The following is a 204,318-nucleotide window of genomic DNA, read 5'->3' as shown; positions in this document are numbered from 1 at the left end:
GCCGCGCGCGCTCCCCCGCCGCCCCCGCCGCCGCCCCCCCCCCCCCCCCCCCCCCCCCCCCCCCCCCCCCCCCCCCCCCCCCCCCCCCCCCCCCCCCCCGGCCGGTGGCGCCGGTCGGGGCCGGTCGGGCCCCTCGGGAGCGGTCAGAGGCCGCCCCGGCAGGGGCTTTCCGCCCCTCGCGGTGCAGGACCGACGCGGTGGCAAGCCGACGATCCGGTGGAGGCGGTACGCGGAAAAGGGAGTTGTCCGGTACCGCATGTGGAGAAACAGAAACGGGCCTTCCCCGGGTACAACCGTCCGGAAAACAGCGGCGTCTGACCTTCGGGGAGCCCATTCCCCCGTAGTTCACCATCCCGTCGTCGACGTTTCACCGAGGATGATCCCCACATGGTCCAGACCCCCTCCGGCCGCCGTACGCTCAAAAGGACCGCCGGTGCGGTCGGCGCTGTCGCGCTGCTCGCGCTGGGCGCCGCTCCTGCCACCGCCGCCGACCCCACCACGGGAATCGCCCTCGGCGCGTTCGACCCGATCGACGGAGTCAAGCCCGGCAGCAGCGTCGAGGTGCCGGCCACCTTCACCAACACGGGCAGCGAGGCGCTGAGCAAGGTCTACCTGTCGTACAGCGTGACGCGCGGCCTGAGCCACACCGAGCTTCCGTCCAACTGCCTTCGCTACGAGGTCCCTTCGTACGACGAGGCGCCCAGCAAGTCCGAGGCGGTCTGCGAATTCGACCAGACCGTCAAGCCCGGTGCCGTCTACGCGCCGGCGAAGCCCCTGACACTGAAGGCCGCCGACCACGCCCTGTACGACCGGCTCCGGGTGGCCGTGGTGCCCGCCTTCGGTGGGCCGGAGGAGAACGCCTCGGACCCGGTGCGCGGGACCGGCCCCGCCGTCGAGCTGGTGGAGCGGCCGGACGACACCCCGGCGACCGGTGGGAGCGAGGACGGGGACGCTGCCGACATAGCGGTGACCGCGGACAACACCGCCGACTTCCAGGTCTCCGGTGCGGAGTTGAAGGGTGACGTCGGGGACACCGTCGATCTGAAGGTCGAGTTCACCAACGCCGGACCGGGCTGGGTACTGCGGGACCTCGGCGTGTCCGCCACCGAGGTGCTGATCGACCTCCCTGCCGGCACCACGGTCACCAAGGGCGACGGGTACTGCGACAAGCGGCCCGCGGGCGGCTACGCGTGCGGCACGAGCCAGTCGTGGATCGATGAGGGCGACGGCACGTCGTACACGTTCAAGGTGCGGATCGACAAGAAGGTGGCCGGTGCCAAGGGAACGGTGGCGCTCGCCGGCTCCGCCCGGCCGTTCGACAAGGTCGCGTCCAACGACAAGGCCGAGATCACGCTCGACGTGACCGGCGCCGGCTCGACCTCCGCAGGCTCCTCGGCCGGCGGTTCCTCGACCGGCGGTGCGGCGACATCCGGCGGCTCCTCGGCCGGGTCCGGCGAGCCCACCCCCACCGCCACCACGGGCGGCTCCGGCTCCTCGACGACGGGAGACTCGGACAGCACCGGCGGTTCGACGGGCGGCGACGCCACGACGACGGGCGACCCGGGTTCGGCCACGACCGTCGAGGGCGGTCTCGCGAACACCGGTTCCGGATCGGTCCTGCCTCTCGCGGGATCGGCGATCGCGGTGGCAGGGCTCGGCGCCGGAGCGGTCCTGCTGGCCCGCCGCCGCGCCATCCGCGAATAACCCGGCGACCACCCCATCGGCTCCAGGGCCGGTGGGGTGACCGAAGCGGTGCGGGGCCGCTCCTGCGTCAACGCGCTGTGCGGGCGCGGGTGCGGCCACGGACACAGGTACGGAGGCCGGGAGCCGGGACCAGGGGCGGGCTGCGGACGAAGTCCGGGGAAACAGCCCGCCGTTGAGTTCCCGCTGCGTACACTCCGTCACTGCAGGCAACCACGTGTGTGGTGTCGGGGACGAGGAGTGAACGGTGCCGGTGACGCCCGAGGCCGGATACAAGGTCGACGACCGCTACCTCCTGCGGAAACTCATCGGCAGAGGAGGGATGGGCGTCGTCTGGCAGGCATGGGACGAGACGCTGAAGCGGCACGTCGCGGTCAAGTGCGCGCGCCCGGACGACAGCGAGGCGGCGAAACGGCTCAAGAAGGAGGCGCGGCTCGCCGCTCGGCTGCATCACCCGAACATCGTGCCCGTCTTCGACTTCGTCGAGGAGGAGACGGCCTGCTGGATCGTGATGGAGTTCGTGCCCTCGCGCAGTCTCGCCCAGGCAGTGGCCGAGAGCGGACTCCTCATGCCCGAATACGCCGGATCGGTCGGTTGTCAGATCGCGGCCGCGCTGGCGAAGTCCCATGCCGAGGGTGTGGTGCACGGCGACGTCACGCCGGAGAACATTCTCGTGACCGACGACGGCGTCGCCCGGCTGATGGATTTCGGGATCGCGCGGGCGCTGTGGAGCGACGATACGCGGACACAGACGGTTTCGGGCACGGTGCGCGGCAAGCCCAAGTACCTCGCACCCGAGGTGGCCAAGGGCCGGCCGGCGGATGAGAAGGCCGACGTGTTCTCCCTGGGGGCCAGCCTGTTCGCGGCGGTCGAGGGGCGGTCGCCCTACGGGGAGGCCGGGACTCCCCTCGCATACCTGGCCCGAGCCATCGAGGACCACATCGAGACGGCGGAGCGGGCCGGCCCGCTCAGCGCTCCGCTGACCGCGTTGCTGGAGGTGGACCCCCGGCGCCGCCCCGCCGCCACCGAGGCGCGGCGTCTGCTGACCCGCTCCGCCCCGCCGCCCCCGCACACCCGGGCCGAACTGAACGACGGCCGCACACTGGCCCTGCCTCCCCTCCCGCCTCCTCGCGTCTTCGCTCTCCTCCGGTCTCTCGCGCTCCGGCTGCCGAGGTCCGTGCGCCGTCGGCGCCGCTCGCTGGCGGTCACGATGGGGGCGTTGTTTCTGGCGGCGGCGGTCACGGCCGGGTTCCTCGTCGTCCGCGGCGGCGGGGAGAGCGACGGCGGGCGCGCGACGGGCGCGGCCGACGAGAAGCCCGCCGCGACCTCGGCGGCGGGGCGGGCCGGTGCCATCGGCGACCCCAGCGGCGCGGACCCCTGCAAGCTGCTCGACGCCGCAGCGCTGAGCCGCTTCGGAGACACGCGGCTGACTCCGGAGTACGGGGAGTTCAACAGGTGTGACGTTCTGGTACGGAACGACGGCGTCGAGGTCGCCGACGCCCAGGTCCGCCTCGACGCGGAACCCGCCGAATTCGACAGCGGTGTGCCCACCCGCAAGGTCGGCGACCTCGTGATTGCCGCGTTCGAGCGGGACGGGGACGCCTGCGTACGGGGTATCGCGACCGCCGATCGCCAACAGATCCAGGTCATCGGGAAACGGCTCGGCTCGCCGGCACCGGACCTGTGCGAACTGGCCGACGCCGCCACCGACCAGGTGGTCGGTGTGCTGGACGACGACGCCGTACCCCGGCGCACGTCGCGGCCGGCCGCGAACTCGCTGTCCACGGTCGACGCCTGCGCGCTGCTCGACGCCGACGCGCTCCGCCGGGTCCCCGGCGTCGACGCGCGCAATCAGCGGCGCGGCTTCGGCTCCTGGAGCTGCGGATGGTCCAGCGACGACGACGACAGTGAGGTCCTGGTGCGGTACAGCAGGGACAACTCGCTCGCGGACGACGGCCGGCCGACGGAGATCGCCGGGACGAAGGGTTATCTGTCGCCGCAGGAGTCCAGCGACGACAGCTGCGTCGTACGGACCCCGCACCGGACGTACACGAACTCCGCCGGCGACCGCACCATCGAACTCCTCGAACTGACCGTGTACTCCCCGCAGTCGGTCGGTGAACTGTGCGGCAGCGCCACATCGCTCGCGGCCACCGCCGTGCGGAACATCGCGAAGCGGCTGCCGGGGAAGTGACATGACGGTGCCCGCACATCCGGCGTGGTCGTACGCCCGCTCACACCGGATACGGTGCGCACGCGGCCACCTCGTGCCTCCGCGCCACACCCCCGGGGGCGCGGCGGGACTCAGCGGCGAGGTGTCCCGCTGTCCGCCCGGACCGTGTCCGTACCCCAGCTCGCGAGGAGGCGGAGCGCCTCCGCCGAAGCGGAACCCGGCTCCGCGTGGTACACGCACAGGTACTGTTCGTGATCGTCCGGGAGATGCAGCGTCTCGTACGAGAGGGTGAGATCGCCGACCAGCGGATGCCGCATCCGCTTCACCCCGTGGCCCTTCTCCTTCACATCATGCGTGGCCCACAGCCGCCTGAACTCCTCGCTCTGGACGGAGAGTTCACCCACGAGCGTCGACAGATCCGGGTCCTGCGGGTGCTGGCCCGCGTACAGCCGCAGATAGCTGACCATGTCGGACGCCTTGGACTCCCAGTCCAGGAACAGCTCGCGGTAGTCGGGGGAGAGGAAGGTCAGCCGCGCCCAGTTGCGCTCCGCGGGCGGCAGCTTGCCCCAGTCGCCGAACATCGCCGCCGCCATCCGGTTCCAGGCGAGGATCTCCGAGCGCGCCCCGCCGATGTAAGCGGGCATGCCCTCCATCGACTCCAGCAGCTGCCGCAGCGCCACCCGCACCTGCTGCTGCCTGGGCACCCGGTACTTCCTGCGCTGCTGCTTCGGCTTGGCGAGATGGGTGAGGTGCGCGTGCTCGGCGTCGGTCAGGCGCAGGGCGCGCGCGATGGAGTCGAGTACCTCCGCCGACACATTGCGCCCGTTGCCCTGCTCCAGGCGTGTGTAGTACGCCACCGAGACCCCGGCCAGCTGTGACAGCTCCTCGCGCCGCAGTCCCGGCACGCGCCTGTGCCGCCCGTGGGAGGGGATTCCCACGTCCTCCGGCTTGAGCCGAGCCCGCCGGGTGCGCAGGAATTCGCTCAGCTCGGCCCGGCGGTCGAGGCCGTCGGGGCGGGCCGTCTGTCCGTCGTCCGTGGCGGGGGTCTCGTTCATGCCTCCCAGTATTCCCGGTCGTACGACCGGAAGCCTGACCCCGTCAGTAGTAGGACCACGGGACGTACGCAAAGCGGTGACCTGGGTGAATCCGACGCGAGGAGGCACGGTGGGGACATGACCACGACTGTTGCTGCATACGCCGTTCCCAGCGCCAAGGCCCCGCTGGAGCGCACCACCATCGAGCGCCGTGCGGTCGGCGAGTCCGACGTACTGATCGACATCAAGTTCGCGGGCATCTGCCACTCCGACATCCACCAGGCCCGCGAAGGCTGGGGAGAGGCCATCTTCCCGATGGTGCCCGGTCACGAGATCGCCGGAATCGTCGCCGAGGTCGGTTCCGGTGTGACGAAGTTCAAGGTCGGCGACCGGGTCGGCGTCGGCTGCATGGTCGACTCCTGCCGCGAGTGCGAGAACTGCCAGGCCGGGCAGGAACAGCACTGCATACGCGGGAACATCGGCACGTACAACGCGGTCGGCCACGACGGCGAGCCCACCTACGGCGGCTACTCGCAGAAGGTCGTCGTCGACGAGAACTTCACCGTCCGCGTCCCGGACGGGCTGGCACTGGACGTGGCCGCGCCGCTGCTCTGCGCGGGCATCACCACCTACTCCCCGCTCAAGCACTGGGGCGCCGCACCCGGCAAGAAAGTCGCCGTGGTCGGCCTGGGCGGCCTCGGCCACATGGCCGTCAAGATCGCGCACGCCCTCGGCGCCGAGGTCACGGTCCTCTCCCAGTCCCTGCGCAAGAAGGACGACGGCCTGAAGCTGGGCGCCGACCACTACTACGCCACCAGCGACCCGGCCACCTTCGAGAACCTGACGGGCACCTTCGACATCATCGTCTCCACGGTGTCGGCGCCCCTCGACTTCGGCGCGTACCTGAGCCTGCTCAGGACGGGCGGCGCGCTGGTGAACGTCGGTGCCCCCGAGGAGCCCGTGGCCCTCAACCTGTTCTCGTTGATCGGCGGCAACAAGACCCTCGCCGGTTCGATGATCGGCGGCATAGCCGAGACCCAGGAGATGCTCGACTTCTGTGCCGAGCACGCCCTCGGTGCCGAGATCGAGCTGATCGAGGCCAGCCAGATCAACGAGGCGTACGAGCGTGTGCTCGCCTCGGACGTGCGCTACCGCTTCGTGATCGACACAGCGACGATCTGACCCGCGACGCTCCGAGCCGCGACACTCCGAGCCGCGTCGCCCTGTCGGGCGGGTGACTCGGCGGCCGGCTTGCCGGCCTCTGCCGGCCGGCGTCGGGACCCGTCCGGACAGGGGTTCCTCCTCCACGCACGTGGGAGGAGGAACCCCTGTTTCGGCGCCGGGCCTGACCGTCCTGTCAGGGCGCGATGCCCACCCCGTCGATCCGGCCCAGCGCCCTCTCCCGCGCCGCCGTCAGGACCGGCCAGCGCAGGCCGCCGGGGCGCGCTTCGACCCGTGACGCGTACGACCCGGGGACGAAATCGGGCTGGTAGAAGCAGCCGGTGCCGTACACACGGTCGTGGGAGAGGCAGGAGGCCGCGAGAGAACGAGGCGTGGGTTTCCTGCCCGTACGCACCCAAGTGTCCAGCGCGGTGATGGAGTTGGCGTACTCCGCGTCGCTCAGCCCGCTGTGCTCGCTCTCCCGGGTGAAGCTCTGCACCAGGTACCGGTCGCGGTGGGCGCCGCGCAGGCTGGCCCGGTAGGCGGCCTCGTGTTCCACGAACGCCGTGGGATCGTCGATGGCGTGCAGGGTCAGGACCGGGATCCGCACGTCACCGGTGATGTCACTGTCCCAGGACAGGTCGCGTACCGCCGTCGGATCGGCGCGGAACCGCTCGACGCCCGCGTTGAGCGCGTCGTCGTCGTGGGACCCGGAGTAGACGACACCCCGGTTGCTGAACGGATTGCGCCCGCCGAGCCGGTTGTGGACGATGTCCCGGAAGGTGAAGACGGAGAATCGCAGATGGGACTCCAGGGTCCTTTCCGGAACGCGCGTGACGGCGAGGATGTCGTCCAGATTGCGCTGCTGGAGGGAGGTGCGGTCCCGCGGGGCGGCGGCGTAGCCCGTGCACTCCTGAAGTCGCGCCCGCAGCCCGGCGCCGGTCAGCGTCGAGCCCGCCCGCAGTCCTTCCCACAGCGGGTACGGGGGCTCGGAGGGGCGGGGGAGGTTCTGGCAGTAGTACTGGTAGACCACCCGCAGGTCCACCCGGTAGTCGTAGCCCCGGGAGCCGCCTCCCAGAACACCGTTCGTGAGCAGGGCGCCCGCGTAGGGGCCGCGCTTTCCCGCGCCGTACCTCTCGACCACCTTGGCGGCCACATTGCCGCCCCACGACTGGCCGTGGACATAGGTCTTCGCCGGACCGCCGAACCGAGACACGAACAGACGGCGTACGTTCTCCGTGTCCTCGGCCGCCATGCGGGTGCCGTATCCGCCGCGCCGGTAGGAGGACCCGGCCCAGGCGTACCCCTCGTTCACCATGACCGACCAGCGTTCGAGGTCACCGACGCTGCGCTCGGGGTCGGACTCCGCCCCGAGGTCCGGGCCGCCGTGGGCGTGCACGACGAGCGAGCCGTTCCACTTCTTGGGAACGGCGATCGCGTAGTGGGCGCCGTTGCCGTCCTGTCCGGTGTAACACGTGGCCTTCCCCACCAGATTCGCCGGGCAGGCGACGGCTCCCGGACCGGCCGCCGCCACGGCGGGGACGTGCGGGCCGAGGACCGTTGCGGCCAGGACACCCGCGAGGCCCGTCGCCACGGCCGCGAACCGGCTTCGACGGCGCCCCGACCGCCCTCGGATGTTCTGCCGTCTCCTGCTCAGCCTGTCGTTCATGGAGTGCTCTCCTCGATCTCGTCCGCGCGGCGTCGCGCGGCGCCGCCGATGCTAGAGAGAACTGAGCCGAAGCCCCACAGCCCTGTCATTGCGTTCATATTGAAGATGGCGGGACGCACGCCATGCCTGTCCGGTTCCGCCGGGTGCGGAAGGTGTCCGTGGGCGGTCAGCGCGGCGGCGGTCGTGGCGCTTCGACGCGCGCCGGGCGGGCGAGGGGGACCCTTCGGCCGCGGCTCGCGGTGGGGGCGCGGTACGCCGGGTGTCAGCGCCCTGGCAGAATCCGGGGCATGGCTGAACGTGTGATCGCCGCGTGTGACGGGGCGTCGAAAGGAAACCCCGGGCCCGCCGGCTGGGCCTGGGTCGTCGCCGACGCGGAGGCGGCCGGGGTAGCCCGGTGGGAGGCGGGCCCGCTGGGCACGGCAACCAACAACGTCGCCGAACTCACCGCTCTGGAGAGGCTCTTGACGGCCACGGACCCCGCTGTCGCGATGGAGGTCCGGATGGATTCGCAGTACGCGATGAAGGCCGTCACGACCTGGCTGCCCGGCTGGAAGCGCAAGGGCTGGAAGACGGCCGCCGGCAAGCCCGTCGCCAATCAGGAACTGGTCGCCCGCATCGACGCCCTGCTCACCGGCCGCAGCGTGGAATTCCGCTACGTGCCCGCCCACCAGGTCGACGGCGACCGCTTCAACGACTTCGCCGACCGGGCGGCCAGCGATGCCGCGATCACCCAGCGGGCCGCCGGCAGCGCCCTCGGCTCTCCGCAGCCGCCGCCCGCACCCGACACCGCGCGGTCCGCGGGGAGCCGCGGCTCCTCCGGTGGGGCGGCGAAGGCCGGTAAGCCGTCGTCGAAGCGGCGCGCCCCGGGGAACACGAAGCGGACGCTCAGCGCCAAGTTCCCGGGCCGGTGCCGCTGCGGGCGCTCCTATGCCGCGGGTGAGTCCATCGCCAAGAACCCCGACGGCTGGGGCCACCCGGCATGCGCCACCGCCGAGGCCGCCGAGGCGTGACCCCGTAACCTCCACGCCCCCGGCGCCGTGGCTGCCCGGTCTCGCGGGCCGCGCCCCGGTGTGTGGGGGACGGGGGAGCGGAGGGAGCGTCGTCGCTGGAGCGGACGGGGCACACGGCTCCGCCCGTCGTGTCACGAGACATCCTCGGCGACCGGCGGAGACGCGCGCCGAGCGCCGGGCACAGGGGTCTTCGGCGACGTGGTGATTCCGTACTGGGCGGCCTGGGCGGTGAACATGCTCTGGTAGATACCGCCCTGCCGGGCCATGAGTTCGTCGTGCGTGCCCTCTTCGGCCAGGTGCCCCTGATCGAGGACGTAGACGCGGTCCGCGTTCGCGGTCGCGGCGAGGCGGTGCGTGACGAGCACGACCGCGTGTCCCCGCTCGGCGAGGGACCACAGTCCCTGGAACGCGGCGATCTCGGCGTGCGGGTCGAGCGCGGAGGTCGGTTCGTCGACGAGCAGGAACGGCGCTCCCCGGTACAGACTCCGTGCGGTCCCCAGCTTCTGCCACTGTCCGCCGGAGAGCTGGACACCGCGCTCGTAGCCCTTGAACACGATGGAGTCCCAGCCGTGCGGCAGACTCTCCACGAGGTCGAGCACGTTCGCGGCTCGGGCGGCATCCTTGACGCGGCCCATGTCCCGGACGCGGTCGCCGGCGCCGATGGCGACGTTCGCGGCGGCGGTCATCTCCCAGCGCGGGAAGTCCTGCGCGAGCAGCCCCACCATGGCGAAGACCTGGGCCCGGTCGGCGTCGCGGAGCTCGACCCGGTCGCCCTTCCCGTCCTCCCACCACACGTCCCCGTCGGTGGGCAGCATCAACCCGGCGAGCACCCTGGTGAGGGTCGTCTTGCCGGATCCGTTCGCGCCCACCAGCGCCGTCACCTCGCCCCGGCGCACCGACAGGCTCACCCCGTTCAACGCCGGAGCGGCCGCTCCGGGATAGGTGAACGACAGGTTGTCCACGCGCACGCTCTCCACGTCCGGGGGCAGCGGTGTTCCGGCGGACGGGATGGCGTGCTCGGCGGCCAGTTCGATGGCGGTCTCGGTGTCGGTGAGGAACAGCAGTTCCTCGTAGAGACGGTTGACCTGCTGGACGAGGGAGGCCAGACGCGCGGTCGACGTACGGATGGCGATGACCGCGGTGCCACCCACGGCGAGCGGCAGGCCGCCGCTCGCCAGCAGCCACCACAGCACGCCGTAGCAGGCCAGCGACGCCAGTCCGGCGAAGGCACCGGCGACCAGGTCCGTGGACGCCTGCGCGCGGGCCAGCCGCCGCTGCTCGGCCTCCGTCTGCCGGGACATCTCCTCATAACTGCCCAGAAGTTTCGCTCCGGCCGCGTGCACCCGGATCTCGGCCGCCGCGTGCGGCCGCGTGAGATAGCCCAGCAGCGAGGCGATGGCCCGCCGGTGGTCGACCCAGTGCAGCCGCGAGACGTAGTCGCGGCGCGCGGAACGGATCGCCCCCCACCCCTTGGGAAGGGCGATGGCCAGCAGCATCGGCAACAAGGTCCAGTGCAGCGACACCAGCACGACCGCCGCCGCCACCATCCCGATGAGCACATTGCCCACGCCCACCGACAGCCGCAGCATTCCGCGCGCCGAGTCGGTGCCGAACCTCCCCGCCTCCAGGACACGTTGAACCTCCGGCCGCTCGGTCGCCGCGACCTCGACGCGGGTGACGGCCGCGTAGTACCGCGCGGACACCGCCCGTTCCACCTGCGGCTCCAAGCGGCCCGACATCGCCGTAGACCACGCCGACAGCAGCGCCGCTCCCATCGCGGTGACGGCCAGCACCACCAGTGACGGCAGGGCGTCGTGGAGCTTGTCCGCGGTCGGGCCTTCCGCGAACAGCCGCGTGAGCACCGCGTTGACGGCGACAAGCCCCCACGCGGCGGTCACCCCCTGCCCGAGCTGGGAGGCCACGACCCCGCCCAGCGCCCGGCGGTCCGTCTGCCAGCCGGTACGCAGCACCATGCCCATCATGCGCGGCAGCGCGGCCGCCATATAGGTGAACGACAGCCGGGTCAGGGGCCCCTCGTGCCGCACATAGGACTGGTCGTAGCGGAGGCGGCCCCCGTAGAGCTCGCGTTCCGCGTCTGAGATTCTGTCGTTGCCCGGCACTGTTTTCGTGTCCTGCTGCGCGCCGCGGCGTGGTCCGGCCGTTGTCAACGTCGCTCCCCTCCGAAGGTCCTGGCGGTGTCGTGGAGTTCAACGACACCGCCCAGTTTTCGAACACATGTCTTTCGGCCGGTCTGAGAGGCCGGGCGCGGCGCGGGTGGTCCAAGGTGTGAGGCCCCCGAGCCCTTGTCCCGCAAGAGCGCGCTGGTGGAGCCGGATGGCCGAAACGCTGATGGTCTGCCCCGGCGCATCGGCCGGCGCCGAGCCGTATCACCCGGCGCCCGGGAGAGCCGGCGGAGCATGCCGACCCCGGACCCGCGTAACCCGCAGCCCCGCGCGCGATTTAACGGGTCGCCCCCGCAACGCACTCGGCCTAGGATCCGGGCATGATGATCACATATGAGTGGCGGGGCGACTTCGATAATGCGGCCCTCAACGCGTTGCACGCCGACGGCTTCGGCTCCCCGGCGGACCCCACCGACTGGCGAGCACGACTTGAGCGCCACAGTCTCGGCTGGGTCTGCGCCTGGGAGGACGGCTCTCTGATCGGCTTCGTCAACGTCGTCTGGGACGGCGGAGCTCACGCCTTCCTTCTGGACACGGTGGTCGCCCGGCACCGTCGGTCGAGCGGGGTGGGCACCGCGCTGGTCACCGTCGCGGTCGAGGAGGCCCGCGCCGCGAAGTGCGAGTGGCTTCATGTCGACTTCGAGGAGCATCTGCGCTCGTTCTATTTCGACGCCTGCGGCTTCCGGGAGACACCGGCGGGGCTGATCGCACTCTGACACCACCGCGCCGGCTCCCGTACGCCGGGCACTGAACGCCGGTGCGGATGTCGGCCGAGCACCCCGAGAGGCAGACCGCCGATTCAGCCGCGCCTTGACCGGCGCGACAAGTACGGCCTTCTCAACCACTTGGTAGCGTTCGCTGACTGCACCGCTCGGACGGATGCGGCAGCGCTCAAGAGAGAGGGGCCGGGCGACGATGCAGGCGTCGGAGGTCTCGCGGGCGGTGGCCGTGGTCCTGTCGGTCGCCTCGTCACTCGGCCTGCCGGCCGACGACGCCATCGTCCTCCAGGACTCGAACCGGCTCACTCTGCGTCTGCTGCCGTGTGACGTGCTGGTCCGGGTGGCACCCGTTGCACATCAAGGCGCACAGTTCGAAGTCGAGCTTGCTCAGCGGCTCGCCGAATCCGGCTGCCCTGTGGCCGCTCTTGAGCCTCGGGTGGAGCCACGCGTCCACGAGCGTGATGGCTTCACGGTCACGCTATGGACCTACTACGCACCCGTGACACCTCGCGAGATCTCACCGGCCGACTACGCCGGCGCGCTCCAACAGCTGCATGCCGGGATGCGCGGGATCGATGTCCCGACTCCGCGATTCACGGACCGAGTCGAGCGGGCTCAACAACTCGTGGCGAACCGCGACCACACTCCGGCGCTCGCCGAAGCGGACCGGGAACTGCTCGGCCACACTCTACGGACCCTGCGACGCGTGACGGGCGAGCGCGGCGGCGCCGAGCAGCTGCTGCACGGCGAGCCGCACCCGGGCAACGTGCTCACCACGAAGAGCGGGCTGCTGTTCACAGACCTTGAGACGTGTTGCCGTGGCCCTGTTGAGTTCGACCTCGCCCACGCGCCCGAAGAAGTCGGCGAGCACTATCCAGGTGTCGATCGGGACTTGCTGCGCGCATGCAGGATCCTCGTGCTGGCGATGATCACAACGTGGCGCTGGGATCGAGGCGACCAACTTCCGGACGGACGTCGGCTGGGCACCGAGTGGCTCAGCCAAATCCGAGCGGAACTCGATCGCAACGGCTCGGACTCACAGGGCTGATCGCGGACCGTCGCGGACGGTCGCGGAGGAAGCCCGCTCTGGTGTTGTTGCCGGCATCCGCCTTGTCCGCCTGTCCTTGGCCGGTCGTGGGTGAGCCGCGGCCGCACAGGTCGACAGCTCGGTTGCCGACTTCCGCACGTCGGGCGCGAGGCACGGCAGGGGACTTCGAGGCTCGCACAAGTGGTCTCTTCCGCCGCCGTTGCGGTCGGGCCGCCTTTTCGTTCGTCCCCGGCCCTCAGTTCGGAAAGGCCCTTGCCGAGGTGTGAAAACCGATCCGTAAACCCCACCTACGAGTGAACCGGTGGCGAACGCGGTCGCCGGTGTGGGCACCTGTCGTGCGCCGGGGGAGCGACAGTGGGCGAGTGCTTCGACTGTGGGGGTTGTCGAGGGCGCCGGAGGCAACAACTCTCAGTGGGAGCCGGACAGGGGGAGGGCGGAGACACTGCCACACAACGTCAGTGCCTCCGCAGGGACATTCACCTCGCGAGCCGCTGGATTCGGCGGAACCCGGCTCCCATCGGTCACGGGGCCGCTACGACTCACATCCGTGACGTCGTGTGACGGCACGCCTCAACAGGCCGAAACCAAAAGGGGAGAGAACAGTGTCCACACCTTCCGTGCCACTGCGGGTCGCATTGGCCAACGGCAGCTTCGAACAGCCCGCCGTCACCGATTACGAGATCCTGCCGGACGCCTCGCAGACGCAGGCGCCGAAACGGGTTCCGGGCTGGCGCACCACGGCCACCGACCACATGATCGAGCTGTGGCGGTCGGGCTTCCTCGGTGTGCCGTCGGCCGAGGGCGCCCAGTTCGCGGAGCTCAACGCGAACGAGGTCGCCACGCTGTACCAGGATCTGCCCACCACTCCGGGGACCAAGCTGTACTGGCGCCTGTACCACCGGGGCCGCCAGGGGCAGGACACCATGGCGCTGGACATCGGCGCGCCGGGCTCCGCGGTCGAGCAGCGTAAGTTCACCGACGGCAACACGTCCTGGGGTTTCTACACGGGTACGTACACCGTCCCGGCCGGCCAGACGCTGACGCGCTTCGCATTCCGCTCCGTCTCCGCAGCAGGTGGCAACCGAGGCATCGGCAACTTCCTCGACGGCATCTTCTTCGGCACCGCCCCGCTGGTGACTCTCACCAAGTCCGCCGTCCCCGTGGGCCCGTTGGAGGTGGGTGATGTCATCACCTACCGCATCACCGCCAGGAACGAGGGCGGCGGCGGTGCCGACGGCCTGACCCTGACCGATACCGTCCCAGAGGGAACGGCATATCTCCCCGGCTCCCTGCGCGTCGTCGACGGTCCCAACGCCGGGCCGAAGACCGACCGGAGCGGTGACGACCAGGCGTCCTACGACCCCACAGCGAACACGGTCCTCTTCCGCCTCGGCAACGGCGCCTCCGCCGTGCAGGGGGGAACCCTGCCGAACACCGAAACCCTGCCGGCGGGGACCACGGTGGAGTACCGGGTGACGATCACCCTCGCCGGCGCCGGCAAGCAGGTCGTGAACACCGCAACCGCCACCTACGAGAACCGGCTCGGTCCGGCGCCGGAGCCGCTGCGCGCCACGTCCGACGAAGCGGTCACCGAGGTCAGGCCGGCAGCCGACCTGACGGTGGCGAAGGCGGCCGACGCGACCACCGTCACCGTCGGACAGACCGTCACCTACCGCATCGCCGTACACAACTCGGGCCCGAACGGGGCCACCGGCGTCGTCGTCACCGACCGGCTTCCCGACGGCCTCACCTTCCTGTCCGCGGAAGCCTCCTCCGGCGCCTACGCCCCGGCCACCGGACAGTGGACCGTGGGCGGCCTCGCCGAGGGTGCCACCGCGAGCCTCGTCCTGCGGGCCAAAGCCACCCGCTCGGGCCCGGTCACCAACACCGCCACCGTCACCGGCAACGAGCGGGACCCCGCCCCCGGCAACAACACCGACGCCGTCACCGTCTGTGTCGAGCGGGCCCCCACCTGCTGCGCTCCCTGCTCTCCCGCTCGGTAGCGGTACCGGCGGCCCCGGTCGTGACCGCCGTGTTCGGGGCGGGCGGGACCGGGGCACCGACATGGCATGCGGCGTGCCGGCGAAGTGGGGCACGGCCGCGTCCGGAGTGACGGAGACGCGGCGGCGGCCGTGTGATGCCGGGGAGCGAGGAGGCTGGGCGCGCATGAGGTACCGGCATCGCGCGCCCGGCTGACCGGAGCGGACCACGTCACGGTGACTTCTGCTCCCGGTGGAGGACAAGGTGCTCGTGGTAGAGCACTCCGTCCCGGATGTCGCCCGTGGCGGTGAACCCGGTGTCGTCGACGTAGTCCACGTGGCCGCCCTTCACCGTGTACCGGCCGGTGTACGCGCTGGGGCGATCGCCTCGGGCCTCGTCGTACCGGCCGTTCGCCAGGAGTTCCTGACGGATGTGACCGTCTGCGGTCACCCACATCCCGACCACGTCGACATCCGTGTCTTCATTGGTCCTGTCCATGGCGGATCCCTCTCGCGTCGGAGTGCCGTGATTCGGTCCTGTTCCATGGAGTCTGCGCAGCTCGGAGGCGATCGGCCAGGACGGCTGCTGCCTGGGTACAGCACACCCGGGCTAGCCTCCGAGGCCCCGGTTAGCCTGGGCATATGGGCGATGACAACCACCTGGGTGACTTCCTTCGGGCACGCCGTGCCGGCCTGCGGCCGGGGGACGTGGGCATAGCGAGTCACGGGACGCGCCGCGTCGCCGGGCTGCGCCGCGAGGAGGTCGCCGTCCTGGCCGGAATGAACGCGGACTACTACACCCGTCTGGAACAGGGCCGCGAGCGCAACCCTTCACCCCAGGTACTCGACGCCCTGAGCCGCACACTGCGGCTCGACGCGGAGGAGGCCGCGCATCTGTACCGGCTGGCCGGGACCGTACCGAGCGATCGGCCCTACGCTCCTGTCGCCGAGCACGTCGGTCCGGCTCTGCGCCAGTTGATGGATGGCTATCCGAACACCCCGGCTTTCGTCCTCAACCGGACCTTGGATCTCCTTGCCACCAACGCGCTGGCCGACGCCCTCCACTCCCCGTTCGAGTCGGCGGACAATCTGGCCCGCATGACCTTCCTCGCCCCCGCGGGCCGCACCTTCTACCAGGACTGGGAGCGAGGGGCCCAGGCTGTCGTGGCCAACATGCGCCAAGCAGCCGGCTTCGAACCGGACAACCCGCGTCTGCGCCAACTCGTCCGCGAACTCACCGAGCACAGCACGTACTTCACTCGCCTCTGGCAGGCCCACAACGTGCGCGGCAAGACCCAGGACGCCAAGCGCGTCCTCCACCCCGAAGTCGGCCAACTCGCCCTCACCTACCAGGCTTTCGACGTGCGCGACGCCCCGGGCCAGCAGCTCGTCATCTACCACGCTGAACCGGGCAGCCCCAGTGCCGAGGCCCTCAACATCCTCGGCTCTCTCCATGCCACCCGTAACCGGCCCGAGCCCGGTCGCCGGCGCTAGGCAGCCGCAGCAGCCGCTCCACGGTGCGCAGGACGCCGTCGTCGTTGTTGGAGGGGGCCACGTACCGGGCACGGGCCAGGACGTCCGGGTGCGCGTTGGCCATGGCGAAGGACCACTCGGCGGCGTCGAGCATCTCCACGTCGTTGAGGTAGTCACCGAACACCAGCGTCTGCGCCGGGGTGATGCCGAGGTCCTGCTGGACGCGCCGGAGCGCGGCGCCCTTGTTGGCGGTCCGGTTCATCACGTCGATCCAGTGCTCACTGGAGACGACGACCTGATGGGTGGCGGCGAATTCGGCAAGAGCCGGTGCGGTGTTGTGGGCTGCTGAGCCGAAGTCGAAGAGGGCCACCTTGTTGATCTCGTCGTCGATGACGGTGGCGTCCTCGACGGTGCGGTGGGCGGCGTAGTACTTGGCGACCTGGGCCAGGAAGGCTTCGTCCGTGCGTTCGGTATAGGCGCTGTGTTTACCGCAGATCACGACACCCAGGTCGGTGCCACCGTCGGCGAGGCGACGCACCGCCTTGACGAGCCGGGCGGCCACGGCCTGGTCCAGGGGATCGGAGCCGAGTTCCCTGCCGTCACGGATGACCTGCGTGCCGTTCTCCGCGATGAAGATCATGCCGTCGTCGACGCCGCTGAAGAGACGAGCGAGGGTGGCGTACTGACGGCCGCTCGCCGGGCTGAACAGTACGCCGCGCTCCCGGAGCAGAGACAGCACCCGGACCAGCCGCTCGGGCGGGTTTCCGGCGTCGTCCAGGAGGGTGCCGTCCATGTCGGCGACGACCAGCCTGATGTCGACCGGCCCGCTGGGCAGGTTCTGGTGTTCGACGGAAGGGTGCATGGGGTCCGTTCTCCGCTTGGTGCCTCTGTACGGTGCTGGGAGTGGGGGAGATGGGCCAGTCCGTGGTCACTTGTCCCCGCTCCCCGCCGCTCATGGTAGTGACTGCGCGGCGTGGCGGATCGAGTGGGCGATGGCGGACCGTGAGCGAGCACCATGGCCGTCCCCGCGACCGCGGTCTGATCACGGTCACGGCGCCGGCCGGTCCGGACCGTACCGAGCAGAGCGGCCACCGACGCAAGAGCGCTCCGGCCAACGGGCCGACCATGGAGGAGCCGGCCGAGGCGCCGACCCATCCGGCCTTCTACGCTTGCCGGCCCAACGCGCCCGCCGTGGTTCGTCCGCCTCTCCGGGGGCGACCGCGCGACGCCGGGCGAGTGGGGACCGCTTCGTACAGCTCAGGACCGGTGTGATCGACGGAATCGTGCGCAATGTGTGGCGCCACCGCGGGTCATTGGGCGCTTGCGGCGGGACGGACGATGATTTCGTTGACGTCGACCTGCGTAGGCTGGGACAGGGCGTAGGCGATGGCGTCCGCGATGGCGGAGGCGGGCAGTGCCACGGCGCGGTAGGTCTTCATGGCCTCCCTGGCAGCGGGGTCGGAGATGGAGTCGGCGAGTTCGGACTCGGTCACGCCCGGCGATACGAGGGTGACCCGGATGTTCCCGGTGGACTCCTGGCGCAGTCCTTCGGAGATCGCGCGGACGGCGAATTTGGTGGCGCAGTAGACGGCGGCGGTGGGAGAGACCTCGTACGCGCCGACGGAGGCGACGTTCACGAAGTGCCCGCCGCCCTGAGCGCGCATCGCGGGCAGGGCGGCGGCGATGCCGTGCAGGACTCCCCGCACGTTCACGTCGATCATCCGGTCCCACTCGTCGGTCTTCAGCGCCTCCAGCGGCGAGAGCGGCATCACTCCGGCGTTGTTGACCAGCACGTCCACGCGGCCGTAACGCGCGCGGGCAGCGGACATGAAAGCCCGGAAATCGCCGGCATCCGTGACATCCAGTCGCTGGAACGCCGCGGTGCCCCCTGCGGCGGTGATCTCCTTGACCAGCGCGTCGAGACGTTCGGTGCGCCGGGCCCCGAGGAGAAGGCGGTGGCCGTCGGTGGCGAGTCGGCGGGCGGTCGCCTCACCGATGCCGCTGCTCGCTCCGGTGACCGCCACGACCTTGGATGTGTCTGTCATGCCTGCTTGTCCTCTCGGTGGAGCACGAGATGCTCGTGCTGGAGCGCGCCATCGTGGATGTCGCCCGTCGCGGTGAACCCGGAGCCGTCGACCACACACCGACCACGCCGGCGTTGCCGCCCTCCGGGTGCCCTGACACGACGGACTTCCCTCGTCCATGGGTGCGGGTCTGTTCTGCCCGACCGAGTCTGGACAGGTCGAAGACCGCCGACAAGGACGTGTGCTGCCCGGGTGCGGTACACCCCGGCAGCACACCGCTACACCGCTCACCGTTCCCCTCACACCGCTCGCTCACCGGTCCGGCGGCAGGCGGGCGTGGAACCCGTTCCGTACCACCCGTCCGGCCCTCCCGCACGCGAGAGCGGCTTGAGAACGGGGAGATAGTGGACCGGCGCAGGCACAGCCCCCCACCAGTCACCCGCACCTCATGAAGGGATCTCGCCCATGAGCACCTGGAACACCGACGAGCTGAACCGCATCGCCTCCGCCGACGAACTGCACATCGCCCCCCGGCGTGGCGACGGCGGCCTCCGACAGCCGACCACCATCTGGGTGGTCCGCGACGGCGACGAACTGTACGTGCGCTCCTGGCGTGGAACCCGGGGCGGCTGGTGGCGCACCGCTCGCTCCACCCACGCCGGGCAGGTCACCGCCGGAGGTGTGGGCAAGGACGTCACTCTCACCGAAGTGACCGACGCGGACGTCAACGATCGGATCGACGCCGCCTACCGTGCCAAGTACGGGCACTACACCGACTACGTCGAGCCCATGGTGGCCGACCAGGCCAGAGCCACCACGCTGCGGCTCACGCCCGAGCGGTGACCACACCGCCGCCGATGTCCTGTGGCCGCGCGGCCCCCGGCTCCCCCCTCGGGCCCCGCCGGGGACACGGTCGCGAGGGTGTGGCCCGGAGAGTGTGGTGCGGAGGGTGTGGTGCGAGGGTCCGCCGACGCGACCCGGTGCAGACACCCTTGACGCGAACGCGGCTTACCAGAAGCCTTGTTCGTCGTGAGAAAGGATGGGCCGATGGGGTGGCGACTGCCGTTGGGGGACGCGTTACGGGCTGAGTCGGGGCCTGAGTTGGGGCAGCCCCGGCGCTCTCGCAGACTGGACAGCAGCCCCCGCTCACGCGTGTGGCGCGTCGAGTTCCCCGGCGTGACGGCGGTGGTGAAGCAGATCGTCGACGGTCCTGATGCCGACGAGCGGTACGGACGCGAAGTGGCCGCCCTGCGGCTCGCCGCTCGGGCCCAGCCCCCCGTGGTACCAACCTTGTTGGCCACCGGTCCCCGCGAGCGGGTCCTGGTGCTGGAGCATCTGGACCACCGACGTCCGGCCGCCGACTGGATGGTCGACTACGCGAGCGGGTTGGCACGGCTGCACGCCACGGCTCGTCCGGAGGACGTTGGCGTACTTCCCCGGTGGCAGGGCCCGAACCACGCCGACGTCGAGTCCTTCCTGCGGCTGGCCGGCTCCCTGGGGGTTCCGGTCACGCCCGGTGCGGCGGACGAACTCGATGACCTCGTGAGCCGGCTCGACCGGGCGCCGGGGCACGCCCTTCTCCATGGGGACCCCTGTCCTGGAAACGACCTCCACACCGCCACGGGGATCAAGTTCATCGACTTCGAACAGGCCTCACTGGGCAGCGGCTTGATGGAGCTGGCCTATCTCCGCATCGGTTTCCCGACCTGTTGGTGTGTCACATCGGCGTCGGAACCCCTGCTGGAACGGGCGGAGGGCGCTTACCGCGCGGCGTGGCGGGCGGCGACCGGCACGGAGATTCAAGGCGGCCTCGCCGACGCGTGTGCCGGCTGGCTGCTCCGCGGGGACGCCCTGGTCCAACGGGCACACCGCGACCGTACCGACCACCTGGCCAGGGTCCCGAACCAGGACTGGAAGTGGGGGACCGCGACAGCCCGGCAACGGCTCGTCCACCGGCTCGGTGTCGTCAGCCGGATGACCGCCGCTCACGCCTCCCTCAGCGGCGTGAGCGGCCTCTCGGCCGGCATGCGCCAACGCATGCTCGCTCGTTGGCCCGCGCTTCGGCCAGTTCCGGCGGAGCGGCCGTAAGGGTCGGCCGGGCCTCCGGACCCGTCGACGCGCTCGGGGCCTTCGCGCGTCAACGGCCCGTTCGCGCACGCTCATTCGGCCTGGAGCGCCGAGACCCGAGAGTGTTGTATGATCATCGTGTTACTTCGGTTCAGCACACGAAGTCGCGCGTCTGTGGTCCAAGGAAAGACGTCCGTCTGCCGACGGGAAATGTAGGTGCAAGGCCTGCCGGGCGCTCAACGCGGAAGTGGCCCCTCCACATGGTGGAGGGGCCACTTCTCGTGGTACCCGGCTCACTCGGTCTCCGGCCCGGTAAAGGAGCCGCCGGACGAGGCCGGCCGGACCTGAGCCCGGGTGGCGGCGCCCCGTGCCACCGTTCTGTACGTGAGGATTCCGGCGGCCCCGGCCGTGTCGAGCGACTCCCGCGATCGCCGTCGAGCCGGGGCGGGAGACGGCCCGTTCTGTCGTACAGACGCTGATCAGCACATCGATCGGTCTCAAGCAACAGCCGCCGTCAGGGGAGTCCCCCCGTTCACCGGATGCGGAACGGGCCCGCGTCGAGGTCCGCGAGTACCTCCTCGACGTCCTTGTACACGACATCGGCGCCCGCCGCCTCCAGAGCGGGGCGGGAAAGACCTCCGGACAGGACGCCCACCGCCCGGACCCCGGCCTTGGACGCCGCCTCCATGTCCCAGACCGAGTCGCCGACGAACACCGCGTCCCGGGCGCTGACGCCGGCCCGTCGCAGGGCCTCCTCGACGGGGTCGGGCGCCGGTTTGCCCGCGTCCACCTCGTCGCCGCGAGCCTCGGCGGTGAGCGCGTCGTCGGCGTCGATGGCCCGGCGCATCGCGGCCAGTTCGGCCTCGCCCGCCGAGGTGGCGAGCACATTGCGCCATCCGTCCCCCGCGAGGGTCCTGAGCAGGTCGGCGGCGCCGTCGAAGGCGCGCAGCCGGTCGAAGTAGGTGGCGTAGAGCGTGGTGTGCGCGGCGTCGATGGCCGCGTCCTGTCCGCTGTCCCGGTCGTCGCCGAGCAAATGCGCCAGCAGATCCGCCGAGCCGAGTCCGATGGCCCGGTGGATGTCGGCCATCGGCACGGTACGGCCCGCCTGCCGCAGCGCTTCCCACCAGGTCACCACATGCAGATGATTGCTGTCGACCAGTGTTCCGTCGACATCGAACAGCGCCGCGCGAGGCATGGCAGGTTCCCCTTCTCTCGGGTGGCCGCCACCGTGCGGGGCCGGGTCGCGGAGCCTGGCACGCTCCTGTCGAGGAGGATCAGCCCGCAGCGAGGCAGGGGCCGGTCGGTGGCGGCCACAGCTTGCCAGCAACGGCACCGGGTCGCCCCTGACCACGCGGCGGGCAAGCGCGATTCGTCACGGCGATCACGCGATCGCGCGGTTACGCGGAGAGCTCCACCCGCGTCGAGGCCGCGAGGTGTCCGAGGCCGTTCCACGCACTTTCCAGGACCGCGTCCGCGGCGACGACGGCCTCCTCGATCGTGGACGTCGCCGTCGTCACACAGAGCGTGTAGGTGACATCGTCAAGGTCCCTGGCAGTGCGTGCGTTCCCGCCGCGCTCGTGAGCGAAGCGCGCCTCCGCGTAGCGCGCAAGGAGCGTACGCAGGACCTTCGGGTCGGGTTCGAGCATCTCGGTCGGCACCTCTCGTCGTGTTGACTCCCGGAGCTCGCATGCCCCCTCGCGGTCCCTCTACACATGCCCCTGGCGGATGGTGTGACAGCGCTCGCTCCGACTTCGGTCGCCGCGCGGTGAGGCCGGTGCGACGCGTGGTGAGACCGGGGGCGATCCCGTGTGCGGGCCGGGCGGCCTTGGCGGGCGCAGTGGGCACGATGCGGGCATGTCGCCGGGCGACCGCGTCCACCATCCTCCGCGCCGCGCGCTCGGCGTCCATGGACAGCGGCGGGGCTCAGGCGAGGGCGCTGAACCAGCCGCACTCGGCCGCGGCGTCGCCACCCGACTCGGCCCGCAGGGGCGAGCCGGTGTGCGTGAGTCCGGGGCGGACCGCGGTGACACTCACTCAGGCTGCCGCCGGTTCGGGCCCGCCCCGGAGCCGGACCGGCGCGAGGTCGGTCCGGCTCCGGGGCGGCGGTGGTCAGCGGGTGACCATGAGTTTGCGTACGCCGTAGTTGGTGCCGGTGAAGTCCATGGGGACCTCTTCCAGCGGGGTGGCGAGCCGCAGGTTGGGGAAGCGCTGGAAGAGTTTGGGCAGGATGGTCTTCAACTCGGCGCGGGCGACGTTCTGCCCGAGGCAGGCGTGGACGCCGTAGCCGAAGCCGATGTGGCGGGCCATCCTGCGGTCGATGTCCAGGGTGTCCGGGTCCTGGAAGGCGCGGGGGTCACGGTTGGCGGCGTTCATGGCGACCACGACCAGTTCGCCCTTCTTGATCCGCGCGCCGCCGATCTCCAGGTCCTCCTTGGCCACCCTGCCGAGCCCGAACTGGACGATGGTCAGGTAGCGCAGCAGTTCCTCGACCGCCGTGCCGATCTTCTCGGGATGCTCCATCAGCTCCTCGCGCTGCTCGTCGTGGGTGAGCAGGGTGAGGGTGGACAGGCCCATCATGGCGGCCGTGGTGTCGTGCCCCGCGAACAGCAGCAGCACGCCGAGACCGATCAGCTGTCGTTCGGTCAGCATCGCGTCGTCCCCGTCGGCCTTGTTGATCAGCTCGGCGAGGATGCCGTCCGTGGCTCCGGTGCGGCGCTTCTCGGCGACCAGGCCGGTGATGTAGTCGATCAGCCAGTGGGCGCCCCTGTCACGCTCCTGGCGGCTCTTGCCCATGTCCATCAGGTCCACGGTCGCCTCGTGGAAGCCGTCGCGGTCCTCGTAAGGGACGCCGAGCAGTTCGCAGATCACCAGGCACGGGATGGGCAGCGCCATCGCCTCGACGAAGTCGAAGGTCTCCGGTCCCGCGGCGATGGCGTCCAGATGCTCGTCGACGATCCTGTCGATGTACGGCTGGAGCTTGTTCCGCACGGCCTTCGGTGTGAAGCGACCGGTGAGCAGCCGGCGGTACGCGCCGTGCTCGGGTTCGTCCATCATCACGAACCCCGCGTCGAAGGGCGCGTCCTCACCGGCCTCGTCGACCTCTCCCTCGGGTGTGTCGTGGCGTGGACGCCGCGCGCTCAGCCGCGGGTCGCTGAAGACCTGGCTGCCTTCCTCGAAGCGGGTGACCAGCCAGCCGGCCGAGCCGTTGGGGAAACGCACCTTGACGATGGGCTGGTCCTCGCGCAGCTCCGTGTAGGCGGTGGGCGGATCGAGAGGACGGTGAGGGTCGCGGGTGACGGGCTGGTCGATGAGGGGCTCGGTCATTTGTGCTCCTGCGCAGTGGGGGGCTGAGGGGTGGTGTGGGCGTCGATGGCGGCCGTGACGCCCGCGTGGGTGGCGGTGGCCTTGCACCAGCCGGTGTAGAGGGCCAGGTGCAGCACGGCCTCACGGAGCTGGTCGGGGCTCAACTCGTCATTGACCAGAGCGCCGTTGGCGATGATCTGGATCAGTTCCGGACGGGCGACGGTGGCGGCGACGCCGAGGGTGAGCAGCCGGCGGTCCCGTACGGACAGCCCCTCGCGGCCCCAGACCTGGGCGAAGAGGTAGTCGACGGTCTGGTCGGTGAAGGGGTCGCCGCCACCCTCGACCGAGGCGCTGAAGCCGGGGCCGTAGACCTCGTCCATCATCTCCAGGCCGTACCCGCGCGGATCACTCCTGGCCGGGGAGGGGGCCTCACCCAGTTCCAGCGTCCGGCGGGCCCGGGCGCGGGCCACCTCCACGAGGGGGACGTCGACGCCGAGCGTGGCGGCGAGGTCGCGGGCCGCGTCGAGGTCCTTGGTCATCAAGGGCTCGATCTGCCGGCCGACGGCTTCGGGCAGGGCCCCGTCGGGCCCCCGCATGCGCAGCAGTTGCAGCAGGGTGCGGCCCTCGGGGTCGGCGGTGTCGATGACCTCGGCGAGCCGCGCCGGGTCCACACCGGCGGCGCGGGCCAGCGCGGCGGCCTCGGCCACGGTGCGCCAGCCGCCGTAGGTGATGACGTTGCGGGCGATCTTGGTGGCCATGCCGGCGCCGAGCGGGCCGCAGCGCACGACCTTCCTGGCCCAGTCGTCCAGTACGGGCATCGCCGCGTCCGCGGTGGCCTGTTCCCCGCCGAGGATGGCGACCATGCCGTTCTCGGCGGCCTTGTCGCCGGGTGTCACCCCGCAGTCGAGGAAGCCCACGCCGTGCCGGGCGCACAGGGCGCCCAGCTCGTGGACGACCGGCAGGGCGACGGTGGCCAGCAGGACGACGGTCAGGCCGGGCCGCGCGGCGGAGAGCAGACCGTTCTCCCCGCCGATCACCTCCCGCGCCTGGTCGGCGTCGACCACCGCGACCATCACCACGTCGCCGGCCTCGGCCACCTCGGCGGGGGAGCCCAGCGGATCGGGAACACCGGCCAGACCCGCCGAGGCGTCCGGCCGGATGTCATGGACCGCCGGAACGCGCCCGCTGCGGGCCAGGCTGACGGCCACGCCGCCGCCGATCATGCCCAGGCCGACCACACCGGCCCGGAGCTCGCTTCGGTCGCTCATGCCGCCCTCCCCGCGTCGAAGGCCGCCGCTCCGGCCACCTGCGGGCGGTAGCTCCGCAGGGCCCGCATCATGTTGACGCCGACCGCCGCGCAGACCCTGCCGTTCCTGCCGTACAGGGCGACCAGTCTCCGCTCGGCCGGGCTGCCCTCGACGATGCGCACCTCGTCGGCGCCCCGGGTGCGGCCGTAGATCTGGATCTTGAGGTCGTACTGATCGCTCCACACGTACGGAACCGTCTCGAAGGGCACCGCCGGAGCCGGTCCGGCCAGGAGGTTGCGGGCGACGGCCAGACCCTGCTCGGCGGCGTTCGTCCGGTGCTCGACACGTATCTGCTCGCCGGTACGCGGGTGGGGCCAGGAGGCGACATCCCCGGCCGCCCAGATCCCCGAACCGGCGTACAGCGTGGCGTCGCACACCACCCCGTTCGACACCGGGACACCGCTGCCGGCGAGCCACTCGACGTTGGGCCGCGCCCCGATGCCGACCAGGACGGCGTCCGCGGCGAGGGAGCGGCCGTCGGCGAGACGGACCCCGGTGGCCCGGCCGTCGGCCGTGAGGACCCGTTCGACCGTGGCACCGGTCATCATGCGTACGCCGTGCTCGGCGTGGACCGTACGGAGCACGGCCCCCAGCTCGTCGCCGAGCGCGTCGCCCATGGGCTGGGCGGTGTCGGTGACCAGCGTGACCTCGCAGCCCAGCTCACGGGCCGCGCACGCGGCCTCGGCGCCGACGAAGCCGCCTCCGACGACCACCAGGTGCGGCTTCGAGGCCAGGCCCGCACGCAGCGCGAGGGCGTCCTCCAGGGTGCGCAGGACATGCACCCCGGCGATGTGCTCGGTGCCCGGCAGACGGCGGGCCCGGGTGCCTGTGGCCACCACGAGGGCGTCGTGGCCGATCACCTCGCCGTCGGCCAGCGCGACTTCACCGGCGGCGGTGTCGAGGGCGACCGCCGCGGCGCCGAGCCGCAGGTCGAGGCCCAGGGCCTCGATGGCGCCGGGGGGCCGCAGCCGCAGCCGGCCGGTCTCCCACGCGCCGGACAGCAACTGCTTGGACAGCGGCGGCCGGTCGTAGGGCAGGTGCGTCTCCTCGCCGACCAGTGTCAGCCGGCCCGTGTAACCCTCGCGTCGCAGTCCCTCCACGACGCTCAGGCCGGCCGCCGAGGCTCCCACGACAGTGATCCGGGACGGGGCCGAGGTGCTCACTGTCGGACCTGGATGGCGACAGCCGGGCACACCGCGGCTGCCTGACGCACGTTCTCGTACTGATCCGCCGGCGGATCGGCGTCGAGCAGCAGCACGATGCCGTCCTCGTCCCGCTGATCGAAGACCTCCGGAGCCGCCAGTACGCACTGCCCGGCTCCGCAGCATTTGTCGAAGTCGATGGAAATCTGCATGGGGGGTCCACCTCCGTCAAGCCCCTTGGGGGCGACGCGGGTCAGGCGCCGAAGAGTGGTTGCCTCGGTCACCTAACTAAGTTCAGCGGTGACTGTACTCCTGGGTGAGAGGGGCGGCAACCGTCCGCCCGAAGGGGGGTGCGAAGCGCGAAACCCCGGTGCGGGCCCACGCGTTCGGCTCAGCGGCTCGGCGGCTCGGCGGCTCGGCGGCTCGGCGGCTCGGCGGCTCGGCGGCTCGGCGGCTCGGCGGCTCGGCGGCTCGGCGGCTCGGCGGGCGCCCGGCCCGGCGGCTCGGCGCGGGGGTACGAGATCCGGCTGCCGTTCCTACGGCTGCCGGTCGCCCTGGCGCGGGCCGGTCAGGATCTCCCGGATCCGGCGTGACGCCCGGGTCTCGGCGGCGGCCGCGGCGAAGAGGGCGGAGGCGCCGGGCACGTCGGCGACGAGTGAGTCCACCAGGCCGTCCGCCAGATCAAGGGTCAGGGTTTCCGTGGATTCGTCGCGATAGAGACTGTGGTGCAGGGCCACCGTGCCGTGCAGTCCGGCCCACAGGGTCTGCGCCGCCTGTTCGACCGGCAGGGACAACGCGTACCCGGATTCCTGGCAGCGCCGTAGTCCCGCGCGGAGCCCGGCCGAGACGTGCCGGGCGGGATGGCCGCTGATCCTCGACTGCTCGACGGTCGGCTGACGCACCTCGAACATGAGCCGGTAGTGGCCGGGATTGCCCATCGCGAACAGGCAGTAGGCGTGGGCCTGCGCCCGCAGCCCACTTCGCGGGTCCGAGCCGTCGGCGGCTTCCTCGGCGGCGGTCATCTGCGCGACGAGCGCGTCGTACCTGCCCGCCAAGGCCGCCCACACCAGCTCCGTCTTGTCCGCGAAGTGGAGGTAGATGCTCGGAGCGGAGATGCCCACTTCCTTCGCGACCGCACGCATGGTCAGCCGGTCGGAGCTGCCCCACTCCGCGAGCAGCCGCTGCACCGCGGCCACGATCTCCTCGCGTCGCCGGCTGCCCTGACCGCTTCCCTGTCCGTTCCCCGCTCCGCCTACCGCCGACTCTGTCGCCATCAGGTGCCCTTTCCTTCCGGCTACAGGTTAACCAGGCGGCACACCTGGTCCGGCCGTACCGGACGCGGAAAGGGTCAGCGAGCGCCCTCCGAGACGGCGGCGTCGATCCGTTCCGTGAGCTGCTCGCGTACCGTCCGGCGGAGAATCTTGCCCGAGGGATTGCGGGGCAGCGCCTCCACGAAGTGGTACGCGCCGGGGGTCTTGTAGTCGGCGAGGCGACCGCGCAGGGACAACAGGAGTTCGCGCGGAGTGGCGGTGGCGCCGGGGCGCAGCACGACGCACGCGTGCACGGCCTCGCCCCAGCGCGGATGGGGCACTCCCACGACGGCGCAGTCGGCGACGGCCGGGTGGGCGGCCAGCGCCTTCTCGACCTCGGCCGGATAGATGTTCTGCCCGGCGACGATGATCGTGTCGTTCATCCGGTCGCACAGATGGAGCAGGCCGTCGTCGTCGAAGTACCCGGCGTCGCCCATGTGCAGCCAGTCGCCGACCAGGGTCCGGGCGGTGGCCTCCGGCAGGTTCCAGTAGCCGAGCATCCGCGAGGGCGCGCGGACACAGACCTCGCCGATGCCTCCCGGCGGCAGTTCGGCACCGTCCGGGCCGATCACCTTCACCTCGTTGCCCGGACAGGGTCTGCCGACGGAGCGCAGCAGCGCGGCGTCGCCCCGGCGGTGGTCCTCCGGGGGCAGGCACACGGCGACGCTGCCGGTCTCGGTGCTGGCGTAGATCTGTGCGAACTCGCAGGTGAACATCTCCATGCACTGCTTCAGCAGCGCCTCGGACATCGGGGCGGCGCCGTACGCGATCTTGCGCAGGGAGGCGAACGCCTCGGGCTCCGCCGTCCGTTCGCCCAGCATCGCCTGGAGCATGGCGGGCGCGGCGAAGGTGGTGGTGACCCGGTGGGCGCGGATCAGCCGGACGGCTTCCTGCGGGTCGAACTGCGGCATGACCACGTTGGTGCCACCGGCGTTGAAGGTGTGCATGAACCATCCGATGCCGGCGATACCGAAGCCCGGCAGCGAGATGAGCGCGACATCCTCGGGCAGCCAGTCGATCCAGTCGACCCCGTGCGTACGCATGGCGTGCGGCAGGGTGAAGAAACCGCGGTGGGCGAGCACGGCACCCTTGGGCAGACCGGTGGTGCCGCTGGTGTAGATCTGCACGGCGGGGTCGTCGGGCCCGGTGCCCGGATCCAGGTCCGTGTCGCGGTGGCCCGCGCTCCAGGCGGCGAGTCCCGCGCCCCGGACCGGCGCGGCGGCGTCGCCCCCGTCCACGGGGACGACCGTGCGAGGTCCCGACAGATCGTCCAGGACCTTGTCGGCGGTGCTGTGGAACCCGGCGCCGACGAAGAGGAGCACCGCCCCGGAGTCCTTGAGGATGTGGTCGACCTCGGACGGGGTGAGCCGCCAGTTGACCGGGACCAGGACCGCCCCGACCTTCACACAGGCGAGGATCACCAGGTAGTAGTACTCGGACTCGTGGCCGAGGTAGGCGACCCGGTCACCGCGCCGCACCCCGGCGGCGCGCAGCGCCCACGCGGCCCGGTTGCTCTCGCGGTGCAGCGTCGCGTAGTCGGTGGTCCGGCCGTCGCAGACGATCGCCGGATGGTGCGGACGGACAGCGGCATGTCCTCGGGAGGTGTGGTGGAGTGTCCAACTCCCCTTTTCTGTTTTTGGAATGAGCCCAGTCCTTCGTCTGTGAGGGCCGCCGGGGCGGCGCGGCAATTCCCCGGACCACGGACTTTTTTCCCGGACCGTTCGGCGAGCGCGGTGAACTCCATGGGGGGAGCGGGTCCGGTGAATGGGCGGCCGTGCGTCGCACTCGGGGCGGCGTGGATTCACCGGTGATGAAAACAGTGCAGGCTGACGCCCCGCTGATGTCCCGTTGGAGCAGTCGCCGGTCAGGCGGGTGTCAGGGCCGAGTCAGCACCGGCTGCCACGATCGGTTCGATTCGAGAAGGATCTCGCACCCTGTACGCGTATTGAACTCGGCCAGGCTTTCCCGGCGCCGGAATTCACGGCGACGGGCTCCCCGGAGGACTCCAGCACGGATTTCTCCACCAAGTCCGCGGTGGAATCCACGGTGCGACCGGTACGGGAAGTCCGCATCGGGAATTCCGCCCGCACCACCGCAGGGCCCGGACCGTCGAACGGGTTCCCGCCGACGGATTCTCCGTACCGGACCGCATCGGTGGTGTCCGCCGCACCACAGCGGTGACGCGGCCGGGCCGAGGCCGGTACGGGGCGCCGCTCAGGCCGGCCGTGCAGTTCCGCGCGCCCCGACGGGGCGCCGTATCGCTCCATTTCACCGAATCCGCGGGAGCTGATTGACTCATGGACCACGAAACCCCCATCGGGATGCCACGCGGCTTCGCACCGCACCGCGCCGATCAGTGGCGGAGGGACGTGTGATGAGTACCGCAGCCGCGATACGCGACGTCCGCCGGCCGGTACGCCAGGACCCCGCGGAACGCCGGCGGGGCATGTATCACCTGGCCTCTCCGGTGTCGGTGCTGACGGTCGCCACCGAGGAGAGAATGCACGGCACCACGGCGAGCACGGTGACCCTGGTGTCGCGCGAGCCCCTGCTCGTCGGGGTGGTGCTGCGGACCGGGTCGTCCTTCGCGCGGCTCGCCGCCCACGAGGGCCGCTACGCGATCAATGTGCTCAGCGCCGAACAGGACGACGTGGCACGGTGGTTCGCTGACAGCAGCCGCCCCGAGGGCAGCGAGCAGTTCGACGGGCTGGGCTGGCAGGCGGACTCCTACGCGAAGGCCCCGCTGCTCACGGGAGGACTCGCCCACTACACCTGCCGCTTCCACTCCCGGCACCCGCTCGGGGACGGTGAGCTGCTGCTGGGCCACGTCGTCCGCGCCAGGACAGCCGACGGGCTTCCGCTGCTCAGCTACGCGGGCGAGCTGTACGCGGGCCACCTGCGGTCGGCGCGGGAGGAGCCCGCGCCCTGACAACGGCCGGGCGGGCGGGGCGTCGCTCACCGACGCCCCGCTTTCCCGTATGTGCTCCGTGCCCCCGTGCGTACTCCAAGCCCCGTGCGTACCCCAGGTATGTACCCCGCGTCCCGTACCCCACGCCGTACGCCGACGGCGCCCGACGGCGTACTCGCGTCCCCTCGCTCACCCCAGGAGATCTCGTGCACGATCCGAACGAGTTGCTCGCCAACGGGCCGGCGGCCGTGGAGCGACTGGCCCGCCGCCGGTACGCCCTCGATCCGGCCCTGCTGGAGAAAGCGGCGCGGGCCCGCGCCGAGACACAGGCCGAGGTGACCCGGCTGCGGACCGAACTGAACTCCGCCTCGCGCGCCCGCGGGCGCAACGGGCCGCCCTCGGAGGCGGAGAAGGAGACCGCCCGCGCGCTGCGGGCCGATGTCCAGCAGGCGGAGGCCGCCGCCCGGACAGCGGCGGCGGAGCTGCACGAGATCCTGCTCGGCATTCCCAACATCCCCCTGGACTCGGTCCCTTCGGGGCACAGCGAGGCGGAGGCGGTGGAGGTGCGCCGGGGTGGCCCGCCGCCGCGCGAGGCCGGCTCCCGCCACCACGCCGACATCGGCGAGTCCCTGGGCGTCCTGGACGCGCAGGCGGCGGCCGGGCTCTCCGGCGCCCGCTTCAGTGTCGGCCGCGGTGCCGGCGCCCGGCTGGAACGGGCCCTGGCCGACTTCTTCCTCGACCTGCACACCTCCGAGCACGGCTACACCGAGTACTCCGTGCCGTATCTCGTCAACCGCGAGACCATGACGGGGACGGGGCAGCTCCCCAAGTTCGAGCAGGACCTGTTCCGCACCCAGGTCGGTGACCGGGAGATGTTCCTGATACCCACCGCCGAGGTGCCGCTCACCAACCTGCTGGCCGGTCAGCTCCTGGACGGGCGCGACCTGCCGTACGCGTTCACCGCCCGTACCCCGTGCTTCCGCGCGGAGGCGGGCGCGTACGGACGGGACACCCGGGGGATCCTGCGCCTGCACCAGTTCGAGAAGGTGGAACTGGTCAGGGTCTGTGCCCCCGAGGACGCGCAGGAGCAGCTGCGGCTCATGGTCGGGCATGCCGAGGAGTGCCTGCGTCGGCTCGAACTCTCCTACCGTGTGGTGCTGCTGCCGGCGGGAGACCTCGGATTCTCGGCCCGGATGACGTACGACATCGAGGTGTGGCTGCCGGGCAGCGGCGCCTTCCGGGAGATCTCCTCCGTCTCCGACTGCGGCACCTTCCAGGGCCGCCGCGCGAACATCCGCCGGAAGGGCGAGGGGGGCCGCAAGACCCCGGTCGCCACCCTCAACGGCTCGGCGCTGCCGATCGGCCGCACCGTCGCCGCCCTGCTGGAGCAGGGGGTGCGGGAGGACGGTGCGGTGCGGATCCCCGAGGCCCTCGTCCCGTACACCGGGTTCCGGCTGATCCTGCCGGGAGGCGCGACGCGCTGACCTCGCGCCGGGAGACATGACCATGCGGGGCGCGGTCCGGATTCCGTCCGGACCGCGCCCCTTCGCCGGATGTCCCCTGTCGCGGCGGGCTCAGGGGGCGGTGGCGGGCCGGGGTTCGGCCAGGCGGGCGTCGAGCGCCCTGACGACCTCGTCGGCGGCCCGCGCCACGTCCTCGTCGTCGGGGGCCCCGATGATGGCCATCAGCTTGTCGAGCATGGCGTGCTGGAGGGTCTCGGTCGTGGTGTTCCCGTCGCTGTCACTCACTGCACTCGGCTCCTCGTCCGTCCGGATCGCATGGGTGGTTCCGTTGTCCGCTGGTACGTCAGAACGCCTTGCACGCACGGAAGATGTGGGCGAACGAGGCGAGTGAGGCGTTCGGCCCGTCGAAGGCGACGTACTCCGGGATCAGCGCGTCCGGCGCCCACTTCTGCTTGTACGAGAGTTGCGTCTGCGCCGGGTAGAGAGCCGCCCCCTCGGCCCACAGGGCGTGCATCAGCCACTGGAACGCCGGGCTGTGGCCCTCGAGTTCGTGGCTCGGGTCGAGGCCGGTGAAGGGCGTGAAACCGAAGTGCAGCCACTTCACCCCCTCGGAGCGGAACACCTCGATCGCGTGCGCGTTGATGGCTTCCATCAGGCCCGGTGAGCCGGACGGGATCCGCCGGCTCAGATCGTGCATCCAGCCGGCCCGTTCGCCGTAGACGGGCGAGTACGAGATGTAGGCGACCGGGGCACCGTCGATGGTGCCGGCGAACAGCCTGCGCAGCGGCTGCACCGCGCCGCCGACCTGGCCCACCAGGAACTCCAGCTGACCGGCCCCGTCCTTGCCGCCCAGCCACGCCTCGTCGATCGTCGCGACCTCCCGCAGCCAGTCCTCGGCGACGACCTCCTTGATCTCCAGGCCGTTGCGGTGCGCCCGCGAGATCTTGTTGCGCAGCTGCATGAAACGGGTGCCGCGCAGTGTGAAGTCCGCCAGGGTCACCGCCCAGGACGCCCCGATCTGGTTGACGGTGAAGCCGTGCCGGGCGTACCGCTCGGCGTCGGCGCGCTGGAGCTGGACGCCGACGAGGCTCAGTTCCTCCTCTTTCACGTACCGGCGGAAGGATTCGAGGAGTGGGTCGTAGGCGTCGGGGGCGGCGAACGGGCCGCCGAACTGGACCGCGTGACGGCCGGTACGGCGATAGACGATCACACCGTCCAGGCCGGGCGCGGTGAATGTACTGTTTCCGCTGTTGAGCGCCAGGAAGGCGCTGGCATTTTCACTTCCGGTATGTGCGCGGACGGCCCCGAGAACCGGGTCGTCCGTAGTGGCCGCGGTCATTCCAGTTCCCCTTTCGGAATTTCTCAGGTCCTGCGAGTAGAACACCGAAGGATCGTCCGGCGGAAGACCGGAATGGAACTGCCATGAGACGTCAGAGAGTCGTCAGCGGCCTGTCAGACACCTCTGCCATTGTTGTTCCTGTGACCGGGGGACGAACACGGAAGCCGGAAACAGGGAGAGGTGCCCGGAGTGGCTTATCGGGGACCAGGAGCAAGTCTTCAGGTCGGGCCTCACGGCCCGCGCAGGTTCGAATCCTGCCCTCTCCGCCGCTCAGGAGCTGTCCCGTAGGTGACGACGGAATCGTGCCGTCGTCACCGAACGGCCGATCGCACGGCCCCTCCTGCTTCTCCGTCTCACCGCGCCTCTGATGTTCCGTACCCGCTTTCTCCCGTGCCTGCTTTCTTCCGCGCCCGCCCCCGGAACCGCATTCCGGGGGCGGGCGCTTCCGTGTGCCGGCACCGAGGCAGCCGCGCGACCGGAGCCGGTGCCGGCCGCGCGCCCCGTGACCGGGGCCGGCGCGGCCGTACCGGCTCAGCCCGCCCGCATGATCCTGGCCATGCGCAGGACGTCCTCCCCGTCGGGCGCGTCGATCTCCACGTCCAGCACCGTGCACACCCGGGCCACCAGGAAGTAGAACCCGACCACGATCAGGGTCTCCACGAGTTGCTCGTCGTCGTAGTGGCGGCTCGCGCCCGCGTAGACGGAGTCGCTGACCTGCGGGTGGTCGGCCGCCGCCGCGGCGAACCTGACGAGTCCCCGCTGGGCGGGGCTGAGCACGGCCGCGTCGTGGTCGCCGCGGCGCAGCGCCGCCCGCTGCTCGTCGGTGACGCCGGCGGCCCGGGACAGCGGGACGTGCTGGGCCCACTCGTACTCGGACTCGTAGCGCATCGCGCAGGTGAGGATGACCAGTTCCCGGTCGGCCGGGCTGAGCCCCCCGGCGGCCAGGAGCGCAGCGGCGACCCGGGCGATCGGCTCCACCGCGTTCGGGGCGTGGGCCAGGACCTTGAACAGGTTGATGATGCGCCCCTCGTCGAGGGAGCGCAGGGATTCGGGAAGTGCTTCGGGGCCGAGGCAGGGAATTCGCGGCATCGTACGGTGCTCCTCAAGATCGAGGCCAAGGGGGTACGGCGAAAAGTACATCGCTTCGACAGTTGCGGTAAACCGGGCGAGTTCGGCTTCCGAATGGAAGGTCCGGTTGTCAGTGGTGCGTCATCGACGTGTCAGGATCGGTTGCTTAGATGCAGCGGTTGGAGCATTTCGAAAGGTCGGAGGAAATGTGTCACGATTGGTCCCTGTGATGCGCGAATTGGCGCTCATGCCGGTGCATGAGCGCCGGGAGATAATCGAGGAACTGGTGGTACGGGAACTCAAGTCGGCTCTCCTCATGACGGACGAGGAGGAATTGCCGTTGGAGGTCGGATTCTTCGACCTGGGTCTCACTTCGCTGAAAATGAGTGAGGTGAAGACAGTTCTGGAGCAGAAGCTCGATTGTGAGATACAGACGACGGTGCTGTTCCGCCGGCCGACCCCCGAGCAGTTGATCGACCATCTGACGGACTGAGGCGACCGCCCTTTCCCGGCTGGAGGAGAACCATGGCACAGACGTCGGAGGAGACGCGGGAACAGCTGGCCGCCGCGCTGCGTGAACTACGAAGCAAGGACGAGCAGCTCGCCGGGCTGCTGCGCGAGAAGCACGAGCCCATCGCCGTCGTGGGGATGGGGCTGCGCTGTCCGGGCGGGAACGACGACGTCGACGCGTTCGCCGACTTCCTGCGGGAGGGCCGGTCCGGCATCGGACCGCTGCCCGTGGACGAACGCAGGGAGATGTCCCACGATGTCGGGACGGACGGGGGCCTGCTGGACGAGCACCCCCGTGGCGGCTTCATCGGAGGTGTGGACCGGTTCGACGCCGCCTTCTTCTCCGTGTCGCCCAAGGAAGCCCCGTACATCGCACCCCAGCAGCGCCTGACCCTGGAGACCGCCTGGGAGGCACTGGAGCACGCGGGCATCGACCCGGTGTCCCTGCGCCACGGCGACACCGGGGTCTTCATGGGTGTGACATCGCTCGACTACATCTTCGAGGCGACCGACCTCGCCCCCGCCGACCTCACCCCCTACCTCGCCCCCGGTCTCACCCACAGCGGTGTGTCGGGCCGGCTGTCGTACGCCCTCGGGCTGCGCGGCCCCTGCATGTCGATCGACACCACCTGTTCGTCTTCGCTGGTCGCCGCCCACCTGGCCGTGCAGGCACTGCGCGAGGGAGAGTGCGGGATCGCGCTGTGCGGCGGGGTGAACGTGATGCACAACGCGCGCAGCCAGGCCGTCCTCGCTCTCGGCGGCATGCTCGCACCCGACGGACAGTGCAAGACGTTCGACGAGACCGCGGACGGCTACGCCCGCGCCGAAGGATGCGGTGTGCTCGTCCTCAAGCGGCTCGGCGACGCCCGGCGGGACGGTGACACGGTGCACGCCGTGATCCGTGGTTCCGCCGTACGGCAGGACGGCGAGAGCGCGGGACTGACGGCCCCGAACGGCGCCGCGCAGGAGGAGGTCATGCGGGCCGCGCTGACGAGGAGCCGGCTGGAACCCGGGGACATCCAGTACGTGGAGGCGCACGGCACGGGCACCGCGCTGGGCGACCCGACCGAGACGGACGCGATCACCGGAGTCTTCGGCGCCTCGCACAGCGCGGCCGACCCGGTGCTCGTCGGATCCCTGAAGACCAACATCGGCCACATGGAGGGTGCCGCCGGTGTCGGCGGACTCATCAAGACGGTCCTCCAGCTCCGCGAACGGACGGTCTATCCCCACCTCAACCTCGTCACCCCGTCCCCCGTCATCGCCTGGCGGGACGCCCCCTTCGCCGTGCCCACCGAGGTCCGGCCCTGGCCGGGCGACGGAGCCGGGCGGGCCCTGGTGAACAGCTTCGGCGTGACCGGCACCATCGCCTCGGTCGTCCTGGAAGGGCCGCCCCACGAGAACACACCGGCGGCGGCCACCCCCGGCGACGCCACCGACGCCACCACCGAGGTGGCCATCGGGACGGCCCCCGTCACCGCCGCACCCACCAGCGCCGTCGTCACCCTCTCCGCCAAGAGCCGCACCTCGCTGCGCCGGCTCGTCGAGCGCCACCTGGAACACCTGGACCGGCACCCCGGGATATCCGTCACCGACCTGTGCCGGACCACCAACACCGGCCGGGCGCACTTCCGTCACCGGATCGCCGATGTGGTGCACGACCGCGAGGACCTCGCCCGCACCCTCCGTAAACGCCTCGCGGACATCGGGCACGTCGAACCGGGCGGCCGGCCGGGCACCCCGAAGGTCGCGTACCTGTTCTCCGGGACCGGGACGCAGTACTCCGGCATGGGCGCCGCCCTCTACCGCCAGTACTCCGTCTTCCGGGACGCGATCGACGCCTGCGACCGGGTCTTCGCCCCGCTGACCGGCCTCCCGCCCGGCGTACTGATACGCGGTGAGAGCGACGAGCCCGGCCATGTCCACGAGGCACGCCACCTGCAACCGGCCCTGTTCAGCCTGGAGTACGCCATGGCACAGCTGTGGCTGTCCTGGGGCGTCCGTCCCTCGGTGCTGCTGGGGCACAGCCTGGGCGAGTACGCCGCCGCGGCGACCGCCGGACTCTTCTCCCTGGAGGACGCGGCACGGCTGGTGGCCGCCCGAGGGCGGCTGAGCGGCCGAGTCCAGGGCAAGGGAGGCATGGCGGCGGTGGGCGCCCGCGCGGCCGATGTCGCACCACTCGTGGAGCGCTACCCGGACCTCGCCGTCGGCGCGGTCAACGGCCCCGCCCAGTGCCTGCTCACCGGGGGAACCGAGTCGCTGGCCGACGCGGGTGCGCGCCTGACGGAGCAGGGCGTGAAAGTGACACCCCTGCGCGGCGCGGCCCCGTACCACTGCGACCTCATGGCCGAGATCGCCGACGAATTCCGCGCCGTACTCGCGACCGTGGAGTTCCGGGCGCCCACCATGGCCGTCGTCTCCAACGTCACCGGCCGGGTGGCCAGGTCAGGGGAGATGGGCACCCCCGACTACTGGATACGCCACCTGCTGGAGCCGGTGCAGTTCGAGGCCGGTGTCCAGGCGGTGGAACGGCGCGGGCGCCACGTCTTCGTCGAGCTGGGCCCCTCCACCGCCCTCACCTCACTCGCCAGGACATCCGCGACCGACCCGGAACACGTCTGGCTCAGCAGCACCTTCCGTGACGACACCACCGGCGACATGATCCGGCGCTCACTGGCCAGGGCCTACGAGGCCGGGGTGCCGGCCTCGTGGACGGGCTACCACCGGGACGCCCCCCGCACCCGTGTCCCGCTGCCCGCCTACCCCTTCGACCGCAAGCCGTACTGGCTGCCCACCCCGCAGCGCCGGGAGGCCGAGGCCGCGTGGGCCGCCGAACGGAGCTCCCGGCCCCGGCCCGACGCCGCGATGCCGCTCCTCCACGAACAGCACTGGGTCGCCCGCCCGGCGGGCGAACCGGGCGAGAAACGCGGCGTCCTCCTGCTCGGAGCCCCCGATGAGCTGCGCTCCCGGCTGATGGACCGCGCCTCCGGGGCGGGCGTCGAACCGATCTGTCCCGCGAACCCCGAGGAGTTGACGGCGGCCCTGCGCGACGGCCCGCCCCGCGACGTGGTGTGGTTCTGGCACCGTGCCCCGGAAGGCACCACGGGAGTGGAGCGGCTGCGGGCCGAGTGCGCGCTCAACTACGGTGAACTGCTGCCCCTGCTGGACATCCTGGCACGCGAGAAGTTCGGCGACGGACGACGCCTGTGGCTGGTCACCGAAGGCGCCCACACGCTGCCCGGCGACCCCGGTGCGGACGCCTCACCCGCGGTGTCGGCGGCGGCCACCCTGTGGGGATTCGCCCGCGGTCTGGCCGTCGAACGCCCCGGATACGGGGTGACACTGGTGGACCTGCAACCCGGCGCGGAGGGAGCGGGCCCGCTGATCGACGAGTGGGCGTCGCCGCAGGACACCGAGTTCGAGGTGGCCCACCGGGACGGACAGCGATGGGTACGACGGCTGCGCCCGGCCGCACCCGCGCCGGAGCCACGCCGCCGGGTCGAGATCCGGCCCGACCGCACCTACGTGGTCGCGGGCGGCCTCGGCACCGTCGGGCTGCACATGGCGCGTCGGCTCGTCGCCCTCGGCGCCCGCGACCTGCTGCTGCTGAGCCGCACCGGAGGAGCGGCGCCCGAACTGGGCGACGGAGTCACCGTGACGGTCCGCGGATGCGACATCGGGTCGGCCCCGGACATCGACCGGGTCTTCGCGGAACTCGCGGACGCCGGGCGGTCGGTGGGAGGCGTCGTGCACGCGGCGGCGGACGGCGCGTACCTGCCGGTGACGGAGCAGACCTGGCAGAGCCTGGACACGGTGTTCAGGGCCAAGGTGTACGGGGCCTGGCTGCTGCACGAGGCGACGGCCCGGTCGCACCGGCCGGACTTCTTCCTGCTCTGCTCCACGGCGGGCGCGACGGTCGGCTCCGCCCTGGCGGCCGGCCCCGGCGCGGGAGACGCCTTCCTCGCCCACCTGGCGGACCGGCGCGCTCGCGCTGACCTGCCCGCGCTCGCCGTCGACTGGGGCCCCTGGGTACCGCGCGACCCGGCCGCCGCGCCGGTCAAGAGCTGGGAGGCACAAGGCATCCGGCCCCTCGACGAGGCGGAAGCGGCGGACCTGCTGCCCGGCCTGCTGGACGCCGGACGGAGCCACGTCGTCGTAGGGCGATGCGACTGGGACCGCTTTGTGTCCCGGAGGGCCGGGAACGCCCTCTTCGACGAACTGGTCACCGACCGGGCCACGACCGGCGGCCCCGTCGACCCGAGCACCGTGCCGGAGGTACCCGGCCCGGCCCGCTCCGCCGCGGTCAACGCGATCGTGCGAGCCAGGCTCGCGGACGTGCTGCGCTTCCGTGACGCCGACGACGTCGAACCGGACGCGGAACTGGCCGCCCTGGGAATGGACTCGCTCAACGCGGTCGAGATCCGCAACGCCCTGGACGCGGCGTTCCGGATCACCTTGCAGGCGTCCGTCGTCTTCGAACACCCCCGCGTCGACCTGCTGAGCGCGTACATCGAGACGCTGCTGCCCGTCAGGAGCGCTTCCGCCCCCTGACCGGGCTTCGGCACGGACGGCCGGCACGGCCGGGGGCCCGCGCACCGTGCGGTGTCCCTCCCCGGCCGGCCGGCCGGATCTCCACGAAGGAGACAGCTCATGTACTGGATCGATCACACCCGTCTGTGCCACGAGATCCGCAGGCAGTGCCTGCACCTGTCGGCCGCGCTGCGCCGCGTCGACCCGGAGACCCGGGTCCCCGACTGCCCGGGGTGGACGGCCGCGCACCTCGCCGGACATCTGCACGCGGCCTTCACCTGGGCGGCGGGCATGCTGAACAGCGGGGCCGCCGAGTTCCGGCCGCCGCACACCTTCCTGCCGGACATCCCCGACGGCGCCCTGGACGCCGGGGCGCCCTGGACCTCGTACGTCGACGCTCTCGCCCACGCGCATCTCAAGACACCGCTGGGCAGCCGGATCGTCGAGGATCACACCGTCGCGCCGTTCGTCGAGGCGGCGGACGCCTTCGTCGACGCGCTCCTGGCCGCCGGCCCGGACCGCCCGGTGTGGACCTGCCTCGGCGAGCCGCGTTCCCGGGGCTGGGCCACCTGGGGCGCGCTGGAGTCGGGGATCCATCGACTGGACGCCGAGGCGATGCTCGGCCTCGCCCCCGAACTCGACCGTGAGGTGGCCGAGGAGCTCGTCGACTTCATCCTCGAACTCGTGACCGAGCCGGCCTCCACCGCTTTCTTCGACCCGCGGCTCGCCCAACTCCGTAAGTCCGGCGAACGGATCCTGCTGAGAGCGGTCGGCTCCACCCGCGGCCCGGGGGAGTGGCTGATCCGCCTCGCGCCCTGCGGCCCGGTCCTGCTCGCACCCGGCACCGGACGGCCGGACGTCACCGTGGACGCCCCGGGCGAACTCCTGCTGCCCCTGCTCAAACGACGCCTGCCGCTCTCCTCCCCGGGCATCAGGGTGACCGGTGACCGCGACGTGATGCGGGACTGGCTGGACCATGTCCGCAGCTGACGTGTGACGGGTGAGCGCGGCGGACCGCGTCCTCGGCGGCCACGGACGGCACGGTGGTGGCCCACGACCGAGGCCGGTCGGCAGGCGACCGGCGGGGCTCAGGCGCGGTCGCCGCCCCGTACGGCCTGTGACTGGATGGTCAGGCCGACCGGACGCCCCGCGTCGTCCGTGAGGTCCGTCTGGACGACGATGAACGACGCCCCGGTGTGCAGGGGCCGTGCCACCGCGTGGAGGGTGCCGGAGCGCACTCCGCGGAAGAAGTTCGTCTTCGACTCCACCGTGGAGGTCGTCGCGCCGGCCGGCAGGTTCAGATAGGCGCACACCGCCCCCACACTGTCCGCCAGGGTCATCAACGCACCCCCGTGGAGCAAGCCCATGGCCGTGCACAGACCGGGTGCCCACGGCAGGCTGCCACGCACCAGCGAGGCGTTCGCCTCCTCCAGCCGTACCCCGGTGGTCCTCGCGTACGGCATCAGGTCGAGCAGGTCGTCCAGAGGTGCGGCGTGCTGGGTCACTGCGGGCTCCTCACGTTCCTACGGATGTCTCCACGGCGGAAGGAGATCCGACTCTACGGCATCTGACGCACCTTCAGCAGACCGTCAGCGGCCTGTCAGCCATGGTTGGTTGGATCGTGGCGACCGTTCCCGTGATCAGAAGGAAGAAGGTGCTTGATGAGCGTCGTCCGTCAGCCGGTCCGTGTGGGGATCCTGCTGCCCACCCGAGAGCAGGCGATCCTCGGTGACTACAGTGCCTCGCCGCTCATGGACTTCGCTCGGCAGGCCGAGGAACTCGGCTTCGACTCCCTGTGGACGGGGGACTCGCTCACCGCACGCCCGCGCCTCGATCCCCTGGTCGTGCTGTCCGCCGTGAGCGCGGCCACCCGCACCATCACCCTGGGGACCGCCGCACTGACACCCGCGCTGCGGCATCCGCTGATCGGCGCCAACATGGTCAGCAGCCTCGACCACATCAGCGGTGCCCGCCTCGTACTCGGCCTGGGGTCGGGGTTCCCCGTTCCGGAGACCCAGGACGAGTTCGCCGCGGTGGGCGCCTCGTTCGCCGGCCGGGCGGGGCGGCTCGACGAGATCGCCGCGCTGTGGCGCACCTGTTGGGCCAGCGTCCGCCCCGGCGCTCCGGACGCCTTCGACGGCCGCTACTGGCAGGCGGCCGGCCTGGACCGGCTGGTCAGTCCGCCCCGCCCCGACGGACCGCCCCTGTGGCTCGCGGGCAGCGACACCCCGCGCGTACTGGACCGGGTCGCCCGGCTCTACGACGGCTGGCTGCCGTTCCTGCCCAAGGCCGAGGCGTACGGCACGGCATGGCGGCGGATCGAGGAACTGCGCCGGGAGGCGGGCCGCCCCGAGGGCGCCGTCACCCCCGGCCTGTACGCGACGATCAGCGTGGACCCGGACGAGCGGCGTGCCCGAGCCGGGCTGGAGGACTACATCGAGCACTACTACGGCCGTTCGCTGGAGCAGATGTCCGCCATCCAGGCATACGCCTGGGGATCGAGCGAAGCCTGCGCCGAGTGGCTCGCCGGCTATGTGCGGGCGGGTGCCCGGCACATCGTGATCCGTATCGGATCGCTGCGTCCGGAGGCGCAAATGCGGGAAATCGCCGAGGTGTTGCTCCCCGCCGTGCGTCAGGCCGTACCGGAGGGCGCGTGACCTCCGCCGAAGGGGGGCGCCGGGCCGGCTGGTTCACCGGGTCGGACGCGGACCCCGACGCGCCGTTCACGGCCTTCGTCTTCCCGCACGCCGGCGGCTCGGCGGCGCAGTACCGGTCCTGGTCGCAGACCATGCCCCCCGGCTTCGACGTCCGCGTCCTCCAGCTGCCGGGGCGTCAGGAACGGTTCCAGGAGAAAGCCCTGGACGATCTGGACGCCGTGGTGGAGGCGCTCCAGGAGCCCTTCGAGGGAGAGCTCGACGGCAGGCCGTACCTGATCTTCGGCCACAGTTTCGGCGCGCTGCTCGCCTACCGGCTGGCGGTCGCCCTGGTACGCGACGGAGGCACCGCTCCGGCCCTCCTCGGGGTCTCCGGCTGGGCTCCCGGCTCAGAGGTGGCGGGTCCGGGGCGGGAGACGGTGGCCGGCCTCTCGGACGCCGAACTGCTGGACCGGGTGGCGGAGCTGGGAATGATGCCGCACGGGGTGTCCCTCGACCCGGCCACGCTGGCGACCGTCCTGCCCGCCCTGCGCGGGGACCTCCTGGCGGTCGGCGGCTTCCGGGACGATCTGGCTCCCGCTCCCTGCCCGGTCGCCGCCTTCGGCGGAGCGGACGACCCGCTGCTTCCGGGCGAGGGCATGGACGCCTGGGCGCGACGGGGCACCGATTTCCTCGGCACCACCACCTTCCCCGGCGGGCACTTCTACCTCTTCGACCACGCGGCCGCCGTCCAGCACAGCCTCGGCCGCCATCTGCGGCGCCTGGTTCCGACGGCATAACACACCCGGCAGGGCGGGGGGGGGGCCGCCCCCGCCCCCCCCCCCCCGCCGGGGGGGGGGCCCCCCCCGGGGGGGGGCCGCGCGGGGGGGGGGGGCGGGGGGGGGCGCGGGGGGGGGGGGGGGACCCGGGCGCTGGGAGGGGGGGCCCCCCCCCCCCCCCCCCCGCGGGCGGCCCCCCCCCCCCCGGGGGGGGGGGCGGGGGGCGCCCCCCCCCCCCCCCCCCCCCCCCCGCCCTGCTGTGCGCTGTCCCCCGCGGGTACGGGGAAAGCGCGGGTACGGGGAAAGAGAGGGCGGCGCACGATGTGCCGTGTCCGCGCGCTCGCCCGATCGCGGGCCGCTCCACCGGTCGATGCGGAGCGCCGGATGGGCCCTACTCCCACAGGCCGTGGACCGAAACGGGCACGGGCGGAGAGCCATCGCGACGTAGGCGGCGCCCGGAACGGCTCCGGTCGGGATACCGGACGCCGTTCGGGCGCTGTCCGCGGCGAACCGGGGCCCTTTCGGCACAAGGCCCACGGCGGTCGGTCGGGGAACCGGGCGCGGGGCGCGTCCCGCGCCCGGTTCGCCTGGCGGATCTCCCGGCGCGCGGCCGGAGGGCGCCGAGGTAATGGCGGTCATTACTTGGAACGGGCAGGGGACGGGAAGCGAAAACACAGCGCAATCGCGGGTACGGGCCCCGGAAATGGCGACGGAATCCTTCTATTGGGCCTATGAATGTGGGGGAGGCGCGGCAGGGGGAGCTGCCGGAAGTGTTCCTTTGGGTGAATGGTGAACCAATGGTCCGATAAATCGTCGGTCGTCAATTACCTCAGAGGTAATTGGAAAAGTATTTCCCTCCGGGCAAGCGGAAGATGTTCGAATCGGCCAATCGCTGCCACGGGTGCGCCCCTCAACTCGGCCTGTTTGGTGGAAATATCCCCCCGGTTTGCAGGTAAATGTCCATGTATGGAGCCCACGCGATCATGTGTTCGAAACCGGAAGCGCACTGTCCGGGAAGTGCTGTGAGCGGCTTTCTCGGTCTTGTGGACCCCGAGTTCTGCGGCATCAATGGAGAGCGGCATCCGGCCGCCGTGATCGGAGGAAAGAAAGTGCACGATTTTTTTCGCCTCGATAAGTTGAGTAAACACGTGGACCTATCGTCCGCTGTGCATCCGGAACGGTCCGACGCCCGGGGGCCCGGTCTGTACTTCCGTGTCCTGGGGCCGCTGGAAGTCCACGCGGGGGATCGGGTGCACACGATGACCGGCAGTCTGCAGCGCACCCTGTTGACGTCCTTATTGATCAGCCCGGGCCAGCCGCTGGCCGCCGAACAGCTCTACGGCGAGTTGTGGGGGGAGAACCCGCCGCCCACCTTCGAGAACTCGCTCCAGGCCCATGTCTACCGGTTACGCCGGACCCTCCAGAAGCTGGCAGGACCCACCCGTACCGCCCCCGAACTGCTCACCCGCTCATCGGGATACGCGCTCGACCTGCGGGCCGGCGCGATCGACGCCGAAACCTTCCGCAGCCTCTCCTCCCGGGCCCGGGAGTGCATGCGCAGAGAGCCCGAACGGGCGTACCGGCTGTTCGGCGAGGCGCTGTCCCTGTGGCGCGGCGAACCGCTCCAGGGCGTCGCCCAGGGGCCCATGTGCCAGAGCATGGCCCTGGCACTCCAGGAGGAGCACCTGGCCGTCGTCGAGGACACCCTCTGGCTGGGAATGCAGCTCGCCGACCCGGTGCACACCATCAGCGAACTCAAACGGATGAGCTCCATCCACCCCTGGCGCGAACGGCTCACGGAGATGCTCATGCTGGCCCTGTACCGGGCCGGCCGGCAGGCGGAGGCGGTGGAGGCGTACAACGGCGCCCGGCAGCGCCTCGTCAACGAACTCGGCCTGGAGCCCTCGGCCAAACTCCGCAGGCTCCTCCAGGACATCCTCAACCAGGACCCGGCCCTGGACTTCGCCGGCCTCGTGCCGGGCGCGGCACTGTGACCCCCGGTCCGCCGGACGCCCGTGCCGGCGTGCGGTCCCGCCCGCCGGCGGGACACGGCGGACCCGTCCCCCGGCACCGGCGGCTCCCGGAGAACCACTGAGCCGCCGGCGCGGCGGCACCCCGGACGGACGGCCGTGGGGAACCGCCGCGCCGGCGGCACGGTGGTGTGACGGAACCGAAGCGGCCCCGGAGGCCGACCCGCCCCGCCGGGGGAGAGCCGGCCTCCGGGGCCGCGAAGGTCAGGCCCGGGCCAGGGCCAGAACCGCGTTCTGGCCCCCGAACCCGAAGGAGTTGCTCAGCGCCAGCCCGTCCGGGCACGCGGCGGGGGCGGTCGCGACCTCGATGTCCAGCTCCGGATCGAGCGTGGACAGCCCCGCGGTGGGCGGCACCACGCCCTTCTCCAGGGTGAGCACCGTCAACGCGGCCTCGACGGCCCCGGCGGCGCCGAGCATATGGCCGGTGACCCCCTTGGTCGAGGTCACCACCGTGCCGCCGGTGAAGAGGCGGCCCATCATCCGCCCCTCGGCGAGATCGTTGAGCGGGGTGGAGGTGCCGTGCGCGTTGACATGGCCGACATCCCCGGTACCGGCTCCGGCGTCGGCCAGCGCCGCCCGTACCGCCGCCTCGCACCCCGCGCCCGCGGGGTGCGGGCTCGTCATGTGGTGCGCGTCGGCGCTGGCCCCGTAGCCGACCACCCGGGCCCGGACCCGGGCGGACCTGGCCCGCGCGTCCGAGGTCCGCTCCAGCACCAGCACCGAGGCACCCTCCGCAGCGACGAAGCCGTCCCGCTCCGCGTCGAACGGGCGGGAGGCGGTGGCCGGATCGTCCTCCCGGTGCGACAGGGCGCCCATCCTGGCGAAGCCGGTCATCACCAGCGGCGTGATCATGGCCTCGCCGCCCCCGGCGAGCACGATGTCGCAGCGGTCCAGGAGAAGCAGGTCGCGGGCGACCCCGATGGCCGTCGCCCCCGAGGCACAGGCCGTCGCCACCACCAGATTGGGGCCGGTGGCCCCCAACTCGATGGCCGTCTGCCCCGCCAGCATGTTGGGCAGCTGCATCGGCAGCAGCAGCGGGGAGACCCGGTGCGCCCCCTCGCCGAGCAGCGTACGGTGCTGTGCCTCGACGGTGCCGGGGCCGCCGTCGGCGCACCCCAGCACCACGCCGACCCGCGCCCCGTCCCAGGTGGCCGGATCGAGCCCCGCGTCCGCCACCGCCTCGCGAGCGGCCACCAGGGCGAACCGGACGAACGGGTCCAGCCGCAGCGCCCTGCGCGCCCCCAGCAGGGCATCGGCGTCGAAGCCGGGCACCCGGCAGGACAACCGGACCGGAACCCCCTCCAGTTCGGGGTCGAGGGCCGCGGTGGGCCGCCCGTCGAGGACGGTCGCCCAGGTCGCGGCGGCATCGCGCCCGGCCGGTGTCACCAGCCCCAGGCCGGTGACCGCGACATCGGCACCGGAGGTCATGCCGAGGCGCTCCGCTCGGCCATCAGATCGGCCATGTCGCCCATCGTGGCCGCCTCCAGCAACTCGTCGTCACTGATCTGGAGTCCCAGCTCCTTCTCCAGCAGCAGCGAGAGCTCCACGACGGCCAGCGAGTCCAGCTCGACGTCCTCCCGCGTCGCCTCCGGAGTCACCTGCTCGGGAGCGACCTTGAGCTTGCTGACCAGCATTTCCTTGAGTGTCTCGAACACGGTGTCATCCTTCGCTGTCCGGTCGGCCCGCCGCGCGGCCCGACGCTGTTACGCCGCCCGGTGGGGCGGGATCGGTGATTCGGACGACGGTGCGTCGCCGCGTCCGTCAGTCGTCGAACGTCTTGAGGTCGGGCCACACCAGGGCGGTCGCACCCCAGGCGAGACCTCCGCCGAAGGCGGTGAGCAGTGTCCGGTGGCCGGCCGCCAGCGTTCCCTCCGCTGTCGCCTCGGCCAGCAGGACCGGCAGCGACGCCGCGCCGGTGTTCCCGGTCCGCTCGATGTTGGAGAGCCGCCGCTCCGGCGGAACGCCCAACTCGTCGGCGACGGCCGTGAGGATCCGGGCGTTCGCCTGGTGGGCGGCGAACCGGTCCGCGGCGAGCGGGCCGTCCCACCCGGCGGCCGCGAGCGCCGCCCGCGACGACTCCGTCATCCGGCCCACCGCGTGGCGGAACGTCTCACGGCCGCGCATCCGGAAGAACTCCTCGCCCGGCCCGGCGGCGACACCGGAGGACCGCTGCCGCGATCCCCCCGCCGGCACCTCGATCAGCCCGGCGAGCGAACCGTCGCTGCCCAGGACGACCCGGCCCACGGCGCCCGGCTCCTCCGGCCGCCCCGAACGCAGCAGCACGGCCCCCGCCCCGTCGGCGAAGATCACCGCGGTGCCCCGGTCGGCGGGATCGATGATCGTCGTGAAGGCGTCCGCCGCGATCAGCAGAACGCTCTCCACCGTGCCCGAGGCGATCAGCCCCGCCGCTGTGGCGAGCCCGTACAGGAAGCCGCTGCACACCGAGGAGACGTCGAACGCGGCGACCCTCCCCACCCCGAGCCGGTCCGCGACCAGCGGCGCCGTGGCGGGGCAGGGCTGGTCCGGAGTGGTCGTCGCGAGTACCACCGCCTCCGCACCGACACCGCCCGCCGAGGCCAGCGCCCGCCGCCCGGCCTCCACCGCCAGGTCCGACGTGGCGGTGCCCGGCGCGATCACATGCCGCGAGGCGATACCGGTCCGCGACCGGATCCACTCGTCGGAGGTGTCGAGCCGGCCCGCCAGATCGTCGTTGGTCACCACGTCCGGCGGAAGGTACCGGCCGATGCCCGCGATCACCGCCGCGGGCGCGGCGGCCCCGCCGGTCATGCGGAACTGCCGCCGGTCAGGGCCTCCACCGGCAGCCCCATGTAGGCCATCCGGACCTCGGCCATCTCCTCCGTCCACCGCTCCGCCATGTCGTACCGCTGCTCCGGCGTGGTGTCCAGCATCCGCACCCCCGGCCAGATCTCGTAGTCGCCGATCAGGTCCGCGTGCTCGGCCATGCCCTGCTGGAACAGCTCCTCCCGGTGGATGACGTACTCCCGGTCGGGCACCTCGTCCCACAGCTTCACCCCGGCCCGGATGATCTCCAGGATGTGGTCGCGGGATCCGGGATCGCGCGCCAGGTGGTCGCGGAGGATGGTGCTGGCCACGGTCAGATGGCGGATCTCGTCGATACCGGTGCCCCGGGAAATCTCACCCGTCGCCGGGGACAGCGGTGTCCACTTGCGTTCGCTCAGCTCGGCGGCGGGGGCGAGCACGCCCTCGATCACGATGGCGAAGACGGCGACCCCGCCCATGAAGTCCTGCTTGTCGCGCACCACATCCAGGGTGAAGTCCTCGACGGGCTGGAGCACGTCACGGCGGTAGTCGGCGGAGAGCGCCTCGATGTCCTTGAGCAACGTGTCGGCCGGCATGCCCAGTTCGACCAGATGGTTGCGGAACACCCGGGCGTGCCGGGCCTCGTCGAGCAGCTGGGTGGCGTAGAACTCCAGCTCGGGTATGCCGGGGGCGATCGGCACGTAGTGGCCGAGCAGCCGGGTGGCGATCTCCTCGGACAGACCCCGGAAGCCGAACTCCAGGATCAACGCCTCGCGCAGCGGGCCGGGTTCGGTCAGGAAGCGGGGCACGATCGCGTCCACGTGATGGCCGCTCTCGCCCCGGTCGCGCAGTGTTCCCTGCGCGACCGAGGTGATCCAGTAGGCGAGGTCGCAGTCGGCCGGCCCCAGCGTGAGGCTCTTGGCGCCGTCGAGGAGACCGGGAGCTTCGTCCCAGTCCGCCTCACGGGCGACCGGTCGCGCCCCGCTGTCGGTCGTGATACCCGGGGTGCCGTCGGTTTCGGTGGTCACAGCGGTGTCTTCTCCTTTTTCGGTCATCGATGTCCCGCGCGGCGGCGCCCGTCGGCGCCGGTTCCCGGACCGGTCAGCGGACCGCCCGCGGCGGGACCTGCGACGGCACATGACCCACCGGCGCCGGATCGGCCGTGTGCCCGGCCTGCTTGGGGTGCGCGAGTCCCAGATCGTCCAGCAGCCTCAGATACCCCGGCTGCTGGACGGGCTCGAAGGGCAGCGCGAAGGACTTCATGAAGTTGCCGAACAGCCCCCGGTCGCCGAACAGGTGGAACGGGATGACCAGCAGCGCCCACTCGGGGCCGATCAGCCAGCACCACAGGCCGACCACGGCGCCCTGGGTGATCAGACTGTGCATGAAGTTGTACAGCACGTAGTACGTCTTGGAGATCGGCCTGCCGCCGCTGCGCCGGAACGCGATCGCCCCCGGCAGGTAGCCGATGACGTCGATGTACAGGAAGAGGGCGACGGCCGGCAGCCACCGGATCTCGTCGTAGTGGACGATCATCAGGACGGTCGACACCGCGAGCCCCACCAGATACTCGGCGCGGTGCAGTGAGTACGTGCGTGGTGTTTCGAATGGGTTGGCCTGGTCCATGGCTGACTCCTCTGGGGCCTGTCCGGCGGTCGGGGACGGAGGGATCGGAGGGGGGACGCGGCGGGGTTCCTGCCGCGTGCGGTGAGCGGGATCGGTGGGTGCCGTACGAGGAGTCGGTGCACCTACGCCGGAGCGGACGCCCCGGCCAGCGAGGTGTCAGGACCCGCGACATCGCCGAGGATCTCTGTTCCGGGATACATCCCGGCCACCGCCCAGGCGACGGTCTCCTTGACGACCCGTTCGGCGATCGGGTCGAGGATGCCTTCGAGGCTGGGGATGCCGAAGTCGAAGTCCGCCTCGAAACGCACCGAGACGTCGTCCCCCCGCTGGGTGAGCCGCCAGGTGCCGAGGAAGGTGTCGAAGTCCCCCTCGGTCTGCTCGAACCGGATCTCCAGGGAGTCCGGGAGGATCTCGTCGCGCTCGGTCCAGCGCAGCAGACCGCTGCGGAAGTGCAGCTCCCAACTGGACGAGCAGTCGGGCTCGGGATACGTCGCGTGGACGGTGGTCGACTGCACGTGCGGGGCGAGTTCGGGGAAGCGCTCCCAGCGCCTGACCGAGTGGAGGACGTCCTCGGCCTTCTCGCCGTGGACCAGGGCTTCCAGCAGTACGTGTCGCATGGCGGATCAGCGCCTTTCGGGCATGGTCGTCGAGTTGCGGATCAGGTCGCGGGTCGCTTGGTCGAAGCCGTCGAGCAGGTGACGTATGTCCGCCTCGTCGAGCACGGCGGGCGGTGTGAAGCGCACCACGGAGCTGCCGCCCATCGAGTGGTTGGCCACGACACCGTGGTTGAACAGCTCGATCAGCAGCTCTCCCGCCAGCCCGGCCTCGGTGAGTTCGACACCGATGAGCAGTCCCTTGCCGCGTACCTCGACGAGGAGTTCGCCGAGATTCCGCTGGGCGATCTCGGAGATCGCGGGCAGCAGCCGGGCGCCCAGCTCCATGGCCCGGGTGACCAGGCGCTCCTCCTCGACCGCCCGGAGGGCGCCCTGCACCGCGGCCATCAGCAGCGGCTGGCCGGCGAAGGTACCGGTGTGGATGTACGGGTCCAGGTCGAACGGGCGGAAGGCTTCCCGGGTGGCCAGCACGGCGGACACCGGGGCCACCCCGCCGCCCAGCGCCTTGCCGGCCAGCAGCACGTCGGGGAGCACGCCCTCGATGTCGGCACCCCACCACTCGCCCAGCCGCCCGAAGCCCGACTGCACCTCGTCGAGGATCAGGAAGCCGTCGTACTCGCGCACCAGCGACTCGACCTGACGCAGATAGCCCTTGGGCGGGATGATCACCCCGCCCTCGCCCTGGACGGGCTCCAGGATCACGCACACCTCACCTGGGTGGGCGGCGAGTTCGGCCCGCAGGGCGTCGGCGTCACCGAACGGCAGATGGGAGAAGTCCGGCAGCAGCGGCCGGAAGGGCTTCTGGTAGACCTCCTTGGCGGTGGCCGACAGGGCGCCCAGGGTCTTGCCGTGGTAGCCGCCCAGCATGGCGACGGTACGGCGGCGGCCCGAGGCCCGCGCGAGTTTGAGGCCGGCCTCCACCGCCTCGGTGCCGGACACCGCGAAGTGCACGCGTTCCAGCCCGGCCGGCGCCACGGACAGCAGCGCCTCGGCGGCGCGGGCCACCGTCGGCTCCAGCAGGATGCGGGTCGCGGTCGGATGGGTGTGCAACTGGCGGGCGACTGCCTCGACCACCAGCGGGTGCCGGGCACCCATCAGGAAGACGCCGTAGCCGCCGGCGTTGAGGAAGCGTTCGCCGTCGCTCGTGGTGAGCCAGGCGCCGGAGGACTCGACCTCCATATGGCTGCCGAAGAGTTCGGCCACGGTGGCCCGGCCCTTGCTCAGATGGGCCCGGTACAGACGGAGGATCTCCTGCTCCGTGTCGGGGGCGGATGTCGCGGTGGTCAGCGCGGTCATGACGGGGCTCCAGGGAGGGTGAGGATCAGGAGAGTTCCAGCGGGCCGCCGGTGAACCACGACAGCAGCGGTTCGGCGGCGGACGACTGGCCCGGCGGGTGGAAGGCCAGGGGACGTACGGACGCGGCCAGCCGGGTGTGGTCCGAGCCGCGGATGAAGTCGATGCCGCCGAGCAGATCCAGCGCGCGGTCCGCGGTGCGCACCAGGGCGCGCTGCGCCGCGTACCGGGCGACGAGGACCTCGGCGACCGCCGCCTCGCCGCTCAGCCCGTCCCGTACCGCGCGGGCCGCGCCCTCCAGCTGGGCGAACGCCGCCTCGCTGCCGATGGCGAGGGACGCCCGGTCGCCGTCGCTGCCGCGCCCGCGCTCCAGCACGGTGGCGACCAGCGCGCCGGCCGCGCCCGCGTAGCCCGCCGAGATCAGCAGGGTGAAGCAGACGAACCCGGAGGTCTGGAGGTCGTCGAGCCGGTGCGGGTCCTCTGACGAGGTGCGGATGACCAGTTCGGCGGGGACCGGGGTGTTCTCCAGCTGGACCTCGTCGCTCTCCGCCGCGGCCAGGACGTCGTTCCCCCAGAAGGGACTGACGGAGATACCGGGGGAGTCGGAGGGCACCAGGGCCAGGGCGAGTTCGGGCCCGTTCGGGCCGGGAACGGCGATGCTCACCGTCAGCAGGTCCATCGAACCGGCCAGGCTGCACGGCTTCTTGCTGCCGGTCAGCAGAAAACCGTCGGCGGTGGGGACGGCGGTCACGGAGGGCAGCAGAATGTTCTGCTGGGTCTTCCCCTCCGCCCAGCCGGACGCCATCAGCAGCCGCCGCGGCGCGACACCGCCCAGCACCGCCAGCTGCTCGTCCGTCAGACGCCCTGCGGTGCCCGCGAGGTCGTAGAGCATGGCCGCGGTGAAGTGGTGCATGGCGGTGGCCGCGGCGAGCGAAGGCGACAGTGAGCCCACGGCCCGCTGCACCCGGATCGCGTCCAGGATGTCGGCCCCCAGGCCGCCGTACGCGCCGGGCACCATCAGCCCGGCGCCTCCGTGCTCCCGGAAGAGTTCGATCACCGGGCTGCCGGAGGACTCCCGCTCGGCATAGGGAATGCTCTCCAGCGCCTTGGTCAGCCCTGGGTGGTAGTGCTCGCACAGCTCACGGGCGCGGTCGAGGGAACGCAACGGAAACCTCCGGTCGTGGGTGTGGACTCAAGCGCCGAAGACCGCGTCACGGGGGCTGACGCCCCGGGCGACACTGACCCCCTGGAGGTGCGAGGTCTTCAGCATCGGGTAGTTGGCCTCGCCGAACGCGCCGCCGGTCAGCCCGGTGCCGCCGTGGCTGGGCAGGTACGGCAGGAAGCCGATGTGCGAGTCGTTGATCTTCAGAAGGCCGCCGTTGCCGACCCGCTGGACGAACGCGTCGATGACGGTCTCCGACTCCGCCCACAGCGAGTTGCGCAGTCCGTACTCGTTGGTGTTGACGAAGTCGATCAGCCGGTCCAGGAGGTCCTCGTCCCCCGCGGGGTCGAGGACGACGATGGGGAGCAGCGGGAAGAAGGTCTCCTGGCGCACCACGTCGTGCTTCCTCGCGTCGGCCAGACCGTCGATCCTCAGCACGGTCGGCTGGAGGAAGACCCCGGTGTCGGAGGGGGTGCCGTCCACCTCGGCCCGGCTGCCGCCGGTCACCAGCCGCGCCCCCTGCTCGAAGGACTGGCGGAGCAGGTCGAAGAACCGTTCGCTGCGGCGTACCGGGGACAGCAGGACGTCGGGGTCCTCCGGGTATCCGGGGCGGATCGCGGCGGCGCACTCGGCGACCTCGGCGATCAGCCGGTCCGCGATCTCGGGGTGCGCCAGCACGTAGTTGGGCACCATGCAGATCTGACCGGAGCCGTAGAACGCCTCGCAGATCGCCTCGGCGGCCCGCGGGATGTCGGCGTCGCGCCAGACGACGATGCCGTCGTTGCCGGCCAGCTCCAGGATCGGCTTCTTGCCGCGGGCCACGCACTCCTGCTGGAAGCGCAGCCCCTCGGTGCTGCCGCCGATGTAGAAGATGTCGTTGATCAGCGGGTCCTCCAGCCAGTGCTTCAGCGTCCGGCCGGGGTTGGCGCAGATGGCGTTCAGGACCCCGGGGGGCGCGCCGATCTCCTCCAGCAGCGGGCCGACCACGTCGCGCAGCAGCCACATGGTGCTCAGGGCGATGCTGCGCGGTGCCCTTACGATCACCGCGTTGCCCGCCATCACCGCCAGCACGGCGAGCGCGGCACTGGGCGCCGGAGCGTTCTGCGGCGGGTGGAAGGCCACGACCCCGTCGGGCTGCCGGCGGACGATCAGCCGGCGGTTGCCGTGCGCGATCTCGGTGTGCATCTGCTGCCGGTACCAGCCGAGGCTCTCCTCGCTGTAGATCTGCAGCAGGCAGCTCAGCTCCCAGCGGGCCAGGCTGACCGGATGGCCCTCGGCCACCAGCATGTCCGTGAACGTCTCCTGCTGCCGGATCAGTTCCTCGCGGAACATCGACCCCAGCCGCATCCGCCGGTCCAGTGGCACCGCGGCCCAGCCGGGAGCGGCGGCGGCCGCGGCCTCACTGGCCAGCGCGACGGCGGTGTCGCCGGCGACGGCGCAGCGCCCCGCCACATAGGGGTGGTTGGCCTGCTCCGAATCAGGATTGCGCTCCAGCTCCCGCTTCAGCCCGACGCTGGTGAAGACGTCCTCCAGAAGGGAGCGTGATTCAACGGTATAGACCCATTCTTCGCTGTCGACATCTTTCCCCGCTATGTAGAGTTTGTAGCTCCGCGGTTTACTCTCCGGCACTTCTCCTCCAGGGCTACATTTCTTCCGCAGGTTCTCTTCGTGAATTCTGTCAGTTCGGCCTGACGCCATTCTGACGTGACCCTGACCGGGTTCTGACGCTTATCCTGACCTCTTTTTTTGTCAATTCCGGTCTGTTCTAATTCCGTTGTGCGGCCCGTCGGGGGCGGGGTACGCGAACTGTTCTTCCGTGCTGTTCGATTCGATCCGCCAAGGTCGCACCCGGAATTCACGACGAATGCCCGTGTGCGGCCCCCGTTCTGGGAGAGGCCCTCATGTGCGCACAGGCGATCACCCCGTACAGCAGGAGCGCGGCCGAACTCCGGCACACCCTGGTGCGGTTCATGGCGGCGGCCTTCGGGGTGCCGGACGACGAGGAGCCGGCCGGGCCGGCGCCGGTTCACCCGGTGGCGTCCACCGGCAGGCCGGTGGTGCGGTCGGCGAGGAGGAAGACCGTCGCCGCGAGCACCGCCATGGCCGCGGCGATCGCCGCGAACAGCATTCCGGGACCGCCGTGCTCCAGCACCGGAAGCAGCACGAACGGCAGCGCGGCAGCGGTCAGTTTGGACAGCGAGTAGGCCGTCCCCGACGCCTGGGCGCGGATCGGGGTCGGATACTGCTCGGCCAGGAACACGTGCGAGGCGGTCGAGAAGACATTGCTCACCAGCGTGTAGACGAAGCCGCAGGCGATGACCATCCCCGGCGACCCCGCGAAGGCGAAGCCCAGGCCGGCCAGCGCCATCGCGCAGGCCGCCAGGGCCACCAGGGACCGCCGCTCGACCCGGTCCATCAGGGGCACCGCGAGCAGGGCCCCCACCGGGTAGCCGATGAAAGCGGCCGCGGTGAAGCCCAGGCCCTGGACGATGTCGTACCCCTTCGCGGTCAGCACCAGCGGCGCGAGGGTGCCGAAACCGTAGTAGCCGACCGTCGAGAGCAGGCAGAAGAGCCAGGACATCACCGTCCGGCGCCGGTAGCGGGCGGAGAACAGCTGCCGCAGGAGCGGTCCGCCCGGCCGGGCGGACCCGGCGTCCGGTACGGCGTTCAGGGACTCCGGCGCTTCACGGACCGCGTACGCCGTTTCCCGACCGGTGGTCTCGGCCGGCAGCTTGCCGAGCTGTCGCGCCTCCGCCTCCAGCCGGGCGGTCAGCACCTCCGCCTCCTCGCGCCTGCCCACCGCGGCGAGCCAGCGCGGCGACTCGAACAGACCCCGGCGCCACACCCACACCACAGCGGAGCCGGCCGCGCCGAGGGCGAACAGCCAGCGCCAGCCCGCCACGCCCAGGGGTTCCAGCGGCACCAGCCACATGGCCATCAGGCCCACCGCGGGTACTCCGCAGTATCCGAGGGTGTAGGCCCAGGCCATCAACCGGCCGCGGTGCCGTGCGGGCAGGACGTCGGCCAGATAGCTGTCGCTGAGGGTCTGCTCGGCGCCGATCCCGATGCCCGCGAGGAACCGGGTGGCGATCAGCCAGCCGACGGAGGGCGCGAACGCCCCGGCCAGCGAGAAGAACGAATAGATCCCCAGGTTGATCAGGAAGGCCCTGCGCCGCCCGAAGCGGTCGGCGAGCCGGCCCATCAGGATCGCCCCGAAGAACTGGCCGAGGAACACGGACGCGAGGACCAGTTTCACGTCGGTCGCGGAGAGGGCGAAGTCCGCGCGGAGCACCTGGGACAGGGTGCCGGAGAGGTTGTTCTCGTACATGTCGAACAGCAGGCCGATGCCGACCACGGTGGTGATCCGGCGGTGTGTGGGCAGGACGGGAAGACGGTCGAGCCGTCTCGCGACCGACACGGACGGCTTGACCGCCCCGAGGGTGTCGTCGGACATGGTGATGCGCTGACCTTTCCTGCGGGAGGACGGCGGGGGAGACACGGCGCCCGGGGAGCGGCGGCGACACCGGGGGCGGGGCGACATGTGGCCCGGAGGGACGGGTGTCCGGGCACGGCTGAGCCCGGCGCTCGGCATCGATGCGCCCAAGCGCCGGGCCGGCCGGGGTAGCGGGTCAGGCAGCGGCGCGCTCTTCGCGCGCGGGCGCGCTGACCTCGTGGAGGAAGGTGGCGACCTCGCGGTAGGAGGCCCAGAAACCCACCTCGTGGTAGGGCATGCCGCGCTCGGCACAGTACTCCCGGGTCAGCTCCCTGGCCCTGCGCAGGCTCCGCTGCGGCATCGCGGGAAACAGGTGGTGTTCGACCTGGTAGTTGAGCCCCCCGTAGAGGAAGTCCATCAGCAGGGACGGCCGGATGTTGCGCGAGGTCAGCACCTGGCGCGCCAGCCAGTCCAGCTCCTCCTCCTCGCCGTCCCGCACCGCCATGCCCTTGTGGTTGGGGGCGAAGATCAACCCGAAGTAGACCCCCAGGACGGCCTGCTGGACCAGGATGAACACCACACCGAGCAGCGGCGGCAGCACCACGAACACGCAGGTCAGATAGATCGCCGCGCGCAGCACGATCAGCGCCGCCTCCAGCCAGCGACGGCGCACCTCGTTCCTCGCCAGCGTCTGCACCGCGGTCCGCTGCATCTTGTACGACTCCAGCACCAGCAGGACGAAGAACAGCACCGACTGGTACCGCACGATGAACCGGCCGCGCTTGCTGCGGCTCGGATACTGCTTCATGTCGAAGATCGCGGTCCGCCGGCCGATGTCCGGGTCCTTCTCCAGGTGGTTGGGGTGGCTGTGGTGCCGGTTGTGGTGGTTGACCCACCAGCCGTAGCTCACACCGTTGACGAGGTTCGCGTGGATGTACCCCATCAGCGAGGCCGTCCAGTGGGTACCGAACATGGACTTGTGACCGGCGTCGTGCCACATGAAGGCGCTCTGCGCTCCGCACAGCCCCATCCACACCGCCACCAGCAATTGCAGCCAGCTGTCACCGAGGGCGAAGAACGCGGCGAAGCCGATCGCGAGCAACGCCGTGTTCAGCGCCAGTTTGCCGACGTAGTAGCCGCGCGCCGGGTTCAACAGCCCTTCGGCCTTGACCCGTTGCAGCAGTTCCGCGAAGGTCGCCGAGGCGCCCACCGTCGCGGCCGGGGTTTCGCGGACCGCGTCGGGTACGGCGGCCAGCGGCTTTATGGAGCCCGCCCCCGAATGCTCGGCCAAGGCATCGTCTTGAGGTGATTGCATACCTCTTTCTCCTTGCAAGAGACGGTCCGTCAGGAAAGACGGGACGGGGTCTCATGGTCGGGCGGGCCCCTGACGGTGCACTGACCGGTGCCTGACCGGTCGCCCGGTCCGTCCGATCCGTCCGATCCGGCCCGTCAGTGCTCCGTCAGCGGTCCGTCAGAGCGGTCCGGCAGAGTATGTCTCGTAGCCGGCACCGGAGAGATCCGGAGCCGGGCTCCAGGAGAGGTGCCCGGAGTGGCTCATCGGGGACCGGCTCTGCCGGTCGGGTGGTTCGCCCGCCTTCGCAGGTTCGAATCCTGCCCTCTCCGCCGGACTGCCACGCCGTCGCACCGCAGAGGCTCTGTGCGGTGCGACGTGCCGCCCCCGCCGTACCGCGTGTGCTCCCGCACCGTGGGTGCGGCGTGGCGTGCGTCCGCACATACGGACGTTCTCGCACCGCTCGCTCTTCGACGGGAGCCTCGTTCTCATGACCACGATCACCGTGCCACCGCCCCGGCGTGCCGCCGTCATCGCCAATCCGACCGCGGGGACCATGAGCGAGGGCCTCCTCGACACTCTCCTCGCCCTCTTCGCGAGCGCGCGTACCGACGTGACGCTGCACCGTACGGAGAGAGCCGGCGACGCCGTGGCCGCCGCCCGCGCGGTCCGCGAGCGCCGCCAGGACCCGGCCGTGGACCTGGTCGTCGCGGTCGGCGGTGACGGAACCGTGCACGAGGTGATCGAGGGACTGACCGGTGCGGGCCGGCCGGACGACGGCCCCGCGCTGGCCATCGTCCCGGCCGGCACCGGCAACTCCGGCTACCGGATGTTCTGGGGCGAACTCCCCTGGCAGGACAGCCTGCGCGGTGTCCTCGACGGCTCCGCCGAGGGCACCGGGCTGCGCCGGCTCGATCTGGCGCGGGTCACCGAGACCGGCACGAAGGTCTTCCTCGGCGCCTGCTCCGGCGTCATCGCGGACGCGCTGCGGGTGGCACGCTCCGTACCGCTCAGCGGCCGGGCCCGCTACGCCCGCGCCTTCGCCGAGACGGCGGCGGCGTTCACCCCGTACCCGGGGCGGGTGACCGTCGACGGGACCGTGCTGCACGAGGGCGGCACGGTCCTCGCGAACGTCGGCGGCGGACGCTTCCGGGGCGGCCAGTACCAGGTGCTGCCGCGCTCCGAGTACGACGACGGGCTGCTCGACGTGTGCGTCGTCGACGCGTCGGTCACCCCGTCGCTCGTCCCGGAGCTGACCAGGGACGGGAAGCATCTCGGGAGCCCCGGGGTCTTCTACGGACGGGGCCGCCGCGTCGTCGTCGAGCGGCTGGACGGGGCCCCGCTCTGCTTCGAGCACGACGGCGAACTCCAGCCGCCCACACTTCGGCGCATCACCCTGGAGGTGCTGCCGGCGGCACTTGCCGTCTGGGGCGGCTCCCGCGCCGCCGCCGAGCTGCTTCCCACCGGGGAGACGGCATGACCGCGCTGACCGACCTGTGCGACTGGGCCGCCGGACTGGAGTACGAGGCGATCCCGGAACGGGTGCGCCGGCTGGCGGCCAGTCAGGTGCTGTCGCAGACCGCCGCCATCCGCGCCGGACTGGCCCACCCGCTGGGACAGCGCCTGGTCAAGGCATTCGGACCGCCTTTCCAGGCCGACGCCCGGCAGAGCGCCTGTGTGCTCGCAGCGCTGGGCTCGTGGCTGAACCTCGACGACACCGCCTACGCCGGGCACCTGTCCAACTCCACGGTCGCCGTGCCCCTCGCCTTCGCCCACGGCCTCGGTCTCGACGGCGCCCGGCTGATCACCGCGGTGGTGGCCGCCAACGAGTGCGCGGCGCGGATGACCGCGGCGGCGACCCTGGGCCCGCTGCGCGGGCAGAGCGCCGTGCACACCCACCTCGCCGGCGCCGTCAGCGGCCGGTCGCACTGCGAGGGCGCCGTGGCGGCCCAGTGGACCGACGCGCTCGGCCTGGCCTTCGCGATGCCGCACCGGCCGCTGATGCGGGCCTTCCTCGCCAGCGACGCCCGGCTCCTGAACGCCTTCACCCCGGTACGCGCCGGCCTGGACGCCTGCGACGCCGCGGCGGCGGGGCTGCGCGGCGCACCCGACCTGATGGAGCACCCGGACGGCTTTCTCGCCGCCTTCTCCGACGTGCCGCTGGCCGGCGCGCTCACCGACGGTCTCGGCAGCCGCTGGTACACGGAGACACTCTCCTTCAAGATGCGTCCCGGCGGCCCCGGCATCGACGCCGCAGTGGACTGCGCCCTCGAACTCCACCGGGAACTGGGCCCCCTGGACGTCGACGCGGTGACCGAGGTGGTGGTGGAGGCGTCGCTGTACACGCTGTTCGCGGGCCGCACGGCCGAGCGCTACGTCACCGGGCCCGACGCGCCGCTGGGCGCCCTGGTGCTGCACACGCCCTATCCGGTGGCCACCGCGCTGTTGACCGGTGGGCTCGGGGTGGAGGACTTCGAGGGCCCCCGGCTGGCCGAGCCGGACCGCTGGCGGCTCGCCGACCGGGTCCGGGTGGTGCACGCACCGGACCTCACCCGCGCCCTGTTCGGGTCCGAGGCCCCGTTCGGCGAGGCGGTCCGTACGGCGGGGGAGGCGGCCGGCCCCTGGCTCAGGGCGTTCGGCGGCCCCGAGACCGAACGGATCGCACGGGAGGCGAACGAGGGACGCGGGCCGTCCGACTTCTCCCGGGCGACCAAGACGACCGGGGCCAGGGTGAGCGTGCGGCTGCGGGACGGCCGGTGCCTGACGCGGGAACGTCTCATTCCGCTCGGTGCCGCGGGGCCGCACACCCGCGAGCACCACGCGGAGCTGGTGCGCCGGAAGTTCACCGGCCTGGGAGGCGGAGCGGACGCGGCACGGGCCGCGGCGGACCTGGCCGCCATGAACGCCGACCGGCTGCGCCGGTGGTCGGCGCGGGCGCTCGATGTGTGAGCACCCTTGGGTGGGATTTGGCATATTTCAATGGCAACGGGAATACACTAAAGTTAACGCATGCGTTACAACGAATGGCACGCGGTGCGTACCCCGAGCGTCGGTACCCTATTGCGCGAGTGGCGGAACAGACGCAGGATGAGTCAGCTCGAACTCGCGTCCAGAGCGGACAGTTCGGCCCGGCACATCAGCTTCATCGAGACAGGGCGGGCCAGCCCGAGCCGCAACATGCTGTTACGTTTCGCGGACCAGATGGACATTCCCATTCGCGAACGCAACGAGTTGCTGGTCGCCGCTGGATTTGCTCCCTTCTTCCCGGAGAGCTCCTTCAAGGACGCCGACGATCTGAGCGTCGTGCGCGGTGAACTGCGCAGGCTGCTCGTCGCCTACGAACCCAACCCCGTTTTCATCCATGACGCGCAGTACCGCGTCATCGACGCGAACCGCGCCTTCCACACCCTGGTGTCCGGCGTGGCGGAGCATCTCCTGCGGCCGCCGCTGAACATCATCCGCCTGACCCTGCACCCCGAGGGCCTCGCGCCCCGGATACACAACCATCACCTCTGGCGGGCCCATCTGCTGGGACGGCTGCGCCACCGGCTGACCCTGAGCGGCTCGGCGCCCCTGAAGGCCCTGTACGAGGAAGTCAACGGCTATCCCGCCCCCTCGGCCCGGCACGACCAGGTCGACGGCACGGATCCGGGCGGCGACTTCCGCTTCCCCTTCGCGCTGCCGCTGCGACTGGAACACGAGGGGCAGGTGCTGTCCTTCGTCTCGGCCCTGATGACGCTGAGTGCCCCCATCGACGTCACCGTCTCCGAGCTGGAGGTCGAAACCCTGCTGCCCGCCAACCCGGAGACGTCAAAGGCGCTTCAGACGATGCGGGCGGGGGTCACGCGGACGGAACCCGGTCGAGGAATCCGCTCACCGAGCTGATCCGGCCGTCCTCCGCCAGTGTGATCACGTCGGAGCCGCCCGCCGGGGACGACCCGTCCGCCCTCGACACCAGGTCCCACGAGAAGCGCGCGATGTGGTGGTTGCCGTCGACCTCGCCCTTGAGCTTGAAGTCGAAGCCGGGGAACTGCGTGTGCGCACCCTCGATGGCCGCCTGGACGCCCTCGTGTCCCCGGACGTCCACCAGCGGGTCGGTGTACGTGCCGTCCTCGGTCCACGCCTCGGCGACGGCCTTGGCGATGGCCTCGGAGTCGGTGGCGTTCCAGGCGGCCAGGTACCGGTTGACTGCGGTGATGTACTGGGTCACGGAGTGCTTTCCCTTCGGAATGACGGAGTGGACCGTCGTCGTGCGACGACGCCCGCCCCACTCTCCTATCGCAGCGGCCGATCAGTCGATTACTCCGGAGGTAATGGGGAATCCGCGAGTCCGTTACCTCCCCCCGGAACAGCCCTCTCGGACGAAGGAGTTCTCCCTTTCCGTACCTCTGTTCCTCCGCCGTATCCCTCATCCCTCTGATGCGGAGGGCGCGGTGCGACAGGAGAGCGGGGCGGGCGTCGTCGCACGGTGGACACATGGCTCTCGCTCCGTCCGCCGGCGCACACCGCGGCCGGGCCGGTGGCTCACGCCGCGCGGTGCTCCGGCTCGGCCGTGACCCGGAAGGCGGGGTGGTCGCCGAGGCGGCGCACGTAGTCCTGGAGCCGGGAGTACGAGCGGAGGGCGCCGACCGGGCCGAGATGGACGAGCGCCACCCACAGGTCCACGTCGGCGGCCGTCAGCTCGTGGCCCAGCACATAGGCCCGGCCGGCGAGCTGACGGTTGAGCAGGTCCAGCGCCGCCGATCTCCGCGACGGCGGGGCGGCCGGGGTGACGTCCCGGTCCAGCACGTCGCGGAGGGCGTCGATGTCCGGGGCGAGGGACGGCGGGCCGAGTACGGAGGCGCGGGCTCCGTCGCCGCCGGAGAGCGGACCCGCCAGGTCGCGGAGGATGTCGGGGGTGTGATTGCTGACGATGCGCCCGCTCCAGCGGTCGCGCAGCGCGGGTACGGTCAGCGGTCCGTCGTAGCGGTGCGTCGTGGCCTCGTAGGCGCGGCGCAGTGAGGTGAACCCGTCGGGCGTCCCGGCGGGATGTGTCAGGAGGGTGGTGGCGACCGAGCCCCCCAGACCGAGCAGGTCGAGCGTGATCGAGACGCGCAGCGAACGGGGACAGCACGCCGAGAGGTAGAGGTCGTAGCGGTGCGGTGCCGGGTAGAAGCCGCCGGCGAGGCCGATGCCGATCCGGCTGCGGACCCGGCGCGGACGGGGAGACGCCGGGGCCGTCCCGGGGCGTGGCCCCGAAGCCGATGAATTCTGCTGACAGCCGACCGGGTGGGCGGTGCCGGAGACGCGCGTATCTGGCGTGGGCATGACTCTCCCTTGGGGAACGAGTAAGCCGCCGCGGCCTTGTGGGCGTCAGCGGCGTGATGCGGAGCGACTGCGCTGTCCCGTACGGTCCGGATCGCACGGACCGGCCGGGGGATCAGTAAGCGCTGGAGACACGCGACAGATCGATGTGCAGGCGCCTCGTCAAGTCGTTCCTGGGCATTGCCACCCGTTTCACCTTCGGGGGCCTCGCGTGAGGCGAGACCGCGCTTGCCCCACCGCGTCGGCGGGACCCGGTCATCACCCGGAGCACCCCGTCGCGGCGGAAGGGTTGCCTGTCGGCCGGCCGGGGCCGATGACCACAGGTGCGGGCATACCCACGCCGTGGCCGCTGACAATCGTGACCGTCCACATCAGTCTCGGCGCACTCCATGACGCCGTCAAGAAGCCGGGTGGGCGGTCTCATCCGGTGGCCACTCGCCGTGACACTCCTTTCGGGACATGTGTTCCGTCCGGCCGAGGACCGCCCGTCGCGGGTTCCGGTGGAACCCCCGGCGGCCGGGGCCGTCACGCCAGCGGTTCGCGCAGCCTGGGGAGGAGCCGGTCGCCGATCCGGCGGATCTCCTGCTTGTAGGGGGTGTCGGACAGGACGAAGTGGGTGATGCCGAGCGCCCGGTAGTTCTTCAGCGCCGTGGCGACGTCGTCGGCGGAGCCGACCAGCCAGGTGGTCGCCGCTCCTTCACCGCCGAATGTGCCCGGTGTGGTGTAGAGGCAGGTGTCGAGCACCTCGCCGCGTCGGGTGAGGTCGAGGAGCCGCTGCTGCCCGACCGCCCCTCTGTGGTGTCCCGCCCCGGTGGTCCCGCCCGCGTCGACCGCCATCTTCGCGATCCTCGCCTCGGCGTCGCGCCACGCTTCCCCGGTGGTGTCGCGCACCAGGGTGGTGATCCGCAGCCCGAACTCGAGCGGCTTGTGCCGGCGGTCCACCTGCCGGCTCAACGTCCGCAGCCGGGCGATGCGTTCGGCGAGGCCGTCGAGCGGTTCGCCCCACAAGAGCTGCACATCGGCCTCGGCCGCCGACACCCGCTCGGCGGCTTCGGACGCCCCGCCGAAGTAGAGCGTCGGATGTGTCCTCCCCGCGGTGAGGTAGGGACCCGGGGCGAGGGTGGATCCGGTGACCTGGAAGTGCTCACCGCGGAAGGTGACGTCCTCTTCGGTCCACAGGCGCCGCACCAGACGCAGGAACTCCCTTGTACGGGCGTACCGTTGCGCGGGGTCGACGCGGGTGTCGCCGTATGCGGCCGGGTTGTCCAGCCCGCTGACGATGTTGACGAGGACGCGTCCGCGGCTGAGCTGGTCGAGCGTCGCCGCCGCGCTGGCGAAGTTCGCGGGCTGCCAGTAGCCGGGACGGACCGCGATCAAGGGCTTGAACGTCGTGGTCCGGGCCGCCAGCGCCGTGGCGACGGTGAAGGTGTCCGGGCGTCCCCACCCGGCACCGAGCAGGGCGCCGCCCCAGCCGTGCTCCTCGGCCGTACGGGCGAGGTCGGTCGAGTACTCGATGGAGCCCCAGCCGGATGTGGTGTCGTCACCCCGGTGGCCCGGTTCGACGGTGTTGGGGATGTACCAGAGGAATTCCTGACCCATGAAGCTTCCGATCGCTGCTCGACCGGTCCGGCGCGCCGCGGGCGGCCCCGGTGCCGGTGATGGGGGAGTGGGATGTCGGAGAGGGGCCGTCCCGACCGCGCCGGGACACGCGGCCGTGGCGCCGGCGGGCCGAGCCGATCGCATCTCGGAGGTCCGGCCCCGGATCAGGACGAACGGAGCCGGACGTGGGCGGAACCCCGCGGTGTCGCCGGCGGTGGGGTCACGGCCCGAACGTGCGACGACGCGTGCTCCACGCGGCGGGGCACGGGGAGAGCCGCGCGGGGCGAGGAGAGCGCGACAGCACGCGCTCGCCGTGAGGGATCACGGCCGGGAGGCGGGGGCGGCGCGGCGCGGAAGGGAACGGCCGTTCAACACAACGCGCTTGACACGCGAACGAGGTCGACACAGCGCTCACTGGTAAGGAGCGGGACCTCATACATGTGATCGAGTCTGTGCGGGACGGTTCGGAATGTCAATGAAGCCGCCCTCGCTGCGGCTCGACGGCGCTGTGCCGGGTGCGGAGTCGATCCCGGCTCGGCAGCGGCTCACCGCGCGGGAGGAGGTTGGCCTCATCGACCGGTACGACGGCGTCGGGGACGGCGTCCACGGCTGGGACGACAGGCGCGCGCCGGGTCGGGCTCGGCGCCGGCGTGCTCGTCCTGCGGAAGAGGCCCGGCTTCCGTGTTGCCCGCAGTCGGACAACCGGCCTCCCCGCGCCCCCGGTCCGTCCGGGGCCGTACGCGGCTGTGCCGGGAGTCCGTACCGCGTGCGACCGGCCTGTACGCTGCGACCATGCAGTCGTCCGCCTCCTCCTCCCCGGCAGATCCCGCAGAGTCGGGTCCGGTCGCGGGCTCCGCCCAACGCGGACTCCTGACGGAGCGTATCGCCCGCCGGCTGGAACACGACATCAGGTCCGGAGAGATCGCGGTCGGCTCGAAACTCCCCTCGGAGCGCGAACTCGCCGCCCAGTTCGGTTCCAGCAGGAACGTCGTGCGCGAGGTGCTGCGGCGGCTGGAGGCCCAGCATCTGATCGAAGTCGCGCCAGGACGCGGTTCCTTCGTCCGCGAACAGTCCTCGGGGCAGGCCAGGGGGTACGACGCGCTGTACCGGGCGGGCCGGCCCACCGTCCGTCAGCTCATCGAGGCGCGGATTCCGCTGGAGGTCGAGATGGTCCGGCTGGCGACGCAGCGGGCCACGGACGAGGACATCGCCGCGATGCGGTCCGCACGGGACGCCCTGGAATCCGCGACCGATGTGGTCGTCAAGGCCCGGGCCGACGTGGACTTCCACGACGCCATCGCGGTCGCGAGCAAGAACCCGGTCCTGCGGATCATGCTGTCCTCGATCAGCGGGATGATGTTCGAGATGATGCTCCGCTCGAACTCCGACCCGTCGATCGGTGAGCCCGGCGTACCGCACCACCCGGAGATCTTCGACGCGGTCGAGGCACGGGACGTGGACCTCGCCTGCGCGCGGATGCGGGAGCACCTGATGCTGGGCCTGCGCACCTACGGGGCCGATCTCGACCTTCAGGTCGACACCATGGCGCGCAACCACATCGAGATGCTGCTGGGCCAGACGGCGGACCGCCGGGGCGGCGGCGGAACGGGCGAATAGCCGGGGCCCGTTCGAGAAACCTTTCTTCAGGGGCTGGCCGACCTGCCTCTTCTCTTGTTACGGTCCCATCCGAACCAACTGGTCCTACCAGTTGGACCAGGCCGACGGGACCGGCCTGGGGAACGCACCACGCGACACCGCAGAGAAACGAGGACAAGGATGTCCACGAGCAGCCAGCTTCTGAGCCGGCGCGCCTTCGGCAGGCTGGCCGCAGGGGTCGTGGGGGCCGCCGGAGTGGGGGCGCTGAGCGCCTGTTCGACCGGGCGCGGCACACCCGCGGCCAACACCCCGCTGCGGATCATGGCGATCAACCATGTGTGGTCCCAGGCGATCCAGCGCCGTACCGAGGAGTTCGAGGAGCGGATCGGACGGCGGGTCTCGATGACGCTCCTCACCGCCGACCAGCTCGCGAGCAGCTACAACGTCAAGCTGAACGCCTCCGGCACCGACGTGGACGTGATGATGGTCCGCGCGCTCCAGGAACAGCTCCTCTTCGGTCACAACGGCTGGCTCGCCGACCTCAGCGACCGGGTCGAGGACGACACCGCATTCGCCTGGCCTGACTTCCAGAAGGCCCCGCGCGAGGCGTCCGTGACAGCGGGGAAAGTGCTGAGCGTCCCCGTGGTGACCGAACGCCCCGCGCTCTACTACCGCAAGGATCTGGTCGAGGACCTCGGCGGGCCGCCGCGCACCCTGGACGCGCTGATGGACGCCGCGCGGGAACTCACCCGGCGGAAGCAGGGCTTCTACGGCTATGTCGGCCGGGGCCAGCGCAGCGGCGCCGTGTCCCAGTGGTCGAGCTTCCTCTACTCGCACGGCGGTGACTTCGTCGTCGACGGGAAGTCCGGCATCGGCAGCCCCGAGGCACTGGCCGCGTACGAGTACTACGGCGGGCTGCTGGCCGACGCCGGGCCGCCCGGCGCGACCAACATGAGCCTCGAACAGGCGATGCCGATCTTCGCGCAGGGCAAGGCGGCCTTCTACATCGACGCCGACGCGATCTACAGCAACTTCCTGGACCCGAAGGTGTCCAGGGTGCGCGAGAGCATCGGCTTCGCCCCCTTCCCCGCGGGACCGGCCGGTGCCAGGCCGCACAACATCCCGTCCTGGAGCCTCGGCATCAACGCGTTCTCCCGGCTGCGCGACGACGCCTGGGAGTTCATCAAGTGGGCCGCGGGTCCCGAGATGTCGGCCGCCCTCCAGTCGGACGGCATACCCGGCGCCCGCTCCTCGGTGTGGGCCGACCCGAAGACACTGGCCTCCTTCCCGCCGGACCTCGCCGAGGCCATGCGCGTCAACGCGGAACGCGGCCTCGGCTACGACCGGCCCCGGGTCCTGCAGGTCGGCCGGGCCCGGGACATCGTCGGCCGTCCGCTGGTCGCCGGCATCCTCGGGGAGCCCGTACGGCCCGTCGTGCGTGACGCGGACGCGGAGTTCGCCGAGTTCCTCGTACGCGACAACCGCCACAAGGAGTCCTGATGTCCACCACCGAGGTCTCCACGGCCCCCGCCGCCGCCCGCCCGCCGGAGACGAAGCCGAACCGGGTGCGCCGGCAGCGCACCTTCGAGCAGGCCAACCGGCGGCTGAAGTGGACCATGCTGGCTCCGGCGCTGCTCTTCGTCGGCCTGATGATCATCTTCCCGCTGGCCTTCACCCTCGACCTCAGCCTGACCGACGCCTTCGGCGCGGTGAACGCCGACAAGGCCCACATCGGCCTGCGCAACTTCACCGAAGCCCTGGGCGACACCCGCAGGTTCTGGCCCGCCGCCCGCCGCACCCTGGTCTTCACCGTCGGCGCTGTGGTGCTGGAGACCGCGCTCGGGCTCGCCCTGGCGATGCTGATGCGCAAGCCGTTCCGGGGGATGCGCTGGGTGCGCACCGTTCTCATCATCCCGCTGCTCACCACACCGGTCGCGATCGGCATCCTGTGGCTGCTGATCCTCGACCCCACCAACGGCATAGCCAACCACCTGCTCGCCGCCGTCGGGATACCCCAGCAGGAGTTCCTCGGCTCGGTCGGTCAGTCGCTGCCGACTTTGATGCTCATCGACGTATGGCAGTGGACGCCGATGATGACGCTGCTGCTGCTCGCCGGGCTCACCACCCTGCCCGAGGAGCCCGAGGAAGCCGCCATGGTCGACGGGGCGAACAGCTGGCAGCGCTTCCGTCACATCATCCTGCCGATGCTCGGCCCGACGCTCGCCACCGCGTTGGTGCTGCGTGCCGTCGACGCCCTGAAGACCTTCGACATCCTCTACGCCACCAAGGGCGCGGGCGGCGGCTCGGACTTCGAGGTGGAGACCCTCAACGTCTACGCCTACGGCCTCACCTTCGACTACCAGGAGTACGGTCTGGCGGCCGCCGTCCTGGTCCTGTTCACACTCTTCATCATCGGTGTCGTGGTACTGCTGCGCCGCCGCGGCGGAAGGAAGAACGCATGAGTGCCACCGTCTCCCCCGCCCCGGTCCCATCGGCCGCCCCGCCCGTCTCCCCGCGGGCCCGCAGGCGCAGGAACCTCGCGTGGCTCCGCGGCGTCGCCATCGCGGTCGTGACGCTCGTCTTCGCCCTGCCGATCGTGTGGATGTTCGCCGCGGCCTTCAAGACCAACGTGCAGGTCACCGATCCATCCGTCGGGCTGTGGTTCCACCCCACCCTCGACAACTTCCGCAGCATCCTCGAAGCCGGTCAGATCCTGCGCTCGATGGGCAACTCGCTGCTGATCGGGCTGATATCGACGCTGCTCTCCGCCGTCATCGCCGTACCCGCCGCCTGGGCGGTGGGCCGGTTCGGCATGCACCGCACCGGCTCCGTCATCCTCGTCGCACGCATCGTCCCGGCGATCTCGCTGCTCGTCCCCTGGTACTACCTGTTCGCGCGCATGGGCCTCGTCGGCTCCTACACCGTGCTGGTCCTCAGCCACATGTTCGTCTCGGTCCCGCTGATCATGTGGATCATGATCAGTTTCTTCGCGGGGCTGCCGGTCGAACTGGAGGAGGCCGCCCGCACCGACGGACTGAGCGCCTTCGGCGCCTTCTGGCGCATCTCACTGCCGCTCGCGGCGCCGGGCACCGCGACCGCCTCGCTGCTGGCCTTCGTCTTCAGCTGGAACAACTTCATGTTCGCGCTGGTCTTCGCCGACGACCGGACGCAGACCGTGCCGGTGACCCTGTTCAACTTCATCTCCTACGCGAGCACCGACTGGGGCGGCCTCATGGCCGCCGCCACCCTCATCACCGTGCCGGTCGTACTGGCCGCCGTCCTCGGACAGAAGTACCTGGTGGCCGGGTTGACCTCCGGCGCCTCCAAGGGCTGAGAAGCCCCCGCCCGGCGGGAGCCGCACCCCGGCTCCCGCACCGGTCAGGGGCCACCCCCCCCCACATCTCCGACATCCGGAAAGAGAAGACACGCATGAAGATCGTCGACGCGAAGGTCGTCGTCACCAGCCCCGGCCGCAACTTCGTCACCCTGAAGCTGACGACCGACGAGGGCCTCACCGGGCTCGGTGACGCCACCCTCAACGGCAGGGAACTCGCCGTCGTCAGCTACCTCACCGACCATGTGGCGCCCCTGCTCATCGGCCTCGACCCGCACCGGATCGAGGACACCTGGCAGTCGCTGTACCGGGGGGCCTACTGGCGGCGCGGGCCGGTGACGATGGCCGCCATCGCCGCCGTCGACGTAGCACTGTGGGACATCAAGGCCAAAGCCGCCGGGCTCCCGCTCTACCAGCTGCTGGGCGGCGCCAGCCGGGAGCGCGTCGGCACCTACGGCCACGCCAACGGCCGGGACATACCCGAACTCCTCGACTCCGTACGGGCCAGGCTGGCCGAGGGCTATCCCGCCGTCCGTATCCAGTCCGGCATCCCCGGTCTCAAGGCCGTCTACGGGGTGTCGGACACCGACGACACCGGCGCACCCATCCTCCACCAGCAGGCCCGTCCCCTGGTGGAGGACTGGGACACCGACGCCTATCTGCGCCACACGCCGGCCGTCTTCGACGCCGTACGCGCCGAGTTCGGCGCCGAACTGCCCCTGCTCCACGACGCCCACCACCGGCTCACCCCGATCCAGGCCGCCCGGCTCGGCAAGGACCTGGAGCCCTACCGGCCGTTCTGGCTGGAGGACTGCACACCCGCCGAGAACCAGGAGGCACTGCGCCTGGTACGCGCCAACACCACCACGCCACTGGCCATCGGCGAAGTGTTCAACACGGTGTACGACTACCAGGCCCTGATCACCGAGCAGCTCATCGACTACGTACGGTCGGCGGTCACCCACTTCGGCGGCGTCACCCCGCTGCGCAAGCTGTTCGACTTCGCCGCCCAGTACCAGATCAAGAGCGCCGTGCACGGGCCGGAGGACATCTCACCGGTCGGGATGGCCGCCGCCGTCCACCTCGACCTCGCCGTGCACAACTTCGGCATCCAGGAATACTCGGGCCACACCGCCCTCACCGAGGAGGTGTTCCCCCACGCCTACACCTTCACGGACGGGCACCTGCACCCGGGCGAGGCCCCGGGCATCGGCGTGGAACTCGACGAGGAACTGGCCGCCGCCCACCCGTACACTCCGGCGTATCTGCCGGTCAACCGCCTTCACGACGGATCCGTCCACGACTGGTGAGCGGGCCGCCGGCACGCTGAGCGGCGGCCCGTGTGTGCGGGCCGCCGCGCCACGGGCCGTCGCCGCACCGTCGCGCCCACCGCCCCGCGAGCGGGACGGGTGCCCGGCCGACGTACCGCCGGCACCAGCCGAACGGTGTGACGGCCGGGCCGTCGGGCGGCGGTCAACGAGGGTCGGCGAGATAGCTCACCATGTCGCCGACGGTCCTCAACTCCGCCGCCCGCTCGTCGGGGATCTTCAGCTCGAACCTGTCCTCGATCGCCATGTTCATCTCCACCATCGCCAGCGAGTCGATGTCCAGGTCGTCGATGAAAGACTTCTCGGTGGTCACCGCCGCGGAATCGACGCCGACGACCTCTTCGACGATCTGGGCAATGGCGTCGAGAATGTCGGTGCTGTTCACCAGGGTTCCTCCTTCTTGCGGATGGGTCGGTGTGAGTCGGCCACCGCGCGGATTCCGCGCGGATCCCCACCAGGGGCAGTGGGCCGGCCCGGTCGGTCGAGCCCGTCGGTCATCGGCCGGTGCGGCGCGCCTCGGTGGGGGCGTCAGAGCCCGAGGCGCCGTCGGTAGTCGAGGAGTGTGCGCAGGAAGCCGTCCATCTGCTCCTCGGTGTGGCCCGCGTGCGGGAACAGGCGCAGAAGGGCCTGATTACGGGAGACGGCCGGGTAGGAGAAGACCGGTACGAGGTAGCCGTCCTCGACGAACCACTCCCGCATCTGCAAGGCGGCGGCGTCGCTCCCGATCGGCACCGAGAGCATGTACGACTCGGTCGGTGTCGTCGGGGTGTCGGCCTCGTGGATCTGCCGGCGAAGGCGGGCGGAATGCGCCAGGTAGTCGTCGACGATCCCCGGATCGGCGGCGAGGGCCTCGATCGTGCGCTCGGCGGCGTAAGCGGTGGGCGGCTGGATGGCGGCCGTGAACATCGAGGTGCCGGAGAGCAGTTCGAAGGCGTCGATGGCCGCCGCCGGCCCGGCGATCGCGCCGCCCTCCAGACCGATGGCCTTCGACAGCGACACCATGACGAAGTCCGCCCGCTCCCGGATCGCGGCCGCCTCCCGGGCGTACGGACGGTTCTCGGGCCCGTACACCATGAAGCCGTTCGCGTCGTCGATCATGCTGACGGCGCCGTGACGGTCGCACTCGTCGAGAATCTCCACGATCGGCCCCATGGTGCCGTCGGCCGAATAGATGCTCTCGGCGATCACCACGGTTTTGCCGGTCCGGACCCGGCCCAGGACGCGCGCCAGGTCGGAGACGTCGTTGTGCCGGAACGAGTGCACCTTGCGGCCGTAGCCGAGTCCCTCCAGGCCCTTCCAGATGCTCCAGTGGACATCACGGTCGACGACGAACACGGTGTCGTTGTTACGCACCTCGATCCCGGCGTCGAAGTGCGCCGAACTGCTCATGGCGTGTACGAACCCGATGTTGGCCAGGAGCCCGGTGGCGAAGCTGATGGCCCGCTCCTTGCCTGTGTGGCGGGCGATCGTCTCCTCCAGCACCTGGTGCGGGCGGCAGATCCCCTGGGTCATCCTGGATCCGCTGGTGCTCAGCCCGTGGGCGAACGCCCCCTCGGCGAAATGACGCCGGACCGGGATGTGGCGCTCCAGATCGAGGAAGCTGATACTGGCGAAGTTCACCAGCTCGCGGCCGTTGCGGACGATGGTCGGCCCGACGGGACCGTCCACCACCGGCGGGCGGTACGCCGTGTCGTGGGTGTTCGCCTCGACGAAAGCGGCGAAGGCCCAGGGGGTCAGGCGGTCGACGGACGGTGCGGGGGCGTGGAACGCGGTCATGGTGAGGTTTCTCCTCCACGATGGGCCCGGGCCGGCAAGGGCTCCAGGGCTGCGGCAAGGTGGCCGAGCGAGGCCGTTCCGGCCAGCTCGTCCGACGCGATCCCGGTGAAACCGGACCGGTGAAGCAGCGCCAGCAGACGAGGGACGGCGACCAGGGTGACTCCGTGGTCGGCGAGGCAACGGTTCATGTCCACGGCGACAGGACCGCCGACCGAGCCGGCCGGCGGGGCGCCGGGTCCGACAGCGGCCACGGCGGCGGCCAGAGCCCGTTCGGCGTCCGTCGCGGCCGGGCGCGACGGGTCCGGCGGGATTCCCGCCGCTTCGGTGTCGGTGACGGTGCGGGACGGGTCGGGGAGACGGCCGCAGTCAAGGCCGGCCGGGGACAGGACGTAACGGTCCGGGGCCAGCACACCGGGCACTTCGCCGAGGTGGTCCAGGACATGACGGTGCACATCGGCGGGGGTGACATCGGGGGCGGTACGGGCGTACGCGACGAGCCGCGGTGCGTCGCCTTCCCCCGCGACGGGCGCCACGGTCACGTCGAGCACTCCGGGATGGCCGCGCAACACCTCCTCGACCGTGGCCGGGCACACCCATCCCCGCGGGTCGCGCCACCATCCGGAGGCGGCCGGTGCGAGCGGGCGTGCCGGAACCGGGCACTCGGCGCCGTCGGCGAGCGCGCGCAGGAGAGCGCACAGACGGGCGGGCAGCGCCATGGCCTGCCCGGCGTCGAGCAGATGGTCCCCGACGGTGACATCGAGGGTGACGACCCCCGCGTCGCGGCTGAGGTCGACGTAGAGCGTGTCGCAGGGCTCGTCGGGCGCGCTGCTGATCCAGGTGGCGGTCCCGTCCGGCGGCGTGTCGGCCGCGGGAACGAGGTAGTCGCGCGGCCACGAATAGCAGTTGTACTCGATGGTGGGCACGGTCACGACACCGCGGCGACGGTCCATGCGGGCCTGGGCGGCGACCAGCTCCGCGGGGTGGTACTGACCGTGCCGGTAGGCCGCCGCCGAGGCCGCGGCGACCGAGGCGGCCACCTCGCCGAACGCCGCGCCGGGGCGCAGATCGATCTGTACCGGGACCGTCAGGGCCCGGACGCCGACGCTGCTCCGCAGCGCGGCCCGGGCTCGGTTGGAGACCACCACCGAGGCGAGGAACCGGTGTTCGCCGGTACGGGTGGCGACATCGTGGGCCAGCGCCGCGAGCACAACGACCTCCGGGCTGACCCGATGGAGCCGGGCGACGCGGTCGATGTCGTCGTACGCCTCCACCGAGCGATGCTGGAGGCGGTGGCGCCCGCCGCCGTTGTCGGTCCCGCCGAACGGGGCCAGCAGACCGGTCGGGTTGCTCGCGTAGCGCGTGAGCCACTCCCGTTCCGCCGCGCGGGCGCGTTCCGGGGGCTGGGCGGCTACCGTGTCGAGCGGGTGCTCCACGGCCCCCTCCGCCGGCGCGCCGCCGCGCAGTCGGGCGTGCAGTTGACCGATCAGTACCGCCAGCCCCCATCCGTCGATCAGAACGTGGTGGGCGGCCAACAGGACCGCACACGGCTTTCCCGCCTTCAGCAGCACCCTGGCGAGCCAGGGTGGATTGCGCTCCGGATCGATCGGGCAGGCGGCCAGCGCCGCTGTGGCGGCCTCCAGGGTGTCGGCGTCGGCGTCGGGCACATCGACGCAGTCGACCGGCAGCGGGGCCCAGTCCGCGCGGTGGACGTGCTGCACCGGGCGGAGCGGGTCGACCGTGGTGCGCAGCGCCTCGTGGCGGGCGGTGAGGGACGCGAGCGCCGCGTGGACGTCGGCGAGCGTCGCCGGGGGCGGGACGTGGCAGTGGTCGGCGAGCGGCGTCGGGTTCACCCGCCGCGGCGAGGGAATGGTGTGTTCGAACCAGTGCCACTGCTGGACCCAGGTGAGCGGCCCGCTGCGGGTGACGGTGGCGGGTGTCGGGGGCGGTTCCGGAAGATGATTCACGGCCGGGACCTCATACCGCTCGGACCACGAGGGCGGCATTGTGGCCGCCGAAACCGAAGGAGTTGCTGAGAGCGGTCCGCATACGCTCGTGGTGTTGCGTCCGGTGCGGCACGAAGTTGATGTCCGGGTCGATCGGCTCGTCGCAGTTGATCGTCGGCGGGACATCTCCCGTGCGGAGGGCCAGGATCGAAGCCACCAGCTCGACCACTCCGGCGGCACCGATCATGTGCCCGGTCATCGACTTGGTGGAGCTGACCGGGATCCGGGTGACGTGATCACCCAGCACCTTGCGCAGGACAGCCGTCTCGGTGGCGTCGTTCAGCTGTGTTCCGGTGCCGTGCGCGTTGACGTAGTCCACGTCCGCCCCGGTGATCCCCGCGTCGCGCAGCGCCGCCTCGACGGCAAGGCACGCGCCCCGTCCCTCCGGATGCGGGGCGGTCCAGTGATGCGCGTCCGAACTCGCTCCGTAGCCCACGAGTTCGGCCAGGGCCGTCGCCCCGCGCGCGCCGGCCACCTCGGCGGCCTCCAACACCACCACGGCGGCTCCCTCACTCATCACGAAGCCGTCGCGATGCTTGTCGAACGGCCGGCACGCCGCGGTCGGGTCGTCGTTGCGCCTGGACAGGGCGCGGGCATTGCCGCTGCCCGCGAGGTCCACGGCGGTCACGCAGGCGTCGGCGCCGCCGACCAGGACGATGTCGGCCTCCCCCCAGCCGATCATGCGCATCCCCGCGCCCACCGCGTCGGCGCCGCTGGCGCACGCTGTGCTCTGGGCACGGCTGGGCCCCTGCGTGCCCAGACGCATGCTGATCTCGCCGGCGGCGCTGTCCATGGCGGTCGTGACCTGGGTGAATGGGCTGATGGCCCGAGGCCCCTTGTCGCGCAGCCGGTTCGCGGCGCGGTAGATCGACCCCACCGGGCCGTAGCCGCTGCCGATGATCACGGCGACCCGCGGCGCCAGGCGGTCGTCCACGACGAGTCCGGCGTGCTCGCACGCCTCCAGCGCCGCGGCGAGGGCGTACTGCGCGTAGGGGTCGGCGCGACGACTGACCGTCGGAGGCATGTAGCGGCCGGGTGCGAAGCCGCGGATCTGGCCGCCGATCCGGACTTCGAGACCGGTCACGTCGATCGCGTCCACGCTGTCGATGCCACTGCGCCCGGCCAGCATCGCCGTCCATGTCTCCTCGACACTGTGGCCCAGCGGCGTCACCGCCCCGTACCCGGTGACCATCACCCGGCGCCGGGCCCGGCCGCGCCCGGCGTCACCCGGCTCTCTCGTGTCTTTCACTGGGGAACCACCTCGGCGTCGCGGAGGGCCGGGAGGATGTCGTCGGGGGCGACCGGCACCATGAGCACCGCTGTGCCTCCCTGTGAGCAGAACCGTCGCGCGGCCACCATCTCCTTGGTCAGCGCGGCCTTGTCGCTCAGCACCCGACAGTGGATGTCCGGCCCGTCCACCGCGGGCGGCGGCGCGCCCGGGCGGACGAAGGGGTGGCGTTCCGCGTCGAGGCCGAGGCGGGCGCGCTGGGCGTCCAGCCAGCCGTAGCCGCCGTTGCACAGCACCACGTAGAGAACACCGCCGTGGGCCGGAGCGGTGACGGCGATGTCCGCGCGGGCCGCGAGGAACGCTCCGTCCCCGATGAACGCGGTGACCTCGTGGTCCGGGGCGGCCCGCTTGACCCCGATGGCCGCGGCCGCCCCGAAGCCCAAGGGGGTCTGCTCCGACGGCACGACGGACCCGCCACCGGCGTGGAAGGGGAAGCCGTAGGACCACATGTCCTGCAACCCGTTCTCCTGGACCAGCACGTGGCGCTCACCGGCGGTGGCGTCGAGCGCGGCGAGCAGCTCGGCGACGCGAATGCCCGGCTGCGCCGCCGCGCGGACCAACTCCGCTTCCACTTGGAGCGACACGGCCCTGCGGGCGGCGGCGGTCCTGTCCGCCCACACCCCGGTCGCGTCCGCGTCCGCGCGCGCGGCCTCGCGGTCCGCGTCCAGCGCCCGCGACCAGCCGAGCACGGCGTGCCGGGCGTCCCCGAGCACGCGCGGCCCCGCGAACTCCGCCGACAGCCCGCCCGGATCGATGTTGACCTGCACCACCGCGACCGGGGGCCACGGCGTCCCGCCTTCGGTGACCGTCTCCTCGAGGCGCCCGGCGAGCGACACCACCAGGTCACAGGATGACCACAGCTCACGGAAGGGGGCCGCGGCGTAGAGGCCCGCCAGCCCGCAGAACAGCGGGTGGCGTTCGTCGACGGCACCGCGGCCGGACGCGGTGGTGAAGAGGGGAGCGCCGAGGCGTTCGGCGAACCGCTCGATCGCACCGTCGTCGTTGCGGTGCCGCATTCCGCCGCCCACCAGCACCACCGGACGCCGGCTCGCGCGGATGGCCGCCAGGGCCGGCCCCGGCGTTACGGGACCGGACTCGAGGGACAGTGGTTCGGGCAGCGTCGGCGCCGGTCCGGTGACGAGGATCTCCGCCGTGCGCACGTCGTCGGGTACCTCCAGATACACCGGTCCGGACGGCGGCCCGACCGCCCGGGTCAGCGCTGTCACCGTCGCGGGGACGACCCGGTCCGGATGCCCCACCCGGTGCGCCCACCGCACGAGGGGCGCTGTCACCGCGACCTGGTCGAGTTCCTGGAATCCACCACTGCCCCGGCTGCGTTCGGGCCCGCCGGCGGCGAGCACGAGGACCGGTGCGCCGGACTCCCGCGCCTCCAGCAGACCCGTGGCCGCGTGCGTGACCGCCGGGCCTTTGCCCAGTGCGCAGACGGCGAGCCTGCCCGACTGCAGCGCGTAGCCGGTCGCCATGTACATCGCGTTGCGCTGGTCCCGGCACGGTACGAGATCCAGGCCGGCGGCGTCGAGGGCACGGAGCAGCTCCAGATCGTCGCCGGGCAGTCCGAAGCAGGTGTCCACCTCGTTCGCCACCAGCACGTCGACGATCGCGGACCACGCGTCGGCGTATCGTTTCCCTACCCGGGTCATTTCCCACCCTCCATGACCGGCGCGGCCATCGGGAGATTCCGCGCCGCGGCCTGCGACATGAGCAGGGGTTCGGCGTGCCGCTCGCCGCCGTAGGAGATGTAGTTCGCCCTCATCCCGAGTCCGCCGAACGGGCGGTTGGCGTCCTCGGCGTCGAGCAGCGTGTGGTTGACGCAGGTCTGGTGCCGCTTGGCCAGGACTCTGACCGTCTCCGGATCGTTCCCGTAGACCATCGCGCCCAGCGCGCGTTCGCTGAAGTAGGCGTTCGACAGCCGTTCGCGCAACAGCCTCGCGCTGGGGTAGGCCACGACGTTGAACACCGGAGCGAACATCTCGTCGAGGGGGATCTTGTCGTCGAAGCCCCACAGCAGCACGGTCGGCTCGATCCTGCGGGACGGCAGATCGATGCGCCCGCCGTGCCGGATGCGATGCGCGTGACGCACCAGGTAGTCCGAGCAGTTCACCAGCGCCGAGTCGTAGACGATCGGGCCGTAGTCCACGGCGGGGTCGCTGTTCTGCCCGAAGCGCAGCGACGCCAGTCTGGCGGACAGCAGGCCGACGAATTCCTCGGTGCGGCCCTTCGGCGCGAACACGACGTCGGGACCGAAACAGTCCTGGCCCGAGTTGTAGAGCCGGATGGTCGTGACGTCGTGTGCGGCGCGCGTCAGGTCGGCGTCCGGTGCGATCACGAAGGGGTTGATGCCGTGACCGAAGAAGAGGAAGAGCTGGTCCTCCGCCAGCCCTTCGCGGACGCTCTCGGCATTGGAGTAGTTGCCGGTGAAGACGATGAGGTCCGCCTCGCGTACCGGTCCTGTCACGAACTTGCGCTGGCTCAGTTCGAAAAGCTTGATCGGTAAGCCGTGAACCGGCGCCAGCAGGGCGTGCAGGCGCTGCGTCTGGCTCTTGATCTCGGAGGACGGCCGAAAGGTTACTTCCTCGCTGTAGAGGGACGCCACGAGCGTGTAGAGCGCGTAGGAGTAGAGCGGGATGTTGGAGGGCATGAAGACCGCGGTCCGAGGCACGGAGCCGGGCCGGACACGGCGGATCTCCTCCTCCGCTCCGTCGAGGGCGGCGAGGAACGACCGGATCTCCGTGACGGCGGTGCGGTGGGGCGAGATCTCGGTGAGGATCCTCAGCACCGAGTCCTCGTTGTCGCCCACGAACCGGCGCACCGCGCGCAGCGCGTCGACACGGTCGGAGAAGGGAATGCGGTAGTCGGTCGCACTGACGGTTGAGTCGGACGGGGATACGTCGGTGATCGTGGGGTGCGACGCGGACAGCGAGGTCATGGCGATCTTCTCCAGAACGGACAGGTCGGGTTTTCCCGTGTTCGTGAGAGGCAACGCGGGCAGCACGACGATGTGGTCCGGCTGCTCGTAGCGGGCGAGCACAGGGCGCAGCAGCCGTTTCCAGTGCGCGGGTTCGTGATCGTCCGGGTCCGCGATCACGAACACCAGACGACAGCCCAGACGTTCGTCGGGGACGGCGACGACCTCCGTCTGTGCGCCGGCCGACTCGGCCCGCTCGGCCAGGTGGTCGGGGTAGAGCGTGTGGCCGTCACGGTGCACGGCGTGCTTGCGGCCGATCGGGTAGACGCGGCCGGCGTCGTCGAGGAGGCCGATGTCGCCGGTGCGGTGGACGGGACCCGGAACCGGAACGATCTCGCCGTCGTCGCCCAGGCGACCGGTCATCAGGCCGTCACTGCGCACGACGAGTTCGCCGATCCGGCCGTGGGGGACCGGCCTGCCGAGGTCGTCGTGGACTTCGACGACCACGCCGGGCAGCGGGGTGCCGCACCCGACCGGATCGTCAGGGGGCGCCAGCGCGATGTTTCCCACTTCGGTCGCTCCGTAGCCGTCGAGCAGGTGCCGCCCGGTGCGGGCGTGGAACCGGGCCGCCAGGCTGCGCCCCAGCGGCGCGCCGCCCACGCACCAGGCCCGTACCGTCCGCAGTGTGTCGGCGAGAGCGGGACGACGGTCGAGGAGGTTGAGCAGGCTGCTGTAGGTCGACGGGGCCCCGTCCACGATGGAGAGGCCGTGCTCAGCGCCGACCGTCAGCGCGCGGTCCAGGCGCGTGGTCGGCCCGTAGACCACGAGTGTGCCTCCGCCCAGCCACCAGCAGAGGACCAGCGACAGACCGTATTGGTGGGAGTACGGCAGGACGGGCAGGAAGACATCGTCGGGCCGGTATCCCATCCGTTCCGCGCTGAGTGCGAGGTTGTCCAGGATCGAACGACCGGAGCGGACAACGCCGTGGGGGCTGCCTGTCGTACCCGAGGACCACGAGATCGCGGCGTCCCGGCGCCGTGCCCAGGGCGCGACATCGGGCATGGCGGCCGTGTCCGCGGCGGGCCGCGGCGCCACGGTGCCGCCGCCCGTACCGTCGCTGATTTCGAGCGTCACGCGTGCCTGGGCGCGGATCCGCGCTCGCTGTGACGGGGTGGCTCGATGATCGGCCAGGACCACCGAGGCGTCGAGGTGAATGAGCGCGAGCAAGTCGACGACCCATTCCGGGGAATTGGCCCCGCTCATCATCACCCGCGAACCGGGTTTGATTCCACGGCCGGCCAGAAGCTCGGTGGCCCCGAATATGCGGGCCACGATTTCTTCCGTCTCCCAGATGCGCCCCTCGGGCGAGATCAAGCTCCTGAATCCGAGCAACTCGTGCTCCTTAATACCAGGGGATGTGTTCGAATTCCTGGACGTGCAGGTTCGTAGATCCGAAATCCCCCGATAATGTCTGCTTCTGTTCAGCGAGAAGCAGCTCACGTCACAATCCCATACTCGCAGACCGGTGTCGAGGGCTCAGCGACACTCCGTGACGGGTGAGGTTATTGAGTTCTCAATGGCCGAAGGAAATATGTGACCGACAGTCGGTTCCCGTTTAATTAAATAAAGACAAGCGCGCTAAATCGTTTATGCGAATGAGGGATTTATGTCTAATTAATTACAGATAAAAATACTCGGCTATGTCTTCGGTCCGTGCGTGTCCCGGTCGTCGGCGGAGTGCGAGGCGTCCGCCGCGGTGCGGGGCGGACCTGGTCGCGCCGCGTCAGGCGCGGCCCGAGGCGATGATCCGGCGGGTCGCCCGGCCTGAGCCGCTCCCGGACGAGGTGGCGCCCGACATGGTCGAACCGCCCCTGACGCGGCCTGCCGGAGCTTCCGGCAGGCCGCGTCAGGGGCGGTTCGGGAACGGGAAGGTCTTCACGCCCTGGCGGCGGCTCCCTCACTGCTGACGGGCGGGTCGCGGTGCAGCCAGTCCAGGAACGGCTTCGGAGCGAGCTCGCCGACCCGCTTCCGGTAGGCATCGAGATCGTCCTCGGTCAGAAAGCTCCGACTGTCACCCGATCGCCCGCCGCGGAAGAACTTCCCGGGATCCCTGAGTATGTCGGTGTCGGGCGCCAGTCGCTCCGCGCGACTCTTCATCTCGTCGAAGGTCGCGGCCTTCACCAGATCGGGCCAGACCGACTCGTTCACCGTGATGCCCAGCCACTCGGCCAGTGCCGCCATCTGGCCGGCCAGGTCGGCGCTCAGGTCGACGTAATGCAGGACCTTCACGTTCGGCTGCGTCCGCTGCCGGTTCCACGCGTCATAGAGGTGATGGACCGTCTGGTGCAGGCTCTCGGGAACCGCTATTCCCTGGTCGTCGGTCGGCTGGGGCAGACACCAGTACTGCAGCCATTCGCGCATCGACGGGAGCGCCGGGGGAGCCTGTCCGGACGGTGCGTCCGGGCCGTCCTGGGCGGCGGACACCCGCTCGACATCGATATTGGCGGTCTGGTGGTAGACGGACAAGGCCCGGTCGAGCGGGTGCCTGGCGACCACGAGATAGCTGACGCGCGGATCGAGCGGCAGACCGTCGAGCGGAGTGTGCGTCTTGATGACACGGCGGTGTTTCTGCGCCGAGAGACGCGCGTACACCTCCTCCTGCGAACGCAGTCGGTCCAGCCATACGGGCTGGTCCAGCCACGGTGACAGGACTTCCAGCGGCTGCGGGAGGTCGGGCGTCTGGAAGATGAGCAACGCGCACATCATCTGTGCCCACGTCGTACCCGATTTGGGTGGGGTGCTGACGACGATATCGCCCTCGCGCAGCGGGAAATCGTCCCAGCGGACACTGTTGTGCTCCGGCGACAGGTATCGGCGCTCTGCTTCTGCCATGGTCATCCCCCGGCCACGTCGAGGACGCCGCTCAGCGCTGATTCGGTGTGAGGGGCCGGACCGTGAGCGGTATTCCGCCGTGTGCGTCGGCCGACGAGCGGCCGGAGCATGGTGCGGGGAACGGACTTCGGGGCCGGTTCGGGGTGGTGCTCCATCGGGACAGCGCCCTGGACGTGCATGGCAGCACTCCTTGTGGATGCGTACAGAGGTGGCGTAGGGACGTGACGGATACGGTTCCAAGCTTTCGTTGTCGCGGTGGAGAGACATCCGCGATGACCGTCGTTACGGCCGGGCCGGTCGGGGTACGAGGAGTTCACGCGAAGAGGCGCAGGCACCTCGCCCCGCGCCCGGCCGATCGTGTACCGGCTTCCTCACGGGCGGTCGTCGACCGTGACGCGCACCGCCTGCCCGCGCACTTCGTCCACGCACTCCATCAGCGCGATCGCGTCCCGCCGCCGGTCGGCCTCGGCACTTCCGTCGCCCACTTCGCCCCCGCGCACCGCCGCCACGAAGTCCTGGAGACAGAGCCGCAGTTGATCCGACGCCGGCAGCGTGAACCGCTCCTCGTGGTCCTGTTCCTCCAGTACCAGAACCGGCTGGTGAGCCGCGGGCGGGGTGAACGCGCGGGGCACCGACAGCCGGCCCCGGTCTCCCCACAGTGTGTACGACGACACGTACGCGTGCTCGAAGCCGAACGTCACCTGGGCCAGTACTCCCGAGGACGCGACCAGCAGCGCCTGCCCCGACAGATCGAGCCCGTCCGAGGCACGGGTGCGCAGCGTCGCCGCCGCCACCCGCGCCCCTGGCCCCAGGAGCAGCGCCGCTGCGCGCAACGGATAGACGCCCACGTCCAGCAGCGCCCCGCCCCCGAGGCCGGGTGCGTACCGGATGTCGTCGGCGGGCAGCGGCGGCACGCAGAAGGACGCCTGGAAGGTGCTCGGTGTGCCGATGCGTCCGCGCCGCACCAGGTCGGCGGCGAACGCGTGCTGCGGGTGGTGCGGGAACATGAAGTTCTCCCGCAGCACGAGACCGCGCTCGCCCGCGAGGGAGCACAACCGGCGCGCCTCGTCGGCGTTCACCCCGAGCGGCTTCTCGACCAGGACGTGCTTGCCCGCGCGCAGCGCGCGGTCCGCCCACCCGTGGTGCAGCGCCGTCGGCGTGGAGATGTACACCGCCTCCACGTCCGGGCGATCGAGCAGCACCGCGTAGTCCGTCTCCGCTGCGCAGCCGAACTGCCGGGCGAAACGGCCGGCCTTGTCAGCGGACCTGCCCGCGACCGCGACGAGATCCAGCTCCGGCATGCTCACCGCGGTGGGCAGCACGCGCCTGCGGGCGATGGACGACGTGGCGAGCGCCCCCAGCCGCACCGGCCGGACCCCGGCCGGGCTCACCACGCCCGCAACGCCGCAACCAGGGTCCTGGCCTGCACGTTCACATGGTGGTTGTAGCGGAGCAGCTCGTCCAACTGGCATGGTGTCACCCAACGGAAATCGTCCGGTACGGCGGGGAAGTCGCTCTCCACCTCGATGATCAGGTAACGGCTCTGGGCGTGCCGGAACCGACCGCCCTCCTCCGACAGGACCACGTCGTAGCCGGCGCCGCCGGCCCGGGCCAGTGCCTCGGCGAGATAGGGCGGCTGGTCGGCCGCGGGCAGATGGGCGTAGTTCTCGGGCACACACTGCACCGTGGGCCCCAGCTCGACCACATTGAGGAAGCCCGGCTCCGCCCGCGCCCGCAGCAACGCGTGCGGCACGCCGTCCACGCGGCGGACGAACAGCGCCGCGACGCCCGTGCCGTACGGTTCGAGCAACGGCTGTGACCAGGCGGGCACCTCACGCCGGTGCGAGAAGACATCGACCGCCACCACCTTGAAGTACAGCGCGCGCTCGTGGGCCACCTCGTCCGCGGTGCGGTGCCAGCCCACGGTCTCGGCGAGGCCGGTCGGCACCACCTCGACCTCGTGCTCGGCCCGCCGCCGCGTGATCCAGCTACGGATCTCCCGATCCGCGTGGAGCGCCCGCCGCGGGTCGTCCTGCCGCCAGTCCGGAAGGCAGGACAGGACGGTCCGCGCGTCCATGTTGACCAGATTGTCCTGCCGCAGCAGTGCGTTGACCTGACCCAGCGTCAGCCAGGCGAAGTCCTCACCCGCCTCGGCCTCGGGGCCGACCTCCACGATCATGTTGCGGTTGCGTTTGTGCAGGAACCACGAGCCCTGTTCCGACTGGAGGACGTCCGCGACGACGGCACCGGGTTCCGAGTGGCGGAAGAGTTTCAGATAGGGGACGGCGGAACCGCCATGCACCCGCGAGTAGTTGCTCTTGGTCGCCTGCACTGTCGGCGAGAGTTGCACGCCGTTGACGTTCCCCGGCTCGGGCTTCGCCTGCATGAGCAGATGCGGCACACCGTCGAAGTCCCGCAGCGCGATGCCGAGGACGCCGATCTCCGGCTGCCGGATGATCGGCTGCGACCACGCGGACACCGGACCGAAGTCCGACCGCACCCGGAGCCCGTGCACCGAGAAGAACCGTCCGCTCTCATGCCGCAGATCGCCCGTCCGTTCGTCGAAGCCCCAGCCGCGCAACGCGGCGAACGGCACCCGCTCCACCCGCTGCGCGTGTTCGCGACGCCGCCTGTCGAGCCACCCCAGCACATCGAGGTTGCTCATCACCCCGCCGTCGACCGCGGCGGCGGAGGCGGCGAGTCTCGACACACTGAGGGGCGCCGCGACGCGGCACGGCAACGTCAGTCCTGTCGCGGTCATCAACTCCGCCTTTGCTCGTTCCGGGAAACGCGGCCGCCGAGAGCACGGCGATCCGCGGGCCTGCACGGTGCGCGGGGTCGGCGATGCGCCGCCACCCGGCGTGTGGGTACAGAGGGTGGACTGCGGTGTCTGCCGCGCAGCAAGACTGGCACACGAGGGTGTGCTTGGCACCGGTGGACGGCGCGACCGGATCCGTAACTGTGGCTCTCGCGGATCGCCGCTCCTGTCGCGGCACGTGAGGATGGCGGCGTTCAGGTGGTCACCCACGTAGGACGGCATGAGAGGGAGAGACCGGCGTGAATCCTTTCGACGACCCCGGCGCCGAGTTCCTGGTGCTGGTCAACGACGAGGGACAGCATTCGCTGTGGCCCGTCTTCGCGGATGTGCCCGGCGGCTGGGATGTCGCCCACGACAAGGACACCCGTGAGGCGTGCCTGGCCTACATCGAGGAGAACTGGACGGACATGCGGCCCAAGAGCCTGATCGAGGCGATGGGCGGCTGAGCCGTCCCCGGCGCCCGTTACGGAACGAGAGGGGACGGATTCGCCGGACGCGAGCAGGCGGACGGGCGAGGAGAGCCAAGGACCGCGTCGGCCCGCTCGCCGACGAGGGGACGGGAACACCGGAGAAAGGACCAACGAGAACCATGGCGTCGCCCGCCACCGAGGAGAACAGGTGGTTCCGCAGGTTCCGTCCGAGGCCGGAGGCCGAGATCAGCCTGGTGTGTCTGCCGCACGCCGGGGGAACCGCGGGTTTCTACTTCCCGCTCACCGAACTGCTCCCTCCGACCGTGGAGGCCCTGGTCGTCCAGTACCCGGGCCGGCAGGACCGGCTGCGTGAGCCGTGCGTCGAGAGCATCCCCGAGATGGCCCGAGCCGTCTTCGACGTGCTCAAGCCGCTCGCCGCGCGGCGTCCCGTCGCACTGTTCGGTCACAGCATGGGCGCCAGCGTCGGGTTCGAACTGGCCCTGCTGCTCGAACGAGAGCCGGCGACAACCCCCCGGGCGTTCTTCGCGTCCGCCAGATCCGCGTCCTCGGTCCGGCGCCACCGGGACATCCACCGTCTCGACGACGCGGGGATCGTCGCCGAGCTGCACCTGCTCAGCGGCACCGACGCGCGGATCCTCGACGAACGCGAACTGCTGCAACTGGTCCTGCCGTCGATCCGCAGCGACTACAAGGCGTTCGAGACCTACACGGCGCAGCCGGGCGCGGCACTGCGGTGCGACATCGTCGCGCTCACCGGGGAAGCCGACGACCACGTCCCGGTCGAGGAGGCGGCGGGCTGGCGGGAGCGCACCACGGGCGGCTTCGATCTGCGGGTCTTCCCCGGGGGCCACTTCTACATCGCCGACCACGGGCCGGCGGTGGCCGCGGCGATCACGGACACCCTGTGCGCGGCGCCCGCCCGCGGCGGACGAACCAACGGCTGAGGAGAACCCGACGATGCGTGTACTTTTCGTGACGCTCTCCGACAGGTCGCATCTGCTGTCCATGGTGCCGCTCGCCTGGTCCCTGGCCGTCGCCGGCCACGATGTCCAGGTCGCCAGCAGCCCGGCGCTGGTGGACGCCATCAAAGGCGTGGGGCTGACCGCGGTCTCCGTCGGCGAGGACCACAACTTCCACGAGATGCTGGCGCGCAACCGCGGCTCCCTGGAGAACCCGCTGTCCGACTGGTCCACCCCCACCCTCGAAACGCACTCCTGGGAGCTGGCGCTGGCGAAGCTCAGGGCCAGTGTCATGTTCTCCCACCAGGTCTACAACGACCCCATGATCCCCGACCTGGTGTCCTACGCCCGCCGCTGGCGACCCGACCTGGTCGTCTGGGAACCCCTCACCTACGCGGGACCGGTGGCGGCGCGCGTCGTCGGCGCCGCCCACGCCCGGCTGCTGTGGTGCTTCGACAACCACGCCGCGATGCGCGACGTCTTCCTCCGACGCCGGGCCGAACGCCCCAGGGAGCGCCGGGAAGACCCGATGGCCGACTGGCTCGGCAGACACCTCGGCCGCTACGGCTGCTCGTTCGACGAAGAGGTGGTGGTCGGCCAGTGGACCATCGACCAGGTACCCACCAGCCTCCAGTTCCCGCCGACGGCGGAGCGGATGCCGCTGCGCTACCTCCCCTACAACGGCCCCTCCCACATCCCGGACTGGCTGCACGAGCCACCCGAGCGCCCGCGCGTCGTCCTGACCCCCGGCCTCTCCACGCATGCCGTGGTCGGCGACACCCTCCTGCCGATCCCCGACATGATCGACACGATGGGCGACATGGACATCGACGTGGTGGTCACACTGCCGCCCGCCGAAGCCGCGAAGCTCGCCAAGGTCCCCCGCAACACCCGTGTCGTCGACTTCGTCCCCCTGCATGCCCTGCTTCCCACCGCCTCAGCCGTCATCCACTACGGCGGCTTCGGCTCCTGGAGCACGGCGCTCGTCAACGCCGTACCCCAGTTCATCCCCACCATCCGCTACGCCGACTGGTGGAACAGGGCGACAAGCCTGGCCGGGGCCGGCGCGGGAATCGCCGTGCACGCCTCCGAGCTGACGGCCGATGTCCTGCGCGACGGCGTACGACGGCTGCTCAGTGACCCGTCCTTCGCGAGCGGAGCCGAGCGCCTGCGCCAGGAGAACCTCACCGCGCCCACCCCGCACGATCTGGTGCCCGTACTGGAGAACCTCACCGAGGAGCGTCGCCGATGAAGGTCCGAGAGCTGGCAGTGCCCGGCGCCTACGAGTTCGTACCCGACGTGCACCGCGACCACCGCGGCGCGTTCGTCGCCCAGTACACCGAATCCGCCTTCTCGCAAGCCGTGGGGTACCCGCTGCGGCTGGGCCAGGTCCACCACAGCTTCTCCCGGCGCGGCGTCGTCCGGGGCGTGCACTACGAGGACGTGGGGCCCGGCCAGGCCAAACTGGTGACCTGCCCGGCCGGGGAGCTGCTCGACGTGGTGGTCGACCTGCGGGTGGGTTCCCCCACGTTCGGCCGCTGGGACAGCACCCGGCTGAACCCCGACTCCTGCCGCGCGGTGTACCTGGAGGAGGGACTCGGGCACGCGTTCGTCGCCCTGCGGGACGACACGGTGGCCGCCTATGTGACATCGGTGGAGTACGACCCGGCCACCGAGCACGAGATCGACGCCTTCGACCCGGCCCTCGGGCTGCCCTGGCCCGAAGGCATGGAGTACCTGGTCTCCCCACGGGACCGGGGTGCGCCGACGCTGGCCGAGGCCCGTCGGGCCGGCAGGCTGCCGTCGTACGAGGCGTGCCGGGCGCTGCACGCGGACACGCACGTGGAGAGGGGTGACCGGGCGCGATGAGTGAGGTGACCGACGCGCACGCGAGCGCGGCCGTCGTCCTCGGCGGCACCGGATTCATGGGCCGGAACATCTGCGCGGCGCTGGCCGCCCGCGGATACGACGTCCTGGCCGTGGCCAGGAAACCCGCCGAGCCGACCCCCGGGGCCCGCTTCCTCGCGCTCGACGTGACATCCGCGACGGTCGGGGACATCGCCGAGGCCGTGGGCCCGGCCGGTCTCGTCGTCAACGCGGCGGGCGACATCGCGGCGGACGACGAGGACCGGATGACGGCCGAGCACGTCCTGCTCGTCGACCGGCTGGTACGAGCCGTCTCGACGCTCCGCCGACGCCCGAGGCTGCTCCAGCTCGGCACCGTGCACGAGTACGGTCCCGTCCCGGCGGGCACCGCCATCGCGGAGGACCACCCGACCGCCCCCGGCAGCGTCTACGCGCGCACCAAGCTGGCCGGCAGCCGCGTCGTCCTCGATGCCACGGAGGCGGGACGCGTGGACGGCTGCGTGCTCCGTCTCACCAACGGCTGCGGACCCGGCGCCCCGCTCCACGGCTTCCTCGGCCGACTCGCCGCCCAGCTGCGGGCCACCGGCGAGGACACGCCCCTCGATCTGACGGTCGTCGACGACCAGCGCGACTTCGTCGACGTACGTGACATCGCCGAGGCCGTGGTGCTGGCGGCCGGCGTGCGGACGGCCCCGCCCCTGATCAACATCGGTTCGGGGACCGCCACCAGCATGCGGGAACTCGCCGGAATCCTCGTCTCCGTATCGGGCGTGCCCCCGCACCTGGTGCGGAAGGGGCAGGCCCCGGTGCACAGCAAGGGCGGCGCGTGGACCCGGGCCGACATCCGGCTCGCGCGCAGGGCGCTCGGCTGGTCCCCGAAGGTGCCGCTGAAGCGGTCCCTCCACGACCTGTGGGCCGCGTCGTGACCCTCTCGGCCGGACGCCACACGCCCTAGGCGGACGGCGCGCTGTCGAGTCGGAGCAGGTCGGCCGTCATGGGGAGCTCCCGGTGCGGTTCGAGCGAGTCGAAGGAGTGCGAGTGGTGTCCCTCGGCCACCGGCTTGCGGGTCAGGAAGGCCAGCAGGTCCCGGGTGGCCCGCTTCGACCGGTCCGCGGCGTACAGGGTCGACACGCTGTGCTTGCTCTCGTGGTCGACGATCAGGCACGTGTCGAGGAAGTCACGATGCTGCGCCTCGGCGCGGACGAGGTCGGCGTTCGTGTCGTGCCATCGGGTGCCGTTCACCTCGCGCATGTCGTGCAGGAAGGTGACGGCGCTGTCGTCCGTCATGTTCTCGCTGCCCAGATAGGTCGTCATGGTGTGGTCGACGCCGTCGCTGTGCACCCCTTCGAGCGCCGGCTCGCCGATCAGGTCACCGTCGGTGGTGGTCCTCACGTTGAGCAGGGTGCACATCCACTGGTCGCTGTCGTAGTCCAGCTTCGGCCGGTGGGTGACCGTCACACCGTCGAAGACCATGAACTTGAAGACGAAGAGTGCCTGGAGGGCGGTGTTGAGCTGGAGGTCGTTCTGAATCTCGTCGAAGACGCGTACCCGGCCGGAATCGTGCCGTACGAAGTCGTCCTCCGTGGACAGCATGAACGGCTGGAATTCCAGCCGCCGTACCCGCATGGACCGTGGGTCGAAGCCGAAACGGCCGGTCCTGGTCTTTCGGAACGGAAGGGTCGGGTCGCTCGTCAGCCCCTCGCTGACGGTGGCGAGGTTCTCCAGGTCATCGTCCGTGGCGCCCAATTCCCTGACGATCCCGGTGAGCTGGGCGCCGGGGACGAAAACGAAACGGTCCCGGATATAGGTCGAGCGTATCTCTGCGATTTCGGAAGCCACGGCGTCGTAATTCGGCATACCCCTTGTTCCCTCCATGGTGATACAGCGGATTCCATTGGCTGAGGCCGACGGCCGGTCGGGTGTGATGCGCGAAGTCCGCGTGAGGTACCGGGCCCGGTAAGCCGCTCGGTGAAGGGGAGTTCACCGGAGGACGGGACCGGTCGGCCGGTGCCGGAAGACGCGGCATGTGCTGACATCACACTTATCATCCGACGGCCGGTCGGGCAATGGACCGCGAAATCCGTCGCCGGGGCGGACGGTCCGCGGCGGCACTCGGTGAAAAGCGCGTTCAGCTGAGCGGACACACACGTCACCGGTGTTTCGGGACGGCCCGGAACTTCCTTTTGCCCGCTGTGGGGCATCGGTGCGATCGCCGCCGTAACGGCGGTGATCGCCGACGTGTCCGAAGGGTGTGATGTCGGACAGTCAAAGGCGGTTGATGCACGGTATACCGAGAGCATGAACTCCCCGCCGGGCTTCTTCCGTATTCGTTTCCGTTCGGCCGTACGTCCGGTGCTGGAGGTTTCTCTCGATGACGACTGTCGGCCTGCCTGGAGAAGTTCCCACCGGAGGCGCTGTCGACCCGGACACGGCGATAGCCGTGATCGGCGTCTCGTGCCGGTTCCCGCGGGCGGAAAGCCCGCGGCGCCTGTGGGAGTTGCTGACAGCGGGCGAGAGCGCCGTCACGGAGGTCCCGCCGGAGCGCTGGACGGTTTCCGCCGCGCACGGGGCGCCCCGGTGGGGCGCCTTCCTCGACCGCCCCGCGGACTTCGACGCGGGCTTCTTCGGTCTCTCGCCCCGCGAGGCGCCTTTCGTCGATCCGCAGCAGCGACTCGTCCTGGAGCTGGGCTGGGAAGCGCTGGAGGACGCCCGGATGGTCCCCGGCGAGATCAGCGGCAGCCGACTGGGCACCTTCGTCGGCGTGAACGCCGACGACTACGCGAAGCTGCTGACGCGTCACGCCCCGGCACTCGGCGCCCACCACACCATGCCGGGCATCCAGCGCGGCATCATCGCCAACCGGCTCTCCAACTTCCTCGGCGCCGACGGCCCGAGCCTCACGGTCGACTCCGCGCAGTCCTCCTCCCTGGTGGCCCTGCACCTGGCCTGCGCGAGCCTGCGGTCCGGGGAGTCGGAACTCGCCATCGCGGCCGGCGTCAACCTGCACCTGATGCCGGAGGGCGTGCTGCTCGCCGCGAGTCTGGGCGGCCTCTCGCCGGACGGCCGCTGCTACACGTTCGACGCCAGGGCCAACGGATACGTGCCGGGCGAGGGCGGTGGCGCCGTCGTGCTCAAACGGCTGAGCGCCGCGCTGGACGACGGGGACCGGATCCTGTGCCTGGTACGCGGTAGCGCGACCAACAACGACGGCAGGGGGGAGACGCTCACCTCGCCGACGGTGGACTCCCAGGCAGCCGTCGTCAGCCGGGCCTACGAGCACGCCGGCCTCTCCCCGGCCGATGCCGGTTACGTCGAACTGCACGGCCCCGGAACCCCGGTGGGCGACCCGGTCGAGGCCGCCGCGCTGGGAGAGGCCATCGGCCGCCGGCGTCCCGCCGGCCGGCCGCTGGCGGTCGGGTCGGTCAAGACCAACATCGGCCACCTGAGCGGCGCGGGCGGTATCGCCGGATTGATCAAGACCGTCCTGGCGCTCAGGCACCGACTGCTGCCCGCCAGCCTGAACTTCGAGACACCGAACCCCCGGATCCCCCTCGACGACCTCAATCTCAGGGTGCAGCGGGAACTCGGACCGTGGCCAGGGGACCCGGCGCCGGACGAGCAACTCGTCGCCGGAGTCAGCTCCTTCGGGATGGGCGGCAGCAATTGCCACGTCGTGCTGTCGGACTGGCGGCCGGAACCCGTGGCCGAGCGCCCCGGCGGGCGTACCGGACCGGACCTGCCGGTCGTGCCCTGGATCGTCTCCGGCCGCTCCCCGGAGGCACTGCGCGGACAGGCCCGCCGACTGGCCCGGTTCGCCGAGGACGCCGGTGACGTGGACGCGGTGGACCTGGGCTGGTCGCTGGCGTCGTCGCGGTCGCGCTTCGGGCACCGCGCGGTGGTGGTGGGCACGGGGCGGGACGAGTTGACCGAGGGGCTGTCGGGGCTGGCCGGGCGGGGCGTCGGACCCGGTGTGGTGTCGGGGCCGGTGGTGGACGGCGGCGTGGGAGCGGTGTTCTCGGGCCAGGGCGCGCAACGGATCGGCATGGGCGAGGGCCTGTCGCGTTTCGGCGCGTTCGCCGAGGCGCTGGACGAGGTGCTGGGCGTCTTCGACGAGGTCGTCGCCGAGGTGGCCGCCGCCGTACGTCTCCCGGCGGAGTCGCGGGAGTTCTACGGGGTCGGAGCCCACTTCTCGGACCGGTTGCGTGAGGTGATGTCCGGAGGCGTCGACGGGCTGGACGGGACGGGGTGGGCGCAGCCGGCGTTGTTCGCGTTCGAGGTCGCTCTGTGGCGCCTGCTGGGCTCGTGGGGCGTGCGTCCCTCGGTGGTGGCGGGTCATTCGCTGGGCGAACTGGTGGCGGCTCATGCGGCGGGTGTCTGGTCGCTGCCGGACGCGGCCCGGGTGGTGCTGGCGCGTGGCTGGTTGATGCACGGCCTGCCGATCGGCGAGGGCGTGATGGTGGCGGTGGGGACCGGGGCCCAGGCGGTGCGGCTGGGCAACGGCGTGGAGCTCGCGGCGGTGAACGGCCCTGAGTCCGTGGTGCTCACGGGCACGGTCGAGCCGGTGCTGGCCGAGGTGGAGCGCCTGGCGGCGCTGGGAGCGCGGACGCGGCGTCTGGCGGTGTCGCACGCGTCCCACTCGGCGTTGATGGAGCCGATGTTCGAAGCGTACGGGCGGGTCCTGGGGTCGGTGGAGTACCGGGACCCGTCGGTGCCGGTGGTGTCGACCGTCACGGGACGGACGGCGGCTCCGGGGATGTTGCGGGATCCGGAGTACTGGGTGCGCCAGGTGCGCAGGACCGTGCTGTTCGACGACGCGGTCACCACGATGCGTGAGCACGGGGTGGCGACCTTCCTGGAGCTCGGCCCCGACGCCGTTCTCACCCCCATGGTCAAGGAGTCGGTCCGGGCCAGGACCGGGGACGGGCGGATGTCCGCCGATGTCGTCGCCGTCCCCTTCTGCCGCAGGGACCGGGACGAGACGCACACCGCGACCACCGCGCTGGCCCACCTGTGGGTGCGCGGAGCGGAGGCCGACTGGCGGCCGTTCTTCGCGGGGGCGCGCCAAGTCGACCTGCCCACCTACGCGTTCCAGCGCCGGCGGTACTGGATCGAGAGCCAGGCGTCACCGGAGGGGACGGCCGCCGAACCTCCTCGGAAGGTCCTCGACGAGCCCGGCGGGACCGGGACGGCGACGATGCCGGGCCCGGGGGGCGCCGACGGGACCGAGGCGGCGACGACATCGGCCCCGGGAAGTGCCGGCGGACACCTCGCCTCCGTCCTGGCCGGGCTGTCCGAGCCCGAACAACGCGACGCCCTCCTCGACGCGGTGTGCGACCAAGCGGCGGCGGTCATGGAGCACACCGGCCGGGTCGACGCCGCCCTGACCTTCAAGGACCTCGGCTTCGACTCGCTGATGGCACAGGAGCTGGCCGAGGGTCTCGCCGCGCGCACCGGTCTGCCCGTCGCCGGCCGCTTCGTCTTCGACTACCCGACCCCGCGCGGTCTCGCCCACCACCTCCACGAGGAGATCACCGGCAAGCGGCAGGCGGCCGTCGCGCGCGTCGCGAGGGCGACGGCCGAGCCGCTGGCCATCGTGGGCATGGCGTGCCGCTACCCCGGCGGGGTGAGCACGCCCGAAGAACTGTGGCAGGTGGTCGTCGGCGGCGAGGACGCCATCTCCGGCTACCCCGCCGACCGGGGGTGGGACCTGGACGCCCTCTACCACCCGGACCCCGAGCACTGGGGCACCAGCTACGCACGGAGCGGCGGCTTCCTCACCGGGGCCGGCGACTTCGACGCGGAGTTCTTCGGGATCTCACCGCGTGAGGCGCTGGCGATGGACCCGCAGCAGCGGCTGCTGCTGGAGACGTCCTGGGAGGCACTGGAGCGCGCCGGAATCGACCCGCGATCGCTCCACGCGTCGGCGACCGGTACGTACATCGGCGCCACCACCCACTTCTACGGTCCACGTGCCCAGCAGGCCACCGACGGCTACGCCGGCTACCTGCTGACGGGTAACGCGCCGAGCGTGATGTCCGGCCGCATCGCGTACGCGCTGGGCCTGGAGGGTCCGGCGGTGACGGTGGACACGGCGTGTTCGTCGTCACTCGTCGCGCTGCACCTGGCCGGTCAGGCGCTGCGTTCCGGCGAGTGCGACCTCGCGCTCGCCGGCGGCGTCACGGTCATGGCCTCCCCCGACATGTTCATCGAGTTCAGCCGGCAGCGCGGGCTGTCGGCGGACGGCCGGTGCAAGGCGTTCTCGGCGGACGCGGACGGTACGGGGTGGGGTGAGGGCGTGGGCGTGCTGGTGGTGGAGCGCCTGTCGGACGCCAGGCGCAACGGACACCACGTCCTGGCCGTGATGCGGGGTTCCGCCGTGAACCAGGACGGTGCGTCGAACGGCCTGACGGCGCCCAACGGCCCGTCACAGCAGCGGGTGATCCGGGCGGCGCTGGCGAGCGCGGGGCTGACCGCGGGCGAGGTCGACGCCGTGGAGGCGCACGGTACGGGGACGAAACTCGGGGACCCGATCGAGGCGGAGGCGCTGCTGGCCACCTACGGGCGGGACCGGGGCGGGGACCGCCCGCTGTGGCTCGGATCGCTGAAGTCCAACATCGGCCATACGCAGGCGGCCGCGGGGGTGGCCGGTGTGATCAAGATGGTGCTGGCCATGTGCCACGGGGTGCTGCCGCGGACCTTGCACGCCCAGGAGCCGACGCCACAGGTGGACTGGTCGGCGGGCGGGGTGGAGCTGCTGACCGAGCCGCGCGCGTGGGCCGGGGACGGCCGTCCGCGCCGGGCGGGAGTGTCCTCGTTCGGGATCAGCGGCACCAACGCACACGTCATCCTGGAGGAGGCCGAGGAGTCCGAAGAGACCCCGGCCGGGCCGGGAGCGCCGCCGCGGGAGCCGGGCGACGCCCCCGCCGCGGTGCCCTGGGTCCTGTCGGGCAGGTCCGAGGCGGCGCTGCGCGGGCAGGCCCGGCGGCTCGCGTCCTTCCTGGAGACGCGTCCCGAGGTGTCGCCCGCCGACATCGGAGTGTCACTGGTCACCTCGCGGTCGCTCCACGAGCGGCGGGCGGTCGTGACGGGCGGCTCGCGGCGGGAACTCATCGAAGCGGTACGGGCCGTGGCGGACGGCACCGCGCCGAGCGGTACGGCGCGAGGCGGCGGAGACACACCTCGGCCCGTGTTCGTGTTCCCGGGGCAGGGATCGCAGTGGGTGGGAATGGCCCGGGAACTGCTGTCGTCCTCGACCGTGTTCGCCTCCCGGATGGGCGAGTGCGCGGTGGCGCTGTCCTCGTTCGTGGAGTGGTGGCTGCTGGACGTGCTCGACGACGCCGACGCGTTGGAGCGCGTCGACGTGGTCCAGCCGGCGCTGTGGGCGGTCATGGTGTCGCTGGCCGAGGTGTGGCGCTCGTACGGAGTCGAACCCGCGGCCGTGGTGGGCCACTCGCAGGGAGAGATCGCCGCCGCCGTGGTGGCCGGCGGCCTGTCGCTGCGGGACGGCGCCCGGGTGGCGGCGCTGCGCAGCCGCGCCATCGGCGCCGTACTGGCCGGGCGCGGCGGGATGGTGTCGGTGGCGGCGCCGGCCGACGACATGCGCCGGCGCGTCGAGGCGTCGGGCGGCGCGATGGCGGTGGCGGCGGTCAACGGCCCGTCGTCCACGGTGGTGTCGGGTACGCCGGAGGCGCTGGACGCACTGCTGGCGCGGTGCGAGCGCGACGGGATACGGGCGAGTCGTGTCGCGGTGGACTACGCCTCGCACTCCTCGCAGGTCGACCAGGTGCGCGAGCGCGTCCTCACCGACCTGGCGGCGGTGGAACCCGGCGCGTTCGCGGTGCCCTTCCTCTCCACGGTCACCGGGGAGTGGCTGGAGGGCGGGCGTGGCCCGGACGCCGAGTACTGGGTGCGCAACCTGCGCCAGACGGTGCGTTTCGAAGAGGCGATCCGGGCGCTGGCCGGTTCGGGCTTCGGGGCGTTCGTGGAGTGCAGCGCGCACCCTGTGCTCACCGCGAGCATGCGCGAGACGCTGGAGAGCGCGGGGAGCGACGCCGTGGTGGTCGGTTCGCTGCGGCGTGACGACGGCGGTGCGCGACGTGTGCTCACGTCGCTGGGCGAGGCGTTCGTCCACGGTGTGCCGGTGGACTGGACGCGGGCGTACACCGGGTCGGGGGCACACCGCGTCGAGCTGCCCACCTACGCCTTCCAGCACGAGCGGTTCTGGTGGGCTCCGGACGCCGCGCCCGCGCCGGAGGGCGGCGCGGCGGACGCGGCGTTCTGGCAGGCCGTGGAGGGCGGCGACGCGGCGGCGCTGGCCGGCGCCCTGGAGGTCGACGACGCGTCGCTGGCGCGGGTGCTGCCCGCGTTGACGTCCTGGCGGCAGCGGCAGCGCGTGACCTCGACGGTGGACGGCTGGCGCTACCGCACCCGGTGGGTGCCCATGAGCACGGCCCGTCGCCCGACGCTGTCCGGCACCTGGCTGCTGGCCGCCCCCGAGGGCCGCGCCGCCGAGGCCGTCGGGCCGGTCGCGGCCGCGGTGCGCGATCACGGCGGCGAGGTGGTCACGGTCGAGCTGCCCGCCGGAGCCGCCCGCGACCGGATCGCCGACGCGCTGCGCGGTGCGCGGGCGGACACCGGAGCGTACGCGGGTGTGCTGTCGCTGCTGTCCCTGGCCGACGGGCCGCCCGCCGGAACCGGTGTCCCCCGGGCGGGCCTGACCGGGACGCTCGCCCTGTTCCAGGCGCTGGGCGACGCGGGGGTGAACGGCCCCCTGTGGTGCCTGACCAGCGGTGCGGTGGCCGTGCCGGACACGGACAGGGCCGCCGCCCCCGCCCAGCGGATGGTGTGGGGCCTCGGCCGGATCATGGCCTTGGAGCACCCGGAGCGGTTCGGCGGCCTGGTGGACCTGCCGGAGCACGGGGACGCGCACGCGGGCCGCCTGCTGGCGGCGGTCCTGGCCGGCGCCGAGGGCGAGGACCAGGTCGCGATCCGTCCCTCCGGTACGTTCGCCCGCCGCCTCGCCAGGGCCCCGCGTCCCGATCCACGGGCGCGGTGGCAACCGCGCGGCACCGTGCTGGTGACGGGCGGCACCGGTGCCCTGGGCGGGCGGGTGGCCCGCTGGCTGGTCCGGTCGGGCGCCGAGCACGTGGTGCTGGCCGGCCGCCGCGGACCGGAGGCGCCCGGCGCCGGCGCGCTGCGCGAGGAACTGGAGGCCGCCGGCGCCCGGGTGACCCTCACCGCCTGCGACGTGAGCGACCGCGCGGCACTCGCCCGGCTCCTCGACGGCATCTCCGACGACTGCCCGCTGTCGGCGGTGGTCCACACCGCCGCCGTCCTGGACGACGCCCTCGTGGAACGGCTGACCCCCGAGCAGATCGACCGCGTGCTGCGGGTGAAGGCCGACGGCGCCTGGCACCTGCACGAGCTGACCCACGGCAGGGACCTGGACGCCTTCGTGCTGTTCTCCTCCGTCGCGGGCACCCTGGGCGCCTCCGGACAGGGCAACTACGCGCCGGGCAACGCCTACCTCGACGCCCTCGCCGAGTACCGGCACGGCCTCGGCCTGCCCGCCTCCTCGGTGGCCTGGAGCGCCTGGGCCGACGGAGGCATGGCCGAGGGCGGGATCGGCGCGGTGGCGCGCCGGCACGGCCTGCCGGAGATGGACCCCGAACTGGCGGTGTCGGCGCTGGCGGGCGCGGTGGCCGAAGGCGAGCCGGGCGTCGTGATCGCGGACATCGCATGGGACAGGTTCCACGTGGCGTACACCGCCACGCGCCCCAGCCCTTTCCTCGCCGACCTGCCCGACGTGCGCCGGCTCGCACGGGCGGCCGATCCCGGCACACGCGAGGCGAACGCGCCTGGCTCCCTGGCCGGCAGGCTGGCCGGCCTGGCGACCGGGGCCGAACAGGAGACGGCGATGCTCGCCGTGGTGCGCGGGCACGTGGCGTCGGTGCTGGGCCACGCGCAAGCCGACGCGGTCGATCCGTCCCGCGCGTTCAAGGACCTCGGCCTCGACTCGGTGACCGCCGTCGAGCTGTGCAACCGCCTGAGCGCGGCGACCGGCCTGACCCTGCCGTCCACCGTGGCCTTCGATTCCCCGAACGCCCGCGCGCTCGCGGCCCGGCTGCGCGCCGAGCTGGTCCCCGAGCCGGAGGCGCCGGCGTCCGCCCCGCCCGTGGCCACCGAGCCCGCGCCGGACGAGGACCCCGTGGTCATCGTCGGGATGAGCTGCCGGTTCCCCGGTGACGTCCGGTCGCCCGAGGACCTGTGGCGGATGCTCGACACGGCGGGGGAGGGCATCACCCCGTTCCCCGACGACCGCGGCTGGGACGTGGCGGCCCTGTACGACCCGGACTCCGGCTCCGAGCGCGCCGGGACGACCTGCGCCGTCGAGGGCGGTTTCCTGCACGACGCGGGGGACTTCGACGCCGACTTCTTCGGGATCTCGCCGCGCGAGGCGCTGGCGATGGACCCGCAGCAGCGGCTGCTGCTGGAGACGTCCTGGGAGGCGCTGGAGCGGGCGGGCATCGACCCCTCGGCGCTCCGGGGCACCGCCACCGCCGTCTTCGCCGGGACGAACGGTCAGGACTACCTCGCCATGAGCCCCGACGTGCCCGAGGAGGCGGCGGGGTACGTCACCACCGGCGTCACGGCCAGTGTGCTCTCCGGCCGGGTGGCCTACGCCCTGGGCCTGGAGGGTCCGGCGGTGACGGTGGACACGGCGTGCTCGTCCTCGCTGGTGGCGCTGCACCTGGCCGTACAGTCCCTGCGCACCGGCGACTCCACGCTCGCCCTCGTCAGCGGCGTGACCGTCATGGCCACGCCCGGCCTGTTCACCGAGTTCACCCGCCAGGGCGGGCTCGCTCCCGACGGGCGCTGCAAGGCGTTCGCTGCGGCGGCCGACGGCGCCGGCTTCTCCGAGGGCGTGGGTGTCCTGGTGGTGGAGCGGCTGTCGCGGGCCCGGCGCCGGGGGCACCGGGTGCTGGCGGTGGTACGGGGCTCGGCCGTGAACCAGGACGGCGCCTCCAACGGCTTGACGGCGCCGAGCGGACCCGCGCAACAGCGGGTGATCCGGGCGGCGTTGGCGAGTGCGGGGCTGACCGCCGGCGAGGTCGACGCGGTGGAGGCGCACGGTACGGGGACGAGGCTGGGTGATCCGATCGAGGCGCGGGCGTTGCTGGCCACGTACGGGCGTGACCGGGACCGTCCGTTGTGGTTGGGTTCGGTGAAGTCCAATATCGGGCACACCCAGGCGGCCGCCGGTGTGGCCGGTGTGATCAAGATGGTGCTGGCGATGCGGCACGGTGTGCTGCCGCCCACCCTGCACGCCGACGAACCGTCGACACACGTCGACTGGTCAGCGGGCCCGGTGAGGCTGCTGACCGACCCCGTCGAGTGGCCCGAGACGGGCCGACCGCGCCGGGCCGGTGTGTCCTCCTTCGGCGTGAGCGGAACGAACGCCCACGTCATCCTGGAACAGACACCGGAGCCGGCGCCGGAGCAGACACCGGAGCCGGCGCCGCAGCAGGCCCGGGAACAGGCCGCCGGTGCGGACGGCGGGACCGTGCCGGACACCCCGGCGGTGTTCATCGGCGGTGTCACTCCCTGGGTGCTGTCGGCCAGGTCCGAGGCGGCGGTCCGGGACCAGGCCGCGCGGCTGCTGCCGCTCACCGACGAGGGCGCGGGGCCGGAAGCGGTGTCACCGGCCGATGTCGGTTGCTCGCTGGCGGCCACCCGCGCGGTGTTCGACCGTCGCGCGGTGGTCCTGGGCGCGGATCGCGCCGGCCTGGCGTGTGGTCTGACCGCTCTGGCGGAGGAGCGGGAGGCCCCCGGTGTGGTGCGCGGTGCCGTGGTCGGCTCCGACGACAGGGTGGTGCTCGTCTTCCCCGGCCAGGGGTGGCAGTGGCGCGGAATGGCGGTCGAGTTGCTCGATTCGTCGCCGGTGTTCGCGCGGTGGATGGAGAAGTGCGCGGCGGCGCTGGCGCCCTCGGTCGCATGGTCGTTGGTGGATGTCCTGCGCGGCGTCGAGGGCCCCGACTGGATCGACCGGGTCGACGTGGTGCAGCCGGTGATGTGGGCCGTCATGGTGTCGCTGGCGGGGACGTGGCGTTCGCTGGGCGTGGTGCCGTCCGCGGTGGTGGGGCACTCGCAGGGCGAGATCGCCGCCGCGGTGGTGGCGGGCGGGTTGTCCCTGGAGGACGGCGCGCGGGTCGTGGCGGCGCGCGGGCGCGCGCTGCGGGCGCTGTCGGGCCGGGGCGCGATGGCCTCGGTGAGCATGCCCGTGGAAGCCGCCGAGGAGCGGGTGGCCGGCTGGGGCGAGCGGCTGTCGGTGGCGGCGGTGAACGCGCCGACGGCGGTGGTGGTGTCGGGCGATGTGGAAGCCGTCGAGCAGTTCCTGGAGGAGTGTGAGACGGAGGGCGTTCGAGCACGCCGGGTGTCGGTGGACTACGCCTCGCACGGTGCGCATGTCGAGGCGATCGAGGCCGAGTTGGAGCGGAGTCTCGCCGGGATCGCGCCACGGCCGTCGTCGGTCCCGTTCTATTCGACGGTGACGGGCGGCGTGTTGGACACGGCGGAGCTGGACGCCGGGTACTGGTACCGGAACCTGCGCGGGAGGGTGCGGTTCGAGGAGACGGTGCGGGTACTGCTCGGCGAGGGCCTGCGGGTGTTCGTGGAAGCCGGCGCGCATCCGGTGCTGGTGATGGCCGTGGCGGAGACGGCCGACGACTGCGGGGTCGACATCGCGGCGGTGGGGTCGTTGCGCCGTGGGGAAGGCGGCCCCGATCGGCTGCTGGCGTCCGTGGCGGAGGCGTTCGTGGCCGGCGCAGGGGTGGATTGGTCCGCGGCGTTCGCGGGATCGGGGGCGCGGCACGTGGACGTGCCGACGTACCCGTTCCAGCGCCGGCGGTACTGGCTCGCCCCGCGCGCTGCCACGGGGGCCGGTGACGCGGCCGCTGTGGGGCTGGAGCCGACGGAGCATCCGCTGCTGGGGGCGGCGGTGCCGCTGCCCGCGTCGGAGGGGTTCCTGCTGACGGGGCGTCTGTCGCCGCGCGCCCAGCCATGGCTCGCCGAACACATGCTGCTGGGGCGGGTGGTCGTGCCGGGGTCGGCATGGGTGGAGATGGCCTTGCGGGCGGGGGAGGAGGCGGGCTGCCCGCGGCTGGAGGAACTGACCCTGGAGGCGCCGCTGGTCCTGGCCGACGAGGGCGCGGCCCGGGTGCAGCTGGTCGTCGGCGGACCGGGGGAGGACGGCCGGCGCGAGCTGAGCGTGTACGGCAGTGGTGGCGGCGGTGCGTGGACATGCCATGCGCGGGGTGTGCTGGGCGTCGGTGGTGAGACGGACGGCTCCGGGGAGATGGGCGCCTGGCCGCCGGCGGGGGCGCAGACGGTGGACTTCGCCGGGACGTACGAGCGGTTGGCGGGCGTCGGGCTCGCCTACGGGCCGGCGTTTCGCGGGCTGCGGTCGGTGTGGCGCCGGGGAGAGGAGGTCTTCGCCGAGGCGGAGCTGCCCGAGATGCCGGGCACGGGGCGCTTGGGGTTGCATCCGGCGTTGCTGGACACGGCGTTGTACGCGTGGCTGGCGTGCGCGGACGGGGACGGGGTGCGGTTGCCGTTCGCGTGGAGTGGCGTGTCGCCGCACGGGGCCGCGGCCTGCGCGGTGCGGTTGCGGCTGGCGCCGAAGGGTGACGGCGGGCTGTCGGTGACGGTGACCGACGCGGCGGGGATGCCGGTCGTGTCGGTGGACGCCCTGGCCGTACGACCGGTGCGCGAGGCGGACCTCGCGGCCTCGGTGGGGGCGGGGGAGCGCCCGGAACGGATGGCCGTACGTGGCGACGAGGTGTTCACCGCGCGCCCGGCCCCGCCCACGGGACACGCCCCTCGGCCGGTCCCCGTACGACGCGCCCCCGTCCGCGCCGACGCCTCCCGTCCGGAAGAGGCGCCGCTGATACGGCGCTTGTCGGGACTCGGCCACGCGGAGCGACAGCGGGTGCTGCTCCGGTCCGTCCGGGAACACGCCGCGGCTGTCCTCGGGCACGGCGGAGTGGGGTCCGTGGCACCCGATCGCGGCTTCCTCGACCTCGGCTTCGTCTCGCTCACCGCGGTGGAACTGCGCAACCGGCTGAACGCGGCCACCGGGCTGCGGCTGCCCGCGACCCTGATCTTCGACCACCCGAGCCCGGCCGCGCTCGCCGAACACCTGGGAGAGGAGCTGACACCCGCCGGGACGACGGGGGACGCGGACCCCGCCCTGACCGCCGAGCTGGACAGGCTGGAGGCCGCGCTGCTCGGCACCCGCGTGCCGCCGGACGACGCGACGCGCGCCATGGTCGCGAGCCGACTGACGAGTGTTCTGTCCCGGTGGAGCGGCGGCCGGGACGGCGCCGACACGGACGCTCCCGTTCCCGATGGCCCGGCACCGGATGGCCCGGCACCGGACGGCCCGGCTCCGGACGGCCCGGCTCCGGACCACACCGGGCAGAGGGCCCCGGCCGACGTCCCCGGTCACCTGGAGTCCGCGGAGGCCGACGAACTCTTCAGCTTCATCGACCGGGAATTCGGACCCTCCTGAACGGCACGCTCCCGCCCCGCCGTACGCCAGTCGTCCGCCGTACACCCGGGCTCCCGAAGCCCCATTCCGTGAGGTATCGATGTCGGAACAAGAAAAGCTCGTCGGCTACCTGCGACGCGTGACCGCCGATCTGCACCGGACGCGCCAACGCCTTCAGGAAGTGGAGGCGGCGGCGCGGGAGCCGATCGCGATCGTCGGGATGAGCTGCCGCTACCCCGGGGGCGTGCGGACTCCCGAGGATTTCTGGGAGCTGCTGGCCGGGGCGCGGGACGCGATCACGGCTTTTCCCGAGGACCGTGGCTGGGACGTCGACGCCCTGTACGACCCGGATCCCGACCGGCCGGGCACCTCCTCCACCCGCCGGGGCGGCTTCCTCGGCGACGCGGGGGACTTCGACGCCGACTTCTTCGGGATCTCGCCGCGCGAGGCACTGGCGATGGACCCGCAGCAGCGGCTGCTGCTGGAAACGTCGTGGGAGGCCGTCGAACGGTCGGGCATCGATCCCGCGTCGCTCAGGGGGAGCCGGGCCGGCGTCTTCGTGGGGGCCGTCGCCCCGGACTACGGCCCCCACCTGCACCAGGCGGCCGGCGGTGTCGAGGGCCACCTGATGACCGGCACCGGCCTCAGCGTCGCGTCCGGACGCGTCGCCTATGCGCTGGGCCTGGAGGGGCCGGCGGTGACGGTGGACACGGCGTGCTCGTCCTCGCTGGTGGCCCTGCATCTGGCCGTACAGGCCCTGCGCCAGGGCGACTGCTCCAGCGCGCTGGTCGGCGGGGTGACGGTCATGGCCACGCCCGGTACCTTCATCGGCTTCAGCCGGCAGCGCGGGCTCGCCCCGGACGGCCGGTGCAAACCCTTCTCGGCCGCGGCGGACGGCTTCGGGCTCGCCGAAGGCGCCGGCATGCTGTTCCTGGAGCGGCTGTCCGACGCGCGACGCGACGGCCATCCGGTGCTGGCCGTCGTCCGCGGCACGGCGATCAACCAGGACGGGGCCAGCAGCGGACTGTCCGCGCCGAACGGTCCCGCGCAGCAGCGGATGATCCGGGCGGCGCTGGCGAACGCGGGGCTGACCGCCGGCGAGGTCGACGCCGTGGAGGCACACGGTACGGGGACGACGTTGGGCGATCCGATCGAGGCGCAGGCGCTGCTGGCCACCTACGGTCGTGACCGGGACCGTCCGCTGTGGTTGGGCTCGGTGAAGTCCAATATCGGGCACACCCAGGCGGCCGCCGGAGTGGCCGGTGTGATCAAGACGGTGCTGGCCATGCGGCACGGTGTGCTGCCCGCCACCCTGCACGCCGACGAGCCGTCGACACACGTCGACTGGACGGCCGGCACGGTCCGGCTCCTCACCGAGGCCACCCCGTGGCAGGTGGGTGACCGGCCGCGCCGGGCGGGCGTCTCCTCGTTCGGCATCAGCGGCACCAACGCGCACGCCATCATCGAACAGGCACCCACTCGGCCGGAGAGCGGAGCGGACGGCGGACCGGATGACGACGCCGTACCGACCGCCGCCCCGGCGTCGCTCCCGCTCGTCCCGTGGGTGCTCTCGGCCAGGTCCGCGGCGGCCCTGCGCGGCCAGGCCGCCCGGCTGCTGGACCACGCGCGCGGGCGTCCGGAGGTCGCCGCGGCGCACACCGGCCTGTCCCTCGGGACCACCCGAACCGCCTTCGAACACCGCGCGGTGGTCCTCGCGCCGGACCACGCGGGCGCGGTGGGCGAGCTGGAGAAGTACGTCGCGGGCCACGACACTCCGGGGCTCGTCACCGGGGTCGCACGCGGCACCGCGGTGGCGCTCGTCTTTCCCGGGCAGGGAACGCAGTGGGCCCGGATGGCGGCGGAACTCCTCGACTCCTCACCCGTGTTCGCTGCGCGGCTGGACGAGTGCGCCGCCGCGTTGGCACCGTACGTGGACTGGTCGCTGACGGACGTCCTGCGGTGCACCGACGGGGACGACTGGCTGAACCGGGTGGACGTGGTACAGCCGGTGCTGTGGGCGGTGATGGTGTCACTGGCCGGGCTGTGGCGTGCGAACGGCGTGGTGCCGGCGGCGGTGATCGGTCACTCCCAGGGGGAGATAGCGGCCGCGTGCGTCGCGGGCGGGCTGTCGATGGCGGACGCGGCACGGGTGGTGGCGCTGCGCAGCCGGGCTTTGCGGGCGCTGTCGGGCCGGGGCGGCATGGCGTCCGTCGGCCTGCCCGTCGCCGAGGTGCGGGAGCGGCTGTCCGCGTGGCGCGGGCGGCTGTCCGTGGCGGCGGTGAACGGCCCCTCGGCGGTCGTGGTGTCGGGCGACACCGACGCGGTCGAGGAGTTGCTGACGCGGTGCGAGCGCGAGGGAGTACGGGCGCGCCGGGTCCCGGTGGACTACGCCTCGCACTCCGTACATGTGGAGGAGATCGAGGACGAGCTGCTGCGCGATCTCGCGGGGATCGCTCCCCGGTCGTCGGCGGTGCCGTTCTGTTCGACGGTGACCGGCGGGGTGCTGGACACGGCGGAGCTGGACGCCGCCTACTGGTACCGGAACCTGCGGCAGACGGTCCGTTTCGACGAGACGGTACGGGTCCTGCTGGACGAGGGCTTCCAGGTGTTCGTGGAGGTCAGTGCCCATCCGGTACTGACCATGGGGATCGAGCAGACGGCCGACGACCACGGAACGCGGGCGACGGTGCTCGGGACGCTGCGCCGTCACGAGGGCGGGCCGGCGCGGTTCCTGACTTCTCTGGCCGAGGCGTACGCCGCAGGCGCCGACGTCGACTGGCGGGAGGTGTTCGCCGCTGCCGGTGCGCGGCGCGTGGACCTGCCGACGTACGCCTTCCAGCGCCGCCGTTACTGGCTGGGCACCGCGGCGGCCGAGGACGGTGACGTGGCGTCGGCAGGGCTGGCCCCGGCCGGGCATCCCCTGCTGGGCGCCGTCGCCCCGTTGCCCGACTCCGGGGGTTTCCTGCTGACGGGCCGGCTGTCGCTCCGTACCCACGCCTGGCTCGCCGACCACGCGGTGCTGGGCCGTGTCGTCCTGCCCGGTACGGCGTTCGTCGAGATGGCGTTGCGGGCGGGAGACGCCGCCGGATGCGACCGGCTGGAGGAGCTCACGCTGGAGACGCCGTTGGTGCTGCCCGAGGACGGCGCGGTCCAGGTGCACCTGGTCGTGAGCGGGCCGGGGGAGACGGGGCGCCGGGAGTTCGGTGTGTACGCGCGCCGCGAGGACGTGCCGGACGGCTCGTGGACGCGTTGCGCGGGAGGCACGCTCACCGCCGGGAGCCCGGCGGTGATCTTCCCGGAGCTGAGCGTCTGGCCGCCGGCCGGCGCCCGGGCGGTCGAGACCGCCGGCCTCTACGAAGGGCTGGCGGCCACCGGGCTCGCCTACGGCCCGGCGTTCCGCGGACTGCGCGCCGCCTGGCGCCGAGGTGACGAGCTGTTCGCCGAAGTGGCGCTGGCGGAGGAGACGCTGACCGGGGCGGGCCGGTTCGGGGCGCATCCCGCGTTGCTGGACGCGGCGCTCCACCTCTGGGCGGTCCAGGACGGAACGGACCCCGGTGCGAGGGACGGCGGCGTCCGGTTGCCGTTCGCGTGGAGCGGTGTCTCGTTGCACGCGGCCGGGGCTTCGGCGGCGCGGGTCCGGCTGGCGCCGACCGGCGACGGCGGGGTGTCGGTGGCGCTGGCCGACGCGGCGGGGGCGCCGGTGGCCTCGGCGGACGCCCTGGTGACGCGTCCGGTGGGGGAGGAGGAGTTCGCCGCCTGCGCCGGAGTGGGGGAGTGGCTGTACCGCGTGGAGTGGGTGGCCGCGCCGCCGGCCACGGGCCCGGACGCCGGGGCGCGGGGATGCGTGGTGATCGGAGAGGACGGCCTCGGAGCGATCGAGGGGCCGGGGACGCGGAGGTGTGCGGATCTCGACGAGATCGGCGAACAGGTGCCCGCCGTCGTGGTGGTGTGTGTGGACGGCGTGAGCGATCGGGGTGTGGTGCCGGGGGCCACCGCTGCGGTCGACCGCGTTCTGTCCTTGGTGCAGCGGTGGTTGGCACAGGAAAGGTTCGCCGGGTCACGGCTGGTGGTGGTGACGCGGGGGGCGGTGGCGGTCGAGGCCGGTGAGGACATCCGTGATCCGGCCGCTGCCCCGGTGTGGGGACTGGTGCGCTCGGCGCAGACCGAGCACCCGGAGCGACTGGTCCTGCTGGACGTGGACGACGCCGGCGTCTCGCCGGACGCCCTGCGGGAGGCGGTGTCGACCGGGGAGCCCCAGATCGCCGTGCGCGGCGGCGCGGTACAGGTGCCGCGCCTGACCCGGGGCCCGGCGAGCGGAGTGCTGGTGCCCCCGGACGGAGGGCGGCCCTGGCGGCTGGAGCCCTCGAAGGAGCGGACGCTGGAGGGGCTGGCCCCGGCGCCGGCTGAGGACGCGGCCCGCGAACCGGGCGAGTTCGAGGTGCGCGTCGCCGTCCGCGCGGCGGGACTGAACTTCCGCGATGTGCTGATCTCGCTGGGCATGTACCCCGACCACGAGGCGCTGATGGGAAGCGAAGGCGCCGGTGTGGTGGTGGCCACCGGCCCGGGGGTCCGGTCCTGCGCCGTCGGCGACCGCGTGATGGGCCTGTGGACCGGCGGTTTCGGGCCGCTGGCGGTGGCCGACCACCGCACCCTGACCCGGATCCCGGACGGCTGGTCGTTCACCGAGGCCGCGTCGGTTCCGGTCGCGTTCGTGACGGCCCTGTACGCGTTGCGGGAGCTGGCGGCCGTGCGGCCCGGTGAGTCGCTGCTGGTGCACTCCGCGGCCGGTGGGGTGGGGATGGCGGCGGTGCAACTGGCGCGGGTGTTCGGCCTCCAGGTCTTCGCCACCGCCGCCCCCGGCAAGTGGGACGTGCTGCGCGGGCTGGGAGTCGACGGCGCGCGTCTGGCGTCGTCCAGGTCGGTGGAGTTCGAGCAGCGGTTCCGCTCGGCGTCGGGTGACCGAGGTGTCGATGTCGTGCTGGACTCCCTGGCGGGTGAGTACGTCGACGCCTCGCTGCGGCTGCTCGGCGAGGGCGGGCGCTTCATCGAGATGGGGAAGGCGGACGTGCGGTCCGCCGACGAGGTGGCGGCGGCGCACCCCGGCGTGGCGTACCGGGCGTTCGACCTGGCGGAAGCGGGGCCGGAGCAGATCGGGGCGATGCTCACGGAGATCGTCGGCCTCTTCGAGCAGGGCGCGCTCACGCCGTTGCCGACGCGGGTGTGGGATGTGCGCCGGGCGGGCGAGGCGTTCCGGTACATGCGGCAGGCGCGGCACACGGGGAAACTGGTGCTGAGCGTTCCGGCCGCCCTGGACCCGGCGGGAGTCGTCCTGGTGACGGGCGCGGGGGGCGTGCTGGGCGGTCTGGTGGCCCGGCACCTGGTGGCCGAGCACGGGGTGCGTCACCTGCTGCTGGTCGGTCGCCGTGGCCCGGCGGCCGAGGGCATGCCGGAGCTGGAGAGGGAGCTGACCGGCATGGGGGCGTCGGTGACCGTCGCCGCGTGCGACGTGGCCGATCGCGACGCCCTGGCGGAGGTGCTGGCGGGGCTGCCCGGCGGGCGCGGTGTGACGGGCGTGGTCCATGCCGCGGGGGTGCTGGACGACGGGACGGTCGCGTCGCTGACGCCGGAGCGGGTCGCCGCCGTGCTGCGGGCGAAGGTGGCGGGGGCGTGGAACCTGCACGAGCTGACCCGTCATCACGATGTCGCGCTGTTCGCGCTGTTCTCGTCGGCCGCCGGTGTGTGGGGATCGGCGGGGCAGGCGAACTACGCGGCGGCGAACACGTTTCTGGACGGGCTCGCCGCGCATCGTCAAGCGGTGGGTCTGGCCGGTGTGTCGCTGGCATGGGGCATGTGGGCCGAGCGTTCCGGTATGACGGAGCACCTCGGCGAGGCGGACCTGTCGCGGATGGCGCGGGTCGGTGTGGTGCCGTTCTCGTCCGACGAGGGGCTGCGGCTCCTCGACGCGGCGCACGCCCTGGCGGAGAGCCTGGTGGTACCCGCCCGGCTGGACACCGGTGCCCCGGCCGCCGCCGGCACCGCGATCCCCGCCCTGCTCAAGGGACTCGTACGACGGCCGGTCCCGGCACGGCGCACCTCCCTCCACGCCGAACCGCACCACCCGGTCGGCAAGGCCACCGAACTGCGGCAGAGGCTGCTCGGCATGAGCGACACCGACCGCGCCCACACCGTGCGGGAGCTCGTCCACGCGCAGGTGGTGGCCGTCTTGGGACACGCCACGCCTGACGCGGTCGAGTCCGACCGGGCGTTCAAGGATCTCGGCCTCGACTCGCTGACAGCGGTCGAGTTGCGGAATCAGCTCAGCGCGACGACCGGGCTGCGCCTGCCCGCCACACTCGCCTTCGACTATCCGAACAACAAGGCGCTGAGCGAGTACGTCCTGGCCCAGCTGGTGGGGCGGGCCGACGCCGCGGCGGCGACCTCCCCGGCCGACCCGGGCGAGGGCGCGGCCGACGACGACCGCATCGCCATCGTCGGGATGAGCTGCCGCTACCCGGGGGGCGTGACGTCCCCGGAGGAGCTGTGGCGGCTCGTCGTCTCCGGCGGGGACGCCATCGGCCCACTGCCCACCGACCGTGGCTGGGATCTCCGGGGCATCTACGACCCGGACCCCGACGCGCCCGGCAGGACGTACGCGCGCGAGGGCGGTTACCTCTACGCCGCGGGCGACTTCGACGCGGAGTTCTTCGGGATCTCACCGCGTGAGGCGCTGGCGATGGACCCGCAGCAGCGCCTGGTGCTGGAGACCTCGTGGGAGGCGCTCGAAAGCGCCGGGCTGGTCGCGTCGTCGCTGCGCGGCAGCAGGACGGGTGTCTTCGTCGGCTCCCACTACCAGGAGTACGGCCCGCGGCTGCACGAGGCGGTGGAGGGTTTCGAAGGCCACCTCATGACGGGGACCGCCGCCAGCGTCCTGTCCGGGCGCGTGGCGTACGCCTTCGGTTTCGAGGGGCCGGCCGTGACGGTGGACACGGCGTGCTCGTCGTCACTGGTGGCCCTGCACCTGGCGGTGCGGTCGCTGCGCCAGGGCGAGTGCGACCTCGCGCTGGCCGGCGGTGTCGCCGTCATGCCGGATCCCGGCCCGCTCATGGGGTTCAGCAGGCAGCGCGGTCTCGCACCCGACGGGCGGTGCAAGACATTCGCGGCGGCGGCGGACGGGACGTCGCTCGCCGAGGGCGTCGGTGTGCTGGCGGTGGAGCGGCTGTCCGACGCCCGGCGGCTGGGGCACCGGGTGCTGGCGGTGGTGCGGGGCTCCGCGGTGAACCAGGACGGCGCGTCGAACGGGCTGACGGCGCCGAACGGACCGTCACAGCAGCGGGTGATCCGGGCGGCCCTGGCGGACGCGGGAGTGTCGGCGGCGGACATCGACGCGGTGGAGGCGCACGGGACGGGGACCAGGCTGGGCGACCCGATCGAGGCGCAGGCGCTGCTGGCCACGTACGGGCGCGAACGGCCGGGCGGGGAACGGCCCTTGTGGCTGGGGTCGCTCAAGTCGAACATCGGCCATACGCAGGCGGCCGCCGGAGTGGCGGGTGTGATCAAGATGGTGCTCGCGCTGCGGCACGGCGTGCTGCCGCCCTCGTTGCACATCGACGAGCCGACACCGCATGTGGACTGGTCGGCCGGTGGGGTCGAGCTGCTGCGGGACGCGGTGGAGTGGCCCCGGGCGCAAGGGGCGAGGCGTGCGGGTGTGTCGTCGTTCGGGATCAGCGGCACGAACGCGCACGTGATCGTGGAGCAGGCTCCGCGCGAGGAGCGTGGGGATACACCCGCGGACGACAGGGGTGTGGTGCCGTGCGTGATCTCCGGGCGTTCGGAGGCGGCGCTGCGTGCGCAGGCGGAGCGTCTGGCCGAACTGGTACGGGCCGACGACGGCTTGTCGCCGGCCCGGGTGGGGTCGTCGCTCGTGACGTCCCGGTCGGTGTTCGAGCACCGGGGCGTGGTGCTCGCCGCGGGGCGTGACGGGCTGATGGCGGGCCTCGCGGCGCTGGCGTCGGGGAAGCCGGCGGCCGGTGTGGTGCGCGGCGCCGTCCTCCCCGGGAAGTCGGCGGTGCTGTTCTCGGGACAGGGCAGCCAGCACATCGGCATGGGGCGGGGGCTGTACGAGAGGTTCCCGGTGTTCGCCGAGGCGTTCGACGCGGCGTGCGCGCGGTTCGACGCCCTGCTGGAACGGCCGCTGCGGGACGTGGTGTTCGAGGACGAGGCCGCCTTGGGCCGGGCCGACTTCACCCAGTGCGGGATGTTCGCGGTCGAGGTGGCCCTGTTCCGGCTGGTGGAGTCCTGGGGTGTGCGGCCGGACTTCGTGGGCGGCCATTCGCTGGGGGAGGTGGTGGCCGCACACGTCGCGAGGGTGCTGTCGCTGGAGGACGCCTGCGCCCTGGTGGCGGCCCGGGGCCGGCTGATGGGGCAGCTGCCCGAGGGCGGGGCGATGGTGTCGGTGCGGGCCGCGGCGGCGGAGGTGGCGCCGTTGCTGGCGGGACGCGCGGACGAGGTGAGCGTCGCGGCGGTCAACGGTCCCGCGTCCGTCGTGCTCTCGGGACGGGAGGCGGCGGTCGCCGAGATCGTGGGGGTGCTGCGGGAACGGGGCGTGGAGACGAAGCGGCTGACCGTCTCGCACGCCTTCCACTCGCCCTTGACGGAGCCGATGCTCGCCCCGTTCCGCGAGGTGGTGGCGGGGCTGACCTTCCGCGCGCCGCGCCTTCCGGTGCTGTCGAACCTGACCGGCGAGGTGGCCTCGGCCGAGGAGCTGTGCGCGCCCGATCACTGGGTGCGGCACGTACGGGAGACGGTGCGCTTCGCCGACGGGGTGGCGGCGCTGGCCGGGCGGGGAGTGACGACGTTCGTCGAACTCGGCCCCGGCGGTGTGCTCTCCGGGATGGGGCACGAGTGCCTGCCCGACGCGGTGTTCGCACCGGTCCTGCGCGGGGGCGGGGACGAGGCCGCCTCCGTCGTCGACGGGCTCGCCCAGGCGTACGTGCGGGGCATGGCGGTGGACTGGCCGGCCGTCATCGCCGCCGGCGGCTCCCTGCCGCAGCGCGTGGACCTGCCGACGTACGCCTTCCAGCGGGAGCACTTCTGGCTGCGCTCGACCGCCGGGACCGCCCCGACGACCGCCGGCGACACGGCGCCCGGAGGCCCGGCGGACGCCGGTTTCTGGGCGGCGGTGGAGCGCGGTGACGCGGGCGCGCTCGCGAGCGAGCTGTCGGTCGAGGACGGCGACGGTGCGGGCGAGTCGCTCGCGGCGGCGCTCCCGGCGCTGGCGGCGTGGCGGCGGCGCCGGCGGGAGCGGGAAGTGGTGGACGCGTGGCGCTACCGGGTGGCGTGGTCGCCGGTGGCCGGTGGGACGGGCACGCTGACGGGAGCGTGGCTGGTGGTCGTCCCCGAGGGGCACACCGCGGACCCGTGGGTGTCGCAGGTCGTGAAGTCGGTGGCGGGACGCGGGGCGTCCCCCGTGGTCGTGGAGCTGGCGCCGGACGCCACGGACGGCGACGTGGCCGGAGCGTTGCGCGCGGCGCCGGCACGGGCCGGTGACACGGAGATCACCGGCGTACTGTCGCTGCTGGCGCTGGCGGAGGGACGGCACGCGGTGTGCGGGTCCGTGCCGCTGGGAGTGGCGTTGACGCTGGCCCTGGTGCGAGCAGCGGCCGGGTCGGGGGTGCGCGCCCCGCTCTGGTGCGTCACCCGCGGGGCCATGTCCGTGAACGGCACGGAACGGGTGGGCGGCACGGAGCAGGCCGGGGTATGGAGCCTGCGGCGCGTGGCCGGCCTTGAGGCGCCGGAGAGCCGGGGCGGGACGGTGGACCTGCCGGACACACTGGACGGCTGGGTCATGGACCGTCTGGCCTGGGTGCTCGCCGGCGGCTCGGGGGAGAGCGAGGTGGCGGTCCGAGGCGCCGGTGTGTTCCGCCGCCGCGTGGTACGGGCCGCCGCGGGCGGACATCGTGGAACGGGATGGCGCCCCTCGGGAACGGTGCTGGTCACGGGCGGCACGGGAGCGCTGGGCAGGCACGTGGCGCGATGGCTGGCACGCGCCGGCGCCGAGCGCCTCGTCCTCGTGTCCCGCCGCGGCCCCGCGGCCGACGGCGCGGACGACCTGCGCGGGGAACTGGAGGCGCTGGGTACGCGGGCGGAGGTGGTGGCCTGCGACGTGGGCGACCGGAAGGCCGTCGATCGGCTGGTGGCGCGCGTGACGGCGAAGGGACCGTTGACGGGAGTCGTCCACACGGCCGGCGTGCTGGACGACGGTGTGCTGGAAGGGCTCACCGTGGAACGGTTCGAGGAGGTCCTGCGGTCCAAGAGCGGGGCGGCGCGGCATCTGCACGAGGCCACCCGGGACCTGGGGCTCTCGGCGTTCGTGCTGTTCTCCTCGTTCGCGGGCGTCGCCGGTTCCGCCGGGCAGGCCAACTACGCCGTCGCGAACGCGCTGGTGGACGCCCTGGCCGAGCAGCGGCGGGCCCGGGGACTGGCGGCCACCTCGGTGGCGTGGGGGCCGTGGGCCGACGCGGGCATGGCCGTCAGCAGCGACGAAGCCGGCGACAACGTCCGGCGCAGCGGTCTGACCCCGATGGACCCGCGATCGGCCCTCCTGGCGCTGGAACGGGCACTGGCGGAGGACGGGACCTCCGTCGTCGTCGACGCCGACTGGCATCGCTTCACCGCCGCGTCCGAGGCCCGCTCCGTGGAACGGCTGCTCAGCGGGATCCCGGAAGCACGGCGGCTCGTGACGGACGCGGCCGACGGCACCGATGCGACGCGGGCCGAGGATCCGGCCGCCCTCGCCGGGCGCCTGCGGTCCCTGCCCGAGACCGAACGGAGCCGGGAACTCCTGGAACTCGTACGCGCCCACGCCGCCGCCGTGCTGGGGCACACCGGCGTGGACGCGATCGCACCCGGCCGCCGCTTCACGGAGATGGGATTCGACTCCCTGACCGGCATGCGCCTGAGCAACCGGCTCGGCGCCGCCACGGGCATCCAGCTCACCGCAGCGACGGTGTTCGCCCACGTCACCCCGACCGCCCTGACCGACCATCTGCTCACCACGTACACGGCTCCCCCCACGCGTCCCAGGCCCCGGCTGCGGCAGCGGGAGCGGACATGAGGGCCTCGGCCGCGACCGAGCCGGCCGGCACACACCGCGCGACCTCGGCCGGCCCGCGCGGGCGCCCCGGTCCCCCCTCGGCACGCACGCGCCGACAACTCCCGCTCGGCGCGTAACCGTGGCTCTCCCCGATGCCGGACCGACCGCCGCGCATGACGATGGCAGACGTTCGGAGTACCCCCGCCCACACCGGGAAACGACATGAGAGGCAGCGAGAGGCGTGAATTCTGCTGTTGATTCAGATTACGACGTAGTGGTTGTCGGGGGTGGTCCCGGCGGATCCACACTGTCGACGCTGGTGGCACTCCAGGGATACCGGGTGCTGCTCCTGGAAAAGGAGGTTTTCCCGCGGCACCAGATCGGCGAGTCACTGCTCCCCTCCACCGTGCACGGTATCTGCCGCCTCCTCGGAGTCACGGAGGAGCTGGAGAATTCCGGCTTCATGAAGAAGCACGGCGGTACCTTCCGGTGGGGGCTCAACGCTGAGCCCTGGACCTTCGATTTCTCCGTTTCCGCGAAATTCTCGGGCCCCACCTCCTACGCCTACCAGGTCGAGCGCATGAAGTTCGACAAGATGCTCCTCGACAACGCCCGCAGCAAGGGTGTGGACGTCCGTGAACGCTGCGAGGTCGTCGCGGTTCTCGAGGAGGAGGACCGGGTCCGCGGTGTGCGGTACGACGACGCCGAAGGTGTCCGGCGGGAGGTCCGTGCCCGATTCGTGGCGGACGCCTCGGGGAACAAGAGCCGCATTCACAAGGACATCGGCGGCGCGCGCCAGTACTCGGAGCTGTTCCGGAACGTCGCCGTATTCGGGTATTTCACCGGCGGAAAGCGCATGCCCGCCCCCGGCACGGGCAACATCGTGTGCGCGTCGTTCGATCTCGGCTGGTTCTGGTACATCCCCCTCTCCGATCAGCTCACCAGCGTCGGCGCGGTACTGAGGCGTGAGGCGCTGGAACGCCTCAGGGACGGGCCCCGGGAAAAGGTGCTGGCATCCCTGATCGACGAATGCCCGCTCATCGCCGACTACCTGTCGGACGCGGAGCGGGTCACGGAGGGGCCGTACGGAGAGGTCCGCGTCCGCAAGGATTACTCCTACATCCAGGAGAGGTTCTGGCGGCCCGGCATGGTGCTGGTCGGCGACGCCGCCTGCTTCATCGACCCGCTGTTCTCCTCCGGTGTCCATCTGTCCACGTACAGCGCCCTGCTGGCGGCCCGGTCGATCAACACCACACTGCGCGGCGCCGTCGACGAGGCCGACTGCTTCCGCGAGTACGAGACCCGCTACCGCAGGGAGTACGACGTGTTCCACGACTTCCTGGCCGCTTTCTACGACCTCCAGAAGGACGAGCACGCCTACTTCCGTGAGGCGAAGAGCGTCATCGGGAGTTCCGCCTCGGCCGAGGAGTCGTTCGCGGAACTGGTGGGCGGCGGCGCGTCCGACGAGAAGGCGCTGATCGGTACGGCGCCCTCCGTCAACCCGGAACGCCGGGCGGACCTGCTGGAACAGTCGCGGAAGATCCACTGGCAGGGGTCCCGGGTCCAGGTCCAGGCGGTCTTCGGCGAGAGCGTGGGGGACGACCCCCTGTACGAGGGCGGTCTGGTCGAGTCACCCGACGGGATGCACTGGGCCCGCCCCGAACAGCCCGCCACCTGACGGGCCCCCACGGGCCGCCTGACCACCGGCGGGTGCGCGGTGACGCTCCGGGTACGCACCTGTGGTCGTTCCCGCCGTCTCGATGGGGCCCTTCTCACGACGTCGACGCGTCCGTCCGGGACGCGTCGACGTCGATCTCGATGCCCGCGACCGCGAGCAGACGACCCGTACCGGAGTCACGCAGGGCCATGTCGGCGATCTCGATCCGCGGTCGCTCCGTGCTGTGCCACCTGCGCACCGTGATGGTGAACACCGCGCCCGGGTCCGCGTTGCCGAAGTATCCGACCTTCTGGTCGACCACCTTGCGCCGCAGGAACTGCGCGTCGCCGCGGCCGAGCGAGCGCCACACGCGCAGCAGGGCCGTGTCGAAGATCGAGAAGTACGAGGCGAAGTACACCAGCCCGGCGCCGTTGAGGTCGCGGGCGACATCCAGCGCGTACTCGGACGTGTGATCCGGCCCGGCCGCGACCAGCCCGGGCGGCCGCGCCGAGTAGAAGCTGCCCGCTTCGCGGGCGCGTCCGACCAGGGTGCGCGGGGAGTGGGCGTTGGGCAGCCGGGGGAGCCCGCCGTAGGCGAAGTCCGGGGGCGCCACTTGGGACAACCGCTGGTTGCTGCCCGGTCGTTCACGGACGATCCAGCGGTTGAAGTTCTCGGCGTAGAGACAGTCAGGGTGGGGGTGCTCGTACAGCTCCTCGGGGGTCAACGGCGCCTCGGCCAGCCCCAGCCCCGCCGGCGCGAGCCGGTGGAGCGTGATCACACCCTGGCTGCCGAACTGGAACACCCGTGAACTCACCTGGAGTTCGTCGCCGAAAGCCAGGCCGTGGGGATGGACGACATCGCCGCCGCGTACGTGGAAGTAGTAGAAGGACAGGTAGGCGGGCTGCCCTTCGGAGGTGCGGGCCGCGTGCACGTTGGTGTGGCAGGCGGCCGCCACCGCTTCCCAGGTCCAGTCCCCGATCCGGCCGAAGACGAGGGATCCGCCGCTGCACATGCCCGGGGCGACCACCACCTGGCGGGACAGCGAACTGTCGTCAACCACCCGGACGGGCTGTGCCGTTGTGCTCCGGTTCACTGTTCCCCACCTCTCTGATCGGGCTGATCGGGCCGAGCGGGCCGTTCGCGGGGTTGGCTCACCCGAGGCGGCCGGGGCGGCCTGGGCGGCCGGGGGTCGTTCACCGTTCGGCCGCTCGTGACTCGACCGCTCCGGCCCCGGCCTGCGCCCCCGTGAGCCATTCGGCCGACGCGGCGAGGAAGGCGTCGTTGTCCTCGGCGCGACCGATCGACACCCGCACGCCCTCGCCCGGAAACGTCCGCACGGCGATGCCCCTGCCCGTGCACCACCTGCCGAACGCGGCCGAGGCATCGCCCAGCCGGAGCCAGAGGAAGTTGGCGTGACCGGCCGGAACGTCCCAGCCGTGGGCCGCCAAGGCGTCCCGGACCCGGCCGCGTTCCGCGACCACGGCGTCGACGCGGCGCAGCAGCTGGTCCCTGAGCCCGAGGGCCGCCACGGCCGCACGCTGCGCGACCCCGCTCACCGCATAGGCGAGGCAGGCTTTGCGTAGTTGCTCGACCACGCGCGGATGACCCACGAGATAGCCGACCCGCAGGCCGGCGAGCCCATAAGCCTTCGAGAACGTGCGCAGCACCACGAGGTTCGGGTGCGCCGCGCAGAGGTCCAGGCCGCTTGAGGCGGCCGGCTCGCGCGCGTACTCGTAGTACGCCTCGTCGAGGGCGACCAGGCAGGTCGCCGGGGCGCGCGCCAGGAAATTCCGCAGCGCCTCCCGGGTGACCACCGTGCCCGTCGGATTGTTGGGATTGCAGATCAGGACCAGCCGCGTGGCGCCCGTGATCCGGTCGGCCATGGCCGGGAGGTCGTGCTCGCCGTCGGCCAGAGGCACCCGCACGGAGCGCAGGCCGGCGAGGTCGGCGAGAACGGGGTACAGCTCGAACGACCGCCAGGCGTAGACGACTTCGCTGCCGGGGTCGGCGACGGACTGCATCAGCGTCTGGAGGAGCGCGACGGACCCCGCGCCGACCACGACGCTGTCGTCCGTGATGCCGTGCCGCCGCGCGATCGCACGCGTCAGCTCACCGCACCCCGGGTCGGGGTAGCGGTTCACCGTCGAGGCCGCGTCCGCGATCGCTTCCACGATGCCCGGCAGCGGGTCGTGGGGAGACTCGTTCGCCGACAGCGGGCGGGTGCGCGCCGCTGCCGTGTGCACGCCCTCGGTCGCCCGGTAGGCGGCGAGACGGCCGAGGACCGCGCGGAGTCGGGGCAAGGACAAGAGGGGCTCCCAAGCTCGCAAGGCCGGTGCGTCGTGGTCCGGCGGGTTGTCCGGTGGTCGTGGGTCGGGCTCAGGAGCGCCCCTCGGCGGCCCGGGCTCCGGCGCGCTCCATCCGCTGCGCCAGCAGACGCCCGATGTCCCCGACCGTGGCGGCGTCCAGCAGCTCGTAGTCGTGGATCTCGACGCCGAACCGGCTGTGCAGCAGCGCCGCCAGTTCCACGGCGGTGAGGGAGTCGAGACCCACCTCCGCGCGGCCGGCCGTCGGCACGACGTCCTCCTCCCTCATCTGGAGGTCGTCCACCAGGATGCCTTTGAGTACCTCGTACATGGCTCGTTCCTCTTTCGCCGTCACAGCTGACCGGAGAGCCGCGGTCGGCCGGCGGGCCGGCCGCCGCGGGCCTTCTCCCGCAGGGTGAGCGCGACATCCACGATGAGGTCTTCCTGGCCGGCCACCGCCTGGCGCTCGCCCAGCTCGAAGAAGACGTCGCGCGGGTCGACCCCTTCGCGCCGGGAGACGTCCAGGACCCGGTTCTTGAAGCCGGAGAACACTCCGGACAGGCCGCTGACGACGCCGACGGAGTCGATGGTCGGCGGGGCGGGCATCAGCTCGCGTCCGGCGAGGTCCGCCGCGTCCAGGAGACCGTACAGATCGATGCCCGTGGCGAACCCCATCCGCTCCAGCACCGGTACCAGGACTTCGAGCTGGGTGTTGCCGGCCCCGGCTCCGAAGCCCCGGGCGCAGGCGTCCACGATGTCCGCCCCCGCCTCGACGGCGGCGACGGAGTTGGCGACGGCCATACCGAGGTTGTTGTGCCCGTGGAACATCACCGGTACGTCGACGGCCCGGCGGATGGCGCCGACGCGTTCCGTCACGTCGGCCGGCAGGAAGTGGCCGGAGGAGTCGAGAATCCCCACCCCGCTCGCCCCGTACTCCACGAGCCGGGCGCACTCCTCCGCCAACTGCGGGGGAGTGGCCATATGGCTCATCAGGAGAACGCCGTGCGCCTCGACACCGGCGTCGCGGAGGAACCCCAGATGCCGCTCGGCGAGGTCCCCCTCGGTGCAGTGCGTGCCGATCCGCACCATGTCGACGCCGTGGGAGACGGCCCTCTTGAGGTCCTGGACGGTGCCCCATCCGGGGATCATGAAAGCGGCCATCCTGCTGTTCGGCAGCGCCTCCCGTACGACGGACAGCATCTCGTCGTCACCGAGCCGCGCCCGGCCGGCCTGGAGGGAGGAGGCGCCCAGGCCGTTGCCGTGCCCCACCTCGACCACCGGTACGCCAGCGGCGTCCGCCGCTGCCGCGTACCGGCGGAGCTGGTCGGGGCCGAGGGCGTGGCGGACCGCGTGATGTCCGTCGCGCAGGGTCGGATCATGCACGAGGACCGGCTTGCGCGTACCGCTCCCGCTGTCCGCCGTCCCGGTCACGACATCACCGCCCGGGCCGTCGGGACGTGCGCCGCCGCGTACACTTCGGCGACCTGGAGCGCGGCGGAGTTGATGATGTCGAGGTTGCCCGCGTACCCCGGAATGCGGTCACCGGACGAGGTGACCTCGACGGCGACGAGCGCCTTCCCGTCGTCCACGACGCACGCCGTGACCTCGAAGCCACCGGCGAACGCCCGGACCGGTTCCGTCGCGGCCGCCACGGCCGCGCGCACCGATGACGCGGTCAGCCCTTCCCCCAGCACGGACATGGCGACCCGGAAGGTCGCCGGCGGCCTGGCGGGGCTCACATTGAGGATCGCCTTGACGTTCTCGACCCCCGTGAAGCCACGGACCGCCTCCTCGGTGGTCTCGATGTACTCGTCGAGATTCAGCCGGGTGGACGGGCCCACACTGGGACTTGCCGCGGTGGCCACCACCTCGACGTAGTCGATCCGGTGCCGCCGCGCGATCGCGTGCAGGATCGGGATCGACGCCTGGCCGCCACAACTGATCATGTTGATGTCGCCGTGGTCCAGGACGTCCGCCCCGTTCACGGTCGGGACCACCATCCGCCCCACCTTGCTCGGCGTCAGGTCGACGAGCATCGTCCCGAGGGGCCTCAACCGCTCCGCGTGCTCGGCGTGCGACACGGCGTTGGTGGCGTCGAAGACCACGTCGAACGGGTCCGGAGCGTCGACCAGGGACTGGACGCCGCCCGCCGCGGTCGGCAGCCCGAGCCTGGCCGCGTGCCGCAGCCCCGGCGTGTCCTCGTCGCGTGCCACGACCAGACGGCAGTCGAGGGAGCGCGAACGCGTGATCTTGGCAGCGAGGTCGATGCCGATGAGGCCGGCGCCGAGCACCGCCGCGGACAGTCGCCCGTCTCTTCTCCTGGCTGTGCTCATGACTGTGCTCATGGCTGTGTCGCCCTTCCTTGTGCGCGGACCCGCCTCGACGAGCCCTGGTACGGCGTTCCGGTCGGAAGGACAGTGGCCCTAGGGTCCGTCCACGTGCAGGGTGAGGGAGCCCAGGCGGTCGAACTCGGCGACGAACGTGTCCCCGGGACCCATCGGGACCGCGGCGTGGAGCGCCCCCGTCATGATCAGCTGCCCCGCCTCCAGGGACACCCCGCGCGCGCCGAGCACGTTCGCCAGCCATGCCACGACGGCGACCGGATCCCCCAGGGCAGCGGCGCCGGCGCCGGTCGCCACGATCTCGCCGTTGCGCGAGAACACCATGCCGATCAGACGGGGGTCGCACCGCGCGGGGGAGACGACGGGCCGGGCCAGGGCCACGGCACCGTTCGACGCGAGATCCGCGATGGTGTCGGCGAGGCCGATGCGCCAGTCCTCGATCCGGGAGTCGACGATCTCCAGCCCCGCCATGATCTCGGCGACGGCGCCGCGCGCCTGCTCCGGCGTGACGCCGGGGCCCTTGAGGGGCGCGCCGAGCCGGAAGACGATCTCCGCCTCCACCTTGGGCGCGATGAACGAGTCGCACGAGACGGTCGCCCCGCCCCCGTACACGGTGGAGGCCAGCACGGGGCCGTAGTCCGGCGTGTCGACACCGAACATGTCCTGCATCGCGGCGGAGGTGAGGCCCGCCTTGTACCCGACGACGCGATCGCCGTCCGCGACGAGCATCCGCACGAGTTCGCGCTGGACGGCGTACCCGTCGTCCATGCCCAGGGTGGGGTCGGCGTCGGTGAACGGCGCGACGGGTACCCGCTTCGCGCGCGCCTCGTAGAGGGCTCTCGCCCGTGCCGTGGTGTCCTCGGCCGATATCGTCACAGTGCTCCCGTCCTATCCGGCGGCCACGAACATCCGGCTGCCGGGCATCCGCAGCGGTGTGCTGGTCACGTCCGAGAACCCGGCCCGGCGGAACGCGGCGTGCCACTCCTCCTCGGGCGGCAGCCGTACGTCCATCGAGCCGGCGTGCAGGTAGGTGAAGAGTGCGCTGAAGCCGCGCTCCCTCGGACCGGCGACGTAGGGCACCGCGTCGGTCACCACGAGGCACCCGCCGTCCGCGATCGACGCCCGGCAGGTGCGCAGCACACCGTCGAGCACGTCGGGCCTGCTCACCACGTCGTGCATCACGAATCCGGCGTGCACGACGTCCGCGTCGCGCACCGGAGAGGGGTCATCGGCGAGCGATTCGATCGAACGGTTCACCACCCGCAGACGATCGCCGACCTCGGCCCGCCGGGCGGCCCCTTCGGCCTCCTCGCAGGCCGCCGCGCTCAGGTCCAGTGCCAGCCCGGTGCTGTCCGGCAGGGTGGTCAGCAGATGGATCAGCAGTCCGGCCGTTCCCGCGCCGAGATCCACGATCCGCCGGGGTTCGCGCCGGGTGATCTCCGAGATGACGCCGGGGTAGAAGCCGTACGACCCGATCCACCGGGACGAGACCGCCACCCGCCGCCCGTCCCGCCGGTATTGCCCGCCCGCCGCCTCCGGATCGCGGAGAAACAGCCCCGCGTTGTCGATGTACGGGCGGTTCGCGTTGAGCGCCCAGGAGAGGTAGCCGGCCGCGTACCGGCGGTCCGCCATGTCGGAGCAGGGGGTGAAGTGGTGCGCGTCCTCGCCCCGCTCCAGCAGTCCCGCGCGGAGCAGCGCGTCCAGAAACGCGGCGGCACCGGACTCGGGCACCTCGGCGGTGGCCGTCACCTCGTGGAGGGTGAAGGGCGCGGCCCGGTCCAGGAGGGCGGAGAGGCCGAGGCCCTCGGCGATCTCGAGGAGAGCGGCGTCGGCGGCGAGATCGGCGGCGGTCTCCCTGGAGTCGGTACTGTTCATGCGTCACTTCCGAATTGAGGAGGAAACTTCTCGAAGCAGGGCGTCGTAGGGTGTCCCACGCATGCGAGCCGGGTGACATCGGGCAGAGGCGGCCGGTCCCGGTCGGCCCCGCCGTACGGCTGCGAAGGGTGGGACAACCGGTCCGGCGCCCGTGACCGATCTTCCATGCGTCATGATTCGGTGACGCGCGGTCCGGCGACATCGGTGACGACCGCCGTTACGGCCGCGGTACCGCACGCCCCCGGCATCGGCGGGGCGCCGTCGAGGCATCGACCGGCGGGCCGGGCTCCCTGCCGCCACCTCGTCCGCGCGCCTCCGCGGGAGTGGGGACACGAGCGCCGCTCCGGGGCCGACCCGGCCGGCGGAACGGCGGGAGAACCGCGGGGCGAGGCGTAACTGTGGCTCCCACCGATGCCGTGAGCAGGCATGTCTTTGGAGCATCGCACCCGTTGGAGTGGATGCACGGTTGGGTCGGCGCCCGGATCCCCGGCTGCCGCGGGGATCGCCCGCAGCCCTGTCACAGACGTTCTCCTTCCTTCGTCGGATGCGCCCGCCCGTAAGGAGTTCTTGTGATCCCCGCGTCGTACGCGCAGCGTCAGATGTGGTTCCTGGACCAGATGGAAGGCCCGACCGCGCTCTACAACATCCCGCTGGTGCTGCGGATGTCCGGACGGCTGGACGTCGTGGCGCTGCGGGCCGCGCTGGACGACGTCCTGGCCCGGCACGAGAGCCTGCGCACACGTTTCCCGCAACGGGACGGGGAGCCGTACCAGCAGATCCTCACCCCGGACGAGGCGAGCGTCGGGCTGACCCTGGTTCCCACTCCCGCCGAAGCGGTGGAGTCCGGTATCGTCCGCGCGTCCCTGGAGGTCTTCGACCTGGCGGCCGACATCCCCCTGCGGGCCACGCTGCTCACGCCGGTGTCCGGGCGGCCTTCGGCGGACCGCGACGCGGTGGTGACCGGTGAGTGCGTGCTGGTGCTGGTGGTGCACCACATCGCGGGCGACGGGTGGTCGGTGGCCCCGCTGGGGCGGGATCTCTCCGCGGCGTACGCGGCGCGGTGTGCCGGGCGCGCGCCGGACTGGGAACCGTTGCCGGTGCAGTACGCCGACTACGGCCTGTGGCAGCGGGAGTTGCTGGGCGAGGCGGACGACCCGGACAGTGTGCTGGCCAGGCAACTCGCGTACTGGCGCGAGACGCTGGCCGGGGCGCCGGAGGAACTGGCCCTGCCGGTGGACCGGCCGCGGCCGGCGACCACCGATCACGCCGGCGGACTGGTACGGATCGACCTGCCGGCCGACCTGCGTGCCGGGTTGGCGGAGCTGGCGGCGCGGCAGGGTGTGACGGTGTTCATGGTGTGGCAGGCGGCGGTGGCGGTGCTGCTGTCGAAGCTGGGTGCGGGGGAGGATGTCGCGATCGGCAGTCCGGTGGCCGGTCGTAATGATCAGGCGCTGGAGGATCTGGTGGGGTTCTTCGTGAACACGCTGGTGGTGCGTACCGATCTGTCCGGTGATCCGAGTTTCGCCGAGGTGCTGGGCCGGGTGCGGCGGAGGGTGCTGGGTGCGCTGGAACACCAGGAGGTGCCCTTCGAGCGGTTGGTGGAGGAGCTGGCCCCGGCCCGCTCGGCGGGCCGGCATCCGCTGTTCCAGGTCAATGTCACACTCCACAACACCCCCGAGGGCACGGTGGACCTGCCGGGCCTGGTGGTCCGGGCCCGGCTGGGAGAGGTGCCCCTGGCCAAGTTCGACCTGGACTTCCAGGTGATGGAACGGTTCGACAGCCAGGGCCGGCCGGCCGGTACGGACGCCGCGCTCATCTACGCCGCCGCCCTGTTCGACCGGGCCACGGCGGAAGACCTCGTGGCCCGCCTCGTCCGGGTCCTGCGCGGGGTCGTCGCCGATCCCGGAGTCGGGCTGGACCGCCTTGAGGTGCTGGACGCCGAAGAACGCCGCCGGACGCTGGTCGAGTGGAACGACACCGCACGCCCGGTGGCGGCCGCGACGGTGCCGGAGCTGTTCGCCGCGCAGGCGGCCCGCACTCCCGGGGCCGTGGCCGTGGTGTCGGGCGGGCAACGGGTCACGTACGCGGAACTGGACGCGGAGTCCAACCGGTTGGCCCGGTACCTGATCGCGCGGGGGGTGGGCCCGGAGTCGCTGGTGGCCGTGGTGATGGACCGCTCGCCCGAGCTGGTCACCGCGCTGCTGGCGGTGATGAAGGCGGGTGGCGCGTATCTGCCCGTCGACCCGGAGTACCCGTCCGAGCGCGTCGCCTCGACGGTCGCCGACGCGGCCCCGGCCGCCCTGCTGACCACTGCCGAGGTCTCCGGCCGCCTGGGCCGGTCAGGAGCACAAGCCGGACTGTCCGCGCCGCGGTGGGTCGTGCTGGACGATCCGCAGGTGCGGTCCTCGGTGGCCGGGCAGGACGCACACGCCCTGGTCCAGGCCGACCGAGCCGCCCCGCTCCGGCCCCAGCACCCGGCCTATGTGATCTACACCTCCGGATCGACCGGTGCGCCCAAGGGGGTCTCGGTCGCTCACGCGAGTGTGGTGGCCCTCCTTCAGGGGGCGGGGGAGCGGTTCGGCTTCGACGGCGCGGACGTGTGGACCTGGTTCCACTCCTTCGCGTTCGATTTCTCGGTGTGGGAGCTGTGGGGCGCCTTGCTGCACGGCGGACGCCTGGTGGTGGTTCCGTTCGAGGTCTCGCGCTCCCCCGAGGAGTTCCTGCGCCTGCTGGAGCGGGAGCGGGTGACGGTGCTCAGCCAGACCCCCTCGGCCTTCCACCAGCTCGTGCGGGCCGACGGGCAGCACGCCGAGGTGAGCGCCGGACTGGCGCTGCGGCTGGTGGTGTTCGGCGGCGAGGCGCTCGACCTGCCCCGGCTGCGGGAGTGGTACGCCCGGCACCGGGACGGGGCGCCGGCGCTGGTGAACATGTACGGCATCACCGAGACCACCGTGCACGTCAGCCACCTCCGGCTCGACGCGGCCACGGTGGACGGGGAACACGTGGGCAGCCTCATCGGGCACCCGCTGGACAACACCCGGGTGTACGTTCTCGACGGCTTCCTCCAACCGGTGCCGGTGGGGGTGGCGGGCGAGCTGTACGTGGCCGGTGCCGGGCTCGCCCGGGGATACCCGCACCGCCCTGGCCTGACCGCCGAGCGGTTCGTGGCCTGCTCGTTCGAGGGCGCCGGCGGGCGGATGTACCGGACCGGGGACGTGGTGCGCTGGACCCGCGGCGGACGGCTGGAGTTCGTGGGACGGGCGGACGACCAGGTCAAGATCCGCGGGTTCCGGATCGAGCCGGGCGAGGTGGAGGCCGTGCTGCTCGCCCACGAACAGGTGGGGCAGGCCACGGTGGTGGTCCGGGAGGACCAGCCGGGCGACAGGCGTCTGGTGGCGTACGTGGTCCCGGCGACGCCCGGATCCGCGCGTGCCCACGGCCAGGGGGACCCCGCGGCCCGGGAGGACCCGAGCGCACTCGCCGGTGAACTGCGTACGTACGCGGGCGCGTACCTGCCCGAGTACATGGTGCCGACCGCGGTGGTGGTGCTGGACGCCCTGCCGTTGACGGTGAACGGGAAGCTGGACCGGAAGGCGCTGCCGGCGCCCGACGTGTCCGTGCGGGAGCACGGGCCGCGCACACCGCGCGAGGAGATCCTGTGCGAGGAGTTCGCCGCGGTGCTCGGGCTGCCGCGGGTCGGTGTCGACGACAACTTCTTCGAGCTGGGCGGGCATTCGCTGCTCGCGGTGTCCTTGGTCGAACGGCTGCGGCAGCGCGCGCTGGCGGTCGACGTGCAGTCGTTGTTCACGGCACCGACGGTGGCCAGTCTGGCCGTGGTGGCCGGTCGGTCCGAGATCGAGGTTCCCCCGAACATGATTCCGGCGGGCGCGGCGGCGATCACGCCGGGCATGCTGCCGCTCGTCGATCTGACCACCGAGGAGGTCGAACGGATCGTCACGCGGGTACCGGGCGGGGCGGCGAACGTGGCGGACGTGTATCCGCTGGCGCCGCTGCAGGAAGGCATCTTCTTCCACCACCTCATGCGGGACACCGGCAACGACGCGTACGTCGTGTCCATGGTGCTGGAGTTCGATTCCCGGGCCCGGCTGGACCGCTACCTGGACGCTTTCCAGACGGTCGTGGACCGGCACGACACATTCCGGACGGTGTTCCTGTGGGAGGGCCTGCGGGAGCCGGTCCAGGTGGTGCTCCGCGAAGCGCGGCTCCCCGTACGGGAAATCACCCTGGACGGCGAAAGCCCGGACACCGTACAGGAGTTGCTGGCAGCGAGCGGTTCGGCGATGGACATCGCCCGGCGCCCGTTGCTGCGGGTGTGCGTCGCGGCCGATCCGGACGGTGAACGCTGGCACGGCGTGCTGCAGTTCCACCATCTCGTGCAGGACCACACCGCCCTGGACCTGGTGCTGGACGAGATGCACGAGATCCTGGACGGTCGGGGCGACCAGCTCCCGGCGCCCCTGCCGTTCCGCACGTTCGTGGCGCAGGCACGGCTGGGCATACCGCCGGCGGAGCACGAGCGGTACTTCGCCGAACTGCTGGGAGACGTGGCGGAGCCGACGGTTCCGTTCGGGCTGGTGGACGTGCACGGGGACGGTACGGCTGTCCGGGAGGCCCGGCTGCCGGTGGACGGGCGGCTGGCGGTGCGGTTGCGGCAGCAGGCCGGCCTGCTGGGGGTGAGCCCGGCGACGGTGTTCCACACCGTGTGGGCCCGCGTCCTGGCAGCGGTGTCCGGCCGCGACGACGTGGTGTTCGGCACCGTGCTGTTCGGACGGATGAACGCCGGAGCGGGCGCCGACCGCGTTCCGGGACTCTTCATCAACACGCTGCCGGTGCGCGCCCGGGCCGGCAGCGGCGTCGGTGTGCGGGACGCGATGCGCGCGATGCAGACCCAGCTCGCCGACCTGATCGTGCACGAGCACGCCTCACTGGCCCTCGCCCAGCGGGCCAGCGGCGTCCGCGCCCCCGCTCCGCTGTTCACCGCCCTGCTGAACTACCGCCACTTCTTCAGCGGCGACTGGGTGGCGCCCAGGCCGCACGGGGCCGAGATCGTCGGCTCCTGGGACCGGACCAACTACCCCCTCGTCGTGTCCGTGGACGACAGCGACTACGAGTTCGCCTTCGTGGTGCAGGTGGCCGCGGCGATCGACCCGGACATGATCACCCGCCTGCTGCACACCACCACCGAGAACCTGATCAACGCCCTGGAACAGCACCCGGACACCCCGCTCCAGCACATCGACGTCCTCCCCGCGGCCGAGCGACGGCGCATTCTGGCGGAGTGGAACGACACCGCCCGCCCGGTGCCCGTCACCACCCTGGCGGACATGTTCACCGCCCGGGCCGTCCGCACCCCCGACGCCGACGCCCTGGCCCACGAAGACCTGCGGCTCTCCTACGCCGAGCTGGAGGCGCGTTCCAACCGCCTCGCCCGGTATCTGATCACCCGCGGCGTGGGGCCGGAGTCCCTGGTCGCCGTGGTGATGGACCGCTCGCCCGACCTGATCACCGCGCTGCTGGCGGTGCTCAAGGCCGGTGGCGCCTACCTCCCGATCGACCCCGGCCAGCCCGCCGCACGCGTCGCCTTCCTGTGCGCCGACGCCGCCCCGGTCGCCCTGCTCACCTCCACGGCGATCGCCGACCGGCTGCGGGAACCCCACGCGGACGGCCACGGACCGGACGCCGGACCGCGGTGGATCGTGCTGGACGACCCGGCGGTCCTGGCGGCGACGGCCGACCAGGACCCGCGCGCACTCACCCAGGCCGACCGGATCACCCCGCTGCGTCCGGACCACGCCGCCTACGTGATCTACACCTCCGGCTCCACCGGGACGCCCAAGGGCGTCGTGGTGGAGCACGCGAACGCCGTGAACCTCATGGCCGACCGCTGGCCCGACCTGGACGGCGACAGCCGGCTGCTGCAGTTCGCCTCGATCGGCTTCGACGTCGCGACCTGGGAGATCATGATGGCGTTCTCCGCGGGGGCGTGCCTGGTGGTGGCCCCGGCCGAGCAACTGCTGCCCGGAGCCGGACTGGCCGGTGTGATCGCCCGGCACGCCGTCACGCACCTGCAACTCCCGCCCACGGTCCTCGGCATGGTGGAGACCGAGGCCGACCTGGCGACCGTACGGACACTGCTGGTCGCGGGCGAGGCACTGAGCTCCGAACTCGTCGACCGGTGGGGCGCCGGCCGCTGGTTCGGCAACGCGTACGGACCGACCGAGACCACCGTGATCGCCGCGTCCGCGGGCCCGCTGCGCCCCGGTGACCTGCCCTGCGTCGGCCGGCCCCTCCCCAACACCGGCGTCTACGTCCTCGACGAACACCTCGCGCCCGTACCGGTGGGAGTGGTGGGCGACCTCTACGTCTCCGGCTCCGGTGTCGCCCGTGGGTACCTGAACCGCCCGGGGCTCACCGCCGGCCGGTTCGTGGCCGATCCGTTCCAGGCGGCGGCGGAGCCCGCCGCCGGTCCGGCGGCCGGGAGCCGCCCGGAGCCCCACGGCGGGCGCATGTACCGCACCGGCGACAGGGTGCGCTGGACCGCTGACGGTCAGCTCCTCTACGTCGGCCGCGCCGACGACCAGGTGAAGATCCGCGGCTTCCGGATCGAGCCGGGCGAGATCGAGGCGGTGCTGGCCGCGCACGAGCGGGTCGCGCAGGCCGTGGTCGTCGTCCGGGAGGACACCCCCGGTGACAAGCGCCTGGCGGCCTACCTCGTCCCCACCGCTGACCCCGGCACGGGCACCGGCGGGCAGCTGGAGCCGGCCGTACGCGGGTACCTGGCGAGCAGGCTGCCGGAGTACATGGTGCCGTCGTCGATCGTCGTACTGGAGCGGCTGCCGCTGATGGTGAACGGCAAGCTGGACCGGGCCGCCCTCCCGGCGCCGTCCCACGCGCCCGACGCGGGGCGGCGGCCCGTCACCATGCGCGAGGAGCTGCTGAGTTCGCTCTTCGCGCAGGTGCTGGGCATGCCCCGCGTCGGGGCCGACGACGACTTCTTCTCCCTCGGCGGGCATTCGCTGCTCGCCGTGCGGCTGGTCGGCAGGATCCGCGCGGTCTTCGGTGCGGAGGTGCCGGTGCGGACGGTGTTCGAGGCGCCGACCGTGGCGGGTCTGGCGGTGCGGTTGGCGGAGGCCGGTGGGGTGCCCGCCCGGCCCGCCGTGGCGGCCGGGCCGCGTCCGGGGGCGCTGCCGCTGTCGTACGCCCAGCGCCGGCTGTGGTTCCTGGACCGTCTCGAAGGGGCGAGCCCGCTGTACAACGTCCCGCTGGTGCTGCGGTTGTCCGGGCGGCTGGACGTGGCGGCGCTGCGCGCGGCGCTGGCCGACGTGGTGGCGCGGCACGAGAGCCTGCGGACCCGCTTCCCTGCGGTGGAGGGCGAGGCGTACCAGGAGATCGTGCCCGTCGCCGAGGCGCGGGTCGCCCTGCCTCTGGTCCCGGTCGCCACCGCTGACGAACTGGCGGAGCGGATCGAAGGGGCCACCTCCCACGCCTTCGACCCGGCGACCGAACTGCCCGTGCGGGCCGCGCTGTTCGCGCTCGGCTCGGACCGGCCGCCGCCGCAGGACGCCCCGGTGGTGACGGGGGAGTGCGTGCTGGCGCTGGTCGTGCACCACATCGCGGCCGACGGGTGGTCGCTGGGGCTGCTGTGGCGGGATCTGTCGGTGGCCTACGCGGCGCGGTGTGCCGGGCGCGCGCCGGGGTGGGAGCCGCTGCCGGTGCAGTACGCCGACTACACACTGTGGCAGCGCAAGCTGCTGGGCGAGGCGGACGATCCGGACAGTGTGCTGGCCGGCGAGATGGCGTACTGGCGCAAGACGCTGGCCGGGGCGCCGGAGGAACTCGCCCTGCCGGTGGACCGGCCGCGGCCCGCGGAGGCCGGCCACCGGGGCGGGCTGGCGAGCTTCCGGATGCCCGCGGAACTGCACACCGAACTGGCGGAGCTGGCCCGTGCCGAGGGCGTGACGATGTTCATGGTGTGGCAGGCCGCGGTGGCGGTGCTGCTGTCGAAGCTGGGTGCGGGGGAGGACATCGCGATCGGCAGCCCGGTGGCCGCCCGCAACGACCAGGCGCTGGAGGATCTGGTCGGGTTCTTTGCGAACACGCTGGTGGTGCGTACCGATCTGTCCGGTGACCCGAGCTTCGCCGAGGTGCTGGGCCGGGTACGGCAGCGGGTGCTGGGCGCGCTGGAGCACCAGGAGGTGCCCTTCGAGCGCTTGGTGGAGGAGCTGGCCCCGGCCCGTTCCATGGCCAGGCACCCGCTGTTCCAGGTCGCCCTGACCCTGCACAACGTCCCGGACGTGGCGCTCGATCTGCCCGGCGTCGAGGTCGGCGCCGTGCCGCCCGGGGCACAGGGCGCCAAGTTCGACCTGGACCTTGAGGTGGTCGAGCGTTTCGACTCGCTGGGCCTGCCCGCCGGCCTCGACGGCGCCATCACGTATGCCGCCGAGCTGTTCGACCAGGCCACGGTGGACACGCTCGTCACCCGGCTGATCCGGATCCTGCGGGCGGTCGTCGCCGACCCCCGTCGGCCCATCCGCGGCATCGACCCGCTGGATACCGCGGAGCGGCGGCAGATCCTGACGGAGTGGAACGACGCCGCGCGTTCCGTGCCCGCGGACACGCTGCCGGAGCTGTTCGCCGCGCGGCCCGGGCGTACGCCCGACCTCGCGACGTCGGCACCCGGTGGGGAGCGCGCGCCCCTCGCGCCCCCGCCGGGCGGCACGCGCGTCTACGTCCTGGACGGCTCCCTCGAACCGGTGCCGCCGGGGGTGGCCGGTGAGCTGTATGTGACGGGTGCCGGGCTCGCCCGTGCGGAGAGCGACCGTCCGGGTCAGGTCGCCGAGCGGAGCGTGGCCTGCCCGTTCGAGGAGCCCGGCACACGGATGTACCGCACCGGTGACGTGATGCGATGGGACCGCGCCGGTCGGCTGGAGCTCGTGCGCCGGGCCGACGAGGGGGCGGCATCCGCCTCCGTCGCCCCGGCCGCCTCCGACTCCCGCTCCGGCACGGCACGAAGCCGGCCGGCCACCGTGTACGAGGAACTGCTGTGCGCGGTGTTCGCCCAGGTGCTGGGCGTGGAGCGGGTCGGGGCCGACGACAGTTTCTTCGCGCTGGGCGGGCACTCGTTGCAGGCGGTGCGGCTGGCCAGCCGGATCCGCACCGTGCTGGGGGTCGAACTGCCCGTCCGGGTCCTCTTCGAGGCGCCGACTGTGGCGGGTCTGGCGGTGCGGTTGGCTGAGGCGGGTGGTGTGCCCGCGCGGCCCGCTGTGGTGGCCGGGGTGCGTCCGGGGGTGTTGCCGTTGTCGTTTGCGCAGCGGCGGTTGTGGTTGGTGGACCGGCTTGAGGGCGCGAGTGCGCTGTACAACGTTCCGTTGGTGCTGCGGTTGTCGGGGCGGCTTGATGTGGGGGCGTTGGGGGCGGCGCTGGGTGATGTGGTGGCGCGGCACGAGAGCCTGCGGACGCGTTTCCCGGTGGTGGAGGGGGAGCCGTTCCAGGAGATCGTGCCTGCCCGCGAGGCGGGTGTGGAGCTGCCGGTGGTCCCGGTCGCCCCGGACGGGCTGGAGGCGGAGATCGACCGGGCGTGCTCGCACGTCTTCGACCTCGCGCGCGAACTGCTCCTGCGCGCCACGCTGTTCACCCCGGGCGCCGATCGGCCGTCCCCCGATGCCGGGGCGCCGGTGACGGGGGAGTGCGTGCTGGTGCTGGTCGTGCACCACATCGCGGGTGACGGCTGGTCCATGGGAGTGCTGTGGCGGGATCTGTCGGTGGCGTACGCGGCGCGGTGTGCCGGGCGCGCGCCGGGCTGGGAGCCGCTGGCGGTGCAGTACGCGGACTACGCGTTGTGGCAGCGGGACATGCTGGGCGATGCGGGCGCACCGGACAGTGTGCTGGCCGGTCAGGTGGCGTACTGGAAAACGGAACTGGACGGCGCTCCGGAGGAGTTGGAGCTTCCGGTGGACCGGCGACGGCCTGCGGCGGCCAGTCACCGAGGCGGCTGGGCGGCGATCGACGTCCCGCCGGAACTCCATGGCGGACTGGCGGAGTTGGCCCGTGCCGAGGGCGTGACGATGTTCATGGTGTGGCAGGCCGCCCTGGCGGTGCTGCTCTCCAAGCTGGGCGCGGGCAAGGACATCCCGATCGGCAGCGCGATCGCCGGACGGACCGACCAGGCGGTGGAGGATCTGGTCGGGTTGTTCATGAACATGCTGGTGGTGCGCACCGATCTGTCCGGTGACCCGACCTTCGCCGAGGTGCTGGGCCGGGTGCGGCGGTCCGCTCTGGGCGCGCTGGAGCACCAGGAGGTGCCCTTCGAGCGGTTGGTGGAGGAGCTGGCCCCGGCCCGTTCCATGGCCAGGCACCCGCTGTTCCAGGTCACCATGACGGTGCAGAACGTACCCGAGGCGACGATCGACCTGCCCGGCCTCCACGTCGAGGCCCGTCCGGGCGGGGCCACCATGGCCAAGCTCGATCTCGACTTCCAGGTCGTCGAGCGCTTCGACGGCCAGGGGCGCCCCGGCGGCATGCTCGGCGGGCTCACCTACGCCACCGACCTCTTCGACCGGGCCACGGCCGAGACGCTGGTCACCCGGTTGCTCCGCCTCCTGAAGACCGTCACCGCCGGCCCCGCCCGCCCGATCAGCCGCCTGGACCTGCTGGACCCCGCCGAGCGGCGGCGACTGCTGACGGAGTGGAACGGCGACCGCCGTCCGGCCGCCGTCACGGTGCCGGCGCTGTTCACCGAGCACGCCACCCGTGCCCCCGCGGCCATTGCCCTGACGTCCGGCGGGGAACGGGTCTCCTACGGTGAACTGGAGGCCCGGTCCAACCGTCTCGCCCGGTACCTGAGCGACCGCGGGGTGGGACCCGAGTCCCTCGTCGGGGTGGTCATGGACCGGTCGGTCGATCTGGTGACCACTCTGCTGGCGGTGCTGAAGGCCGGCGGCGCTTATGTGCCCGTCGACCCCGGTCAGCCGGCCCAGCGCATCGGGCAGGTGCTGCGGCAGGCCGGCGTGGACGTGTGCCTGGTCGACCCGGTGTACGCGCCGGCCGTGCGGGAGCACGCCGGCACGGTGGAGGTCGTGGCCGAAGGGCACGGGCCGCGGGCTCCGTGGGCCGGTGCGCCGGACTCGCCCGTACCGGCGCGGGTCCTGCCCGACCAGCTGGCCTATGTGATGTTCACGTCCGGATCGACGGGTGAGCCCAAGGGCATCGCGACCACCCACCGGGACATCCTGGAACTGGCGGGCGACCGCTGCTGGCACTTCTCCGGGCAGGCCAGGGGCCTGTTCGCGGCGCCGCACACCTTCGACGGCTCCACCCTCGAACTGTGGGTACCGCTGCTGACCGGCGGGCAGGTGATCGTCGCCCCCCGGGGCCGGATCGACGCGGCGCTGCTCAGGTCGCTGATCGGCGAACACAGGCTGACCCACGTCCAGTTGACCGCCGGCCTGTTCCGCGTGATCGCCGAGGAGGACCCCACCGCCTTCGCCGGGGTGCACGAGGTGTTCACCGGCGCGGACGTGGTCCCCGCCGCGGCGGTACGGCGCGTGCTGGAGGCCGCGTCCCCGATCACGGTCCGCAACACGTACGGCCCGACCGAGGTGACCGTCATCGGCACCCAGATACCGATCCAGGATCCCGAGTCGCTCGGGGACGTCGTGCCGGTCGGGTATCCGATGGACGACACACGGATGTACGTGCTCGACGAGTACCTCAACCCCGTGCCGACGGGCGTGGCCGGTGAGCTGTACATCGCCGGCGCCGGGCTGGCCCGGGGGTATCTGAACCGTCCGGGACCGACCGGCGAGCGCTTCGTGGCCTGTCCCTTCGAGGGAGCCGGCGCGCGGATGTACCGGACCGGCGACGTGATGCGCTGGAACCGCGCCGGTCAGCTGGAGTTCGTGAGCCGGGCGGACGACCAGGTGAAGATCCGGGGCTTCCGCGTCGAGCCGGGTGAGGTCGAGGCCGTGCTGGCCCGGCACGAGCTGGTCGCCCAAGCGGTCGTCCTCGCCCGCGAGGACACCCCCGGTGACAAGTACCTCGCCGCCTACGCCGTCCTCACCCACGACGCGGCCGACGTCGAATTCGCCACGGTGGCACGGGACTTCCTGGCGAGCCGGCTGCCGCAGTACCTGGTGCCGTCGGCGGTGGTGGTGCTGGAGCGGCTGCCGCTGACGGTGAACGGCAAGGTCGACCGGGCCGCGCTGCCCGCGCCGCACCACGCCGCCGGCACGGAGGGCGGCAGGCGGCCGGCCACCGTGTACGAGGAGCTGCTGTGCGCGGTGTTCGCCCAGGTGCTCGATGTGCCCCGGGTCACCGTGGAGGACGACTTCTTCGCGCTGGGCGGGCATTCGCTGCTGGCCGTGCGGCTGGTCAGCCGGATCCGGGCGGTCATGGGTCTTGAGGTCCCGGTACCGGCGGTGTTCGAGGCGCCGACTGTGGCGGGTCTGGCGGTGCGGTTGGCTGAGGCGGGTGGTGTGCCCGTGCGGCCCGCTGTGGTGGCCGGGGTGCGTCCGGGGGTGTTGCCGTTGTCGTTTGCGCAGCGGCGGTTGTGGTTGGTGGACCGGCTTGAGGGCGCGAGTGCGCTGTACAACGTTCCGTTGGTGCTGCGGTTGTCGGGGCGGCTGGATGTGGTGGCGTTGCGGGCGGCGCTGGCCGACCTGGTGGCGCGCCACGAGAGCCTGCGCACGCGTTTCCCGCAACGGGACGGGGAGCCGTTCCAGGAGATCGTGCCTGTGGGTGAGGCGGGTGTGGAGCTGCCGGTGGTCCCGGTCGCCCCGGACGGGCTGGAGGCTGAGATCGACCGGGCGTGCTCGCACGTCTTCGACCTCGCGCGCGAACTGCCCGTGCGGGCCGCGCTGTTCGCGCTCGGCTCGGACCGGCCGCCGCCGCAGGACGCCCCGGTGGTGACGGGGGAGTGCGTGCTGGTGCTGGTCGTGCACCACATCGCGGGTGACGGCTGGTCCATGGGGCCGCTGCTACGGGATCTGTCCGCCGCCTACGCCGCCCGCCGCGCCGGGCGCGCGCCGGGCTGGGAGCCGCTGGCGGTGCAGTACGCCGACTACGGCCTGTGGCAGCGGGACATGCTGGGCGATCCGGGCGCACCGGACAGTGTGCTGGCCGGTCAGGTGGCGTACTGGAAAACGGAACTGGACGGCGCCCCGGAGGAGTTGGAGCTTCCGGCGGACCGGCGACGGCCCGCGGCGGCCAGTCACCGAGGCGGCTGGGTGCCGCTGACCGTGCCGGCCGATCTGCGTGCCGGGTTGGCGGAGCTGGCGGCGCGGCAGGGTGTGACGGTGTTCATGGTGTGGCAGGCGGCGGTGGCGGTGCTGCTGTCGAAGCTGGGTGCGGGGGAGGATGTCGCGATCGGCAGTCCGGTGGCCGGTCGTAATGATCAGGCGCTGGAGGATCTGGTGGGGTTCTTCGTGAACACGCTGGTGGTGCGTACCGATCTGTCCGGTGATCCGAGTTTCGCCGAGGTGCTGGGCCGGGTGCGGCGGAGGGTGCTGGGTGCGCTGGAGCACCAGGAGGTGCCCTTCGAGCGGTTGGTGGAGGAGCTGGCCCCGGCCCGCTCCATGGCCAGGCACCCGCTGTTCCAGGTCATGCTGGCGGTACAGAACGTTCCCGGGGCGGCGGTCGACCTGCCGGGCCTGGACATCGAGGCCCGGCCCCCCGAGGTCCGCATGGCCAAGTTCGACCTCGACTTCCAGATCGAGGAGCGCTTCGACGACCAGGGGCGGTCGGCCGGTCTGAACGGCGGGATCACCTACGCCGCCGACCTCTTCGACCGGGCCACGGCCGAGACGCTGGTCACCCGGCTGATCCACCTCCTGCGCACGATCACGGCCGACCCCCAGCGGTCCCTGAGCGGAATCGACCTCCTCGCCGCCGACGAGCGGCGGCGCGTCCTCACCGAGTGGAACGACACAGCACGCCCGGAACCCGCCGCCACCGTGCCCGAGCTGTTCGGGGCGCAGGCCGCCCGCACCCCCGACGCCGTCGCGCTGGTGTGCGGCGCGGCGCGGATGACGTACGCGCGGCTCGACGCGGAATCCAACCGCCTCGCCCGGCACCTGATCGACCACGGGGTGCGTCCCGAATCCGTGGTGGCGGTGGTGATGGACCGCTCGCCCGAGCGGATCGTCCTGCTGCTGGCGGTGCTGAAGGCCGGGGGCGCCTATCTGCCGATCGACCCGTCGTACCCCACCGGTCGCATCGGTCTCATGGTGGCCGACGCGGCTCCGGTCGCCCTGGTCACCACCGCGTCCCTCGCGGACCGACTCGACCGGCCCGACCCGGACCCCCTCCGCCCGGGGGCGGGCCCGGAGCGGATCACGTTGGACGATCCGGCGGTGCGGGCGGCGGTGGCCGGCCGGGACGACGGCCCGCTCACCCGGCTGGACCGAGCGGTACCGCCGCGTCCCGACCAGGCCGCCTACGTCATCTACACCTCAGGCTCCACCGGCACGCCCAAGGGCGTCACGGTCACCCACCGGGGGATCGACCGTCTGGTGCGTCCGGCCGAGTACGCCGGCGTACGTCCCGGTGAAGTCGTGGCGCACCTCGCCTCCGTGTCGTTCGACTGCACCACCTTCGAGATGTGGATCCCCCTGCTCAACGGGGCGACACTCGCGGTCGGCCCCGCCGGGACGCTGTCCGTGCCCGCCCTCGGCCGCTTCCTGGCCGGACACCGGGTCACCGTCGCCGTCCTGCCCACGGGACTGCTGCACCAGGTGGTGGACATCGACGTCGAGGCGCTGCGCGGTGTCCGCACCCTCCTCACGGGCGGGGACGTGCTCTCGGTACCGCAGTGCCGGACCCTGCTCGAAGCCCTGCCGGGCACCCGGCTCGTCAACGGGTACGGCCCGACGGAGAGCACCACCTACACCCACACCCACCCGGTCACCGGGGCCGACATCGGCGACGGGGGCGACATCCCCCTCGGACGCCCGCTGGCCGACACCCGGGCGTACGTGCTGGACGAGCGGCTCGCTCCGGTGCCGGTGGGGGTGGTGGGAGAGCTGTATCTGGCCGGCGCCGGGCTGGCCCGGGGGTATCGGAGGCGTCCGGGGCTGACCGGTGAGCGGTTCGTGGCCTGTCCCTTCGAGGGAGCCGGTGCGCGGATGTACCGGACGGGCGATCTGGTGCGCTGGAACCGTGCCGGTCAGCTGGAGTTCGTGGGCCGTACGGACGACCAGGTCAAGATCAGCGGCTTCCGGGTCGAACCCGCCGAGGCCGAGGCGGCGCTCGCCGCGCACGAGCTGGTCGCCCAGGCGGTGGTCGTGGTCCGCGAGGCCGCCCCGGGCGGCAAGCGCCTGCACGGATACGTGGTGCTCCGGCCCGACGCCGTCTCCGCCGGGGAACCGGGCGCCACCGCGGTGGCCCCCGCGATACGGGAGTCCCTGGCGGCCCGGCTGCCGTCGCACCTGGTGCCGTCGTCGGTGATGGTGCTGGAGCGGCTGCCGCTGACGGCGAACGGCAAGGTCGACCGGGCCGCGCTCCCGGCGCCGGACCACCGCTCCGGTGCGGGGCGGTCGCCGGCCACCGCCCGCGAGGAGCTGGTGTGCTCGGCGTTCGCACACGTGCTGGGGGTACCGCGGGTCGGGGCCGAGGACGATTTCTTCGCCCTGGGCGGGCACTCCCTGCTGGCGGTGCGACTCGTCAGCCGCATCCGCGCCGTCCTCGGGGTGGAGGTCTCCGTACGGGCCGTGTTCGAGGCGCCGACCCCGGCCGGTCTCGCCCGGGGGCTGGCGCGGCCCGGCGGCGCGGCGCGGCCGGCGGTGGTCGCCGTCCCGCGTCCGCGCGAGCTGCCGGTGTCCCCCGCGCAGAGCCGGCTGTGGTTCCTGGACCGGCTGGAGGGGCCCAACCACATGTACAACATCTGCCTGCGGCTGCGGCTGTCCGGGCAGCTGGACACCGCGGCCCTGCGGGCGGCCCTCGGCGACGTCGTGGCCCGGCACGAGAGCCTGCGGACCACCTTTCCCCTGGTGGGCGACCAGCCGTCCCAGCGCGTCCGGCCCGTCGAAGAGGCGGCAGTCGACCTGCCGGTCACCGCGGTCGGGGCCGAGGAGCTGGAGGAACGCCTCGGCGGGCTCGCCGCCCACGCCTTCGACCTCGCCGCCGAACACCCGCTCAGGGCCGACCTGTTCCGCCTGGCTCCCGGCGGGTCGCCCGACGGGGAGGAGTGGGTGCTCTCGGTGGTCCTCCACCACATCGCGGGGGACGGGTGGTCGATGGGCCCGCTGTGGCGGGACCTGTCGGAGGCGTACGCGGCGCGGTGCGCGGGACACGCGCCGGAGTGGGAGCCGCTGCCGGTGCAGTACGCCGACTACACGCTGTGGCAGCGGGCGTTGCTGGGCGAGGCGGACGACCCGGGAAGCGTGCTCGCCGGGCAGGTGGCCTACTGGAAGGACCGGCTCCGGGGGGCGCCCCAGGAGCTCGCCCTCCCGGTCGACCGGGCGCGGCCGGCGGTGGCGAGCCGCCGCGCCGGATGGGTGCCGCTGCGGATACCGGCGGAGGTGTACGCGGGGCTGACCGAGCTGGCGCGCGGTCAGGGCGTGACGATGTTCATGCTGCTCCACGCGGCGGTCGCGGTGCTGCTGTCGAGGAGCGGAGCCGGCCGGGACATCGTCATCGGCAGCCCGGTGGCCGGCCGGCTGGACCAGGCCCTGGACGACCTCGTCGGATTTTTCGCCAACACCCTCGTGCTGCGCACCGACCTGTCGGGCGACCCGGACTTCGTGGAGCTGCTCGACCGGGTGCGCGCGGCCAGCCTGGAGGCGTTCGAGCACCAGGACGTCCCCTTCGAGCGGCTGGTGGAGGAGCTCGCCCCGGCACGTTCGATGGCCAGGCCCCCGCTGTTCCAGGTCCTGCTCGCCGTGCAGAACAACCCGCGGACGGTGCCGCGGCTGCCCGGTGTGCGGGTGGCCGAGAAACCCGCCGGGCTGCTGTCGGCCAGGTTCGACCTGGACATCGAGGTCCACGAGCGTCGTGACGAAGCGGGGACGCCGGTCGGCCTGGACGGCGGGATCGTGTTCGCGGCCGAGCTGTTCGACCAGCTCACCGTGGAGACCCTGGCGGCCCGGCTGGTGCGGGTCCTGGAGGCGGTCACCGCCGATCCCGCCGCGCCGGTCCACCGTATCGACCTGCTCGACGGCGCGGAACAGCGGCGGATGCTCCAGGAGTGGAACGACACCGCCCGCCCGGTGCCGGAAGCGACCCTCGGCGACCTGTTCCGCCGGCAGGCCGACCGTACCCCCGACGCCCTCGCACTCGTCCACGAGGGCGAGCGGATCTCCTACGCGGAGCTGGACGCGCGGACCAGCAGGCTCGCCCGGTACCTGATCGCCCGCGGCGCGGGACCGGAAGCCGTGGTCGGTGTCGTCCTGGACCGCTCGGTGGAACAGGTCGTCGCACTCCTGGCCGTCGTCAAGGCCGGCGGCGCCTACCTGTCCATCGACCCGGGCCAGCCGCTCCGGCGCATCGAGCAGGTGCTCGCCGACGCCTCTCCCGCGGTCGTGGTGAGCACCGGCGAGATCGCCGCCGATCTGCTCGAACGCCGCTGCGGCCAAAACCGGTTGGCGGGCAGGGCGGCGGAGTGGATCGGGCTGGACGACCCGGCGGTGCGGGCGGCCGTGGCCGCGGCGGACGCCCGAGCGATCACCGACGCCGACCGGACGGCGCCGCTGCTGCCCGGCCACCCGGCCTATGTGATGTACACCTCCGGGTCCACCGGCACCCCGAAGGGCGTGACCGTCCCGCACCACGGGGTGGTCAACCAACTGGCCTGGATGCAGGAGGAGTTCCGCCTGAGCGTGACGGACCGGATCGTGCAGAAGGCGTCGTTCGCGTTCGACGCCTCGGTGTGGGAGCTGTTCTGGCCGTTGCTGAACGGCGCCGGAATGGTGATGGCCCGACCCGGCGGCCACCGCGATCCCGGGTATCTCACCGAACTGATCGACCGGGAACAGGTGACGGTCGTCCAGTTCGTCCCCTCCATGCTGCGGGCGTTCCTGGAGGACGCCGCCGCCGTGGAGAAGTGCACCGGTCTGCGGACGGTCATCTGCATCGGGGAGGCACTTCCGGCGTCGGTGCGCGACCGCTTCCACACAGTGCTGTCCGTGCCGTTGCACAACCTCTACGGCCCCACCGAGGCGTCGGTCGCCGTCACCTCGTGGCGGTGCGATCCGCGGCGGGACGGCACGACGGTGCCGATCGGACGGCCGCTGTGGAACATCCGGGCGTATGTGCTCGACGGAGGGCTCCGGCCCGTGCCGCCGGGCGTGGCGGGCGAGTTGTACGTGGCCGGCGCCGGGCTGGCCCGTGGCTATCTGGGACGTCCGGCGCTGACGGCCGAGCGGTTCGTGGCCTGCCCGTTCGGACCGGCCGGTGAGCCGATGTACCGGACCGGGGACGTGGTGCGGTGGAACGCCGAGGGAAGCCTGGAGTTCGTCGCCCGGGTGGACGAGCAGGTGCAGATCCGGGGTGTCCGGATCGAGCCGGGTGAGATCGAGGCGGCGCTGACCGCACACGACCGGGTGGCGCAGGCGGCGGTCGTCGCCCGTGAGGACACCCCTGGTGACGCGCGGCTGGTGGCCTATGTCGTCGCGGAGGCCGGGGCCGGTGACGGGGCGACCGGTGAGGCCGGAGGCGGTGACGGCGGAGCGCGGCTGGACACGGTGGTGCGGCAGTTCGCGGCGAGCCGGCTGCCGGACTCCATGGTGCCCTCGGCGGTGGCGGTGCTGGAGCGGCTGCCGCTGACGGCGAACGGCAAGCTGGACCGGGCCGCGCTGCCCGCACCGGAGTACTCGGCCGGCGCCGGGAGGGGCGGACGGGGCCCGGCCACGCTGCGGGAGCAGCTGCTCTGCTCGATCTTCGAGCAGGTGCTCGGAGTGGCGCCCGTCGGGGCCGAGGAGAGCTTCTTCGAGCTGGGTGGACACTCGCTGATGGCGGTGCGGCTGGTCAACCGGATGCGGGCGGTCCTCGGCATGGAGGTGCCGATGCGGGCGGTGTTCGAGGCGCCGACCGTGGCCGGCCTCCTCGCCCGGAGCGCCGAGGGCGGCGAGCGGAAGCCCACGGACGTGCTGGTGCCCCTGCGGCCGGCCGGCGACCACGCCCCGTTCTTCTGCGCCCACGCCATCATGGGGCTCGGCTGGGAGTACGGCTGGCTGGCCGACCGCGCGCCGGAGCAGTACCCGTTCTACGCCCTGCGGCCCCGGGGCCTGGACGCGGGCGCGGCCGAGCTGCCCGACTCGCTGTCACGGATGGCCGCCGACTACGTCGCGCAGATCCGTACCGTGCAGGCCCACGGCCCGTACCACCTGCTGGGCTGGTCCTTCGGCGGCCATGTCGTCCAGGAGATGGCCGCTCAACTGGAGGAGGCCGGCGAAGAGGTGGCGGCCCTGGTCGTGGTGGACGCGAGCCCGGTGGACGGCCGTCCCACCGCTGAGGTGCGGGCGGACTTCGCCGAGCAGGAGAACACGGTGGCCGAGGCCCTCACCGGCGAGGAGCACGAGGCGTACGTCCGGATCGTCCGCAACAACACGAAGATCCTGCTGGCGCACCGGACGCGGAAGACGGCCGGCGACCTGCTGCTGATCTCCGGTGACTCGGACGCGAAGGCCGACCTGTGGCGCGTCTCGGTGTCCGGCGAGGTCCGGGAGCACACGCTCGACTGCCCGCACCGCGAGATGCTGCTGAACCCCGAGGCCGCGCGGCGGATCTGGGACATCGTGGCGGACGAACTGGGCGCCGCCGGGACCGACTAGCCCCGTGCGGGGCGCATTGCCCTGCACGGGCACCGAGCTGACGCAGGGTCACCGATGAGGAGGAACTCCATGCAGGACACAGCCCCGCGCGGGGCGGACGACGCACGGGCCACACCTGCCCCGGAACCGTCCGCCGGGCCGGCCGGCGCCGTCACCGCTCTCGCCCGCGCCTGCGGCGTCGGCGCCGGGACGGTCGAGGCCGCCGCCCGGCTGAAGGTCGCGGCCGCCGCGACCGGGGCACCCGCCCTCCTTCCCGACGCCACCTGGCGCGACCTGATCCGGCGCGTGGCCGCGCCGGGCGGGCGGAAGGAGGCCGACGACGCCTGGGACAGCGCGACCGGGCTGCCCCACCTCTCCGCCGAGCACCTGGCCGGCCACGCGCGGACCGCGCTGCGCGTACTCACCGAGTTCCCCGACGAACCGCACACCGGCCACGGCCTGCTGTCCGAGGCGGAGACCGAGGCGACGATCGCCTTCTGCTCCGGTCCGGTGAAGCCGCTGCCGGGGCGTCGTTTCCACCAGCTGTTCGAGGAGCGGGCCCGCCGCCACCCCGACGCGGTGGCCGCCGTCCAGGGCGGCCGGAGCTGGACCTACCGCGAGGTGAACGAGAGCGCCAACGCCCTCGCCTGGGCCCTGCACCGGGATGGGGTGCGCGCCGAGGACGTCGTGGCGGTGGTGACGGAACGCACCCTGGAATGGCTCGCGGCCGTCATCGCCGTCTTCAAGGCGGGCGGCTGCTATCTGCCCCTCGAACCGCACTTCCCCGCCGAGCGGATGGCGAACACCCTCACCAGGGCGGAGTGCCGGTGGGTACTGGCCGACCACGGCGTCGCGCCGCTGGAGGAGGCGCTGGCCGGCCGGGACACGCGGCGCCTGTACGTACGGGACCTGCTCGCAGGAGGCGGCCCGCGCCACGACCTGGACCTCGCCGTCGCGGGGGACCAGCTGGCCTACATCTACTTCACCTCGGGCTCCACCGGCGAACCCAAGGGCGCCATGTGCGAGCACGACGGCTTCCTCAACCACCTCTACGCCAAGATCGAGGACCTCGGCGTCCAGGAGGGGGACGTCGTGGCGCAGACCGCGCCGCAGTGCTTCGACATCTCGCTGTGGCAGCTCGTCTCCGGGCTCCTCATGGGCGGCCGGACGCTCATCGTCGAGCAGGACGTGATCATGGACGTGCACACGTTCATCGGTGCCCTGGCCGAACACGGCGTGCACGTAGCGCAGTTGGTGCCCACGTACCTCGAACTCCTCCTCGCCGCGCTGGCCGAGGAACACCGGGAGCTGCCCCGCCTGCGCGTCATGGCGGTGACCGGCGAGGCGCTGAAGAAGGATCTGGTACGCCGCTGGTTCGACACCTTCCCCACCGTGCCACTGGTCAACTGCTACGGCCTCACCGAGATCAGCGACGACTCCAACCACGGTGTCATGACCGCCCTGCCCGCCCACCGCTCCGTGCCGCTCGGCGACCCCGTGCGCAACGCGCGCGTCTACGTCATGGACGAGCGGCTCCAGCTCCTCCCGGTGGGTTTCCCCGGTGAGATCGTGATCGCCGGCGTCTGCGTGGGCCGCGGATACGTGAACGACCCGGGGCGCACGGCGGCCGTCTTCGGCCGCGACCCCCACCGGCCCTCCGAACGCCTCTACCGCTCGGGCGACTTCGGCCGCTGGCTGCCCTCCGGCGAGATCGAGTACCTCGGCCGCCGCGACTCGCAGATCAAGATCAGCGGGTTCAGGATCGAGATCGGCGAGATCGAGGACCGGCTCCTCCAAGTCCCCGGCGTCCGGGACGGCGCCGTGGTCGTCGCCGGATCCGACACCGAGCCGCAGCTCGTCGGCTACTACACCGGCGCGGACGCCCCGGACGCGGGACAGGTCGCCAGGACGCTCGCCCGGACCCTGCCGGCCTACATGGTCCCGCCACGCCTGTACCACACCCCCGCGCTGCCCCTCTCCGGCAACGGCAAGATCGACAGGATCTCCCTGACCGAGCTCGCCCGGCGCCGGCGGGACACCACCGCGTACGCGCCGGCCACGGAGTTCACCACGGAGACCGAGCGGAGGATCGCTGAGCTGTGGGCGCGGGTGCTGAAGATCCCGCCGGAGCGGATCGGACGCGACTCCCGCTTCACCGAACTCGGCGGCACCTCGCTCTCCGCGATCCGCCTGTCGATCGCCCTGGACCGCCGGGTGACCGTCGCCGACCTGTGGGACACCCCCACCGTCGCGGACGTCGCCGCCCTGGTCGACCGCAGGGCCGCCGGGGCGCCGGACACCGGGGCACGGCCCGTACCCCGCGTGCTCGCCGTACCGCCCGGCGAGGGCCCCGCCGCCCGGGCCGCCGACCACCGCGCAGCCGTCCGCGAGGCCGTCGCCGAGTCCGGCGCCGTACTGCTGCGCGGCCTCGGCGTACGCACCGCCGCCGACGTCGCCGCGGTCGCGGAGGGACTCGGGATCACCGCGATGACCGAACGCGAGGGCTTCGCTCCGAGGACGGCCCATTCCCCGGGGGTCTACTCCTCCAGCCACTGGCCGCCGGACGAACCGATGTGCATGCACCATGAACTGAGCTACGCCGCCACCGTCCCCGGCACCCTGGTCTTCGGCTGCCTCACCGCCCCCGACCGGGGCGGCAGGACCAACGTCGCGGACTCCCAGCAGGTCCTCGAGGCGCTGCCGCCCGGTCTCGTCGCCCCGTTCGAACGCCATGGCTGGCTGCTGACCCGTATGTACCACGAGGTGGGCACGGCGTGGCCGGAAGCGTTCGGGACCCACGACCGCGCCGAGGTGGACGCGTACTGCGCCGCCGCCGGCATCGACCACGAGTGGCTGCCCGGTGACCGGCTGCGCACCCGTCAGCGGCGCGCCGCCGTCGTACGCCATCCCACGACGGGCGTGCCCGGATGGTTCAACCAGATCGCCTTCCTCAACGGGCGGACGATGGACCCGGCCGTCCGCGAGTACCTCACCGACGTCTACGGGCCGCAGGGCCTGCCGTTCGACACCGCCGTGGGTGACGGCACGGCCGTCGACGGCGACACCGTGGCGGCCGTCAACGCCGTGTACGACCGGTTCACGGTCGGCGAGCCGTGGCGCAGCGGGGACGTCCTCGTCGTCGACAACCTGCGGATGGCCCACAGCCGGGAACCGTTCGAAGGGGAGCGCGAGATCGTGGTGGTCATGGGCGACCCGGTGCGCATCCCCGGCCACGTCCGGCCGGGCACCGGCGGTGAGCAGGCGTGACCGGCACCCGCACCGCACCCCGGCCGCGCCTGTCCCGCCCCGCGCGATGACGGCACGACCGGGGCGCGCGGTGCGCGTCGGACCGGGGCCGGCTCCCGATGCCGCGCCGCGCACCGTTCCCGCGTCCCCGGCACAGGAGCGCGTCTGGTTCGCCGGCCGGATGGCGCCCGACGCGTCGGCGTACCGGATCGTGGACGAGCTGATCGTGCACGCCGAGGTGACCGAGGCCGACCTGCGGGGCGCCTTCGCCCTGCTGGCGCGGCGCCACGAGGCCCTGCGCACCGCCCTGCGGATCGTCGACGGACGGCTCACGCAGTACGTACTCCCGCGGATCGACCCGGTGCTCCGCCACACCGACCTGACCGGCGTGGACGACGCCCGGCAGGGGGACGTCCGGCGTTCCCGCCGGGCGGAGCTGGCGCGGCGCCCCTTCGACCTGGAGCGAGCCCCCCTGTGGCGCGCGGAGCTGCTCGCGCTCGGGGAGACGGAATGGGCGGTCGTGTTCGCCGCCCACCACGTCGTCTACGACGCCGCCTCACGGTTCAACCTCCACGCCGAACTCACCGAGATCTGCGCGGCCGTCGAACAGGGGCGGGAGCCGAAGCTGCCGGAGCTGCCGCTGAGCTACACCGGCTACGCCCAGCGGGAGCGCGACCGGCTGTCGCCCCGCCGGCGCACCGAGCTGGCCGCGTACTGGCGCACGCGGCTGGCCCGGCTGCCCTCCGTCCACCGCCTGCCGCTCGACCACCCGCGCCCCGCGGCCCGGACGTTCGCGGGGGCCGAGGTACGGGCCCACCTCCCCTCGGAGGCCACCGCGTCGCTGCCGGGCACGGCACGGCGGCTCGGCACCGAACCCGTCATGCTCTGCCTCGCCGCCTACGTGGCCCTGCTGCACCGCCACTCGGGGCAGGAGGACATCGTCGTCGGCCTGCCGGTGACCGGCCGTCGCCGGGCCGACGTGCTGCCGATGATCGGCACGTTCGTCAACATGCAGGTGGTCCGGGTCGATACGGGCGGCACCCCGACCTTCGCCGAACTGGTCGGCCGGGTACGGGCGGCGGCCCATGTCGAGGAACGGTACGACATTCCCTTCCAGACCCTCGTCGAACTGCTGCCCGTGCCACGGCTGCCCGGGGTGCCGCCCCTGTACCAACTGGCCTTCAACCACGTGCCCGCCGGCGCCGGCCCGGGGGCGGCCACCGCCGGTTCCGGCGGCTGCGAGGACGACCTGCTGCTGGAGACCACGGCCGACACGGTCCGCATCGAGTACAACGCGGCGCTCGTCGAGAGGAGCACCGCCGACGCGCTGCTCGCCGACTACCTCACACTGCTCGCCGCGGGACTGTCCGCCACGAACATCCCCCTGCCGGGCCTCCCGGTCGCCCCCCGACCGGGACACACCCGCGCCACGCGCCCCGCCCGGAGGGCCACGGGCGGCGCGCCACGCACCGCGACGGCGAAGCTGGTCGCCGACGCGTGGCGCGCCGTCCTCGGCACCCCGGTGGCCGACGTCCACGACGACTTCTTCCACCTGGGCGGTCACTCGATACAGGCCCTGCGCATGCTGTCGCGCCTCGCGGCGGACCACGACGCCGAGCTGAGCATCCGGGCGTTCTTCGCCGACCCGACGGTGGCCGGTCTCGCCACCGAACTCGAACGCAAACGCCCGAGGAGGACGGCATGGCGGTGACGGGCAGGATCGACGGCGTACCGAGCGACATCTGGCACGAGGAGGTGCTCGCCCCGCAGTTCGCCTACGAGGTGGAGCACCTCCTCGGGCACTACCTCGCCATCGAGAAGGTCCTGCTGCTGGAGTACGTGCGGATGGGACTGGTGGACGCCGCCGGGGCGGCCGGGATCGGAGCCCGGCTCGACTCGCTGACCCCGGACGCGGTCCGCGCCGACCCGAAGGAGAACATGTCGGACATCTCCTTCGCCGTCGAGCGGCACATCCTGTCCGGCCCGCTCCCGCCGTTCCCCGCGTGGCACGTGGACCGCAGCCGCAACGACCTCCAGGTCTGCGCCCAGTTGATGTCCGCCCGGGAGAACCTGACCGCTGTCGCCGCCGACCTGCTGTCATTGGGCCGGGCGGTCACCTCGCTCGCCGGCCGGTACGCCGACGTGCCCATGCCGGGATACACCCACGCCCAGGCCGCGCAGATCATCAGCCCCGGCTTCCACCTCGCGGCCCTCGCCGCCGAGACCACGGTCACGCTGCGCAGGATGCTGCACACCTACGACGAGGTCGACGCCTGCCCGCTCGGCTCGGGAACGATGGCCGGCCAGGAACTCGCCTGGGACCGCGCGCGGATGGCCCGCCTGCTCGGCTTCTCCGGAGTCCAGCCGCACGCGCTGGTGGCCGTCGCCTCCCGCGGCTGGGCCCTGGCGATGGCCGGCGACCTGGCGGGCTACGCGGTGACGCTGAGCCGTTTCGTCACCGACCTCATGGCCTGGGGCGGCAGCGGATTCGGCTTCCTGGAGCTTCCGGACGAGCTGTCGGGCATCTCCGCGGCCATGCCGCAGAAACGCAACTTCCCCGTCCTGGAGCGCATCCGCGGCCGGTGCGCCCACGTCGCCGGGTGCGCGGCCGACCTCGCCGCCGGGCAGCGCAACACCGCGTACACCAACACCGTGGAGGTGTCGAAGGAGGCGGGCGGCCACCTGCGCACCCAGTTCGACGCCATGCGCTCGGTGCTGCGGCTGACCCGGGCGGTCATCGCCGGAGCGGCCTTCTCGCCGGACCGGATGCGCGCGGCGTGCGCGACGGAGTATCTGGGAGGATTCACCCTCGCGAACCGCTTGACGCTGGAGTGCGGCATCCCCTGGCGGACGGCCCAGGTGATCTCCGGCCGGTACATCAAGCGCGCCCTGGAGAAGGAGCTGAGGCCGGCCGAACCGGACGGCCCGCTGCTGGCCGCGCTCTGCGCCGACGAGGGATACGAGGCCGAAGGCGCCGACGCCCTCCTCGTCGCCGCCTTCGACGTGGACGAGGGACTGCGGGCCAAGCGGTCGGCCGGCTCGGCCCACCCCGACGAGGTGCGGGCGACGCTCGCCGGCCAGGACGGCGAACTCGCGAGGCTCACCGGCGAGTGGACGCTGCGCGAACGGCGATCCGCCGACGCCGCCCGCCGCCGGGACGACCTGCTGGCACCGGCCGAGCGGCGGTCATGAGGGAGCCGGCGCCGGTCACCCGCCGGCCGGGCGTGGACCTGCGCGAGGGCGTCGGCACCGCCTGCGGGACCTTCGGCGAACTGCTGCAAGGGTCACTGTCCGACGGAGTCGACTTCCTCGTCACGTTCCCGATCAGCCGTGGCACCCGGGCGTGGTTCCGCTACGACCACGACGGCCCGCTGAGCGTCTTCCCGTCCCACAAGACCAAGTCGCTGCGCGTCGCGCGAGCCATGCTCGACGCCCAGGGGGCCGGCGGCGGCTCCCTGGTCCTCGACAGCGGCCTGGCCGTGGGGAAAGGGCTCGCCAGTTCCTCAGCCGACCTGGTCGCCACGGTCAGGGCCGTGGGGGAGGTGCTCGGCGTGGACACCTCGCCCGCGGCCACCGAGGACTGGCTGCGCCCGATCGAGCCCACGGACGGGGTGATGCACCCGGGCGTCGTCGTGTTCGAACACCGGACGGTCCGGTTGCGCGCGTCCCTCGGCACGCTGCCCCCGGCCACGGTGGTGGCCGTCGACGAGGGCGGTCGCCTCGACACCGTGGTCTACAACCGGCGGCCCCACCGCCGCACGGCCGCCCAGCGGCGCGAGTACGAGCGCCTGGTGCGGGACCTCGCCGCGGCCGTCGCGCACGGTGACCTCGCCCGGGTGGGCGCGGTCGCCACCCGCAGCGCCGTTCTTAACCAGCGGCTGCTTCCCAAGCGGAACCTCGACGCCATGATCCGGGTCGGCGACGAGATCGGCGCTCTGGGCGTGGTCTGCGCCCACAGCGGCACCATGCTCGGCCTCCTGCTCGACGCCGGCGACCCCGACCACCGGCACAAGCTGCTCGCCGCCTCGGCGGCATGCTCACGGCTGCCCGGCGCCACCACCGTCTTCCGTTCGTTCACATCACCAGGGAGCGCGCATGCGTTGTGACACCGTCGTCGACGCGATAGGCAACACCCCGGTCGTACGGCTGCGGGTGGACGCCGCCGAGGGGGTCGAGGTCCACGCCAAGCTGGAGCTGCTGAACCCCTACGCCATGAAGGACCGCGTCGCCCGGCAGATGATCCTCGAAGCCCGCCGCTCCGGCGCCCTCGAAGAGGGCGCGCCCATCGTGGAGAGCTCGTCCGGCACGATGGCGCTGGGAATCGCCCTCGTCGGCACCTACCTGGGGCACCCCGTGCACATCGTCACGGACCCCCGCATAGACCCGATCACCCTCGCCAAGCTGGAGGCCCTCGGATGCGTGGTCCACGTGGTGGAGGCGATGACCGGGCAGGGGTGGCAGGGGGCCAGGCTGGAGCGGCTCGCGGAGCTGATGAGCGGCATGCCCGGCGCCTACTGGCCCCGGCAGTACAGCAACCCGCAGAACCCGGCCGCCTACCGCGCGCTGGCCGGTGAACTGATCGAGGACCTGGGCACGGTGGACGTCCTGGTCGGCTCCGTCGGCAGCGGCGGCTCCCTGTGCGGCACGTCGGCGGCGCTGCTGGAGCGGCTGCCCGGCCTGAAGGTGGTCGGTGTCGACTGCGTCGGCAGCATGCTCTTCGGCCAACCCGACGTACCGGCCCGCAAACAGAGCGGACTGGGCAACAGCCTGTACCCGGACAACATCGACTACCGCCTCCTCGACGAGGTGCACTGGCTCTCGGACGACGAGGCGTTCGACGCCACCCGGCGGCTCGCCCGGGAACAGAAGATCTTCGCCGGGAACACATCCGGATCGGTGTACCGGATCCTGACCCACCTCGCCGCCGAAGCGGAGCCCGGCACCCGTCTGGTGGGCATCCTGCCGGACCGAGGCGACCGCTACGTCGACAGCGTGTACCACCACCGGCCCGCCGGCCCGATCGCCGCCCGGCCCGTCGAGGTCCCCTACGGCACGACGGTCACCCGCTGGTCTTTCGCCTCGATCCCGCGCGGGAACCGTCCCGTCCTGGCCTTTCTGGAGTCGAACACGACAGGGACCGGCATGCTCGCGCTGCGCACCGCGGTACGGCTCGGCTTCGAGCCGGTCCTGCTGGCCAAGGACCCGGCTCGCTACGCCGGCCTCGACGGCACCGGCTGCCGGACGGTCACCTGCGACACCGAGAGCGACGCGGACGTCCTCCGGGCGGTTCGGGAGGCGGCCGGGCAGCGGACCGTCGCGGGGGCCACCACGACCAGTGACTTCTATCTGGAACACACCGCGCGGCTGGCCGCCGCGCTCGGCCTGCCGGGCCACGCACCGGAGACGGTGACGGCCTGCCGCGACAAGTCGCTGACCCGCGCGGCGCTGAGGGACGCGGGGGTGCCGCAGCCGGCGTTCGAAGTGATCGGCGACTCCGCCGGCATCGCCGGTGCCCTCGCCTCCGTAGGTCTGCCGTGCGTGGTCAAGCCCGTGGGCGGATCGGGGTCGCAGGACGTGCTGTGGTGCGCCGACGCCGCCACGGCCACGGAGCACGCCACCCGCGTCCTGGCCGTCACCGAGAACGTCCGTGGCCAGGCCACCGCCCGCAAGGTCCTGGTGGAGGAGTACACCCGCGGGCCCGAATACAGCGTGGAGATGTTCTGCGACCGGGGGGAGGCGATCTGCGTAGGGGTGACCCGGCGCACCGTCAGCGCGCTGCCGTACTTCGTCGAGACCGGCCATGTCTTCCCCGCCGACCTGCCGGAGACCGCCTCCGGCGAACTCGCGGAGGCCGCCCGCCAGGCGCTCAAGGCGGTGGGCTTCGACCGGGGTCCCGCACACGTCGAGATCAGGATGACGGACACGGGTCCCGCGGTCATCGAGATCAACGGCAGGCTCGCCGGTGGCATGATCCCCGAACTCGTCCGCGCGGCGACCGGGATCGACCTGCTGGAGCAGCAGGTGCGGGCCGCCGCCGGGTACCCCGTCCGGCTGCTTCCGGACCGGACCCGGCACACGGGTATCAGGTTCCTGACCGCGCGTCGGGCGGGACGTCTCGTGGCCATCACGGGAACCGCGGAGGCGGAGCGGGTGCCCGGTGTCGAACGTGTGGTGACCACCGGGATCCCGGGCCGCGCGGTACGGCCGCCGCGGGACGCCTACGACCGACTCGGCCATGTGATCGCGGGCGGCGGCTCGGTCCGGGAGGTCGAGGAGACCCTGGACGCCGCCGTGCGGCTGGTGGACGTGGTGACCGTCGGGGACTGACCACCGGCGTACGTACGCCGTCACCGGCCCGTGCGGGGGCCGATGACGGCGTACGCGCGGTGCGGCCGTCCGCCTCTCTTCGCACGCCCCGCGGCTCACACGATCGAGCGGACCGGGCCGCGCCCGCCGCCGGCGGCTACGCGAGCGCGCCGCCGTCGGCCAGCGCCCCCCGGCCCAGCGGAGACAGCACGCTCGGGCGTGCGGTCGCCGTCCGCTGCTCCACGGCCCACGCGGCGATGTGCGCGCGCGAGCGCAGGCCCAGGGTGGTCCTGATGTGGCGGATGTGCGTCTCGACGGTGCGCACCGACACGTGGATACGGGCGGCGATCTGCCGGTTGGTCAGCCCTTCGACGACCAGCGTGGTCACGTCCCGTTCCCGCTTGCTCAGCAGGCTGTCGGCCGCTTTCGCGGGCGTGCCGGTCGCCGGGGAGCCGAGGGCGAAGGCGAGGACATGGTGGTGCCGCATGGTCCGTCCGGCTTCGAGTGAGGCGCTGGCCCGCTTGGCCGGCAGGGCCCTCAGCGCCGCGGACCGCGCCGCGGCCACCCGCTCCTGCCACCACGCGGCACCCCACGAGGCGCGCGGCCCGATCCGCTCGGCCGCCCCGATGAGCTGGAGCACCTTCTCGAACCGGTAGGCGCGGGCGGCGACGATGGCCAGTCCTTGGAGCGAGTCGACCGGACCGCGCGTGTGCACCGCGGGAGTGCGTGACGACTCGGCGAAGTACGCCTCCGCCGACGGCAGATCGCCCTTTTCGAGAGCGAGCGCGCCCGCCGTGACGAGACTGGTGTGCAGCCACCGCGGCGACACCTCCGTACGCAGCAGGGGCAGGACCTCCTCGATCACCTGCGCGGCCCGCCCCACCTCACCGTTCATCAGCTGGTACCGGGCGAGACCGGCCCGGCAGAGGGCCGTCAGGGGCTCGTTGCGCAGCCGGTGGCCGATCTTCAGGCACTCCCCGAGGTCCGCCACCGCACCACCCTGGTCGCCGCGCGACTCGTGGAGGGCACTGCGCAGCAGCAGGAGACGGCTGAGGAACGGATCGCGGTCGTGGCCGCGCTCCAGCTCCACGGCCTGCGTGGCGTGGCGCAGGGCCGTGCCGTGGTCCGCCTGCCGCCCCGCCAGAGCCGCCGCGCACGCCAGGGCGAAGCTCCGGTAGGACGGCGACTCGATGCCGCGGTCCAGGACGTGTGAGACCAGCGCCAGCGTGTCCTCTGCGGATCCCCGTGACAACTCCACCGTGGCCAGTGCGCCGACCAGGAGCAGTTGGCGCTCGTCCGTGCCGGATGTCAGCCAGCGCAGGGCGTGGGTGAGATTGCCGTGTTCCTCCTCCAGCCGCCGGAGGACCGAGGGCTGGATGAAGACGTCGCTGTGGAGGGGTTCCGACAACCGTGTCAGCCAGCTCACCAGCCGCCCGTACGTCTCCGTGTCCTCGCCTTCGGTGACCAGCCGTTCGTGACCGAAACTTCGCATCGACTCCAGCAGCCGGAACCGAGCCAGACCGTCCTGATCGGTGTACGGGGTGATGACGGACTTGGCCGAAAGGGCGATCAGCAGTTCGGACGTTCCCGGATTCGCCTCGGTGTCGTCGGCGGCCACCGCGGCGGCCGTGTCGAGCCCGAATCCGCCCGGTATGACGGACAGCCGCCGTAGCAGGGACTGTTCGGCCGGATTGAGCAGATCGTAGCCCCACTGGAGGGAGGCCCGCAGGCTCTGATGCCGCTGGTCCGCCAGGCGCCATCCGTTTGTGAGCAGGGACAGGCGGTCGTCCAGGCGGGCTCTGACCTCGACCGACGGAAACATTTTGATCAGCTGGGCGGCCATCTCGATGGGGAGTGGCAGGCCGTCGAGCCGGATACAGATCTCGCCGATGTGCCTGGCGTTCTCCTGGGTGAGCTGGAAATCGTGCACCACCGCTCGCGCCCGGTCCAGGAACAGCAGCACGGCGTCCGACCGCAGACACTCCGAGAAAAACGAATCGCCGTCCATGTCGGGCAGCGCCAGACCGGACAGCGAGAATATCGCCTCTCCGGGGAGACGCAGCGGTTCACGGCTGGTGGCGACGACCCACAGACACGGGTGCCTCGGCAGCAGTTCGCTGAGGATCAACCCGCACTGGTCCAGGACGTGCTCGCAGTCGTCGAGCACCAGAAGGCGCTCGCTCTCGTTCCCGTACGGGGCCGTCCGGGGTGCGCACGGAGCCCCGTCCTCGGCCGTCTCGCCGGCGGCGATCAGGATCTGCCGACGTATCTCGTCGATGTGGGTCAGTGCCGCCAGCTTCACGACGACGACTTCGCAGTGCCTGCTGCGCTGCTCCTGAGCGGCCAGTTCCAGGGCCAGACGCGTCTTGCCCACCCCGGCGGGTCCCGTCAGCGTCAGCAGTCGTGCGCTGCGCAGTAACCGGCTCAACTCCACCATCTCGTCGGTCCGGCCGACGAAGCTGCTCAACTGGGTCAGAGGGCCGCCGCCGACCGCTGTGCCCATTCCGCCGGATTTCTGGCGTTGCCGATAGGAGCGCTGTCGGCAGGCGTTCGAGCAGTACCGGGAGCGAAGCGGTGTCGTGCTTTCGGGGTTTCTCTTGTGCAGGTGCTTGCCGCACATGTCGCAGGAAACAGTGGTGTGGGGGGTTTCTGAGGTCAATTCCGGCACCTCTCGGTAAGTGCTGCCGTGCAGTGACGCCACCCCGTGTGATGGGGGGAGGGCGGCGTCTGCTGGGGCTGAGGGATTTCGCGACGATGGCATACGGCTGTGGTGCGCGGATGACGCTGGATCACCCGCGGACGGACGCAGTGGTGTGTGTCGTCGGAAGTGATGTCCGAGGTGCGGCCCGGCGTCGCTGGTCGCGGCTGGTGCGGCCGGGTGTTCTACGGGATTCGACGACGGGTGCGGAGCTGAAGAGGACGCGTCGGCGCCTCCCGGTCAGGGATCACCGTCCGGGGGGAGCCAGGGCGAGGAAGGGGTGTCGTCGTGGAGGAGAATCTGGCGTGTGATGTTCTGCCGGGCGGATGCGGGCCGAGGCTGTGGTCGCTGTCGTGCCCTGATGATGCACCGCGGCGGGTCGGTTGTCGGCTCAGAGGAGTAACAGGTGGGGGAGAGGCCGGCGTTTTCTCGTGCCTCCTGCCGCGGGACGCCGGGAATGATGACCGGTCGACATCCACGGCACGTACGCTTTCCCCGCGCCGGGAGATGAGAGGCCGTTGATGAGCTCATTCACGTGGGTGAGACGCAAACCGGAGCTCTCCTTTCGGGTTCCGGACCTCGATGTCACTTTGGTGACCGTGTGGTATCTCTGCCCCGTCAGCGGTTTTGGCGTCCCCTGCCAATCACGCCGCGCTTGCATCTAATCATGGTTGAACTTATGACCCAAGCCCGTTCTGTTCGCACCGCTGCCCGAAACCTGCCCGCCTGCGGCCGTGAAATACACATTTTATTCCGGAAATGCCTTGAGTGCGCTGCCTCTTGAGTGGTTTCGGCGCAGGCGATACGGGCGCTCCCGCTTGCCGGCACATGCGCGGGTGCGGACCTCTGGGGAGATCGCGGACGAGCGGCGCTTGCGCTGGGGCGCGGGGGACCTCGGCCCGGGGCGCGCTCCGCCGGACCCGGAAGCGAGGGTGCCGGCCGCAACAGGACAGGCCGGACGCGGCGGTACGGCAGACCATGATGCCCGTGCCCTGTGCGGAGGCGGACGCCGGGGTGGGCGTCGAGCGCCGCCGAGGATCAGCGGTCGAGGTCGCGGCCCGCGTGGACGACCGACCGGCCCGCGCGGCGTTCCTTGTTGTCACGGACGTTTCGGCCTCGCGTAACTGCGGCAAGCACTGGTGCCGCTCCCGGAGATTTTCTGGAGCATCGCGTTCATGTCGTGGCGAATGAGGAACGGGTGGTCGGTCGCGTGCTGCTGAGCGGTTTTCTGGAAGCGCGGTCATCGTGTGCGAACTGACCGCCGAAACGGCGAAGCCCCATGCCTCGTCCGAATGAGAACAGCCCTTCGTTTCTTCCGTAACACTCTCGTCCCCGAGAACGAGAACACGGGGCGCACGGAGTCCGGCGGCGCGCTCCACGGGTTCACCCCGGTCTCCGTCCACCACGACGGCCCCGCGGCCCCCCTCGTCCGAATCCGACGGCCCGGCGGCTCACGCGGCCGAAATCCGTGACCGGTCGGCCGGACCGGTCATGTGTCATACGGAGGAGAAACGTGCGCGCAACGCAGCAACCGGCGGCCCCGGCCCCGGAAAGCCCTCCCGAGCGGACGGGCTCCGGCGCGCCGGGTATCGCCGGCGTCGGCACCGCCGTGCCGCCGACCTCCTACACGCAAGAGGAAATCCTCGACACTTTCGGCATCACCGACCGGCGGATCCGCTCCGTCTTCCTCGGCGGTGCCATCGAACGCCGCAACCTCACCCTGCCTCCGGCCGGCCCCGGCGGGCTCCCCGCCGTCGAGTCCCAGGGCGACCTGCTGGGCAAACACGCCGTGAGCGGGCTGCGGACGGGGCGCGAGGCCGTCGAACGCTGCCTGAAGGACGCGGGCGCCGGGCCCGGCGACATCCGATACCTCTGCTGCGTCACCTCCACCGGACTGCTCACCCCCGGATTCTCCGCGCTGCTCATCAAGGACCTGGGTATCGAACAGTCCTGCCAGCGCCTGGACGTCGTCGGCATGGGCTGCAACGCCGGGCTGAACGCCCTCAACGCCGTCGTCGGCTGGGCCGCCGGCCACCCGAACGAACTCGCCCTGATGGTGTGCGTCGAGGTCTGCTCCGCCGCCTACGTCTTCGACGGCACCATGCGCTCCTCGGTGGTCAACAGCCTGTTCGGCGACGGCGCGGCGGCCGTCGCGGTCCGTGCCGCCCCGCAGGAGCCACCGTCTGGCCCGGCTCTGCTGCGGTTCACCAGCCACATCATTCCCGAGGCGGTCGACGCGATGCGCTTCGACTGGGACGACGGGCACGGCAAGTTCAGCTTCTACCTCGACCCCGAGGTCCCCTACGTCGTGGGGGCCAACGCGCGGACCGCCGTGGCACGGCTCCTGGAGGGCACCGGACTGCGCGTCGGCGACATCGCCCACTGGGTGGTGCACTCCGGCGGCAAGAAGGTCATCGACTCGGTCCGCGTGAACCTCGGACTGTCCCGGTACGACGTCCGGCACACCACCGGGGTCCTGCGCGACCACGGCAACCTCTCCAGCGGCTCGTTCCTGTTCTCCTACGAGCGGCTGCGCGACGAGGGGATCGCGGTACCCGGTGACCTCGGAGTGCTGATGACGATGGGGCCCGGATCGACCATCGAGACGGCCCTGGTGGGCTGGTGACGGAAGAAAGGTGTGCCGACATGAAGACCGAGCCCGACCGGACCCCGCTGCCCGACGGCCTGGGCATCCTGGCCCGGCTGGACGGGGGCGGCCCGCTGCCCGAGTTGACCGCGGCGCTGAACGCCCTGTGCGAGGAGGCCGGCGAACAGCGCGAACGGACCGTCGTCGCCCTCCGGTTCACGCCGCCACCGCCCGGGGCCCGCGCCTGGCCCGGCGATGTCTCCATCCACGAGGTCAACCGCTGGGAACGCGCCGTCCGCCGCCTCGAACGCCTCGACAACGTCACCGTCGCCGCCGCCCAGGGCGTATGTGGCGGCCCCGTCCTCGATCTGCTGCTGGCCGCCGACTTCCGGATCGGAACCCCCGACCTGAAGCTGGTACTTCCGGTCAACCAGGGGCAGTTCTGGCCCGGTATGACCCTCTACCGGCTGGTCCGGCACATCGGTGCGGCCCGTGCCCGCCGCCTGGTGCTGTGGGCCTCCGACATCCCTCTCCCCGACGCCGTCGAACTCGGCATCGTCGACCAGATCAGCGACGACGTGACCGGAGCCGTCCGCGACGCGGCCCTGCTGCGCGGAGGGCCCCCCGACGGTGAGGTCGGGATCCGCCGCCGGTTGCTGGAGGAGGCCGCCTCCGCCGAGTACCAGGACGCCTTCGGCGCGCATCTCGCCGCCTGCGACCGCGAGCTGCGCCGCCTGCGCAACAGCGGGCCCGGCACCTCGGCCGGGACGGCGGCGGGCGGCGCCGGGGCGGTCGGATGAGCGCCGGTGCGCCCGGCGGCGCCGCCCTCGGCCCCGTACCCGAGCCGACCGGCGGCGTCGATACGGACGCCCGCCGCCTGGCCGAGTACATCGCCGGCACGGAGCGGCAGCTCGCGGCACTGCCCCCCGTTCCCGACCGGACCCCCGACGAGCGAGGCCGCGCCGCCGCCGTCCACATGGGCGCCCGCCGGGCCCGCCGGGCCTTCCTCGCCCGGCACACCGAGACCGTCTACGGGGTGCTCACCGACGGCCTGACCCGTCCCGTACGCCTGGCGGAGCTGGTCCACGAGGCCGCCGACCGGTTCCCGGGCCTGGTGCCGACCCGCGCCCAGATGGCGGCCGAGCGCCGCTTCGTCCAGGCGGAGAAGGAGGGCCGGGAGGTCGACCAGGGCATTTTCTGCGGTGCGGTGCTGCGCTCGCCCACCGCCGGCCGGCACCTCGTCGAGACGATGCTCAGGCCCACCCCGCGCGCCCTCACGCTGCTCGACGGCTTCCGCACCGCCGGCCGGATCGAGCTGGACACCGTGCACCTGGAACGCCGGGGCGTCGCCGGTCACATCGAGTTCCGCAACGCCGACCGGCTGAACGCGGAGGACGACCGGCTGATCGCCGACCTGGAGACCGCTGTCGACCTGGTCCTGCTGGACGACGCGGTCAAGGTCGGTGTGCTGCGCGGCGGCACGGTCGACCACCCCAAGTACCGGGGACGGCGTGTCTTCAGCGCCGGGGTCGACCTGACCGATCTGCGCGACGGGCGGATCTCCTTCGTCGGGTTCCTCCTGGGCCGCGAGCTGGGCTACGTGAACAAGATGCTCCGCGGTCTGCTCACCGCCCCGTCGCCCGGTGACGGGTGCGAACGGATTGTCGGCAAGCCGTGGATCGGCGCCGTCGACACCTTCGCGATCGGCGGCGGTATGCAGCTCCTGCTGGTCCTCGACCACGTCGTCATCGAGGAGAACGCCTACATCAGCCTGCCCGCCGCGGAGGAGGGCATCGTGCCCGGCCTCGGCAACCTCCGGCTCACCCGGCTCACCGGGGCCCGGCTGGCCCGTCAGGTGGTGCTCGGCGGACGCCGGATCGCCGCGACGGAGCCGGAGGCCCGCCATGTGTGCGACGCCGTGGTGGCCGCCGAGGACATGGACGGCGCCGTCGACAGGGCTGTCGAAGCGCTGCGCGCGCCCGCGGTCCCGGCCAATCGCCATATGCTCACCGTCGCCGAGGAACCTCTCGACCTGTACCGCGCCTACCTTGCCGAGTTCGCCGTCCTACAGGCCGAACGCGTCTACGCCCCGGACGTTCTGGCCAAGGTCGAACGGCGTTGGCGGGAACGCGAACGGCGGCGCGCGGCACGGGGGAGGGCCGGTTGAGCACCGTACCCGGCCCGCCGCGATCACGGCCGCACGCCGGCCGACCGCACGGATCGCCCCAAGAGCCGTCCCCCGGCGGCACGGAGAGCGCGGCGACGGTGCTTCGGCCGGGACGGGGACACGCAGGCGGCGTGCACCGTCCCGCGGGCAGGAGGAGGTCGGGCGGATGAGGCTGAACTCCTCCTGGCTGCACGGCTCATTGCGGGATCCGGTCATCGGCTCGATCGGATTTCTGAACGAGGTGATGAGCCGCTACCCGGAAGCGATCTCCTTCGCGCCCGGCGCGCCCCACCCGGACACCTTCACGGATATCGACACCGAACGGTACGTCAGCGGATTCCTCGAACATCTCGTCCGCAAGGGACGGACTCCGGAGCAGGCACGTCGGCTGCTCCTGGAGTACGGGCCGAGCGGCGGCATCGTCAACGACCTTGTCGCTGACGCCCTGCGCCGGGACCACGGGATCGATGCCCCCGCGAACGCGCTCGTCATGACGGTCGGTGCTCAGGAAGCGATGCTGCTCGTGCTGCGCGCGCTGTTCCGCCCGGCCGGGGGCGTGCTCGCGGTGGCCAACCCGTGCTTCGTGGGCATCATCGGCGCGGCCCGGCTCCTGGACATCGATGTGGTTCCGGTCGACGAGGCGGACGCCGGGATCGATCTCGACGGCCTGGAGCGGACGTGCCGTTCCTCCAGGGAAGCGGGCCGGCCGGTGCGTGCGCTGTACGTCGCACCCGATTTCTCCAATCCCGGCGCGGCTCGCATGTCACTCGGCTCCCGTCGGCGGCTCCTCGACCTTGCGGAGCGCGAGGGCTTTCTCGTCATGGAGGACAACGCCTACGGGTTCACAGCGGCGGCCGGATCGCAACTGCCACCGCTCAAGGCGCTCGACACCGCTCAGTGTGTGGTGCATATCGGCACGTTCGCCAAGGTCGCCTTTCCGGGTGCCAGAGTCGGCTACGTGGTCGCCGACCAGCCGGTCGGCTCGGCTCGCGGCGCGACACTGCTCGCGGACGAGCTGGCCGCCCTGAAGGGCATGGTCACCGTGAACACCTCCCCGCTGTGCCAGGCCGTGATCGGCGGAATGCTGCTGGAGCACGGCGGTTCCCTGATCGAGTTGAGCCGTCGCAGGTCCGAGATCTACCAACGGAATCTGACCTGCCTGGTCGATGCGTTGGACCGGCATCTGGGCGACGGGTCGCACCCCGGAATCCACTGGAACCGCCCTCGCGGTGGGTTCTTCGTCCGGGTGCGGCTGCCCGTCCCCGTGGACGCCGCTCTGCTGGAGGTGTCCGCGGCCAAGCACGGTGTGTTGTGGACGCCGATGCGGCAGTTCTACCTGGGGCAGGCGGGCGATCACCAACTTCGGCTCTCGTGCAGCTACCTCGATCCCGAAAGGATCGGGGAGGGAGTGCGGCGCCTGACCGCCTTCCTGTCGGAGGAAGTCGAACACCGGTACCGCGGAGAACAGGCCGACGGTGACCGTGGTGCCCACCCGTGACGGAGAAAGGGGTGCACGCGGTTGTGCGTGCCCCCGACCGTCGTCACGCGAAGCCGCCGGACCAGCCGGGGCTTCGTCAGTCGGCCGCGCGCGGAGTGGATGACGCGCGGCCGTCCGGGCAGGCCGGCCCAGACGCCGAGCAGCGGCTCGCAGCTCGATGACGGGGTGGCGATCCGCGCGGCGTCGACCAGCTCGTCGACGTGCACCGTGGTGCGTCCCGCGATCAGGGCGGGTGTGGTGCCCTCCCTGGTGGTGACGGGTGATCTGCGGGTCGGCCGTCGCGAGGTGTGCGAGTGCGGCGGGCAGGACGGCGGTGCCCGTGCTGGGGACTGCCCCGAGCCGCACCGGTCCGGTCCGCGGGGTGGCGCCGGTGAGTTCGCGCTCGGCCGCCGCGAGTACGGCCGCGTCGTCTATGGCGAGGACTCGCGCCGAGTTCGACTCTGATAGCGGGGCCTGCTCGGCCCTCCGCTCCCGGCTCGTACGTCGGCGGCAAGGTGAGCGCTCCGCCACTTGACGGTGAAATCGGCCACCCTAACGGGCTAATGCCCGACAGATCACGGGACAGTACATTGGGGATGGCAACGAAGAAGACACGTGACTGCGCTTCAGGTATTCCCATGTCCGAGCGCCCAACGCGGTTTGTCCGGTACCCATAGCAGAACCGCGAAGAGGGGCCGACCTGGCCGCTTCTGTTTCCCACTTCAAGGACATGACCGGCTGCGGGGACACGTAGCCGGATGAGATCGACGTCATGGCAGCCATGGCCCGGCGAGCGGCCCGCCGGACGGTCTTCTTCCGCTCCCCGATCGCGCGGCCGACTTCAGGGCCGCCGGTATTCCCCAACGCACCTGCCCACCAACCCACCTCACAAAAGGAGTTGACCCATGAGTGGATGTGGCTGCGGGCAGTCCCCCATCGCCATCGGCGGCTGTCAGCCCTCCAAGCCGGCTTGTCCCCCCGTCGCTTGTCCCCCCGTCGCTTGTCCCGGCTCCAAGCAGTGCGAGCACTGCGAGACGACCCCGTTGCGCGACTCCGCGCCGTACCGGGTCGCAGCGACCGCGAGCAGCACCGACCCGACGCCGTACTACACCATCGCCAACACCCATGCCGCACTGGACCCTGTCGTCGCCCAGACCATTCTGGACAGTGGCACGGGGACGTTCCCGGCCGACGACGGGACGCACAACGGCCAGCACACCTGGCTCGCCGGCGTCGTGCACATCGACCCCACGTCACTGCGCGGCAACCCCACCAGCGTCACGATCAGCGTCTCGGTCCACGTCCACAACGACGGCAGGAACACGGCCTGCCAACTCTACGGCCGCTTCGCCCTGTGGAACGGCACGACCCCGATCCGCACCGATCTCCTCGGCCCACCCGATCTGCCGGCGGGTGGTGACGACAACGGCGTCATCCCCCCGACCACCGTGTCCCTCGCGGACGTCCTCGCGGGAAGGATCGTCGTCGAGCTCAACCTGGAGACAGGCAACGACGACACCTGCCGAGTCGGTCCCAAGCAGTGGACCGTCGACAGCTTCGTCCTCACCGTCCAGGCGTCCGCCCCGGGCTGCGGCAGGCCGTTCCTCCGTACGACCTGCCGTAACTGCGACGGCGCGGTCACCTGCACGACCGACACCCTCGACGGCTCGACTCCCTACGCGCCGGTCCCGCCGGTCTTCCCGGTCCCGTCCTGCCAGGACGGATGCGCCACCGCCCGCCCTCCGTGCGTCTCCACCGACCGGGGCAACGCCATCACTCGGGGCAGCGACGGGTGTCTGTACGTGCCCGACACGCCTGCTCTGGACCCGTCCCCGTGCAATGCCGCACGGAACACGACCGGTGGGCTGCTCGTGCCGCGGGTCGACCTGACGGGTATCGCTCCCGGCGGCAACATCAGCGGCGAACGGTCGGTGGACATCGACGTCACCGGGACGTCCGGCTGCCCCGAAAGGTGGCAGATCGGCGCCCGCCTCACGCCGGTGAGCGCGTTCCGCAACGCCGAGGCCCAGCACGCCAACCTGCTGGCCCGGGCCGGTACCGACGTGCCGATCCCCGAGTCCGACATCGTGCTCCCGGAAGCCGGGGTTTACCACATCGACAGCGATGTACGGTACGCGCTCGGTTCCGCCACCGGCGGCAGCGGCTACATCATCGGCTGGCTCAGGGACGAGACCACGGACACCCTCCTGACGAGCTTCACCCAGATCGCGGCGATCAACGCGGCGACGCAGGAGCAGCAAGGCGGAACCACCCACATCATGACCGAGTACCCGGTCGCCTCCGGCCCCCGGACGGTCCGCCTGCACCTGATGTTCGTCCTCACCGGCGGCAAGATCTCCAACGCCGAGGCCGGCGGCACCGACAGCAACGGCGCAACCCGGATGCGCTTCCTGAAGGTCAGGGATTAGGGCGTGCCGCGCAAGTGCTGGGCCCGGCCGCTCGTTTGACATCCGGGACCAGCACGGTCGCGTGACGGCGGACCGGTGAGCCGAGCCGTATTGCCCTGCCGTCGGACCGGACAACAGGAGACACTGACGCGGTGAATCAGCTTCAAGAGATCGTGGCATTGGCCGGCGGGGTGCTGGGCGAGGATGTCATCGGCGTCTACCTTCACGGGTCTGCCGTGCTCGGTGACCTCAGGCCGGCCAGCGACGTGGATGTGCTCGTCGTCTCCCGGCGGTCGATGGACGAGCGGGAGCGACGGGCGCTCCTGAGCGGACTGCTCGGGATCTCCGGCTCCCGGAACAAGGCCCGCCCGGTCGAGCTCATCGTGGTCGTCCAGTCCGAGGTCCAGCCATCTGGTCCGGGCGAGCGTGGCAGGCATCCCCGACCTGCTCGACGACCTGGATGGCGACACGCGCAACGCCCTGCTGACCTTCGCGCGCATCTGGACCGCATGCGCCACCGGCCGGATCAGGTCGAAGGACGCTGCCGCGGACTGGGCCCTCGCCCGGCTCCCGCCGCGTGTCTTTATTCAATTTGTTGTTGGGGTAGAAGAAGTGAGGGTTGCAGAAAAGCGACCGTACACGGCCACGACGGGGGAATCTTATGACCGGACCGGAAGATTGTCATACGAATCTGGGAAAGCCGGGGAACTCCGGCGGTGATGGCGGAGGGGGCAGCGAACGAATCCAGCCCGCTATGTGGACGTGGACCCCCCTCCCGCTGCCCGACTTCCGCAGCCACGGGCAATCCCCGGCCAGTCCCTTGGCCCGGCTGGCTGCTGTCTTCATCGACGTGGCCATCTGTATTGGCTGCATGGTCGGGGTCGCTGTCATCGGTGAAGCCGTGCACGGCTCCACCGACGTTACTGACATCGTTTATGCCGCCATGTGGTTCGTGCTGTTGTTCGGCTACTCCCCGCTTTTCACGCGCCTGTGGGGAGGGACGCTCGGGAAAGTCGTCCTGCGTATCCGCGTTGTCAAGGTGTCGGACGGAAGTCCTCTTTCCTACCGGCGGGCACTGGGTCGCCACTTGGTCCATGTGGGCATGCAGTGCGTTCCCCTTCTCAATCCCATCGACAGTCTCTTCTGTACCTGGGACAAGCCACTGGGGCAGTGTCTTCACGACAAGGTCGCAGACACCGCAGTCGTCAAGCGCTGACGAGCCGGCTCTCGCGGCCTGGCTCGCCGCCACCGATCCCGGAGCCGCCGGCGCGCCTGCGGAGGGAGAGCAGGTACGGTGCGCCGATCCGAGCGTGCGCGTGTCCACCACGCCGGGGGGAGGAGCAGTCCGTACTCGTCGCTGACCGCGCCGGTGTGCTGAGCGTCATCACTCTGCACGCCGCCCTCACCGGCCGCCCCGCCGATCGCCCCGACCGCCAGGCAGGGGTCGGGGCGATCCTCTGGGAAACCTCAAGTTTCTTGCCATACCAGGAGCACGGCAGTCATGGTGATCCACATGGCAGCCTTTTCAGGACTGAGTGGAAAGCATGACTTTGTGCCGGTCATCCGGGACGCGGACGTGATCGCGGTCGCCCTGCGTCAGGCGTTGGTCGAGGCATCCCCCGAGGAGCGCCCAGGTCTGGAACGGGCCGCCGCACTCGTGGAGTCCACCGCCGCAGCCACCGAGGGCCGGCTGCGCGCCCGCTGGGTCCGCTCCCGGCTGGCAACCGTCGGCTTCACCGGAGACATCGACTCGGTCGCGGCGGTGAAGGCGCTGCGCCAGACGGAGCCCAAATTGAGCCTGCTGGCTGCGGTGCAACTGCAGAAGGAAGCCCTGAACCATCCGGAGTGATCCGGCACTTGGTGGCACACACTCCCGTGTGGGGCGACCGTCAGCCGCGCCGCCGGGGCTTGGTTCCACCCGCACGGTGGGCCGGGCGCTCGTACGCCTCGCCGGTTGCGAGGACGCGGCCCGCTCTGTGACGAGCGGCCGGACAGCGGTTCTTCGACCCTGATGGTCTGCCGAGCCCGGGACGTGTGGGTTACGGCGCACCAGCAGGGGGAGCCGGTTCCCGTGCGCGGGTTCCCGAACCCCTGGGGACCCGGGTGGGTGTGAGGTGTTCGGCAGCGCCGGCTTCCCCCAGGGCCGCCGGAGGCCGGTGGCCAAGGGCCGGGCAAGCCGGAGCTGGGCATAGGCCGCGACCATCACCTGCGCCCGGGAACCGGCGCTCTCCCGCAGGCGCACCGAAGCCCCGCCCCAGGCCGACCGATCGTATTCCACGGGCGGCGCCCCCGGCCCCGTACTCCGGTAGCGACGCCTCGCGAGGCCAGGGGCACCCGCGTACCGGATGCGTGCGTGTGCCGCTGACCACCGCGTCGAGGTGCGGTCCGACGCTCCGGCCCGCGCACCCACCGGGGGCCACGGGCCGGTCCTCACCGAGCGGCCGGGCCGGGCGGCCGGAAACGGTCCGGCAGGGCGAGCACCTCGTCAAGGATCTGACGGACGGACTCGGGCCGATGGGCGAAGCGGCCCAGGAAGAGACCGCCCACATCGGCGCCGAGACGGGTGAGCAGACCGGGGCCCGCGCTTCCGCCGTAGATCACCCGGCTCCCGGCCAGCTCCGGTCGGGAGCCGATCCAGGAGGCCAGCGCACCGCAGACCGCGGAGATGTGCCGGGTGGACGCCGGCGCGGGCGCACCGATCGCCCACTGTGGTTCGTAGGCCACCACCACCGGGCCGAAGGTGCGGCCCGGCGAGGTGGTGTACAGGATTCGCTCCAACTCGGCGACGGTACGGTCGGCCGCCTCCTCGGGATCGCAGACGTTCGGTTCACCGACGCACACCACGGGGATGAGTCCGTTGCGCAGCGCCGCGGCGGTCTTGGCCGCGACGACCGTGTCGTCCTCGCCGAACAGCCGGCGACGCTCGGCGTGGCCGACCTCGGCGAAGGCGCAACCGATCTCCCGCAGGACGGCTCCGCTGACCTCACCGGTGTACGGACCGTGGTCCTCGGCCGCCAGGTCCTGCGCGCCGGTCCGCACTCCGGTCCCCGCGAGGATGTCGGCGACCGGGAGGATGTCGGGGAAGGAGGGCAGGACGAAAAGCTCCGCCAGCCCCTCGGTCACGGCGGGGTGGTCACGCGCGATGGAGGCGACGGCCCGGGTCCAGTCCAGGGTCTGCTGATGCCCCAGGTACATCTTGAGGCTGACTCCGACGGTGGCGCGCCGCATCACGCGGTGTCCCGTGCGCCGGCATCCTGCTCGTTCTCGTAGTCACGCATGAGCTGAACCTTCTCCGCGGACGGTGAGCCGTCGTCGAAACGGTAGGTCAGCCATTCCCTGGCGAGCCGGCGGGACAGTTCCAGGCCGATCACCCGCTGCCCGAAGGTGAGCACTTGCGCGTTGTTGGAGAGGACCGACCGCTCGACGGAGAAGGAGTCGTGCGCGGTGACGGCGCGGATGCCCCGCACCTTGTTGGCGGCGATGGCCACCCCCAGGCCCGTTCCGCACACCAGCAGGGCACGGTCGGCCTTGCCCTCGGCGACGAGTCGGGCGGCTGCGACGGCGATGGTCGGGTAGGCCGTGTGCCCGTCGGCGTCCACACCGACATCGGTGACCGAGGCGACCAGGTCGCTGGAGCTGAAATCCTTCTTGAGGGCTTCCTTGTAGTCGTGGCCGGCGTCGTCCGAGCCGACGACGATGCGGAGCTTGGTGGTCATCGCGGTACTTCCTCTGGTACGGGTGGTTGCCGAGTGAGTCGGTGGTCAGGGCTGGTGGACGGCGGACTCGTCGGCCCGGCCGCTGAGTCGGTCGTGGACCGCGCGGACGATCAGCGCCAGCGAGTACGCCCCCGCGTCGGGTGTGCCGAGGCTCTTCTCGGCGTGTGGCCGGGCCCGTCCGGTACGGGGCAGCAACTGGGCCGTGGCATCGGCGGCGGCCTGTGCGGAACTGGCCGCGATGTCCCAGGACTCGACCAGCCCACGCCCCTCGACGGTGCAGGTCTGTAGTGCCCGGGCGAACGGGACCAGGACATCGACCATGGTCTTGTCCCCCACGGCGGCGCCGCCCAGCCGCATCACGGCGGCGCCGGCCGCTGCCACGCCCTCGGCGACCGTGGTCGCCGAGGGGCGCGCCCTGTCGCCGATCGCCGTGCCCAGCGACCGCAGGATGACGCCCCACAGGGCGCCGGAGGTACCGCCGGCCCGGTCGGCCCAGCCGTCCGCCGCCCAGGCCAGTACCGTTCCGGCGCCCGCGCCGGCTGCCAGCGCCTCGCGCGCCGCGTCGCAGGCGCCGCCCGATCCGTGCCGCATACCGATGCCGTGGTCGCCGTCACCCGCGACAGCGTCGATGCGACCCAGTTCCTCGGCGTGGACGTCGACGGTGGCCCGGATGGCGGTGAGGGCGTCGAGGACCGTCGCGCCCACGTCGCGGGACTCCTCGGTGGAGGGCGGCACGGTGACCTCGGCGGGCCGCGGCGCGTCAGATGTCCCGTGGTCGGTCACGTCCACGACGGCCTCGTCCCCGATCCTCCCCTTCCGGAACGCGGGGGCGTCCGCCGGCGCCTTCCACAGCTCCTCCAGCTCCTCGGTCAGCCACACCAGGGTGAGGGAGAGACCGGCCATGTCGAAGCTGGTGCACAGCTCTCCGACCTCCGGGTCCACGATGTGGACGCCGGCGGCGGTGAGGAGTTGGGCGACGCGGCGGTACACGACGAAGAGTTCCTCGTACTTGACCGCTCCCAGACCGTTCAGGATCAGTCCGACCCGCTGCCCGGCGACGTCCGGGACCTGCGGGGGGAGTTCGGCGAGCAACGTCCGCACCAGTCGCTCGGCGGCCTGGTCCGCGCTCGGCAGATCCTTCTCGCCGATGCCCGGTTCGCCGTGGATTCCGAGCCCGACCGCCATACGACCCTCGGGGACGGTGAACAGCGGGCCCTCGGCTCCGGGCAGTGTGCAGCCGGAGAACGCCAGGCCGAAGGAGCGGGTGCGGGCGTTGGCCGACTCCGCGATCCGTACGACCTCCTCCAGCGACGCACCGGACGCCGCGGCTGCCGAAGCGGTCTTGAAGACCACCAGGTCACCGGCCACCCCCCCGCCGCTTGTGCGCCTCGGACACCGAGGCGCTGGAGATGTCGTCGGTGACCGCCACGGTCCGGGTCGGCACTCCCTGGGCCGTCAGTTGTTCCGCCGCCTCCCCGAAGTGCAGCATGTCTCCGGCGTAGTTGCCGTAGGTGAGAAGAACCCCAGCGCCTCCATCGGCGGCCAGGGCGACCTGCCGAACGCGGTGGGCGGACGGAGAGGCGAAGACCTCACCCACGGCGGCCCCGTGCGCCAGACCGCGACCGACCAGCCCGGCGAAGGCCGGGTAGTGGCCGGAACCGCCTCCGGTCACCACCGCGACCTGTCCGGGGACCGGTCCGGTGCGACGGACCACGCCTCCCGGTACGGCCCGCACCCATGCCCGGTGTGCGGCAACGAAGCCTTCGAGCGCCTCCTGCGCGAAGACGGCGGGGTCGTTGTAGAGGCGTGTCATCGTGGAATCTCCCAGAACGTGCGGCTTGCGGAAGGGGGCTGGGCGCTCAGAGCACCTGCACGACGGCGTCCAGCGCCAGGATGCTCACCAGGCCCGTCACCGCCTGGACGGTCACCAGGAGGCTCCAGGTCTTGAGCGTTTCGGGGATGGTGAGCCCGAAGTACTCCTTGAACATCCAGAACGCGCCGTCGCTGACGTGGGAGAAGATCATGGCGCCGGTGCAGGTCGCCAGAACGATCAGCTCCACGGGGGTGCCCGACTGGTGGGCGAGGAGCGGCGCGACGATGCCGGTGGCGGCGGCGACCGCCACGGTGCCCGAGCCCAGCGCGATGCGGAAGATCGCCGCGATCAGCCAGGCGAACAGGACCGGTGAGATGGACCAGTGCTGGGCCGAGTCGGCGATGATGTCGCTCAGCCCGATGGCGGAGAGCATGCCCTTGAGCGCCCCACCGGCTCCGATGATCAGGAGCAGGTTGATGACCGGGGTCAGGCCCTTCTTGGTGTTGGCGAGCAGCGACGGTCCACTCCATCCCAGGCGCAGGCCCAGGGCGTAGTAGGCGTACAACACCGACACCAGCAGGGCGATGACCGGGCTTCCGACGGCGTCGAGGACCGGGCTGTACCAGCCGTGGTCGGGGAGCGCGTCCGGAAGGAGGGTTCCCACGATCATCATGACCGGTGCGACCAGGACCGTGGACAGGCAGGCCGCGAGCGACGGCGCGGTCGTGGAGGTGACGGTGGTGCTTTCCCTGGTGGCCACCGCGGTCCCGCCACCGGTGGTCGGCGCCGGCGCGCCGCCCCCTTCGCCGCCCCCGTCACCGGTCCGGCCGGCGCTCTCGCCCTTGCCGACCTCGCCCAGCGACTGGAGGGCACCGCCGTCGGCTCCGCCTATCCCCCATCGCGCGACCATCCGGGGGAAGAGGATGGCACCCACCACCAGCACCGGGATGCCGACGAGTGAACCGTAGAGGATGGTCACGCCGAGATTGGCGTGGTAGGCGCTGGCCGCCATCACGGAGGCGGGCCCGGGGGGCAGCAGGGCGTGCGAGGTCATCAGGCCGGCCGCCATGGGCAGACCCACGGCCAGCATGTTGACGTTGTAGCGGCGGGCCACCGAGTAGACCAGCGGAACGAGGAGCACGAAGGTGACCTCGAACAGGTTGGGCAGGCCGATGATGACCGCGGCCAGGCCGATGCTGATCGGCATCCAGACCTTCGCGCGGTTGCCCACCAGTACGTCAGCGATGCGGTCGGCGCCGCCCGACTTCAGCAGAAGGCCGCCGAGGACCGTACCGAGCGCGATCACGATGCCGGTGACCGACAGGGTGCTGCCGAAGTTGGACGTGATCGTGTCGACCGTCTTCGTCGGCCCCTGCCCGTTGGCGAGGCCGAGGAGCAGGGTCGAGATCAGCAGACCAAGGAACGGGTGCAGCTTCGCCTTGGCTATGAGGAAGATCAGCAGGAGCACGGCAACGACACCGCTGCCGAGTATGTACAGGGACGAGTGCATCGCCCTCACCTCGTCTTTGAGAATGGGGATGGACCGGCCCCGTCTCCCGGGGCGGTTCGACTCGCTGGTGGGGCGGCACGGCCATCGGCCGTGCCCGCACCGTCAGGCTCGGGAGCGCGCGGCCTGCCGCGACGCCAGTGTCGCGGCCAGTACGAACGCGTTGCGCGCGGAGTTGGTGTTCGCCAGGCCCTTGCCGACGATCTCGAACGCGGTGCCGTGGGCAGGAGTGGTGACCGCGATGGGGAGGCCGCCCTGGACGGTCACCCCGCCGTCGAAGCCCAACAGCTTCATGGCGATCTGCCCCTGGTCGTGGTACATGGTGACGATGCCGTCGAAGGCACCGTCCCGGCCCTTGAGGAAGATCGTGTCGGCGGGGAAGGGGCCCTGGGCCTTGATGCCCGCCCGCTGGGCGGCGGCCACGCCGGGGGCTATCTCGTCGATCTCGTGGCGGCCGAAGAGGCCGTTCTCACCGTTGTGCGGGTTCAGGGCGGCCACACCGATGCGGGGCTCCGCGATACCCGAGTCCCGCAGCATCTCGTCGAACATGGTGATGATCTCGGTCACCCGGTCCGCGGTGACGCGGTCGGCGACCTCGGCCATCGGGATGTGCGAGGTGATACGCGCCGTCCAGAGGTCGGGCAGCACGTTGATCTCCGAGGTCGGGCCGGTGTGGCCGAGCAGCTCGGCGAACCACCGCAGTTCGTCCTCCTTGGTCATCCCCGCTTCGTGCAGTGCCGTCTTGTTCAGCGGCATGAAGCAGATGCCGTCGACCTCGCCGGACTGCGCGAGCGAGACCGCGAACTCCAGGGCGGCGAGCGTCCAGGCCCCCGAGGCCACGTTCACGGCACTGGTCACGGTCGGCAGCGGTCCGGGGCGGCCCGGGTCCACCAGGGCGGGGCGGCCGGTTCCTCGCTGATCGGAGACGTCCAGCTCCACGCTCGCCTGTTCGGCCGCCCGGTCCAGTTCCTCGCGCGAGGCGATCACCAGGACGTCGGCCAGTTCTTCCAGCTCGCCCGAGGCGAGCAGCTTCGCGGCCAGCTCACCGCCGATCCCCGACGGGTCGCCCAGGGTGAGCGCGATGGTGGGGCGGACTGTTGAGGACATGGAGTGCTCCTTGTTCAAACGTACGGACGGGCGGGGCGGGCGGACCGCCGATGGCGCGGGCCACCTCGTCGTCCCCTCGCGGTGGCCGGCGAAGCCCGGCGGAGTGCCGGGCGCCGGACTGCGGCCGGGTGTTGTTCGTGGCCCGGCGGCCGAGGACGTGCGGTGTGTCACAGGGGTACGGTCAGGGCGCGTCGGGGTGGCCGGCACGGGCGTCGACGCCTTGGGTCTGGGCGAGGAGACGGCGCAGGTACTCCCGATTGGTGGCACTGACGCTCAGCCCGTCACCGCCATAGTGCTCCACGCAGAAGGCGCCGCGGAAACCGTGATCGATCGCGTACCGCACGGCTTGGCGGTAGTTGATCACGCCGTACTCCATGGGCGCCGGAAACGTGACGACATGCCCACTCGTGGCATCTTCTGAGCGGAAGTAGTTCTTGACGTGCCAATAGTTGGCATACGGCAGAGTCTTCTCGACCATCGCCTCCGCCCGCTCGACCGGGCGGTGCAGCCGCTGGAGGTTGCCGAGGTCGGGGTTGAGCCCCACCCGGGGGTGGTCAACGTCACGCACGAACCTGACCGCGCTGTCCGCCGTCCCCAGGTAGGTGTCCTCGTACATCTCCAGGGAGACGGCGACCCCTACCTGCTCGGCGTGCTCGGCCAGCTCCCGTATCCGGGCGACGGCGAGGTTCCACACCTCGGGGTCGTCGGGGTCCTTCGCACCGGGGGCGGTCCAGAACCACAGGGCGTCCTTCTGCCGCGCGGTGAGCGCCTGGAAGAAGCCGAAGGACACGATGCCCGCTCCGAGCTCCACGGCCGCGTCGATGACACGGTGGCTGTAGGCCAGATTCTCCGGGCCGTGCACCGGGTCGATGACGCTGCGCCGGGCGGTGGACAGGGCCGGGACGGCGAGTCCCGCCTCCGCGGCGACGGCGGAGAACTCCGCGCGGCGGGCCGGTGACAGGTCGGCCACCCGCAGCCAGGAGTCGGTGGGGTCCACCTCGGTGAACCCCGCTGCCGCGACCTCGCGCAGAGACCGCGCCCAGCCGTCCGGGCTCTGGTCCTGGGTCGATTCACCGCTGGGGGTGGTGCCGGGGAACTGCAGCATCGCCGCCGCGATGGGCCAGTTCTCCGGGGTGAGTGTGCGATCTGGACCAGCCTTGCTCATGAAGGGCTCCGTGCGTGGAAGGAAGTGCGGCCCGCCTGAGCCGGATATAAAATCTTCTATAGAAAATTACTCACGGACTTCATCGTCGTCAATACCTGATTGACTTCTCCGAAACATCGCCCGCGAGGAGAGCCATGCAGACGCCCGAGACTCCGCCCTTCGTCAACGGACGTCAGGTCCTCACCGACGGTGTCCACGAAGCCCTTCTCGCGATGCTCGTCGACGGCACCCTGCAACCCGGCTCCCCGATGCGCACCGAGACCCTCGCCCAGCGGCTCCAGGTGTCCGCGACCCCGGTGCGGGAGGCCCTGGCCCGCCTGGAGTCCACCGGCATGGTGCGCAGAGTGGCCCGGCGCGGATACCGGGTCGCGGAACTGCCCACGCGGGAGGAGCTCGCCCAGCTCGTCGAGTTGCGCATCATCCTCGAACCCGCCAACACCGAACGCGCCTGCCGGCTCGCCGACGCGGAGCTCATCGACGCCCTGGCCGACACCGTCCACGCGCAGCGGCAGGCCCCCACCGGCCCGCACTACGAGAACTTCAAGGAGTTCCTCCAGGCCGACTGGGCCTTCCACAGCCTCATCGCCGCCAACACCGGCAACCCGTTTCTCGAACAGGCGTTCAACTCGTTCAACGGGTACATGCAGCGCTACCGCATGTTCAACGACCATGTCATCAGTGACGCCCAGGAGAGCTCCGCCGAGCACGCGGCCATCCTGGACGCCTTTCGTGACGCGTCACCCGCCGATGCCGCGACGGCCATGCGTCACCATCTGGAGAACCTGCTCACCCGCGTGCGCGGGCAGGACTGAGGAGTCGGCCACCGAGCGACTGACGGGGGCCGCGCGTCGGGGCTCGGCCGTCGACGGACACCCCGCGCGCGACCCGGTCCCCGCCAGAAGACGTGGCCGTGAGCTCACCCTTGCCCCCGGCCCCGGCTGTTCTACGGTGCGACAGGTCTGGGTGCCTCGTCCGGTGGGGGAGAGGCGGGTGAAGACGACGTGCTGCCGCTCGGGCCGGCGGGTGGGGGAGTGTCGGCGGGCACGGACGGGTCGCCCTGCGAGAGGAGCCGGGGCAGCACGAGGAGGACCGCTGCCAAGGCCGCGACCAGAAGGACTGTCGTGGCCTTGCGCAGTCGGGGGCGGATGACCGTCCGTGCGCGGGGCGATGATGGGAAGGCCGGGCCGGGGGCGGTGACTTGGTTGGCCCGGGCGTGCAGTGCGGCGCGAAGGCGGTCCTCGACGGCTGTCATGGCGTCTCCTTCAGTCTTTTGGCCAGAGCCGTGAGTGCTCGACTCGCTGTGGACTTCACCGCGCCCCGGGACAGGCCCAAGGCCGCCGCGATGTCCGCTTCGGACATGTTCGACCAGTACCTGAGAACGAGGACCTCCCGCTGGCGCAGGGTGAGCAGTCTCAGTGCTCGCAGCACTTCCTGGTGTTCTTCCTTGAGGAGGATCTCTTCTTCCGGCGGTGGGGCGGGGAGGATGCGCGGGGGGATGTAGGCGCGCACGGTGCGCCTCCTGCGCAGCACGTCCCTGGCGGTATTGACCACGCTGCGCCGTATGTAGGCTTCGGGGTCGGCGATGTCGCCGGGCATGTCGCCGTGTCGTCGGTAGAAGGCCGCGAACGCTTCCTGGACGACGTCCTCGGCTGTGGGGATGTCGTCGACCAGGAGCACGGCCAGGCGCACGAGGTCGAGCCTGCGGTGGCGGTACAGTCTGTCGATTTCCTCCGACGCCGTGCCGGACAGCCCGCCCTTGAGGTCCGATCTGTCGCGGTCGTGGGAGAGGCGGGCCAGCAGCCATCGCCACCGGCTGCGCGGGACAGCACCTTCACAGGCGGAAACGGCAGCCATCAGCGCCTTTTCCCCGTGGGCGGGACGGTGACGTCCTGACGCCGGGTGTGTCGGCCGTCATCCGGTCCGGAGTGCCGTGGGGACATCGGGCGGATGCCGCCACGGATGGTGTCCCAGCGGGTTGTTTCTGGCATATGCGTCAACCTAGTGCGTGAAGCGAACGGTTCAGGGATCGCAAGGGGGCGCCCTCTACTGGGAAGGACGTGTGGGGCGCCGACAGGTTGCAGTTCACCGCGCGGTGCGGGCGTGCGGCTGTGGCGTGGCCTGTCCGTCTCCCGCTTCCGGAACATTGATCGTCGCGGCCCGCAACCTCGGGCAGGTCCGCACGTCTGTCAAGGCGTAAGGGATGTTCCGATCTGGTGCGGCGTGCTTGTCCGGCATGCGCGGGACACGTCGCCGTCGGATGTGAGACATGAGGAAGACAGTGCTGAAAGTCAGAGTTGCCGCCGCCGTGCTGGTGTGCCTGGGCCTGGTGTCGGGCTGTGCGAGCCCGGCCGGCGGGTCCGGGGACGCCCCGGAAAAGGGTGCTGCGACGTCCACCGCGCCGGTGCCCTCCGGGGCACGGAGCAGTGCTCCGGTGGCACCGCCGGATCACAAGCCGGCCTCGTACGAGCCGGGCTCTCCCGACCGCACGGTGCGCACGGCGCGGGGGTATCTCGTCAACACCTGCGTGCCCGAGGACCTGAGGAGCAAGGCCACGACGCTGACGACCAGCGACGGGGTGCATCTGTCGGCGCTGGTCCTGGGGGACGGGCCCGACGGTGTTCTTCTGGATCACGAACAGGGCTACAGCATCTGCTCGTTCGTCGACATCGGGCGGCAGCTGGCGAAGCGTGGCTATCACGTGGTGATCCCCGAGTACCGCAATCACGGTGCGTCCCAGAAAACGGCCGTCAACGAGCACATCGACCGGGATGCCCGTGCCGGACTGACGGAACTGCGGCGTGTCGGCGCGAAGAGGGTGTTCCTTGCGGGAGCGTCGTGCGGGGGGACGACGGCGGCGGTCGCCGGGGTTGACACGCCCCTGCGGGTGGTGGGCCTGTTGATGATGTCCTCGCCCGCCCGTTGCGGGGGGGACGGCGTGGCGGCGGTGAGGAAGCTGAGCGTTCCGACGCTTCTCGTGGTGTCGCCCGGTGACATGGAGGGGGCGGTGGAGGAGCAGGTCCGTGAGGTCTACGCGGCCTCCGCCGCCGGCAAGAAGGAACTGGTCATCGACAAGAGCGGTTTCCACGGAACGGACATGATCAAGCGGGCAGGTGCTTCGGGGGCCGCGTTGCAGGACCGGGTCATCCAGTTCGTGACGGATTCCTACGCCGCCGCCCACTGAGGACGGTCTTCACCTTCACCCCGGGCAACGGCCACGAGCGGGACCGGACGCTCCCGGCCGGGCCGACCCTGTACTCACCGATGGAGACATGATGAAGCGACACACGCGCACGAGGGCTTCGGCTCGTCTGCTGGGCCTGTCGGCGGCGGTGCTGTCCGCCGCGGCAGCGGCCTTCACGTATACGGAAGCACCCGGTGCCGCGGCACCGAACGAGGCGACGGGACCGAGCACGGTGTCTTCGTCCGTCTCCACCAGGACGGTCCGCTACGACTTGGGCGATGAGGCATGGCGCCTGCCGCAGACCGGTCAACCGGTCGAGCTGACCGGGGTGGTGCACTATCCCGCCGACCTGGGCACGGGGCGGCATCCACTGATTGTGATGCTGCACGGCCTGCACGACACCTGCGCCGACCGGAAGGCGGACGCGGCGCGCACAGCTGCCGAGCGCAACGGTGACGACGCCGGGTACGAAGCTGCCAATGCCAAGCTGTCCGCCTGGCCGTGTGCGTCGGGAACGCCCGCTCTGCCCAGCGAGCGCGGATACGACTACCTGGGCCGCCGGTTGGCCGAGCAGGGCTTTGTCGTGGTCTCGGTCGGCGCCAACGGCGTCAACGCCTCCTCCGTGTGGGGGGATGACAACGCCGCCACGCGGGCGGATCTCATCAACCGGCATCTGCGCATGTGGCAGGAGCTCAGCTCCCGGGGCAAGGGTGAGCTCGCCGGGAAGTTCACCGACCCGACGACCGGAGCGGCACGGCGCGTCGGCTTCGCCCACCACGTGGACATGGGCAACGTGGGGATCATGGGGCATTCCAGGGCAGGGGCCGGGGCCACCTGGCAGGCGGCCGACAGCCATCGGGGGCAGTGGCCCGAGGGTGTCGAGGTCAAGGCGGTGGCGGCTGTGGCGCCCGCCTACAACGTGATGACGGAGAACATGTCCGACTACACGATCACCAAGATCCCGTTCGCCACCTTTCGGGGAACATGCGACGGACAGGTCGGCGGTGAGGCACTCTGGTTCGCGGCCGACGCGGCCAAGGGGAACCGGAGCGGCTTCTACCGGTTCGCGATCCACGGGGCGAACCACAACTACTTCAACACGCAGTGGTCGCCTCGGAGCCGTCAGGTCGCGGCCTCCGACGACGCCATGCCGGTGGAAGGACACCCCGGGCAGTGCACCGACCGTGAGGGTGCGGCGCCGGCCAGGCGGCTGTCCGAGTCGCAGCAGCGTCGTGTCGCCACCACGTACCTCGGTTCCTTCTTCCGCCGCTACCTCCTCGGCGACACCGGGCAGGACCAGGTACTGACAGGGGTGCGGCATCCCGACGCGGCCATCACCGATGTGGACGTCACCGTCGGCACTCCCTGAACGGCAGCCGTCCGCGTAAAGGGTTCTCCGTTCGCACACCGCCGGTCCGCAGGACATGTCCTCGCCTCGTGTACGGGGCGGCGACCACGTGTGTGTCCCCACTCCGGTGCACCCCGCATGTGTGCGACGGGATCGGCTTGTCCCTCGCACACCGGCCGTCGGCCGATTCCGGCGGCCGGCCCTGCACCGTCCTGCGCGGGATCGGATACGCGCTCGCCGAGGCAGTGAGCCGGCGGGGCGGTCCCATCGGCGCCCGGGGAGGCCGGCGGTCCTTCTCCGGGCGCCGGCCCTCCACCCGGCCGCCTTCTGCCGGCAAACCAGCAGGTTTCGCTCCGAGCCGCCACGAAAGCGCAGGTCACGATCTGAAACCGGCACTCACTCAGCCCCGGACCGGTGTGCTCGGGCCGATGTCGTACGCCTTCTGTACGAGGCTCGGGTGGCTGCCGTCGTTGAGCTGTCGGTCCCACAGGGCATCGACCTGCCGGCGGGCCTGCGGCTCCATCTCCTCCCGGTCCCGTATCCGCGGTCGGCTCGTCCGCGAAACCGCGGCTGCGGCCTCGGCCACGGCGGTGTCCTGCTCCCGCGAGCCGCCACCGCTCCCCCCGCCCCCCACCTGTCCGTCGACGGTGAGCGGCACCCCGCCCGCGAAGACCAGCACCCGGCCGAGCCCGGACAGGGCCTTGTTGCCGGGGGAGCCGGTACGGTCCGCCTCTGCGACGCCCGCCTCGATGATCCGGCGGCTATCGCTCAGATCCACGGTGTGTGTGCTGTGCATGAGAGACACGCCAGATCCCCGATCGTCCGCACGCCTGCCGGCACGGCGGCCCCGTTTCCCCACGACACTCCAACGGGGCTCGTAGGGCCACCGGCGTCCCGTGCCCCGGAACACCGCCGTCACCGTGGCAGGGCGTCGGGATCTGCTCTGCAACTCGCCGACCACTAAGTCGGCTTGGCGGGCTCCACCCCTGAGCGCAGCGATGGTCTCATCGCGCTGAACCTCGCCGGGCGTCCGGAGGACCGGCTGCGGGATGAGGGCGTTCCACACGGTGAGCCGTGCGGTTCAGCCGGCCGTTGCCCCGGATACGCGGAGGGCCGCGGCATGCCGCCCGGCGCCGCCCTCGCCGCCGCGAACCGCTCCCGAGCCGGTGCCCTGGGTGTCATGTTCCCCAGCCGCTTTTCAACGCGACAACCCGCCCATTGTACGGGAGCGTCGGAGCAGAGGGGCCGCCGGCTTCAGAATCAACACGTTCTGCTGCAATGAGTCGAATCTCTCTTGGCACAAGGCCCGATGGGCAACCATGCTTGTGCCAGCTCGTCGTCGTACTGGGTGACTCGGGGGAGTGCACACGGTGAATCGCCGCTTGTCCTTGATGCTGGCCGGAGGATGCGCCAACACCCAGGCGCTCGCGTTGTTCGCGGTCCCGCCCGTGATCGTGCTCGTCCCGGGCGGTTACTCCGCGATCGTGGACGATGTCGCCGGGCGTCCCGTCGGCGGGTATCTGCGGTTGTTCGGGCTGGACTTCGACGGTTTCATGGTGAAGGACTACGGGCGGCTCGACGGGTGGGTGCCGCAACTCGTCTTCGTGGTCTTGAACGCGGTGCTGGCATACGCGGCGTTCCGGAGCGCGCCGGGAGTCAGGCCGCGCGTCCGTACGGTTCTGGGCCTGGTCGGTGCCATGCTGCTGGCGGCGGGAGTCGCGGAGCTGCTGGGGGCGGCCCTCGACCCGGAGTGGCAGGGGGCCACGCTGGGCGACAACGAGTGGCTCGGCAGGGCCGTCAGGCACCGCACCGCGTCCGCTGCCGCTCAGTTCGCGCTGTGCACCGCCGTCGTGCCGCTCATCCTCTGGGGCACCGTCTGGCTGCTCCGCAACTGGTCGCCGTTCCGGGCAGTGGTGGGGACAGCGGATGCCGCGGACGCCCCTGGTGACGGTGATGAGCGGGAGCGGCAGTCACCCCCGGCCGCCGCCGCGCCGTACCGACGGCGGAACGTGGTCATCGCGGGGCTGATCCCGGTGGTGCTGCTGGCGGTCGCCGGTGGACTGCTGCTGCGTCACGAAGCCGTGCGGGGCTGGGACCCGTCCTCCACCACGTTCGACCCCGAACTGCTGCGGGTGTACCGGCCTCCGGGCTGGGTGGAGGAGTGGAGCGGTGTTCTCTATCCCGCGCTGCGCATGCGTCCGCTCCGCACGGAGAGCACCGCTAGGTGGGCCGCGACGCTCGGGGTGTGTCTCGTCATGCTCGCCGTACTCGCGTGGGCCCTGCGTGCGCCGGCCCGCCGCGCACTGGCCGCACAGGGGGCCAACAGGCGCCCACTGCACCTGTTCATGGGGTGCTGGTACGCGACGGTGCTCGCGGCCGTGGCCGCCGCGTTCGTGGAGGGCGGGCTCTTGGACCGGTGGGCCCCGCGCCGTACCGGCACAGAGGTCGTCCGCCCCTTCGCTGCTGCCGTCGGCGACGCCGTACGGTTCGGCACGGCCTGGGGATGGGCCACAGGGGCGGCCGTCGTGGTCGCGGTCCTGCTGACCACGCGCGGCGGGCGTCGCGCGGAGAAGGGTGACTGAGCGCCATGCCGAGCAACCGGAACGGTCACAACAGTCCGAACGGACCCAGCACTCCGAACAACCGAACACCGGACCGCACGACGCGGCGGGGCGGGGCGCTCACCCGGCTGAGCGTCCGCAGGAGCGGGCGGACTCCTCCGGGCCGCACTCCTCCTGGACAGGCGTCTTCGGAGCCGGGCGGCGGTTCCCGACTGCGCTACCTGAAAAGCCCCGCCACCTGGCTGGCCGGCATCCTGCTGGCCGTCGCGACCGTGACCTTCCAGGACACACTGAGCGGCGCGGTGAAGGCGATCCTGCCGCTCGACCGGCTGCCGGACCGCCTCTCCCCGCAGAACGCCATCGACGTGGTCGAGGTCAGCGACGTCAAGGGCACCGGCCTGTACCTGGTCCGTGGCGACGTGGACGGCGCCCTCCTCGACGCATTCGGCTCCGGTGAGCGGACGCGGCGGCGGGACGCGGACTTCGTCGACGTAGGACAGGCCGAATGGATGGTCACACTGCAAGGCCGCGCCGCCCAGCAGGTCAGAATCACCGACATCGTCCCGGAGGTGGAAGGCGGTACGTGCGCGGCACCGCTTGCCGGCAACCTCGTGTCCAGTCCCGGGCAGGGTGTCTCGGGCGTCATCTCGCTCACACTGGCCATCGACGAACCGGCACCCACGCTCAAGGTGCCCAAGGACCAGGAGCGGTTCACCGGGAAGAAGCCGGAGGCCGGGCCCGACGAACCGTTTTTCACCGGTCCCGAGGCACACCACATCACACTGGAAAAGAACGAGAGCGAGGCGTTCGTCATCGAGGCGACCGCCGAGCGTGGCTACTGCCGCTGGCGTTACCGCGTCCACTACCAAGTGGGTGGCAGCCCGGCGGAGATGGTGCTCAGCCGACCGGGTGGAAAGCCCTTCGAGCTGACCGGCCGGCTGGCCGGGGCGAATCGCTACCGGTCCGTCTACCACAGCGGTGTGTGTACGGGTACGGGGAAGTGGCTCAAGATCACGGGTGAGGAGTACGCGCGTGCCCTGCGCAGGGACAAGGATGCGCTCTGCCCCGGAGCCGAAGGCCCCACCGGATGACTTCCGTCCCTTCCCTCACCGTTTCCCTCGTCATGCTCGATGTCGAAGCGCAGCCAGCGCACCGCTCCACCTCGGCGCGTTCCGCGCGGACGCACTCCGTGGCACTCTCGGCGAAGCCGACCCGTCGGCGGTGTACCCGAGCGAAGCGAGACACGCGCTCACCTCGACGGTTCGGCCTTCGGGAGCCGGCCTGCACCATGCCAGGAGCGTTCTTCAGCGGCCTGGGTGGTCCCCTGCCCATACCGCGGGAGTTCGGCCTGACCACGGACTCGCCTGTTCGAGTTGTCCGGCGAGGCGGAACAGTCGGCTTTCAAAGCCGTATCCGGCGGCGAACTGCATACCGATCGGGAGCCCCGTCCCGGCGTCGGCCGTCACGGGTACGGACATGGCGGGCGTGCCCGCCACGTTGAACGGCAAGGTGAACGGCGACAGGTCATTGATGCGCTCGATCCAGCCGAGACCGTCCAGTGTCTCCGCACCCTCGGTATGGGTGCCCAGAAGCACGGGAGGCTCCGGCAGCGTCGGCGTGAGGAGGATGTCGTACGCGTCGAAGTACCGCGCCAGGCTTCGGGCCACCCGGTTCCGCATCGTGAGAGCGGTGAGGAACTGCGCGCCGCCGACCCGCTGCCCGTAGTGGTAGCCGGCGAGGGTCGTCGGCTCAAGGGTCGAGGAGTCGACGGGACGGCCGAAGGCGCCGGCCAGCCCGTCGACCAGGGTGGTGAGGTTCACCGTCATGAGCCGGGCGTTGGCCAGGACGAATTCCTCCCAGTCGGCGCCGAGGTCGACCTCAACCTCCTCCACCTGGTGACCGAGGGACTCAAGCAACCGCACGGTGCGGGAGAGGGCGTCGGTCACCGGTGCGGCAGTACGGCGTCCGCCCCACGCCTGGGTGAGGACACCGATCCGCAACGAGCCCGGCTGACGGGTGACTTCCTCCGCGTACGGCCGTGACGGCTGCGGGGCGAAGTAGGGGTCGCCCGATTCCGGGCCGCGTATCTGGTCGAGCAGTACCGCACTGTCGCGTACGGTGCGGCTGACGCTGCCGTGCACGGCCAGGCCGTTGAAGACCTCGTCGACATCGGGCCCCATGGAGACCCGGCCACGGGTGGGCTTGATCCCGAAGAGGCCGTTGTAGGCGGCGGGGATACGGAGCGATCCGGCGGCGTCGGTGCCATGGGCGACCGGGACCACCCCGGCGGCGACAGCGGCGGCGGCGCCTCCACTGGAACCGCCCGCGCTGCGCTCCGGGTCCCACGGGTTGCGGGTCGCGCCGTACAACGCTGATTCCGTCGAGATGCCATAGGCCATCTCCGGTGTCGCGGTGCGCCCGAACGTCACGAGGCCCGCGCGCCGGAAGCGCCGCATCAGCGAGGAGTCGGCGCCGGCGACGTTACCGGCCGCCAGACGGCTTCCCAGCTCCATCCGCCTCCCGGCCATGGCCACCGCGATGTCTTTGATCAGAAAAGGGACGCCGGCCATCGGCGTGCTGCCGGGAACAGGCTCGTCGTCGGTCGGCCAGGTCTCCACGACGGCGTTGATCCGCGGATCGACTGCCTGTACAGCCTCACGTGCGGCTGCCTCCAGTTCGGCGGGGAGCACCTCGCCCTCGGCCACCAGCTCCGCCAGCCCGACCGCGTCAAAGCTCACGTACTCAGAAACTCTCATCTGCCACTCCCGGACCAGAACGATACCGTTGAGCATCGAACGATACCCCACGGTATCGAAAGGGTCAGGCTGGTACCGTAGGGGTGTGAACCCCACCATCGACCGGCCGGAGTGACGGAGCAGCCATGGCATCGACCCTCAGAAGGCCGAGCAGAGTGGCGAAGCTGCCGCCTCGTGAGCGCATTCTCGACGCCGCCGAAGAGCTCTTCCAGAGAGAAGGGATCCGGCAGGTGGCGGTCCAGGCGATCGCCGACAAGGCCGAGACCACCAAAATGGCGATCTACCGGCACTTCGAGACCAAGGACGCGCTGGTCGCGGAGTGGCTGCGGATCGTCGCCGCGGACTATCAGGCGGCCTTCGACCGGGTGGAAACCGAATACCCCGACCAACCCGAGGAGCAGATTCTGGGCCTGGCCCGCTTCATCGCCGAGGGGCTGCCGGCGATCTCGTACAGGGGCTGCCCGTTCATCAACTCCCTCGCCGAGCTGCCCGACCGCCTTCATCCGGCACGGCAGGTGATCGAGGACCACAAGGCCCACCAGACCCGCAGGCTGGTCGGCATGTGCACCGCAGCCCAGATGCCCGACCCCGGACAGGCCGCGGCCGAGATCACTTTCGTACTCGAAGGGGCGCAGGTCAGCACACAGAACGGAAGCATCGATCAGACGGGAGACCGACTGATGAGGATCGTCGAGGGAATCGTGGACCGGCACCGCTCCCACCTCTCGGCGGACACCGGGGTGTGACCGAGGTACGCGCCAAAGGGGCAACGGGATGATCCTGAAGCCCTGAGCGCCCTCCGCCCAGGCCCGCCGGCGCGCAGTCGCCGCACCCCACCTCGTCGCCCTCGTCCGGGCCGGCGCCCGCTTCGAGAACGGTCACCTCATTGAACGCCCCCACGGAACCCGCCGAAGCGTGAACCATCTCAAACAACCTACGGAACCTGACAGTTGCACGACAGAATCAGCGCCGATGGCGCTACGCTGCTGTGCCGTGCAGAGGACGCGTCTCGACACTGCTCGGATCCGGGCGGCTCGCCGGGTAATCGACCCGGTCTTTCTCGACACTCCGCTGTACCGCTGCGAGGCTCTGGAGCCCGCCCTCGGGTGCACGGTGAGCATCAAGCTCGAAACGGCGAACCCGGTCCGCAGCTTCAAGGCCCGCGGCACCGAGGTAATCGCGGGCCTGCTCGCCGACAATGCCTCACGAGCCGCGGTGTGCGCGAGCGCGGGCAACCTCGGCCAAGCCCTCGCGTGGTCCGGCCGCGGTCGGGGGATCGACGTGACCGTTGTGGCATCCCGCTTCGCGACTCGGGCCAAGCTTGATCGCATCCGCGCCTTGGGTGCCGCGCTGGAGCTGGTGGACGGCGACCACGAGGTGGCCCGCGATCGGGCAGCGGCCATCGCACGGTTCGACGGCATCCGGCTGGTCGAAGACAGCCTGGACATCGAGACCTGTGAAGGTGCGGCGACCATCGGGCTGGAACTGGTGGACACCGCACCGCCCTTCGACACTGTCCTGATTGCTCTCGGCGGCGGGGCGCTGGCCACCGGCGTGGGTCATGTGGTGAAGGCGCTGGCACCCGAAGTCGAGGTGATCTGCGTCCAGCCGCTGGGCGCACCGGCGATGACACACTCGTGGCGCAGGCGACGTGTCGTCATCACCGACTCGACCGACACCATCGCTGACGGCGTCGTCGGCCGGCGTCCCATCCCGGCTGTCCTGGACGACCTCCTCCTGGTCGCTGACGATGCCGTCCTGGTCCAGGAGGCGTCGATCATCGCCGGTATGCGGATGCTCCTCGACCACGCCGGCCTCGTCGTCGAACCGTCGGCCGCGCTCGGCATCGCGGCGATCCTCGAAGACCGTGACCGCTTCGCCGGCCGACACGTCGTTACCATCGTGTGCGGCAGCAACGTCGACGTAGACGCCTACCACCAATGGGTCGGCGCGGCTCCCATCCACAGGTCTTGACCGTTGCTCGGCAGCTCACCGGGGAAAACACATGACCGAGACCACGTTGTGAGGCGAGTCCAGCCAGACCGTCCGGCGCTCGGGGGTGATGCTCAGGCCCGCGCGGTCGCGTTCCGGCCGTCCTCGTTCGACCCACTTCCGGTAGGCCCGTTCGGCCTCGTTCCAGAGGGAGCGCGGGCCGTACTCGGTGACGACGTAGTCGGCCGCCGCCTACGACGTCCGGTCGTCCGCGAGGATACCGTGTACGTCGCGATGACCCGATCGTACGGCTTCGGCGGCCCCGTGTTCCTCGTCGGCCGCGTCGAGCGCGTACTCGATGCGCCTGTCCACCTCCGGGTCGTAGAGCTCGGCGGCCTCGTCGGCCATCGCCTGACGGTAGGCGGCTTCGTACTCGGCGCGCCGCTGCGGGGTGAGGGACGCCAGCCACGCTTCGTTCCGTCGAGGGGGTATGCGGCCGGCTGCTGGCCGGGGCGTGGCGGTGCTCGCGACGCAGCTCGGCGAGGACGTCGGGGAAGCGGCGCCCGGTGAGCTGCCCGGTCCCCGGGCCGAAGTCACGCCGCCCCGGCCGTCGCCGGAGCGGGGCCGGCGCAACAGGCTGCTCCTGGTGCCGCGCATCGGACCACGCGGTGCCGGACTGGTCGTACTCGTTCGTCGCCGCACTCACCCCGGACCGCATCTCGTGGACGCGGATCCTGGACGTGGTCCGGCTGGGGCCCGCCGACGATGCCACGGCCGTCACCCACCCCCCCCGTCTCCTCGACAGCTTCCGCGTCGGCGTCCCTGCGGACGGCGGCCCGCGCCCACTGCGCGGCCCGGCGACCGTCGACACGGACGAGGATGACGAGCGGTGATGGGGCCCGAGGGCTGACGCGGATCGCATCCCGCCGAGGATCAATCGACGGACTTGATCGTTTTCATGGTGAGGTGGGAGGTGAAGCGCAGGACCCCGGGAAGTCCGCTGAGCTTGCCGGTGAGGAAGGCTTCGCAGGCGGCGTGGTCGGCGACCGCGGCACGGATGAAGTAGTCGGGGCGACCGTACATGCGGCGGAACTCGATGACCTCTTCGTAGGAGGCGACGATCCTCTCGAACTCTTCAAAGCTCTCGCGGTCGTTGGCGTAGATCTCGACATCGATGAGGACTTCGAGGCTGCGGCCGATGGCGGCCGGGTCCATGACGGCCCGGTAGCCGGTGATGATGCCGGCCTCCTCCAGTCGTCTGACGCGGCGCAGGCACGGCGGCGGGGTGAGGCCGACCCGTTTGGCGAGCTCGACGTTGGTCAGACGGCCGTCCTCACGCAGATGCAACAGAATTTCGCGATCTGTCGAATCAAGTGCCATTTCATTGCTCATAACCTGATCATAGAGCCATGATGCGCAACCATATAAGGTCAGTTCTTTCCTAAAATGTCCCCATGTCAATACGCTCTGTTGTCGTCGCGGCGTCCGCACGGCCTGCGCCTGGTCCGGCAGACCCCGCCTCGCCCGAAGCGCGGACAGCGTTCCGCGAATCCCTTTCGGTGGGGCTGGGTTTCGTTCCACTGGGACTTGCCTTCGGGGCGCTCGCCGCCCAATCGGGTCTGGACTGGTGGTGGGCGTCACTGTCGGCCGCGGTCGCCTTCGGCGGCTCGTTCGAGTTCCTGCTGATCGGTCTCGTCGTCGCCACGGCGCCGCTGGCGTCGGTGGCGGCCGCCGCGTTCCTGGTGAACGTGCGGCACGTCTTCTACGCGCTGTCGTTCCCCCTGCACCGCGTGCCCGGCCGGCTCGGCAAGGCGTACAGCACGTTCGCCCTGTGCGACGAGGCGTACGCCCTGGCCTCGGCCGAGCGGGCACGCTCCTGGCCCGCCGCTCGCATCTTGTGGATGCAGTTCTACCTGCACGCGTACTGGACGGGAAGCGCGACCGCCGGGGCGCTGCTGGGCTCTCTCATCCCCGAGGGCGTGACCGGTCTGGACTTCGCCCTGACCGCCCTGTTCACCGTGCTGGCGCTGGACGCGCTGCGGGACCTGCGCGGCGATCTGCCCACCCCGCTGCTCGCCCTGTGCAGTGCTCTCCTGGCCCGGATCCTCTTCCCGGACCAGATGCTGCCGGCCGCCTTCGCGCTGTTCACCGCCGGTCTGCTGGCCCGGCACCTGGTGACCGCCAGGAGGACAAACCGTGCCTGACACCATCTACGCCGTCACCGCCGTCCTTGTCGCCGCCGCGGTCACCTGGGCGCTGCGGGTCCTGCCGTTCGCCGCCCTCGCCCCGCTGCGCTCCAGCAGCACGGTCCACTACCTGAGCACGCGCATGCCGGCCGGCGTCATGCTCATCCTGGTCGTCTACTGCCTGCACGACCTGTCGGTGACCGAGGCACGTTCCGTGGCCCCGCTCGCGGCGCTGGCCGTCACCATCGGCCTTCACCTGTGGCGCCGCAACGCCCTGCTCAGCATCGTCGGTGGCACTGCCGTCCACGTCCTGCTGACCAGCACCCTCTTCGCCGGCTGAACCGGCCCTCGGGCGAGCCGATCAGCACCGTCCCGGCCGGAATGGTGATCATGCTGCCGGTGGCGGCCGTCGCCCCGGCGATGGGCAGTGTGGGGCATGTCAGCCGCCGGCCATCGCGGGAAAGCGCGGTGAGCTGACGTCGCCCGTCAGGACGGTGTCCAGGCCCTTGAAGTCGCGGACATTGTCCTGGCCGAGGTAGATGTTCGTCCACGGGACCAGCTGTCCCTGCGGGACAGGAGACGGGGCACCAGGACCGGGTAGGTCTCGGTCAGCCGGTGCAGCGCGGTGCCGACCGACGTCCCCCTTCTGCGTCCGGCCCCACGAGGTCGCCGGCCGGCTACCTGCTCTCCGTCGGACGTTCACCGTCAACTCTGACTATTCTCAGCCACGTCGACTCGCGCCATCGATGCGAAATTCACGTTCTTCACGCCCGTGACCACTGGGCCAGTAGGCCCGGCGGCGGTTTTCGGGTGTATGTACTACGCCGCGATGCGTCCTGCTGAGGTTAGTCACTTGCAGAAGTCCCAGTGCCGACTGTCAGCGAGCGGATGGGGGCTCCTCAACCTGAAGGCCGGGGTGGTCACGGCGGGGAAGGAGTGGACGGATGACGGTGCCGTTCACGAGGTCCACTCGCTGAAGCGACGGGCGGCCAAGGCGACGAGGCCCGCGCCGATCCCGCCTGCGCCGGTGCGCATGCTGCGCGAGCATATAGAGAGTTTCGGTGGCGCACCCGATGGACGTCTGTTCCGCAATGCAGCGGGAAACCATGTCGATCCTTCCGCGTACGGCATCACATGGGGACGTGCGCGGAAGGCCGCACCGACTTTCGATGAACACGCCCTTGAGCTTGCGACACGCCCCTACGACCTGCGCCACGCACGAATCTGATTCTGGCTTGCCTCCGGTGTCGACCCGGCAGAGTGCGCGCCGCGCCGGACAAAGCATCCCGGTTCCCTTCCGCTGCTCCGCCAGGTTTCTGGCCGAGGCACGGAACCATGCCGACAGCCTGATCGAGGAATCGATGCGAAGGTGGGAGGGGCGGGACGGCGGCGCAGAGGACGCATGAACCGGGCCCTGGCCCGGAAATGCCCCGGAACAGCTGCTCAGAGGTGGGACAGCGGTGGGACACATCGGGAATCACTCCGCACTTCGCCCCGTGGCTCGGATGCGCGCCAAGGAGGGCGCCCGACAGGTGAAACACCTGGTCAGGCGCCCTCCTTCGACGTCTAGAAGAGGCCCATCCTCTTCGGCGAGTACGAGACCAGAAGATTCTTCGTCTGTTGGTAGTGGTCCAGCATCATCCGGTGGTTCTCGCGCCCGATCCCCGACTGCTTGTAGCCGCCGAACGCCGCGTGGGCCGGGTAGGCGTGGTAGCAGTTGGTCCAGACACGTCCCGCCCGGATCGCGCGGCCCGCGCGGTAGGCCGTGTTGCTGTCGCGGGTCCAGACGCCGGCGCCGAGGCCGTACGGGGTGTCGTTGGCTGTCTTGACGGCGTCGTCGAAGTCGCTGAAGGAGGTGACCGCGAGGACGGGGCCGAAGATCTCCTCCTGGAAGACGCGCATCCGGTTGTGGCCCTCGAAGATGGTGGGCTGGACGTAGTAGCCGCCCGCCAGTTCGCCGTCGTACTCGACGCGTTCACCGCCCGTCAGCAACTTGGCGCCCTCCTCCCGGCCGATGTCCAGGTACGAGAGGATCTTCTTGAGCTGGTCGCCGGACGCCTGCGCCCCGATCATGGTGGCCGTGTCCAGCGGGTGGCCGGGCACGATGGCCTCCGTACGGGCCACGGCGGCCTTCAGGAAGTCGCCGTAGTGGCCGCTCTGGACGAGGGCGCGCGAGGGACAGGTGCAGACCTCGCCCTGGTTGAGGGCGAACATGGTGAAGCCTTCGAGCGCCTTGTCGCGGAAGTCGTCGTCGGCAGCCCATACGTCGTCGAAGAAGAGGTTCGGGCTCTTGCCGCCGAGTTCCAGGGTGACCGGTTTGAGGTTCTCCGAGGCGTACTGCATGATCAGCCGCCCGGTCGCGGTCTCCCCGGTGAAGGCGACCTTCGCCACGCGCGGACTGGACGCCAGCGGTTTGCCCGCCTCGGGGCCGAAGCCGTTGACGATGTTGAGGACGCCGGGCGGCAGCAGATCGGCGACCAGACTCATCCAGAGGTGGATCGAGGCCGGGGTCTGCTCGGCCGGTTTGATGACGACGGCGTTGCCCGCGGCCAGGGCCGGTGCCAGCTTCCAGGACGCCATCAGGATCGGGAAGTTCCAGGGGATGATCTGGGCCACCACGCCCAGCGGTTCGTGGAAGTGGTACGCGACGGTGTCGTCGTCGATCTCGCTGAGCGTCCCTTCCTGCGCCCGCAGCGCACCCGCGAAGTAGCGGAAGTGGTCGATGGCCAGAGGGATGTCGGCGGCCAGGGTCTCCCGGACCGGCTTGCCGTTCTCCCAGCTCTCCGCGACCGCCAGCTCCTCCAGATGCGCCTCCATCCGGTCGGCGATCCGGTTCAGCACACCGGCCCGGTCCGTCGCGGACGTCCGTGCCCAGGCGGGCGCGGCACCGTGCGCCGCGTCCAGCGCCCGTTCCACGTCCTCGGCGGTGCCGCGGGCGATCTCGGTGAAGGGGCGCCCGTTGACCGGGCTGGGGTTCTCGAAGTACCGGCCGCGGGCCGGCGGAACGTACTCCCCGCCGATCCAGTGGTCGTAACGGGACTCGAACGAGACGATGGCGCCCGCACTGCCGGGCGCTGTGTACCGGGTCATCTCCGTGGCCTCCCGAATTCCGCGCCGCCCGCCGTTGGGCGACGCCCGCCCGCACGTTAGGCACCCGTACGTTGCGAGCGCGTTGCCCGAGCGGCGGCGGGCCGGATCAGGAGCGGGACGCCGGATCAGGAGGGAGGCGCGGTGCAGGGGGGACCGTGTTCGATCAGGACGGAGTGGCTCTGATCAGATCGGCGCACTTCTCGCCGATCATCATCGTGGTGATACACGGATTGACCGTGGGCAGAAAAGGCATCACCGACGCGTCCGCCACCCGCAGTCCGTCGACTCCCTTGACCCGCAGCGACGGATCGAGCGGTGAGTCCGGATCGCCCGGCGGCCCCATCCGTACCGTGCCCGCCGGGTGGTAGACCGTGTTGTGGGTGGCACGGATGTACGAGAACAGCTCCTCGTCGGAGCGCGCCGACGGCCCCGGCGCCAGTTCCGCCCCGGTCCACTCCGCCATCTCCTCCCGGCCGGCGATCTCCCGGGCCAGCCGCAGCCCGTAGGTCATCACCCGGATGTCGTGCTCGTGGGTGAAGTAGCGGGGATCGACCTCCGGCTTGTCCCGGAAGTCGCGGCTGCGCAGCCGTACCGTCCCCCTCGACCGGGCCCGGGTGACGTTCGGGGTGAGGCAGAACGCGTTGTCCGTGGTCGGATAGCCGCGCCGGTAGGTGTTGAGGTCGAAGGGGACCGAACCGTAGTGGAACATCAGATCCGGCCGGTCCAGGCCCGGTTCCGTGTCGGTGAAGATCCCGATCTCCCACCACTGTGTGGAGGCGGTGACCATGGGGCGCTTCGCCTCCCACATGATCACGCCTTCCGGATGGTCCTGGAGGTGCGAGCCGACCCCGGGGGAGTCCACCCGTACGTCGATCCCGTTGTCGCGCAGATGCCCGCCGGGGCCGATGCCCGACAGCATCAGCAGCTTCGGCGAGTCGATGGCACCGCAGCAGACGATCACCTCGCGCCGCGCCGCCACCGCGCCCGTGTGGATCGTGTCCGGCTCCAGATACTCGACGCCCGTGCACCGCCCGCTCCGGTCGAACGTCAGGCGCTGGGCCTGGAGCCCGGTACGGATCTCCAGGTTCGGCCGGCTCCCCAGGACCGGGTGGAGATAGGACACCGAGGCCGACGAACGGGTGCCGTCCTCGCGGGCGTTGATCTGGAACCAGTGTGCGCCGCGCACCACCGTCGTACCGGTGTTGAACGGGGTGACGGGAATCCCCGTCGCGGCGCACGCGGCCAGCAGCGCCCGGCCGCACGGATCGTTCGGCGGTACGGTCCTGATGGTGACCGGTCCCGACCGGCCGTGGTGGTCCCCGGGCGCGTCGTTGGTCTCCAGCCGCCGGTAGAGCGGGAAGCAGTCCGCCGCGCTCCAGCCCGTACAGCCCAGCGCGCCCCACTCGTCGAGGTCCTCGGCGGGCGCCCAGAAGGCGATGCAGGAGTTGTGCGACGAACAGCCGCCGAGCACCTTGGCGCGGGCGTGCCGCAGGAAGCTGTTGCCGTTGACCTGCGGCTCCACCGGGTAGTCCCAGTCGTAGCCCGACTCCAGCAGGGCCATCCACCGGTCCAGCCGCAGAATGCTCTCGTCCCCCACGTCCGAGGGGCCCGCCTCCAGCACACAGACGCTGACATCAGGGTCCTCGCTCAGCCGCGCCGCGACCACCGATCCGGCCGTTCCGCCCCCGACCACCACGTAGTCGAACGTGTGGACCGTGTTGTCCGCCGGTGTCGGTGTCATCGCTGCTCCAGTTCAGTGGGACCGAAGTTCAGTGGGAACGGTGGGATTCGAGCGTTCCGGTGCGCCCGCGCTGGACGAACCAGTAGTAGGCGAAGCCGCCGACCGCGACGATGCCCACGAAGAGGAAGGCGCCCCAGCGCAGATACCAGTGGTGCGGGCCGGTCGCGTTGTAGACCTCGGGACGCGGCCAGGCGAGGTTGATCGACATGGCCAGCCCCCACAGCACGGCCAGGATGTTGACGGGAAGCCCGAACCGGCCGAGCGAGAAGTGCCCTTCGGCCGGCTGCCAGTCACCGCGCAGCCGACGGATCAGCATCGGTGTGGTGACCAGCAGATAGGCCACGTAGATCATGATGATCGCGATGCTGGTGATCACCGAGAAGATCTGCGGCTGATTGATGTTGATCACCAGAATGCAGATCCCCACGATCCCGATGAAGATCGCGGGCACCACCGGCGTACCGAAACGCGGGCTGACCCGGGCGATCAGCGAGGACGCGGGCAGACAGTTGTCCCGGGCCATCGCGAACGCCAGCCGGATACCGGCCGCCTGCACCGCCAGCGCGCACACCGTGATGGCGACGACCACGCACCACAGCACGATCTGGCCGACGGTCGGGCCGAGGGTGGAGAGCACCACGTACTGGAGCCCGTCCGCCGACAGGCTCTTGGAGCGCAGATCCGGAACGGACAGCAGCGCGAAGAGCAGGATGAGCCCACCGATCAGGAACGACGCGATGAGCGCCCGCAGGATCGCGCGCGGCGCGTTGCGGCTCGGGTTGTGCGACTCCTCGCCGAGCGAGGACGCCGTGTCGAATCCGTACATCACATACGCGGAGGCGAGTGAGGCGGTCAGGAACGCGCCGAAGTAGCCGAGCGATTCGCCGCTGCCGAATCCGTTCGTGCTGACGACCGCGGACGGTCCCCGGGTGATGTGCGCGGCCAGCAGACCGATCAGCACGACGGCGGCGATCAGCTCGATCATCACTCCGGCCGAGTTGATCCGCGCCATCAGCTTCACCCCGAAGGCGTTGACCAAAGTGGTGAAGAGGATCAGAACGCTGCCCAGCAGCACGGCGTTCTTCGCCGCGTCCGTCGCCCCGCGCCCGTCGCCGACGAACTGGAAGACGCCGGAGATCTGCGGCAGCGTGATCTGGTAGGCGAGCGCGACGGCGGCGAGGGAGACCATGGTGGCCGTCACCATCATCCAGCCGCCGAGCCAGCCCACATGCGGTCCGCCGAGCTTCTTCGACCAGTTGTAGACCGAACCGGCGACAGGGTAGCGGGCGGCCAGCTCGCAGAAGCACAGCGCCACCGTCAACTGCCCCAGGAAGACCATCGGCCACGACCACCAGTAGCCGGGCCCGGCGAACTTGACGCCGAAGTAGAACAGCTGGAACGTGCCGGTCAGGATCGAGATGTAGCTGATCCCGGCGGCGAAGGTGTGGAAGTTGCCGAGGGTGCGCTTCAGCTCGGGCTTGTAGCCGAAGTCCTTGAGCCCCTGGTCGTCGTCCTGGCCCTGGATCTCTTCCGCGGTCGGAGGGACGGACGGGGGATCGGGCGGATTCGAGGGGCCCTCGCCGGCTCCGCTCACTCGAACCACCTCAGCGGTTTCGGGGCGAGGTTACGCCATACGTGTTTGGTCTCCTGGTACTCGGCCAGCCCCGCCGGGCCCAGCTCACGGCCGAAGCCGGACTGCTTCATCCCGCCCCACTCCGCCTGCGGTACGTACGGCTGGAAGTCGTTGATCCATACGGTTCCCGCGCGCAGCCGCGCGGCCACCCGGTGCGCCCGGCCGACATCCCCCGACCAGACCGCGCCGGCCAGTCCGTACACCGTGTCGTTGGCCAGCGCGAGCGCCTCGTCCTCGTCGCGGAACCGCTCGACGGTCAGCACCGGGCCGAAGGACTCGTCCCGTACGACGGACATCCCGGGCGTGCACTCGTCCAGCACCGTCGGCAGGTAGTAGAACCCGTCGCGCAGCGCCGGGTCGTCGGGCCGGGCGCCGCCGCAGCGCAGCACCGCGCCCTCCGCGACACCGGCCGCGACATACGCCTCGACCTTGGCGCGGTGCGCCGCGGAGATCAGCGGCCCGGTACGGGCGTGCTCGTCGAAGGGGCCGCCCAAGGGGATCCGCCGGGCCCGGGCGACCACGTCGCCGACGAACGCGTCGTGCAGCTCGTCCTGGACCAGCAGCCGCGCCCCGGCCGAACAGACCTGTCCCGAGTGGAGGAAGATCGCGGTCAGGGCGTAGTCGACCGCCGCCTCGTAGTCGGCGTCGGCGAAGACGATGTTGGGATTCTTGCCGCCCAGTTCCAGAGCGATCCGCTTCACGGTCGGCGCGGCGGCGGCCATGATGCGCCGCCCGGTGACCAGACCGCCGGTGAACGACACCAGATCGACCCGGGGATCCTCGGTGAGCGGCGCCCCCACGGACGCTCCCGTGCCCAGGACGAGATTGGCGGCCCCGGCGGGCAGCCCCGCCTCGGCCAGCAGCCGCATCAGGAGAACGGCCGTGTGCGGGGTCAGCTCACTGGGCTTGAGGACGAAGGTGTTGCCCGCCCCGAGCGCGGGGGCGACCTTCCACGCGGTCTGGAGCAGCGGGTAGTTCCACGGGGTGATCAGCGCGCACACACCGACCGGCTCGTGCACCACCCGGCTGTCCACTCCCGGGTCCCCGGTGTCGACGACCCGGTCCGTGCCGCCGGCGGCCGTCAGCGCACCGAAGTAGCGGAAGCAGTTCGCGATGTCGTCCATGTCGTACTCGCTCTCCACGAGCCGTTTCCCGGTGTCCAGGGACTCGGCTCTCGCGAGTACAGCCTTGTCGCGTTCCAGCAGGTCGGCGACGCGCGACAGCAGCCTGCCGCGCTCGGCCGCCGGGGTCGACGGCCACGGGCCGCGGTCGTACGCCTCCCTGGCCGCGCCGATCGCCGCGGCCGCGTCCTCGGGCCCGGCCTCGTCCACGGTCGCCACCAGGGAACCGTCCGCGGGACAGCGGATCTCACGGGTGCCCCCGCCCGCGGCCGAGGTCCAGGTGCCACCGATGAACAGCTCCGGCATGACGGCTCCTCCGGGTCGGCCGTGGAATCGGGCGGAGCGCTCCGGCACGCTCCCGCCGGTCGCCGGACCGCGCCGGGATGCTCCATCCACCGACACTAAGGAGATATGTCCGCATCCGCCTGTGGGCGGTCGTGGGGGACGGACGGGCAGCGGCGGGTGCGGTGTCAGCGGCGCTGCCAGGCGTCCAGTTCGCGTACCCGCGCGAGCGCCGCCGGGCGCTGGGGCACGGGGAGGGCCGAGGCGAGCGCCCGCCACACCGGCAGATCGTCCTCGCCCCACGGGCTGTAGGCCCAGTCGGCCAGCAGCCTCGGGTCGCGCCGGGCGATCAGCGCCGCCCGCAGCTGGTCCGCCAGACGGCGGCGCAGCCGTACCACCGTCGGCGCCTGCGAGCCGGGCAGCAGCGGCCCGGTGTACGCGCCCATCGCCGAGGTCAGGGCCCCGGACGCCAGATGGCGGGCCACGACGTCGAAGTCCGCGTCGACGGGCCCGGCCAGCCGGTAGGGACGCGAACACAGCAGCCCCGGCCCGAGCAGTGCCCGCAGCCGGGAGAGTTCGGCGCGCGGGGTGACCGGTGTGACCGATCCCTCCTCGTACAGTTCCACCAGCAGCTCGTCCCCGGTGACCCCGTCGGGGCGATGCGCCAGCAGGGTGAGGATCTCACTGTGCCGGGGGCTCAGCCCCACCTTCCGTCCGTCCGCCACGAGCAGCGCGCCGTCACGGCCCAGCGCCGACAGACGTACGGTCCCGGCCGCCGGCGCCGGTGCGGCCAGGGCGAGCTGCGACTCGGCGGCCCGCGCCACCGCGCCGACGAAGGCGAGGCTGTGCGGATGGGCGAGCCGGTCGCCGCCCGTGATGTCGACCGCGCCCAGCAGCCGGCCGGTGCACGGATCGTGGACGGGCGCCGCCGCGCAGGTCCAGGGATGCGCCGGCCGCTGGAAGTGCTCGGCTGCGAAGACCTGTACGGGCCGGTCGACGGCGATCGCCGTGCCGGGCGCGTTCGTCCCGGTCGCCGCCTCCGCCCAGCGCGCTCCCGGTACGAAGTTCATCCGGCGGGCCAGCAGCCGGGTCGCCCGGTGCCCCTCGACCCACAGCAGCCGCCCGTGCGCGTCGCACACCGCCATGAGGTGCTCGCCGTCCAGGGCGTAACCGCCCATCAGCTCCCGGAACAGCGGCATCACCCGGGACAGCGGATGGGCGTCGCGGTAGGCGGCGAGCTCGTCGTCCGGCAGCTCCACCTGCGCTGTCCCCTCGGGGTGCACCCGGGCCCGCGCCGAACGCCGCCAGGAGTCCGCCACCACCGGGCGGACCGGCCGCTCGACCAGCCCCGCGTTCGCGTACGACTCGTAGGCCCGGCGCAGCGCTCCCCGGCGCCGCGCCGGATCGGCGCCCGCCTCCAGCGCCACCCAGGTGTCGGTCAACGGCGCCTCCCGGTCGCACCTCGCGGAAGGGAACATCGTCGCTCCGGTCGGCCGGACGGGGCAAGCGCGCGTGCACGTCGGCGGCCCCGGACACGCCCGGCCGAGGAGCGGGCCGGGACGGGCGGGACGGGGGAGCGGGAGGAGGAGGGCCGGGGATGCGCCGGCCTCCGAGCCCCGTGACCCAGGGGCCGCCGGTCACCCGATCGGCCGAAGCACACCCCGGGCGCCCCCGGCACCGCACCCTGCCCGGATCACTCGGCCGACTCGGCCGCCACAGCGGTCACCGCGGCCAGAGCCGCCGCCGGATCGTGGTCGCCCGGCCCCGCCGGGACCCACCGGCCACGCTCCTCCCGGTAGGGCCACCAGCGCCCGTCGGGCCCGTACCGCAGCTGCGCAGGAACGTGCTCCGGCGGCGCCCCGGCCGCATTCCAGCGACCCGCGCCGGCGTGGCGCAGGGCCGGGCGGTCGCCCTCCTCCCAGGCCGCGCCGAGGGCCGCCTCGGCCCGGAGGAGGGCCGCGGTGTCCGGGGCCCACTCCCCGTCGAGCACGGCCAGCGCCTCGGCGCCCCCGTACCGCCACGCGCGCACCGCCGGGTCCAGCTCCTCGGGTGCCGGTCCGGCGCCCGCCGCGAGGCGTCCGGTGAGGGACGCGGTGGGGTGCCCCACGGTCCGCCCGGCGGCCGGAGGTGCGGCGGCGGCGAGCCGTACGCAGTCCTGACGTACCGTCAATTCCTGCTCCACCGGCTGCTGTCCGTGGTCCGGACGGAGCGCGTCGGAGAGCATCCGCAGCGCACGCGCCGCCGTCGCCGCGGCCAGGAACCCCAGTGCCTCCGTGTCCACACCGTCCGGCGGAGCCTTCCCGGTGTCCAGCGACGGCGGCTGTCCCGGCTCCGGTGGCAGCGGTCCGGGAGCGGGCAGCGGCGGCAGTATGTCCCGCGCGGCGAAGGCCGTCACCGCGTCCACCCCGGCAGGGGATCCGCTGCCCGTCGGTGTGCCACCGTCCGCCGGCGCTCCGTCGTCCACCGGCGCCCCGCGCCGCTGGAGCGCGTCGAGGAAACCGCGCTCGCTCCGGCCGCGCAACAGCAGCAGCACGAACGGGTCCTGGTCCAGCAGCCGCGCCAACTGGTAGCAGAGCGCGGCGGAATGCGCGCAGTGGTCCCACGCCTCGCAGCCGCACTCCGGCTCCAGATCGCCCAGGCCGGGCAGCAGTTCCACCCCCGCGCTCGCCGCGTCCTCCACCAGATGCGGCGGCATGTCCCGGTCGAGCAGCGCCGCGACGTGGCCCGCCCGGTCGGCGGCCATCGCGACGAAACGGTCCCACTCCTCGTCGGTCAGCCGCCGCAGCAGTACGTCACTGCGGTGTGCGGAGCCGTCCCGGTCCCTGACCACAGCGGTGATCCGGCCGGGCCGCACCGAGACGGCGCCGACCGCGCCTTCCCTGGCCCGCGCCCGTCCCGCGCGCAGCTGCCCGCCGTCCAGCGCCGCGTCCTCCAGCGCCTTCAGCCAGGCCCGGCCCCACCAGGTGACCGCGAAACCCCGGCCCCGGGCGGGCGGTGCCGCGGCGAAGGTGCGCACCTCGTCGTCGGCCGTACGGTCCGTACCGCTCATCGGGCGCCCCCTCGCAACTCCACCAGATCCGCCAGTTCGGCGTCGGTCAATTCGGTCAGGGCGGCCTCGCCGGAGCCCAGCACGGCGTCGGCCAGCCGCTGCTTGCGCGCCAGCATCTCGGAGATCCGGTCCTCGATCGTGCCCTCGGTGATCATCCGGTGCACCTGCACGGGGCGGTCCTGGCCGATCCGGTACGCGCGATCCGTCGCCTGTGCCTCCACGGCGGGATTCCACCAGCGGTCGAAGTGCACGACATGCTCGGCCCGGGTGAGGTTGAGTCCCGTGCCCGCCGCTTTCAACGACAGCAGGAAGACGGGGATCCCGCCGCTCTGGAAGCGGTCGACCATGGCCTCGCGCTCAAGAATCGGGGTGCCCCCGTGCAGGAAGCCCGTCGGCACACCGCGCGCCGTCAGATGTCTCTCCAGCAGCCGCGCCATCCGTACGTACTGGGTGAAGACCAGCACGCTCGCGCCCTCCGCCAGGATGGTGTCGAGCAGCTCGTCCAGCAGCTCCAGCTTGCCGGAACGGTCCGCGAGGCGCGGCTGTTCCTCCTTCAGATACTGCGCGGGATGGTTGCAGATCTGCTTGAGCGAGGTCAGCAGCTTGACGATCAGCCCGCGCCGCTCGATGCCGTCCGCCTCCGCGATCGCCGCGAGTGTCTCCCGTACCACCGCCTCGTACAGCCCGGCCTGCTCCCCGGTGAGAGAGACGGCCCGGTCGGTCTCGGTCTTCGGCGGCAGCTCGGGCGCGATGCCCGGATCGGACTTGCGGCGGCGCAGCAGGAACGGCCGGATCAGGGCGGCGAGCCGCTCGGCGGCCGCCGGGTCCTCGCCGCTCTCGACGGACCTGGCGTAGCGCGTACGGAAGGTGCCGAGGCGGCCCAGGAGGCCGGGGGTCGTCCAGTCGAGGAGAGCCCACAGCTCGGAGAGGTTGTTCTCGACGGGCGTGCCGGAGAGCGCGACCCTGGCGCGACCGCCGATGGTGCGCAGCTGCCCGGCGGTCGCGGAGTACGGGTTCTTGACGTGCTGCGCCTCGTCGGCGACGACCAGGCCCCAGTCGGTGGCGGCGAGCCTCGCCGCGTCCAGCCGCATCGTGCCGTACGTGGTGAGGACGAACTCGCCGTCCACCAGGGCCTCCAGGGTGCGCGACGCGCCGTGGAAGCGGCGTACGGCGGTGCCAGGGGCGAACCTTTCGATCTCGCGCTGCCAGTTGCCCATCAGCGAGGCGGGGCAGACGACCAGGGTCGGACCCGCCGTCGCCGGCTCGGTCGCGCGGAGCAGATGGAGCGCGATGAGGGTGATGGTCTTGCCCAGCCCCATGTCGTCGGCGAGGCAGCCGCCGAGCCCGAGCGAGGTCATGCGGTGCAGCCAGTTCAGGCCGCGCAGCTGGTAGTCCCGCAGGGTCGCGGCGAGCGCGGCGGGCTGACCGACGCGCTGTTCCGCGCGCTCGGGGTCGGCGAGCAGGTCGCGCAGACCGGCGAGGGCGCCCGTGGCGTGGACCTCCACCCGGCGGCCGTCGGCCTCGGTGGAACCGGTGAGGACGGCTTCGAGCGCGTCGACCGGGGTGAGGGTGCGGTCCCGGCTCTCCCGGGCGCGGCGTGCCTGTGCCGGGTCGATCAGCACCCACTGGTCGCGCAGCCGGACGACGGGGCGGCTCGCCTCGGCGAGCCGGTCCAGCTCGGCGCGGTCGAGACGCAGGTCGCCCAGCGCGAACTGCCAGGTGAAGGAGAGCAGGGCGTCGGCGGAGAGGAAGGACGGCAGACCGCTGCCGGTCCGGTCGGCAGCCGGGGCGCTCGCGGCCTCCCCGGCGCCGGGGAGGCCGAGCGTCGCGCTCGCGCTGAGCGTCCGCGCCATGTTCCGGGGCCAGTGCACCCGGACCCCGGTCGCGGCGAGCGTGTGCGTCGCCTCACCGAGCAGCTCCGCGATGTCCTCGTCGGCGAGTTCGATCGCGTCGGGCACGGCGGCGGAGAGCAGCGGCGCCAGGGGCGGCCAGGCGCGGGCGGCCCGGTGCAGGGCCAGCAGGGCGTCCGTCCGGGCGCGCGCGCCGAAGGCCGGCCCCGCCGAGCCGGACCACACGGCGCGCGCGTCCGCGACGGCCGTCGGATCACTGACGCTGTGCATCTGGAGCACGGCGCGGAAGGCGGCCGGGGGCGTGGCCGGCCCACCGCCGGGCGGATCGGTGTCCGTGAGGCCGGGCAGCTCGACACGGAGCGAGAGCCGTACGCCCGCGTCATGACCGGCCGCCACGTCGTCGGCCCAGCCGCGCAGTGCGGGGAAACGGCGGGGCGGCACGGCGGTGAAGGCCGGGCCGCCCGTGACGGTCGGCGCGGCGGGGGTGCGCGGCAGCCCGTCGATCACCGCGTCGAGGAAGTCCCGCAGCAGCCGTTCGGGCTCCGGAAGGAGATAAGGACCGGGGCCCGAGGCATCCACCGGAACGGCGTGCGCGCCCGGCGGCATCGAGGCCGCGAGCGTACGGATCCGGTCGAGGTCCTCCGCGTCCAGCGGCCCGGCCCGCCACGCGTCGTGACCCGAGGCGGTGAGGCCCGGCAGCAGCCTTCCCCGGGCGGCGAGTCGCAGCGCGAGCAGTGCGGCCGAGCCCCAGAAGGCGGCCGAAGGCGAGGCGTTCGCCGAGGTGCGCCCCCTGGTGAGAAGCGGCAGGGCCGCCGCCACCGGCATCGACAGCGCCTCGACCGTGCGAAGACGGCCCTCGGCGTCGACGATCACCAGCTCCTCCCCGGCCCGAGCCGGGGAGCACTCCGGGGAGCCCGGCCGGGACGGTGGTCCCGCACCGGCGGGGTGCCAGTAGGCGATTCTGCCCGCCCGGGCCGGGTCCGCGGGCAGAAAGACGGTGGAACCGCCGACCGGTCCGGCGATTGCGGAGAGTGTCGCCACGGGGAGTCCGCGCACGGAGAAATGCACTCCTCAAGTTTGACTACTGCGAGCAGAGGCGGCCGAGGGTACCCCATGCGCGCGGTCGTGCGGGCCCCGCGCCCCGGAGACCCGGCGCCCGCCCTCCCCACGAGGCCCCCCGCGCCGGTGCACTCGGCGACACCCCCGGTTCCCGTGAACCCCCCATGGGTTCGGGGGGATTGCCTCATGGTCCGCCGGGCCGCGCCACCGTACGTTTCAAGAGGTCGAGCGCGGTCCGCGCGCCCCGCTCCCGCCTTATTCCTCTTCCCGTCCTGCCACCCCGACGCGCCCTAGCCCAGCCCTGCCCTGCCGACAGACCGGAGACAGACATGCCCCGAACCGCCACAGCCCCCGTCGCGGAGCCCGTACCCGAGCCCGCGTCCGTTCCGGAGCCCGGAGCAGCGCCCGGACCCACGGCCGTGCGCGGGGGCGGCAGCGACTTCGCCCCGCTTCTGCGGACGGTGCGGGAGCAGGGTCTCCTGGAGCGCCGGCCCGGCTGGTACCTCCGGGGCATCACCGTCAATCTGCTGCTGCTCGCCGCGATCGTCGCCGCGATGGTGCTGCTCGGCCCCTCGTGGTGGACGCTGCTGCTGGCCCCGCCCCTGGCGGTCCTGTCCGCCCGGATGGCGTTCGTCGGCCATGACGCGGGACATGCGCAGATCACCGCCGACCGGAAGAGGGGACGCCTCGTCCAGCTCGTCCATGCCAATCTGCTGCTCGGTATGAGCCAGGAATGGTGGAACGACAAGCACAACCGGCATCACGCCAACCCCAACCACGTCGACAAGGACCCCGATGTCGCGGCCGACATCCTGGTCTTCACCCAGCGGCAGACCGGGGACCGTACCGGAGTGCGGCGCTGGCTCACCCGGCACCAGGCGTGGCTGTTCTTCCCGCTGACCACCCTGGAGGGGATCGCCCTCAAGGTGTACGGCTTCCAGGCCGTCCTGTCCCGCGAGAGCGACGGCATGCCCCGGCGCCGCCGGGCGGTGGAGGGCGGGCTGCTGGTGGCGCATGTCGCCGGCTACGCGACGCTGCTGCTCACCACGCTGACCGTCGGCCAGGCCGTTGTCTTCGCCCTGATCCACCAGATGCTGCTCGGTCTCCATCTCGGGATGGCGTTCGCCCCCAATCACAAGGGCATGGAGATGCCCGACCCCGAGAACAGCGACGACTGGGGGCATCTGCGCAGGCAGGTCCTCACCTCACGGAACATCAGGGGCGGGGCCCTCACGGACTGGTTCCTCGGCGGCCTGAACTACCAGATCGAACACCATCTCTTTCCCAGCATGCCCCGCCCCCACCTGCGGCTCGCCCAGCCGCTGGTACGGGCCCACTGCCGTACGCTGGGGCTCCCGTACACCGAGACCGGTCTGATCGAGTCGTACCGCCAGGCACTCGGCCATCTGCACGAGGTCGGCGAACCGCTGCGCGCCGGCGCATAGCGGAACTGCCGGACGGTCGGACACGTTCATCGAGCAGGAGCGGCCGGGCCGCAGGGGAGGCGTAAAGAGATGTCGACAAACGCGAAGTTCGCCATCGGGAGAGTGGCCGTGGGCCTTCTTCTGTGGCCACTGATCGGTTTCTGGCTCGCGCTGCTGGTGGTGATCGCACTACCGGCAGCCGCCTCTCTGCTGCTGGACCCGTCGCAGCGCCGCAGACTGCGCCGGATCAACCGGAAGGAAGTCGGCCGCTGAGCGGGTGAGCCGGTGAGTCGCCCGGGCCGGGACCACGTCCCGGCCCGGGCGTGTGCGGGGCCGGGACGTGGTCCCGGCCCCGCGAGGCATGCCGGGTATCCGCGGTGCGTAGGGTGGTGAACCGTGAAAATCCACCCCGTCTCCTATGACCACCCCCACGCCGTCGACCTCGGCGACCAGGCGCAGGCGGAGTACACCCGCAGGTACGGATCCGGCGATGTGACGCCTCTGCGAGCCGCGTACTTCGCCCCGCCGAACGGGATCTACCTCCTCGGATACGACGCGGACGCGCCCGTGGCCTCCGGTGGATGGCGCTCCCAGGACGCGAAGGAGGAGGGGTACGCGCGCGGTGACGCCGAACTGAAGCGGATGTTCGTGGTCCCCGAGGCGCGCGGTCGGGGGCTCTCCCGCCGGATCCTGGCCGCTCTGGAGCAGAGCGCGCGGGAGGCGGGGCGGATGCGGATGGTCCTGGAGACCGGTGACCTGCTGGCCGAGGCGGTCGCCCTCTACGTCTCCAGCGGCTACGTGCCGACGGACGCCTTCGGGACGTATCGCGACGACCCGGAAAGCATCTTCTTCGCGAAGGTGCTGTAGCGGCGCGGCCGGGTGAGGCGGGGTGCGGCCAGGTGCGCCGGAGGGCCGGGCGGTCCGCACGCCGGGGCCCGCTCGGACGGCCCGGCGCGGCCGGCTCGGGCGGAGGCCCTCCTCGGGCCCCGCGCCCCCCGTCGTCACATTCCTCGGCCGTCAGCCGCGGCGGGCATCCTGGTGGACGGGTCAGCCGCGGCGGACGGCCAGGGCCAGGAAGCGCGAGTCCTCGTCGGTGTACGACTCCAGCAGCCAACCCGCGGCCGCCAGCAGCGGGCGCAGCCGGTGCTCGGCCCGCAGATCGTCGTCCGTGAGCCGCCGGCCCTGCCGTGCGGCGAGCGCGGCACGGCCGAGCGGATGGAAGAGCGCGAGCCGGCCGCCGGGCCGTACCACCCTGGCCAGCTCACCGAGATTCCGCCCGGGGTCCGGCAGATGCCCGATCAGTCCCGCGCCGAACACCGCGTCCAGCGCCTGGTCGCGCAGCGGCAGCAGCGTCACATCCGCGAGCAGGAGCCGTCCGCTGCGGTCCCGGCCCGCCTTTACGGCCTCGTCCAGCATCGCCGGGGTCAGATCGGCGCCCAGCACCGTCCCCCGCTCGCCCACCGCCTCCCGCAGGGGCGGCAGGGCGCGTCCCGTGCCGCATCCCGCGTCCAGCACGGTGTCGCCGGGGCGCGGTCCGAGCGCGGCGACGGCGGCGGCGTACGCGGGACCGTCGTCGGGGAAGCGCCGGTCCCAGTCCGCCGCGCGGGCGCCGAAGAACTCCTGCACATGGGTGTGGTCATGAGCCATGGGGACATGATGCTCCCTGCGCGCCCCGGCTCGTCCGGCGGTCGGGCACCGGTCGGTCAGTCGGCCACCGCCGCGATCGCGGACACCTTCTCGATCCGCACCCGCACCACCAGCTCGCCCGGCACGGCGTTGCGCCGGCCGAACTCCCGCGCCTGCTCCTCGCCCATGTACCGCGCGGCGATCCTGGTGGACCAGGTGAGCAGCTGTTCCGGGTCCTCGTCGGTCTCGGCCCGGCCCTGGATCACGACGAAGGAGAAGGGCGGGCATTCGTCGTCCACGCAGAGGGCCACCCGGCCGTCCCGCAGCAGGTTCCGGCCCTTCACGGTCGTCCTGCCGGTGTTGAAGACAAGATCGTCGCCGTCCAGGACGAACCAGATGGGCGCGATGTGCGGACTTCCGTCGGCCCGTACGGTGGACAGTTTCCCGGTACGCGTGCCGGTGGAGACGAAGGTCTTCCACTCGTCCGTGCTCATGTTTGTCGCCATGGCCACATTTTCCGCCGACGGGGGATCCGGCGCGATACGAGGCTCGTCGGACACACCGGGCTCCGGAGCCGCTTGCGCGGGAGCGGCCGGTACGGAACGCTACGGGCGTTGCGGACACGGGAACATGTGAACGGGGAGGGACGGCCATGCCACTCGAAAAGGGTCTTGACTGGCTGCTGGATGACCTGACCGAGCGGGTCGAACACATCAAGCACGCGCTGGTGCTCTCCAACGACGGTCTGGTGACGGGGGCCAGTTCGGGGCTGGCGCGCGAGGACGCCGAACACCTCGCGGCGGTCTCCTCGGGGCTGCACAGCCTCGCGCGCGGATCGGGGCGGCACTTCAAGGCGGGACAGGCCCGGCAGACCATGGTGGAGTTCGACGAGGCGCTCCTGTTCGTCACCGCGGCGGGGGAGGGCAGCTGCCTGTGTGTCCTCACCACGGCGGAGGCCGATGTCGGCCAGGTGGCCTACGAGATGACGCTGCTGGTCAACCGGGTCGGTGAGCACCTCGGTGTCGCGGCGCGACAGCCGGGCGGCACCAGCCTGAGCGGCCTCTGAGCGGAAGAACGCGCAGCCCGCGCCGCCATGGGCGCGGGGCTGCCGCCGACGTGGACGCGGCCCGATCGAGGAGTTATCCACAGGCCGAGCGGGCGCGCCCCGGCCCACGCTACGGTCGTCACCGAGAGTAATGGGTACTCACGGGGGGATCATCATGTCCGTCGGTGACGCAGGGACGCGGAGGCCGGAATCGGTCGGTGTCGACCGGGCCGCACAGGAACTGGAGCTGAGGCGCGGAGAGTTCGCGCTCGCCGCGCAGTTGGGGCACATCCGTACCGTCGCGGGGGCGGCGGTCGGCCCTCGGCAGGTCACCAGGCAGGAGATCGACCGCTTACGCGCCGCCGAAGGGTTCCCCGGCGCGCTGCGCGAGCGGGTGCGGACCGTGGGCACCGCCGAGGGCGCCGAGCTGATGTCCGTCACTCCCGGGCGCTTCACGCGGCTGGCGCGGGCCGGGTTCGTGGCGCCGGTGAAGTTCTACCTCAACCGGTACCGGGCGGTGGTGTGGCTCTATCTGGCCGATGATCTGCGGGCGTTCGTCGCGACGGAGCCGGTCCTGCTGACCGGCCGGTTCCCGCAGGCGCTGCGCGCCGGACTCGACGCGGGGGAGGACCGCAGGCCGCGCAATTGGCGCGGTCGGCGCGTCGGCCTGCTGCTGCACGAGAGCGATGACGCCTGGGAGCGGGCCGCCGTCGTCGGCTCTGTGCTCGACCCGGCCCACCTCGCCGAGTTGGTGCGCGACCCTTATGAGCGTGCCTATCTGAACCGGCTCCGGCCCGATCTCGCCCAGACCCACTCCGCGTCGGAGGCGGCGCGCGAGGTGGTGCGGCGGCTGGTGGTGGCGGACGACCCGGACGAGATCCGGTGGCATCACGCCGGTCTGGAGGGCCTGTTGGCCAAGGCCCGGTCCGTGCGGCCCGCCCCGCGCCCCGAGGGGGCCGCCCGCCTCGGGCCGCCGCAGCGGCGGGGGGCTGTCGCGTCGCGCCCGCCCGGCGGGCACGCGCCGTCGCGGCCCAAGCGCCGGGGGCGGCTGCTGGCCCGGCTGCGGATCGGACGGGGCGCGCGGTCCGGTCGGCTCGTCCTCGGACGGGTCGATGGCTCCATGCGTGACGTCGACGCGCCCAGCGGTGGTGAGAGGCGGTGACGCGGTCGACGGTGGTGCCCGCGCCGGTCTCAGGGGCGGTCCGCTCCGGTGACGAACGTCCGCTCCGGGGAGAACGCGCCCCAGGTGCCGTCGGGCAGCCGGGCCCTGAGCTTCACCCGGTAGGTCTCGCCGGCCTTCTTGCTCACGTACACGCTGTAGGTGGCCCGGCCCTTGGGGGCCTGCGCGCCCCAGACCAGCGTGGTCGCGAAGGACCCGTCCAGATAGATCTGGTACTCGGGGACGTCAACACCGGTGTCCGGGGCCAGCCAGGACAGATCGGCGTAGTACGCGCCGTCGGCGGTGTGCGTCGCGGCCCGGAAGCCGGTCGGGGCGGTGTCGGGGTCGTCCCCCGGCCCGCGCGGGGTGGTGATCTCGACCGTCCGCCCGGCCGGCGAGGTGCGGTCGGCCGCGTCGCGGGCGGTGACGGTGAAGCGGTAGTGGGTGCCCGGGCGCAGCCGGGTGATCCGCGCGGAGGTGGCGTCGCCCGCGACACTGTGGACGCGCGCGTCGCCCTGGAGGATGTCGTAGGAGACGATGCCCCGGCCGTCCTCGGGGCGGTCCCAGCTCAGCCGGGCGCCCCGGGGGCCGTCGCTCTTTCCCGTCACCCCGGTG

134 protein-coding genes, 2 tRNA genes, 3 pseudogenes and 1 riboswitch (1 of these 140 only partly in view) are annotated in these 204,318 nt (G+C 71.8%); of the genes and pseudogenes, 67 read left to right on the top strand and 72 right to left on the bottom strand.

Going from position 1 to position 204,318, the window contains the following annotated elements:
* Nucleotides 1-387 precede the first annotated feature (387 nt).
* Both ACFY6S_RS01470 and ACFY6S_RS01465 read left to right on the top strand, forming a co-directional pair.
* Nucleotides 388-1,704, top strand: coding sequence for a hypothetical protein (locus tag ACFY6S_RS01470; protein ID WP_388830506.1), 1,317 nt, complete (start codon nucleotides 388-390; stop codon nucleotides 1,702-1,704).
* A 244-nt stretch (nucleotides 1,705-1,948) separates the two neighbouring features.
* Nucleotides 1,949-3,895: a serine/threonine-protein kinase gene (locus tag ACFY6S_RS01465; protein WP_388830503.1), complete on the top strand. Its 1,947-nt coding sequence runs from the start codon at nucleotides 1,949-1,951 to the stop codon at nucleotides 3,893-3,895.
* A gap of 110 nt (nucleotides 3,896-4,005) precedes the next feature.
* On the opposite strand, the gene ACFY6S_RS01460 is transcribed toward ACFY6S_RS01465, so the two are convergent.
* On the bottom strand, nucleotides 4,006-4,929 hold the full coding sequence (locus tag ACFY6S_RS01460; RefSeq protein ID WP_388830500.1) for a helix-turn-helix domain-containing protein: 924 nt from the start codon (nucleotides 4,927-4,929) through the stop codon (nucleotides 4,006-4,008).
* A 117-nt stretch (nucleotides 4,930-5,046) separates the two neighbouring features.
* Here ACFY6S_RS01460 and ACFY6S_RS01455 point away from each other — a divergent pair, with 117 nt between their 5' ends.
* A complete protein-coding gene (locus ACFY6S_RS01455; protein ID WP_388830497.1) occupies nucleotides 5,047-6,090 on the top strand; it encodes an NAD(P)-dependent alcohol dehydrogenase in 1,044 nt (347 codons plus the stop codon).
* A 175-nt stretch (nucleotides 6,091-6,265) separates the two neighbouring features.
* Here ACFY6S_RS01455 and ACFY6S_RS01450 read toward each other — a convergent pair whose 3' ends face one another.
* Nucleotides 6,266-7,738, bottom strand: a complete 1,473-nt coding sequence (locus ACFY6S_RS01450) for a hypothetical protein (protein WP_388830494.1) — start codon at nucleotides 7,736-7,738, stop codon at nucleotides 6,266-6,268.
* A 287-nt stretch (nucleotides 7,739-8,025) separates the two neighbouring features.
* Here ACFY6S_RS01450 and ACFY6S_RS01445 point away from each other — a divergent pair, with 287 nt between their 5' ends.
* A complete protein-coding gene (locus ACFY6S_RS01445; protein WP_388830491.1) occupies nucleotides 8,026-8,748 on the top strand; it encodes a ribonuclease H in 723 nt (240 codons plus the stop codon).
* Nucleotides 8,749-8,879: 131 nt separating this feature from the next.
* Here the strand turns inward: ACFY6S_RS01445 and ACFY6S_RS01440 are convergent, their stop codons facing one another.
* Nucleotides 8,880-10,868 (bottom strand): ABC transporter ATP-binding protein, encoded by a 1,989-nt coding sequence (locus ACFY6S_RS01440; protein WP_388830488.1) that lies wholly within the window; start codon nucleotides 10,866-10,868, stop codon nucleotides 8,880-8,882.
* Between the two features lie 383 nt (nucleotides 10,869-11,251).
* Here ACFY6S_RS01440 and ACFY6S_RS01435 point away from each other — a divergent pair, with 383 nt between their 5' ends.
* From ACFY6S_RS01435 to ACFY6S_RS01425, 3 genes are all read left to right on the top strand, one after another.
* Nucleotides 11,252-11,647, top strand: coding sequence for a GNAT family N-acetyltransferase (locus ACFY6S_RS01435; protein WP_388830485.1), 396 nt, complete (start codon nucleotides 11,252-11,254; stop codon nucleotides 11,645-11,647).
* A 199-nt stretch (nucleotides 11,648-11,846) separates the two neighbouring features.
* Complete coding sequence (locus ACFY6S_RS01430) at nucleotides 11,847-12,698, top strand: phosphotransferase enzyme family protein (protein ID WP_388830482.1); 852 nt, start codon at nucleotides 11,847-11,849, stop codon at nucleotides 12,696-12,698.
* A gap of 602 nt (nucleotides 12,699-13,300) precedes the next feature.
* Entirely contained in the window at nucleotides 13,301-14,701 is a 1,401-nt protein-coding gene (locus tag ACFY6S_RS01425) for a hypothetical protein (protein ID WP_388830479.1), read from the top strand.
* A gap of 208 nt (nucleotides 14,702-14,909) precedes the next feature.
* Here ACFY6S_RS01425 and ACFY6S_RS01420 read toward each other — a convergent pair whose 3' ends face one another.
* Nucleotides 14,910-15,176: an Atu4866 domain-containing protein gene (locus ACFY6S_RS01420; protein ID WP_388830476.1), complete on the bottom strand. Its 267-nt coding sequence runs from the start codon at nucleotides 15,174-15,176 to the stop codon at nucleotides 14,910-14,912.
* A 143-nt stretch (nucleotides 15,177-15,319) separates the two neighbouring features.
* Between ACFY6S_RS01420 and ACFY6S_RS01415 the strand changes: the two genes are divergently transcribed.
* Nucleotides 15,320-16,171 carry a helix-turn-helix transcriptional regulator gene (locus tag ACFY6S_RS01415; protein WP_388830473.1) on the top strand — a complete coding sequence of 284 codons (852 nt, stop codon included), beginning with the start codon at nucleotides 15,320-15,322 and terminating at the stop codon, nucleotides 16,169-16,171.
* Here ACFY6S_RS01415 and ACFY6S_RS01410 read toward each other — a convergent pair.
* The 3 genes and pseudogenes from ACFY6S_RS01410 to ACFY6S_RS01400 all read right to left on the bottom strand — a co-directional run.
* Nucleotides 16,110-17,012, bottom strand: a complete 903-nt coding sequence (locus ACFY6S_RS01410) for a Cof-type HAD-IIB family hydrolase (protein WP_388830470.1) — start codon at nucleotides 17,010-17,012, stop codon at nucleotides 16,110-16,112. The two genes, ACFY6S_RS01415 and ACFY6S_RS01410, sit on opposite strands and share 62 nt — an antisense overlap.
* 448 nt (nucleotides 17,013-17,460) lie before the next feature.
* Nucleotides 17,461-18,195, bottom strand: coding sequence for an SDR family oxidoreductase (locus ACFY6S_RS01405; RefSeq protein ID WP_388830467.1), 735 nt, complete (start codon nucleotides 18,193-18,195; stop codon nucleotides 17,461-17,463).
* Nucleotides 18,192-18,287 (bottom strand): annotated as a pseudogene (locus ACFY6S_RS01400) (Atu4866 domain-containing protein); the annotation flags it as partial. The gene ACFY6S_RS01405 and the pseudogene ACFY6S_RS01400, both read right to left, overlap by 4 nt.
* 352 nt (nucleotides 18,288-18,639) lie before the next feature.
* On the opposite strand from ACFY6S_RS01400, the gene ACFY6S_RS01395 reads away from it, so the two are divergent.
* Both ACFY6S_RS01395 and ACFY6S_RS01390 read left to right on the top strand, forming a co-directional pair.
* Nucleotides 18,640-19,017, top strand: coding sequence for a DUF2255 family protein (locus ACFY6S_RS01395; protein ID WP_388830464.1), 378 nt, complete (start codon nucleotides 18,640-18,642; stop codon nucleotides 19,015-19,017).
* Between the two features lie 204 nt (nucleotides 19,018-19,221).
* Nucleotides 19,222-20,262: a phosphotransferase family protein gene (locus ACFY6S_RS01390; protein ID WP_388830461.1), complete on the top strand. Its 1,041-nt coding sequence runs from the start codon at nucleotides 19,222-19,224 to the stop codon at nucleotides 20,260-20,262.
* Nucleotides 20,263-20,773: 511 nt separating this feature from the next.
* Here the strand turns inward: ACFY6S_RS01390 and ACFY6S_RS01385 are convergent.
* From ACFY6S_RS01385 to ACFY6S_RS01350, 8 genes are all read right to left on the bottom strand, one after another.
* Nucleotides 20,774-21,436: an HAD family hydrolase gene (locus tag ACFY6S_RS01385; RefSeq protein WP_388830299.1), complete on the bottom strand. Its 663-nt coding sequence runs from the start codon at nucleotides 21,434-21,436 to the stop codon at nucleotides 20,774-20,776.
* 202 nt (nucleotides 21,437-21,638) lie between these two features.
* A complete protein-coding gene (locus ACFY6S_RS01380; RefSeq protein WP_388830296.1) occupies nucleotides 21,639-21,887 on the bottom strand; it encodes a DUF5133 domain-containing protein in 249 nt (82 codons plus the stop codon).
* Nucleotides 21,888-22,350: 463 nt separating this feature from the next.
* Nucleotides 22,351-23,565 (bottom strand): cytochrome P450, encoded by a 1,215-nt coding sequence (locus tag ACFY6S_RS01375; protein ID WP_388830293.1) that lies wholly within the window; start codon nucleotides 23,563-23,565, stop codon nucleotides 22,351-22,353.
* Nucleotides 23,562-24,812 carry an NAD(P)-binding domain-containing protein gene (locus ACFY6S_RS01370; RefSeq protein WP_388830290.1) on the bottom strand — a complete coding sequence of 417 codons (1,251 nt, stop codon included), beginning with the start codon at nucleotides 24,810-24,812 and terminating at the stop codon, nucleotides 23,562-23,564. The genes ACFY6S_RS01375 and ACFY6S_RS01370 overlap by 4 nt, the downstream gene beginning before the upstream one ends.
* Nucleotides 24,809-26,044 carry an NAD(P)/FAD-dependent oxidoreductase gene (locus ACFY6S_RS01365; RefSeq protein WP_388830287.1) on the bottom strand — a complete coding sequence of 412 codons (1,236 nt, stop codon included), beginning with the start codon at nucleotides 26,042-26,044 and terminating at the stop codon, nucleotides 24,809-24,811. The genes ACFY6S_RS01370 and ACFY6S_RS01365 overlap by 4 nt, the downstream gene beginning before the upstream one ends.
* On the bottom strand, nucleotides 26,011-26,205 hold the full coding sequence (locus tag ACFY6S_RS01360) for a ferredoxin (protein WP_388830284.1): 195 nt from the start codon (nucleotides 26,203-26,205) through the stop codon (nucleotides 26,011-26,013). Before ACFY6S_RS01360 ends, ACFY6S_RS01365 begins: the two co-directional genes overlap by 34 nt.
* 324 nt (nucleotides 26,206-26,529) lie before the next feature.
* On the bottom strand, nucleotides 26,530-27,267 hold the full coding sequence (locus ACFY6S_RS01355; protein WP_388830281.1) for a TetR/AcrR family transcriptional regulator: 738 nt from the start codon (nucleotides 27,265-27,267) through the stop codon (nucleotides 26,530-26,532).
* A gap of 74 nt (nucleotides 27,268-27,341) precedes the next feature.
* Nucleotides 27,342-28,946 (bottom strand): fatty acid--CoA ligase, encoded by a 1,605-nt coding sequence (locus ACFY6S_RS01350; protein WP_388830308.1) that lies wholly within the window; start codon nucleotides 28,944-28,946, stop codon nucleotides 27,342-27,344.
* A gap of 731 nt (nucleotides 28,947-29,677) precedes the next feature.
* On the opposite strand from ACFY6S_RS01350, the gene ACFY6S_RS01345 reads away from it, so the two are divergent.
* Both ACFY6S_RS01345 and serS read left to right on the top strand, forming a co-directional pair.
* The gene (locus ACFY6S_RS01345; protein ID WP_388830278.1) at nucleotides 29,678-30,232 is read left to right on the top strand and encodes a flavin reductase family protein; all 555 of its coding nucleotides are present in this window, start codon (nucleotides 29,678-29,680) and stop codon (nucleotides 30,230-30,232) included.
* 185 nt (nucleotides 30,233-30,417) lie between these two features.
* Nucleotides 30,418-31,695 carry a serine--tRNA ligase gene (serS, locus tag ACFY6S_RS01340; RefSeq protein ID WP_388830275.1) on the top strand — a complete coding sequence of 426 codons (1,278 nt, stop codon included), beginning with the start codon at nucleotides 30,418-30,420 and terminating at the stop codon, nucleotides 31,693-31,695.
* Nucleotides 31,696-31,785: 90 nt separating this feature from the next.
* On the opposite strand, the gene ACFY6S_RS01335 is transcribed toward serS, so the two are convergent.
* Both ACFY6S_RS01335 and ACFY6S_RS01330 read right to left on the bottom strand, forming a co-directional pair.
* Nucleotides 31,786-31,959 carry a hypothetical protein gene (locus ACFY6S_RS01335; RefSeq protein WP_388830272.1) on the bottom strand — a complete coding sequence of 58 codons (174 nt, stop codon included), beginning with the start codon at nucleotides 31,957-31,959 and terminating at the stop codon, nucleotides 31,786-31,788.
* 58 nt (nucleotides 31,960-32,017) lie between these two features.
* Nucleotides 32,018-33,013 carry a DUF2156 domain-containing protein gene (locus ACFY6S_RS01330; RefSeq protein WP_388830269.1) on the bottom strand — a complete coding sequence of 332 codons (996 nt, stop codon included), beginning with the start codon at nucleotides 33,011-33,013 and terminating at the stop codon, nucleotides 32,018-32,020.
* 174 nt (nucleotides 33,014-33,187) lie between these two features.
* On the opposite strand from ACFY6S_RS01330, the gene ACFY6S_RS01325 reads away from it, so the two are divergent.
* A tRNA-OTHER gene (locus ACFY6S_RS01325) sits at nucleotides 33,188-33,279 on the top strand.
* 265 nt (nucleotides 33,280-33,544) lie between these two features.
* Here ACFY6S_RS01325 and ACFY6S_RS01320 read toward each other — a convergent pair.
* On the bottom strand, nucleotides 33,545-34,102 hold the full coding sequence (locus tag ACFY6S_RS01320; RefSeq protein ID WP_388830266.1) for a carboxymuconolactone decarboxylase family protein: 558 nt from the start codon (nucleotides 34,100-34,102) through the stop codon (nucleotides 33,545-33,547).
* Between the two features lie 208 nt (nucleotides 34,103-34,310).
* Here ACFY6S_RS01320 and ACFY6S_RS01315 point away from each other — a divergent pair, with 208 nt between their 5' ends.
* From ACFY6S_RS01315 to ACFY6S_RS01305, 3 genes are all read left to right on the top strand, one after another.
* Nucleotides 34,311-34,574 (top strand): acyl carrier protein, encoded by a 264-nt coding sequence (locus ACFY6S_RS01315; RefSeq protein ID WP_388830305.1) that lies wholly within the window; start codon nucleotides 34,311-34,313, stop codon nucleotides 34,572-34,574.
* Between the two features lie 32 nt (nucleotides 34,575-34,606).
* Nucleotides 34,607-39,142: a beta-ketoacyl synthase N-terminal-like domain-containing protein gene (locus ACFY6S_RS01310; protein WP_388830263.1), complete on the top strand. Its 4,536-nt coding sequence runs from the start codon at nucleotides 34,607-34,609 to the stop codon at nucleotides 39,140-39,142.
* A 99-nt stretch (nucleotides 39,143-39,241) separates the two neighbouring features.
* Entirely contained in the window at nucleotides 39,242-40,111 is an 870-nt protein-coding gene (locus ACFY6S_RS01305; RefSeq protein ID WP_388830260.1) for a maleylpyruvate isomerase family mycothiol-dependent enzyme, read from the top strand.
* Between the two features lie 98 nt (nucleotides 40,112-40,209).
* Here the strand turns inward: ACFY6S_RS01305 and ACFY6S_RS01300 are convergent, their stop codons facing one another.
* Entirely contained in the window at nucleotides 40,210-40,584 is a 375-nt protein-coding gene (locus tag ACFY6S_RS01300) for a PaaI family thioesterase (protein ID WP_388830302.1), read from the bottom strand.
* A 198-nt stretch (nucleotides 40,585-40,782) separates the two neighbouring features.
* On the opposite strand from ACFY6S_RS01300, the gene ACFY6S_RS01295 reads away from it, so the two are divergent.
* The 3 genes from ACFY6S_RS01295 to ACFY6S_RS01285 all read left to right on the top strand — a co-directional run bounded on the left by ACFY6S_RS01295 (nucleotide 40,783) and on the right by ACFY6S_RS01285 (nucleotide 44,527).
* Complete coding sequence (locus tag ACFY6S_RS01295) at nucleotides 40,783-41,778, top strand: LLM class flavin-dependent oxidoreductase (RefSeq protein WP_388830257.1); 996 nt, start codon at nucleotides 40,783-40,785, stop codon at nucleotides 41,776-41,778.
* The gene (locus ACFY6S_RS01290; protein ID WP_388830254.1) at nucleotides 41,775-42,554 is read left to right on the top strand and encodes a thioesterase II family protein; all 780 of its coding nucleotides are present in this window, start codon (nucleotides 41,775-41,777) and stop codon (nucleotides 42,552-42,554) included. Before ACFY6S_RS01295 ends, ACFY6S_RS01290 begins: the two co-directional genes overlap by 4 nt.
* Nucleotides 42,555-43,792: 1,238 nt before the next feature.
* Nucleotides 43,793-44,527 carry a BTAD domain-containing putative transcriptional regulator gene (locus ACFY6S_RS01285; protein WP_388830251.1) on the top strand — a complete coding sequence of 245 codons (735 nt, stop codon included), beginning with the start codon at nucleotides 43,793-43,795 and terminating at the stop codon, nucleotides 44,525-44,527.
* A gap of 240 nt (nucleotides 44,528-44,767) precedes the next feature.
* On the opposite strand, the gene ACFY6S_RS01280 is transcribed toward ACFY6S_RS01285, so the two are convergent.
* The 11 genes from ACFY6S_RS01280 to ACFY6S_RS01230 form a co-directional block, all read right to left on the bottom strand.
* Nucleotides 44,768-45,991 (bottom strand): beta-ketoacyl-[acyl-carrier-protein] synthase family protein, encoded by a 1,224-nt coding sequence (locus tag ACFY6S_RS01280; protein WP_388830248.1) that lies wholly within the window; start codon nucleotides 45,989-45,991, stop codon nucleotides 44,768-44,770.
* Nucleotides 45,988-46,218, bottom strand: coding sequence for an acyl carrier protein (locus ACFY6S_RS01275; RefSeq protein ID WP_388830246.1), 231 nt, complete (start codon nucleotides 46,216-46,218; stop codon nucleotides 45,988-45,990). Before ACFY6S_RS01275 ends, ACFY6S_RS01280 begins: the two co-directional genes overlap by 4 nt.
* Nucleotides 46,219-46,324: 106 nt before the next feature.
* Nucleotides 46,325-47,350 (bottom strand): beta-ketoacyl-ACP synthase III, encoded by a 1,026-nt coding sequence (locus tag ACFY6S_RS01270; RefSeq protein WP_388830243.1) that lies wholly within the window; start codon nucleotides 47,348-47,350, stop codon nucleotides 46,325-46,327.
* Complete coding sequence (locus ACFY6S_RS01265; RefSeq protein WP_388830240.1) at nucleotides 47,347-48,372, bottom strand: VlmB-like protein; 1,026 nt, start codon at nucleotides 48,370-48,372, stop codon at nucleotides 47,347-47,349. The genes ACFY6S_RS01270 and ACFY6S_RS01265 overlap by 4 nt, the downstream gene beginning before the upstream one ends.
* Before the next feature lie 73 nt (nucleotides 48,373-48,445).
* A complete protein-coding gene (locus tag ACFY6S_RS01260) occupies nucleotides 48,446-48,970 on the bottom strand; it encodes a hypothetical protein (protein WP_388830237.1) in 525 nt (174 codons plus the stop codon).
* A 122-nt stretch (nucleotides 48,971-49,092) separates the two neighbouring features.
* Nucleotides 49,093-49,587, bottom strand: coding sequence for a type II toxin-antitoxin system RatA family toxin (locus ACFY6S_RS01255; protein ID WP_388830235.1), 495 nt, complete (start codon nucleotides 49,585-49,587; stop codon nucleotides 49,093-49,095).
* A 6-nt stretch (nucleotides 49,588-49,593) separates the two neighbouring features.
* Nucleotides 49,594-50,880: an aspartate aminotransferase family protein gene (locus tag ACFY6S_RS01250; protein WP_388830232.1), complete on the bottom strand. Its 1,287-nt coding sequence runs from the start codon at nucleotides 50,878-50,880 to the stop codon at nucleotides 49,594-49,596.
* 25 nt (nucleotides 50,881-50,905) lie between these two features.
* Nucleotides 50,906-52,042: an acyl-CoA dehydrogenase family protein gene (locus tag ACFY6S_RS01245; RefSeq protein WP_388830229.1), complete on the bottom strand. Its 1,137-nt coding sequence runs from the start codon at nucleotides 52,040-52,042 to the stop codon at nucleotides 50,906-50,908.
* A 27-nt stretch (nucleotides 52,043-52,069) separates the two neighbouring features.
* Complete coding sequence (locus ACFY6S_RS01240) at nucleotides 52,070-53,668, bottom strand: aldehyde dehydrogenase family protein (protein ID WP_388830226.1); 1,599 nt, start codon at nucleotides 53,666-53,668, stop codon at nucleotides 52,070-52,072.
* A gap of 397 nt (nucleotides 53,669-54,065) precedes the next feature.
* Complete coding sequence (locus ACFY6S_RS01235; RefSeq protein ID WP_388830223.1) at nucleotides 54,066-55,493, bottom strand: MFS transporter; 1,428 nt, start codon at nucleotides 55,491-55,493, stop codon at nucleotides 54,066-54,068.
* Between the two features lie 175 nt (nucleotides 55,494-55,668).
* A complete protein-coding gene (locus tag ACFY6S_RS01230) occupies nucleotides 55,669-56,787 on the bottom strand; it encodes a fatty acid desaturase family protein (RefSeq protein ID WP_388830220.1) in 1,119 nt (372 codons plus the stop codon).
* A gap of 219 nt (nucleotides 56,788-57,006) precedes the next feature.
* Between ACFY6S_RS01230 and ACFY6S_RS01225 the strand changes: the two genes are divergently transcribed.
* The 4 genes from ACFY6S_RS01225 to ACFY6S_RS01210 all read left to right on the top strand — a co-directional run bounded on the left by ACFY6S_RS01225 (nucleotide 57,007) and on the right by ACFY6S_RS01210 (nucleotide 60,648).
* Nucleotides 57,007-57,095: transfer RNA gene (locus ACFY6S_RS01225), tRNA-Arg, on the top strand.
* A gap of 158 nt (nucleotides 57,096-57,253) precedes the next feature.
* Nucleotides 57,254-58,243, top strand: a complete 990-nt coding sequence (locus tag ACFY6S_RS01220) for a diacylglycerol/lipid kinase family protein (RefSeq protein ID WP_388830217.1) — start codon at nucleotides 57,254-57,256, stop codon at nucleotides 58,241-58,243.
* Entirely contained in the window at nucleotides 58,240-59,712 is a 1,473-nt protein-coding gene (locus tag ACFY6S_RS01215; protein WP_388830214.1) for an MmgE/PrpD family protein, read from the top strand. Before ACFY6S_RS01220 ends, ACFY6S_RS01215 begins: the two co-directional genes overlap by 4 nt.
* Before the next feature lie 60 nt (nucleotides 59,713-59,772).
* Nucleotides 59,773-60,648 (top strand): helix-turn-helix domain-containing protein, encoded by an 876-nt coding sequence (locus ACFY6S_RS01210; RefSeq protein ID WP_388830211.1) that lies wholly within the window; start codon nucleotides 59,773-59,775, stop codon nucleotides 60,646-60,648.
* On the opposite strand, the gene ACFY6S_RS01205 is transcribed toward ACFY6S_RS01210, so the two are convergent.
* The 3 genes from ACFY6S_RS01205 to ACFY6S_RS01195 all read right to left on the bottom strand — a co-directional run bounded on the left by ACFY6S_RS01205 (nucleotide 60,605) and on the right by ACFY6S_RS01195 (nucleotide 63,666).
* Nucleotides 60,605-60,973, bottom strand: a complete 369-nt coding sequence (locus ACFY6S_RS01205; RefSeq protein ID WP_388830208.1) for a nuclear transport factor 2 family protein — start codon at nucleotides 60,971-60,973, stop codon at nucleotides 60,605-60,607. The genes ACFY6S_RS01210 and ACFY6S_RS01205 overlap by 44 nt on opposite strands.
* A 314-nt stretch (nucleotides 60,974-61,287) precedes the next feature.
* A complete protein-coding gene (locus tag ACFY6S_RS01200) occupies nucleotides 61,288-62,070 on the bottom strand; it encodes a glutathione S-transferase C-terminal domain-containing protein (protein WP_388830205.1) in 783 nt (260 codons plus the stop codon).
* Between the two features lie 216 nt (nucleotides 62,071-62,286).
* A riboswitch (SAM riboswitch) is annotated at nucleotides 62,287-62,431 on the bottom strand.
* Between the two features lie 161 nt (nucleotides 62,432-62,592).
* The gene (locus tag ACFY6S_RS01195; protein WP_388830202.1) at nucleotides 62,593-63,666 is read right to left on the bottom strand and encodes an LLM class flavin-dependent oxidoreductase; all 1,074 of its coding nucleotides are present in this window, start codon (nucleotides 63,664-63,666) and stop codon (nucleotides 62,593-62,595) included.
* 792 nt (nucleotides 63,667-64,458) lie between these two features.
* Here ACFY6S_RS01195 and ACFY6S_RS01190 point away from each other — a divergent pair.
* The 5 genes from ACFY6S_RS01190 to manD all read left to right on the top strand — a co-directional run bounded on the left by ACFY6S_RS01190 (nucleotide 64,459) and on the right by manD (nucleotide 69,906).
* On the top strand, nucleotides 64,459-65,283 hold the full coding sequence (locus tag ACFY6S_RS01190; RefSeq protein WP_388830199.1) for a FadR/GntR family transcriptional regulator: 825 nt from the start codon (nucleotides 64,459-64,461) through the stop codon (nucleotides 65,281-65,283).
* Nucleotides 65,284-65,442: 159 nt separating this feature from the next.
* Nucleotides 65,443-66,762: an ABC transporter substrate-binding protein gene (locus ACFY6S_RS01185; RefSeq protein WP_388830196.1), complete on the top strand. Its 1,320-nt coding sequence runs from the start codon at nucleotides 65,443-65,445 to the stop codon at nucleotides 66,760-66,762.
* Nucleotides 66,762-67,724, top strand: coding sequence for a carbohydrate ABC transporter permease (locus ACFY6S_RS01180; RefSeq protein ID WP_388830194.1), 963 nt, complete (start codon nucleotides 66,762-66,764; stop codon nucleotides 67,722-67,724). The genes ACFY6S_RS01185 and ACFY6S_RS01180 overlap by 1 nt, the downstream gene beginning before the upstream one ends.
* Nucleotides 67,721-68,596 carry a carbohydrate ABC transporter permease gene (locus ACFY6S_RS01175; protein ID WP_388830191.1) on the top strand — a complete coding sequence of 292 codons (876 nt, stop codon included), beginning with the start codon at nucleotides 67,721-67,723 and terminating at the stop codon, nucleotides 68,594-68,596. The genes ACFY6S_RS01180 and ACFY6S_RS01175 overlap by 4 nt, the downstream gene beginning before the upstream one ends.
* Before the next feature lie 95 nt (nucleotides 68,597-68,691).
* Nucleotides 68,692-69,906 (top strand): D-mannonate dehydratase ManD, encoded by a 1,215-nt coding sequence (gene manD / locus ACFY6S_RS01170; protein WP_388830188.1) that lies wholly within the window; start codon nucleotides 68,692-68,694, stop codon nucleotides 69,904-69,906.
* A 163-nt stretch (nucleotides 69,907-70,069) separates the two neighbouring features.
* Here manD and ACFY6S_RS01165 read toward each other — a convergent pair whose 3' ends face one another.
* The 9 genes from ACFY6S_RS01165 to ACFY6S_RS01125 all read right to left on the bottom strand — a co-directional run bounded on the left by ACFY6S_RS01165 (nucleotide 70,070) and on the right by ACFY6S_RS01125 (nucleotide 83,570).
* Complete coding sequence (locus ACFY6S_RS01165; RefSeq protein ID WP_388830185.1) at nucleotides 70,070-70,309, bottom strand: acyl carrier protein; 240 nt, start codon at nucleotides 70,307-70,309, stop codon at nucleotides 70,070-70,072.
* 143 nt (nucleotides 70,310-70,452) lie between these two features.
* Nucleotides 70,453-71,700 (bottom strand): aminotransferase class I/II-fold pyridoxal phosphate-dependent enzyme, encoded by a 1,248-nt coding sequence (locus ACFY6S_RS01160; RefSeq protein WP_388830182.1) that lies wholly within the window; start codon nucleotides 71,698-71,700, stop codon nucleotides 70,453-70,455.
* The gene (locus ACFY6S_RS01155; protein ID WP_388830179.1) at nucleotides 71,697-73,664 is read right to left on the bottom strand and encodes a condensation domain-containing protein; all 1,968 of its coding nucleotides are present in this window, start codon (nucleotides 73,662-73,664) and stop codon (nucleotides 71,697-71,699) included. The genes ACFY6S_RS01160 and ACFY6S_RS01155 overlap by 4 nt, the downstream gene beginning before the upstream one ends.
* 10 nt (nucleotides 73,665-73,674) lie before the next feature.
* Nucleotides 73,675-74,952, bottom strand: coding sequence for a beta-ketoacyl-ACP synthase II (fabF, locus tag ACFY6S_RS01150; RefSeq protein ID WP_388830176.1), 1,278 nt, complete (start codon nucleotides 74,950-74,952; stop codon nucleotides 73,675-73,677).
* Nucleotides 74,949-76,652: a thiamine pyrophosphate-binding protein gene (locus ACFY6S_RS01145; RefSeq protein WP_388830173.1), complete on the bottom strand. Its 1,704-nt coding sequence runs from the start codon at nucleotides 76,650-76,652 to the stop codon at nucleotides 74,949-74,951. The genes fabF and ACFY6S_RS01145 overlap by 4 nt, the downstream gene beginning before the upstream one ends.
* The gene (locus ACFY6S_RS01140) at nucleotides 76,649-79,249 is read right to left on the bottom strand and encodes an aldehyde dehydrogenase family protein (RefSeq protein WP_388830170.1); all 2,601 of its coding nucleotides are present in this window, start codon (nucleotides 79,247-79,249) and stop codon (nucleotides 76,649-76,651) included. Before ACFY6S_RS01140 ends, ACFY6S_RS01145 begins: the two co-directional genes overlap by 4 nt.
* Before the next feature lie 603 nt (nucleotides 79,250-79,852).
* On the bottom strand, nucleotides 79,853-80,815 hold the full coding sequence (locus tag ACFY6S_RS01135) for a sulfotransferase domain-containing protein (protein ID WP_388830167.1): 963 nt from the start codon (nucleotides 80,813-80,815) through the stop codon (nucleotides 79,853-79,855).
* A gap of 365 nt (nucleotides 80,816-81,180) precedes the next feature.
* Nucleotides 81,181-82,203 carry a Gfo/Idh/MocA family protein gene (locus ACFY6S_RS01130; protein WP_388830164.1) on the bottom strand — a complete coding sequence of 341 codons (1,023 nt, stop codon included), beginning with the start codon at nucleotides 82,201-82,203 and terminating at the stop codon, nucleotides 81,181-81,183.
* Nucleotides 82,197-83,570 (bottom strand): NDP-hexose 2,3-dehydratase family protein, encoded by a 1,374-nt coding sequence (locus tag ACFY6S_RS01125; RefSeq protein ID WP_388830161.1) that lies wholly within the window; start codon nucleotides 83,568-83,570, stop codon nucleotides 82,197-82,199. Before ACFY6S_RS01125 ends, ACFY6S_RS01130 begins: the two co-directional genes overlap by 7 nt.
* Before the next feature lie 296 nt (nucleotides 83,571-83,866).
* Between ACFY6S_RS01125 and ACFY6S_RS01120 the strand changes: the two genes are divergently transcribed.
* The 5 genes from ACFY6S_RS01120 to ACFY6S_RS01100 all read left to right on the top strand — a co-directional run bounded on the left by ACFY6S_RS01120 (nucleotide 83,867) and on the right by ACFY6S_RS01100 (nucleotide 87,809).
* Nucleotides 83,867-84,073, top strand: a complete 207-nt coding sequence (locus ACFY6S_RS01120; protein WP_388830158.1) for an MbtH family protein — start codon at nucleotides 83,867-83,869, stop codon at nucleotides 84,071-84,073.
* 143 nt (nucleotides 84,074-84,216) lie between these two features.
* On the top strand, nucleotides 84,217-85,002 hold the full coding sequence (locus tag ACFY6S_RS01115) for a thioesterase II family protein (RefSeq protein ID WP_388830155.1): 786 nt from the start codon (nucleotides 84,217-84,219) through the stop codon (nucleotides 85,000-85,002).
* 13 nt (nucleotides 85,003-85,015) lie between these two features.
* Nucleotides 85,016-86,269, top strand: a complete 1,254-nt coding sequence (locus ACFY6S_RS01110; protein ID WP_388830152.1) for an activator-dependent family glycosyltransferase — start codon at nucleotides 85,016-85,018, stop codon at nucleotides 86,267-86,269.
* Nucleotides 86,266-86,886: a dTDP-4-dehydrorhamnose 3,5-epimerase family protein gene (locus ACFY6S_RS01105; RefSeq protein ID WP_388830149.1), complete on the top strand. Its 621-nt coding sequence runs from the start codon at nucleotides 86,266-86,268 to the stop codon at nucleotides 86,884-86,886. The genes ACFY6S_RS01110 and ACFY6S_RS01105 overlap by 4 nt, the downstream gene beginning before the upstream one ends.
* The gene (locus ACFY6S_RS01100; RefSeq protein ID WP_388830146.1) at nucleotides 86,883-87,809 is read left to right on the top strand and encodes an NAD-dependent epimerase/dehydratase family protein; all 927 of its coding nucleotides are present in this window, start codon (nucleotides 86,883-86,885) and stop codon (nucleotides 87,807-87,809) included. Before ACFY6S_RS01105 ends, ACFY6S_RS01100 begins: the two co-directional genes overlap by 4 nt.
* A 25-nt stretch (nucleotides 87,810-87,834) precedes the next feature.
* Here the strand turns inward: ACFY6S_RS01100 and ACFY6S_RS01095 are convergent, their stop codons facing one another.
* Complete coding sequence (locus tag ACFY6S_RS01095; RefSeq protein ID WP_388830143.1) at nucleotides 87,835-88,722, bottom strand: 2OG-Fe dioxygenase family protein; 888 nt, start codon at nucleotides 88,720-88,722, stop codon at nucleotides 87,835-87,837.
* Nucleotides 88,723-89,254: 532 nt separating this feature from the next.
* On the opposite strand from ACFY6S_RS01095, the gene ACFY6S_RS01090 reads away from it, so the two are divergent.
* The 3 genes from ACFY6S_RS01090 to ACFY6S_RS01080 all read left to right on the top strand — a co-directional run bounded on the left by ACFY6S_RS01090 (nucleotide 89,255) and on the right by ACFY6S_RS01080 (nucleotide 114,201).
* Nucleotides 89,255-101,452, top strand: coding sequence for a type I polyketide synthase (locus ACFY6S_RS01090; protein WP_389461108.1), 12,198 nt, complete (start codon nucleotides 89,255-89,257; stop codon nucleotides 101,450-101,452).
* Nucleotides 101,453-101,531: 79 nt separating this feature from the next.
* Nucleotides 101,532-112,544: a type I polyketide synthase gene (locus ACFY6S_RS01085; RefSeq protein ID WP_388830140.1), complete on the top strand. Its 11,013-nt coding sequence runs from the start codon at nucleotides 101,532-101,534 to the stop codon at nucleotides 112,542-112,544.
* Nucleotides 112,545-112,764: 220 nt separating this feature from the next.
* Nucleotides 112,765-114,201 (top strand): tryptophan 7-halogenase, encoded by a 1,437-nt coding sequence (locus tag ACFY6S_RS01080; RefSeq protein WP_388830137.1) that lies wholly within the window; start codon nucleotides 112,765-112,767, stop codon nucleotides 114,199-114,201.
* A 94-nt stretch (nucleotides 114,202-114,295) separates the two neighbouring features.
* Here ACFY6S_RS01080 and ACFY6S_RS01075 read toward each other — a convergent pair whose 3' ends face one another.
* The 7 genes from ACFY6S_RS01075 to ACFY6S_RS01045 form a co-directional block, all read right to left on the bottom strand.
* Entirely contained in the window at nucleotides 114,296-115,273 is a 978-nt protein-coding gene (locus ACFY6S_RS01075; RefSeq protein WP_388830134.1) for an LnmK family bifunctional acyltransferase/decarboxylase, read from the bottom strand.
* A gap of 100 nt (nucleotides 115,274-115,373) precedes the next feature.
* Entirely contained in the window at nucleotides 115,374-116,486 is a 1,113-nt protein-coding gene (gene hisC, locus ACFY6S_RS01070) for a histidinol-phosphate transaminase (RefSeq protein ID WP_388830131.1), read from the bottom strand.
* Between the two features lie 70 nt (nucleotides 116,487-116,556).
* Entirely contained in the window at nucleotides 116,557-116,814 is a 258-nt protein-coding gene (locus ACFY6S_RS01065) for an acyl carrier protein (protein ID WP_388830128.1), read from the bottom strand.
* A gap of 20 nt (nucleotides 116,815-116,834) precedes the next feature.
* The gene (gene dmpG / locus ACFY6S_RS01060; RefSeq protein ID WP_388830125.1) at nucleotides 116,835-117,914 is read right to left on the bottom strand and encodes a 4-hydroxy-2-oxovalerate aldolase; all 1,080 of its coding nucleotides are present in this window, start codon (nucleotides 117,912-117,914) and stop codon (nucleotides 116,835-116,837) included.
* Entirely contained in the window at nucleotides 117,911-118,828 is a 918-nt protein-coding gene (locus tag ACFY6S_RS01055) for an acetaldehyde dehydrogenase (acetylating) (protein WP_388830122.1), read from the bottom strand. Before ACFY6S_RS01055 ends, dmpG begins: the two co-directional genes overlap by 4 nt.
* Nucleotides 118,829-118,906: 78 nt before the next feature.
* Nucleotides 118,907-119,701, bottom strand: coding sequence for a 2-keto-4-pentenoate hydratase (locus tag ACFY6S_RS01050; RefSeq protein ID WP_388830119.1), 795 nt, complete (start codon nucleotides 119,699-119,701; stop codon nucleotides 118,907-118,909).
* 12 nt (nucleotides 119,702-119,713) lie between these two features.
* Nucleotides 119,714-120,700 (bottom strand): class I SAM-dependent methyltransferase, encoded by a 987-nt coding sequence (locus ACFY6S_RS01045; protein WP_388830116.1) that lies wholly within the window; start codon nucleotides 120,698-120,700, stop codon nucleotides 119,714-119,716.
* A gap of 569 nt (nucleotides 120,701-121,269) precedes the next feature.
* On the opposite strand from ACFY6S_RS01045, the gene ACFY6S_RS01040 reads away from it, so the two are divergent.
* From ACFY6S_RS01040 to ACFY6S_RS01015, 6 genes are all read left to right on the top strand, one after another.
* Nucleotides 121,270-140,484, top strand: coding sequence for a non-ribosomal peptide synthase/polyketide synthase (locus ACFY6S_RS01040; RefSeq protein WP_389461100.1), 19,215 nt, complete (start codon nucleotides 121,270-121,272; stop codon nucleotides 140,482-140,484).
* A gap of 69 nt (nucleotides 140,485-140,553) precedes the next feature.
* Complete coding sequence (locus ACFY6S_RS01035; RefSeq protein ID WP_388828609.1) at nucleotides 140,554-143,730, top strand: amino acid adenylation domain-containing protein; 3,177 nt, start codon at nucleotides 140,554-140,556, stop codon at nucleotides 143,728-143,730.
* Between the two features lie 46 nt (nucleotides 143,731-143,776).
* Nucleotides 143,777-145,420, top strand: coding sequence for a condensation domain-containing protein (locus ACFY6S_RS01030; protein ID WP_388828612.1), 1,644 nt, complete (start codon nucleotides 143,777-143,779; stop codon nucleotides 145,418-145,420).
* The gene (locus ACFY6S_RS01025; protein WP_388828614.1) at nucleotides 145,411-146,901 is read left to right on the top strand and encodes an argininosuccinate lyase; all 1,491 of its coding nucleotides are present in this window, start codon (nucleotides 145,411-145,413) and stop codon (nucleotides 146,899-146,901) included. Before ACFY6S_RS01030 ends, ACFY6S_RS01025 begins: the two co-directional genes overlap by 10 nt.
* The gene (locus ACFY6S_RS01020) at nucleotides 146,898-147,815 is read left to right on the top strand and encodes a kinase (protein ID WP_388828617.1); all 918 of its coding nucleotides are present in this window, start codon (nucleotides 146,898-146,900) and stop codon (nucleotides 147,813-147,815) included. The genes ACFY6S_RS01025 and ACFY6S_RS01020 overlap by 4 nt, the downstream gene beginning before the upstream one ends.
* Nucleotides 147,805-150,036: a pyridoxal-phosphate dependent enzyme gene (locus tag ACFY6S_RS01015; protein WP_388828620.1), complete on the top strand. Its 2,232-nt coding sequence runs from the start codon at nucleotides 147,805-147,807 to the stop codon at nucleotides 150,034-150,036. The genes ACFY6S_RS01020 and ACFY6S_RS01015 overlap by 11 nt, the downstream gene beginning before the upstream one ends.
* A gap of 136 nt (nucleotides 150,037-150,172) precedes the next feature.
* Here ACFY6S_RS01015 and ACFY6S_RS01010 read toward each other — a convergent pair whose 3' ends face one another.
* Entirely contained in the window at nucleotides 150,173-152,518 is a 2,346-nt protein-coding gene (locus ACFY6S_RS01010; protein ID WP_388828623.1) for an ATP-binding protein, read from the bottom strand.
* A gap of 1,708 nt (nucleotides 152,519-154,226) precedes the next feature.
* Between ACFY6S_RS01010 and dpgA the strand changes: the two genes are divergently transcribed.
* The 9 genes and pseudogenes from dpgA to ACFY6S_RS00965 all read left to right on the top strand — a co-directional run bounded on the left by dpgA (nucleotide 154,227) and on the right by ACFY6S_RS00965 (nucleotide 163,201).
* Nucleotides 154,227-155,339, top strand: coding sequence for a 3,5-dihydroxyphenylacetyl-CoA synthase DpgA (gene dpgA / locus ACFY6S_RS01005; protein ID WP_388828626.1), 1,113 nt, complete (start codon nucleotides 154,227-154,229; stop codon nucleotides 155,337-155,339).
* 20 nt (nucleotides 155,340-155,359) lie between these two features.
* Entirely contained in the window at nucleotides 155,360-156,100 is a 741-nt protein-coding gene (gene dpgB / locus ACFY6S_RS01000) for an enoyl-CoA-hydratase DpgB (protein WP_388828629.1), read from the top strand.
* Nucleotides 156,097-157,467, top strand: coding sequence for a (3,5-dihydroxyphenyl)acetyl-CoA 1,2-dioxygenase DpgC (dpgC, locus tag ACFY6S_RS00995; protein WP_388828632.1), 1,371 nt, complete (start codon nucleotides 156,097-156,099; stop codon nucleotides 157,465-157,467). Before dpgB ends, dpgC begins: the two co-directional genes overlap by 4 nt.
* A 166-nt stretch (nucleotides 157,468-157,633) precedes the next feature.
* Nucleotides 157,634-158,965 carry a PLP-dependent aminotransferase family protein gene (locus tag ACFY6S_RS00990; RefSeq protein WP_388828635.1) on the top strand — a complete coding sequence of 444 codons (1,332 nt, stop codon included), beginning with the start codon at nucleotides 157,634-157,636 and terminating at the stop codon, nucleotides 158,963-158,965.
* A 99-nt stretch (nucleotides 158,966-159,064) separates the two neighbouring features.
* The gene (locus ACFY6S_RS00985; RefSeq protein WP_388828637.1) at nucleotides 159,065-159,409 is read left to right on the top strand and encodes a hypothetical protein; all 345 of its coding nucleotides are present in this window, start codon (nucleotides 159,065-159,067) and stop codon (nucleotides 159,407-159,409) included.
* 578 nt (nucleotides 159,410-159,987) lie between these two features.
* The gene (locus tag ACFY6S_RS00980) at nucleotides 159,988-161,373 is read left to right on the top strand and encodes a hypothetical protein (protein ID WP_388828640.1); all 1,386 of its coding nucleotides are present in this window, start codon (nucleotides 159,988-159,990) and stop codon (nucleotides 161,371-161,373) included.
* A gap of 131 nt (nucleotides 161,374-161,504) precedes the next feature.
* Nucleotides 161,505-161,928 (top strand): annotated as a pseudogene (locus tag ACFY6S_RS00975) (aminoglycoside adenylyltransferase domain-containing protein); the annotation flags it as partial.
* 85 nt (nucleotides 161,929-162,013) lie between these two features.
* A complete protein-coding gene (locus tag ACFY6S_RS00970; protein WP_388828643.1) occupies nucleotides 162,014-162,568 on the top strand; it encodes an RDD family protein in 555 nt (184 codons plus the stop codon).
* A gap of 285 nt (nucleotides 162,569-162,853) precedes the next feature.
* Nucleotides 162,854-163,201: a hypothetical protein gene (locus tag ACFY6S_RS00965; protein WP_388828646.1), complete on the top strand. Its 348-nt coding sequence runs from the start codon at nucleotides 162,854-162,856 to the stop codon at nucleotides 163,199-163,201.
* A 581-nt stretch (nucleotides 163,202-163,782) separates the two neighbouring features.
* On the opposite strand, the gene ACFY6S_RS00960 is transcribed toward ACFY6S_RS00965, so the two are convergent.
* The 6 genes and pseudogenes from ACFY6S_RS00960 to ACFY6S_RS00935 form a co-directional block, all read right to left on the bottom strand.
* On the bottom strand, nucleotides 163,783-164,580 hold the full coding sequence (locus tag ACFY6S_RS00960; RefSeq protein WP_388828648.1) for a triose-phosphate isomerase family protein: 798 nt from the start codon (nucleotides 164,578-164,580) through the stop codon (nucleotides 163,783-163,785).
* Complete coding sequence (locus ACFY6S_RS00955) at nucleotides 164,580-165,068, bottom strand: ribose-5-phosphate isomerase (protein ID WP_388828651.1); 489 nt, start codon at nucleotides 165,066-165,068, stop codon at nucleotides 164,580-164,582. The genes ACFY6S_RS00960 and ACFY6S_RS00955 overlap by 1 nt, the downstream gene beginning before the upstream one ends.
* Nucleotides 165,069-165,113: 45 nt before the next feature.
* Nucleotides 165,114-166,881: pseudogene (locus tag ACFY6S_RS00950) on the bottom strand (dihydroxyacetone kinase family protein).
* Between the two features lie 46 nt (nucleotides 166,882-166,927).
* Entirely contained in the window at nucleotides 166,928-168,391 is a 1,464-nt protein-coding gene (locus tag ACFY6S_RS00945; RefSeq protein ID WP_388828654.1) for an SLC13 family permease, read from the bottom strand.
* A gap of 102 nt (nucleotides 168,392-168,493) precedes the next feature.
* Complete coding sequence (locus ACFY6S_RS00940; RefSeq protein ID WP_388828657.1) at nucleotides 168,494-169,495, bottom strand: 4-hydroxythreonine-4-phosphate dehydrogenase PdxA; 1,002 nt, start codon at nucleotides 169,493-169,495, stop codon at nucleotides 168,494-168,496.
* A gap of 181 nt (nucleotides 169,496-169,676) precedes the next feature.
* Nucleotides 169,677-170,660, bottom strand: coding sequence for a sugar phosphate isomerase/epimerase family protein (locus ACFY6S_RS00935; protein WP_388828660.1), 984 nt, complete (start codon nucleotides 170,658-170,660; stop codon nucleotides 169,677-169,679).
* A 134-nt stretch (nucleotides 170,661-170,794) separates the two neighbouring features.
* Here ACFY6S_RS00935 and ACFY6S_RS00930 point away from each other — a divergent pair, with 134 nt between their 5' ends.
* Nucleotides 170,795-171,472, top strand: coding sequence for a GntR family transcriptional regulator (locus ACFY6S_RS00930; protein ID WP_388828663.1), 678 nt, complete (start codon nucleotides 170,795-170,797; stop codon nucleotides 171,470-171,472).
* A gap of 436 nt (nucleotides 171,473-171,908) precedes the next feature.
* Here ACFY6S_RS00930 and ACFY6S_RS00925 read toward each other — a convergent pair whose 3' ends face one another.
* A complete protein-coding gene (locus ACFY6S_RS00925; protein WP_388828666.1) occupies nucleotides 171,909-172,514 on the bottom strand; it encodes a SigE family RNA polymerase sigma factor in 606 nt (201 codons plus the stop codon).
* 577 nt (nucleotides 172,515-173,091) lie between these two features.
* Here ACFY6S_RS00925 and ACFY6S_RS00920 point away from each other — a divergent pair.
* Together ACFY6S_RS00920 and ACFY6S_RS00915 are read left to right on the top strand one after the other, a co-directional pair.
* On the top strand, nucleotides 173,092-173,841 hold the full coding sequence (locus ACFY6S_RS00920) for an alpha/beta hydrolase family protein (protein ID WP_388828669.1): 750 nt from the start codon (nucleotides 173,092-173,094) through the stop codon (nucleotides 173,839-173,841).
* 232 nt (nucleotides 173,842-174,073) lie between these two features.
* The gene (locus ACFY6S_RS00915) at nucleotides 174,074-175,210 is read left to right on the top strand and encodes an alpha/beta hydrolase (protein WP_388828672.1); all 1,137 of its coding nucleotides are present in this window, start codon (nucleotides 174,074-174,076) and stop codon (nucleotides 175,208-175,210) included.
* A gap of 379 nt (nucleotides 175,211-175,589) precedes the next feature.
* Here ACFY6S_RS00915 and ACFY6S_RS00910 read toward each other — a convergent pair whose 3' ends face one another.
* Nucleotides 175,590-175,985, bottom strand: coding sequence for a heme-binding protein (locus ACFY6S_RS00910; RefSeq protein ID WP_388828675.1), 396 nt, complete (start codon nucleotides 175,983-175,985; stop codon nucleotides 175,590-175,592).
* Between the two features lie 574 nt (nucleotides 175,986-176,559).
* Here ACFY6S_RS00910 and ACFY6S_RS00905 point away from each other — a divergent pair.
* Nucleotides 176,560-177,771, top strand: coding sequence for a hypothetical protein (locus ACFY6S_RS00905; protein WP_388828678.1), 1,212 nt, complete (start codon nucleotides 176,560-176,562; stop codon nucleotides 177,769-177,771).
* A gap of 5 nt (nucleotides 177,772-177,776) precedes the next feature.
* Entirely contained in the window at nucleotides 177,777-178,841 is a 1,065-nt protein-coding gene (locus tag ACFY6S_RS00900; protein ID WP_388828681.1) for a hypothetical protein, read from the top strand.
* A 213-nt stretch (nucleotides 178,842-179,054) separates the two neighbouring features.
* Here ACFY6S_RS00900 and ACFY6S_RS00895 read toward each other — a convergent pair whose 3' ends face one another.
* The gene (locus tag ACFY6S_RS00895; RefSeq protein WP_388828684.1) at nucleotides 179,055-180,506 is read right to left on the bottom strand and encodes an amidase; all 1,452 of its coding nucleotides are present in this window, start codon (nucleotides 180,504-180,506) and stop codon (nucleotides 179,055-179,057) included.
* A 125-nt stretch (nucleotides 180,507-180,631) separates the two neighbouring features.
* Between ACFY6S_RS00895 and ACFY6S_RS00890 the strand changes: the two genes are divergently transcribed.
* Complete coding sequence (locus ACFY6S_RS00890; RefSeq protein ID WP_388828687.1) at nucleotides 180,632-181,252, top strand: TetR/AcrR family transcriptional regulator; 621 nt, start codon at nucleotides 180,632-180,634, stop codon at nucleotides 181,250-181,252.
* Between the two features lie 247 nt (nucleotides 181,253-181,499).
* Nucleotides 181,500-182,480, top strand: coding sequence for a threonine/serine dehydratase (locus ACFY6S_RS00885; protein ID WP_388828690.1), 981 nt, complete (start codon nucleotides 181,500-181,502; stop codon nucleotides 182,478-182,480).
* A gap of 210 nt (nucleotides 182,481-182,690) precedes the next feature.
* Here the strand turns inward: ACFY6S_RS00885 and ACFY6S_RS00880 are convergent, their stop codons facing one another.
* The gene (locus ACFY6S_RS00880; RefSeq protein WP_388828693.1) at nucleotides 182,691-182,846 is read right to left on the bottom strand and encodes a hypothetical protein; all 156 of its coding nucleotides are present in this window, start codon (nucleotides 182,844-182,846) and stop codon (nucleotides 182,691-182,693) included.
* 260 nt (nucleotides 182,847-183,106) lie between these two features.
* Here ACFY6S_RS00880 and ACFY6S_RS00875 point away from each other — a divergent pair, with 260 nt between their 5' ends.
* Nucleotides 183,107-183,331, top strand: coding sequence for a hypothetical protein (locus ACFY6S_RS00875; protein ID WP_388829192.1), 225 nt, complete (start codon nucleotides 183,107-183,109; stop codon nucleotides 183,329-183,331).
* A gap of 40 nt (nucleotides 183,332-183,371) precedes the next feature.
* Here ACFY6S_RS00875 and ACFY6S_RS00870 read toward each other — a convergent pair whose 3' ends face one another.
* Nucleotides 183,372-183,830 carry an Lrp/AsnC family transcriptional regulator gene (locus ACFY6S_RS00870; protein ID WP_388828696.1) on the bottom strand — a complete coding sequence of 153 codons (459 nt, stop codon included), beginning with the start codon at nucleotides 183,828-183,830 and terminating at the stop codon, nucleotides 183,372-183,374.
* A gap of 167 nt (nucleotides 183,831-183,997) precedes the next feature.
* Here ACFY6S_RS00870 and ACFY6S_RS00865 point away from each other — a divergent pair, with 167 nt between their 5' ends.
* The 3 genes from ACFY6S_RS00865 (at nucleotide 183,998) to ACFY6S_RS00855 (ending at nucleotide 185,852) form a co-directional block, all read left to right on the top strand.
* Nucleotides 183,998-184,642: an AzlC family ABC transporter permease gene (locus tag ACFY6S_RS00865; RefSeq protein ID WP_388828699.1), complete on the top strand. Its 645-nt coding sequence runs from the start codon at nucleotides 183,998-184,000 to the stop codon at nucleotides 184,640-184,642.
* The gene (locus ACFY6S_RS00860; protein ID WP_388828701.1) at nucleotides 184,635-184,964 is read left to right on the top strand and encodes a branched-chain amino acid transporter permease; all 330 of its coding nucleotides are present in this window, start codon (nucleotides 184,635-184,637) and stop codon (nucleotides 184,962-184,964) included. The genes ACFY6S_RS00865 and ACFY6S_RS00860 overlap by 8 nt, the downstream gene beginning before the upstream one ends.
* A 513-nt stretch (nucleotides 184,965-185,477) precedes the next feature.
* Complete coding sequence (locus ACFY6S_RS00855; RefSeq protein WP_388828704.1) at nucleotides 185,478-185,852, top strand: hypothetical protein; 375 nt, start codon at nucleotides 185,478-185,480, stop codon at nucleotides 185,850-185,852.
* A gap of 338 nt (nucleotides 185,853-186,190) precedes the next feature.
* Here the strand turns inward: ACFY6S_RS00855 and ACFY6S_RS00850 are convergent, their stop codons facing one another.
* The 7 genes from ACFY6S_RS00850 to ACFY6S_RS00820 all read right to left on the bottom strand — a co-directional run bounded on the left by ACFY6S_RS00850 (nucleotide 186,191) and on the right by ACFY6S_RS00820 (nucleotide 198,446).
* Nucleotides 186,191-187,714 (bottom strand): aldehyde dehydrogenase family protein, encoded by a 1,524-nt coding sequence (locus ACFY6S_RS00850; protein WP_388828707.1) that lies wholly within the window; start codon nucleotides 187,712-187,714, stop codon nucleotides 186,191-186,193.
* A 163-nt stretch (nucleotides 187,715-187,877) separates the two neighbouring features.
* Nucleotides 187,878-189,455, bottom strand: coding sequence for a GMC family oxidoreductase (locus ACFY6S_RS00845; RefSeq protein ID WP_388828710.1), 1,578 nt, complete (start codon nucleotides 189,453-189,455; stop codon nucleotides 187,878-187,880).
* Nucleotides 189,456-189,483: 28 nt separating this feature from the next.
* Nucleotides 189,484-190,980: an APC family permease gene (locus tag ACFY6S_RS00840; RefSeq protein WP_388829152.1), complete on the bottom strand. Its 1,497-nt coding sequence runs from the start codon at nucleotides 190,978-190,980 to the stop codon at nucleotides 189,484-189,486.
* Between the two features lie 65 nt (nucleotides 190,981-191,045).
* On the bottom strand, nucleotides 191,046-192,515 hold the full coding sequence (locus tag ACFY6S_RS00835) for an aldehyde dehydrogenase family protein (protein ID WP_388828713.1): 1,470 nt from the start codon (nucleotides 192,513-192,515) through the stop codon (nucleotides 191,046-191,048).
* Between the two features lie 164 nt (nucleotides 192,516-192,679).
* Nucleotides 192,680-193,969: a GAF domain-containing protein gene (locus tag ACFY6S_RS00830; RefSeq protein ID WP_388828716.1), complete on the bottom strand. Its 1,290-nt coding sequence runs from the start codon at nucleotides 193,967-193,969 to the stop codon at nucleotides 192,680-192,682.
* Nucleotides 193,970-194,184: 215 nt separating this feature from the next.
* Nucleotides 194,185-195,540, bottom strand: a complete 1,356-nt coding sequence (locus ACFY6S_RS00825) for an SWF or SNF family helicase (protein WP_388828719.1) — start codon at nucleotides 195,538-195,540, stop codon at nucleotides 194,185-194,187.
* Nucleotides 195,537-198,446, bottom strand: a complete 2,910-nt coding sequence (locus ACFY6S_RS00820) for a DEAD/DEAH box helicase (RefSeq protein WP_388828722.1) — start codon at nucleotides 198,444-198,446, stop codon at nucleotides 195,537-195,539. The genes ACFY6S_RS00825 and ACFY6S_RS00820 overlap by 4 nt, the downstream gene beginning before the upstream one ends.
* 332 nt (nucleotides 198,447-198,778) lie before the next feature.
* Between ACFY6S_RS00820 and ACFY6S_RS00815 the strand changes: the two genes are divergently transcribed.
* The 3 genes from ACFY6S_RS00815 to ACFY6S_RS00805 all read left to right on the top strand — a co-directional run bounded on the left by ACFY6S_RS00815 (nucleotide 198,779) and on the right by ACFY6S_RS00805 (nucleotide 200,740).
* Nucleotides 198,779-199,894 (top strand): acyl-CoA desaturase, encoded by a 1,116-nt coding sequence (locus ACFY6S_RS00815; RefSeq protein ID WP_388828725.1) that lies wholly within the window; start codon nucleotides 198,779-198,781, stop codon nucleotides 199,892-199,894.
* A 69-nt stretch (nucleotides 199,895-199,963) separates the two neighbouring features.
* Nucleotides 199,964-200,146 carry a hypothetical protein gene (locus tag ACFY6S_RS00810; protein WP_388828728.1) on the top strand — a complete coding sequence of 61 codons (183 nt, stop codon included), beginning with the start codon at nucleotides 199,964-199,966 and terminating at the stop codon, nucleotides 200,144-200,146.
* Between the two features lie 123 nt (nucleotides 200,147-200,269).
* A complete protein-coding gene (locus ACFY6S_RS00805) occupies nucleotides 200,270-200,740 on the top strand; it encodes a GNAT family N-acetyltransferase (RefSeq protein WP_388828731.1) in 471 nt (156 codons plus the stop codon).
* Between the two features lie 180 nt (nucleotides 200,741-200,920).
* On the opposite strand, the gene ACFY6S_RS00800 is transcribed toward ACFY6S_RS00805, so the two are convergent.
* Together ACFY6S_RS00800 and ACFY6S_RS00795 are read right to left on the bottom strand one after the other, a co-directional pair.
* Complete coding sequence (locus tag ACFY6S_RS00800) at nucleotides 200,921-201,520, bottom strand: class I SAM-dependent methyltransferase (RefSeq protein WP_388828735.1); 600 nt, start codon at nucleotides 201,518-201,520, stop codon at nucleotides 200,921-200,923.
* Between the two features lie 56 nt (nucleotides 201,521-201,576).
* Nucleotides 201,577-202,005 (bottom strand): PPOX class F420-dependent oxidoreductase, encoded by a 429-nt coding sequence (locus ACFY6S_RS00795; protein ID WP_388828738.1) that lies wholly within the window; start codon nucleotides 202,003-202,005, stop codon nucleotides 201,577-201,579.
* A 146-nt stretch (nucleotides 202,006-202,151) separates the two neighbouring features.
* Here ACFY6S_RS00795 and ACFY6S_RS00790 point away from each other — a divergent pair, with 146 nt between their 5' ends.
* The gene (locus tag ACFY6S_RS00790; RefSeq protein ID WP_388828741.1) at nucleotides 202,152-202,565 is read left to right on the top strand and encodes a roadblock/LC7 domain-containing protein; all 414 of its coding nucleotides are present in this window, start codon (nucleotides 202,152-202,154) and stop codon (nucleotides 202,563-202,565) included.
* A gap of 154 nt (nucleotides 202,566-202,719) precedes the next feature.
* The gene (locus ACFY6S_RS00785) at nucleotides 202,720-203,706 is read left to right on the top strand and encodes a DUF6397 family protein (RefSeq protein WP_388828744.1); all 987 of its coding nucleotides are present in this window, start codon (nucleotides 202,720-202,722) and stop codon (nucleotides 203,704-203,706) included.
* A gap of 29 nt (nucleotides 203,707-203,735) precedes the next feature.
* On the opposite strand, the gene ACFY6S_RS00780 is transcribed toward ACFY6S_RS00785, so the two are convergent.
* Nucleotides 203,736-204,318, bottom strand: partial view of a fibronectin type III domain-containing protein gene (locus tag ACFY6S_RS00780; RefSeq protein ID WP_388828747.1) — the 3' portion only. Its footprint extends 395 nt past the window's final position; 583 of the gene's 978 nt are visible here — the last part of the coding sequence; its start codon lies off the right edge, out of view; its stop codon occupies nucleotides 203,736-203,738.

Source organism: Streptomyces sp. NPDC012835 (assembly GCF_042900885.1).
Taxonomy (GTDB): Bacteria; Actinomycetota; Actinomycetes; order Streptomycetales; family Streptomycetaceae; genus Streptomyces.
Note: the sequence above shows the minus strand (reverse complement) of the source record. Positions and strands in the feature narration are given on the sequence as shown.

Coding starts and splice junctions, on each gene's coding strand:
- ACFY6S_RS01470 (WP_388830506.1), top strand. CDS start 388: ATGGTCCAGACCCCCTCCGGCCGCCGTACGCTCAAAAGGACCGCCGGT.
- ACFY6S_RS00870 (WP_388828696.1), bottom strand. CDS start 183,830: ATGAGCAATGAAATGGCACTTGATTCGACAGATCGCGAAATTCTGTTG.
- ACFY6S_RS00795 (WP_388828738.1), bottom strand. CDS start 202,005: ATGGCGACAAACATGAGCACGGACGAGTGGAAGACCTTCGTCTCCACC.
- ACFY6S_RS01175 (WP_388830191.1), top strand. CDS start 67,721: ATGAGTGCCACCGTCTCCCCCGCCCCGGTCCCATCGGCCGCCCCGCCC.
- ACFY6S_RS01450 (WP_388830494.1), bottom strand. CDS start 7,738: ATGAACGACAGGCTGAGCAGGAGACGGCAGAACATCCGAGGGCGGTCG.
- ACFY6S_RS00830 (WP_388828716.1), bottom strand. CDS start 193,969: ATGTTCCCTTCCGCGAGGTGCGACCGGGAGGCGCCGTTGACCGACACC.
- ACFY6S_RS01010 (WP_388828623.1), bottom strand. CDS start 152,518: ATGGGCACAGCGGTCGGCGGCGGCCCTCTGACCCAGTTGAGCAGCTTC.
- ACFY6S_RS01300 (WP_388830302.1), bottom strand. CDS start 40,584: ATGCCGTACGCGAGGACCACCGGGGTACGGCTGGAGGAGGCGAACGCC.
- ACFY6S_RS01065 (WP_388830128.1), bottom strand. CDS start 116,814: ATGTACGAGGTACTCAAAGGCATCCTGGTGGACGACCTCCAGATGAGG.
- ACFY6S_RS01145 (WP_388830173.1), bottom strand. CDS start 76,652: ATGACCCGGGTAGGGAAACGATACGCCGACGCGTGGTCCGCGATCGTC.
- ACFY6S_RS01395 (WP_388830464.1), top strand. CDS start 18,640: ATGAGCACCTGGAACACCGACGAGCTGAACCGCATCGCCTCCGCCGAC.
- ACFY6S_RS00965 (WP_388828646.1), top strand. CDS start 162,854: ATGGTGATCCACATGGCAGCCTTTTCAGGACTGAGTGGAAAGCATGAC.
- ACFY6S_RS01385 (WP_388830299.1), bottom strand. CDS start 21,436: ATGCCTCGCGCGGCGCTGTTCGATGTCGACGGAACACTGGTCGACAGC.
- ACFY6S_RS01270 (WP_388830243.1), bottom strand. CDS start 47,350: ATGACCGGCGGGGCCGCCGCGCCCGCGGCGGTGATCGCGGGCATCGGC.
- ACFY6S_RS01410 (WP_388830470.1), bottom strand. CDS start 17,012: ATGCACCCTTCCGTCGAACACCAGAACCTGCCCAGCGGGCCGGTCGAC.
- ACFY6S_RS01135 (WP_388830167.1), bottom strand. CDS start 80,815: ATGACCATGGCAGAAGCAGAGCGCCGATACCTGTCGCCGGAGCACAAC.
- ACFY6S_RS01235 (WP_388830223.1), bottom strand. CDS start 55,493: ATGTCCGACGACACCCTCGGGGCGGTCAAGCCGTCCGTGTCGGTCGCG.
- ACFY6S_RS01380 (WP_388830296.1), bottom strand. CDS start 21,887: ATGCTCGAACCCGACCCGAAGGTCCTGCGTACGCTCCTTGCGCGCTAC.
- ACFY6S_RS01295 (WP_388830257.1), top strand. CDS start 40,783: ATGAGCGTCGTCCGTCAGCCGGTCCGTGTGGGGATCCTGCTGCCCACC.
- ACFY6S_RS00955 (WP_388828651.1), bottom strand. CDS start 165,068: ATGACCACCAAGCTCCGCATCGTCGTCGGCTCGGACGACGCCGGCCAC.
- ACFY6S_RS01360 (WP_388830284.1), bottom strand. CDS start 26,205: ATGCAGATTTCCATCGACTTCGACAAATGCTGCGGAGCCGGGCAGTGC.
- ACFY6S_RS01090 (WP_389461108.1), top strand. CDS start 89,255: ATGACGACTGTCGGCCTGCCTGGAGAAGTTCCCACCGGAGGCGCTGTC.
- ACFY6S_RS01455 (WP_388830497.1), top strand. CDS start 5,047: ATGACCACGACTGTTGCTGCATACGCCGTTCCCAGCGCCAAGGCCCCG.
- ACFY6S_RS00970 (WP_388828643.1), top strand. CDS start 162,014: ATGACCGGACCGGAAGATTGTCATACGAATCTGGGAAAGCCGGGGAAC.
- ACFY6S_RS01020 (WP_388828617.1), top strand. CDS start 146,898: ATGAGGGAGCCGGCGCCGGTCACCCGCCGGCCGGGCGTGGACCTGCGC.
- ACFY6S_RS00790 (WP_388828741.1), top strand. CDS start 202,152: ATGCCACTCGAAAAGGGTCTTGACTGGCTGCTGGATGACCTGACCGAG.
- ACFY6S_RS01305 (WP_388830260.1), top strand. CDS start 39,242: ATGTACTGGATCGATCACACCCGTCTGTGCCACGAGATCCGCAGGCAG.
- ACFY6S_RS01285 (WP_388830251.1), top strand. CDS start 43,793: ATGACCGGCAGTCTGCAGCGCACCCTGTTGACGTCCTTATTGATCAGC.
- ACFY6S_RS00890 (WP_388828687.1), top strand. CDS start 180,632: ATGGCATCGACCCTCAGAAGGCCGAGCAGAGTGGCGAAGCTGCCGCCT.
- ACFY6S_RS01085 (WP_388830140.1), top strand. CDS start 101,532: ATGTCGGAACAAGAAAAGCTCGTCGGCTACCTGCGACGCGTGACCGCC.
- ACFY6S_RS01430 (WP_388830482.1), top strand. CDS start 11,847: ATGCAGGCGTCGGAGGTCTCGCGGGCGGTGGCCGTGGTCCTGTCGGTC.
- ACFY6S_RS00825 (WP_388828719.1), bottom strand. CDS start 195,540: ATGAGCGGTACGGACCGTACGGCCGACGACGAGGTGCGCACCTTCGCC.
- ACFY6S_RS01015 (WP_388828620.1), top strand. CDS start 147,805: ATGCGTTGTGACACCGTCGTCGACGCGATAGGCAACACCCCGGTCGTA.
- ACFY6S_RS01260 (WP_388830237.1), bottom strand. CDS start 48,970: ATGGACCAGGCCAACCCATTCGAAACACCACGCACGTACTCACTGCAC.
- ACFY6S_RS01110 (WP_388830152.1), top strand. CDS start 85,016: ATGCGTGTACTTTTCGTGACGCTCTCCGACAGGTCGCATCTGCTGTCC.
- ACFY6S_RS01100 (WP_388830146.1), top strand. CDS start 86,883: ATGAGTGAGGTGACCGACGCGCACGCGAGCGCGGCCGTCGTCCTCGGC.
- ACFY6S_RS01125 (WP_388830161.1), bottom strand. CDS start 83,570: ATGACCGCGACAGGACTGACGTTGCCGTGCCGCGTCGCGGCGCCCCTC.
- ACFY6S_RS01435 (WP_388830485.1), top strand. CDS start 11,252: ATGATGATCACATATGAGTGGCGGGGCGACTTCGATAATGCGGCCCTC.
- ACFY6S_RS00985 (WP_388828637.1), top strand. CDS start 159,065: ATGACGCGCGGCCGTCCGGGCAGGCCGGCCCAGACGCCGAGCAGCGGC.
- ACFY6S_RS01355 (WP_388830281.1), bottom strand. CDS start 27,267: ATGGCGACAGAGTCGGCGGTAGGCGGAGCGGGGAACGGACAGGGAAGC.
- ACFY6S_RS00935 (WP_388828660.1), bottom strand. CDS start 170,660: ATGAGCAAGGCTGGTCCAGATCGCACACTCACCCCGGAGAACTGGCCC.
- ACFY6S_RS00940 (WP_388828657.1), bottom strand. CDS start 169,495: ATGTCCTCAACAGTCCGCCCCACCATCGCGCTCACCCTGGGCGACCCG.
- ACFY6S_RS01180 (WP_388830194.1), top strand. CDS start 66,762: ATGTCCACCACCGAGGTCTCCACGGCCCCCGCCGCCGCCCGCCCGCCG.
- ACFY6S_RS01210 (WP_388830211.1), top strand. CDS start 59,773: ATGCGTTACAACGAATGGCACGCGGTGCGTACCCCGAGCGTCGGTACC.
- ACFY6S_RS00990 (WP_388828635.1), top strand. CDS start 157,634: ATGAGGCTGAACTCCTCCTGGCTGCACGGCTCATTGCGGGATCCGGTC.
- ACFY6S_RS01310 (WP_388830263.1), top strand. CDS start 34,607: ATGGCACAGACGTCGGAGGAGACGCGGGAACAGCTGGCCGCCGCGCTG.
- ACFY6S_RS01220 (WP_388830217.1), top strand. CDS start 57,254: ATGACCACGATCACCGTGCCACCGCCCCGGCGTGCCGCCGTCATCGCC.
- ACFY6S_RS00900 (WP_388828681.1), top strand. CDS start 177,777: ATGCCGAGCAACCGGAACGGTCACAACAGTCCGAACGGACCCAGCACT.
- ACFY6S_RS00800 (WP_388828735.1), bottom strand. CDS start 201,520: ATGGCTCATGACCACACCCATGTGCAGGAGTTCTTCGGCGCCCGCGCG.
- ACFY6S_RS00925 (WP_388828666.1), bottom strand. CDS start 172,514: ATGGCTGCCGTTTCCGCCTGTGAAGGTGCTGTCCCGCGCAGCCGGTGG.
- ACFY6S_RS01370 (WP_388830290.1), bottom strand. CDS start 24,812: ATGAGCGACCGAAGCGAGCTCCGGGCCGGTGTGGTCGGCCTGGGCATG.
- dpgC (WP_388828632.1), top strand. CDS start 156,097: ATGAGCGCCGGTGCGCCCGGCGGCGCCGCCCTCGGCCCCGTACCCGAG.
- ACFY6S_RS01115 (WP_388830155.1), top strand. CDS start 84,217: ATGGCGTCGCCCGCCACCGAGGAGAACAGGTGGTTCCGCAGGTTCCGT.
- ACFY6S_RS01190 (WP_388830199.1), top strand. CDS start 64,459: ATGCAGTCGTCCGCCTCCTCCTCCCCGGCAGATCCCGCAGAGTCGGGT.
- ACFY6S_RS00785 (WP_388828744.1), top strand. CDS start 202,720: ATGTCCGTCGGTGACGCAGGGACGCGGAGGCCGGAATCGGTCGGTGTC.
- ACFY6S_RS01255 (WP_388830235.1), bottom strand. CDS start 49,587: ATGCGACACGTACTGCTGGAAGCCCTGGTCCACGGCGAGAAGGCCGAG.
- dpgB (WP_388828629.1), top strand. CDS start 155,360: ATGAAGACCGAGCCCGACCGGACCCCGCTGCCCGACGGCCTGGGCATC.
- ACFY6S_RS00810 (WP_388828728.1), top strand. CDS start 199,964: ATGTCGACAAACGCGAAGTTCGCCATCGGGAGAGTGGCCGTGGGCCTT.
- ACFY6S_RS01415 (WP_388830473.1), top strand. CDS start 15,320: ATGGGCGATGACAACCACCTGGGTGACTTCCTTCGGGCACGCCGTGCC.
- ACFY6S_RS01045 (WP_388830116.1), bottom strand. CDS start 120,700: ATGAACAGTACCGACTCCAGGGAGACCGCCGCCGATCTCGCCGCCGAC.
- ACFY6S_RS00845 (WP_388828710.1), bottom strand. CDS start 189,455: ATGACACCGACACCGGCGGACAACACGGTCCACACGTTCGACTACGTG.
- ACFY6S_RS00850 (WP_388828707.1), bottom strand. CDS start 187,714: ATGACCCGGTACACAGCGCCCGGCAGTGCGGGCGCCATCGTCTCGTTC.
- ACFY6S_RS01030 (WP_388828612.1), top strand. CDS start 143,777: ATGACGGCACGACCGGGGCGCGCGGTGCGCGTCGGACCGGGGCCGGCT.
- ACFY6S_RS01230 (WP_388830220.1), bottom strand. CDS start 56,787: ATGCAATCACCTCAAGACGATGCCTTGGCCGAGCATTCGGGGGCGGGC.
- ACFY6S_RS01330 (WP_388830269.1), bottom strand. CDS start 33,013: ATGACCGCGGCCACTACGGACGACCCGGTTCTCGGGGCCGTCCGCGCA.
- ACFY6S_RS01055 (WP_388830122.1), bottom strand. CDS start 118,828: ATGAGCACAGTCATGAGCACAGCCAGGAGAAGAGACGGGCGACTGTCC.
- ACFY6S_RS01105 (WP_388830149.1), top strand. CDS start 86,266: ATGAAGGTCCGAGAGCTGGCAGTGCCCGGCGCCTACGAGTTCGTACCC.
- ACFY6S_RS01420 (WP_388830476.1), bottom strand. CDS start 15,176: ATGGACAGGACCAATGAAGACACGGATGTCGACGTGGTCGGGATGTGG.
- ACFY6S_RS00895 (WP_388828684.1), bottom strand. CDS start 180,506: ATGAGAGTTTCTGAGTACGTGAGCTTTGACGCGGTCGGGCTGGCGGAG.
- ACFY6S_RS00945 (WP_388828654.1), bottom strand. CDS start 168,391: ATGCACTCGTCCCTGTACATACTCGGCAGCGGTGTCGTTGCCGTGCTC.
- ACFY6S_RS01445 (WP_388830491.1), top strand. CDS start 8,026: ATGGCTGAACGTGTGATCGCCGCGTGTGACGGGGCGTCGAAAGGAAAC.
- ACFY6S_RS01390 (WP_388830461.1), top strand. CDS start 19,222: ATGGGGTGGCGACTGCCGTTGGGGGACGCGTTACGGGCTGAGTCGGGG.
- ACFY6S_RS01250 (WP_388830232.1), bottom strand. CDS start 50,880: ATGACCGCGCTGACCACCGCGACATCCGCCCCCGACACGGAGCAGGAG.
- ACFY6S_RS00910 (WP_388828675.1), bottom strand. CDS start 175,985: ATGCACAGCACACACACCGTGGATCTGAGCGATAGCCGCCGGATCATC.
- ACFY6S_RS00930 (WP_388828663.1), top strand. CDS start 170,795: ATGCAGACGCCCGAGACTCCGCCCTTCGTCAACGGACGTCAGGTCCTC.
- ACFY6S_RS00960 (WP_388828648.1), bottom strand. CDS start 164,580: ATGCGGCGCGCCACCGTCGGAGTCAGCCTCAAGATGTACCTGGGGCAT.
- ACFY6S_RS01460 (WP_388830500.1), bottom strand. CDS start 4,929: ATGAACGAGACCCCCGCCACGGACGACGGACAGACGGCCCGCCCCGAC.
- ACFY6S_RS01345 (WP_388830278.1), top strand. CDS start 29,678: ATGAGTACCGCAGCCGCGATACGCGACGTCCGCCGGCCGGTACGCCAG.
- ACFY6S_RS01195 (WP_388830202.1), bottom strand. CDS start 63,666: ATGGGTCAGGAATTCCTCTGGTACATCCCCAACACCGTCGAACCGGGC.
- ACFY6S_RS00835 (WP_388828713.1), bottom strand. CDS start 192,515: ATGCCGGAGCTGTTCATCGGTGGCACCTGGACCTCGGCCGCGGGCGGG.
- ACFY6S_RS01185 (WP_388830196.1), top strand. CDS start 65,443: ATGTCCACGAGCAGCCAGCTTCTGAGCCGGCGCGCCTTCGGCAGGCTG.
- ACFY6S_RS01315 (WP_388830305.1), top strand. CDS start 34,311: ATGCGCGAATTGGCGCTCATGCCGGTGCATGAGCGCCGGGAGATAATC.
- ACFY6S_RS01375 (WP_388830293.1), bottom strand. CDS start 23,565: ATGACCGAGCCCCTCATCGACCAGCCCGTCACCCGCGACCCTCACCGT.
- manD (WP_388830188.1), top strand. CDS start 68,692: ATGAAGATCGTCGACGCGAAGGTCGTCGTCACCAGCCCCGGCCGCAAC.
- ACFY6S_RS01405 (WP_388830467.1), bottom strand. CDS start 18,195: ATGACAGACACATCCAAGGTCGTGGCGGTCACCGGAGCGAGCAGCGGC.
- ACFY6S_RS01200 (WP_388830205.1), bottom strand. CDS start 62,070: ATGCCCACGCCAGATACGCGCGTCTCCGGCACCGCCCACCCGGTCGGC.
- ACFY6S_RS01280 (WP_388830248.1), bottom strand. CDS start 45,991: ATGACCTCCGGTGCCGATGTCGCGGTCACCGGCCTGGGGCTGGTGACA.
- ACFY6S_RS01035 (WP_388828609.1), top strand. CDS start 140,554: ATGCAGGACACAGCCCCGCGCGGGGCGGACGACGCACGGGCCACACCT.
- ACFY6S_RS00815 (WP_388828725.1), top strand. CDS start 198,779: ATGCCCCGAACCGCCACAGCCCCCGTCGCGGAGCCCGTACCCGAGCCC.
- ACFY6S_RS00880 (WP_388828693.1), bottom strand. CDS start 182,846: ATGGCCGACGAGGCCGCCGAGCTCTACGACCCGGAGGTGGACAGGCGC.
- ACFY6S_RS01025 (WP_388828614.1), top strand. CDS start 145,411: ATGGCGGTGACGGGCAGGATCGACGGCGTACCGAGCGACATCTGGCAC.
- ACFY6S_RS01320 (WP_388830266.1), bottom strand. CDS start 34,102: ATGCCGCGAATTCCCTGCCTCGGCCCCGAAGCACTTCCCGAATCCCTG.
- ACFY6S_RS01215 (WP_388830214.1), top strand. CDS start 58,240: ATGACCGCGCTGACCGACCTGTGCGACTGGGCCGCCGGACTGGAGTAC.
- ACFY6S_RS01160 (WP_388830182.1), bottom strand. CDS start 71,700: ATGACCGCGTTCCACGCCCCCGCACCGTCCGTCGACCGCCTGACCCCC.